The organism is Marinilabilia salmonicolor JCM 21150 (genome assembly GCF_000259075.1).
Taxonomy (GTDB): domain Bacteria; phylum Bacteroidota; class Bacteroidia; order Bacteroidales; family Marinilabiliaceae; genus Marinilabilia; species Marinilabilia salmonicolor.
This window is the reverse complement of the sequence record NZ_AJKI01000002.1, coordinates 115,344-346,029: the sequence shown is the minus strand read 5'-3', so window position 1 is coordinate 346,029 and position 230,686 is coordinate 115,344. Positions and strand designations below refer to the sequence as shown.

The 230,686-nt window shown below is 42.3% G+C and carries 186 protein-coding genes and 2 tRNA genes (2 of these 188 only partly in view); 132 read left to right on the top strand and 56 right to left on the bottom strand.

The annotated features are described in order from the left end of the window. The 5 genes from W7W_RS0102155 to W7W_RS0102135 all read right to left on the bottom strand — a co-directional run. On the bottom strand, positions 1-813 hold the beginning of the coding sequence (locus W7W_RS0102155) for a Na/Pi cotransporter family protein (RefSeq protein WP_010662218.1). The gene continues 882 nt to the left of window position 1, outside the view; 813 of the gene's 1,695 nt are visible here — the first part of the coding sequence; it begins with the start codon at positions 811-813; its stop codon lies off the left edge, out of view. 95 nt (positions 814-908) lie between these two features. Continuing rightward, entirely contained in the window at positions 909-3,647 is a 2,739-nt protein-coding gene (locus W7W_RS0102150) for a DUF3352 domain-containing protein (RefSeq protein ID WP_025006678.1), read from the bottom strand. A 24-nt stretch (positions 3,648-3,671) separates the two neighbouring features. Further along, positions 3,672-6,074 carry a type IX secretion system anionic LPS delivery protein PorZ gene (gene porZ, locus W7W_RS0102145; protein ID WP_010662216.1) on the bottom strand — a complete coding sequence of 801 codons (2,403 nt, stop codon included), beginning with the start codon at positions 6,072-6,074 and terminating at the stop codon, positions 3,672-3,674. Between the two features lie 10 nt (positions 6,075-6,084). Next, positions 6,085-6,672 carry a non-canonical purine NTP diphosphatase gene (locus W7W_RS0102140; protein WP_010662215.1) on the bottom strand — a complete coding sequence of 196 codons (588 nt, stop codon included), beginning with the start codon at positions 6,670-6,672 and terminating at the stop codon, positions 6,085-6,087. Between the two features lie 379 nt (positions 6,673-7,051). Next, positions 7,052-7,885, bottom strand: coding sequence for a universal stress protein (locus W7W_RS0102135; RefSeq protein ID WP_036162644.1), 834 nt, complete (start codon positions 7,883-7,885; stop codon positions 7,052-7,054). 433 nt (positions 7,886-8,318) lie between these two features. On the opposite strand from W7W_RS0102135, the gene W7W_RS0102125 reads away from it, so the two are divergent. From W7W_RS0102125 to atpG, 9 genes are all read left to right on the top strand, one after another. Beyond that, positions 8,319-9,755 carry an adenylate/guanylate cyclase domain-containing protein gene (locus W7W_RS0102125; protein ID WP_010662213.1) on the top strand — a complete coding sequence of 479 codons (1,437 nt, stop codon included), beginning with the start codon at positions 8,319-8,321 and terminating at the stop codon, positions 9,753-9,755. Positions 9,756-10,082: 327 nt separating this feature from the next. Beyond that, on the top strand, positions 10,083-10,475 hold the full coding sequence (locus W7W_RS0102120; RefSeq protein ID WP_010662212.1) for a bactofilin family protein: 393 nt from the start codon (positions 10,083-10,085) through the stop codon (positions 10,473-10,475). A 5-nt stretch (positions 10,476-10,480) separates the two neighbouring features. Further along, entirely contained in the window at positions 10,481-10,867 is a 387-nt protein-coding gene (locus W7W_RS0102115) for a hypothetical protein (RefSeq protein ID WP_010662211.1), read from the top strand. A 238-nt stretch (positions 10,868-11,105) separates the two neighbouring features. Next, positions 11,106-12,176, top strand: coding sequence for a F0F1 ATP synthase subunit A (gene atpB / locus W7W_RS0102105; RefSeq protein ID WP_010662210.1), 1,071 nt, complete (start codon positions 11,106-11,108; stop codon positions 12,174-12,176). 18 nt (positions 12,177-12,194) lie between these two features. After that, positions 12,195-12,404, top strand: a complete 210-nt coding sequence (gene atpE / locus W7W_RS0102100) for an ATP synthase F0 subunit C (protein ID WP_010662209.1) — start codon at positions 12,195-12,197, stop codon at positions 12,402-12,404. Positions 12,405-12,443: 39 nt separating this feature from the next. Then, positions 12,444-12,938, top strand: a complete 495-nt coding sequence (gene atpF / locus W7W_RS0102095; protein WP_010662208.1) for a F0F1 ATP synthase subunit B — start codon at positions 12,444-12,446, stop codon at positions 12,936-12,938. Between the two features lie 6 nt (positions 12,939-12,944). Then, positions 12,945-13,481: an ATP synthase F1 subunit delta gene (atpH, locus tag W7W_RS0102090; protein WP_010662207.1), complete on the top strand. Its 537-nt coding sequence runs from the start codon at positions 12,945-12,947 to the stop codon at positions 13,479-13,481. A 12-nt stretch (positions 13,482-13,493) separates the two neighbouring features. Then, positions 13,494-15,083 (top strand): F0F1 ATP synthase subunit alpha, encoded by a 1,590-nt coding sequence (gene atpA, locus W7W_RS0102085; RefSeq protein WP_010662206.1) that lies wholly within the window; start codon positions 13,494-13,496, stop codon positions 15,081-15,083. A gap of 7 nt (positions 15,084-15,090) precedes the next feature. Further along, the gene (atpG, locus tag W7W_RS0102080) at positions 15,091-15,966 is read left to right on the top strand and encodes an ATP synthase F1 subunit gamma (protein ID WP_010662205.1); all 876 of its coding nucleotides are present in this window, start codon (positions 15,091-15,093) and stop codon (positions 15,964-15,966) included. A 214-nt stretch (positions 15,967-16,180) separates the two neighbouring features. Here atpG and W7W_RS0102070 read toward each other — a convergent pair whose 3' ends face one another. Continuing rightward, the gene (locus W7W_RS0102070) at positions 16,181-16,870 is read right to left on the bottom strand and encodes a Sir2 family NAD-dependent protein deacetylase (RefSeq protein WP_010662203.1); all 690 of its coding nucleotides are present in this window, start codon (positions 16,868-16,870) and stop codon (positions 16,181-16,183) included. A gap of 86 nt (positions 16,871-16,956) precedes the next feature. Here W7W_RS0102070 and dnaG point away from each other — a divergent pair, with 86 nt between their 5' ends. From dnaG to W7W_RS0102045, 4 genes are all read left to right on the top strand, one after another. Next, on the top strand, positions 16,957-18,933 hold the full coding sequence (gene dnaG, locus W7W_RS0102065) for a DNA primase (protein WP_010662202.1): 1,977 nt from the start codon (positions 16,957-16,959) through the stop codon (positions 18,931-18,933). Positions 18,934-18,973: 40 nt separating this feature from the next. Then, entirely contained in the window at positions 18,974-19,456 is a 483-nt protein-coding gene (locus W7W_RS0102060) for a pyridoxamine 5'-phosphate oxidase family protein (protein WP_025006679.1), read from the top strand. A 70-nt stretch (positions 19,457-19,526) separates the two neighbouring features. Continuing rightward, a complete protein-coding gene (locus tag W7W_RS0102055) occupies positions 19,527-20,759 on the top strand; it encodes a nucleoside recognition domain-containing protein (protein ID WP_010662200.1) in 1,233 nt (410 codons plus the stop codon). 314 nt (positions 20,760-21,073) lie between these two features. Next, the gene (locus W7W_RS0102045) at positions 21,074-22,186 is read left to right on the top strand and encodes a Fic family protein (protein WP_010662199.1); all 1,113 of its coding nucleotides are present in this window, start codon (positions 21,074-21,076) and stop codon (positions 22,184-22,186) included. An 85-nt stretch (positions 22,187-22,271) separates the two neighbouring features. Here the strand turns inward: W7W_RS0102045 and W7W_RS0102040 are convergent, their stop codons facing one another. Continuing rightward, positions 22,272-22,847, bottom strand: a complete 576-nt coding sequence (locus W7W_RS0102040; RefSeq protein WP_010662198.1) for a class I SAM-dependent methyltransferase — start codon at positions 22,845-22,847, stop codon at positions 22,272-22,274. Between the two features lie 137 nt (positions 22,848-22,984). On the opposite strand from W7W_RS0102040, the gene W7W_RS0102035 reads away from it, so the two are divergent. The 3 genes from W7W_RS0102035 to W7W_RS0102025 all read left to right on the top strand — a co-directional run bounded on the left by W7W_RS0102035 (position 22,985) and on the right by W7W_RS0102025 (position 27,659). Continuing rightward, the gene (locus tag W7W_RS0102035) at positions 22,985-23,227 is read left to right on the top strand and encodes an SHOCT domain-containing protein (RefSeq protein WP_010662197.1); all 243 of its coding nucleotides are present in this window, start codon (positions 22,985-22,987) and stop codon (positions 23,225-23,227) included. A 196-nt stretch (positions 23,228-23,423) separates the two neighbouring features. After that, positions 23,424-24,641 (top strand): hypothetical protein, encoded by a 1,218-nt coding sequence (locus W7W_RS0102030; protein WP_010662196.1) that lies wholly within the window; start codon positions 23,424-23,426, stop codon positions 24,639-24,641. Between the two features lie 123 nt (positions 24,642-24,764). Beyond that, positions 24,765-27,659: a TonB-dependent receptor gene (locus W7W_RS0102025; protein ID WP_157202425.1), complete on the top strand. Its 2,895-nt coding sequence runs from the start codon at positions 24,765-24,767 to the stop codon at positions 27,657-27,659. 285 nt (positions 27,660-27,944) lie between these two features. Here the strand turns inward: W7W_RS0102025 and tnpA are convergent, their stop codons facing one another. From tnpA to W7W_RS0102005, 3 genes are all read right to left on the bottom strand, one after another. Continuing rightward, positions 27,945-28,397 (bottom strand): IS200/IS605 family transposase, encoded by a 453-nt coding sequence (tnpA, locus tag W7W_RS0102020; protein WP_010662194.1) that lies wholly within the window; start codon positions 28,395-28,397, stop codon positions 27,945-27,947. A gap of 142 nt (positions 28,398-28,539) precedes the next feature. After that, positions 28,540-29,394 (bottom strand): endonuclease/exonuclease/phosphatase family protein, encoded by an 855-nt coding sequence (locus tag W7W_RS0102015; protein WP_025006681.1) that lies wholly within the window; start codon positions 29,392-29,394, stop codon positions 28,540-28,542. Positions 29,395-29,569: 175 nt separating this feature from the next. Beyond that, positions 29,570-30,556 (bottom strand): Gfo/Idh/MocA family protein, encoded by a 987-nt coding sequence (locus tag W7W_RS0102005; RefSeq protein WP_010662192.1) that lies wholly within the window; start codon positions 30,554-30,556, stop codon positions 29,570-29,572. Between the two features lie 735 nt (positions 30,557-31,291). Between W7W_RS0102005 and W7W_RS0101995 the strand changes: the two genes are divergently transcribed. Both W7W_RS0101995 and W7W_RS0101990 read left to right on the top strand, forming a co-directional pair. Beyond that, positions 31,292-32,596, top strand: coding sequence for a hypothetical protein (locus W7W_RS0101995; protein WP_010662191.1), 1,305 nt, complete (start codon positions 31,292-31,294; stop codon positions 32,594-32,596). Further along, complete coding sequence (locus W7W_RS0101990) at positions 32,596-33,321, top strand: DUF6320 domain-containing protein (RefSeq protein ID WP_010662190.1); 726 nt, start codon at positions 32,596-32,598, stop codon at positions 33,319-33,321. The genes W7W_RS0101995 and W7W_RS0101990 overlap by 1 nt, the downstream gene beginning before the upstream one ends. On the opposite strand, the gene W7W_RS0101985 is transcribed toward W7W_RS0101990, so the two are convergent. Beyond that, on the bottom strand, positions 33,318-33,989 hold the full coding sequence (locus W7W_RS0101985; protein ID WP_010662189.1) for a CPBP family glutamic-type intramembrane protease: 672 nt from the start codon (positions 33,987-33,989) through the stop codon (positions 33,318-33,320). The genes W7W_RS0101990 and W7W_RS0101985 overlap by 4 nt on opposite strands. A gap of 165 nt (positions 33,990-34,154) precedes the next feature. Continuing rightward, positions 34,155-34,228: transfer RNA gene (locus W7W_RS0101980), tRNA-Ile, on the bottom strand. Positions 34,229-34,398: 170 nt separating this feature from the next. Here W7W_RS0101980 and W7W_RS0101975 point away from each other — a divergent pair. Further along, positions 34,399-35,019, top strand: a complete 621-nt coding sequence (locus W7W_RS0101975; RefSeq protein ID WP_010662188.1) for an HAD family hydrolase — start codon at positions 34,399-34,401, stop codon at positions 35,017-35,019. 7 nt (positions 35,020-35,026) lie between these two features. Here W7W_RS0101975 and W7W_RS0101970 read toward each other — a convergent pair whose 3' ends face one another. The 3 genes from W7W_RS0101970 to W7W_RS0101960 all read right to left on the bottom strand — a co-directional run bounded on the left by W7W_RS0101970 (position 35,027) and on the right by W7W_RS0101960 (position 37,348). Then, complete coding sequence (locus tag W7W_RS0101970) at positions 35,027-35,446, bottom strand: SPOR domain-containing protein (RefSeq protein ID WP_010662187.1); 420 nt, start codon at positions 35,444-35,446, stop codon at positions 35,027-35,029. A gap of 106 nt (positions 35,447-35,552) precedes the next feature. Beyond that, positions 35,553-36,254, bottom strand: coding sequence for a response regulator transcription factor (locus W7W_RS0101965; RefSeq protein WP_010662186.1), 702 nt, complete (start codon positions 36,252-36,254; stop codon positions 35,553-35,555). Positions 36,255-36,319: 65 nt separating this feature from the next. Further along, complete coding sequence (locus W7W_RS0101960; RefSeq protein WP_010662185.1) at positions 36,320-37,348, bottom strand: sensor histidine kinase; 1,029 nt, start codon at positions 37,346-37,348, stop codon at positions 36,320-36,322. 293 nt (positions 37,349-37,641) lie between these two features. Between W7W_RS0101960 and W7W_RS0101955 the strand changes: the two genes are divergently transcribed. From W7W_RS0101955 to W7W_RS0101940, 4 genes are all read left to right on the top strand, one after another. After that, positions 37,642-39,909, top strand: coding sequence for an inorganic phosphate transporter (locus W7W_RS0101955; protein WP_010662184.1), 2,268 nt, complete (start codon positions 37,642-37,644; stop codon positions 39,907-39,909). A 328-nt stretch (positions 39,910-40,237) separates the two neighbouring features. After that, positions 40,238-40,480 (top strand): GlsB/YeaQ/YmgE family stress response membrane protein, encoded by a 243-nt coding sequence (locus W7W_RS0101950; protein WP_010662183.1) that lies wholly within the window; start codon positions 40,238-40,240, stop codon positions 40,478-40,480. Between the two features lie 558 nt (positions 40,481-41,038). After that, positions 41,039-42,367, top strand: a complete 1,329-nt coding sequence (gene rmuC / locus W7W_RS0101945; RefSeq protein ID WP_010662182.1) for a DNA recombination protein RmuC — start codon at positions 41,039-41,041, stop codon at positions 42,365-42,367. A 39-nt stretch (positions 42,368-42,406) separates the two neighbouring features. Continuing rightward, positions 42,407-43,111, top strand: a complete 705-nt coding sequence (locus W7W_RS0101940; RefSeq protein ID WP_010662181.1) for a ComF family protein — start codon at positions 42,407-42,409, stop codon at positions 43,109-43,111. A gap of 12 nt (positions 43,112-43,123) precedes the next feature. Here the strand turns inward: W7W_RS0101940 and W7W_RS0101935 are convergent, their stop codons facing one another. Then, a complete protein-coding gene (locus W7W_RS0101935; protein ID WP_010662180.1) occupies positions 43,124-44,323 on the bottom strand; it encodes a homoserine dehydrogenase in 1,200 nt (399 codons plus the stop codon). A gap of 269 nt (positions 44,324-44,592) precedes the next feature. Next, positions 44,593-45,894, bottom strand: a complete 1,302-nt coding sequence (locus W7W_RS0101920; RefSeq protein WP_010662178.1) for an O-acetylhomoserine aminocarboxypropyltransferase/cysteine synthase family protein — start codon at positions 45,892-45,894, stop codon at positions 44,593-44,595. A gap of 120 nt (positions 45,895-46,014) precedes the next feature. Between W7W_RS0101920 and W7W_RS23400 the strand changes: the two genes are divergently transcribed. The 5 genes from W7W_RS23400 to W7W_RS0101885 all read left to right on the top strand — a co-directional run bounded on the left by W7W_RS23400 (position 46,015) and on the right by W7W_RS0101885 (position 48,883). Beyond that, the gene (locus tag W7W_RS23400; RefSeq protein ID WP_157202424.1) at positions 46,015-46,152 is read left to right on the top strand and encodes a hypothetical protein; all 138 of its coding nucleotides are present in this window, start codon (positions 46,015-46,017) and stop codon (positions 46,150-46,152) included. Positions 46,153-46,852: 700 nt separating this feature from the next. Next, the gene (locus W7W_RS0101900; protein WP_010662176.1) at positions 46,853-47,239 is read left to right on the top strand and encodes a hypothetical protein; all 387 of its coding nucleotides are present in this window, start codon (positions 46,853-46,855) and stop codon (positions 47,237-47,239) included. Positions 47,240-47,346: 107 nt separating this feature from the next. Continuing rightward, the gene (locus W7W_RS0101895; RefSeq protein WP_010662175.1) at positions 47,347-47,892 is read left to right on the top strand and encodes an RNA polymerase sigma factor; all 546 of its coding nucleotides are present in this window, start codon (positions 47,347-47,349) and stop codon (positions 47,890-47,892) included. A gap of 12 nt (positions 47,893-47,904) precedes the next feature. Beyond that, the gene (locus W7W_RS0101890) at positions 47,905-48,330 is read left to right on the top strand and encodes a hypothetical protein (protein ID WP_010662174.1); all 426 of its coding nucleotides are present in this window, start codon (positions 47,905-47,907) and stop codon (positions 48,328-48,330) included. Next, positions 48,323-48,883, top strand: a complete 561-nt coding sequence (locus tag W7W_RS0101885) for a Spy/CpxP family protein refolding chaperone (RefSeq protein WP_010662173.1) — start codon at positions 48,323-48,325, stop codon at positions 48,881-48,883. Before W7W_RS0101890 ends, W7W_RS0101885 begins: the two co-directional genes overlap by 8 nt. A gap of 7 nt (positions 48,884-48,890) precedes the next feature. On the opposite strand, the gene W7W_RS0101880 is transcribed toward W7W_RS0101885, so the two are convergent. Genes W7W_RS0101880 through W7W_RS0101870 form a run of 3 tightly spaced genes read right to left on the bottom strand, consistent with a single transcriptional unit; the run spans position 48,891 to position 54,857 of the window. Further along, positions 48,891-52,298, bottom strand: a complete 3,408-nt coding sequence (locus W7W_RS0101880; protein WP_010662172.1) for an efflux RND transporter permease subunit — start codon at positions 52,296-52,298, stop codon at positions 48,891-48,893. A 16-nt stretch (positions 52,299-52,314) separates the two neighbouring features. Further along, positions 52,315-53,451 (bottom strand): efflux RND transporter periplasmic adaptor subunit, encoded by a 1,137-nt coding sequence (locus tag W7W_RS0101875; protein ID WP_010662171.1) that lies wholly within the window; start codon positions 53,449-53,451, stop codon positions 52,315-52,317. A 29-nt stretch (positions 53,452-53,480) separates the two neighbouring features. Beyond that, positions 53,481-54,857 carry a TolC family protein gene (locus tag W7W_RS0101870; RefSeq protein ID WP_010662170.1) on the bottom strand — a complete coding sequence of 459 codons (1,377 nt, stop codon included), beginning with the start codon at positions 54,855-54,857 and terminating at the stop codon, positions 53,481-53,483. Between the two features lie 543 nt (positions 54,858-55,400). On the opposite strand from W7W_RS0101870, the gene W7W_RS0101865 reads away from it, so the two are divergent. The 8 genes from W7W_RS0101865 to W7W_RS0101825 all read left to right on the top strand — a co-directional run bounded on the left by W7W_RS0101865 (position 55,401) and on the right by W7W_RS0101825 (position 64,953). Next, positions 55,401-56,372, top strand: coding sequence for a hypothetical protein (locus tag W7W_RS0101865; RefSeq protein WP_010662169.1), 972 nt, complete (start codon positions 55,401-55,403; stop codon positions 56,370-56,372). Between the two features lie 108 nt (positions 56,373-56,480). Further along, entirely contained in the window at positions 56,481-58,907 is a 2,427-nt protein-coding gene (locus W7W_RS0101860; protein ID WP_010662168.1) for an efflux RND transporter permease subunit, read from the top strand. A gap of 6 nt (positions 58,908-58,913) precedes the next feature. Beyond that, the gene (locus tag W7W_RS0101855; protein WP_010662167.1) at positions 58,914-59,885 is read left to right on the top strand and encodes a polyprenyl synthetase family protein; all 972 of its coding nucleotides are present in this window, start codon (positions 58,914-58,916) and stop codon (positions 59,883-59,885) included. Between the two features lie 48 nt (positions 59,886-59,933). After that, positions 59,934-61,451 carry a F0F1 ATP synthase subunit beta gene (gene atpD / locus W7W_RS0101850; protein ID WP_010662166.1) on the top strand — a complete coding sequence of 506 codons (1,518 nt, stop codon included), beginning with the start codon at positions 59,934-59,936 and terminating at the stop codon, positions 61,449-61,451. Further along, complete coding sequence (locus W7W_RS0101845) at positions 61,451-61,726, top strand: F0F1 ATP synthase subunit epsilon (RefSeq protein ID WP_010662165.1); 276 nt, start codon at positions 61,451-61,453, stop codon at positions 61,724-61,726. Before atpD ends, W7W_RS0101845 begins: the two co-directional genes overlap by 1 nt. Positions 61,727-62,187: 461 nt before the next feature. Beyond that, complete coding sequence (locus tag W7W_RS0101835) at positions 62,188-62,796, top strand: DUF4254 domain-containing protein (RefSeq protein WP_010662164.1); 609 nt, start codon at positions 62,188-62,190, stop codon at positions 62,794-62,796. A 3-nt stretch (positions 62,797-62,799) separates the two neighbouring features. Beyond that, positions 62,800-63,831, top strand: coding sequence for a glycosyltransferase family 9 protein (locus W7W_RS0101830; protein WP_010662163.1), 1,032 nt, complete (start codon positions 62,800-62,802; stop codon positions 63,829-63,831). 18 nt (positions 63,832-63,849) lie between these two features. Further along, positions 63,850-64,953, top strand: a complete 1,104-nt coding sequence (locus tag W7W_RS0101825) for a glycosyltransferase (RefSeq protein WP_010662162.1) — start codon at positions 63,850-63,852, stop codon at positions 64,951-64,953. Between the two features lie 14 nt (positions 64,954-64,967). On the opposite strand, the gene W7W_RS22715 is transcribed toward W7W_RS0101825, so the two are convergent. Both W7W_RS22715 and W7W_RS0101815 read right to left on the bottom strand, forming a co-directional pair. After that, the gene (locus W7W_RS22715; RefSeq protein ID WP_010662161.1) at positions 64,968-65,999 is read right to left on the bottom strand and encodes a glycosyltransferase family 10 domain-containing protein; all 1,032 of its coding nucleotides are present in this window, start codon (positions 65,997-65,999) and stop codon (positions 64,968-64,970) included. Between the two features lie 41 nt (positions 66,000-66,040). After that, the gene (locus W7W_RS0101815; RefSeq protein WP_010662160.1) at positions 66,041-66,655 is read right to left on the bottom strand and encodes a LicD family protein; all 615 of its coding nucleotides are present in this window, start codon (positions 66,653-66,655) and stop codon (positions 66,041-66,043) included. Between the two features lie 338 nt (positions 66,656-66,993). Between W7W_RS0101815 and W7W_RS0101810 the strand changes: the two genes are divergently transcribed. From W7W_RS0101810 to W7W_RS0101670, 28 genes are all read left to right on the top strand, one after another. After that, on the top strand, positions 66,994-67,677 hold the full coding sequence (locus W7W_RS0101810) for a phosphocholine cytidylyltransferase family protein (RefSeq protein ID WP_010662159.1): 684 nt from the start codon (positions 66,994-66,996) through the stop codon (positions 67,675-67,677). 11 nt (positions 67,678-67,688) lie between these two features. Beyond that, positions 67,689-68,738, top strand: coding sequence for a CDP-glycerol--poly(glycerophosphate) glycerophosphotransferase (locus W7W_RS0101805; protein ID WP_010662158.1), 1,050 nt, complete (start codon positions 67,689-67,691; stop codon positions 68,736-68,738). A 120-nt stretch (positions 68,739-68,858) separates the two neighbouring features. Further along, complete coding sequence (locus W7W_RS0101800; protein ID WP_010662157.1) at positions 68,859-70,706, top strand: LTA synthase family protein; 1,848 nt, start codon at positions 68,859-68,861, stop codon at positions 70,704-70,706. Beyond that, complete coding sequence (locus W7W_RS0101795; protein WP_234408358.1) at positions 70,678-71,955, top strand: U32 family peptidase; 1,278 nt, start codon at positions 70,678-70,680, stop codon at positions 71,953-71,955. The genes W7W_RS0101800 and W7W_RS0101795 overlap by 29 nt, the downstream gene beginning before the upstream one ends. A gap of 220 nt (positions 71,956-72,175) precedes the next feature. Then, complete coding sequence (locus W7W_RS0101790; RefSeq protein WP_010662155.1) at positions 72,176-72,982, top strand: DUF2797 domain-containing protein; 807 nt, start codon at positions 72,176-72,178, stop codon at positions 72,980-72,982. 277 nt (positions 72,983-73,259) lie between these two features. Next, positions 73,260-73,772 (top strand): YfiR family protein, encoded by a 513-nt coding sequence (locus W7W_RS0101785; protein ID WP_010662154.1) that lies wholly within the window; start codon positions 73,260-73,262, stop codon positions 73,770-73,772. Between the two features lie 114 nt (positions 73,773-73,886). Further along, complete coding sequence (locus W7W_RS0101780) at positions 73,887-75,626, top strand: methyl-accepting chemotaxis protein (protein WP_010662153.1); 1,740 nt, start codon at positions 73,887-73,889, stop codon at positions 75,624-75,626. A 94-nt stretch (positions 75,627-75,720) separates the two neighbouring features. After that, on the top strand, positions 75,721-76,050 hold the full coding sequence (locus W7W_RS0101775) for a hypothetical protein (protein ID WP_010662152.1): 330 nt from the start codon (positions 75,721-75,723) through the stop codon (positions 76,048-76,050). Between the two features lie 4 nt (positions 76,051-76,054). Further along, positions 76,055-76,420, top strand: coding sequence for a response regulator (locus W7W_RS0101770; protein ID WP_010662151.1), 366 nt, complete (start codon positions 76,055-76,057; stop codon positions 76,418-76,420). A gap of 77 nt (positions 76,421-76,497) precedes the next feature. Beyond that, positions 76,498-76,836: an Hpt domain-containing protein gene (locus W7W_RS0101765; protein ID WP_036162567.1), complete on the top strand. Its 339-nt coding sequence runs from the start codon at positions 76,498-76,500 to the stop codon at positions 76,834-76,836. A 56-nt stretch (positions 76,837-76,892) separates the two neighbouring features. After that, positions 76,893-78,983, top strand: a complete 2,091-nt coding sequence (locus tag W7W_RS0101760) for a chemotaxis protein CheA (RefSeq protein ID WP_010662149.1) — start codon at positions 76,893-76,895, stop codon at positions 78,981-78,983. Between the two features lie 12 nt (positions 78,984-78,995). Beyond that, positions 78,996-79,445: a chemotaxis protein CheW gene (locus tag W7W_RS0101755; RefSeq protein WP_010662148.1), complete on the top strand. Its 450-nt coding sequence runs from the start codon at positions 78,996-78,998 to the stop codon at positions 79,443-79,445. A 45-nt stretch (positions 79,446-79,490) separates the two neighbouring features. Further along, positions 79,491-79,964: a chemotaxis protein CheW gene (locus tag W7W_RS0101750; RefSeq protein ID WP_010662147.1), complete on the top strand. Its 474-nt coding sequence runs from the start codon at positions 79,491-79,493 to the stop codon at positions 79,962-79,964. Between the two features lie 16 nt (positions 79,965-79,980). Next, positions 79,981-80,847, top strand: a complete 867-nt coding sequence (locus W7W_RS0101745; protein ID WP_010662146.1) for a CheR family methyltransferase — start codon at positions 79,981-79,983, stop codon at positions 80,845-80,847. Between the two features lie 139 nt (positions 80,848-80,986). Further along, entirely contained in the window at positions 80,987-81,886 is a 900-nt protein-coding gene (locus W7W_RS0101735; protein WP_025006685.1) for a sensor histidine kinase, read from the top strand. 11 nt (positions 81,887-81,897) lie between these two features. Beyond that, the gene (locus W7W_RS0101730) at positions 81,898-82,368 is read left to right on the top strand and encodes a chemotaxis protein CheD (RefSeq protein ID WP_010662144.1); all 471 of its coding nucleotides are present in this window, start codon (positions 81,898-81,900) and stop codon (positions 82,366-82,368) included. A gap of 21 nt (positions 82,369-82,389) precedes the next feature. After that, positions 82,390-83,469, top strand: coding sequence for a protein-glutamate methylesterase/protein-glutamine glutaminase (locus W7W_RS0101725; protein WP_010662143.1), 1,080 nt, complete (start codon positions 82,390-82,392; stop codon positions 83,467-83,469). A 111-nt stretch (positions 83,470-83,580) separates the two neighbouring features. Continuing rightward, positions 83,581-85,461: a PAS domain S-box protein gene (locus tag W7W_RS0101720; RefSeq protein ID WP_010662142.1), complete on the top strand. Its 1,881-nt coding sequence runs from the start codon at positions 83,581-83,583 to the stop codon at positions 85,459-85,461. 29 nt (positions 85,462-85,490) lie between these two features. Beyond that, the gene (locus W7W_RS0101715; RefSeq protein ID WP_010662141.1) at positions 85,491-86,321 is read left to right on the top strand and encodes a CheR family methyltransferase; all 831 of its coding nucleotides are present in this window, start codon (positions 85,491-85,493) and stop codon (positions 86,319-86,321) included. Between the two features lie 17 nt (positions 86,322-86,338). After that, positions 86,339-87,160, top strand: a complete 822-nt coding sequence (locus W7W_RS0101710; protein ID WP_010662140.1) for a CheR family methyltransferase — start codon at positions 86,339-86,341, stop codon at positions 87,158-87,160. A 4-nt stretch (positions 87,161-87,164) separates the two neighbouring features. Continuing rightward, positions 87,165-87,743, top strand: coding sequence for a chemotaxis protein CheB (locus tag W7W_RS0101705; protein WP_010662139.1), 579 nt, complete (start codon positions 87,165-87,167; stop codon positions 87,741-87,743). An 11-nt stretch (positions 87,744-87,754) separates the two neighbouring features. Continuing rightward, positions 87,755-88,522: a GAF domain-containing protein gene (locus W7W_RS0101700; protein WP_010662138.1), complete on the top strand. Its 768-nt coding sequence runs from the start codon at positions 87,755-87,757 to the stop codon at positions 88,520-88,522. 50 nt (positions 88,523-88,572) lie between these two features. After that, positions 88,573-91,188 carry a PAS domain S-box protein gene (locus W7W_RS0101695; protein WP_010662137.1) on the top strand — a complete coding sequence of 872 codons (2,616 nt, stop codon included), beginning with the start codon at positions 88,573-88,575 and terminating at the stop codon, positions 91,186-91,188. A 32-nt stretch (positions 91,189-91,220) separates the two neighbouring features. Then, positions 91,221-91,796 carry a SiaB family protein kinase gene (locus W7W_RS0101690; RefSeq protein WP_010662136.1) on the top strand — a complete coding sequence of 192 codons (576 nt, stop codon included), beginning with the start codon at positions 91,221-91,223 and terminating at the stop codon, positions 91,794-91,796. Positions 91,797-91,807: 11 nt separating this feature from the next. Further along, positions 91,808-92,188 carry a DUF1987 domain-containing protein gene (locus W7W_RS0101685; protein ID WP_010662135.1) on the top strand — a complete coding sequence of 127 codons (381 nt, stop codon included), beginning with the start codon at positions 91,808-91,810 and terminating at the stop codon, positions 92,186-92,188. Between the two features lie 36 nt (positions 92,189-92,224). Continuing rightward, a complete protein-coding gene (locus W7W_RS0101680; protein ID WP_010662134.1) occupies positions 92,225-95,296 on the top strand; it encodes an ATP-binding cassette domain-containing protein in 3,072 nt (1,023 codons plus the stop codon). A 69-nt stretch (positions 95,297-95,365) separates the two neighbouring features. After that, a complete protein-coding gene (locus W7W_RS0101675) occupies positions 95,366-96,286 on the top strand; it encodes a hypothetical protein (RefSeq protein WP_010662133.1) in 921 nt (306 codons plus the stop codon). A gap of 60 nt (positions 96,287-96,346) precedes the next feature. After that, complete coding sequence (locus tag W7W_RS0101670; RefSeq protein WP_010662132.1) at positions 96,347-96,802, top strand: hypothetical protein; 456 nt, start codon at positions 96,347-96,349, stop codon at positions 96,800-96,802. A 290-nt stretch (positions 96,803-97,092) separates the two neighbouring features. Here the strand turns inward: W7W_RS0101670 and W7W_RS0101660 are convergent, their stop codons facing one another. Beyond that, entirely contained in the window at positions 97,093-97,971 is an 879-nt protein-coding gene (locus W7W_RS0101660; RefSeq protein WP_010662131.1) for a helix-turn-helix domain-containing protein, read from the bottom strand. A 532-nt stretch (positions 97,972-98,503) separates the two neighbouring features. Here W7W_RS0101660 and W7W_RS0101655 point away from each other — a divergent pair. The 19 genes from W7W_RS0101655 (at position 98,504) to W7W_RS0101555 (ending at position 133,894) form a co-directional block, all read left to right on the top strand. Next, positions 98,504-101,638 (top strand): SusC/RagA family TonB-linked outer membrane protein, encoded by a 3,135-nt coding sequence (locus tag W7W_RS0101655; protein WP_010662130.1) that lies wholly within the window; start codon positions 98,504-98,506, stop codon positions 101,636-101,638. 21 nt (positions 101,639-101,659) lie between these two features. Then, positions 101,660-103,462 (top strand): RagB/SusD family nutrient uptake outer membrane protein, encoded by a 1,803-nt coding sequence (locus tag W7W_RS0101650; RefSeq protein WP_010662129.1) that lies wholly within the window; start codon positions 101,660-101,662, stop codon positions 103,460-103,462. A gap of 400 nt (positions 103,463-103,862) precedes the next feature. Next, complete coding sequence (locus tag W7W_RS0101645; protein ID WP_010662128.1) at positions 103,863-107,024, top strand: SusC/RagA family TonB-linked outer membrane protein; 3,162 nt, start codon at positions 103,863-103,865, stop codon at positions 107,022-107,024. A 13-nt stretch (positions 107,025-107,037) separates the two neighbouring features. Further along, on the top strand, positions 107,038-108,756 hold the full coding sequence (locus W7W_RS0101640; protein ID WP_010662127.1) for a RagB/SusD family nutrient uptake outer membrane protein: 1,719 nt from the start codon (positions 107,038-107,040) through the stop codon (positions 108,754-108,756). A 20-nt stretch (positions 108,757-108,776) separates the two neighbouring features. After that, positions 108,777-109,961: a hypothetical protein gene (locus W7W_RS0101635; protein WP_010662126.1), complete on the top strand. Its 1,185-nt coding sequence runs from the start codon at positions 108,777-108,779 to the stop codon at positions 109,959-109,961. A gap of 135 nt (positions 109,962-110,096) precedes the next feature. Beyond that, positions 110,097-111,857, top strand: a complete 1,761-nt coding sequence (locus W7W_RS0101630) for a DUF6057 family protein (RefSeq protein WP_010662125.1) — start codon at positions 110,097-110,099, stop codon at positions 111,855-111,857. Positions 111,858-111,867: 10 nt separating this feature from the next. Further along, positions 111,868-113,343 (top strand): TolB family protein, encoded by a 1,476-nt coding sequence (locus W7W_RS0101625; protein WP_010662124.1) that lies wholly within the window; start codon positions 111,868-111,870, stop codon positions 113,341-113,343. Then, positions 113,340-114,572: a chorismate transformation enzyme, FkbO/Hyg5 family gene (locus tag W7W_RS21525; protein WP_010662123.1), complete on the top strand. Its 1,233-nt coding sequence runs from the start codon at positions 113,340-113,342 to the stop codon at positions 114,570-114,572. Before W7W_RS0101625 ends, W7W_RS21525 begins: the two co-directional genes overlap by 4 nt. 114 nt (positions 114,573-114,686) lie before the next feature. Then, the gene (locus tag W7W_RS0101615) at positions 114,687-116,681 is read left to right on the top strand and encodes a glycoside hydrolase family 97 protein (RefSeq protein ID WP_029510232.1); all 1,995 of its coding nucleotides are present in this window, start codon (positions 114,687-114,689) and stop codon (positions 116,679-116,681) included. Between the two features lie 576 nt (positions 116,682-117,257). Continuing rightward, positions 117,258-120,494: a SusC/RagA family TonB-linked outer membrane protein gene (locus W7W_RS0101605; RefSeq protein ID WP_044084329.1), complete on the top strand. Its 3,237-nt coding sequence runs from the start codon at positions 117,258-117,260 to the stop codon at positions 120,492-120,494. Between the two features lie 81 nt (positions 120,495-120,575). After that, positions 120,576-122,276, top strand: coding sequence for a RagB/SusD family nutrient uptake outer membrane protein (locus tag W7W_RS0101600; protein WP_010662119.1), 1,701 nt, complete (start codon positions 120,576-120,578; stop codon positions 122,274-122,276). Positions 122,277-122,370: 94 nt separating this feature from the next. Beyond that, positions 122,371-123,630, top strand: coding sequence for a glycan-binding surface protein (locus W7W_RS0101595; protein ID WP_234408367.1), 1,260 nt, complete (start codon positions 122,371-122,373; stop codon positions 123,628-123,630). A gap of 25 nt (positions 123,631-123,655) precedes the next feature. Beyond that, complete coding sequence (locus tag W7W_RS0101590) at positions 123,656-125,791, top strand: glycan-binding surface protein (protein ID WP_010662117.1); 2,136 nt, start codon at positions 123,656-123,658, stop codon at positions 125,789-125,791. Between the two features lie 73 nt (positions 125,792-125,864). Continuing rightward, positions 125,865-127,250: a glycosyl hydrolase gene (locus W7W_RS0101585; RefSeq protein WP_010662116.1), complete on the top strand. Its 1,386-nt coding sequence runs from the start codon at positions 125,865-125,867 to the stop codon at positions 127,248-127,250. Positions 127,251-127,597: 347 nt separating this feature from the next. Then, positions 127,598-128,812 carry a glycoside hydrolase family 27 protein gene (locus W7W_RS0101580; RefSeq protein WP_010662115.1) on the top strand — a complete coding sequence of 405 codons (1,215 nt, stop codon included), beginning with the start codon at positions 127,598-127,600 and terminating at the stop codon, positions 128,810-128,812. Between the two features lie 34 nt (positions 128,813-128,846). Next, positions 128,847-129,953 (top strand): glycoside hydrolase family 26 protein, encoded by a 1,107-nt coding sequence (locus W7W_RS0101575; RefSeq protein WP_234408369.1) that lies wholly within the window; start codon positions 128,847-128,849, stop codon positions 129,951-129,953. Positions 129,954-129,986: 33 nt separating this feature from the next. Then, on the top strand, positions 129,987-131,165 hold the full coding sequence (locus W7W_RS0101570; RefSeq protein ID WP_010662113.1) for a glycoside hydrolase family 130 protein: 1,179 nt from the start codon (positions 129,987-129,989) through the stop codon (positions 131,163-131,165). A 13-nt stretch (positions 131,166-131,178) separates the two neighbouring features. After that, positions 131,179-132,387 carry an AGE family epimerase/isomerase gene (locus tag W7W_RS0101565; protein WP_010662112.1) on the top strand — a complete coding sequence of 403 codons (1,209 nt, stop codon included), beginning with the start codon at positions 131,179-131,181 and terminating at the stop codon, positions 132,385-132,387. A 118-nt stretch (positions 132,388-132,505) separates the two neighbouring features. Further along, the gene (locus tag W7W_RS0101555; protein ID WP_010662111.1) at positions 132,506-133,894 is read left to right on the top strand and encodes an MFS transporter; all 1,389 of its coding nucleotides are present in this window, start codon (positions 132,506-132,508) and stop codon (positions 133,892-133,894) included. Between the two features lie 457 nt (positions 133,895-134,351). On the opposite strand, the gene obgE is transcribed toward W7W_RS0101555, so the two are convergent. The 3 genes from obgE to hpt all read right to left on the bottom strand — a co-directional run bounded on the left by obgE (position 134,352) and on the right by hpt (position 136,612). Continuing rightward, the gene (gene obgE, locus W7W_RS0101545; protein ID WP_010662110.1) at positions 134,352-135,353 is read right to left on the bottom strand and encodes a GTPase ObgE; all 1,002 of its coding nucleotides are present in this window, start codon (positions 135,351-135,353) and stop codon (positions 134,352-134,354) included. Between the two features lie 138 nt (positions 135,354-135,491). Continuing rightward, positions 135,492-136,064 carry an adenylate kinase gene (locus tag W7W_RS0101540; RefSeq protein WP_010662109.1) on the bottom strand — a complete coding sequence of 191 codons (573 nt, stop codon included), beginning with the start codon at positions 136,062-136,064 and terminating at the stop codon, positions 135,492-135,494. A gap of 11 nt (positions 136,065-136,075) precedes the next feature. Continuing rightward, positions 136,076-136,612 (bottom strand): hypoxanthine phosphoribosyltransferase, encoded by a 537-nt coding sequence (gene hpt / locus W7W_RS0101535; RefSeq protein ID WP_010662108.1) that lies wholly within the window; start codon positions 136,610-136,612, stop codon positions 136,076-136,078. A 152-nt stretch (positions 136,613-136,764) separates the two neighbouring features. On the opposite strand from hpt, the gene purE reads away from it, so the two are divergent. Both purE and pdxH read left to right on the top strand, forming a co-directional pair. Further along, complete coding sequence (gene purE / locus W7W_RS0101530) at positions 136,765-137,277, top strand: 5-(carboxyamino)imidazole ribonucleotide mutase (protein ID WP_010662107.1); 513 nt, start codon at positions 136,765-136,767, stop codon at positions 137,275-137,277. Positions 137,278-137,758: 481 nt separating this feature from the next. Next, on the top strand, positions 137,759-138,403 hold the full coding sequence (gene pdxH, locus W7W_RS0101525) for a pyridoxamine 5'-phosphate oxidase (RefSeq protein ID WP_025006688.1): 645 nt from the start codon (positions 137,759-137,761) through the stop codon (positions 138,401-138,403). A gap of 9 nt (positions 138,404-138,412) precedes the next feature. Here pdxH and gldA read toward each other — a convergent pair whose 3' ends face one another. Then, on the bottom strand, positions 138,413-139,318 hold the full coding sequence (gene gldA, locus W7W_RS0101520) for a gliding motility-associated ABC transporter ATP-binding subunit GldA (RefSeq protein WP_010662105.1): 906 nt from the start codon (positions 139,316-139,318) through the stop codon (positions 138,413-138,415). A gap of 55 nt (positions 139,319-139,373) precedes the next feature. On the opposite strand from gldA, the gene ispG reads away from it, so the two are divergent. The 8 genes from ispG to scpA all read left to right on the top strand — a co-directional run bounded on the left by ispG (position 139,374) and on the right by scpA (position 150,739). Further along, positions 139,374-141,245 carry a (E)-4-hydroxy-3-methylbut-2-enyl-diphosphate synthase gene (ispG, locus tag W7W_RS0101515; RefSeq protein ID WP_010662104.1) on the top strand — a complete coding sequence of 624 codons (1,872 nt, stop codon included), beginning with the start codon at positions 139,374-139,376 and terminating at the stop codon, positions 141,243-141,245. Positions 141,246-141,419: 174 nt separating this feature from the next. Next, positions 141,420-142,199 carry a hypothetical protein gene (locus W7W_RS0101510; RefSeq protein ID WP_010662103.1) on the top strand — a complete coding sequence of 260 codons (780 nt, stop codon included), beginning with the start codon at positions 141,420-141,422 and terminating at the stop codon, positions 142,197-142,199. Between the two features lie 51 nt (positions 142,200-142,250). Continuing rightward, complete coding sequence (locus W7W_RS0101505) at positions 142,251-142,694, top strand: DMT family transporter (RefSeq protein WP_010662102.1); 444 nt, start codon at positions 142,251-142,253, stop codon at positions 142,692-142,694. Positions 142,695-143,300: 606 nt separating this feature from the next. Continuing rightward, on the top strand, positions 143,301-144,380 hold the full coding sequence (locus tag W7W_RS0101500; protein ID WP_010662101.1) for an endonuclease/exonuclease/phosphatase family protein: 1,080 nt from the start codon (positions 143,301-143,303) through the stop codon (positions 144,378-144,380). A gap of 579 nt (positions 144,381-144,959) precedes the next feature. Continuing rightward, complete coding sequence (locus W7W_RS0101495; RefSeq protein ID WP_010662100.1) at positions 144,960-145,718, top strand: helix-turn-helix transcriptional regulator; 759 nt, start codon at positions 144,960-144,962, stop codon at positions 145,716-145,718. Between the two features lie 525 nt (positions 145,719-146,243). Then, entirely contained in the window at positions 146,244-148,106 is a 1,863-nt protein-coding gene (gene mutA, locus W7W_RS0101490; protein ID WP_010662099.1) for a methylmalonyl-CoA mutase small subunit, read from the top strand. Positions 148,107-148,152: 46 nt separating this feature from the next. Further along, on the top strand, positions 148,153-148,539 hold the full coding sequence (locus W7W_RS0101485) for a GxxExxY protein (protein ID WP_010662098.1): 387 nt from the start codon (positions 148,153-148,155) through the stop codon (positions 148,537-148,539). A gap of 46 nt (positions 148,540-148,585) precedes the next feature. After that, positions 148,586-150,739, top strand: coding sequence for a methylmalonyl-CoA mutase (gene scpA, locus W7W_RS0101480; protein ID WP_010662097.1), 2,154 nt, complete (start codon positions 148,586-148,588; stop codon positions 150,737-150,739). Between the two features lie 140 nt (positions 150,740-150,879). On the opposite strand, the gene W7W_RS0101475 is transcribed toward scpA, so the two are convergent. After that, positions 150,880-152,811, bottom strand: a complete 1,932-nt coding sequence (locus W7W_RS0101475; protein ID WP_010662096.1) for a TlpA family protein disulfide reductase — start codon at positions 152,809-152,811, stop codon at positions 150,880-150,882. Between the two features lie 514 nt (positions 152,812-153,325). On the opposite strand from W7W_RS0101475, the gene W7W_RS23395 reads away from it, so the two are divergent. The 3 genes from W7W_RS23395 to W7W_RS0101455 all read left to right on the top strand — a co-directional run bounded on the left by W7W_RS23395 (position 153,326) and on the right by W7W_RS0101455 (position 155,173). Continuing rightward, complete coding sequence (locus W7W_RS23395) at positions 153,326-153,529, top strand: hypothetical protein (protein WP_148660795.1); 204 nt, start codon at positions 153,326-153,328, stop codon at positions 153,527-153,529. 229 nt (positions 153,530-153,758) lie between these two features. Further along, on the top strand, positions 153,759-154,172 hold the full coding sequence (locus W7W_RS0101460) for a hypothetical protein (protein WP_010662095.1): 414 nt from the start codon (positions 153,759-153,761) through the stop codon (positions 154,170-154,172). Positions 154,173-154,282: 110 nt separating this feature from the next. Then, complete coding sequence (locus tag W7W_RS0101455; RefSeq protein WP_010662094.1) at positions 154,283-155,173, top strand: DMT family transporter; 891 nt, start codon at positions 154,283-154,285, stop codon at positions 155,171-155,173. Between the two features lie 82 nt (positions 155,174-155,255). Here W7W_RS0101455 and W7W_RS0101450 read toward each other — a convergent pair whose 3' ends face one another. The 4 genes from W7W_RS0101450 to asnS all read right to left on the bottom strand — a co-directional run bounded on the left by W7W_RS0101450 (position 155,256) and on the right by asnS (position 160,189). Further along, positions 155,256-155,639 carry a hypothetical protein gene (locus W7W_RS0101450; protein ID WP_010662093.1) on the bottom strand — a complete coding sequence of 128 codons (384 nt, stop codon included), beginning with the start codon at positions 155,637-155,639 and terminating at the stop codon, positions 155,256-155,258. A gap of 216 nt (positions 155,640-155,855) precedes the next feature. Continuing rightward, positions 155,856-157,946, bottom strand: a complete 2,091-nt coding sequence (locus W7W_RS0101445) for a prolyl oligopeptidase family serine peptidase (RefSeq protein ID WP_010662092.1) — start codon at positions 157,944-157,946, stop codon at positions 155,856-155,858. Positions 157,947-158,047: 101 nt separating this feature from the next. Continuing rightward, positions 158,048-158,428 (bottom strand): PH domain-containing protein, encoded by a 381-nt coding sequence (locus tag W7W_RS0101440; protein WP_010662091.1) that lies wholly within the window; start codon positions 158,426-158,428, stop codon positions 158,048-158,050. A gap of 321 nt (positions 158,429-158,749) precedes the next feature. Continuing rightward, positions 158,750-160,189 carry an asparagine--tRNA ligase gene (gene asnS / locus W7W_RS0101430; RefSeq protein ID WP_010662090.1) on the bottom strand — a complete coding sequence of 480 codons (1,440 nt, stop codon included), beginning with the start codon at positions 160,187-160,189 and terminating at the stop codon, positions 158,750-158,752. Positions 160,190-160,454: 265 nt separating this feature from the next. Between asnS and rplU the strand changes: the two genes are divergently transcribed. The 5 genes from rplU to ruvC all read left to right on the top strand — a co-directional run bounded on the left by rplU (position 160,455) and on the right by ruvC (position 163,639). Next, positions 160,455-160,766 carry a 50S ribosomal protein L21 gene (gene rplU, locus W7W_RS0101425; RefSeq protein ID WP_010662089.1) on the top strand — a complete coding sequence of 104 codons (312 nt, stop codon included), beginning with the start codon at positions 160,455-160,457 and terminating at the stop codon, positions 160,764-160,766. Between the two features lie 23 nt (positions 160,767-160,789). Continuing rightward, positions 160,790-161,053, top strand: a complete 264-nt coding sequence (gene rpmA, locus W7W_RS0101420; protein WP_010662088.1) for a 50S ribosomal protein L27 — start codon at positions 160,790-160,792, stop codon at positions 161,051-161,053. A 105-nt stretch (positions 161,054-161,158) separates the two neighbouring features. Further along, positions 161,159-162,430, top strand: coding sequence for a serine--tRNA ligase (gene serS / locus W7W_RS0101415; protein ID WP_010662087.1), 1,272 nt, complete (start codon positions 161,159-161,161; stop codon positions 162,428-162,430). 324 nt (positions 162,431-162,754) lie between these two features. Further along, positions 162,755-163,069 carry a DUF4286 family protein gene (locus W7W_RS0101410; RefSeq protein ID WP_010662086.1) on the top strand — a complete coding sequence of 105 codons (315 nt, stop codon included), beginning with the start codon at positions 162,755-162,757 and terminating at the stop codon, positions 163,067-163,069. Between the two features lie 9 nt (positions 163,070-163,078). Further along, entirely contained in the window at positions 163,079-163,639 is a 561-nt protein-coding gene (gene ruvC / locus W7W_RS0101405) for a crossover junction endodeoxyribonuclease RuvC (protein WP_010662085.1), read from the top strand. A 192-nt stretch (positions 163,640-163,831) separates the two neighbouring features. Here ruvC and W7W_RS0101400 read toward each other — a convergent pair whose 3' ends face one another. From W7W_RS0101400 to W7W_RS0101390, 3 genes are all read right to left on the bottom strand, one after another. Continuing rightward, positions 163,832-164,224: an HIT family protein gene (locus W7W_RS0101400; RefSeq protein WP_010662084.1), complete on the bottom strand. Its 393-nt coding sequence runs from the start codon at positions 164,222-164,224 to the stop codon at positions 163,832-163,834. A 45-nt stretch (positions 164,225-164,269) separates the two neighbouring features. Beyond that, positions 164,270-164,743: a transcription elongation factor GreA gene (greA, locus tag W7W_RS0101395; RefSeq protein WP_010662083.1), complete on the bottom strand. Its 474-nt coding sequence runs from the start codon at positions 164,741-164,743 to the stop codon at positions 164,270-164,272. Between the two features lie 237 nt (positions 164,744-164,980). Further along, positions 164,981-165,463: a hypothetical protein gene (locus tag W7W_RS0101390; protein WP_010662082.1), complete on the bottom strand. Its 483-nt coding sequence runs from the start codon at positions 165,461-165,463 to the stop codon at positions 164,981-164,983. Positions 165,464-165,567: 104 nt separating this feature from the next. On the opposite strand from W7W_RS0101390, the gene W7W_RS0101385 reads away from it, so the two are divergent. After that, entirely contained in the window at positions 165,568-166,038 is a 471-nt protein-coding gene (locus tag W7W_RS0101385) for a Rieske (2Fe-2S) protein (RefSeq protein WP_010662081.1), read from the top strand. An 80-nt stretch (positions 166,039-166,118) separates the two neighbouring features. Here W7W_RS0101385 and ahcY read toward each other — a convergent pair whose 3' ends face one another. Beyond that, entirely contained in the window at positions 166,119-167,519 is a 1,401-nt protein-coding gene (gene ahcY, locus W7W_RS0101380; protein WP_010662080.1) for an adenosylhomocysteinase, read from the bottom strand. Positions 167,520-167,727: 208 nt separating this feature from the next. Next, complete coding sequence (locus W7W_RS0101375) at positions 167,728-168,681, bottom strand: bifunctional riboflavin kinase/FAD synthetase (protein WP_010662079.1); 954 nt, start codon at positions 168,679-168,681, stop codon at positions 167,728-167,730. Between the two features lie 419 nt (positions 168,682-169,100). On the opposite strand from W7W_RS0101375, the gene W7W_RS0101370 reads away from it, so the two are divergent. Then, positions 169,101-170,204, top strand: a complete 1,104-nt coding sequence (locus W7W_RS0101370) for an SPOR domain-containing protein (protein WP_010662078.1) — start codon at positions 169,101-169,103, stop codon at positions 170,202-170,204. A 57-nt stretch (positions 170,205-170,261) separates the two neighbouring features. Further along, positions 170,262-171,428, top strand: a complete 1,167-nt coding sequence (locus W7W_RS0101365) for a glycosyltransferase (RefSeq protein ID WP_010662077.1) — start codon at positions 170,262-170,264, stop codon at positions 171,426-171,428. A gap of 11 nt (positions 171,429-171,439) precedes the next feature. Here W7W_RS0101365 and W7W_RS0101360 read toward each other — a convergent pair whose 3' ends face one another. From W7W_RS0101360 to W7W_RS0101345, 4 genes are read right to left on the bottom strand one after another with little or no spacing between them, the layout of a single operon-like run. After that, positions 171,440-172,270: a metal ABC transporter permease gene (locus W7W_RS0101360; RefSeq protein ID WP_025006691.1), complete on the bottom strand. Its 831-nt coding sequence runs from the start codon at positions 172,268-172,270 to the stop codon at positions 171,440-171,442. A gap of 46 nt (positions 172,271-172,316) precedes the next feature. Further along, the gene (locus W7W_RS0101355; RefSeq protein ID WP_238532123.1) at positions 172,317-173,114 is read right to left on the bottom strand and encodes a metal ABC transporter ATP-binding protein; all 798 of its coding nucleotides are present in this window, start codon (positions 173,112-173,114) and stop codon (positions 172,317-172,319) included. Between the two features lie 36 nt (positions 173,115-173,150). Continuing rightward, positions 173,151-174,029, bottom strand: a complete 879-nt coding sequence (locus W7W_RS0101350) for a metal ABC transporter solute-binding protein, Zn/Mn family (RefSeq protein WP_010662074.1) — start codon at positions 174,027-174,029, stop codon at positions 173,151-173,153. A 47-nt stretch (positions 174,030-174,076) separates the two neighbouring features. Next, positions 174,077-174,511 carry a Fur family transcriptional regulator gene (locus W7W_RS0101345; protein ID WP_010662073.1) on the bottom strand — a complete coding sequence of 145 codons (435 nt, stop codon included), beginning with the start codon at positions 174,509-174,511 and terminating at the stop codon, positions 174,077-174,079. Between the two features lie 299 nt (positions 174,512-174,810). Between W7W_RS0101345 and trhA the strand changes: the two genes are divergently transcribed. Both trhA and W7W_RS0101335 read left to right on the top strand, forming a co-directional pair. Beyond that, the gene (gene trhA / locus W7W_RS0101340) at positions 174,811-175,461 is read left to right on the top strand and encodes a PAQR family membrane homeostasis protein TrhA (protein WP_010662072.1); all 651 of its coding nucleotides are present in this window, start codon (positions 174,811-174,813) and stop codon (positions 175,459-175,461) included. 183 nt (positions 175,462-175,644) lie between these two features. Continuing rightward, complete coding sequence (locus W7W_RS0101335; protein WP_010662071.1) at positions 175,645-176,049, top strand: response regulator; 405 nt, start codon at positions 175,645-175,647, stop codon at positions 176,047-176,049. A 187-nt stretch (positions 176,050-176,236) separates the two neighbouring features. Here the strand turns inward: W7W_RS0101335 and W7W_RS0101330 are convergent, their stop codons facing one another. Continuing rightward, positions 176,237-177,820 carry an amidase gene (locus tag W7W_RS0101330; protein WP_010662070.1) on the bottom strand — a complete coding sequence of 528 codons (1,584 nt, stop codon included), beginning with the start codon at positions 177,818-177,820 and terminating at the stop codon, positions 176,237-176,239. A gap of 245 nt (positions 177,821-178,065) precedes the next feature. Here W7W_RS0101330 and W7W_RS0101325 point away from each other — a divergent pair, with 245 nt between their 5' ends. Both W7W_RS0101325 and W7W_RS21520 read left to right on the top strand, forming a co-directional pair. Beyond that, complete coding sequence (locus W7W_RS0101325; protein ID WP_010662069.1) at positions 178,066-178,887, top strand: alpha/beta hydrolase; 822 nt, start codon at positions 178,066-178,068, stop codon at positions 178,885-178,887. Between the two features lie 36 nt (positions 178,888-178,923). Further along, complete coding sequence (locus W7W_RS21520; RefSeq protein ID WP_010662068.1) at positions 178,924-179,544, top strand: class I SAM-dependent methyltransferase; 621 nt, start codon at positions 178,924-178,926, stop codon at positions 179,542-179,544. Between the two features lie 72 nt (positions 179,545-179,616). On the opposite strand, the gene W7W_RS0101315 is transcribed toward W7W_RS21520, so the two are convergent. The 4 genes from W7W_RS0101315 to W7W_RS0101300 form a co-directional block, all read right to left on the bottom strand. Continuing rightward, positions 179,617-180,123 carry a MarR family winged helix-turn-helix transcriptional regulator gene (locus tag W7W_RS0101315; RefSeq protein WP_010662067.1) on the bottom strand — a complete coding sequence of 169 codons (507 nt, stop codon included), beginning with the start codon at positions 180,121-180,123 and terminating at the stop codon, positions 179,617-179,619. A gap of 7 nt (positions 180,124-180,130) precedes the next feature. Further along, complete coding sequence (locus tag W7W_RS0101310) at positions 180,131-180,613, bottom strand: glutathione peroxidase (protein WP_010662066.1); 483 nt, start codon at positions 180,611-180,613, stop codon at positions 180,131-180,133. Positions 180,614-180,806: 193 nt separating this feature from the next. Continuing rightward, a complete protein-coding gene (locus tag W7W_RS21515; protein WP_010662065.1) occupies positions 180,807-181,211 on the bottom strand; it encodes a LytR/AlgR family response regulator transcription factor in 405 nt (134 codons plus the stop codon). Between the two features lie 40 nt (positions 181,212-181,251). Further along, complete coding sequence (locus W7W_RS0101300) at positions 181,252-181,965, bottom strand: hypothetical protein (protein ID WP_148660797.1); 714 nt, start codon at positions 181,963-181,965, stop codon at positions 181,252-181,254. Between the two features lie 328 nt (positions 181,966-182,293). Between W7W_RS0101300 and W7W_RS0101295 the strand changes: the two genes are divergently transcribed. From W7W_RS0101295 to W7W_RS0101275, 5 genes are all read left to right on the top strand, one after another. Beyond that, on the top strand, positions 182,294-182,896 hold the full coding sequence (locus W7W_RS0101295; protein WP_010662063.1) for a 5-bromo-4-chloroindolyl phosphate hydrolysis family protein: 603 nt from the start codon (positions 182,294-182,296) through the stop codon (positions 182,894-182,896). 67 nt (positions 182,897-182,963) lie between these two features. Beyond that, positions 182,964-184,058: a toxic anion resistance protein gene (locus W7W_RS0101290; protein ID WP_010662062.1), complete on the top strand. Its 1,095-nt coding sequence runs from the start codon at positions 182,964-182,966 to the stop codon at positions 184,056-184,058. Positions 184,059-184,068: 10 nt separating this feature from the next. Beyond that, positions 184,069-184,677 carry an NfeD family protein gene (locus W7W_RS0101285; RefSeq protein WP_010662061.1) on the top strand — a complete coding sequence of 203 codons (609 nt, stop codon included), beginning with the start codon at positions 184,069-184,071 and terminating at the stop codon, positions 184,675-184,677. Positions 184,678-184,708: 31 nt separating this feature from the next. Continuing rightward, positions 184,709-186,037 carry an SPFH domain-containing protein gene (locus tag W7W_RS0101280; protein ID WP_010662060.1) on the top strand — a complete coding sequence of 443 codons (1,329 nt, stop codon included), beginning with the start codon at positions 184,709-184,711 and terminating at the stop codon, positions 186,035-186,037. Beyond that, the gene (locus tag W7W_RS0101275; RefSeq protein ID WP_010662059.1) at positions 186,034-187,302 is read left to right on the top strand and encodes an SPFH domain-containing protein; all 1,269 of its coding nucleotides are present in this window, start codon (positions 186,034-186,036) and stop codon (positions 187,300-187,302) included. Before W7W_RS0101280 ends, W7W_RS0101275 begins: the two co-directional genes overlap by 4 nt. Before the next feature lie 211 nt (positions 187,303-187,513). On the opposite strand, the gene W7W_RS0101270 is transcribed toward W7W_RS0101275, so the two are convergent. After that, complete coding sequence (locus tag W7W_RS0101270) at positions 187,514-191,515, bottom strand: hybrid sensor histidine kinase/response regulator transcription factor (protein WP_010662058.1); 4,002 nt, start codon at positions 191,513-191,515, stop codon at positions 187,514-187,516. Positions 191,516-191,797: 282 nt separating this feature from the next. Here W7W_RS0101270 and W7W_RS0101265 point away from each other — a divergent pair, with 282 nt between their 5' ends. From W7W_RS0101265 to W7W_RS0101165, 15 genes are all read left to right on the top strand, one after another. Then, on the top strand, positions 191,798-193,015 hold the full coding sequence (locus tag W7W_RS0101265; RefSeq protein ID WP_010662057.1) for a glycoside hydrolase family 53 protein: 1,218 nt from the start codon (positions 191,798-191,800) through the stop codon (positions 193,013-193,015). Between the two features lie 14 nt (positions 193,016-193,029). Beyond that, the gene (locus W7W_RS0101260) at positions 193,030-195,411 is read left to right on the top strand and encodes a glycoside hydrolase family 2 protein (RefSeq protein WP_010662056.1); all 2,382 of its coding nucleotides are present in this window, start codon (positions 193,030-193,032) and stop codon (positions 195,409-195,411) included. A 68-nt stretch (positions 195,412-195,479) separates the two neighbouring features. Beyond that, positions 195,480-198,437, top strand: a complete 2,958-nt coding sequence (locus tag W7W_RS0101255) for a SusC/RagA family TonB-linked outer membrane protein (protein ID WP_010662055.1) — start codon at positions 195,480-195,482, stop codon at positions 198,435-198,437. Positions 198,438-198,456: 19 nt separating this feature from the next. Next, entirely contained in the window at positions 198,457-200,046 is a 1,590-nt protein-coding gene (locus tag W7W_RS0101250) for a RagB/SusD family nutrient uptake outer membrane protein (protein WP_010662054.1), read from the top strand. Positions 200,047-200,065: 19 nt separating this feature from the next. Continuing rightward, a complete protein-coding gene (locus tag W7W_RS0101245; RefSeq protein WP_025006695.1) occupies positions 200,066-201,754 on the top strand; it encodes a DUF5114 domain-containing protein in 1,689 nt (562 codons plus the stop codon). Positions 201,755-202,380: 626 nt separating this feature from the next. Continuing rightward, entirely contained in the window at positions 202,381-204,918 is a 2,538-nt protein-coding gene (locus tag W7W_RS0101230; RefSeq protein WP_044084383.1) for a glycoside hydrolase 5 family protein, read from the top strand. 417 nt (positions 204,919-205,335) lie between these two features. Continuing rightward, positions 205,336-205,737 carry a DoxX family protein gene (locus W7W_RS0101220; RefSeq protein ID WP_010662051.1) on the top strand — a complete coding sequence of 134 codons (402 nt, stop codon included), beginning with the start codon at positions 205,336-205,338 and terminating at the stop codon, positions 205,735-205,737. Between the two features lie 304 nt (positions 205,738-206,041). Beyond that, positions 206,042-206,116: transfer RNA gene (locus W7W_RS0101210), tRNA-Val, on the top strand. Positions 206,117-206,266: 150 nt separating this feature from the next. Then, positions 206,267-206,605, top strand: a complete 339-nt coding sequence (locus tag W7W_RS0101205; RefSeq protein WP_010662049.1) for a hypothetical protein — start codon at positions 206,267-206,269, stop codon at positions 206,603-206,605. A gap of 17 nt (positions 206,606-206,622) precedes the next feature. Next, on the top strand, positions 206,623-207,456 hold the full coding sequence (locus tag W7W_RS0101200; RefSeq protein ID WP_010662048.1) for a peptidylprolyl isomerase: 834 nt from the start codon (positions 206,623-206,625) through the stop codon (positions 207,454-207,456). Positions 207,457-207,525: 69 nt separating this feature from the next. Further along, positions 207,526-208,341, top strand: coding sequence for a peptidylprolyl isomerase (locus W7W_RS0101195; protein ID WP_010662047.1), 816 nt, complete (start codon positions 207,526-207,528; stop codon positions 208,339-208,341). Positions 208,342-208,353: 12 nt separating this feature from the next. Then, entirely contained in the window at positions 208,354-209,664 is a 1,311-nt protein-coding gene (locus W7W_RS22710; RefSeq protein ID WP_010662046.1) for a peptidylprolyl isomerase, read from the top strand. A gap of 71 nt (positions 209,665-209,735) precedes the next feature. Continuing rightward, positions 209,736-210,512 carry a hypothetical protein gene (locus W7W_RS22705; protein ID WP_010662045.1) on the top strand — a complete coding sequence of 259 codons (777 nt, stop codon included), beginning with the start codon at positions 209,736-209,738 and terminating at the stop codon, positions 210,510-210,512. Positions 210,513-210,665: 153 nt separating this feature from the next. Beyond that, positions 210,666-211,685 carry a phenylalanine--tRNA ligase subunit alpha gene (gene pheS / locus W7W_RS0101180; protein WP_010662044.1) on the top strand — a complete coding sequence of 340 codons (1,020 nt, stop codon included), beginning with the start codon at positions 210,666-210,668 and terminating at the stop codon, positions 211,683-211,685. A gap of 1,062 nt (positions 211,686-212,747) precedes the next feature. Then, positions 212,748-214,259 carry a BCCT family transporter gene (locus W7W_RS0101165; protein ID WP_010662043.1) on the top strand — a complete coding sequence of 504 codons (1,512 nt, stop codon included), beginning with the start codon at positions 212,748-212,750 and terminating at the stop codon, positions 214,257-214,259. Positions 214,260-214,463: 204 nt separating this feature from the next. Here W7W_RS0101165 and W7W_RS0101160 read toward each other — a convergent pair whose 3' ends face one another. Continuing rightward, on the bottom strand, positions 214,464-214,976 hold the full coding sequence (locus W7W_RS0101160; RefSeq protein ID WP_010662042.1) for a GNAT family N-acetyltransferase: 513 nt from the start codon (positions 214,974-214,976) through the stop codon (positions 214,464-214,466). A 105-nt stretch (positions 214,977-215,081) separates the two neighbouring features. Here W7W_RS0101160 and W7W_RS0101155 point away from each other — a divergent pair, with 105 nt between their 5' ends. The 3 genes from W7W_RS0101155 (at position 215,082) to W7W_RS0101140 (ending at position 221,838) form a co-directional block, all read left to right on the top strand. Further along, positions 215,082-218,066: a basic secretory protein-like protein gene (locus tag W7W_RS0101155; RefSeq protein ID WP_010662041.1), complete on the top strand. Its 2,985-nt coding sequence runs from the start codon at positions 215,082-215,084 to the stop codon at positions 218,064-218,066. A gap of 457 nt (positions 218,067-218,523) precedes the next feature. After that, positions 218,524-220,818 carry a sodium-translocating pyrophosphatase gene (locus tag W7W_RS0101145; protein WP_010662040.1) on the top strand — a complete coding sequence of 765 codons (2,295 nt, stop codon included), beginning with the start codon at positions 218,524-218,526 and terminating at the stop codon, positions 220,816-220,818. A 66-nt stretch (positions 220,819-220,884) separates the two neighbouring features. Next, a complete protein-coding gene (locus tag W7W_RS0101140; protein ID WP_036162681.1) occupies positions 220,885-221,838 on the top strand; it encodes a pyridoxal-phosphate dependent enzyme in 954 nt (317 codons plus the stop codon). Positions 221,839-222,012: 174 nt separating this feature from the next. Here the strand turns inward: W7W_RS0101140 and cls are convergent, their stop codons facing one another. Then, complete coding sequence (cls, locus tag W7W_RS0101135) at positions 222,013-223,485, bottom strand: cardiolipin synthase (RefSeq protein WP_010662038.1); 1,473 nt, start codon at positions 223,483-223,485, stop codon at positions 222,013-222,015. Positions 223,486-223,542: 57 nt separating this feature from the next. Further along, the gene (ribD, locus tag W7W_RS0101130) at positions 223,543-224,604 is read right to left on the bottom strand and encodes a bifunctional diaminohydroxyphosphoribosylaminopyrimidine deaminase/5-amino-6-(5-phosphoribosylamino)uracil reductase RibD (protein ID WP_010662037.1); all 1,062 of its coding nucleotides are present in this window, start codon (positions 224,602-224,604) and stop codon (positions 223,543-223,545) included. Between the two features lie 32 nt (positions 224,605-224,636). Between ribD and prmC the strand changes: the two genes are divergently transcribed. Continuing rightward, a complete protein-coding gene (gene prmC, locus W7W_RS0101125) occupies positions 224,637-225,506 on the top strand; it encodes a peptide chain release factor N(5)-glutamine methyltransferase (RefSeq protein ID WP_010662036.1) in 870 nt (289 codons plus the stop codon). On the opposite strand, the gene W7W_RS0101120 is transcribed toward prmC, so the two are convergent. From W7W_RS0101120 to W7W_RS0101095, 6 genes are all read right to left on the bottom strand, one after another. Next, positions 225,456-226,076, bottom strand: a complete 621-nt coding sequence (locus W7W_RS0101120; protein ID WP_010662035.1) for an acyl carrier protein phosphodiesterase — start codon at positions 226,074-226,076, stop codon at positions 225,456-225,458. The genes prmC and W7W_RS0101120 overlap by 51 nt on opposite strands. A 93-nt stretch (positions 226,077-226,169) precedes the next feature. Further along, on the bottom strand, positions 226,170-227,150 hold the full coding sequence (gene pfkA, locus W7W_RS0101115) for a 6-phosphofructokinase (protein WP_010662034.1): 981 nt from the start codon (positions 227,148-227,150) through the stop codon (positions 226,170-226,172). A gap of 170 nt (positions 227,151-227,320) precedes the next feature. Continuing rightward, on the bottom strand, positions 227,321-228,211 hold the full coding sequence (locus W7W_RS0101110; RefSeq protein WP_010662033.1) for a 4-hydroxy-3-methylbut-2-enyl diphosphate reductase: 891 nt from the start codon (positions 228,209-228,211) through the stop codon (positions 227,321-227,323). 34 nt (positions 228,212-228,245) lie between these two features. Further along, positions 228,246-228,959 carry a (d)CMP kinase gene (gene cmk, locus W7W_RS0101105; protein WP_010662032.1) on the bottom strand — a complete coding sequence of 238 codons (714 nt, stop codon included), beginning with the start codon at positions 228,957-228,959 and terminating at the stop codon, positions 228,246-228,248. 111 nt (positions 228,960-229,070) lie between these two features. Beyond that, positions 229,071-230,099 (bottom strand): type IX secretion system protein PorQ, encoded by a 1,029-nt coding sequence (gene porQ, locus W7W_RS0101100; protein ID WP_010662031.1) that lies wholly within the window; start codon positions 230,097-230,099, stop codon positions 229,071-229,073. Between the two features lie 312 nt (positions 230,100-230,411). Beyond that, a protein-coding gene (locus W7W_RS0101095) for a YkgJ family cysteine cluster protein (protein WP_010662030.1) crosses the window boundary here: on the bottom strand, positions 230,412-230,686 show its 3' portion. Its footprint extends 208 nt past the window's final position; 275 of the gene's 483 nt are visible here — the last part of the coding sequence; the start codon falls outside the window, past its right edge; its stop codon occupies positions 230,412-230,414.

The following is a 230,686-nucleotide window of genomic DNA, read 5'->3' as shown; positions in this document are numbered from 1 at the left end:
GTTGTTGAATAGTGCAAGCATCCATGCTACACCGAGCATATTAAATATCAAATGCACACGGGCAGCTCGCTTGGCACTTATGTTACCTACCGAAGATGCAATATTGGCCGTTATGGTTGTCCCTATATTTTCTCCCAGCACCATCGCCGCGGCCTGGCTGAATTCTATCCATCCTTCGTTGCACATGACGAAGGTCAGAGCCATGGTGGCCGACGATGACTGGACAATGACGGTTAATAAGGTTCCGATACCGAGGAATAAGAGTGTGGTGAAGAAGCCACTGTCAGTATATTTATGAAGGAAACTTAGAATTTCCGGGTTTTCCTGTATGTTGGGTACAGATTCCTTTAAGTACTCCAACCCCATGAAGATGAGGGCGAATCCGATTAATAGTTCGCCATAGGAGCGACGAGTTCCTGATTTTGAAAATATAAAAGGCAAACCTAACCCGATGAGGGGAAGGGAATAGGCACTGATTTTCACTTTGAATCCAAACAATGTAATAATCCAGCCTGTTACAGTGGTTCCGATGTTGGCTCCCATTATCACTCCAATGGATTCTTTCAGAGTTATCAGGCCGGCGTTTACAAAGCTTACAATCATTACTGTTGTAGCCGAAGAAGACTGTACCATGGCAGTAACCAGAAATCCGGTAAGAATACCAAGTACCCGGTTGGACGTCATAGCCGACAAAATAGCCCTCATTTTGTTTCCGGCAACTTTTTGAAGGGCTTCGCTCATCATTTTCATTCCATAGAGGAACAATCCGAGAGAGCCTACCAACGAGAGAAAATCAAAAAAAGAATACTGCATTATCTTTGTTTGTAATAGATTTTGTTTTTTGGGTTTTGTACTCATTTACGGGTACATGGGCAGGGCAAAAATATATAAAAATCTGAAGGATACGATTATTCCACTCTGTAATTGTAGATGTAATTGTTTTCTCCTCCTGTAATCAAATTAAATCTGTATGCTGATGATTTAAGAAATCCGATGGAAAATCTGGATGTTCCTTTTAACGGAAAACCTTTGTACAGGGTTCCGTCACTATTGAATAAATAGATACGGGAAGCATCTTTGCTTATCAGTCCTATTTTATGGTCGGAAGCCGAAAATTTGTAAACATCCCCGATGGTTTGAATTTCTTTGTCCAATTCTGTTACCTCCGTTTTTTTCATTCCGGAGTTGTAAATCGTTAATTGATGAGGTGTGATGAACACATATTTGGGATTGTTTTGATGCAACAGAACCATTGAATGGCTTTGGTTTTCTGTTTTTGTGGCGTTATTAACCACTGTTTTTCCCGAGGGCAGGAATATTTTAGCCAGGCTGCCATCCGTTGTAGTGGTTACAAGAGCTGTTTTTTCGGAATCGGGATATTCCAGAAAAAATGGACTTTGTTCATTACGGACAAAACTCTTTTGAGGGGTTACCCGGTGATTTCCCCTCCGATCCATGATGTAATTGCGGTATTTATCGCTAAAAATGATGTAGTCTTTTCCGCTGCTACGATAAAACTGAACCGGCTGACGAACAATTCCCTCTGTTTGAGGAATGTTCCATCCTGAAACCCGGTCTCCGGTTTTGTCAAAAAGATAGACCTTTCGGTCGTTTAAGGGTAAAAACACCCGGTAATCGCGGTTGTTATCGTAATCAAAAACCGATAAACCGCAGGAAGCTTTAGCCGGAAGTGTAAAGGGGTATTTGGCCACGTGATTTCCATTCCGATCCAGCAAATAGAGCTTGTCCGGCGTATTAAACAGGTATTGAAGTTTGTTGTTTCGATAATAATCTATTTGATATATTTCGCTCAATACAGGCCCGTCCAGTGGTTTTTTCCAAAGTATTCGCCCCATATTATTTATCAGGTACAGATTGTTGGAGGCATCCTGAACCATAATTTCTTTTTCCTGAGTGTAATGGTTGTCAACAAGTGCAGGTTTTATGGAAACCATTGAGTCGATGCGGCTTTGCCAAATGGTTCTGGGCTCTTTGTCCCGATGGGGAGCATGTTTGGCGTACATAGTGGTATAACTCAGACCTGAATTGTTGGATAGTTGAAGGCCTGCTGCGTAAAAATTGAAAAGAATTTTTTGTTGTTCATTGGTGGGGTGAAATCTGGAAGCATTCAGATTTTTGCCTATAAAAGAGAAAATATGCGGAATTTCTGCAAAAAGCAGAAAATTTTCTTCATAAGAAAAGTTCTCGGTGAAGGAGGAATAGTATGGATGACTTTCAAGGGTTCGGTGGAGTACATTATTATATAGGAACGACTCCAGTGTTTTTTCACTTTCTGCAAATACCAGATAATTCCGGTAAAAGGAAAAATACTTCATGGGTAAATCCGGAAACAATTCAGACCAGATCATGCTGTTGAGTTCTCCTTCAAACCCACTGTATATGGGAAACCATGTGGACTCATCCACATGGTACTTCTTTACTGGTTGTGAGGAAACATTATGGTAATTCTGGAATTTTGTAAGAACCGGAAGGGTGGCTGATTGTCCCTTGGTGCGGAAAACGATAAAACGTCCCTCTTTCGGATTGCTTGCATTGTAATTGGAACAGGCAAAAGCCATTTCACCATCCAGAACTTCAAAAAAGGATTCCACATATGATTTGCCGGTTTTATTTTCAAAAGCTTTATCCAGGGTTTGAATTTTTCCCGCTTTATCAGTGGTTGACAGATGCTTTTTAAAGTTTCGAATGAATTGTTGTTTGTCTGAAAAATTGTATCCGGTAAAAATTTTGGTGTCTGACGGGAGGATCTGATCCAGAGTTGAGCGCCGGGGTTCTACCCCTGAAAACAGGGAGATAAAGTCCCTGTCCCGACGAGGACTCAGAAAGCCATTGATCATTAAGCCATCTTTTTTGAAATGGAAGTCAAGAGCACTCCATCTTGCGGCTTTTGCAATAAATGCAGCAATATCTTTATTTCCCGGAGACAGGAACGGCTCAGCAAAATCAGCAAGGTTGTCAAAATTGATAAAAACAGACCCGTCGGCATTATTGCTGATGGTTTTTTGAAGGGAAGTAAACGATTTATCTTCAGCAAGTGAGATGCCTGATTGTTGTTGTCGGATGGAGGCTTCAATCAGTAACGAAGAAGGGCTGACAGAAAGGATTCCATTTTGGAAAGTGGCAAAAAGATTGCGTTCAGAATCATTGCTGGGTTTAACTTCATAGATGGTAAAACCGGTATAATTTCTTTTTCCTGCCAGGCGTTGGTCGATCCAGCCTTTTAACTGACTTTGATGACTTTTGTGAACCACAGAAAAGTGAAAAACCGGAGCAATGGTCTCTTTTCCGATTTTGCTATACGACAAATATACCGGAGAATTCAATAATTCTTTTCCTGATTTTTCAGAAAAAAATGCTGCCGAATCGGTGTAGTTAAGAATCTTATATAATTCCGTAAGACTTTCAAAAGCAAGGAGTTCTTCCTTATAATCGATTTTGTTGATTAGATAACCGGCAAAGGATTCTGTATCGTTAATTTTTATCAGAATGGCAGCGTCGGCGGGTACAGCGTCAATAGTGTTGCCCTCATTGTAAGACTGATGTCTGTATAAATTCCAAAATACCGCAACAATGATTGCTGCAAAAACTAAAATTCCACTAAAAATACCCAGTTTTTGTTTCGACATCATTCAGTTTTTTGTGTTTTACAATTATCTGACAAAAGCAATTTTAGTGAATTCACTCATGGAACCATTCCCTGTACTTAGAAAAACGACATAAATTCCGGGTTTAACTTTTTCACCTCTCAGGTTTCTTCCATTCCAAAGGGCTTGGCCGCCAAGAGAGATGGTTTCATAAACCAGGTTTCCGGCAGTATCTGTGATTTTAACGGTGGTTCTGTTCATCAATCCGGTAATTGTGATATTGCCTTCATGCTGGGGGCGCACCGGATTGGGATAAACATATACTTCACTGAAATTATTTTCGCCCTGTGTGGCCTCACCCAATAAACTGATAAGTCCTTCGTTGGTCGCGATAAAAACCTCACCACTTTCCTCGTCAATAAAAATGTTGGAGATATTGTCAGAAGGTAAAGGGCTGTTGGTGGTGGTGTGGTGTTCAACGGTTTTCAAACCATCTTCAGAAATAATGTAAAGACCTGTACCTTCGGTGCCGATGTATTTTCGGTTAGCTCCGTCATCAGCAATGGCAGTGATCCTTTGTCCTTCAAGCAAATAATCGGCCAATCCTGTACCATCATTGCGGGGCACTTTTATTCTCGAAAAGACCGGTTTCTCTTTGTTAAAGATATTTCCGGGATCATATTGCACCAGCACACCAAGATCGGTTCCAATCCATATGTAGCCGTTTTTATCTTTGGCAAAACAGTAAACATAGTTGGTAAGTGATTCGCCGTTTTCGTCCCACAACTCCATGAGCCCTGCATTTCTCGGATCCGGATCGGTTGAGGGGTCAATGACGCCCCGGTATCGGTCATCCGATTCATTCATGGGCGTTTTGTTATCGTCAAAGACAAACAGTCCTCTTGCAGGACCGTGCACAATGTAAACCCATTTCTGATGGTATTCGTCAATGAGAATATCTGCAGTTTTGTTCCAGTCTGTTGCGAGGGTGCCATAGTTGTAATAGGTCCATTCACTGTCCTCAGGGTTGTAAACAACTATTTGTTCATCCACTTCTGAGTTGGTAATAAACATATATCCGTTCTGATCAAATTCCATTGCCCATACGCGGGTATATCTGTCCATCGGAGTGGTTGGGAAATTGTGCAGCTCACTGTTGTTTTCCACAAAATGATTTTTCAGATAATAGGTGCCATTTTCGTTTTTGTCAAACTCATAAAAGCCGTTTCCCCATGAAGCGATAAAAACATTATTGTGATTCTGCGGGTTTACAGATATGTTGATAAGATCTCTGGAATTTGAGGATTCAAATTCCTTCGTGTTGCTTCGGTTAAATATGGTCCACTGGCCGTTGTTCAGGATGGAAACTTCAGGGGCACGCCATATATTTTCGAACAATGCACCAAAACCTCCCGGTATGGTCCAAAGGGCATCTTTTGTTTTGACAACATCATAAATGTTATTGCTTGCAGGCCCGTCGGGCAATAATTGTTCGTATAGGTTTTCACTTTTTTGGAAGTACAGGCCTCCTTCCCAGTCAGCAAGCCAGAGTTGATTATTGCTTCCTTTCAATGCTTTTCGAAATGAAGGATGATGATATTCTCCCGGGGTAATCCGGATTGAGTCAATATGAGTGGTGATTTGGAGTGATTCATCCAGGATGGTTATTCTGTCGCGTGAGGCGAGGAAGATCTCTTCGGCGGTGGAGAATAAGTTGTAGAATCTTCCAAAACTTCCTATCGTTGTTTGTCCGGCTGAAGAGAATGATATAAGGTTGCAGGTAGCTCCTTTTTCACCGCGAACTCCCAAAATTACATTTTTAGTGGATGTTACGTCACAAAAAGAGTTATCAGATTGAGAGATTCTTTTCCAGTTCCTGTAAAAGGCCAATTCACCGGAGTTGATGTTTGCTGCGAGCATCCCTTTTTCTGTGGCCGCATAGATGGAATCTTCCTTTATGGTCGTTTTGGATACCTTAAGAAAAGAGGCATCGTCCCCGATTATCAGCGTCGTGGCAATTTCTCTCTTTTCCAGGTCGAGTTCCAGAATTCCAAAGTCAGTGCTTACAAACACGCGGTTGTTAAAGGAGAGAAAATGATTTATTTGTTTGCTGGTTGAAAGATTTTCAATTTTCAGGTCAGGAATATTGAAGACTTTTCCGTCCGATATAATATCTATGTTTCCGTTTTCATAACCCAGCAAAACTGTATTATTATGAGGACTTGCCATAATGGCGGATATGCCTGAGTCGGACAGTCCCTTGTTTTTGTTTTTTATGCTTATCGAAGAGGTTTCCTTGTGGAAATAAATAAGCCCCAGCCGTGTTGCCCCAATGAAAAAATCAGCGGACTCAACCACATCAAAGCAGTTCTTGTAGGAGTAGTAGGTTTTCCATTGTTCAGCGCTCCTGGCATTGGTTGAAAACACCAACAATAAACTCACCAACAAAAAATATATAGCTCGTATCATCTTTTTCCTATTAAAGGTCTTCGGCGTAATTGTTAAGAAAATCAGTTAGTTTTTTCATGGCTCTTGCCCGATGGCTGATGAGGTTTTTTTCAGCCAGGGGCATTTGAGCGAAAGAAAGATCCGCTTCGTTGGGTTTAAATACAGGGTCGTAACCAAATCCGTCTTTTCCTTTCGGGTTTTCAAGAATCCTACCTTCCACTACCCCTTCGAAAAGCATCTCCTTTTCATCAATGATGAGGGCAATTACGGTTCTGAATCTTGCTTTCCGGTTGTTTTGTCCTTCTAGTTTTTTTAGCAATTTCCGAATGTTTGCCGCACTGTTTTTTTCTTCTCCGGCATATCGTGCTGAAAGAACACCGGGAGCGCCGTTCAATGTATCAACCTCGAGTCCGGTGTCATCAGCAAAGCAGTTTTTGCCCCATCGTTGATGAACAAACCGGGCTTTTTGCAGAGCATTTTCCTCGAGTGTTTTCCCGGTTTCAGGAATTTCGTCCGTAAAATTCAGATCAGACAGAGATTTAATGTTCATGCTTTTGCCCAAAAGGCTCTTTATTTCTAGTGCTTTATGTTGATTGTTTGTGGCAAAAATAAGTTCCATGATCCGGTTTTATAGATGTATTGTTACTTAACCTGTTTTATTCATAAATTATTTACTCTGGTGATCAACGACCTTCGAAAAGTGAACGTCCTTGATAAAATTGATTTGGGAATAGTTCACTCTTCCACTCATCAGTTTTGTTTGCGGTTGCCTAAATTTCTTGATATTTGATCATCTCATCACAATGATTCCTGAAGATATCAGGTTAATACTCTCTTGTGCGAAAATACAAAAAAATAGAGAGGTTCGGGGCTTCTTTAAAATCTGTTCATTGAATTGTATATAGAGTCTGTAAAACAGGGGCGTTGAGCCTATATAGAAAAAGGCTGCCCCATAAATTGAGAGACAGCCTTTATTGAAGTATCATAACCTTAAAATTTTAAAATCCTCCTCCATATCCGTATTTCATAAGGTCGGTTCGAGGGTTAATAACCATCACAGGAACTTTAGCACTATTGGCAATGATGTATTGTTCTTGTGCTCCGAGAACGTAGTCATGGAATGCAATATCGCGGGTAGTCATAATGATGATGAGATCGGCCTGATTGTTTTTTGCAAAATCCACAGTTTCCTGAGAAAAGGATGCTTTGTGTTTTGACAAAATCAGCTCATAGTCAATGCTTTTTTCTTCAAGAAAATTCTTGCAAAATACCACATTGGCTTTGGTTCGTCCATCTACCGCACCATCTTTGGAGGTAGAGGAGAACAGAAATACTTTGGTTTTAAAAAACCGCGACATGTACTCTGCCCAACGGAGTTTTTCTTTATTTTCAGATTTGAAATCAACCGGAAAGACAATTTTTGTATAATCGTTCTTCTGAGGGGGTTCCTGAACAACCAAAAAAGGAACTCTGGAACCGACAATCACTTTGAGGGCCCAACTGCCGGTCAATTTCTGCATTCCTTTCATCCCATGGGTTCCCATGACCACAAGAGCACTCTCCAGCTCTTCGGAGACTTCGTTGATGGTTTTGAAGATTGTTCCTTCTTTTACAAGAATCTCAGGTTTTACTCCCAACTTTTTTTCGACTTTGGAAGCATCTTCCTTTAACTTTTTTTCAGCTTCCTGTATCTCAGAGTCCTTTTTTACAATATGCAATAATGTGATATTGGTATTCAGGACTTTTGAAAGATTTACAGCATGAGCCGCAGCATTAAAGGTAACTTCGGTGAAGTCGTAAGGGACCAGAATACTGTGCATTAAACTTTCCATGTGTCGGTTTGATTCAAATTCAACGGTTAAAGATACTATTTTTGTCTTTGGAAACATTAAAGATTTTCAAGCTTTTTTTTGAATAGCATGAAAGTGTGGATTAATGGTCCTATTTGGAGGACTTTTTTTATATTGCAATCGGCTTGCGTGTTTTATTATTCCTTGTTTCCGGAAAAACTTATAGAAACCCGCGCCTTTTGACGGCCGAATATTGCCTGTTTGAATTTTACGATGAGAATCAGGAAGATAAAAAAATATGGAAGGTGTATTTCTGTTTATTGAAATGATATTTCAGTTTATGTAAATTGTTAAAGTATATTTGTTCCGAAGCCGTGTTTGAAATTGTTGCAGATACGGTTTTTAATTTTTGATTGAAGCAGGATAAATAGAAACCGGTTTCTTTTTCATGCGTAATTACCTGAAAATATATTGAATGATAATCTTTCTGATGACATATATGTGGTTTGTGGTGGCCCTTGGGGCTTTGATGATTATTTTATTGGTTTTCTGGATTCGTCGATATATTCAGACCAGAGTTGAGATTCTGACCGCCGAACGAGTTGCACTGGCAATGAAAGTAAAGGAGAAAGCGCATCGCATCCAGGGACAATATGATTCCGATTCTATCGTTTATACTCATCAGGGACCTAAAAAGAAATCTAGAAAGTATCAGAAAGTAACGGTTTTGTTTGCCGATATTCAAGGGTTTACAAGAATAGTGGAACAATTGAATCCGGAGATGCTGATTGATGAACTTGATCAGTTTTTCCTCCATTTTGATGCAATAGTGGAGAAATATGGCATTGAAAAAATTAAAACCATCGGTGATGCTTATATGTGTGCAGGGGGGTTGCCTGTAAAGAACAGCACCAACCCCATTGAAGTTGTTCTGGCAGCCATTGAAATGCAAAATTATATGAATCAACTGCGCGAAGTAAAAATGCTGGAGCATAAGGAGTATTGGGAGCTTCGTATTGGCATACATACCGGACCGGTCATCTCCGGCATGGTAGGGCGGAAGAAAATTTCATTTGATATATGGGGTGATACTGTAAATATTGCCAGCCGGATGGAGTCGTCAGGAATTGCCGGAGAAATCAATATTTCCGGGACAACATGGCAATTGGTTAATGAATTTTTTGTGGGAGAGTACAGGGGGAAAATGCCTGTGAAGTATAAAGGGGAGACAGATATGTATTTTGTGAGAGGAATACTTCCGGAGTTGTCGCTTGATGGTGAAGGAAAGCAACCCAATGAATTGTTCAGGATTCGATTACAGCACATCCGGTTTACCGATATGGAAGAAGCGGTCTTGAATCGACTGGAGAATGAATTACCTGAAGAACTAACCTATCACAATATGAAGCATACTGTGGATGTAGTGACTCAAGTGGAAATTATCGGACGGGGAGAGGGAATCGGAGAAGAGGAGATGTTGTTGCTTAAAACTGCTGCCCTCTTCCACGACACAGGATTTCTGGTAGAGAAAGATCATCATGAAGATTACAGTATAGATCTGGCCCGGGAAGTTATGCAGTTGTATGGGTTTCTCGACGAGCAAATAGAAGAAGTTTGTCAGCTAATAAATGTTACCAGGCCGGAAGCTGAACCGCGAAACCATCTGGAAGCTATTTTGAAAGATGCTGACCTCGATTATCTGGGTAGATCCGATTTTCTGCCGGTTTCCAATAACCTTTACAATGAGGTTCAGCAGTTAAATGGAAGCCTTTCGCAGGGTGAATGGAATAAAAAGCAGATTAATTTTATTGCAGGACATAAGTATTATACCAATACTGCCAAAAAACTCAGACAGGTTAAAAAAGAAAAACAATTGAAAGGATTGAGGGATTTGAATGGTGAAAAGCCTTAATTTTCAAGAATCTTGTTAAATTTGTTGTAAATAATCAGGATTTTGTATCCAAAAGGTGATGGAAGTTAATAGCTTACAGGCAGAAGACGATTAGGCAGAAGGAGACAACAATAGTGGGCATGATTCCTCAAAATTGACAACTCCCGACAGCCAGATAAGCAAAAGTCTGATCTCTACGCTAACCTGTTGTGTATAAGGATTTTATGTCTTGTGCCAGCTAGAATGCTTTTTGGGTTGGCAGGTGCTGATCTGAAAAATTAAAGTTCCGGAATTCCGGGCATTGAGATGAACGAATAAACCAATTATTAATAATTAATATAGAAGATCATGGCAAAGAGTTTTGAGCCCGAAAATAAATTACCAAACATCATTGGTCAGGGAACGAAGATAACCGGAGACATTGAAACCAATGGTGATATCCGCATTGATGGAAACATTGAGGGCAATATTAATTCCAAAGGCAAGGTTGTAATTGGATCCAACGGCTTGATTAAAGGTGAGGTTTTTTGTAGCAATGCTGAAGTGGCAGGTTCACTAAATGGTAAAATAACTGTTAGTGAATTACTTTCACTTAAAGCCAGTTCCAAGGTTAATGGAGATATAAAAACCGGGAAACTGAATATTGAGCCGGGTGCTATTTTCTCCGGAACTTGTAATATGGGTAACCAGGCAACTTCAGGTGGGGCTGTTCAGGGGCCTCCCAAAGAGGTTAAAAAATAAATTCTATGGGAGCCATTCTCTATAAAGCAATAATTTTTAAAGAGATTTTTTATGGCCTGCTGATAAAAGGAGCAGCAGGCCTTATTGTTTTTATTGAGGCCGATCATGTGCCAAGAACATGGGTTTACCTGGCTTTGGCTATTGTGGCCTCATTCCCGGTGGGGACTTATATCCTGAATGAGGTTCGTAAACACTGGTTTAATTCAACCGGTTTTTTCTATGTGGGCATTTCCTTTCTGAAAATGCTCGCCATTCCCTTACTGATTATTCTATTCTTTGATAAAGATCACCAGCACATCGAAGCATTTGTAATTCCTTTAATTGTTGCCTATTTAATACTTCTGGCAATGGATACAAAATGGAAGATTAAATGGCTTTTTTGGCGAAAATGAAAAGAACTTTCTGATTTTTCGTTCAGCATTCATCACCTTACTTAATAAGAATTTCTTAAATTTGGTATAACCATCTGAAGGTGAACGAATATTTTTTGTTTGAAACTTCCGGCCGGTTCGCTTCGTATATTGATAGGAAAATTTTCCGGTTGGCCGGAATAACTTTGAGAATGCTGTTTGTCATACTCGTTGTATGTGAAACTTCATTATATCTTTTTTTCTCAAAATGTATTAAGTCTTGAAGAAAATTGTACTGATATTTTTTCTTTTGTTGAGCAGTTTTATGGCTCAGGCCTCAGAAGAGACTAAGTCACCGGAAGAACCGGTGGATGCTTTTGGTCTGATCATGGACCACATCAGCGATGCTCATCAGTGGCATGTGGTGGATTATACCAACAGTCGTGGTCACGAGGTTCATATCAATGTCCCTCTTCCTGTTATTTTGTGGCACAACAACTCCTTATGGTTTTTTTCTTCAGGACATTTCTATCATGAGCAGGAAGCACAACAGATGGGAAATGATTATGTGGTTTTGCATGATGAAAAATTTTACATTACCGGACATGACGGAGTTTTGGAAACGGATACAGAGGGTAACATCCAGAATGCTTCACCCCTTGATTTTTCTATCACTAAAAATGTTGCAAGTATGATATTATCAATGGCGCTTTTGCTGTTGATGTTTCTTTCAGCCGGGAAGGCTTATGCCCGACACGGAATTGCCCCGGCGCGTGGATTCAGGGCGGTTTTAGAACCACTAATTCTGTTTGTCCGGGATGACATTGCCCGTAGTCAGATTGCAAAGGATAAAGCAGATAAGTTTGTTCCGTTTTTACTCACAATGTTCTTTTTCATCTGGATTAACAATATGATTGGTATTGTCCCCTTTTTCCCGGGAGGCAGTAACTTGTCAGGCAACATCAGCTTCACCGCAACACTGGCCGTTTTTTCTTTTCTGGCGATTAATGTTTTTGCTGTTAAGGATTACTGGAAGCATATCTTTCTGGCTCCGGGAATGCCCATTCCCATTAAATTATTGCTGGTGCCGCTCGAATTTATCGGTATTTTCACCAAACCCTTTGCCTTGATGATTCGTCTGTTTGCCAACATTACTGCCGGACACATTATTATATTGAGTCTGATATCTATTATATTTATTATCAAATCCATTTATATTGCACCGGTATCCATTTTGTTATCTTTAGTGATGTTTATGCTTGAATTACTGGTGGCAGTGCTTCAGGCCTATATTTTCACTTTGCTTACTGCTTTGTTTATCGGATTGAGTACGACTAAATCAGAACATTAACATATAAAAATTAAGAATATGGAAGCTATTTCTTTTACCGCATTAGGATTGGGAGTCATCGTTTTAGGAGCTGCCCTTGGAATCGGGAAAATCGGTCAGTCGGCCATTGAGTCAATGAGTCGTCAGCCTGAAATGAGTTCTAAGATTCAGACCGCAATGATTGTTGCAGCCGCACTTATTGAAGGTGTATCTCTTTTCGCTATTGTAGTAGCCTGGCTGGTTGACTAAATGTTTTTTTTAATCAGGGTTTAATCCAAAGATCTATTTATGGAACTATTGACCCCCAGTCCCGGATTGATATTCTGGACATCTCTGACATTTATAATTCTTCTGGTCATTTTGCGCAAATATGCATGGCCCTCTATTTTGCGTGCACTAAAGGTTCGTGAGGAGACCATCTATTTTGCTCTTGAAGATGCCAAAAAGGCAAAGGAAGAGGCAGAACAGATGGAGCATCAACGAAAAAAGGTTATTGATGAAGCTCGAAAAGAGAGGGATATGATTTTGAAGGAAGCTCGTCAGATGAAGAATGAAATAATGGAGGAGGCCCGGAATGAAGCCAGGGAAGAGGTTCGCCGGATGCTTGAAAAAGCACGCCGTGATATTGAGATGCAACGAAAAGATGCAATGCTTGAAATCAGGGAAACCATCGGCAATCTCTCTGTGGAGATCGCAGAGAAAATATTGAAGGAAGAGCTATCAGGAGAGGAAAAGCATAAGAAGGTTATTAATGCTTATCTCAACGAGATGAATTTTAATTAAGAAAAAATGAACAGAGGCCCCATAACAGTAAGATATGCAACGGCACTTTTTGAACTTGGAAAAGAGAATGATGATCTTGACCGGTTTAATGAGGATGTTGCGATATTGCAGGAGCAGTGTCTTAATGTTAGGGATTTTTGCGCGTTTTTGAACAATCCTGTCATTAAGGCATCCCGAAAAAAGGAAACCCTGAGAAATGTGTTGTCAAAGGAACTGCATCCTTTGGTTATGCGTTTTGTGGAGATGGTTGTGGATAAAAACAGGGAGTCTTTACTGCCTGATATGCTTAGGTTTTTCAGAGAACTTTATAAGAAGCACAAAGGCATTCGTAGTGTTAAAATTATTACCGCTGTTGCTTTTGAAAAAGATTATTTGAAAGAACTGCAAAGTTTTCTTGAGAGGGAGTTCAATGGCCCGATAGAAATGGTGGTTAAGGTCAAACCTGAAATTATCGGAGGAATGATCATGCTGGTTGATGATAAGATTGTTGACAATAGCATTGCTCATCAGATAAAAATGTTGAAAAAGAAAATAGTGAGTTAAAAAATATCCGGTATGGAACAGATTCGCCCTTCGGAAGTATCCGAACTATTAAAAAAAGAAATTGAAGGATTTCAATCTGCCAAAGAACTTGAGGAAGTAGGCACGGTGTTGCAGGTGGGTGACGGGATTGCCCGGGTATATGGTTTATCCAATGCCCAGTCGAATGAATTGGTAGAGTTCGATAATTGCATGGGGGTTGTGTTGAATCTTGAAGCCGACAGTGTGGGGGTCGTTCTTTTTGGGGATTCACATCTTGTAAGTGAAGGGGATGTGGTGCGGCGTACCGGGCGTATTGCTTCCATAAAAGTTGGTGATAGTATGGTGGGGAGGGTGCTAAACACTCTTGGTGAGCCCATTGACGGGAAAGGATCTCTGGGAGGCGACTTGTTTGAAATGCCCATTGAACGAAAGGCCCCTCAGGTAATTTACCGTCAACCGGTGAAAGAACCATTGCAAACAGGACTGAAAGCCATCGATGCCATGACTCCTATTGGGCGTGGACAGCGGGAATTGATTATTGGCGACCGCCAAACCGGGAAAACAGCGATTGCTATTGATACAATCATTAATCAGAAACCATTTTTTGAAGCCGGCAATCCGGTTTATTGTATTTATGTGGCCATTGGACAAAAGGGTTCTACAGTCGCTCAGATAGTGAATACTCTGCAGAAACACGGAGCCATGGATTATACCATTGTGGTTTCTGCTTCTGCCTCTGATCCTGCAGCTATGCAGTTTTACGCACCTTTTGCAGGAACTGCCATCGGTGAATTTTTCCGTGATACCGGACGGCATTCCTTAATTATTTTCGATGATTTGTCGAAGCAGTCTGTGTCGTATCGGGAAGTTTCGCTATTGCTGCGTCGTCCACCCGGACGTGAAGCCTTTCCCGGAGATATTTTCTATTTGCATTCAAGGTTGCTGGAGCGTGCTGCCAAAATTATCGAGTCGGATAAAGTTGCAGCCCGGATGAATGACATCCCCGAGTCAATAAAGCACCTGGTAAAAGGAGGCGGAACTCTTACTGCTTTGCCAATTATTGAAACCCAGGCAGGAGATGTGTCTGCTTATATACCGACAAACGTAATTTCTATTACAGATGGGCAGATATTCCTGGAAAACAATCTGTTTAATGCCGGAGTACGTCCGGCAATTAATGTGGGAATTTCTGTCTCCAGAGTTGGAGGAAATGCTCAGATTAAACCAATGAAAAAAGTAGCAGGTACGTTGAAACTCGATCAGGCCCAGTATCGGGAACTGGAAGCTTTTTCAAAATTTGGTTCCGATTTGGATCCTGCTACCATGGCTGTTTTGGACAAAGGGCGAAAAAACGTGGAGTTACTCAAGCAAGCTCAGTACAAACCGGTTAAAGTGGAGCAGCAGGTAGCCGTTATCTACTGCGGGACCAAAGGGTTGTTGAAAGATGTGCCCATGAATAAGGTAAAAGAATTTGAGCGTGAGTTTATTGAAACTCTGGAAGTGAGGCACAATGAGGTTTTGAAGGGGATTCTCAAAGGAAATCTGGATGAAGAGATTACTCAGAAACTTGAGAAAGTAGCTCTTGATGTGGCAGCTCATTTTAGTGAAGATAAGGAAGAATAATTTATAAATGGCAAATTTAAAAGACATACGCACGCGTATCGGGGCCATTAAAACTACCCGGCAGGTTACCAGCGCCATGAAAATGGTTTCTGCCGCACGTCTCAAGAAGGCACAGGATGATGTGGATCACATCAGACCATACACCTCGCATCTTCTGGGGATTATTAATGACATGGTTTCGGCCCATGAGGATGTGAAAATAAACTATACCATGCCCGGCAAAGGAGATAAAGTGGTGTTGTGGGTGATTGCATCCAACAGGGGATTGTGCGGTGCTTTTAACAGCAATGTGGTAAAAGCGGTGCAGCAGCTGTTAAAATCAGATCTTCGTGAAGATTATCAGAACGGAAATGTGGAAATAAGGGTGCTGGGAAAACAGGCCTGGAAAATGTTGCGCTCCAGGAATATTATTCCGCACATCAGGGAGGAAGGTCAATTGGTTGATCCTTCATTCAAAAAGATTTCAATGTTGGCCGAAGAGTTGCTGGATGAATATGATTTAGGAATTCTGAAGAAGTCCATTGTTGTGTATAATGAGTTTATCAATGCTGCAGTGCAGCAGGTTCAGATTCAGCAGTTTCTGCCTATTGCCATTCCTGAGGTGAACCGCGACAAACCCATTTCCAAATACATTCTGGAGCCCGACCGGCAGACGATCGTCAATGACTTAATGCCTAAAACCCTGCGTTCCTTGTTTTATCAGGTTGTTCTGGACTCTATTGCTTCGGAGCACGGTGCTCGCATGACATCCATGCACAAGGCGACCGACAATGCTACCGATTTAATAAAAGAGTTGCAATTATCTTATAACAAGGCCCGTCAGACGGCTATTACCAACGAACTTATCGAGATTACTTCCGGGGCCGAAGCTTTGAAGAAATAATGGTTGTTTTTTTGCAGGCCGTTAAAAAAACTGTCGCCCGGCTTTCTTTGCAGGGTAAAGCGGCAGAGTCGATCGGCCGATTGCTTGCAGGAATTCGTGGACAAATAAGAATTGGAGCAGCCATTTCATCACAGCTCCTGGAAAAAATTTTGCCAAAAAACAAAGAGCTGATGACGATCCCTCCCTCCGGAGCGAACTCAGATCTGAAAATTTCTTAGGCCAGAGATATTAACTGTTCTTTCAGAATTTCCATTCCTTTGGTGGCTTTCTCTTTTATTACTTTGATCTTTGATGATGAATTATAGGCCGGAGAACCCGGATCAATGATGAAAATCGGCGTCTTTTCTGGAACAAAATCCACAAGCCCTGCAGCGGGATAGACCGATAGCGAGGTGCCAATTACCAGAAATATATCTGCCGTGGCAGCAATCTCAGAAGCCTTGGTGATGGCCTCCACGGGCTCCCCGAACCAGACAATGTGGGGTCTTAGTTGGGATCCTTTTTCACAAACATCTCCTTCTTTCAATTCCCAGTGATCCATTTCATAAATAAGGTTCGGATCGAGGGTGCTGCGAACCTTTTTTAGCTCACCGTGCAGGTGTAAAACATGTTTGCTGCCCGCTCTTTCATGAAGATCATCCACATTTTGGGTAATAATGCTGACATCAAAGTTTTTTTCAAGTTCCGCAAGAGTAAGATGACCTGAATTTGGTATGCATTCGAAAAGCTGTTTTCTGCGTTGATTGTAGAAATCAAGAACCAACTTTCTGTTGTTTTCCCAGGCCTGTGGAGAAGCGACTTCGGTAATGTTGTATTGCTCCCACAAACCGCCCATGTCAAGGAATGTTTGTATGGCACTTTCGGCACTGATGCCCGATCCTGAAAGAACCACCAGTTTCTTCATTACTCTTTTTGATGATAAAGATAAGGCACAACCAGAATGGATAAAAATTTTTTATCTTTGAAAGTCGATAATGAACCAGGCGAAGTATGATTGATAAGGGTACTATAGATAAGGTAATGGAAACGGCTCAGGGCCAGATTACGGAGGTGGTCTCTGAGTTTGTCAACCTCAAAAGACGCGGAATAAATTACATTGGACTGTGCCCTTTTCATAATGAGAAAACACCTTCATTTATCGTTTCTCCACACAAAGGAATATATAAGTGCTTCGGATGTGGAAAGGGAGGAAATGCCGTGAACTTTCTGATGGATCATGAGCAGATTTCCTTTATCGAAGCCATCAAAATTCTCGGAAAGAAGTTTCACATTCACATTGAGGAAAAGGAGCTTACTCCTGAAGAGATGGCACATCAGAATGACCGAGAGAGTATGCTGGTGGTTACCGGTTTTGCATCCGGTTATTTTATGGACAGGCTCCATAAATCAGACGAAGGGAAATCTGTGGGGCTTGGGTATTTTAGAGAACGAAATTTCCGCGACGATATTATTCAGAAGTTTCAATTGGGCTATTCGCCTGAATCAAAGGATGCCTTTACGAAAGAAGCGTTAAGACAGGGTTACAAACTCGATTTTCTGGAAAAAACAGGACTTACGATTGTTCGTGATGATTACAAGGCTGACCGGTTTCGGGGCAGGGTGATTTTTCCGATTCACAGTCTGGCCGGTAAAGTAATTGGTTTTGGAGGCCGCGTACTGCGTACAGATGCTAAAACAGCCAAGTATTTGAATTCTCCTGAATCAGAAATCTATCACAAAAGTAAGGTGCTCTACGGGATGTATCAGGCCCGTCAGGAGATCGCCCGACAGGACCGCTGTATTTTGGTGGAGGGCTATACCGATGTATTGTCGTTTCATCAGGCAGGGATCAGTAATGTCGTGGCAAGTTCGGGAACAGCTCTTACTATCGACCAGATTCGGCTGATTGCCCGGTTTTCAAAAAATCTTACCATTATTTTTGATGGGGATGCCGCCGGAATTAAGGCCTCCCTCAGAGGAATAGATCTGGTTTTGGAGGAGGGGTTGAATGTGAAGGTTTTGTTGTTACCCGATGGTGAAGATCCTGATTCATATGCAAAAAAACTTGGAGGAGAAGCCCTCCGTGAATATATTCACAAGCACGAAACTGATTTTATCCGGTTTAAGACAGGTCTGTTGCTCGAAGAGGCCAAAGATGATCCAATTGCCCGAGCGCGACTGGTGCAGGACATTGTACGCACCATTTCAGTGATTCCTGATTCCATCACCCGAACCGAGTATGTGAAAGATTGTAGCAGCCTCATGAAAGTGGAGGAACAAGTGCTCTACATGGAGATTGGTAAACTCCGCAAAAAACGTCAGGAGGATGCTTCCAGGCGTACGCATTATAATGAGAACAGGCCTTCCGGAAATGAAGGAATAAATGTATCGCCGCCGGTTGCTGATCAAATGGTGAAGCAGGCAGCCGCATCATCCAATCCTTTTGAAACAGAGGAACGCGAAGTTTTAAGGGTTTTGCTGAAATACGGGGAGGCCATCCTGGGAGAGTTTGAGTTTGAAGATGGTAAGAGGGTCGTTTCCGTTGGTGAGTATATTGTTACAGAGTTGCGTCAGGATGAGCTGGAAAGTGTGAATCCGCTTTACAATAAGATGATGGAGTTGTATGAAGAGAACTATAAAAAGGAGAACTTCTCTTCGTCCCGGTTTTTTGTTTCCAGTTCCGACAGTCGTATCAGTGGTCTTGCCACGGATCTGATAGCCAGGGAGTATTCCTTAAGTCGCATCCACAATAAACTGGGAGTGGTTTCTACAGAAGAAGACCTGTTAGATGAGCTTGTTCCCAAAGTGGTGACGGAGTTGAAGTGGAAAAAAGTGAAAGTTCTGTTGGATGAGAAGCGACATCTGCTGAAAAAAGCGGAAGAAGAAAAAGATGAGACGAAATTTATGGAGTTGCTTCAGGAGCTGAATAATCTGCAACAGGCTTTTGTTTATATTTCTAAAGCACTGGGGGGCAGAACTGTTGTTTGATTTCAGAACAATATCAATTGACAAAATAAAGAATTATTTCATGAAAACATTTACCCACAACGATTCAGCATTTATTGAAGAAGTAATTTCGCAGTGCGATATTTGTTTTGCCGCCGTGGTTGATGAAAATGGAAGGCCTTACAGTGTGCCTATGAATTTTGGGTATCATGAGGGGATCTTTTATTTACACAGTGCTCCGGAAGGGCGTATTGTCCGTGCCCTTGAGGAAAATAATCACATTTGTCTGACGTTCAATGTGGGACAGGATTTGGCTTTTCAACATCCCAAAGTGGCCTGTAGCTATAGAATGAAAGCCAAAAGTGTGGTGGCCGAGGGTAAGGTGACATTTGTGGAGGAGATGGGTGCTAAGCGCCTGGCACTGGATTATATTATGAAACAATACAGCGATAAGCATTTCGAATACAGTGATCCTGCTGTTAAGAATGTAAAAATATGGCAGATTGATGTGGACAATATTGCCTGTAAGGAATTTGGCGCTCCTCATGATGCCTATAAAAAATAATTTCTGATACCGGTCAACGGGAGAATTGTTGCAGTAGCTTAGGTCTCTCCGGCATTAAATAGTTTGTTTTATGGTCTTGAACTATATCTGGATTGCTTTTTTTCTGATTGCATTTGTAGTTGCATTGATAAAGTTGATTTTCTTTCAGGATCTGGAAGTGTTTTCAAATCTGATGAATGCAACTTTTGATTATGCCAAAACAGGGTTTGAGATTTCTTTGGGACTCACCGGAGTGTTGACATTGTGGTTGGGATTGATGCGTATTGGAGAGAAGGGAGGCATGGTGCAGGCTATGTCCAGAGTTATCGGACCGTTCTTTCGGCGAATTTTTCCTACCCTTCCTCCTGATCATCCTGCTTATGGCTCAATGATGATGAATATTGCAGCCAATATGCTGGGACTCGATAATGCTGCAACTCCCATGGGTCTCAAAGCTATGAAAGAGCTTCAGACCGCCAATGATAAGAAGGATACTGCATCCAATGCTCAAATAATGTTTCTGGTGCTTAATACCTCCGGGCTTACCATTATTCCTGTTTCTATAATGGTTTACCGGGCAGAAATGGGAGCTGCCAATCCGGCCGATATTTTTCTGCCCATTTTGCTGGCTACCTTTTTCAGCACTATTGTCGGGCTTATAGCAGTGGCAGTAGCGCAAAAAATTAACCTTTTCAACCGGGTGGTGTTAGGATATCTTGGCGGACTGAGCCTGTTTATCGGAGCCGTTATTTACGGATTATCGTTGCTGGATCGTGAACAAATCAGGATCGTTTCTCTTCTGACCGCCAATATTATCCTGTTTTCTATCATTGTTACCTTCATTGTCATGGCAGTCATCAGGAAGGTGAATGTTTATGAATCGTTTATCGAAGGGGCTAAGGACGGCTTTTTTATTGCCGTGAAAATTATCCCTTACCTTATTGCTATTTTAGTGGGAATTGGTGTTTTCAGAGCAGCAGGAGCCATGGAAGTATTGATTGACGGGATTGCCTGGGCCATAAATGCAGTTGGTCTGAACACCGATTTTGTTGGTGCTTTGCCTACGGCATTGATGAAGCCTTTAAGCGGCAGTGGAGCCCGTGGCATGATGGTGGATGCCATGAATCTTCACGGGGCAGATTCCTTCGTAGGCCGTATCGCAAGCACCGTCCAGGGTGCCACAGATACCACGTTTTATGTGATTGCCGTATATTTTGGATCAGTAGGCATCCGAAAAACCCGGCATGCAGTGGCCTGTGGTCTTATAGCTGATTTTGCAGGAATTATTGCTGCTATCTTTCTGGGTTATCTTTTCTTTGGGTAAAATGGTCTGTTAAACAGGTTTTAAAGGCAAAGAAGGATACTTTTTTAATGAGGAGTTGTAATTAGTGTTTGTCCATAAAGTCCAACTTCTGCGTTGTTGCTCAAAATCTAAATCCTCAAATTCATTAGTATTCTGCGGTTTAGATTTTTCACACGCCCTGAATTTGAACTTTATAGTTCAAACACGTGAAAAACGCTTATTTTATGGCAGGCACTAATTAATGCCTGGAAAGAGCTGTGCGGAAAAAAAAGGGAGTATTCTCATTATTTTTGCGGAGAATAATTCCTATATTTACCGCAAAAATATAAAGGTTGATGGCAAAATACATCTATGAATATGATAATTGGCCTGCATTCACATGGAATGACAAGAAAATTGTTGGGACTTTAGGAAAAGTTCGTCATTTGCAGGGAAAGATTTTCGGACAAATGAGTGCCCTCGGATTTTCATTAAAGGAGGAAACAATTTTATCAACATTGACACTTGATGTTTTGAAGTCTTCAGAGATAGAAGGTGAGTTTTTAAACAAGGAACAGGTGCGCTCTTCAATAGCCAAAAAACTCGGATTTGACAATGCGGGTATTGTTCATGTGGATAAACATGTTGAGGGTGTTGTTGAAATGATGCTTGATGCAACTCAAAGATACGATAAGACTCTTGACCATAAGCGGGTTTTTGGATGGCATGCATCCCTTTTTCCTACGGGGTGGAGTGGAATTCATAGAATTGATACCGGCTCTTATCGAGATGGAGAGATGCAAGTCGGGTCAGGGCCAATGGGAAAAGAAAAGATTCATTTTCAAGCTCCTCCTGCAAATGTTGTTGAAAAGGAAATGAATGCGTTTTTAAATTGGTTTAATACAGAATCAGACATTGATGGAGTTTTGAAAGCGGCAATTGCGCATTTTTGGTTTATTATTATACATCCTTTTGATGATGGTAATGGACGAATTGCCAGAGCCATTTCTGATATGTTGCTTGCTCGTTCGGAGGAAAGTTCACAAAGATTCTATAGTTTGTCAAATCAAATCCTAACAGAGAAAAATAATTACTATGAGATATTGCAAAAAGTTCAGCATAGCACTGGCGATATTACAGATTGGATAGAATGGTTTTTAAATTGTTTGTATAGGGCATTAGAAAATACTGAAGGAACATTGAAACGTGTCCTGAAAAAATCAGACTTTTGGGATAGACACAAAGCAACAAATTTAAATAGCAGGCAAAGGCTGATGCTAAATAAACTTTTTGATGGCTTTGATGGCAAATTGAAATCTTCTAAATGGGCCAAAATTGCTAAATGTTCAGCAGATACAGCTCTGCGAGATATAAAAGACTTGATTGAAAAGGGCATCCTAAAACAAGAAAAATCAGGAGGACGTAGTACAAATTACGAATTGACAGAGGAGTGGAATATATATTCATAGCGTGTTTGCAAAGCAATTATTTATGAGGTTTTTGTGGAGTTTCCCCCTTGTCCTCTGTCTCAACCTCAGATTGATGCTTTCTTTCCTACAATTTAGTTCCCAGCACTCCCAGATGATCCGTAAACTCCTCGGTTGCTTTAATATTTGAAAAGTCGGCATCTACCATTAAAGAGGTGATGGTAGCTTCATCCACCCTGTGCTCCAGCGGAGGTCCCGATTCACATGCGTCTTCTCTTTTTGCCCAGTCAATAATTAAAAGTTTCCCGTTTGGTTTGAGCACCCGTTTGATCTCTTTCAGTAAGAGGTGTGGTTTTCTCAGTTCATGAAAGAGGTTGATCATCCACACCACATCAGCGTACTCATTTGCCACAGGGAGTTCATTGTCTGCCATCAGGTGGGGGGTGATGCGACTGTACTCAGGGAGGTTGCTTCTCATCTCCTCTACCATTACCGGTTCTATATCAAAAGCATCGATAAGTGCTTTGGGCATAAGGTCTGCAAGAGCAGCAGTTATAAATGCCGTGCCTGCTCCGATATCAAGGATTCTTTCCGGTTTTTTATAATCAATGAATGTCCAGATTTTTCCGGGCTCCAGTTTTTCCAGTCTTTCCGGATCATTAAGTTTTTTCCGGTGCTCAGGATTAAATTTTTTGTCTTCCATAGGGGGTCTTTTTTATTCTGTCAAAAGTAAACAATCAGAAGAGTATCATGTTTGGAAACTCACGAAATTAAATTCTTTACCTTCTCCTTTAAAATCCTTATATTTATTGTATTGTCACATTTTCAAAATGATAAGTTATGGAAGAAGTAAAAAAAGATAAAACCAAAAAAACAAAAAGAGGTGTCTGGACCATTGGTTGGGGTTGGATGTTAGTAGTACCCGCCATGGCTTTTTTGTCATGGGCCACAAAAAAAGGAATTAAAGATGCGTTGGAAGAAGAACATCCGGCACCACTAACCATTCTTAAAGAACGATATGCCAAAGGGGAAATAGACCGAAATGAGTATGAAGAAAAGCTTCGGGATCTTTTGGCATCCTGAGAATAAGTTTTTAGAAATTGTCTTATACCGGCTCTTGTTGATGAGGGCCGGTTTTTTTGTGTTCTATGTTAATCTACTATTAAGTCCGTCTGTGTTTTATTAATGGTTACTTAAACACGGCTTAAAATACACGAAACGATAACCATGTTCTTTTGTAGTGTCAAAAATAAACGACAAACAAAAAAACATGATGACAATGAAAAATCGTTTTATGCTTTTAAGCCTTCTCCTCGGATTTGGAATGGCTGTTTCTTTCACTTCGTGTGATGATGATGACAACAATGACAACAACAACAATACAATTGATACAGGAAATGTTGTTGTGACTGAAAACATTACCGAAAACACTATCTGGACCAGTGATAAAGTTTATCAGTTGGGTGGACGGATTTCAGTTGAAGCCGGTGCAACCTTGACCATCGAACCCGGTACTATTATTAAAGGAGAAGCCGGGACAGGTGCTAATGCAACTGCCTTGTTGATAGCCCGTGACGCAACCTTGATGGCTGAAGGAGCTGCTGATGCTCCCATTATTTTTACTTCTGTAGCTGATGAAATTTCTCCTGCTGATGTTGCAGCCGGTGATTTTGCCAGTCCTAACCTGGATCCTGATATCAATGGGTTATGGGGTGGAGTGCTTGTGTTGGGGAATGCCCGGATTTCTGCTTCCAATGATGCCGGAGACCTTACAGAGGTGCAGATAGAAGGTATTCCTACTTCTGACCCAAATGGCCTTTATGGTGGAAACGATGATGAGGATAACTCAGGAGTGCTGAAGTACATCTCTATTCGCCATGGAGGAAGTAATATTGGGCAGGGTAACGAGATCAACGGCCTTACATTAGGTGGTATAGGATCAGGGACTGTCATCGAAAATATTGAAGTAGTTGCCAACCAGGATGATGGAATTGAATGGTTTGGCGGTACTGTAAATGTAAAAAATGCGGTTGTATGGAATTGTAATGACGATGGCATGGATGCCGATCAATCATGGACCGGAACACTCGATAACTTTATGGTGATTACTGTGGCTGGTCACAGCTTCGAGTTGGACGGACCTGAAGGGTCTTCAGACTTTGGACCGTATAACATGAAGAACGGTATTGTGATTGCGAATGGCGAGGATCGTTCTTCTGAGGACCTTATCAATACTGACGATAACACAAGTGTTCGTTTTGATAATATTTTTATCACTGCTATTGCCGAAGGACAACAGATCAATCGTGTAAGTCATGATGTGGGGGTTGTTTCTTTTGAAAATATTGTACTGGATGTGGATCAGGCGGAACTTGCGTTTCATGTAAATGGTGATGTTCCTGCAGGTATAACAGCAGGTTCGGCCCCTGCAACAGCTATCAACACTTCTGTTTTCGAATGGACCTGGGCTGCCAAGGCTGGTGCTACTTCTTTTTAACCTTGCTGCAAGAAATAAATAAAAGAAAATTGAAAATGAATTACCGAACGGGCTTGCATGGCTATCGCAAGCCTGTTCTTCTGCATTAAGCAAAACAAACGGACGAACAAACGGATGAATAAAATGAAAAATTTAGTAATTGTTATCCTATCCCTGATATCAACGATTGCTTTTTCACAAAAAGGAACCATAAGAGGTACGGTTTACGATGGATCCACCAGGGAAACACTGGTGGGAGTGAGTGTTGTAATTGAAGGTACATACACCGGAACCGCCACCGATCTGGATGGAAAATTTGCACTGCAGACAGAGCCCGGCGTTTACGATCTTCGGCTGTCGTTTATCTCTTTTCAGCCACTGACGGTGGAAGGGGTTGAAGTTAAAGCGAATAATGTCACCGTGTTGAATGATCTTGAACTGGGAGAAAGTACTGTAGAGCTTGAAGATGTAGTGGTAACGGCAAGGGCTATAAGAAATACTGAGGCTGCCCTTCAAACCATGAAAGCCAAATCCTCGGTCATGCTGGATGGAATATCGGCTGCTAAAATGGAGTTGATTGGTGACGGAACTGCTGTGGAAGCTGCCAGGCGGGTTACCGGGGTGACCATTGAGGACGGCAAATATGTATATGTGCGGGGTCTGGGTGACCGCTATAGCAAAACGATTCTGAATGGGGTTGATATCCCTGGATTGGATCCGGACAGAAATAGTCTTCAGATGGATATTTTTCCTTCCAATCTGATTGATAATATGATGGTGAGTAAAAATTTCACTGCCGATATGCCCGCCGATTTTACAGGAGGACTCCTTAATGTTACAACCAAAGATTTTCCCGATAGGAAAGTATTTAGTGTGTCTGCAGGTACTGCTTTTAATCCCGATGTGCATCTCAAAGATAATTTTCTTTCCTATGATGGAGGTGATACAGACTTTTTGGGGTTTGATGACGGGTCCCGCGCTCTTCCCAACCGCGCGCGTCAATCCAATATTCCCACTCCGATAAGCGGAGCGTCACAGGATGAGGTGGTAGATTTTATTAAGAGTTTTAATCCTCAGCTGGGTGTGAAAGAACAAACCAGCCTGATGGATTACAGTTTGGGATTCTCTTATGGGAATCAAATAGATTTGAATTCCGATTCTCCGAAAGCTCCAAAGTTGGGATATATCTTCTCTCTTTCGTATAAATCGGAATACGACTTTGATGACGATGTAAAATATGGTGAATATCAGAAATATATTGATCCTGGCACTTATGAAATGCGTTATGCCACCCGTCAGAATGGCGAGTTGGGTGAACGCAGTGTTTTGGCAGGAGTATTGGGAGGTATTGCCTACAAAACCAATTTTGCAAAATATCGGTTTACTGCGATGCATCTTCAAAACGGTGTTAGCCGTGCAGGTAAATTCAGTATCGACAATGATGCATCTGCCGTTGGGCAATCCGGGTATTATGCTGAGTCGGATAACCTTGAATACAATCAGCGATCCCTGACCAATTTTCTGTTGAGTGGTACCCATGTTTTTCAGGAATCGGGCTGGGAGGTTGACTGGAGACTGTCGCCTACTTTTTCTTCTTCTCAGGATCCGGATATTCGCAAAACGGCATTTACGTTTCGTTCAGACGCCGATGTTATGTTTAATGCAGGGGCAGGAGGTAATCCCACACGTATATGGCGTGAGTTGAGTGAAGTCAATGCCACCGCTAAACTGGACCTTACGAAAGAATATCAGTTTAATGGTAAAGACGCACTATTAAAATTCGGGGCCAGTCACAATTACAAACAAAGGGAATATGAAATTCTCTTTTTTGATATTCAGTTTTTTGGAGGGCAGTCGTGGGACGAGCCTGATGCTTCGCAGGTACTGAATCCTGAAAATCTGTATCCCAACCGCCCAAATGCCATTTACTATCAGTCGGGGAACAACAATCCCAATCCCAATGCTTATGAATCTAATGTTCATAATACAGCGGCCTATATCTCAAATGAGTTTTCACTCTTTAAAGATTTCAAAACCATTCTTGGAGTGCGTATGGAAAACTTTGTCCAGCGCCATACCGGCCGGGATCAGAGTTATGCCAGCGGAGATACCCGAAACGGAAGGAATCTGGACAATGATAAAGTGCTGGAATCCCTCGACCTCTTTCCATCCGTAAACCTCATATACGCCTTGTCGGATAAGCAGAATCTGAGAGCAGCCTATTCGCGAACCATAGCACGTCCTTCGTTTAAGGAGTTGTCGTTTGCACAGATTCTTGATCCCATCAGTAACCGGATTTTTAACGGGAGTTTGTTCCCCTATTCCGATTGGGACGGGAACCTGGTGGAAACCCGTATCGACAATATGGATGTTCGTTGGGAATTGTTTGGGGACCGGGCACAAAATGTATCGGCCAGTATCTTTTATAAGCAGTTTGACAAACCCATTGAATTGGTTCGAATTCCCGAACAACAAACCAGTACCGAGTATCAGCCACGAAATGTGGGAGATGGGCAGTTGTACGGATTTGAATTTGAGTTTAGCAAAAACCTGGACTTTGTCTCTCCTTTGTTGAAGTATTTCAATATTAATAGCAATGTGACATTGGTAAAGTCAGAGATTGAAATGACCGATTCTGAGTTTAACGCCCGAAAAACGTATGAGAAGATCGGGGAGTCCATTGATGATACTCGCGAAATGGCCGGACAGTCGCCGTACGTGATTAATGCCGGATTAACCTATAATAATTATGAGTCGGGTCTGGCTGCCGGATTGTTCTATAATGTAAAAGGAGAAACTCTTTCTATCGTTGGTGCGGGGCTCTTCCCGGATATCTATGTGTCCCCTTTTCATAGCCTGAACTTTAGTGTCAATAAAAAATTCGGGAAAGATCAAAACACAAAAGTTGACTTTAAGGTTTCAAACTTTCTGAATCAGAAACAGGAAAGTTATTATCATTCTTATAAGGCTGGAAATCAGACTTACAATGTTTTTAACCCAGGTCGGACCTTTAGTGTAGGCCTGAGTTACCAGTTTTAATGGTCTGATAGCGCATTTACATCCGTTTGTTGTAGTCGGAGAGGCCTGCCGGAGATGTCCGGGGGTCTTTCCTTTTTTCAGGCTTTTTAGCCTGATCATCCCAGGCTTTCCAGCCTGATTTCCCCAGACCTTTCAGCCAGGGTTAAATATGACGCCCCTTTGGGGCTATTAGGTAAAGTCCCAAAGGGGCGTCATATTTAGCAATGGTTGTAAGCCATTGTTTTCGTGGTGCGTGAGGTGCGCGCGTGAGGTTAAGATGCATTAGATATGCATCACATCATTAAATTAATCCCAGACGTAGCGTTCGTCGTATTCCATATTATACTCTTTCATAAAGCCTCGGTATTCGTCCTTGAAAGTCCGTCTTCTATGATGTTTCTCTTGGTTTAAAATATACCTTTGAACCACTTCGATTCTTTTTGGATTTACCGAAAATCCGCCATAGCCGTTTTGCCAGTAAAAATTTCGGTAATTTAATCCCTTGGTTTTTATCCAACCCGAGGAATGAGACTTTAGCTCCTCCACTAATTTCATCAGAGCAATTTTCCGGGAAAGAAGACATAAAACATGAACATGGTTGGCATGTCCTCCAATTTCAACGGGCCAAGACTCAAGGTTTCTACAGGTTCCTGCCAGATAAGCATATAGCTCTGCGGCAATGGACTTGTCGATGAGGCCGGCTCGGTTTTTAGTGCTAAAAACAATGTGCACATAGTTCTTAACTAATGATTGTGGCATGATTTTGGGGTTATTATGCCCCGCAAGGGGCAGGGTTAATACTAAAGCCCCAAAGGGGCTTAATAACTAACAAAGGTCGTAAGGCTTTTGTGTGAATGTGTGTCCGTGTCTCTGAATGTGTGTCTGTGTCTCTAATGCATATCTACCTTAAAAATAAATTTCCCCGTACCGGATAATGATCTGAGATAAACAGGCTATCCTGTCTGATCTCATCGACAGAGTGTTCCTTAACTGTGAATGCCTCATTCACAAAAATGAAGTCGATGCGGGTTCCTTCATATTCGGAGTCAAAAGCATTATAGGTGATGTTGCCATTGCTTTTTGTTTCTGCAATATCTTCAGCATTTAAAAGACGAAAATTTTCATCGGCTGAATTGATGATGGTGTTGTAAGGGCCACTTTCTGCAGGAGTGTTAAAATCGCCGGTAAGGATCACCGGTTCTACCCCGGCAATGCGTTTTATCTCTCTAAGCAGCATTTTTGCGCTCTTAGTGCGGGCTTCATCGCTGATGTGACTAAAATGGGTGTTGAAGAAAAAGAGGGTTTTACCGTTTTCTTTAATTTTCAGTTTTGTCCAGGAAACAATTCTTGGGTAATGAGTTCCCCAGCTCATGCTTCCGGGATCTTCAGGTGTCTCGGAGAGCCAGAAATGACCAGAGTCCTTGAGAGTGAGAAGTTCTTTATCGAAAAAAACGGGACATGCTTCTCCTTTGTTTATACCGTCTTCTCTGCCAGCAGCCACATAATTGTACCCTTCCATGATGTTTTTCAGATCATCCAATTGGTTGGGCAGCACCTCCTGCATCCCGATAATTGCCGGTTTCTTTTCTTCCAGGTAGCTTTGAACCAGAGGTATGCGGTGCTTCCACTGATTAATACCGTCGCCTGCATGATCGAGACGGATGTTGAAGGAGATAACCTCCATGGAGGCTTGGTGGTTAGTGCAGGATGTTAGAAGAAACAGTGCCATAACCATCGATAGGAAAAGTGTTTTCATGATTCGTTTTTTTAAAGCATTCTTTACTCAGGCCTTTTGGTCTGATTTTCCCAGCTTTCCCAGCCCTACCGGCGGGGTTTAATTATTTCGCCCCTATGGGGCTTTACGCAACAGCCCCATAGGGGCGAGATAGTAAGCAATGGTTGCAAGGCCATTGCTATTAATATTTCATTTTTTAAATTTTCACCCATTCATTCGTTTCCCCGGATTTTCGTACCGCATCAATTACCTTCATGTTGTTGATGGCATCAAGGTGTGACACCGGCAGAGGTTTTTTGTTGAGAACTGCATCTGCGAACGCATCGAACATCAGGCCATAAGGGTTGGCCGGGGCAAACTCAATGTCGCGGGTGCCCATGCCGTCGGTGACGGTCATTTTGGCCGGTACATCCACGTAAGTATTGAAGGGGATATGGAAGGTGATACTTCCCCCGCTTGTTACAATGTCAACTTTCTGAAATGCCTGGGCGGCTGTGGAAACGGAATAAGTGGCCCGGGGACCTCCAAAATCCATGATGGCAGACGAGTGCATATCGGTGCCGAAATCAGGGTGAGTGGTTTGAAGAGCCATTACCTGGGCCGGTTCGCTACCGAGAATAAATCGTGGAACGGAAATGGCATAACACCCTATATCCATAAGAGCGCCTCCACCATATTCCGGAATATTCCGAATGTTTGTTGGAGACGAATTGTTGTACGAAAAGGCTGTGTGAATGTATTGAACATTCCCTATTTGTCCGGTTCGGATAATGTCACGGGCATGCTTCCATATGGGGTGAAACATATACATAAAGCCTTCCATAAGGGGAATCCCTGCTTCCTGTGCTTTCTCAATCATCTCCTCAGCTTCAGTTGCAGTCATACCCAGTGGCTTTTCGCATAATACGGGTTTTCCGGCATCAATGCTTTTCTCTACCCACTCCTTGTGCATATGGTTAGGCAGGGGGATATAGACCATATCCACATCCGGGTCATCCAATACAGCCTGATAAGACCCGTACCACAATGGGATGTTAAATTCCTGAGCCATGGATTCTGCCTTCTTGATGTCGCGTGAACCGATGGCATATGCTTCACAAAAACGTGTGTCTTGCAAGGGCAGTACAATTCGTTTGAGAAAGTGATTAGAAGTTCCGAGAATGCCTATTTTTAGCTTTTTCATTTGTTTGAAATTTTGTGATTAACTGACAAAAAACTAATTAAAAATTTGAGAACGAATGAAATCGCTTCGTTCTCGGATAATATTTTTAATCATATTCTTTTGAGACAATTATTGCCATGCTCCTTTCATTCGTCTTTATAACAAACAAATTTTTACCAGGTTTTGTAAGGGGCAGGAAGTTTTAGTAAAACTATTAATTCTCATGATATATTCCAATTTTGCTTAATGGCGAAGGAGGAAAATCCGTGAATGATATCCGTCAATTTTACATGGTTTATTTAAAAATTCAGGAACTTCATGCATCTTATCAGAATCTGCTTCTGAACAGATTTGTTTCTTTTACAGAGTAAAGACATTTTTTTAATGAATTCTTAATGAAGCGGTCATGCAGTATGTATGAGGCTGTTATTGTCGTGACTCACTTTTTAAAAATGCCCGAAAATCAATACAATCTCAAAACTTATCGGTCAACTCCGGAGTACATCTTTTTTATTTGAAGACATGGGGTGATGAGGTCTTATGTTTAGCATAATCTGTCAGAGTAAATACTTGGTAATGATCATGTCGCAAGTTTCGTAATTGGGGAACCTTTTTTTTGAATGAACAGATTCTGTTTTATGAGAACCTATTTTTATGACCAGCCCTTTTCGAAATCATGCTGTATTTTCCCGTAATAAGTTCTAAATTTGAAAAATATGACGCTATATTTTGAAGCAATCCATAAAATCGTGATTTATGGATGATAAGAATCTTAGTGGTTTTAAGACAGGTGATCGTTTCTGGCATACGCTCGATAATGCGGCCAAAATTTTTCCTGCCATCATAACCCGGGAGGTGACTTCTGTAATTCGTGTTTCAGCAAAACTGACCGAACCGGTAAAGATTGATGCTTTCCGAAAGGCTGTGTTGAAGGCGGAAGGTAGGTTCCCTTATTATCTGATGCAGCTTCGGAAGGGTTTTTTCTGGTACTATCTGGAGCATTTACCTCATCATATCCCCATAGAATTGGATGAGGGAGAGTGTTGCAGAAAGTTCGAAAAGGGCGGATTACTACTTCGTTTTTTGGTGCGTGAAAACAGCATCAGTCTGGAAGTGTCACATATTCTTACAGATGGTGGTGGAGCCTTTGATTTTCTGCGAACGGTATTGATTGGTTATTTTGAGGAGTGTGGTGTGGCTGTTCCGGAAGGTTTTTCTTATAAGAAACCGAACGAGAAATGGTCGGAAGAGGAATTCGAAGATGCCTACAAAAGGTACTTTAGAGAGGATGTCCCTCCAATGGTGCGAAGGTCCAAAGCATTCCATCTGCCATTCTCAATAAATTCTTCTCCACGTTTTCACAGGACTATTGTTGATGTCTCCATGGAGGATATAAAGCGGGTGACCAAAGAGTATAACGTTAGCATAACTGTTTATTTGGCTTCAGTTTACCTTTACATTCTTCAGGATGTTTTTGAAAACCTGAACCCTCTTACCAAAATGAAGATGTCAAAGATTCTTCGTGTTCAGGTTCCGGTGAACCTGAGAAACATTTTTTCTTCTCAGACCATGCGAAATTTTTCATTATTTGTAATGCCTGAAATAGATTTGCGGCTTGGCCATTATTCGTTTGAGGAAATTTTGCGTTCGGTATATCATCAGATGGAGTTGGAGACAGAAGCCAAGTTGATTAATAAAAATATTGCCCGCAACGTGGGAAGTGAGAAGAAAATATATGTTCGCAGCATTCCTCTTTTCATCAAGAGTTTAATTCTTAAGGTTAAGTTTAATTCCTTGGGGACCAGTCAATACAGTGGTGTGGTGACCAATCTGGGGAAAGTGGATCTTCCCCGGAATGTTTCCGAAAAAATTAACCATTTTGTGCTAACCGCCCCGCCACCCAACAAAATGTTGAAAGTGAGTTGTGCGGTGGTCGGATTTAACAATCGTCTTACGCTTTGCTTTGGGAGTGTTGCGCGATCAAAGAAATTTGAAGAACGTTTTGTTGAATTTCTGAATGAAAACAAAATCTCTGCGAAGTCAGATTTAAAAGAATATTGATGAAGAATTGTCCAAATTGCGGGGTAACCCTTGATGAAAGTGCCAATTTCTGTTCCTTATGTGGGGAGCCGTTGTTGGAGCGTAATGAAACCAACCTGGCTTTTATAGAAACACGTCGAAAGGAACGGGAAGATAAAATTCTGACTGAGTACCGGAAACTGTCAGGCTTTCAGAAAAGGAAACTCTTTTTGAAGATATCCGGCATGGTATTAATATCCGGTATTTTTATTACGCTTGTGATTGACTTTGTGTTTAGTGGAACCCTTTCATGGTCTCGTTATCCGATGACGGTTGGTCTTGTTTTGCTGTTGAATATAACAATGGGCACTTTTTGGGTCCACAGAGAAGTGCTTTGGGGTGGGTTAAGTTTTATTTCATCATCAGTATTGCTTGTTTTGCTTGATATATATTCGGGTAACTCCGGATGGGGAATGCAGCTGGGTATTCCGTTACTGTTAGCGGCTTATGTTACCGTTCTTCTTCTTTTCAGGCTGATTAGGAGAGCCAGCCAAAAAGGACTTAATGTGGTTGCTTATTCTTTAGTTACTGCAGGAATACTCTGTATCTGTACCGAGGGAATTATCAATTTATACCGGTTCGATTCATTGGTATTCAGGTGGAGTCTCATTGTAATGGCATCATCAGTAGTCACAGCGTTGTTAATGCTTTATGTCCATTATCGGTTAAAAAAGGTAACAGACCTGAAAAGGTTTTTTCATATTTAGAACACTGACCATAGTTCATTCCACAGATTGCGTTCAAGCACGAGGTAAAGAAACAGAGCTCCCAGCCATCCGTGTAATAGCCCGAGTGCCCATAGGTTCCTCCATTTAAACCATGCCATGATGAATACAATTTCCATCACAAAAGTAAAGACCATAAGTGGCCATGATGGATAATGTGCCATTGCAAAAAGGAAAGAAACAATAATTGTAACCTGAGGTTTTTTCAGTTTCAGACTTGTAAGAGATCCTAAGTTTCCGGCGATGATTGATATCATCACAAATTGCTGAATGAGCCCCCAAAACGGATAAAGCGCCATGACGGGAATAATGTTCCAGCTCATATTTTTAGAAATATCGGTAAAAAAAAGGCCGGGAATAATCAATAATCCTACCGGTGCAGAGAAAAGCAGAGTTGTTGTGAAGCCGTCCTTTTGAAAGCCCCAGTCTGTTAGGATTTGTTTTTCTGCCTGAAACCTCCTGAGAATGTATACCATCCAAATTAGGCAGGCACTGATGATATAAAATGCACGTAATTCCAGCCAGTCCATAAAAAGGTACTTCAATGCACCGGTAATGAAAACTGCCAGTATTTCGAACCATCTTCTTTTGTCGGAATATTTTGGGGGCTTACGTGGTGCAGAAGGCCGGAAAATGGATGCAATAAACATAGGGCTTTAATTAGATGGTGTTTAACCTGCCTTATACATAAGGAGAAGGCCAAATAGCAATCCTTTTCAACAAAGATAATCAGATTTATGAACCGTAGCTTTAGTGTGTAGCAAACAAAAAAAGCCACTCACAGAAAATCCTCTGTAAGTGGCTGTTTATCAGTGTGGGCCCAGTAGGGCTTGAACCTACGACTCCCTGATTATGAGTCAGGTGCTCTAACCAGCTGAGCTATGGGCCCGGCTACAGGGCTTTTTAGCCTGAGCGGATGCAAAAATACAAAACCGGAACGAATATTCAAACATTAAAACCACAAATAAATCGTGTGAAGTTCCTTTTTGAAAATGTTTGGGACATTATAGGGTGGAGAGAGACATAAATCTTAATTTTGAGATTTCAAAATTAAGATTTATGTCAGTAAGAAACATCATATTCGATTTGGGAAATGTGCTCATTCCGCTAAAAAGGGAGGCTGCAAAGGAAGCTTTTAGTAAATTACTGGCCGAGGAGATGAAGGAAACGGATGTGTTTTCTTTCAAAACCCTGGACTCTTTTATTGAATTTGAAACCGGGGAAATTTCATCCGGGCAGTTTCTGAAGAGCATCGGTCATTTTTTCCGGCCGGATGTTACCAACGAGGATATTGTGGATGCCTGGAACAAAATACTGGGTGATTTTCCGGAAGAACATGTTGAGATGCTCAGGGATTTAGGAAAAGAATATCGTTTATTTGTGTTAAGTAACACCAACGAGATACATGTTCAGAAATATGAAAAAGAGGTTCCCGGGGTGGAACACCCCAAAGACCTCTTTGAAAAGCTTTATTATTCCCACACAATGGGACTTCGTAAACCACAACCTGAAATATATCAACAGGTTCTGAGGGAGAATGACTTAAATCCTGCAGAAACATTATTCGCCGATGATCTTGCAGAGAATCTTGAAACTGCCGGAAGGTTGGGGATTCAAACGCTTCACATCACACCAGGCTTTGATTTACCCGGATGGTTTCGAGGCTTTAGCAGAAGGTAGTTGTGTTTTATCTTTTTACAAGTACCCAAACTTCTTCTTTCCCGGGCTGAGAGCGTTCCTGCTGCATTTTGTTAATGGCTTCTTTCTTGTCAGAAAATCCCATGTATGAAACTTTGTAGAAGTCACTGTTTTCGCCCCAGTTGCGCATAATCACTTCAGACTGATATCCCTGATCGGTCAGTTCTTTTTTGAAGGACTCTGCATTGTCCTGACTTGAGAAACTGCCGGCAATAAGGAAGTACTTGTTGGGTTCTCTGGGCTCCGGTTTGGGTTCCGGTTTTGGCTCTTCCACCTTTGTTGCAAGAGTATCGGGTTTGGGAGCCGGAGCTACCTTCTTAACAGGTTCTTTTTTGGCAGGTTCTTTTTTGTCCTTACAGGCCACTCCGAGTACCAGAAGTGCTGTAGCCAATAAAAAAATCTTCTTCATAATTGTGAAATTAGTTTGCTTAAAAGGCTCAAATAAGGCTTTACTAGTGCAATTTAAAAAATAAAGTTACAAATAAAGCTATTATTTGACCAACTTTACAAAAAAATCAATTCACAAATTTGTAGCCAACCCCTTTAATGGTGCGGATATGATCCTGTCCGATCTTTTCACGTAATTTTCTTATGTGAACATCGATGGTTCTGTCGCCCACAATGATATTATCTCCCCAGACTGATGCATAAATCTCATCCCGAGTGAACACCCGGTCCGGTTTGGCAGCGAGCAGCAGTAAGAGTTCGAACTCCTTTTTGGGGAGTGACAGTTCTTTATCTCCGGATGTGACCAGGTACTTCTCACGATCAATAATCAGGTCGCCCACAATTATTTTATTGTCTTCTTTGGTTTCTTCGGATGGGGTGCCGTGTGCGTAACGTTTTAAAAGTGCTTTTACGCGTGAAATCAGTACTTTTGGCTTGATGGGTTTGGTGATGTAATCATCGGCACCTGCATCAAATCCTGCTATTTGCGAGTAATCTTCGCCACGGGCAGTGAGGAAAACCACCAGCGTATTTTGTAGAGCAGGGATTTTTCGTATCTCTTCGCAGGTTTCTATGCCATCCATTCCCGGCATCATTACATCCAGAACAATTAAATGGGGATTTTCCTCTTTGGCAATTTTTAATCCATCCTGTCCGTTGTTGGCTGTGCGTACAGCAAACCCTTCTTTTTTGAGGTTGTACCCGATGAATTCCAGGATGTCCGGTTCATCGTCCACCAGTAGTATTTTGAAATCTGATGTTTCGTTCATGGTTATTGATTTGTTATGTATGTGCTGTCTTCTATTCACTGTTTTCTAAAATCTAATTACTAATTTCATGCCTTCTCCAGCGTAAAAGTAAATGAGGTACCCTTGCCGGGTGTGCTGTTTACATTAATGGTTTGTTTATGTGCTTCAATGATGTGTTTCACAATTGCCAGTCCCAGACCTGTTCCGCCCTGCTCGCGGGAGCGACTTTTGTCGGCACGGTAAAACCGTTCAAACACCCTTGGGAGATCCCGTTCCGATATTCCGACTCCGTTGTCGCGAACTTCCACCAAAACCAGATTGTCCATATCGTAAAAACTGATGGTTGTTTGGCCCCCATCAATGCCATAATTGATAGAATTGACAATAAGGTTGCTGATTACCTGAAAAATGCGGGGCTTGTCTCCTTTAACAAATATGTTTTTATCGGCACTCTTGCCAAATTTTAGTTTTATTCTTCTTTTGTCGGCACGCACCTCCTGTAAGTCAAAAGCTTCTTCCACCATTTGGTAAATATTGAATTTGGTGATATTGAGTTCCAATTCACCCGATTCCAACTTGGAGATGGCTTCCAGATCCTCAATAATGGAGATCATCCGGTCGATGCTTCTTTCAGTCCGTTCCAGATAAAGCATATTGATTTCCGGATCATCAATGCCCCCTTCGAGCAGTGTCAGGATATAACCCTGGATGTTGAAAACCGGTGTTTTTAATTCGTGCGACACATTGCCCAGAAATTCTCTACGGTATTTTTCCAGTTGGCGCAGCTGTTGTATCTCCATGGTTTTACCTTTCATCCATTCTGCCACTTCGCGGTTAACCTGAGAAAAAATATCGTCCTGACTTTCCTGAGATTCCTTGATGCCCGGTTTAAAATTGTGAATCGATTTGTAGATTGGTTTTATCTTAGCATAGATGAACAGGCTGATGAGGTAGTTTACGGCTGAAAAGGCGATTCCGGTAAACAGCGGAATGGTAATGAGCAAAGAGATTGCCAGATTGGGGCTGAAATAATTGATTAGAAAAAAAAGCAAAGCAAGAACCAGAAATGAGATGGTTATATATCCAACAATTCTTTGTGGTGCAATAGACTTCATAAGTTTTAAGTTATTCAATGATGTGGTCTGAAGTGAGGCCCTGTTTTTATCTCATTGCAATTTTCGTTTCCTCCGTGTGCTCGACAAATTTATATGAAAAAGGCAGTCTGCCGTCAAATAAAAGAATGTCTTCGGCATGTTAAATTTTTGTAAAGTCCCTGGAAGAGGCGAAAACATTAAAAATAAACCTAAATTTGATAAAAAAAACGGCTGAAACCTAACAAAAAATTAATATTCGGGTTTGAAAAGAACCATTTTGGCCCACTATTTTTGCAGCTTAAACATACAGGAATATGACACTTGTCTGGACCATTGCCATTGTTCTCTCCCTGTTGGCCGTTATCGACCTGGTTGTGGGGGTTTCCAATGATGCTGTAAATTTTCTCAATTCCGCCATCGGAAGCAGGGTGGCTACACGTCGTACCATTTTCTGGATTGCCGGTGTTGGGGTGCTGTTGGGGACTTTCTTTTCTGCAGGGATGATGGAAGTCGCCCGCAAAGGGGTCATCTATCCGCAAAGTTTCTTTCTTACGGAATTGATGATAATTTTTCTGGCTGTGATGATTGTAGATATTTTGTTGATTGATACCTACAATACTCTTGGATTTCCCACATCTACCACTATTGCAGTTGTTTTTGAACTTACCGGAGCAGCATTAGCCATTGCCTTTATTAAGACAAGCGGTTCGCTTTCAGGAGAATCAGTGTTGTCGGATTATATCAATACCGGTCGGGTGTTTCTTTTATTCTCAGGGATCCTGGTTTCTATCTTGTTTGCTTTTTTGGCAGGTGCCCTTGTTCAGTTTATCTCGCGTATTGTTTTCTCGTTTAGATATCAGGGGCGGTTTCGACTTTTATTTGCCATGTTTGGAGCCTTATCGGTCTCCGGCATTTTATTTCTGATTTTTAAGAAGGGAATTGATGCTTCCTCGCTTTGGGATAATCCTTTAATTAATTGGTCTGGAGAGCATCCTTTCTTTTCATTTCTGATGGTTTTTGTTGGAACTTTTTTCCTGCTGTACCTGCTGGCTCTTTTGTTTCAGGTTGACATTCCTAAGATGGTTGTTTTGTTTGGCACCTTTGCGCTTGCCCTCTCCTTTGCCGCCAATGACCTGGTCAACTTTATTGGTATTCCCCTGGCAGGAATCGAAAGTTTTCGTGCGTTTCTGACTGCCGGGAACGACCTTTCACCGGATACTTTTGGTCTCACATTTTTGAGTGATGACTGGTTGAGAAATCACGGGTTTCAGGATTGGATCTATGGAACCTTCTTTTTGGGATCCGGCATTGTTATGATACTAACACTTTTTTATTCCCGTAAAGCACGTTCGGTGACAGAAACGGAAGTATATCTTGGTCGTCAGCACGCGGGACAGGAACACTTTGAACCGTCACAGTTGTCGCGAATTTTGGTTCGTCAGTTTTTGCGTTTTTACGGAAAAGCCGATGGCCTTTTACCAGGGAAAATGCGTAAGTTTATTTCAGCTAAATATAAAAAAAATGATGATGAAGCCGTGGGGAAGAAAGTGGACGGTGTCATTTATTTCGATACTTTGCGTGCATCGGTAAATCTGATTGTTGCAAGTATTCTTATTAGCCTCGGAACCTATTGGGGCTTTCCTTTGTCCACTACATTTGTGGTTTTTATGGTGGCTATGGGAACATCTCTGGCAGATCAGGCCTGGGGACGGGAGAGTGCAGTTTATCGGATTTCCGGGGTTTTATCCATTCTCGGAGGCTGGTTTATTACTGCTTGTCTTGGTTTCCTCGGTGCTTTTTTTCTTACTCTTTTATTGTGGTGGGGCACTTGGATTGCCTTGGTTGCCGCTTTGGGGTTTATGGTGTTGTACCTGATAAAAAGTACGAAGTATCACCGTAAACGGCAAATAGAAAATGAACAGTTCAAGAAGGAAATCAGCAATGAGATTGCTCAGAATATCGGCTGGATGCGAAATTCCGGAAGTGAGACCATCAGAAAAATGATGTTGGAGTCCTCAAAAATTTATCTTTTGCTGGTTCAGGGGCTTTTGGAGGAGGATTCTGCCAAGTTGTTGGAGGTTAAAGACAAAACGGAAGGTTTGAGTGGGCGGGTAAAGGGAGCAAAAACGGAGTTTTTCCGTGCCATGAGTAGTATGCCTGAAGAGTCACAGGATCCCGGTCAGTTTTTTATTCAGGCACTGGATTATCTTACCGAGCTGTCCAATACTTTGATGGCAATGGTAAATCCGGTTTGTGATCACGTAAAAAATCAACACAAAGGGTTGGTGGAATATCAGCGGGAAGATTTGACGGGCATTTTAGAAGAGACAACTTCATTCTTTAATTTTATGGTCCATCTGGAGAAGGATAAAAAGTTTGCCATGCTACCCGAGATGATTCAACGACAACAGGCACTTTTTGCATTAATTGAAGGATTCAGACTCAATCATATCAGGAAAATCAGATCGGGTCACGGAAAAACGAGAATTAATATTATTTACATGGAGTTATTGGGTGAAACCCGAAACCTGGTTACTTATTCTGTTAATCTGGTGAAATCGTTGAAGATTTTTTTTGAATGATACAGTTTTCCTGCAAACGAGGTATTTTCTTATTCAGTTGGCGTTCAATTTCAGAGTATTAAAAGTTAAATGACAATGAGCTAATTGATACCCAGAAGAGGAGTATATTTATCTGAAAATTATTGGTGTCAGGTTAAGAAATTGAGATTGCTTCACTACGTTCGAAATTACCGGACTTTGAAGGTTATTGGTGATAAACCATTAAAATTCTTTTTTTTAGAAAATAGTTGTAACTTTCTCTATTCAAACAGGAAAGTAGAGGTGCTTTTTTTCAGATAACCGCTCTCCGTTGAAACCATAATCCTATTTCTAACTAAATTTTTTTACTATGGGACTTATCTTATCTATTGTTATCGGTATTCTTGCCGGGTATCTCGGCAGTCTTATTTTCAAAGGTTCCGGTTTGGGCCTTATCTGGAACCTGATAGTCGGCCTGGTAGGAGGTGTGATAGGAGGTGCTGTTTTTGAATTTCTTGGATTCCATGGTCAGGGCATCATCTGGCAACTGATTGCTGCTACAGTAGGCGCCATTATTCTTTTATGGATTGTTTCATTGCTAAGAAAAAAGTGATTCTGAGCTTTTACGGAAAGTCAGGTTTCAACAAATTTTTTATCGCGAGGGGATAATAAACAGGGATAGAATTTTTTGCTTAAACCTATTCAATTATTGCACAACCAGAACATTAAATAATCCTTTTGGTCAAAAGATAATTATGGATTAGATAGGTGCGTTCTCCCCGCATTTGACAAAATACTTAGGGTCTGCTGAAAAAGTCAAAAGAGCAGAATTTACAAGGCGATCCGACCGAAGGAGTATTGAAATACTTCGAGATTGGAGCGGTGAATCAAATTTTGTTCTTTTGATTAGCCGTTTTCTTATATACAAGTGCAAAAGAATAGGAGTATTTTGTGAGATAACCTTGCACCTATTAACTTGTTGACATGCTTTAAGTGTTTAATAGTTAAAAAACATGCGTTTTTCAGCGCGCCCTACTTACTTTTCTGAGCAGACTTAATGTTTTGATGTCCGGATAGTTGCTGTTCCGAAGTGTTTTCTTGCTGAACTTTTGCCGAGAAACCATGGGGGCTTTAACCGGACATCATTATTTTTGTTGGAAAACTTTCTCTTATGATTTTTGATGGTATTCTTCTCGCTTTGCTTTTGTTGTGTGTGATTCTTCTATCCATTTTGCTGATTCGTTTGGGGCATAATAAAAACGGTGATTTGCAGGATGTTGTGCGTCAGGTAATGAAGGAGGAATTGCGGGACAATCGTTCCGAACTCGGAAATTCTCTGCAGCAAAACCGTCAGGAGTTGTCTCAGAACCTTGACAGACTTACCACAGTCTTGCAGGAACAGTTGTTTAAAATGCAGGAAGGAATGAACCGGAATGCACTTTCTAATCGTCAGGAACTGGCTCAATCGTTAAAGAATTTCGGAGAGTCATTTTCCAATAATGTTGCTGATTTTAAGAATCTGCAGAAGCAGCGCTTTGACGATATGGCCCGAAAGCAGGATGAATTGGTGAAATCGACTGAAGAACGGCTGGAAAAGATGCGTCAAACAGTGGACGAAAAATTACACAAAACGTTAGAGGAAAGACTGGGGAATTCATTCAAACTGGTTACCGAACGGTTGGAAGCCGTGCGTGAAGGACTGGGGGAGATGAAAAGTATGGCAGGGGAAGTCGGAGATCTCAAGAGAGTGCTCAGCAATGTTAAAACGCGCGGAGTGCTTGGGGAAATTCAGCTGGGCAATATTCTTGAGCAAATAATGGCCCCTGAACAATATGAAAAAAACGTCAAAACCAGACGCGATTCAGCCGGGCATGTGGAGTATGCCATTAAATTGCCTGGGAGTTCCGAAAATGGTGAAGCTGTGTATATGCCTGTTGATGCCAAGTTTCCGCAGGAGGATTATGCGAGGTTGCAGTTGGCTTTTGATAAAGGTGATGCAGAAGGAATGGCATTGGCCACTAAACAATTGGTGACGGCCGTTAAAAAATCAGCCGCCGAAATTCGGGATAAATATCTGGATCCCCCGCATACGACTGACTTTGGAGTTTTGTTTTTACCTGTGGAAGGGCTCTATGCAGAGGTGGTTCGACAGCCCGACCTGGTTGCTGTTTTACAAAGAGAGTATAAAGTAATTGTGACCGGCCCAACCACTCTTGCCGCTATGCTGAACAGTCTGCAAATGGGCTTTCGTACACTGGCTATTCAAAAACGAAGCAGTGAAGTATGGGAGATTCTGGGCGCTGTAAAAACCCAGTTTGGAGAGTTTGGTAAAGTCCTTCGTAAAGCCCAGGAGCGTCTCAACCAGGCCAATAATGAAATTGAAACGCTCGTCACAACCCGCACCAATGTGATGATGCGAAAACTCAGAAAAGTGCAGGAGTTACCAGCCGAAAAAAGTAAGGAGTTGATGGAAACTCTGGAAGAAAATGAAGGGGAATAAAAAATGAACCCCAAAACCTAATCCCAAAACCCAAACCTGATGCCTGATCTTTTTCGAAAATATCTTTTTGGTATAGCCGCCCTGGTTTTTCCTGAAATATGCCGTGGGTGTGGTGAATGGCCCGGAGCAGGCCGCACGGGTTTATGTCGTAGATGCGAGTCGGAAATGCCCCGTACCTGGTTTGAGAAAGTGCCCGGAAATCCGGTGGAACAGATGTTTTGGGGAAGAGCAAAAATTGAGTTTGCCACGTCCCTGTTTTTTTACCGCAAAGGTGAAATGCTTCAGCAAATTATCCATCAGCTTAAATACAAAAGAGACAAAAATGCCGGTGTTTATCTGGGACGACTGGCTGGTCGCGTTCTGCTGAAGGAGGCATTGGCCGAAAAAATTGACTGCATTGTGCCGGTGCCCTTACACCCGAAAAAACAAAGAATCCGGGGATACAATCAGAGCCAGATTATTGCCCGGGGGATAGGTGAAATCACCAAACACCCGGTCAATTCCGAATCTGTCATCCGCACTGTGCATTCGGCGAGTCAGACCCGAAGAGGACGCTACGAAAGGTGGCAAAATGTGGAAGGAATATTTAAGGTTCTTCATCCTCATCTTTTCCAAAATAAACATGTGCTGATTCTGGATGATGTGATAACCACAGGTGCCACCATCGAAGCTCTTTGCGCTGCTTTTTCTCATGTGAGCGGTGTTCGGATTTCGGTGCTCACCATTGGTATTGCGGCCGGGTGATTCAACACCGGCTTAATAATTCAGGGCTTTGCCCGTTGCAGCCAGGAAGATATCCAGCGACCGCAATTTGTCTTTGATGGCTATGAGTTTGTCCAGCCTCATAAATCCAATCTTGTAATGATATTTGGGGCCATGATACTCTTCGGAAACCGATTTGAATTCAAAGTTTTTCAAAACATCAGGATTGCTGTATCTTAGATATACTTCAATGGTCCCCTCTTTAAAATATTTGAAGCCCCCGAAATAATTGGCCTTTTTGTACTCGTACCTGTAATGATGCCCGAGTGCTGTAATGTCTGAAAGTACAGCGGCTCCGGTAGGATGACCACCGGCTCCTTTGCCAAACATAAACTGTTTGTCGTAAGCTACCCCTTTTATTACCACCCCGTTGAATTCATCTTCCACGCTGTAAATATATTTGTCGCGGGTTACAAAGCGTGGCAGCACAAAGAGGGCGATTTTTTTATCGCGCAGACGCTCTACCTGGCCTACCAGTTTTATTTTGTACCCTTTTTCGCGTGCATAGTTGATGTCAAATTCGGAAATATTGGAAATGCCATAGTTGAGGACTTCATCGGGTGATACGACTACCCCAAAGCTGTGCATGGTAAGAATGATCAATTTGAACAGAGAATCGAAACCATCCACATCAAAAGAGGGGTTGGACTCTGCAAAGCCCAGTTCCTGTGCCTTTTTCAGAGCATCGGCATAGCTTTCGTTATTGTCGAAAACCTTGGAAAGAATGTAGTTGGATGAACCGTTGAGAATTCCTGTTACCGAAAGCAAAAGATCGTTGTCGTAGTATTCCTCCAGGTTTCGGATTACCGGAATACTGCCACATGCGGAGGCTTCATAAAGCAAAGAGACATTGTTTTCTTTGGCAAGTGTCATCATTTCTGTGAGGTTTTCGGCCAGCATCTTTTTGTTGGCTGAAACCACATTTTTCCCTTTTTGTAGGGCTTTTTTTACAATAAAATAGGCATCATCCGCATTGTCGATTAGTTCCACAATGGTATTGATGCCCGCATCTTCGAGAATTTCATCAGGTTCGTAACAAAACATTTCGTCGGGGAGCGATCGCTTAATTTGCCGCTTAACACAGATTTTCCTTACCCTGGCATCCAGTGCCGGACTTTTTTCCAGAACATCGTATAGTCCTTTACCAACAACGCCGAATCCGAAAAGACCGATATTTAATTTTTGCCGTGACATTTTTTTTAGTTTTTGCGGAAGTGAATGTTTTATGTATAAGCCAGGTTAGAGAAAAAGGTTCTGATATTCAGAATTTTATATTTCCGAATATCAGAACCAAAATAGTTATGACCAAAGGTACGAACATTTTTGTCTTTGCAGCAAAGCGTTCAAAACCGGTTTTCCTGTTTTTATAGAAACAGTTAACCCGAAGATTGGTTTTTACTGGTTTCAATTCCTCCGGGATAAAAGTATCGCACTTTTTTCAAAGACATTTTTTCAAACATATTTTACTTGCCAACTTTCTCAAAAGCAGCAGAAAGATCCGCTTTGATATCGTCAATATGCTCGATACCCGTGGAGAGCCTCAGAAGTCCGGGCTCTATTCCGGCAGCTTTTTGTTCTTCGGACGAAAGCTGCTCATGCGTGGTTGAACTTGGGTGGATGATTAGGGTCTTTGCATCGCCCACGTTGGCCAAATGACTGACCAATGATAAGTTGTTGATGAACTGGTCAGCCGTTTCGGGGCCTCCCTTAATTTTGAAACTCAGCACTCCTCCGAATCCGCGTTTCAGGTACTTTTGAGCCAGTTCATGATAAGGGCTTGATTTAAGTCCGGGATAGTTGACATGTTCAACCTGAGGATGTTTTTCCAACCACTGTGCCAGTTCCTGGGCATTTTCTACTGTGCGCTCAACTCTGAGAGAGAGTGTTTCCAAGCCTTGCAGTAACAGAAAGGCATTAAAAGGACTCAAAGCGGGTCCAAAATCGCGTAAACCTTCCACCCGGGCGCGGATGGCGAAAGCAATATTGCCAAACGGGCCGTCAGCTCCGAAGACTTCCCAGAATTTAAGGCCGTGATAGCCTTCCGATGGTTCGGTGAATGCCGGGAATTTACCGTTGCCCCAGTTGAAGTTTCCACCGTCTACGATAACACCTCCGATAGAGGTTCCGTGTCCTCCAATCCACTTGGTGGCTGATTCCACCACCACGTTGGCTCCATGCTCCAGCGGTCGGAAAAGATAACCGCCGGCTCCGAAAGTATTGTCCACTACAAGTGGGATGCCGTGTTTGGCAGCAATTTCGCCGAGCTTTTCAAAATCCGGAATATTAAATCTTGGATTCCCGATTGTTTCCACATAAAGTGCTTTAGTATTCTCATCTATTTTGGATTCAAACTCAGCCGGATCATCGCTTTCCACAAATTTTACCTGAATTCCCAGCCGCTTAAACTGCACCTTGAACTGATTGTAGGTTCCCCCGTAAAGATTTGGTGTTGCTACGAAGTTATCGCCTGCTTCCAGAAAATTGGTGATTGCAATGAATTGTGCTGCCTGTCCGGAGCCTACAGCTACTGCTGCCACACCACCTTCGAGAGCGGCAATTCGTTTCTCAAAAACATCGGTGGTGGGATTCATTATGCGGGTGTAGATGTTGCCGAATTCCTTCAGGCCGAATAAATTGGCCGCATGTTCCGAATCGTTAAATACGTACGAGGTGGTTTGGTAAATGGGTACTGCCCGTGAGTTAGTGGTTGGATCCACTTCCTGTCCTGCATGTAATTGCAGCGTTTCAAATTTAAAATCAGACATAGTTTTAAGAATTTATAGGTTAATTAAAATAAAAAAACTCGTGACCGGTTGCTGTGACGCACCGGTATCTGATTTAATTTGAACTCAAATTTTGTCGGAAAATTTTGGAAAGATACAGATATGATGCGTCACAAGACTTATGCCATGAACATAGACATTCGTCCCATCATCATACCTGTTGTGGTAGTGAAGGAAATTCCGCAGTTAATTGTTGCGGCAACCGAAATAATATTTTCGATGTTGTGTTTCATTCAATAAATTATCTCTGTGCAAATATGGACAACTTTATCCAGAATACAAATAATTGCAATAATATTTTTGAAAAAAGTTGCAGATTGATGCAGTAAATCCTTCCTGACTTCGATTGTGCAATCCACTCCAATCTCCTAAAAGAATGTAAAAGGCGTTTATTGCAAGTGCTTTTCCCAAAAAAAATGGTGGAGAATAGTGGGTAAATGACAGAATTGGTCCGTCCCCGTATGGAGCAGGTTTGAATAACCCCGGATCAATAACCCGGGGTAGGGCTGAACGAATGGGACGAGGTCCCTGAATGGGGGTCAATAATTATAACATTGGGTTTATGTTTTTTACAAAAGCTTGTCATTGCAAACGTAGTGGAGCAATCTTAAATTAGTGCCTGTCCATAAACTAAGTAGTGTTTGTCTATAAAGTCCAACTTCTGCGTTGTTGCTCAAAATCTAAATCCTCAAATACATTAGTATTCTGCGGTTTAGATTTTTCACACGCCTTGAATTTGAACTTTCTATTTCAAACACGTGAAAAACTCTTAGTTTATGGACAGAGACTTGGGTAAATGAGTATTTTGGCGGCAAGCATAACGAAGCAAATGGTACTTTATGGACAGGCACTAATGATTTTTTTTAATATTAATGAAAAAAACGAATGATTTCTTTTTCACTGGTGTCAAAAGGATGAAAACAATTAAAAAGATAGTATTATGAAAAAGGTAATTTTAACTTTAGCTTTGGTTGCAGGTTTCGCATTTGCCGCAAATAACGTAAACGCACAAACCAACTCTGAAAATGATCAGAAGAAAGAAAACCCCGAAAATGTTCGTTCCGGATTTGTAGATAACAATGCAGACGGTGTTTGTGACAATTTTGATGGTAAACGACCCGGAAAAGGGTTAGGCCCCGGAAATGGAAACGGACAGGGTCGCGGACAGGGAAAAGGTCTTGGACGAAGTGGAAACGGACAGGGACGTGGAGGTAACGGAAATTTCACCGACTCCAACAAAAACGGTACTTGTGATAACCTGGAGAACGGAACCGGACGTTTGCGTGACGGAAGTGGAAATGGTCGCGGAAATGCACCCGCAAAGTAATGGGTCTTCATTAAATTTTTTATTTTCTTTGAGATACCGAAGAGAGATGCAATGTTTTTGCATCTCTCCTTTGCCAATGAGGAATAAGTAATTTTCGAAAAAATTAGATGCACACAACCCCGACAGACAGTGATTTGGTACAACAGGCACAGGACGGCCGAACTGAGGCCTTTTCCGTACTTGTGGACAGATACCGTCAGAAAGTTTTTCAAACATGTATGGGGTTTTTGCATAACGGAGATGATGCCGAAGATTTGACTCAGGAAGTTTTTGTGAAAGCCTGGAATGCCTTGAGTTCTTTTGACGGACGTGCTGCATTTTCCACCTGGTTATACAGAATTGCCGTGAATAAAGCCATCAACAAGACTCGAAAGAATAAACTCAGGTCTTTTACAGGTATTATTGATGAGGTAACAGAATCGGGGTATGCAGATGAGGATGCAGAGATCAATCTTATGCGCAGGGAACAGCGTGAGCAGATAAAAAGTGCTGTCAACAGATTGAAGTCGAGACAGAAAAAGGCGTTTGTATTGTTTTACTATCAGGAATTGAGTTTAGCCGAAGTTGCAGATGTATTGGAAATGTCACCCAAGGCCACCGAAAGCTTAATATTCAGGGCGAGAAAAAGATTACAGGGATGGTTGTCCCGTTAAAATTTTGAAGAAATGACATGTAATGAATTCAACAAACAATTGGCCATGCTCCAACGGTCCGGTGAAATGACACAGGAAATGCAGGAGCATATGGATGAGTGTGCCTCATGTAAGGAGACGTATGAAAAAGAGCAATTGCTTTTTGATTTTGTGGAGGAAGAGAAGGCGCTAAAAATTTCTCCTTTTGTGACCACAAGAATAATGGCCCAAATTGAGCGAGTTGAGAAACCATCCCGGATGGTCGCCCGTCCTGCTTTTGTATCTCTTCTTTCGGTGGTTGTTTTGATTTTGGGATTTTTTTCTGCCAGTCTTTTCTCCGGTTCTGAAGCGTCATCCCTGGCCGACTCCACCGAAATAATTGCCACAGACTATTTTTTCTCTGCCAACCCGGGTTCTCAAATAGAGGACATCTGGCTTAATTCTTATTCTTATGAGTAAAAAACAAATCATATTTTCCATTTTTATTCTGGTTGCTGCCTTCCTTGTTGGCTGGGGCCTTTTCCAGTGGTGGAATTCTGCTTCTGTTTCTTCCGCAGAACAGGGGGATACAGAAACTGTGTACCGGAACATTCCCGGATCGACCAATACGGGAGTCGGGGCCGGATTTAATCGTATGGTTAGCGTACTGGAGTTTTCGGAGGAACAGATTGCCGCATTCACAGAAATCGAGCAACAGTATCGTCAGCAGGCGGCTTTGTTTATGGGACAGCTCGACAGCATTGACCTGAATATTCTGGAAGAGATAAAGAAAGCGAATCCCGATCCCGGGCGATTGGATTCGCTAGCTCAAAGGGCAGGGGAAATTCAATTTGCTCTGAAAAAGGCCACTTCTGATCATTTCCTTCAAGTAAGGGACCTTTGTAACCCCAATCAAAAGGAACTGTTTAACGAGGTCATTTCCGACATTTACCAATACCGGCGTGGCCGCGGCCCCGGTAGGGGACCGGGTAACCGGCAAAATGGGCAGCGAAGGGGATGGAGAAACAGGTAGTTAATAATTATTTTTGTACTCTGTTTCGAATCCTTATGGCCAGATTGTACATTACAGGAACCATTACCAGCGTTAGAAATGTAGCAGTGGTAAGGCCAAATATGACAGTCCAGGCCATGGGGCCCCAGAAATCTGCATTGTCTCCGCCAAAATATATGTTGGGATCCAGGTTGTTTAAAAGACCCGTAAAATCAAAGTTCATCCCGGTGGCCAGAGGCAACAGTCCCAAAACCGTTGTAATTGCCGTCAGTAAAACCGGACGTAATCTGGTTTTTCCGGCCTTTATCACAGTTCTTATTTCATCATCTCTGGACAATTTCTCTTTTTGGGAAAGGTTTAATTCCAGCTTTTTTTCCTTTCGCACTATGTCGATGTAATCGATTAACACAATTCCATTGTTCACAACAACTCCGGCAAGCGATACAATTCCGACACCTGTCATCAGGATAACAAAATCCATCTGAAAGGTTCCCAGTCCCATGAAAACACCAATGGTACTCAGAAATACGGTGGCCAGAATAATCACCGGTTTTGCTACTGAGTTAAACTGGGTAACCAGAATCATTGCAATCAGGGCAACTGCAATCAGCAAAGCCTTAAAAAGAAAGTCCGATGTTTCTTTCTGGTCTTCCTGTTCTCCGGTCATCTTCCACCTATAGCCGGCCGGTATTTCTTCATTGTTCAGAATTTTTTTGATGTCTGTATTAATCTGATTGGCATTATAACCTTCTATAACGTTGGAGGAAAGAGTTACCACCCGTGTGTTATCTTTCCTTTTGATATCTTCATAAGTTGATCCATAGGTGTAATCAGCCACAGCTGAGATCGGAATGTGATAGCTCACTCCGTCTTTTTCAATTTTTATTTTAAAGTTCATCAATGACGTCACATCATGGCGGAAGCGATCATCCAGACGTATCATAATATCGTATTCATCTTCACCATCTTTGTAGGTGTCGGCTTTAACTCCGTAAAGTGCTGTTCGCAAGGCGCCGGCAACCATTTGGGTAGAAAGGCCCATACGTCTAACTTTATCCCTGTCTATATGAATTTCCATTTGGGGTTTATTCATATTGATGTCCATTTCCAGGTTCTCAATTCCTTCTATATGACTGTTGTCAATGGTGTTTTTGATTCTGGTGGCCAGATTGACCAAAGGTTCAAAATCATTTCCTGAGATTTCTATGTTTACCGGCTTGCCAACGGGAGGGCCGTTTTCCTCTTTTTCTACAAAAAATTTGGCGCCGGTATATGTGCGAAGGGTGTCTGATAACTCTTTCATAACCTGGGAGGTGCTGATGCCATCTCTGTATTGATAATCCAGGAATGTGATGGTTGTAAGTGCTTTGTTGGGACTTCGGCTTGCCTCAAAAAAGTCCCCTTTTCCGTTGCCTACGTTCACTCCTACTGATTGAACGATATGGTTGTAGGGCTGCAGTGTTGCATCAATGATTGCTTCAGCTTCGTAAGAGATTTCGTTGCTTTTTTCAATGTCTGTTCCCAACGGTAATTCCATGGTGATGAACACGGTTTTTGGTTCATTGTCAGGAAAGAAAATGACAAAGGGATTTGTCAATCCATAAAACACAATAGAAAAGAAAAGCAACAGAATCATCCCAAAAAACAGCCATTTGGAGGTGTTGCGGCCCATTGCTTTTATGAGCGTTGCTTCATACATCTGTTCCAAACGGGGAAGTACCTTATGTTGAAACTGATAAGCTCCGGGCTTCAGAATATAAATATTAAGCAGGGATATAAGCAGTGGTAATACCATCAGGTTACCCCAAAGAATGCTTCCGGCAAAGTAGCTAATAATGCCAATGAATGCCAGACTTCCGGTAATAATAAACAGTTTTCGGTAATTTTTTTTCTCTTTTCCGGCTTTTTCGTGAATCATGAATTGCAAAGCAAAAACAGGATTTAAAACCAGTGCCACAAACAATGAAGAAGCCAAAACAATGATCAGGGTTATGGGCAGATATTTCATGAACTCCCCCATAATTCCGGGCCAGAAAAGTAACGGAAAAAATGCCGCCAGAGTTGTTGCAGTTGAACTGATGATGGGCATGGCAATTTCGCTCACTCCTTTCTGAACGGCTTTAAATCTTGGATAGCCTTCCTCAAAATGGCGGTAGGTATTTTCCACGGCAACAATGGCGTTGTCCACCAGCATTCCCAATGCCATTAGCAGGGCAAACAGAATCATGGTGTTTATGGTATATCCGGTCTCACCCAATATCAGAAAGGATATAAACATCGACATGGGGATGGCAAGTCCTGTAAAAATCGCATTTCGTAAACCCATAAACAGGTAAAGCACTACCATCACAAACAGCATCCCCATGATGATGGAGTTTTCCAAATTGCTTATCTGGTCACGGATATATACCGATTGGTCGTCGGTGATGGTAATGTTCAAATCCTGAGGCAGTGTGTTGTCGGTTTGCTTTTTGTTGATAATGGAGAAGATTTTGTCTGTGGCATCCAATAGATTTTCTCCGCCTTTTTTTACAATCGACAGCGTAACAACCGGTTGTTTGTTTAGTCTTGAAATAGAGGAGCGTTCTTCGAAACCGTCGATGATACGTGCAATATCTCTGAGATACACTACTTTTCCTGCCTCACTTTTTACGATGGTGTTGCGGATATCATCCATGTTCTTATAGTCCGCTTCTGTTCTCACCGCCCGGCGTGTACCATCAACAATGATTTCGCCTGCACCAATGGTCACATTTTCAGACATTAGCGCAAATTCAATATCGCTGAATTGAAGGTTGGTATTCTCGAGCTTACGAGGATCCACGTGAACTTTAATTTCCCGCTCATCTACACCCTTTATGTCAGCTTCACGTACTTCACGAAGTGATTCAAACTCTTCCTGAAGATCTTCGGCAAATTTTTTCAATTCATAAATGCTGTAATCTCCCGAAAGGTTGATGTTAAGGACAGGAAACTCTGAAAAATCCAGATCTTCCGTGATGGGGTCGGTCTCCAAATCATCCGGCAATTCACTTTTTGCTTTGTCAACCTGGTCCTTAGTGTCCTGAAGTGCTTTTTGAACCTCAACATCCGTTTCGAATTCCAATAGAATAAGACTCATATCCTGATAAGATGCGGAGGACATCTCTTTGACTCCGGTGAGATTTTTGAGTTCTTTTTCGATGGGCCTTGTTACAAGATTTTCAATATCCAGAGGACTGTTTCCCGGATAAGGAGTGGAGATCATAATGTAGGGAACAACGATTTCAGGAAACAGTTCCCGCTGCATACTGTTGTACGACATCAATCCGGCGATGAATAGAAAAGCCGTTAGTATGAATATGGTGTTTTTGTTTTTCAGAGCGGCAACAGTAGGAGCAAATTTTCTTTCAACCTTTTTTTCGTTGTCGTTTTCGTTGTCGGGATATTGATTCATCGGATATGTGTTTGTGTTATTTAACATTCAGGACAGAACCATCGGCAACCTGAGCAAATCCTTTGGTGATAATTTCCGTGCCTTCTTTCAGTCCTTCTGTAACCACGGTGTTATTGTTGTCTTTAATGCCTGAGATAATGTATCTTTTTCCGGCTCTTAGAATCCCGTTTTTACCTTCGGAAACAACAAATATAAACTCTCCGTTAAAATCCTTTTTAACCAGAATAGACGGTACCACCAGGGCATTCGGAATACGTGAGATTCGCATTCTCATTTCACCCATCAGGTTTGGTTGCAGACTCAGGTCATTGTTGTCCAGATTGGCCCTGATAGAAAAGGTTCTGCTGTCCGGGTCAATCACCGCCGAAGTCCTGAAAACAGTTGCCTTTTTGAGAATTCCCAGAACCGGGAAAAACACATCCACTGAGTCGCCCTGATTTATTTTGTTCAGATACTCCTCAGAAACATCAGCAGTAATATAGATATCCTCCAGGTTCACAATTCGGGCAAAGGGGATTGATGGTCCGGCCATTTCTCCCTGTTTCTGGAGTAAATTATCCACAACTCCGGGGATCGGGGCTTTTACAACTGCCATATCCATCTGAGCTTCCAGACCCTGAAGTTTTTTTTGTAGAGCCATCATATTAGATTCAGCCTGGAGTAGTTCCACTTCACTTCCAATGTTTTGCTCCCAAAGGTTTTTTCTGCGTTCAAAAAGGGTTGTGGCCAACCGCAGGTTTACCTTTATTTCTTCAATTGACTGCTGAATGGATTCGGTGTTCAGTTTAGCGAGTATCTGCCCTTTTTTGACTTCATCGCCTTCCGTAACCAGAATGGATTGAATGATGCCGGGCGTCTCCGGGCTTACAACAATATTCCGGTCTGTAGATACGATTCCTGATGCCTCAATAAATTGTTCAAAATCTATGGGCTTTAGTATTGAAGTCTCCACATTTACGGCATTTACCGGTGTATCTGTATTCAGTTCGGCTTCCAGGTCAGCAATCTTTTCCTTAAGCTCGTTTAATTCTTTTCTGTAATTTTCGAGTTGCTCCTTTTTTATTTCCTGTTGATCAGCCGGAGCATTTGCGCTACATCCTCCTGTCAGAAAAATTAAAACCGGAAGAGTTAAAAGAAGGAATAATCGTATCATGGTTCATTTTTTTTGGTTGTGTTTAAATTTTATAGTTTTCCGGTTGCTTTCAGGTAGGCATTCCTGGAGTTTAGTACCGCCAGTGCAGCCCTGACATGATTTATTTGTGCCTGGATGTATTGACCTTGTTGTTGAGTTAGTTCAAAACTGCCGGTCATGCCGTTGGAAAACCTGGTTTTTGTTTTTTCATATATATCGAGTGCGAGCATCCTGCTTTCCGAAGCAATTTCGTACTGGTCTATTGCACTGTTGTAATCGGTCAAAGCAGTTAAGCCCTGAGTTTTTATTTGCTGCATGGTTTGGGTTCTGATGTTTTTACTTTTTTTCCATGCCAGTTTTTGCTGAAGTGCCTGTGCATTTCGCATTCCTGAGGAGAAAACCGGGACTGAAACGGATAATCCTACAAACTGAGACTTGTACCATTCGTCTCCAAAGATGTTCCAATCATCTCCGTAACCTGTTTTTTGATAGGTGTAAAAGGCGTTAATCTTCGGCAAATACTGAACTCTGATATTATTGAGTTGCAGTTTTTCACTTTCTACGTTGGTTGAGGCCAACTTATAATCAATATGCTCTTCGGGTGACCATCCTGATTTTTTTACCTCGCCATTGGTAGCTTTTCGGGAAAGGGATGTAAAATCTTCGGTGAGTTTAACCGGTTGTTCTTCATCAAGTCCCATGGAAAAGCGCAATACTGCCAGGGCCACGTCTTTATTTCGTTTGATTTCTAAAATCTGTTTCTCCGATTCCCGAACCATCAGTTTAAGTTGTGATACATCCATGGATTTCCGAAAACCGTTTTCATAAAGGGCTTGGGTTTCCCTGAGCAATGTTTTGTTCACGTTCAGGTTTTCTTCAAATGCTTTCAGATTTTCATCTGCCGACAGGACAAGAAAACAGGCTTTGGCCACCGCATCACGAATTTCAATTTCTGTTTTGGCTGCCTGATGCCTGGTTAAATCCAGGAATACCTGAGTGGCCTGAAGTCCCACGAAATAGGATCCGTTAAAAATCATCTGGGATACGGAGAGTGAATAACTCCCGTCGTAAGCTGTCCCAAAGGAAACAGGTATTTTATCTCCGGCGCCAATACCCGGCGGACGCATATCTTCGGGGACAATTTCAGCCGGGAGCAAACTTACCGGGACATCAATGGAATGATTGTATTGTGCCGAGAAATCGACCTGTGGTAAGCCCGAAGCAATCGTTTCCCATATCTTTTTCTTTGCTGATGCGACATCATATTCTGAACTTATTTTCTGATATGCATGAACAGAGGCATATTCTATTGCCTGTTCTATCGTAAATGACAGGGTGTCTTCGGGTTGAGCCAAAAGGATCGTTGTTCCCCACAAAAGGCATATGGCACACAGAAGTCCTCGTAATTTCAGGTGTCCGAATTTCATTCGTTTAAAATTTTGTAATTATCTGATAAAAAACTAATTGAAAATTTAAGAACGAATGGAACCGCTTCGCTCTCGTATAATATTTTTTAAACATATTCTTTTGTGGTATTAAGCTTAAAAAATATCACGTTCGTTTCATTAGTTTAAGCTTTTATTTTTAAGGTCTAATGGAACTCGAAATCCTTTTAAATATGCACTTTTGTGACAATTTCAAGAAGTTTAAGTTCCTTGCCCGTTTCATGTGTTGTATGTTTTTTAGTGTTCTTTTTGGTTTTCACGGATTGGGCAAAATTCCCCAAAGAAAAGTTGCCCGGATTCAAAATGATTATCAAAGGTAATTATGCACTACTCTGGTAAACGCAGAAAACGAAGGAAGTCCTCTGAGTTTCCGGTGAAGACACGAAAATCATCGGTAAACGGAGGCTGTCAGTCACAAGTATGCGTCCATTCATAAAGAAGTTTTGTTAATTCATTGAATTTGGGGCACTTTAACGATTTGTTTTCCGTTTAAAGAATACTGTGAAAACTCTTTGCTGCCGGGTTATGATAAAAAAACTTCTTTTTCTCTTGTTTTTTGGACTGTTTCTGTTTGCCGGAGACAGTCAGGCACAAATATGGCCTTTCAAAAAACGCAGTCAGGCAGAGAAAGTCACTGAAGATTACCAAAAACGAAAAAGAAACGCCGGCGAGGGAAATTTTTTCAATCAACTACAAACCACTGATCCTAATCGAACCGATCTCAGAGATGATCAGATCTGGAGTGCAGGAACGGCAGCCACCTCTTATTCTAAGGCCGGAAATGTGAGTCTGGCTTCAGCTTCCCGTTACGGAATCAGCCAGGGGGTTGAGTTGCAAACATGGCTGGGCCTCGATTACTGGATTCCCAATGTTTTTGTGAAACGGGAAATTTCGAGAGGCGACCTTTGGGTTTCTTCTCTTCATGGAGCTTATTCTTCCTGGCCCGGCTTGAAACAGGTTTATGACAAAGGTGGACCTTTTCCGGCAGATTCGCTCACCGGTGTACCCTTAACCATTTCCGTCAAAAACCAATTGATGATAAGTAAGCCCTTCTACGATGTGATGGACTGTAATCCTCATCAGCCTTTTTTGGTTCTTACCGCCTTTCTTGCTCTTGATTATGGTTTTGCTTTTACCGACGAAGAGATATATATTGAGGAACGGCATCTGGTTACTCCAAGAAGCAGAGCTTATGCCGGAAAAGGACTGTACGGAACCCTTGGTTTCAGAGGAGATTGGAGAATCAATCCGGTGTTGTATGCACGAGGTGAATTAAGAGGTCTGGTGGGGAAATTCCCTTCAGGGCTGGCTGTTGAGCAACAATCTTCTGTAGAGTATTTCCCTTTCAGGAATTTGTCGCTATCCGGCGGGTATATTGTTGGTATGGGACGTTTTGGAAAAAGATTCTTTTCTTTGTGGCCATTTATCGATTTTTCCTTTTACTTTGGAAGAAAACAGGGACGGAAAAGAGGATTGTTTGAGCAAACCATGTTTTAGCAGAATGTATTAACAAAGCTTAAAGCGGCTTTTAACAAAGCAAAAATCCCTGTTTTTTCCTAAATTCGCATCATTTTTGGGTGTAAACCTCAGGTAATTTTTTGTTGTATGTGGATTCGTATTGCCAGTTTTATTCTTCGAAACCGGCTCCCTATTCTGATTGTTTTGGGCCTTATAACTGTTTTTATGGGGTTTCAGTCACGCAAGATAGAGATGTCTTATCAGTATGCCCCGTTGTTGCCGGAGGATGATCCTGTTTATGAGGAATATGAGGCGTTTGCAGAGCAGTTTGGGAATGAGGGAAACCTTATTGTACTTGGGGTTCAGGATTCTTCTTTTTTCGAGGCAGGTCATTTTCAGAATTGGCAGCAGTTGTCTCAAAATATTGAAGACATCAACGGGGTTACTTCGGTGCTTTCAGCTTCCGACTCTTACCAGTTGATTCGTGATCAGAAAAACAGGAAATTTGCTGTACAATCTGTTTTTAACGATTCCCCGGAGCAGGGAACGCTGGATTCATTAAAAAATATTTTTAACCGGTTGCCTTTTTATGAAGGGTTGCTGTATAATCCTGAAACAGATGCTTATCTGTTGGGTATTACTCTTGACAAGGAAGTACTGGAGAGTCCTGCCCGGGTTGGATTGATTGAATCCATCAAGGAGCAGGGGCGTACTTATGAGCAGGCTACCGATAACGAATTACATTATTCCGGGCTACCCTTCATCCGTGTTGAAACGGCCGAGATGATAAAGAAAGAGCTGAATATGTTCATTTGGCTGGCTCTTGGAATTACCGCAATCATTATTTTCCTGTTTTTCCGATCTTTTAAGGTTACCATTTTTTCTATGCTGGTGGTTGGTGTAGCAGTTATCTGGGCTCTTGGCTGGCAGGGAATTATGGGCTTCAAAGTCACCATTCTCACGGGGATGATTCCGCCTTTGATTATTGTGATAGGCATACCAAACTCAGTATTTCTTCTCAATAAGTTTCATCATGAGTTTAGGAATCACGGGAATAAAATAAAATCGCTGCAGCGGGTTATTCGTAAGATAGGTAACGCTACTTTTCTGACAAATCTGACTACAGCCAGTGGCTTTGCTACCTTTATATTTACAAGTAGTGATCTGCTCATTGAGTTCGGAATCATGGCCGCTATCAATATTATGATGGTTTTTGTGCTCTCCTTATTGATGATTCCGATTATCTTTAGTTTTCTGGATGATCCCAAAGAACGTCATGTTCAGCATCTTGAGCGACCATTCTTTGAAAAAATCATCAACAAGCTGGTGCATATTTCATTGAGGCATAAGAAAATTGTTTTTCTGGGAACGATCGTTCTGTTGGTATTTGGAGGGTATGGGATTTCAAATATGAAAACCACCGGGTTTATGCTCGATGACGTGCCCCATGATCACTATTTGTACAAGGATTTAAAATTCTTCGAAAAACATTTTAGCGGATTGATGCCTCTGGAGATAATGATAGACACAAAGAAGCCCAAGTCAGTTATTGCGCAGAGTACACTTCAGAAAATGGATGGGTTGCAGAAAGAATTGCAAAAATTTCCCGAGCTTTCTCAAGGGTTGTCTTTGTTGAATGTGGTTAAATTTTCCCGTCAGGCTTATTACAATGGAAATCCGGCTTATTACAGTATTCCCGGAGCCATGGACCGTAATTTTATTCTTTCTTATTTGCCACAGGGGGGCAGTACTGGAGCCGGAATTGTCCGTTCTTTTGTTGACTCAACACAGCAAAAAGCCAGAATTAGCTTTAGGATGGCAGATGTGGGAACCACCAGGATGATAGAGCTGGACAAAGAAATAAGGGCTGTTGTTGATTCTGTTTTCCCTTCTTCCGAGTATGATACATCGGTAACCGGTTCCAGCGTGGTGTTTTTTAAAGGGACCGATTATCTGATCCGAAATCTTTTCATCAGCCTTGGTCTGGCCGTTTTGTTGATTGCTACCTTTATGGCCTGGATGTTCAGATCCAAAAGAATGGTTGTGGTTTCGTTATTCCCTAACCTTGTCCCACTAATTACCACTGCTGCTTTAATGGGCTTTTTTGAAATTCCCATCAAACCTTCCACTATTCTGGTATTCAGCATTGCGTTTGGTATTTCCGTGGATGATACCATCCATTTTCTGGCCAAATACAGGCAGGAGCTGGGACAAACCAACTGGAGCATACGGGCCGCTACAGTGCTGGCTTTGAAGGAGACCGGTCGAAGTATGATTTATACTTCTATTATACTTTTCTTCGGATTTGGTATATTTACGGTGTCGGGGTTTGGAGGAACTGTTGCTTTGGGAGCATTGGTGGCGTTTACCCTTTTGGTTGCTTTGTTCTCCAATCTGATATTGCTTCCTTCATTATTACTGGGACTGGAGCGATTGATCACCAACGAATCGTTTAAGGAACCAATGTTGACCATTTACAACGAGGAAGAAGATATTGATTATGATGAACTGAAAATAGATCAGAATTCCGGCAAATCCAATATGTCAGAGGATCCGGAGCCTACTCAAAAATAGGATACTATGTCCAAAATTGAAGATTTCCGCCAGATTATTGATGATCAAATCAGGATGCTGGAACGTCCGCTCAGACCTGAGGGTCTTTACGATCCCGTTAAGTACATTCTTTCTCTGGGAGGGAAAAGATTAAGGCCTGCTTTATGCCTTACTTCTGCTGCACTTTTTGGTGACTATTCAGCAGCTGTTCTTCCGGCTATCGGGCTTGAGGTTTTTCATAATTTCACCCTTCTGCACGATGATATTATGGATCAGTCTTCGGTTCGTCGGAACCAACCGACGGTACATGAAAAATGGGATAACAATACCGCCATTCTTTCAGGAGATGTAATGCTGATTAAAGCCTATGAATTGATGGCAAAGAGTCCGGTCGGGGTGCTTCCGCAGGTACTTGAGGTGTTTAACAAAACAGCAACGGAAGTGTGTGAAGGGCAGCAATTCGATATGGATTTTGAAAAAACTACCGACGTTACAGAAGACGGATACCTGGATATGATTCGTTTGAAAACGGCCGTGCTTATTGGTGCCAGCCTGAAAATCGGGGGGATTCTGGGAGGAGGAAGCTTGCGCGATTGCAGCCTGCTCTACAAATTCGGACAGGATATCGGCATGGCTTTTCAACTTCAGGACGACTGGCTGGATGTATATGGAGACCAGGAGGCCTTCGGGAAAAGAATTGGAAATGATATTCTTACCAACAAAAAAACTTTTCTTCTGATTACCGCTCTGAACCGTTTAGAAAATGAATCAAAAAAGGAACTTTTGGATTGGTTGGAACGTAAGGAGTATTTAGCGGAAGATAAAATTGCCGCTGTGACTCATCTTTTTGATGAAGCCGGAGTTTCTGAATTAACCCGAAAAAAACGTGATGATTTCTTCTCCAGGGCTATTGAAAACCTTGAAAAAATGGGAGGAAATAAGGATATTAAAAACGAACTTCAGACTTTTGCTCATGATTTGATGGCCAGAGCACGCTAATATCTCCGTTTTTTTGATTAAATTCGGTTGAAAATAAATGTGTTTACCATGTCGCATATCAAAGGTAAAATAGCACAGGTTATCGGACCTGTGGTGGATGTGAATTTTGAACAACAAACAGAGCATCTTCCAAAAATTAACGAAGCACTTGAAATTGAACGAGACAAGGGTGATGTGTTGATTCTTGAATGCCAACAGCACATCGGAGAACATGCGGTGCGATGTATTGCAATGGATTCAACTGATGGACTGAAGCGTGGAATGGATGTGATATCCAGAGGAGAGGCTATCTCTATGCCTTCCGGGGACAATGTGAAAGGTCGCCTGATGAATGTGGTTGGAAACGCCATTGATGGGCTACCCGATATAAAAACTGCCGACAGGAGTCCGATTCACAAGCCGGCGCCCGACTACGATACACTTTCTACCGAAACAGAAATTCTTTTTACGGGAATCAAAGTAATTGACCTGATTGAACCTTATGCCAAAGGAGGTAAAATTGGCCTTTTTGGTGGTGCCGGTGTGGGAAAAACTGTTTTGATACAGGAACTTATTAATAATATTGCCAAAGGTTACAGTGGCTACTCCGTTTTTGGTGGTGTTGGTGAACGTACCCGTGAGGGAAACGACCTGCTTCGGGAAATGGTGGAAGCGGGCATTGTGGATTATGGTGAGGAATTTAAAAAGAGTCTGCAGAAAGGCGATTGGGACATCGAAAAGGTGGACCAGGAAGCGCTAAAAAATTCGCAGGTTTCTATGGTTTTCGGACAAATGAATGAACCGCCCGGAGCGAGAGCCCGGGTTGCTTTGTCTGCACTCACTGTGGCAGAAACCTTCAGAGACCGTGGAAGCAATGATGGGGGTGGAAGTGATGTATTGCTTTTTATCGATAATATTTTCAGATTTACCCAGGCGGGGTCAGAGGTGTCAGCTCTTTTGGGACGAATGCCCTCAGCAGTGGGCTATCAGCCTACCCTTTCTTCCGAGATGGGCGCCCTTCAGGAACGGATTACCTCTACCAATACCGGTTCAATTACGTCTGTTCAGGCTGTTTATGTACCTGCAGACGACCTAACCGACCCGGCTCCTGCAACGACTTTTACGCATCTGGATGCAACCACTGTATTGAGTCGTAAAATTGCCGAGTTGGGAATCTATCCTGCTGTGGATCCGCTCGATTCCACCTCCCGAATCTTATCTCCTGAAATTGTTGGTGAAAAGCATTATCAAACAGCCCAGAAGGTTAAGGAAATCCTTCAACGATATAAAGAGCTACAGGACATTATTGCTATTTTGGGGATGGAAGAGCTTTCGGAGGAGGACAAACTGGTAGTGGCAAGGGCACGTAGAGTGCAGAGATTCCTGTCGCAGCCGTTCCATGTTGCGGAGCAATTTACCGGGATCAAAGGACAGCTGGTCTCTATCGAAGATACCATCAAAGGTTTTAATATGATTTTGGACGGAGAAACCGATAAGTATCCCGAAGCTGCATTTAATTTGGTGGGAACCATTGAGCAAGCCATCGAAAAAGGGGAAAAACTGCTTAAGGAAGCTAAACAGAAGTGATGGAAGATCTTTATCTGGAGATAATTACGCCTGAGAAAATTCTTTACGACGGACACGTAGGAATGGTTGAAGTTCCCGGAGCCGCAGGACGTTTTGTGCTGTTGCGCGATCATGCTCCCATAATCTCCACTCTGATTCGGGGGACTGTCCGGGTCATCGGAAAAGACGGATATGACCATTCCTTTAAATGCAAACAAGGGGTGGTGGAATGTCATGACAATCATACCATTGTTCTTATGGATGAGATCCCTGATGAGAATAAGGCTGATCTTTAACTAAACTTTGTTTTTGGTTTCCGACCAAATAGTTTTTTTACATATAAAATCACTGGTGTCCGGTTAAATATTTTAGATTGCTTCACTACGTTCGTAATGACAGGCACTTAGGGAGATTTGGCCGATAACCAACCCCATCCTCCCTAAATTAATCCAGTAAAAACAAGTCATTGCGGGGAAACCGGAGCAATCTAAACAGGTAAAACCATATTTCTCCGGACAATAGTGATATAAAATCCCCAACAGTATAATTTTTATGTCCCTCCCTGGGAGGGACAAAGGGAGGCCATTTTCCTTCTTAGGAGGGACATGGGAGGCCTTTTTTATATTTTCATGACTGATTTCCTGTTTTTTGTCGGTGGTTTCCCTATTTTTGTCAAATATTATTCAGAAAGTATTAACGGAAAGTATTTTCCTGAGCTTGTTGTTCCGGGGAAATGGTTTTCAAAAACGAAGCAAAGATGACTTTTAGCGAAACCTGTAACAAGATTTTTATTCAGACCACAGAGCACTATCACAAGTTTGACAATGTGGATGCTACCCCTGAAAATCCTTATGAAGAGGGAACTATTGAGGATTTGCTTTTTAGAAAGAACTGGATTGATGCTGTTCAGTGGCACCTGGAAGATATTATTCGGGATCCGGAAATTCAACCCGATGAAGCCCTGAAAATTAAGCGTCGCATCGATAGTTCTAATCAGGACAGAACTGATTTGGTTGAGTCTATCGATGATTTCTTCATGGAGAAATATAAAGATGTAAAGATTGCATCTGATGCAACGATCAATACAGAAAGTCCTGCCTGGGCCATCGATCGTCTATCTATCCTTGCACTCAAGATTTATCATATGGAGCAGGAAGTTAAGCGTACCGATGCTTCTGCTGAACATCTGGAAAAGTGTAATCTGAAGCTTTCTGTATTGCTTCAGCAGCGCGAAGACCTGAGTACCGCAATCGATCAATTGATTGCCGATATAGAAGCAGGGAATAAGTACATGAAAACCTATAAACAAATGAAGATGTACAACGATCCTGCATTGAATCCCATTTTGTATAAAAACAAGAAATAGGTTTTGAAAAAAAGAATTCTTGTTTTTCGGTTCAGCGCACTGGGCGATGTAGCTATGACCGTCCCTGTTTTGTGGTCATTTCTGGACAAATACCCCGACCATGAGATTTGGTTTGTGTCAAGACCTTTTGCAAAAGATTTGGTAGCGCCGTTGCCCCGCGTTCACTTTTTTCCTGTTGATTTAAAGCAGAACCATAAAGGTTTGCCAGGACTTTATGGTCTGTTCAGGGAGTTAAAAAAGATGGGCCCCTGGGAAGCAGTGGTTGATTTGCATAGCGTATTGCGCACACATGTGCTGACATCTTTGTTTGCAATCACAGGAACGAAAGTTGCCAAAATCGATAAAGGTCGTTCAGAAAAAAAGAAGCTGACTCGTAAAGACAACAAGGTTTTTAAGGCTCTGCCGACAACCGCCGACCGTTACAGACAAACCTTTGGCAAAGCAGGATTACCGTTTGAATTGCAAAACTTTCCCGGAAAAACATTATACGGAAAAGACTCGCTTGATTCAAAATGTCCCCCTTGGGGGAATTTAGGGGGCTCCCCTCTTCTTGTCGGAATCGCTCCTTTTGCCAAACATCAATGGAAGATGTGGCCCGAAGAGAAGATGCTGGAACTACTGAAGCTTCTTGACGAGAGAGGAGTTTCCGTCATTCTTTTTGGCGGTCCCGGGGAGGAACAGAAAAAACTGGAAGGATGGGTCGCTAACCTGGGAATGGCTCAAACCTTTGCAGGTAAGTTAACAATGTCAGAAGAGCTGGAGTTGATGTCTCAACTTAACATTATGGTATCTATGGATTCCGCCAATATGCATTTGGCAAGCCTGTCAGGAATCAGGGTGGTAAGCATCTGGGGGGCAACACACCCCTATGCCGGATTTATGGGATACGGGCAGTCACAGGCGGATGCAGTACAAGTAAATTTGGATTGTCGTCCTTGTTCCGTTTTTGGTAACATACCCTGTCACAGAGGCGATTTCGCCTGCATGGAACGCATTACAGCTGATATGGTTTTGGAACGAATTTTAGAAATATAAACGACTGTTGGCCGGGAAATGAAGATTGTATTAATAAACTCAATAGGAAAAAATAAGTGGGGCGGCGGAGAAAAATGGATGGTTATGGCTGCTACCGGACTTATGTCAATGGGGCATAATGTTGTGGTAGTTTGTCGAAAAAATTCTGTTCTTAGCAAAAGAGCAAATGCAGAAAATCTTACTGTTGAGGAAATTGCCGCCAATTCCGACTTTGATTTGATTGCCTGTTGGCAATTTTGCAGGTTTTTCAAGGAATTTCAACCTGAAGCAGTTATAGGTTGCCAAAACAAAGACTGGCGGGTAGCCTCTGTTGCGTTGAAAACGATTGGTTCCGCTGCAAAGGTTTATAGTCGGCAGGGCTTACAGTTACTTAAAAATCACTGGTGGTACAAGTGGACGGTAAGACTTTTTTGCGATGGTATCATCACCAATACGCATACCATTAAAAAAGAATATGAATCTTTTCTGCCCGTCGAAAAAGATTTTATTAAAGTGGTTTTTAATGGTGTGGAGAAGGTTCCGCAAAATGTTTCAACCTTCGATTATCGGGAATATATCCCTTCTGAAGAAAATGATCCTATAATTGTCTTGTCAACAGGTCGTTTGGCAAAACAAAAAGGATTTAAGTATCTTATTTCCGTAGCGGCTGATATTATTCAACAGCATCCTAATGTTTATTTCTTTTTGGCGGGTCGTGGAAAACTTGAAGATAAGCTAAAAACCCAGGTTGAAAAACTTGGGATAGAGAAAAATTTTATCTTTTTAGGTTTTGTAGAAGATATTCACCCATTACTAAAGGCTGCTGATGTTTTTGTATTTCCATCTCTCTATGAGGGTATGCCTAATTCATTATTGGAAGCCATGGCACATGGGTTATTGGTGATATCCAGCAATGTAAATGGAGTGCAGGAACTTATAGAGGATGGTGTAAACGGATATACGGTAGAACCTGGGAATGTTGATTCTTTGTATAATGTGTTGAATCATGTTGTCTCTAATCGAAGTGATATAAGTATTCTTGGAGAGAAAGCCCGGCATTTTATTTTTGATAATTTTGCTGTAGAGAAGATGGTTAAAAATTTAAATGGTGTTTTATGTGTAAATAAAACAGTTGACAGCTAATTTCGGAATGAGCTTTATTTCTGAGATTTAATAATCGTAAGTTTGTTGAAAAAAGATTTTAGCTTGTAATAATTTCGTTCAAAAAAATACAAATAAAAATTGTGCCAGTCTAATACTGTAAGAGCTGGTTTTAATGTAAAATTCGTTTTGGTTTTACTTGAGTCCATCTTGTCGCAGAGCCCCGCGATAATATTGAAAATATTGTAATCTTCGAGCACAAGATCTTTGCTTGTTTTTAATGCATCAATGTTTTTTTCATAGATGTCATTTTCTATAATTTCATCAATAGTCTTTATTGCTTCATCCCAGTTGTGGATATCAATTGCCCTGTGGGATCCCTCTGGAAAATAATCTGAAATATTTGGACATCCGTAATATATTGGAAAGGTACCGGAAAGAAAGCAGTCTGAAATTTTTTCTGTCCAATATAGTCTGGTAGATGAATTTTCAATAGCGATGTGATACTTATATGGAGCTAAAACGTCCCATTTGTCTTTAAAATCATTAATACCTCTTCCAAAAACATCTATTTTATCCCCATAATGTTCTTTCAGTTTTTTAACAAACTTTATTCTATCCTGGTGCCCTTTGGTAAATGCTTTATTGCTGGTAATTACTGAAATCAATTTTTTCTTTTCCGGGAAGTCAGAATTCTTGAGGTCATCATATGTTTTAGTAACATTGACGACGTCTCTTTCTTTTTTATACCCGACATACCATGGCAGAACCGGTTGGATATAGTGCGCATTTTTGTCTTTTATGTTTTGTTGACAAGTAGCATGTACTCCAAACTGATTTCTGTATTTTCTCGGAAAATTAACAATTGATCGTGGTTCCGAGGTTAATAGGATTGTATTCTCTGGAGATACAAAATAAGTTTTCTTAGTTTTTAGATGTTTATTACGAACGACCCAGAAATCAGGGTCTTCAATTTCCTGATCTATAAAAAAAATATATTTTCCGCATTTTGATACTCCAGCACTTTGGGGAGTTTGTCTTAATTGATAATTGTTATTTTTGAAGGTTGTTATTTTAACTTTATACATAAAGCTATGTTATTAATCCAATATTGCTGGAGTTGTTAAACTTACTCTATAATAGTTTTTTCGTTAACCCCACAATCCCACTCCTTGACCGGGACGCTCCAGTCACCGTATTTTTCAGTTAAATAGTCCTTGTAATGGGCAGGAACCCTTAAATCGCGTCCTAAGAACTTAATTTTGTCATAGGTCTCATAGTATTTAGCATCAACCTTCATAACCCTGTCCTTTGCCTGCCAATAATAAAAATCACCATCAGTCTTTTTTATGAAGAGATCACAAACCAAGATTTCACTATTAATAAAGGGACTGAATTCCTTAAAAAGAAATTTAAAGAGCGGTTTTATTTTGATTAAAAATATATCTCCTTTTTTAAATGGGCCAACATCCTTTTTGCTTTTTCGGACAGAAAATTTATATCCTCTTCGTAAAAAATACCAACGAAGATTCAAAATCTTTTGCAAGTCTGAAGGGTTAATGGAAAAATCGATGTCATGATCCCATGGCAATAGGTTTTGATCTCTTACAATTCCCAGTAGCGTTCCTCCTTCAAGAAAATAATTGATATTAAAATGTTCAAAAGTATCAATCATCTTCAAAAAAGACAGAAAAGCATATCGGTGGGTCTGTTTGTTTTCAAAATCAAGTGCATTTCTTCCCATAAAGCATTTTTCAAAAAATTTGTGCAAAGGTATATTAATTGTCTGTTCATCAACAGATATTTATCATTATTTTGTATGTTTGCAATTGGAGTTATGATGTTTACTGAATAATTACCTTTGAAGTTTTGTTTCGGTTGAAATTTTTGGGAATAATAATATGAATGAATAGCTTCGCAAATCCTTATCTTAGCCTCAATAACATTATATTCTTAATTCTTGTTTCTTTTTTAGCCTAAAGCAAATATTTTTAATAAGTGGAAATTTTTTGGCAAAGCTTCCGTTTAAATGAATTGATTTTCAAGATATAAGGAATTTAAAAACACAGTAACTAACAACGCATGAAAGTCGTAATTTTAGCAGCAGGAATTGGTTCCAGGTTAGGAAATCCTTTGCCTAAGCCCTTAACAACGTTAAAAAACGGGAAATCAATAATGCAATTGCAAACGGAAAATATTTCTTCTTATTTTGATGCAAAAGATATTTTGACTGTTGTTGGGTTTAAAAAAGAGGTTGTCATGGAAGCATTTCCATCTTCATTATATGTATATAACCCTCAATATGATCAGACAAATACATCTAAAAGTTTACTTCGTGCACTCAAAAAAGCTGAAAATGAGGCTGTTTTGTGGATGAACGGTGATGTTGTTTTTGAAGGGAGATTGTTTGAAGTTATAATGCCGTATATAAAAAGCGATGACTCTTTTATTTGCGTAAACAATGAAGAGTGTGGAGAAGAAGAAGTTAAATACAAAACAGATGGTAAAGGTTCTGTAACTGAACTATCTAAAAAAGTTAAAGATGCTGAAGGAGAGGCAGTTGGTATTAATTTCATTTCCTCAGCAGATATTCAGGCATTTATCAAACGCCTAGAAGAAGTGGATGACAATGACTACTTTGAAGCAGGAATAGAGCTCATGATAAAAAAGGATGGCGTAAAGATATTGCCTATTGATATATCGGCATATAATTGTATGGAAGTGGATTTTCAAGAAGACCTCGACAACGCCAATAAAATGCTTTAAAATTCTGCTTGATGAAGGTTGTATTATTTTGTTATCATCCTTATGCTTTTGGGATTCTTATGCCCCTGAATGATGCTCTTGTTGAGCAACAGCACTCAATAGTATGGTATGTAAGAGAGGTAATTGCTGAACATTTTAAACTGAAGGATGAAGTTGAATGGACATCTTCCATTGCAGAGATAAACAGGTTTTCACCTGATGTTATTTATGTGCCCGGGAATGAGGTCCCCCATTACCTTCGCGGGGTAAAGGTTCAAATTTTTCATGGATTAGCCGGAGAAAAAAAGGGTCATTTTAGAATTCGTGATTACTTCGATCTCTATCTTACTCAAGGACCATATTTTACAAGACGTTTTAAAGAACTTGCCCTAAAACACGGAGATTTTGATGTGGAAGAAACCGGGTGGTGCAAACTCGACTCCCTTTTCAATAAGAAAGATGTTTATACCGACTATAAAGAAAATTTAATTAAAACATACGAGGTTAAGAATATATTGCTCTATGCACCAACTTTCTCACCATCTCTAACGTCTGTTCCATCCCTGTTAAAACAATGGGAAAAATTTCTTGATAAAAATACAAACTGCCTCCTCTTTATTAAATTCCATGACTTGATGGATCCACGTTGGAAGCAGAAATATAAAAGTGTGTTGGAACCATATCCAAATGTTGTATTTGTTGATGAACCTGATATCATCAAATACCTGGTTGTTTCTGACCTTATGATTAGTGATACATCCTCTGTTGTGTATGAATTTTTGCTTCTTAATAAACCGGTTATTACCTTTAAGTCAACATCCGAAAATATTTGCTGGGATAATTTTGAAGAAACTGAAAAACTTTCAGAAAAAATTACAGAATCATTAACAGAAGACCCTTTTGGTAGCCAAAGAAAAAGAGTTATTGAAGAATATCATCCATATAATGATGGAAAATCTTCTTTTAGAATGATTGATGCTGTGAAAACATACATTAGCATGAACGGAGTCCCTGAAAGGAGAAAGCTAAACCTATACAGACGATTTAAAATACGAAAGCTCTTTGGCCCTAAGCCTGAATAATCTGGGGTGGTTCATTATTCCTGTTGATATATGTAACAGTTTGGTAACTCTTGAAATCTGCTTTGTCTTTCTTTTCGCATTTTCACTATTTTTGTCAGTTCATATTTAAACTTGCTGTTAATGATGAAGCAGTATCTTCTTACTTTCGTTCGGGTGTTTCTGTTCTGGTTGTTATTTTTCGCTTTTTTCAGGGCTGTATTTATAGCGGCCAATTATGGTTATGCTGACAATACTCCTATATTAACCACCTTGGCTTCTTTTGGCCCCGGACTTCGGATGGATCTCTCTTTTTCGGGATACCTGATGGTGCTTTCTGCTTTTGCGCAGGTGGTTTCGTTGCTTATTCAAAGGAAATTTTGCAGACAGTGTCTTCTGTGGATGCATTACTTTCTGATTCCTGTTTTCGCAGGCCTGTTGCTCGGGGATATAAATCTCTTCAGGTATTGGGGAGGGCATCTCAACAGCGAAGCTGTTGCATTTCTGGGAACTCCCGGAATTATTCTGAATTCAATTCACTGGAGTGAAGTTTTGATCTTTTTTGTTGTTTTAGCGGGGTTTTCATGGGGTACGATTGTACTGTTTAAAAGATATGTGGTTAGAAACATGTTGACTGAAGGTTTTACCTGGCCCAGGGCAGCTATTAATGCAGGTATTACATTGTTTTTGGCCGCTTTGATGATTGTTCCAATACGCGGAAGTTTCGGGGTTGCTCCTATTAATACCGGAGCTGCTTATTTCTCCAACTATTTGTTTGCCAACAATGCAGCAGTCAATCCCCTTTGGAATCTGGCTTATTCGATGAAACGAAGTGGAATAAAAGATGGGCAGTACCGGTTTGTTGAAAATGAGGTTGCAGAAAGTCAGTTTGCTGATTTGATGCGGCAATCCGGCGAGTTCACACCTCTACTCAATACCCGACAGCCCGATATTGTGGTTGTTTTATTGGAGGGGTTTTCTGCGCAGGCGATAGAGACATTGGGAGGAGCACCCATTACCAAAAATTTAGAAAGACTTAAAAAGGAAGGTGTTTTCTTCAACAATATTTTTTCCACCAGCTTCAGATCCGATTATGGCATGGTTGGAGTATTGGCCGGATATCCCGGAATTCCGGGTTATTCTATTATGCAATACCCTGATAAATCCCGGAAGCTGAATTTTATCCCTCAAAAGCTAAAAAGCGAAGGCTATAACGACCTGAACTTTATTTACGGAGGAGACATGGCTTTTAAAAACCTTAAATCATTGATTACGCTTTCCGGTTTTGGTGACGTGGTGGACATTGGGGATTTCCCATTGGAGAACAGAGGACAAAAGTGGGGTGTGCATGATGAATTCACTTTCAGAAAGTTTGCATCCATGATAGAAGAATCTGAATCACCCTCTTTCAATTTCATGTTTACATTGAGTAGCCATGAGCCGTTCGATGTTCCTATGGAGCGCGTTTACCAGGATGATTACTTTAATTCGGTTCATTATACCGACAGTTGCCTGGGTGAATTTGTTGATGAATTGAAAGAAAGTGCGCTGTGGGACAATTCTCTGGTAGTGCTGATTGCCGATCACGGAGTTTCAGGCCCCGAAAAACTGGGTTATACGGATGCGCGCCGATACCGGATTCCTATGTTGTGGACCGGAGGTGCATTGGAAGTACAGGATACAGTTATCGATACTTACGGATCGCAAGCCGATCTGGCAGCGACATTGCTTGCCCAACTGGGGATTGAAACCAATGAGTTTAAGTTCAGTAAAAACATCTTAGATAGGGATACCTCCGGATTTGCTTTTTTGCAATATCCTGATGGCTTCGGATATGTGGATCGAAATCAGTTCCAGATGTTTGATAAAAGTAACTACACCCCCTTGGTACTTGATGGTGCAAAAAATCAGGCGGATAGTTTGAAGGCCAAAGTTTTTATGCAGATGGTGGCAACCGATTTTAATGAAAGAATTAATAATGGTAAAAAATAATCTGAAAAGAAGTGATTTTGAGGTAATGGCGCCTGTGGGTTCGTATGAATCGCTGATGGCTGCCATTCAGGGTGGAGCAGATTCTGTTTATTTTGGCGCGGAGCAATTGAATATGCGTTCCCGGTCGTCGAGCAATTTTACTACTGAAGATTTGCGTGAGATTGTTCATATAGCTTCTGGGCATAAGGTAAAAACCTACCTTACGGTTAACACTGTTCTTTACGACAAGGATATTCCAGTGATGCATAAGCTGATTGAGGCGGCTAAAGAGAGTGGGATTTCGGCAGTTATTGCTTCTGATCAGGCGGCAATCAATTATGCCAACAGTATCGGAGTGGAAGTGCATATTTCCACCCAGGTGAATATCTCCAATGTGGAAGCCCTGAAGTTTTACAGTCACTTTGCCGATGTGGTGGTGTTGGCACGTGAGTTGAATATGGACCAGGTCAGAGCCATTTATGAAGCTATAGAAAAAGAGCAGATTAAAGGACCTTCCGGTGAGTTGATTCGTATCGAGATGTTCTCGCATGGAGCCCTGTGTATGGCAGTATCGGGGAAGTGTTACCTGAGTCTTCATCAACTCAATTCATCAGCCAATCGTGGAAGTTGCCTTCAACCATGTCGGCGCAGCTATATTGTGACCGAAAAGGACACCGGTCAGGAGTTGGAGGTTGATAACGAGTATATTATGTCGCCCAAGGACTTGAAAACCATTCATTTCATCAATAAGATGATGGATGCAGGTGTACGGGTATTTAAAATTGAAGGAAGGGCCCGGGGACCGGAATATGTGAAGACCGTTGTTGCAAGTTATAGCGAAGCCATCAATTCTGTATTGGATGGCAGCTATTCGCAGGATAAAATTGCTCAATGGGATCAACGTCTTACATCTGTCTTTAATCGTGGTTTCTGGGATGGTTATTATCTTGGACAGAAACTGGGAGAATGGAGCGCTAACTATGGTTCTCTTGCAACCCGGAAAAAGGTGTATCTCGGAAAAGGAACCAACTATTTTCCTAAAATAGGGGTTGCCGAATTTGTGCTGGAAACCAAGAGTCTAAAAGTAGGGGATGAAATTCTGATCACAGGGCCCACCACGGGTGTGGTTGAAATGAAAGTTCCTGAAATCAGGGTCGATTTACAACCTGTGGAGGAAGCCATGAAAGGCGATCGGTTATCAATTCCTGTAAAAGAGAAAATTCGACGATCTGATAAATTGTATAAGTGGGTAAGTCCCGATCATAAATAGTGCTTGCAAGGAAACGACAATTGCTGCGTTATGCTCGGCTTCAAAACAGTCATTTACGAAAAGTAAACTCTTGTTTTTCAGTCATCGCAAGCCTTGCACTTGCCGTCTTCTTGTCAAGCACTGGTGAAAAACATGTTTTTTTTGCCGGTACTAAATAGGCTGTGCAGAAAAAAAGCTCAACTCTCAACCCTCAACCTTCTAACGCTCTAAAAACTGTCTCATGCAATACCAGGGTAACCTTGTAAAGATGTCCAGCAAGCTTGATGGAAATAATGTTTCTTATACGCTCATACTGGAAGAGAATGAAATTGATATGACCCAAATGCTGGGAAAATCTTTGACTTTGACTTATCAGAAAAAGATAAATTGTATTAAGTGTGGGAAGGAGACTAAAAAGTCTTTTGGACAAGGATTCTGTTATCCTTGTTTTACTTCTGCTCCAGAAGCAAGTGATTGTGTGCTTCGTCCCGATCGTTGTAAGGCACATCTGGGAATTTCGCGCGATATGGTCTGGTCGGAAGATCATTGCCTGAAACCTCATATTGTTTATCTGGCAGTGAGTGGAGGATTGAAAGTAGGGGTAACCAGACTTTCCCAGGTACCAACAAGGTGGATTGACCAGGGAGCAGATCGGGCTGTGCGGCTTTGTCAGGTGCCAAACAGACATATTGCCGGGGTTATGGAGAAATTTCTAATGACTCAGTTTGGCGACAAAACCAACTGGAAGAAAATGGTCACCAATGAGGAATTTTCAGGAATTGACCTTCTTGCAGAGAAGCAAAAAGCTATAGATTCCTTGCCTTCGGAACTTCAGAAGTATGCCCTTAAGGAAGATGATAAGGTTTATGATTTTTCATATCCGGTGGATCAATGGCCCGTGAATCCTACACAGCATAACCTTGATAAGGATGCTGTTATTCAAGGTAAGCTGCAGGGTATTCGTGGACAATATCTCTTTTTTGAGGGAGAAAAGGTTTTGAATGTCCGGAGGTTTTCCGGGTACAAAATTCAGTTGGCTGTGGATTAAACAAAATAAAGATTCTTTCTATAAAGAGCCCGAATTCAGGCCGTTTCGTTGATGTGCCTTTGTGTTTTTTAATGTTCATTGTAAAAAATTGAGTTTTAAAAAGAAACCAAACTCAAGCAATTACGTAGCAATGTGATATATAATCAGAAAACGATTGTATTGAAACACAGCTCTTCTGTATTTCAGGTTATCACCCTGTAAAACAGAAGTGAAGAATAATATTTGCCGGAAATTCCGGTGAAGGGGTTACTTAGAAATAAAAATTTATTTAAGCAAAATGAAAAAGTTTTACTTGATGTTGGCATTATTGATGATAATGCCGGTTTTGATGCAGGGCCAGGTGGCGAAGTATAAGGCAGTTTTTACTCTTAATTTTATTCGCTATATTGGTTGGCCTGAAGCTGCACGTCAGGGAGATTTTGTAATCGGAGTGTTGCAGGACTCTGATATTGCAAGACGAATTGATCAGCAGACCGGTGGAAAGAAATTTGGGTTTCAAACCGTAGTGGTTAAAGAGTTTAAATCTCTGGATGATGTTACCGATTGTCAGGTTTTGTTTGTTTCCGACAGATCCGGATTTTCACGCAATGCCGCGCAGATAAAGCAAAAATTGGGCAATAACTCTCTTATTGTTACTGAAAGCGAAGGTGCAACCGACCACGGATCTATGATTAATTTTGTGGTGCGGAATGAAGTTCTTAAGTTTGAGATTCATAAAGGGAATGCTTCAAGCAATGGGCTTCAGATTAGTTCCAGGTTGGAAAATATGTCTTCGGCCATTGTGTTGTGATCATTATAATATTGTAATTTTACTATAAGCCCCGGGCTGCTTTATCCATATCAGTCCAGGGATTTTTGTTGATTCAGTCACCAATAATCCCGGGTATATGAAAAAGTCTTGTTCATGAAACTAAAATACAATTTAAACATAGCCCAAAAACTGATTTTTGGTTTCGGGCTTATACTTGTGGTTATTCTGATAAACTCAGTTCTTACACTAGGAACACTCACCAAAAGTAAAAATCTTACCAACGGGGTTACCAGTGTTTACTCCCCCACCACTGAAATGCTGGGCGACTTGGAGATGATGGTTACTCAGACCAAGATGCTGATTAAAAACTGGGTTTATATCGACCGTCAGGCAGATACTCCGGATAAAGTTCGTCTGGAAACCATCCATAATCAGGATTTTCCTCAATTAAAGGAGGAGTTGCTTTCTCTTTCAAAAGAGTGGGAAAGTGAACAGGATCAGGAAGTTCTGAATAATGCACTGCATGAAATTGATTCTCTTTTTACAATGCATCAATCCATTATGGGCTTATTGAGCTCTTTTGAATCTTATGATGACCCGATGGTTATGTTTGAGGTGGAGCCTATGGTTGTTGAAGGTGGCGATGTCATTACACTTAGTGATCAGATAATTGAGAAAGTTTCCGGACTTGGAACAACTTATCTTGCCAAGTATGAAGCCTCTTTACAGGACATGAACGATAACTTCACCTGGTTCACCTGGTTTACCGCGCTGATGAGTGTCATCCTCATTGCTGCTTCTCTGATTATTGGTTTTGTACTTTATACCACCATTGTAAAACCTCTTTTGAAGGGGGTTTCTTTTGCGCAGGCATTTGGGAAGGGTGACCTTACTGCCAGAGTGGATGTGAACCAAAATGATGAAATCGGAATCCTGGCCCGGGAGCTTGGTTCTATGGCCCTGAGTCTTAAAAATACTGTAGTTACCATTAAGCAAAATGCGTTGGATCTTGTTCATTCCAGTAAGAACCTTCGCGATAGTTCACAGCAATTATCCCGTGGTTCTGCCGATCAGGCTGCCTCGGCAGAAGAAGTTTCAACTTCTATCGAAGAGATGGTTGCGAATATCGATCAGAACACCGATAATGCAATTCAGACTGAAAAGATTACTGTGGAAACTGCCAAAGAGGTTAATGTGGCTAATGAATTGTCTGCTGAAGCGGTCAAAGCCATGCAGGATATCTCAGAACGAATTTCAGTAATTAGTGATATTGCCTTCCAAACAAATATTCTTGCGTTGAATGCTGCAGTGGAAGCTGCCCGTGCAGGAGAACATGGTCGTGGATTTTCGGTGGTTGCTGCTGAAGTGCGTAAGCTTGCAGAAAAGAGTAAGGTTGCCGCTGATGATATCGTAACCCTTGTTTCCAAAGGTCTTAAGGTTTCTAAGGAGGCGGGTGAGAAATCCAAGATGCTGGTTCCTGATATTGAGAAGACAACGCAACTGATTAAGGAGATTGCTGCTGCCAGTATGGAGCAAAAGACCGGGGCCGATCAGATTAATCAGGCTATGCAGCAGCTTAATATGATTACCCAGGAGAACGCGTCCTCATCTGACATGCTGACCACCAGCTCCGAGCAGTTGTCTGATCTTGCAGCCAACCTTCAGAAGGCCGTCGAGATTTTCAAAATCGGGGAAGAAGTGAATATAAAAACTGCAGAGGTGGATGTTCCCAAAGAGTCATCTAAACAAAAAGAGACGAAAAAGAAGACTTCATCAGCTGCAAAAGAAGAGTCTGCTTCAAAGAAGAGTGATAACAAGACAAACAATCCCCAAAAACCAAATCTTGGTAATCTTGGACGTGAGTTTGATCTGGATAATTATGAGAAGTTTTAAAAGGATGATCGGAACATGGCTAAGATTTGCAGGATAAGAACATCTGTGAGTTCTGATTGCAATTTTACTCATGCCCGGGATAAATAATATACAAATGAAGGACGATAATTTCCAAGTTCAGGTGAAAGCCGGTGACGATTCCATCGAAGTTATATTCAATGGTCAGCTAACCATAAATTATATTCAGAAAATTAAAGATTCAGTTGGTCAGCAAATTGATTTCTCCAAAGATATGGTCGTTGTTGTGGACAACCCGGACAATCTGGATATTACTTTCTTACAGCTTTTGCAATCATTGAAGAAAACAGCCGGGTTAAACAAACGGCAGTTTTCAGTGAAAAGCAAATTGCCCAGCGAATTGGAAAGTCTTGTTTCCAATTCCGGATTTTCCGATTTGTTAAATAGTAACCCTGTAAATAATTAATAAAATGGCAAAAACAGTTCTTATCGTTGATGACTCCGAAAGTATCCGCGAAGTGGTGAATTTTACACTTCAGAATGAAGGATATGACGTTTTGGTGGGTGTTGATGGCGAAGATGCACTGCAGTATCTGGATGGCCGTACCATCGATATTATTATTACCGACTTGCATATGCCTAACCTTGATGGTCTGGGGCTCATTCGTAAGGTCAGAGAAATGGATGATTATAAACATATCCCTATCTTATTTCTCACCACAGAGTCGCAGGCAGCCAAAAAGATGGAAGCCAAGCAGGCAGGGGCTACCGGATGGATTATTAAGCCATTTGTGCCGGCTAAGTTGTTGAGTGCTATTTCCCGGGTTTTAAGATAATTTGTGGGTTCTGCAGATATTTTTGTTTGGAGAATGCATGTATTGCGCCATACTTTTCTTAACTAAATCCAACCCTTATGACAAATCAACTTGAAGAAATCAGGAGGACGTTTATTCAAAACTGCATGGACGATCTTGAAGAATTGAAAGCTATGTTTGTCAATGCTGATTTTACCAACTCAAACCCAAATGCCGAAGATCTGGCCAATAATGTTTTTATGGTCATGCACGGTATTGCTGGCACAGCCCCAATGGTTGGACTGGATAGTCTTGGCCCTGTCTCCAGAAAGCTGGAGCTTGTTTTCGATAAAATCAGAAAGGGTGATAAAGAACTTTCTGAACAGATTAAGATCCAGACAATCAGGGGAATCGATGCCATTGTTGATGAATTAAAATCTGAAAAAATCGCTCTTTGAGATGTTTCATCATTGTTGATGTAATGTAGTTAAGTGCGAAATGGCAATAGGAAATTATGATAGATAAATTTAAAGCCAAGTTTGTTGAAGAGTCTCTGGATAATGTAAATGATCTGGAAGAAGCGCTCTTTGCCCTCGAAAATGATATGCAGAGTAAAGATCTGATCGAGCGCATATTTAGAGCGATGCACTCTCTTAAAGGTGGAGGCGCCATGTTTGGCTTCAATCATCTGAGTGATTTTACTCATCATCTGGAGAATATTTTTGATAAAGTCAGAAATAACAAACTTGATGTAACTCCTGATTTGATTTCTTTGACTTTCTCGGCTGTTGATGAGATTAAATCTCTTCTGGACAAAGGCGATCTTACCGAAAAGGAGGATTTGGATTCCTATCATGCTTTTATGGGGCGCATTCAATCTTTCTCCGAAACCGGAGCCGCAGCCTCTGTTGCTGAGTCTCCTGCAACAACTGCCCCTGTTGCGGACGATGGAGAGAAGACCTACCTGATATCTTTCGTTCCTAAAGAAGAACTTTTACAGAATGGTACCAACCCGCTCTTCCTGCTTGATGATCTTCATGCTTTGGGTGAGGGGTTCAGCATTGTTTATACCCATAAAGTTCCCTCTTTTGAACCTCTGGAACCGGAGAATAACTATTGTCTCTGGCAAATTCTGCTTACTACCACTGAATCTTTGAACGAAATTAAAGATGTTTTTATTTTCGTGGAAGATGAGTGTGATCTTACAGTGGAAGAAGTTTGTTCGGGGGGATTTGAGGTAAATCAGGGAATTAAAAAATTAATCAGCAATGCCAGAAGTGCCAATTCTTTGATAAAGGTAAGTGATCTTAAGATTTTGCTTAAGAAAGATGAGCCCGCAGCCAAAGAAACAGAAATAAAAGATACTGAAGATAAAGAACAGAAGAAAAAGAAGGCATTTAAAGAACACAAAATCTCAAGTATCAGGGTTTCTTCAATGAAGATTGATGAATTGGTCAACCTTGTGAGTGAACTGGTTACCGTGCAGGCACAGTTGAGTGTATATGCAGATAAAAAAGGGGAGAACGATATTCTGGGACTTGCTGAAAACGTTCAGAAGTTGTCACGTCAGTTGCGTGATAATGCCTTTGAAATCAGCCTTATACCCATGCAAAGTGAGTTGATGCGCTTTCAACGGCTTGTCCGCGATTTATCCAAAGAGTTGGGAAAAGAGATTGATTTTGTTATTGAGGGTGGCGACATTGAACTGGATAAAAATATAATAGAGCACCTTACAGATCCGTTGCTTCATATTCTTCGAAACTCTGTTGATCATGGTATTGAGATGCCTGATGAGAGAGTTGCAGCAGGAAAATCGCCTAAGGGAAATATCTATTTTAAAGCCTATCATGCCGGAGCCAATGTGCTGATCGAAGTCACCGATGATGGTAAAGGTATCAACGTTGAGGATATAAGGAAAAAAGCCATTGCCAAGGGAATTATTGATGATACTGCCGACTTGTCGGACAAGGAGATTCTCAACCTTATTTTTACCAGTGGTTTCTCAACAAGGGAAACAGTTTCTGATGTCTCAGGACGCGGTGTTGGAATGGATGTGGTTCGCAAAAAGATCTCGGAAATACGTGGCGAAGTTTCAATTGACTCTGAAGCCGGACAGGGTACTACCATTACCTTACGGTTGCCGTTAACTTTGTCAATTATTGACGGACTTCTCGTGAAAGTGGTTGACAATCAGTATGTGATTCCCATTTCATCCATTGAGAAAATTTTTGCGCTCAATCAAGGCCAGTTGAAAAACTCTTTCAACAAAGTTGTGGTCATTGATAATGAGCAAATCCCTTATGTGGATATGCGTGACGTTTTTAAGGAGGAAAAGGCTGAGATGGAAGTTCCACAGATGATTTTGGTTAAACATGATGATAAAAGACTAGGCCTCCTGGTTGATGAGGTTCTGGGAGAGTATCAGACTGTTGTAAAGCCATTGGGACGCTACCTGAAAACCCATGAGGTGGTTTCAGGAGCCTCAATACTCGGAGACGGTACCATTTCGCTTGTAATAGATACCAATCGTGTATTGCAAATGAATTCTTCCGGAAAATTTAAGGGGAAGAAAAAGGAAGAGGGAACGAAAAGGGAAGAATTTTAATTTTTGGTAATTATGTCGGAAAATAGCTATAGTACACTTTTATCTTTTAAACTTCAGGATGAGTTTTTTGCCATTGATGCAATGAGAGTCAATCATATCCTTGAAGTCCCTGAGATTACCAAAGTCCCCAATACTCCTGCTTTTATGGTTGGAGTACTCAACCTTCACGGAAATATTATTCCGGTAGTTGATCTGAGGCTTATGATGGGCTTTGAAAATACGGCCCTGACCAATGATTCTGCGGTGGTGGTTATTAATCCGGAAGACCAGCATGACAGTAGTCTTGGTGTAATTGTGGATATGGTTAAAGAAGTTGTTGAGACAGAAGGACTGGAAATAAAACCCACTGTGGCAGATAAGGAAGAGAGCATGCTCCGGAATTTTCACGGAACATTTTCCATTGAAGATCAGTTTGTTCATATCATTGATATTGAAGAGTTGGTAGTGGCTGCTGAGGTGTAATAGAGGAAAACGGATACCGGTATTGTAAAAAATAAAAAGATATAAATGAACTCATATCTGACATTTAAAGTAGTTGATGAAGTTTTTGCTGTTCATGTTTCTCATGTGATGGAAATCCGGGAATATGAAAAGCCAAAGCCTGTACCCCAGAAGATGGAATTTATTGCCGGACTCATTGAATTCCGGGATGAAGTGATTCCTTTAATTAACACCGGGTTGAAATTTAATCTTGGGGCAGTGGAAGCATCACAAAATTCAGTAATTGTGATATTGAATCTGCATAAAGAAGAGGAAGAAGATGATTATCGGGTGGCTGTCATGGCCGATGCAGTATCTGATGTGCTTGAAATGGAAGAAGGGGAATTAAAATCCATTCATCAGGAGTACAAGCCCGGGTATGTGGCCGGAACGTACAGTAAAGATGATGCCTTTGTCTTTGTGTTGGATCCTGACAAAGTCTTTACCCGCAATGAGGTCATTGAAATGGATAAAATATTAACAGCAGCTAAGGAGCAGTAGTTATTCAATTTAGGGCGTGGAGAGTAATTCGGAAAATAAGGGGTTTGATTGCTTTAAGGCAGAACTGTCGGAAAAGGACTTTCAGGCTTTTAGCAAATATATATTTACCGAATATGGCATAAAAATGCCTCCTGTAAAACGAATTATGCTTCAGGGGCGTTTGCTAAAGAGAATCCGTGAACTCAGGATGAACTCCTATACTGAATACAAGGAATATTTTTTTAGTAAGGAAGGTCAGGAACGGGAGCTGTTGAACTTTCTGAACGTGGTTACTACCAATAAAACTGATTTTTACAGGGAGCCGGTACATTTCGCTTTCCTTAAAGATCATGTGCTTCCGGATTTTGCCGAATCAACCGGTTTCAGCCGGCCTTTTAAGGTATGGAGTGCAGGTTCATCCAGCGGGGAAGAAGGCTATACCATAGCCATTGCACTGAACGAATTTAAACTGGCGAATCCGCGCTTCAGATATGAGATTCTGGGTACCGATATCTCCAGCCAGATGCTTCAGACAGCCGCCCGGGGCGTTTACAAGGAGTCTAAAATAGACATGGTACCCATTGATCTGAAACGCAGGTATTTTTTAAAGAGTAAAGACAGGGTGAATCCGACTGTCAGAGTGGTTCCGGAATTGCAGGCCAATCTGAAGTTGAGATATCTCAACCTGATAGACTCTGTTTATGATATTAGTGAAACTTTTGATGTGATTTTCTGTAGAAATGTTCTGATTTATTTCGACAGGGTAACACAGGAAAAAGTTATCAACCGTTTGTGCAGGCATCTGAGTTCAGACGGATATTTTTTTATTGGTCATTCAGAGTCGTTATCTGGTATGGATGTGCCGCTAGAACATGTTAAACCAACAATATTTAAGCGGTTATAACGCAGACCTGAATGGTGGGAATTATGGAATTTGATGATTTTCAATATATTTGTGCCCGATTTTCAATCTTTTTAACACTTTGGATTGAATCTCAATCAGAATAGAAAATAAAATACGATGACGCTATAATTAATGCATTATGACAAACATTACTGACAGACAATTATTAAAGGAAATCCGGGAGAAAATGAACGAGCGGAAAAAGTTCGAACAGGAGGTTCAACTGCTGACTCGTGAATTACAGGAGGTTACCAATAAGTTACGGGAATCGGAGGCCCTTAAAAGCCACTTTATATCAAATATTTCTAATGAGATAGTGAACCCGTTTACATCCATCCTGGGGTTGTCAAAATCCATTCTTTCGGTGGAGAAGAACGATTGGAAAAAGGTTGTTTCCATGGTTGCACTTATTCATAGTGAGGCTTTTAACCTTGACTTTCAGTTGAGAAATATTTTTGTTGCTGCAAAAATTGAAGCCGGAGAAGTGGTTCCGAATATTTCGAAAGTGAATGTGCGCGGAATTATTCAGAGCATCATCGAAGCTTTTAATCTGGTGGCCCGGAAAATGGGTATCCAGATTGAATTTGAATGGAACATTGAATATGGTTTTGGAAAGAATTTTTACTTCAAAACCGACAGTGAAAAAATTAAGCTTATACTCAGCAACTTGTTAAACAACGCGCTTAAGTATAGTTTTAAGGATAGCAAAGTAATTATTAAGGTTTGGGCGGACGAAGAAAAATTAAGCTTCTCTGTTCAGGATTTTGGAACAGGAATTTCTGATAAAAACCAAAAAATCATTTTCGAGCGTTTCAAGCGACTCGATACCGGAATCAACTCTATCAACCGGGGCCATGGACTGGGATTGTCCATAACTAAAGCCTTACTTGATGTGTTGGGAGGAGAGATTGATATCAAGAGCCAAAAAGGTGAAGGTTCCACTTTCATCATTCATGTGCCTGAAGCAAAGAATGTTGTTGACGGTTTTAGTGGCGAAGGTAATGACATCTTTTTTGATGATGGTGATGAGATTTTTTAAGGTTTTTATTAATGGAGCAATATTCACAACATTTTTTATATCCATCCACCTTATTTGCCAGTAAAGAGCCGTATGTGGTAAAGACCATTCTTGGCTCCTGCGTGGCGATATGTTTGTGGGATCCGGTTACCCGGATAGGGGGCATTAACCATTATATGCTGCCTAACTGGAACGGTAACGACCTGGCATCTCCCAAATACGGAAATATCGCCATCGATAAATTATTGGAGAAGATGAGCCAGTTGGGTGCCCGTAGAGAAAACCTTAAAGCCAAGATTTTTGGCGGAGGAGAGTTGATCGAAAGCGGGGCCAACGGAACCCTTATCGGTGAAAGGAATATCAGGGTGGCCAGATTGATTTTAGAAGCGAAAAAGATTCCCGTTGTGGCATCCAGTACCGGAGGCCGGAAAGGACGGAAAATACTCTTCTTCACAGACAGCGGTGAGGTACGACATAAGTTTTTGGATAAAAAGGCACAGTAATATTTTCTTTGATTTAGTTCTATGAGTAAGAATATCAGGGTACTTATTGTGGATGACTCGGCGGTAGTCCGTCAGAGTCTTTCTGCCATTCTGGAGTCTGATCCGCATATAGAGGTTATGGGCACTGCAGCCGACCCTCTTATTGCGGTAAAGAAGATTATGAAGGAAGTTCCGGATGTAATCACCCTGGATATTGAAATGCCACGGATGGACGGACTTACGTTCCTGCGCAAAATTATGTCGCAGCATCCTATTCCTGTAGTGGTTATTTCATCTCTTACCACCGAGGGAACTGAAACAGCAATGAAAGCTCTGGAGTACGGAGCTTCCGAAATCATTGGAAAGCCGGCCATGAATGCGGCTCAGTTTATCAATGAGTCCAAAATATTATTGTGTGATGCAGTTAAAGCAGCATCACAGGCCAAACTTACCCGGCTTAAGATAAGCCATACGCCTCAGGTTGACTGGGTAGCACCAAAGTTCTCTGCTGATGTCATTTTGCAAAAAAGCACATCGTATAAAAAAATTATCAGCACTGAGAAAATTATAGCGTTGGGTGCTTCTACCGGTGGAACAGAGGCGATACGTGCTTTTCTGAAAAACTTACCGGCCAAGATGCCGGGGATTGTTATTGTGCAGCATATGCCCGAAGGTTTTACCCGTTCTTTTGCAAACAGTCTTAACAACCTTTGCGAGCTGGAGGTGAAGGAGGCAGAGAATGGGGATCGCTTATACCAGGGAAGGGTTCTGGTTGCACCGGGAAATAAGCACATGTTGCTGAAACGAACGGGGAAGGAATATTCTGTAGAGGTTCGTGAAGGACCTTTAGTAAACAGACACAGGCCTTCGGTTGATGTTTTGTTCCGCTCTGCAGCCCGCTATGCCGGGCAAAATGCCATGGGAATTCTGCTTACCGGTATGGGGAACGACGGAGCCAAAGGTCTTTTTGAGATGAAGGAGGCCGGAGCCTCTACTATAGCGCAGGACGAAGCCTCTTCGGTGGTTTTTGGAATGCCGCGCGAAGCAATTAAGCTGGGGGCAGCAAAAGAGGTATTGCCAATCGATAAAATGGCGCCCTATCTTTTAAAGAATTTTATTTGACCTTCCTTAACCGCTTTAGAATAGAGAATCATTGGTTGTACTATAACCTTTTTGCTTATGGTTCGTTAATATCTCTATTAATTGAGGTTGCCTGAAAATAATATTTATCAGATGAAGAAGACCGACTACAAACGTATATTATCAAATTATTCGCTTCGGGGCTTTGCGCTGGGGCTTATTTTGGCTGCTATTGTTATTTTGTTAAGCTTTGATGCTGAAGTTGTGCGGCAATACGGTGGAGGATTACATACTCTTCTGGCACTCATGCCCGGTCTTTGGGTGGTGTTGTTGTTTCCCTTCATTTTTGCCATTATTGGTTATCAGGTAGCCAATGTTTTTGTTCGTTCCATTCGTAAACAAAATAAGCGTATTAAGCGGGAAGCCGGAAAAACCAAAATGGTTTTGGGCTTTATAGACAATTTGAGGCAGGGAAACCTGGAAGAATCCTTACCCGATAATCAGAAAAGAGATGCGCTGACCAAAGCTCTCATTAAATTGAGGGAGTTTATGGTTCAGAATAAGCGTGATCAGGAACAACGTCGTCTCGAAGAGGAGCAGCGAACCTGGGTTACTCAGGGTTTGGCCCAGTTTGCCGAGTTGCTGCGCAAGAATAATGACAACCTGGAGGAGCTTTCTTACAATATTATCCACTACCTGGTCAATTATATGAAAATTAATCAGGGTGGTGTGTTTTTGCTGAATCACCCCTCCAATGGCGATGAGAAATACTTCGAAATGACCGCTTGTGTTGCCTATGAACGAAAAAAATTCGCCGATAAGATCATTGGTTGGGGAGAAGGTCTTGTGGGACGTTGCGCATTGGAGAAGAGCACCATTTACATGACGGATGTTCCTGAAGATTATGTAAATATAACTTCCGGGCTCGGTGAGGCCACACCTAAAGCTGTTATGCTTGTGCCCTTAAAAGCCAACGAAGAGATTTATGGTGTCATAGAACTTGCGTCCTTCCATCCTTTTGAGCAGTTCGAAATCGAGTTTGTTGAAAAACTCGGAGAGAGTATTGCGCTGACCATTTCTACGGTTAAGACCAATATGAAGACGTCCAAACTGCTGAAAGAGACTCAGATTCAGGCCGAAAAGATGGCTCAGCAGGAGGAGGAGCTCCGTCAGAACCTGGAAGAGATGAAGGCTACTCAGGAGGAGAGCGAACGTCAGGCCCTGGAAATGCAGGGTATTCTGGATGCTATCGATCATGCTGCCATCAGCTGTGAATTTGAAACCGATGGGACATTAATTTCTGTAAATCATAATTTTCTGAGCACTTTTAAATATCGTCCCGAGGAAATTGAAGATCAAAACCTGAGAATCTTCTTCTTTAAGGAGGATGTGGGCGAACTGGACAAAATTCTGGCTCAGCTTCAGGAGGGGCAAAACTTCCGAGGGCGGGTGCGTCGTCGTACCAAGCTGGGTGAAGAAATTTATTTGCTAACCACATACTCACCCGTGGTGGATAATGACGGCGAGATAATGAAAATTCTCAGTCTCGAGAATGATGTTACCGAGCAGGTGCAAATGGAGGAAGCTCTTAAACGGTCGAAAGACGAACTGGGCGTCATGCTTGAAGAGGCTCGGAATGAGGTTAAAGGACACTTCAAAGAGATTGAGGCCGTGAAAATCCGAAATGAAAAGACCCTGGAGGGAGCTCTTGATGCCATTATTACCACCAATAAGGAGGGAATGCTGGAATTTTTCAATGCTGCAGCCGAGAAGCTTTGGGGATACAACCGGGAGGAAGTTCTGGGAGAGCATGTTTCCAAACTGTTTTCCAAAGACGCCACCAAAAATGATCCATTTGTATCGGCCTTTGTTAATTCCAATGGAAGTAAGGTAATTGGTGAGCGGAAGGAGGTTCCGATTTTAAACAAATACGGGGAAGAAGTGCCTGTATTATTCCTTCTGTCGGACGCAGAGGTGGGTGACGACCATTCTTACACTGCGTTTATTCAAAATGTGGAGGTAGAACTCTTTTAAATATTGTAGGGTTGAACAGTTGTGGCGTAATGACATATAAAGAATATCTCCGGGTGCTTAAGCAGCACTCTCCTTACGACTTTTCGGATTACTCAGATAACTCCATTTACAGAAGAATTGATAAAGTGATGAGGGATCAGGAGGTGACACTTGAGCAACTTTGTGAAAGGACCCGCCATGATAAGGACTTTGTGGAGCAGGTAGTGGAAGCCATCACAGTAAATACAACTGAGTTATTCAGAGATCCTGCAGTCTGGAAATATCTCTTCGAAAAACATTTGCCCTCGTTGTCGGGAAATAATTTTATTAATGTCTGGCATGCAGGATGCTCAACAGGTCAGGAAGTTTATTCTCTTCTTATTTTGTTTAATGAGTTGGGGCTGCTCGATAAGGTGCGTGTTTTTGCCACGGATATAAGCCGGAATGCACTGGATGTCGCGAGAAAAGGGGTTTATCAAAATCAGATTGACCGGGGTTGCATTGAGAATTTCAACACCGTATTTGATATTACATCCGGAGATAAAACAACTTTTTTGAATTATTTCGATGTGGATGAGAAACACGACCGGATAAGTGTAAAACCTTTTTTGAAGGAAAAGATAAAATTTATAAGGCATGATTTGGTTAAAAATGACGTGCCTTTTTACAATAAAGTAGATGTGGTGTTTTGCCGCAATGTATTGATTTATTTTAATGTAAATCTTCAGAATCGCATTGTTCAGCGGTTCCACGAGGGATTATACAATAACGGAACACTTGTACTCGGAGCCCACGAGGGATTAAGTGGTTTTTTTAAAACCAAGTTCGATCGCCAGGGACCTGTTTACAGAAAAAGCAATGTGTTTCATTTGCGATATTGAACAAAACATGTTTTTACATGGGGGTTACGTTAGGGATTAATGATTTAAAAATGGTCACCGCAGAGATGGCAGAATATCCGGATATGGATTATACCGGATTGTCATTTTCTTTCCTGAAAAGGAGGCTTGCCTATGTTTTTGAAAAACTGAAGGTAAGAAAGCTTGTCGCTTTTTCGGAGCGTTTGAGTGATGAAGATTTTCGTGAAGAAGTAAAGTATCACATGGCAGTGAAGGTTACGGAGATGTTTCGCGATCCAGGATTCTGGAGGTCAGTTCGTCAGAATGTCTTTCCTGTCCTGGGAGACCATTTCACTGTGTGGTTTCCGGATACCCCGTCGGGAGAGGAATTGTTTTCTTTTTTGGTTTTGCTGAAAGAAAGCAATCTTCTTGAGTCGGTAGATGTTGTTTGTCAACATCCGTCTGAGCAGCTTTGTAATGAAATTTCCATGGGTGTGTTTGATACCAGGAACAGCGAGCTGAATCACAGTAATTACAAAAGATTGGAAGAGAGTGACCGTTTTGAAGAGTATTTTACCGAAGAAAGCGGAGATACCATCTTTAATAAGGCCTTGCTGAAGCATTGCCGGTTTCGGACCAAGGCTGCCGGAGTGGCTGAAGAGGGTGAGATGTTTGATTTTATTGTTTTCCGGAATTCGGGGATCAATTATTCCTACAGCAGGCATGAAGAATTGTTTAAAGAAATTGTAGATCATATTCGTCCCGGTGGATTTTTGGCCATTGGCGTAAAAGAGACCATTCCCGGCAATCTTAAAGATTATTTGACGGTGGTGGATGACAAAGAGAGTATTTTCAGGAAACCGGGAGTCAAAAATGAGTAACAGCATGAAGAAATCCGATCGGAAATTTAAAGTTGTGGTCATTGGAGGATCGGCCGGAAGTTTTTCTGTTGTATCGAAAATCCTTTCGCAGTTGGACCCGGAGTTTCCAGTGCCATTGGTTTTATGTCTGCATCGGTTGAAACATGTGCGATCCGGATTGGTGGAGGGATTAAATCTCAAATCCAGAATTCCGGTGGTTGAGCCATTTGATAAGGAAAAACTTAAACCCGGTGTGGCCATGCTGGCACCCTCGAACTATCATCTTTTTGTGGAATTCGACAGTACTATTTCGTTGTCCACCGAAGAAGTGTATAATCACAGCCGGCCGGCAATTGACTTTGCATACTCCTCTGCAGCCTATGCGTTCAGGGAGAAAACACTGGGCATTATTCTTACCGGTGCAAATAAAGATGGCGCCAGAGGATTAAAAGGCATTAAGGATAAAAAAGGTTATACCATTGTGCAGGATCCTTCAACTTGCGATGTGGAAACTATGCCGCAGTCAGCCCTGAAGTTGTTCGAACCCGACCAGATATTAACGCCCGATGAAATTGTGAAAGTTTTAAACAGTCTTGTTGGTTAAAAAATTTGTTTATGAGCAGAATTAAATTTAGTCATCATGCTTTTCAAAAGTATCTCTTTTTTTTGGGGGGAATTGCTTTTGGGTTGTCACTGCTCAAAAATATTTTTTTGGAACAGAATCCGGGAACCATCTTTTACCTGGTTGAGTTTTTGTCGTTTATATTCTTTCTGGCAGCGTTTTATGTGAGTGATAAAAACAATCAACAGTTGAGGGCTCTCAATGAGCGTCAAAAAGATGAATTTGAGGAAGACAGGAAACGGATGAGCCGGAAGATTGATAACCTTGAGGAGATTGTATCTGCTTTTGAAGAGAAGGAAAACGAGGCTGCACGCTTTGCCACCTATCAGGAAAAGATATTGCAACAGCTTTCCCGGGTTGGAGGTGACGACAAGCACCAATTGTTATATACGCTTGGGGAGTTATTTCACGGAATGGCTGCAGTTCTCTATAAAAAAGGGGAACCGAAGGGGATATTTAACGTAGAAGCAACTTACGGACTTACTGAAGATGCTTTGGTTGCAGGATTTGCTGCCGGAGACGGCCTGCATGGCCAGACGGTAACCGACGGAAAGGCCACCCTGGTGGAGGAAATTCCGGAAAACTATTTCGAAGTGGAAACAGGACTTGGAAAAAGTGAAAACTACTTTCTGTATCTGTTGCCTGTGATGCAGGAAGGTGACTGTATAGGTCTTGTTGAATTACTGACCTTCAGAAAGAGTGAGATTAAGGAACTGTGGCCAAAGGTCATGAAGAAGCTTGTGGAGCAGGAAATTCTATAATATTTAGGAATAACCGGTTTTATTAATCGTGTTAAGCAGAAACAAAAAGAATGGGAGTTTACAAAAAATTACAAAAAACAATCAGAAAGTGGTTTTTTACGGGGGTATTGTCCGTTAAAGATCAGTTGTATCTGCTTGTTTTTATTTTTCTGTTTTTGCTTCTGGCGTGGGGCGGGTTTTTGTCAATTCAGGACCGGCCTTTCAGCTTTAGCAATATACTGTATCTGCATACGTGGTGGCTTGTTTGGGTTGTGGATCTGCTGATTGTTTCGGTTCCTCTGGCAGTGATTTTTGTTCGAAATTACATCAATATACATACTTCAGACTACAGGAATGAAATTCATCATCTGAAAAGACAGATTGATCATAACATAGAACTTGCCGGAAAACTCAGAGACAGCGGAGATGTATCTGAAGAGGATAACCGGGAAGATCAGCTCTCTTCTGTGCTTCTTGACCTGGGGAAGAATCTTCGTACTGCCCGCTTGCGTGAGGATGAAGAGAATTATATCTCCAAGGGGAAAGAGCAAATGTCGGACCTTTTGCGTACTCATCATGTACTGACTGAACTTACTCCCGACGTGTTAAGAGCACTAATAGATTATATGGGTGGGATTCAGGGAGCATTCTACCTCAAAGAGGGTGATTTGTTGAAGAGAAGTGCCATGCATGCTTACAATCGTCGTCGCTACGAATACGATGAGTTTAAGATAGGGAAAGGTCTTGTAGGTGCTGCTGCTTATGAAAAGCAGATTATTTATCGTACAGAGATTCCAGCTGATTTTTGGTCCGTCACTTCGGGTATCATCGGAGAACAAAAACCCAGGACACTGCTGATCCTACCACTTCTGCAGGAGAAAGAGTTGCAGGGTGTGGTGGAAATTGCTTTCATGAAAGATCATTTGGAGAAGAAGCATCTTTCTTTTGCCGAAGAGGTGGCCGCCACCATTGGTCAAACCATCTATAACCTTAAGATAACTTCCCGCACAGAAAAATTGCTGGAGGAGTCACAAAGCCTCACTAAAACACTTCAGGAAAATGAAGAGCAGTTGAGGGAAAATGCACGTGAAATGCTCGAGACCCAGGAGGAACTGGAGAAATCGAATCAGATGCTGGAAACTCAGGTGCAGGAGGTGGCACACGCTCAGAAACGATTGGAGGCTTTGCTTACCAATGCTTCTGAGTTTATTTCTATTTACAACGAAAATCAGGAACTTGTTTTTGAAAGTCCTTCTGTGAAACGCATCCTTGGATACGACGACGATGATGAGGTAAACGGTATGGATCCTGATCTGTTGACACCACGTGGTTATCGTACCATCAACAACTTGTTCCAGTATCTGCTTGAAACTCCGGGCGGAGAGCAAACGGCTCAATATACCTATTTGAGGAAGAACGGTGAAAAACTCTTCCTCGAAACCAAAGGAAAAAACCTGTTGCATGATCCTGCGATTAAAGGGATTATTTTTAATACACAGGATATTACCGAGAGAAAACGAGCCGAGAAGGAAGAACAGATGAAATCACGGATGCAAAGTCTGTCGGAAAACAGTCCCGATATGATTATGCGCGTGAATATAATGGGCAAATTGGTTTATGTGAATCCGGCAGTTGCTGAGTTTGTGCAAATTCCCGCCATCGATATTGTGAAGAAAAGGGTTAGCGAACTGGACATTGACATCCGGTTTGTGGAATATGTGGAGGAAACGCTGGAAGCTATTAAAACGGAGCAGGATACTATTATTTCCGAGGTTAAGATTGAAGTTGGAGGGGATGAGCGCATCATGGAAATTAAAGGTATCCCGGAGTTGAATGATGAAGGGGAATTGGAATCTGTCTTGTTTGTGTCGCACGATATGACAGAGTTTAAGAAAATTGAGGCCGACATTAAAGACAAGAATAAAAAGATTTCGGACAGTATCAATTACGCTCAACGAATTCAAAGTTCATTGCTTCCGGATACCAATTATTTACAGAATTATTTTCCCAGATCCTTTATTTTTTACCGACCCAAAGATGTGGTTAGTGGTGACTTTCCATGGTTCCTGGAAAAAGACGGTATTCTTTATGTGGCCGCAGTGGACTGTACCGGACACGGAGTGCCGGGAGCCTTGCTCTCATTTATCGGTTATTTCCTTTTAAACAACATTGTAAGTGCCGATCCGCATTTGTCCTCCGCCGAAATAATGGAACAACTTCATCAGGAAGTACGTAAAGCATTGAAACAGGACCAGGAAGGGTCTAACGGTCGTGACGGAATGGACATTGCATTCTGTAAGGTTGAAAAGGATAAGAAAATCCTGGATTATTGCGGAGCGCACCGACCTCTCTTCTTAGTTAGAGAAGGCGAATTGCTCGAGTACCAGGGAACACGCAAGGGTATTGGCGGAGCACCGTTACCCCGTAAGAAAGAAAAAGAATTTGAGAATCATGTGATAGATTATCAGGAAGGAGACAAAATATTTATCTTTTCTGATGGTTTACCTGATCAGCTTGGAGGGCCGGACAGGAAGAAATTCCAGCCACGCCGGATGCGCGAGGCCCTCACCATGGATGCCAGTTATACAATGGCGCACTATGGACGCTACTTTCCAAAAGTGTTTTATGAATGGATGGGCGAGGAAAAACAAGTTGACGATGTTTTATTGATAGGAATTGAATTGTAATTATCTTTACACTTTTAAAGACTTCATACGCTATGAGCAGAGAAATTGAAAGCCATCGTTTTCTGGATTTTGCATACCAGTTGTACAAAACGATGAAAACAAATGAGATTAACCTGGTTTATGAAGGAGAAGTAACACAGGACATTACCAAAACCTTTACTTCTCTTACCGAAAGGAATATGGCCAAATCGGAGGAATCGAACCAGGTTCAGAGAAAGGTGTTTAATGTAATGGTGGAATGCTTACAAAACATCAGCAAACATGCCGACACTCTTTCTGACGACGATGAAGATGAGCGCCGGGGCATAGTGATGGTCAGCAGGGGAGAAGAAAGCTATAAAATAATCACAGGTAATGTGATTAGAAATGCTAAAATCCCCGGGCTTAAAGAGAGTCTTGAGCATATCAACAGCCTGGACAAAGCAGGTTTATCTTCTCTTTACAAACAACAGATTGTGGAAAGTAAAATTTCCGAAAAAGGAGGTGCCGGACTCGGACTGATTGATATTGCCAAGAAAACAGGCAGTAAATTATCTTATCAGTTTAAGGAACTTAACGAAGAGGTTTCTTTCTTTATCCTTACTTCTACCATTAACAGAAACAGATAAAAAGATATAATATGGACGTGATAAACATTCAGGGAACCGACGATACCCCTAACGTTATTTTGGACAAAGCAAGTGGTCAATTTGAAATTTCAGGCCGATCATTGCCCGAGGACGTAAACATGTTTTACGAGCCTATCCTTGACTGGATTGATCAATACTCTGAAGATCCCAATGATCATACTGAGTTTAATTTTAAACTGGAATATTTTAATACCGCTTCTTCAAAAGTAATTCTGGATATTCTTCTGAAATTCGAAGAGATCGTGGAAAACGGGAAAGAAGTTGTTATTAAATGGCACTACCACGAAGATGAAGAAGATATGCTTGAGGCAGGAGAAGAGTATTCAGACATCGTGGAAATTCCATTCGATTACGTACTTTACACCGATTAATTGTCAGATTACCAACCCACCTTTTAAAACCGATCGATGAGTGAAGAAATTCTAAAAGCATTAATGCAACTGTTTGGATTGATTGCCAAACAGGACGGAGGTGCTGAATCTAATGAAACAGAGTATGTAAGGGTGTTTCTGGAGCAACAGCTGAATGCTGAAGCCGTGGAAGAGTATTATGCGCTTTTTCTGAAACATTCAACCGATCGAAAAGGGGGTAAAGACGAAGAAGAGGGGAAGGTTCGCCTTACCTCAATGAAAGACTCGGTCAGAATTCTGGGGATCTGTAAAAAAATTAACAAGCAGCTCAACAGGGAGCAAAAAGTGGTGGTGCTGGTTCGTTTGTACGAACTGGTTAATGCCGACCATAAGTTTACCGAGCAACGCATGGCTATCATCAATACGGTGGCCGATGTGTTTAAGTTGCCACGAAACGAAATCTCTCACATCGAAAATTTTGTTATCAAAAACGAGGCTGACAGCCTTGATTTTGAGGAGTTGATGATGGTGAGGGATGAAGATCCGGGGCTCGGGAAAGGTGCATTTATTCATGCCCCGGGGCTTGATGGTTCCATTTTTATTCTTCGGGTTAAAAGTGCTGATCTTTATTTTATGCGATACACAGGCGATCAGGAAATTTTCCTGAATGGTCTGGTAATCAATACCCGTCGTATTTATCTTTTCCCTAATGGTAGTTTTATTCGCGTCCCCAAGGGCAAACCCATCTATTTTACCGATGTTGTTGGACATTTTCTCACCGATGCTGATTCTCCGCGTATTACGTATGAAGTCAAAGACGTTGAGTTTCAGTTTAAAACGGGAGATATAGGTCTTCGTAACATCCAGATTGCCGAAGAACAGGGGAAATTGATTGGTGTTATGGGTGCCAGCGGTGCAGGTAAAACTACGCTGCTGAATGTGCTCTCAGGCATTGAAACGCCGACCAAAGGTCAGGTGCTGATTAATGGTCACGACCTGCATCATGACAAGGAGGCTCTGGAAGGAGTCATCGGGGTTATCCCACAGGATGACCTTCTGATTGAAGAGCTTACCGTTTTTGAGAATCTATATTACAACGCCAAGCTCTGTTTCAAGGATAAGAATGAGGAGGAAATCAATCAGCTTGTTAATGATACGCTCAAAAGTCTCGGGCTTTATGAGCGTCGCTTGCTGAAAGTGGGCTCTCCGCTTAATAAAATGATTAGCGGCGGTCAGCGAAAACGTCTGAATATTGCACTTGAGCTTATCCGGGAACCGGGTGTGCTCTTTGTGGATGAACCTACGTCCGGTTTGTCTTCCCGCGATTCAGAAAATGTGATGAACCTTCTGAGGGAGTTGTCGCTCAAGGGGAAATTAATTTTTGTGGTGATTCACCAGCCTTCCTCCGACATCTACAAGATGTTCGACAAGATGTATATTCTTGATACAGGCGGATATCCTGTTTATTACGGAAACCCGAGTGAATCTCTGATATACTTCAAAAGGCTTGATGCACAGATCAACAGTGATGTGGGTGAGTGTCCTACCTGTGGTAACCTGAATCCGGAGCTTATATTTAACATCATCGATTCTAATGTGATCGATGAGTATGGTAATTATACCGATAAGCGGAAAGTCGCTCCCGAAGAATGGCACGGTCATTTTCAGGAAAAAATACCTATTCCGTCTGTTAGTCAGGTGAATGACACCCCGCCTAAGAGTCTTAATATCCCGTCGTGGTTCAATCAGTTTAAGATTTATACCCGTCGTGATTTTTTCTCAAAAATCAGTAATACCCAATACATTTCGTTAAACCTTCTGGAGGCACCACTGCTTGGTTTTATTCTTGCCTATCTGGTGAGATACATTGCCGATCCCCCCTCCAGCCTGTATATCTTCAGGGAAAATGAGAACATCCCTCCTTATATTTTTATGGGGATTGTAGTTGCTCTGTTTTTTGGGTTGATTATCAGTGCGGAAGAAATTTTTAAAGATGCAAAGATATTAAAACGGGAAGCCTTTCTCAATTTGAGCCGGTCCAGTTATCTTGTTTCCAAAATTCTTATACTTTTTACCATTTCCGCTATTCAAATGGTCTTATTTGTTGGTGTTGCCAATACCGTACTTGGCATAAAGGATATGTATTTTGAGTTTTGGCTGGCGTTATTTTCTGTTTCTGCTTTTGCCAATATTTTGGGCCTGATTATTTCAGCATCGTTCAACTCCATCATTACCATTTATATTCTTATTCCGTTGTTGATGATTCCTCAAATGGTGCTGGGAGGAGCAATGTTTACTTTTGACAAGCTGAATAAAGATTTTACCAGTCCTGATGTGGTTCCCGCTATTGCCGAGTTTATGCCCTCCCGCTGGGTTTATGAAGGACTGATGGTTCATCAGTATAAGCACAACAACTTTAAGAAAAACATCTTTGAGGTTGAGCGGAAAGAGAGTGCTGCCGATTTTAAGCAGGTTTATTACATTCCCGAATTGCGGGATATCATTTCTGAATCGGTTAGATATGCTGAGGGAGATTCAAATATTACTCAAAAAGAGTATGTCAGCAATGTAGAGCTGATAGCAAATGAGATTTCTCTTGAGGTGGAGCGCGTTGCCGGTGTCTCTTTTGATGAGTTTGAACCCATAACGCCGAAGAACTTTTCGGCAGAAATGGCCGCTGACATCAATAAATTTCTGGATCAGTTGCTGGCCTATTATCAGAATGAGTTTTACAAAGCCAACACCATTAAAGAAGAGTTTCTGACGGCCAATATTTCAGCCAATCGTGAAAAGTTCGAACGCATTAAGAACGATTACTTTAACGAAAGCATCAATGACATCGTAAGAAAGGTGTTTGATAAGAATAAGATTCTGAGAGAAGACAATCATCTGATTCAGATGGTAGATCCCATTTATCAGAAGCCGGAACCCAGTGGAGCTCTTGATTTCAGAACTCATTTCTTTGCGCCATCCAAACATTTTATGGGACATTTTTACGAGACCTTGTGGTTCAATATTGCTGTTGTGTGGATCATCACTGCATTTTTATATGTGGTGCTTTATTTTGATTTGTTAAAAAAAGGACTGAATTTTGCAGGTAATATAAAATGGAAAAGAAAGAAATCTTAGTAACTTTTTTATTATCATTGCAGTATAAGAACCATAATTAAGAAATTAGGAAAAATAAATCTATAAGTTATGATTAAGAATCTGATTTTTGCTCTGTTAATATTGACCGGTGGCAGTTTTTTGTTCTCATGTGCCGGAAATTCAGAAAAGAAAAATGCTCAGCAGGATGATGAGCTTGCATTGCCCGATTCAATTACCGGGGAGGCACCATTAAAGCTTTCTGAGGAAATTATTGGAGATGTAATTCAGAACATTTCTTCACCTGTTGAGATGGCCAATCTTATTAAGTCCACCGGTGTTGATTTCTCGCAACAAATTCTTAACAATCCGGAGAACATATCTGACTATAGCACCAGTTTTAAAAGAGCACTTAACCTCGGTGTTTTTAGTGCTGATCTGGGGTATATTAACTCATACGACAAAAGTAATATTGTTGTTTCCTACCTTCTGGCGGTGAAGAATCTGGCCGATGGGATCAGGGTTGGACAGTTTTTTGATTTTGAATCCCTGAAGAGAATGGCTACCAATTCCAGCAATCTGGATTCACTTATGCAGATGTCTGTTTCCAGTTTTAATCAGATGGATTCTTATCTGCGCCAGCAAAACAGGAGCAACGTCAGTGCACTTGTGATAGCAGGTGCCTGGGTTGAAGGTTTGTATATTGCGGCCAATGTAATAGAGAATACCAACGATGAGGAGCTTATCAACCGCTTGGGGGAACAAAAGGAGATTGTGGACATTCTTTACATCATTCTTCAGAACTATGAGCAAAACAGCAGCTTCAAGATGCTGATTGATCATTTGTCTGAACTGAAGACACTGTATAAGCAGGTAAAAATAACCAAAGAAGTTGGCGAACCCAAAACCATTGAACAGGACGGAATGCTTATTATTGTTCAGGATGAGGTAAGTCATGTGGAAATTTCACCTGAAACGCTTGGCACAATAATTGATAAAATTAAGGAAATTCGTACTGACATTGTTAAATAGGAGTCTGATTACCAGTAGTTTTTAACTTCTTTTTTTACAGTACGATTAAAATTTTGAACGATGAGAAAATTAATATTTACACTTCTTCTTTTGGTGGGCGTTGGGTTTTCCGGTGCAAATGCTCAGTGCAATCACGAAGCTCTTTTGAAAGATGCCCTCGCTCAGATGGGAGACGGACAATATATCAAAGACTTTATTGTTGACTTGAAAAATGACAAAGCAGGGGAAAGCGGAACCGTTAAGTATTCTGTGATCCTGAACAGTCGGAGTCAGTATAAATTTAATGTTGTGAATGGAGGAGGCAATTCAGAAAAGGTCCATATGCAGCTTTACGATGGAGATAAATTGCTTGTAAGTAATAAAGCCCAGGGTAAAATGTACAGTGCATTTGGATTCGTTTGTCGATCCACAAAGGTTTACAGTCTTGTTTTCTCCTTTCCCGAAGGTAATGAAGGATGTGCCAGGGCAGTTCTCTCTCTGCAGAAACAGTTTGCTGCCGGCGAGGGTGGATTCTGATGAATTGAGTAAAACATTTTCATATAAAAAACACCATCAAAATTGTGATGGTGTTTTTTTTATACAAGAACGCAACCTTTTTGTTTTTTTTTCGTCTTGTGAATAGTGTTATGGTAACCCTATGTTATTAAACCCATTAAAAAACCATTCATTATGTCTTCAAAAAAAAGTTATTCATTTGATTTGCCCCAGCGTATTCTGCTTGCTCAGGCTATCATTGTTTTTGGCCTTCTTTTTCTGATTGTATTCTGATTTGAAAATGAGAGATTAAGATAACCTGAACAATCGGGTTAAAAAACATTCTTCACCCCGTTGAAATTGGTTCTGAATTCTGATGGGGTGCAATTTTGTTTTTTCTTAAAGGTTCGGTTGAAATTTGAAATGTTGTTGAATCCACATTCGTAGCAAATCTCAGATACGCTTTTATTGGTTTCAATGAGCATTCTTGTGGCGTAACCGAGCCTAATCTCATTTACAAAATCTACAAAAGACTTTCCCGTACGCTGTTTTATCAGGCGACTGAAGGAAACAATTGACATGTTCAGAAGATTGGCTGCATCCTCCAGCATGATCCTTTTGTTGTAATTCTCACGTACAAAATTGTATATCTTTTCAATTCGGTCACTGTTGAAGAAGTCACTGGTTTTCTGAAATGAGATATTTGTGAGCAACCGCTGATCTCTGGAGATTGCCAGATCGTACAACAGCGACTGAAACTCCATGTAAGAATCGAAACCTCTTTTTTTGCTAATTTCCATCAGTCTTTCTGCAGCCATCTCTGTGGTTTGCTCTGAGAAGAGGATGCCCCGGTTGGCATTGTGCATCATCTCTCTTATTGGTTTAAGAATGTTTTTCTGCAACAGATGTTCCTGAAATAAGTCTCTCGGGAATTGAATGGTAATTTCATGATGCATATGATCACTGGTGTTTTTATAATTCTCCCAACCATGATAGAGGTTTGGTCCGACCATTACAAGTTCCATGTCAGTGATTTCCCCTATGTGATCGCCTACAACCCTTCTGGCTCCTTTTGCTTTGGCGATGAAGTTAATCTCATATTCCGGGTGGAAGTGGATAGGGAAGGTAAAAAGGTCACGTTCCCTGTCGAAAACCAGAAAACAATCATCTTCCTGTAAAGGGGTAATTTCTCTGTGTATCTGATTTCTCATAGTATTTAATTGGAGGTTTATTGTGCAAAAATAGCGAAAGAGACAAAATAGTACAATAGTGTTGTGTGGATTTATTCAAAATAGGATTTTTCTATTTGTTGAAAGTAAGGGGAGTCTGTTTGTCTGTTTTTTTCTCAGGTCTGTGAAGTGCGCTATTTCGCTTTATTTTTTCTTAAAATAGTATAATAAAATGAAGAAATTGTATGAGCAAGGGTGGGTTTAATAGCCGAATCGAAAGTTGTCTTGAGGCCTGAGTGTCTTGATGGTCAGTTGGTTGGTTGGAAAAGCATGATCAAGAATTAAAAAAACTTAAAAAAGGTTTCATTATTTCGCGGCGATACCTTATATTTGTCAAGCCACATAGAACAGAACAGTTGAGGGCATTTTATTAGAGGTTTTACTTATTAAGGCCTAACAATCAAAGAAAACTAGACTATGTGAAAGAGTTTTTTACAGGTATTTAATTGATAATAAGTAGTATTAATAATGTGAAAAAAAGTAAATTGTAATTTTTAATTTTAACTCTATGGCTATGAAAAAAAGAGTTTTGTTTTTAATCTTTGGCTTATGTCTTAGCATTGCCTCCTTTGCACAGGTGCAGGTGAGTGGTAGTGTTAGCGACTCGCAGGGCGAACCTATTCCGGGCGTGACAGTGCTGGAAAAAGGTACGCAAAATGGTGTGATTACCGATATTGATGGTAATTACAATTTAAGTGTTGCCGGACAGGAGTCTGTTCTGGTATTTTCGTTTGTGGGTATGCAAACCCAGGAGGTAACGGTAGGTGGTCAGACAACCATTGATGTTGTTTTGTCTGAGACTTTTACCGATCTCGATGAAGTAGTGGTTGTTGGTTACGGTGTTCAGAAGAAAAAACTGACTACCGGTGCTAACCTGAATGTTGGGGGTGATGATTTGCAAAAGCAGAGCACTGGTTCTGCACTTGAAGCAATGCAAAGTCAGGCACCGGGTATGAATATAACCCAAAGCTCCGGACAACCCGGTGAAGGGTTTAAGGTAAATATTCGTGGTTTGGGTACTATTGGTAATCCCGATCCTCTTTACGTTATTGATGGTGTTGCTGGTGGAAATATCAACAACTTAAATCCCAGCGATATCGAATCTATTGATGTGCTGAAGGATGCTGCATCTGCAGCTATTTACGGTTCACGCGCTGCCAACGGTGTAATTTTGGTTACCACCAAGCAGGGAAGAGCCGGGAAAATTGAAGTTACCTATGACGGGTATTATGGCGTTCAGGATATTGAAAATATTGCTACGCCTCTCAACGCTTCTCAATTTATGGAAATTTTGAATGAAGAGAGAGTTACTTCTGAAAAATCCCCTGAAGACTTTGCCGGTAAAATTCCTGAGTTATATCAAAAAGTTCAGAGTGGTGAGTGGAACGGAACAAACTGGATGGACGAAGCTTATAATGAAAATGCACCAACTCAGAACCATGCTATTAATATCAGCGGTGGATCAGAGCAATCTGTTTTCTCGATGGGTTTTTCTTATTATTCACAGGAAGGTGTCTTCGGTAAGCCTGTTGAACCCAATTTTGAAAGAATTACCGCCAGACTTAATAGTGATCATGTTGTGTATGAAAATAATGGACGTGATGTTATAAAGGTTGGGCAAACTTTTAATTATAGTTATAGCAAAAAAGCGGGTATCGCCATTGGTGGAATGTATTGGAATGATGTTCGTAATATGTTGGTGGGTAATCCCCTGGTTCCTTTGTATAATGACGAAGGAGAATATTTTAATTATGATAATATAAAAGAAAGTGGTTTGGATGATGTGTCCTCACGGATTTACAATCCAATTGCACAAATGCATTTAGAGAGGGGAATGAACGAATCTCATAACTACAATGTCAATGGTGATGTTCATGTTGAGATTCAACCCATAGAGGATTTGATTTTTAGAAGCAGCTTTGGTTACCGATCCAATTCCAACAGATATCGGTCTTATCAGCCAGAGTTTTCTCTTGCTGGTGATGTGACCCATACTCCTGGTAATATCATTCAAAGTGCCGGAAGTGGGCATGACTGGACTTTAGAAAATACGCTGAATTATTCTTTCAATGTAAATCTAAACTCCTTTGATGTTCTTGTAGGACAATCTGTTGAGAAAACAGGAATTGGGTATAGCATGGAAGCAAACAATGGTTATCCTAATTTTATAGGTTACAAGTACGCTTACCTTGATAATACCCAGGGAATAACTCCTGGAGTCACAACGGTTGCAGGTACCCCATATGATCAAGGACGATTATCTTCTTTCTTTGGAAGGGTTAATTTTGACCATGATGAAACTTACCTGTTAACAATGGTTATGAGAGCAGATGCTTCCTCTAATTTTGCAGAAGGTAACCGTTGGGGGTATTTCCCATCTGTTTCTGCCGGTTGGGTAATGACAGAAGAGGACTTTTTGGGGAACAATGATGTTGTGGAATTCTTGAAACTGAGAGCCAGTTGGGGACAAAATGGAAACCAAGCCATTACTCCTTTTCAGTATCTTGCTTTGATTGGAAGTGATAAGGATAATAATTATCGTTTTGGTGATAATAGAGGAGAAATGCAGCAGGGAGCTTTCCCTTCAATTCTGCCTAATGAGGATGTTTCATGGGAAACTTCTGAGCAATTGGATCTTGGTTTTGATGCTCATTTCCTTAGAGGACGTCTTCGTACAGCATTTGATTACTATGTGAAAACCACTAAGGACTGGTTGGTTCGTGAACCTCTGCCTGATATCTTTGGTGCCCCTGCAGGATACTATAACGGTGGGGAAATCGAGAATAGCGGTATTGAATTAGCTTTAAACTGGAATGATAATTTGGGGGATTTCAGCTATGGTGCACAGTTTAATATTTCCACTAATAAAAATGAAGTTACCTATTTAGGAAATGCCTCAGGTTTTATTCAAAGTAATTCTAATGTAATATCTCAACAAACTGAGCCAGTTTGGCGTGTTGAGACTGGAATGCCGGTAGGGTATTTTTATGGATATAAGACCGACGGAATTTTCCAGGATCAGCAGGATATTGATAGCTATGCTGATAATGGCTACTTGCAGGGAGATCCTCAGCCAGGTGATGTTAAATTTGTTGATGTCACAGGAGATGGCGTTGTAAATGACGAGGATAGAACAATGATTGGTAATCCTCACCCTGATGTCAGAATTGGTTTTGGTCTTAATTTTGCCTATAAAGGATTTGATTTTTCAGTTACCGGAAAAGGTGCCTTTGGACATGAGATTCTTCAGTCATATCGTTCGTTTGCCGATAACGAATTTCATAATTACACCACAGAAATTCTTGAGAAGCGTTGGACACCGGAAAATCCATCCAATTCATTTCCGCGCTTAACTGCCGGTAATAGTGTCAACAGAATGACAGTTTCGGATATATACATACATGATGGTGATTTCATAAAAATTCAGAACCTTACTATTGGGTATGATTTTAAGAAATTACTCCCGGATATGCCTTTAGGACAGGCTCGTTTGTATGTGGCAGGTCGTAATTTGGTTACATTTACGGACTATTCAGGAATGGATCCTGAAGTTGGCTATGGTGATGAACAGCCATTCGTTTCTGGTATTGATTTAGGTTTTTATCCTTCACCACGCACCTATCTGGTAGGACTTAATCTGAAATTTTAAAACCTTAAATTTTAAAGCATTATGAAAAAAATATTATATATATTAATTGGAGCTGTACTGCTGATGGGATGTGAGGATTTCCTTGAAACAGAAACTCTTACTGATAAGACATCAGCAAACTTCCCTCAAACAGCAGATGATGCTGAGCAAATGATGGCAGGTATTTATACCACCATGAATAATGCTCAACATCTGGGAGATGTAAGCTATGAAATGATTATGGAAGTTGCCAGTGATGATAAGCTCGGTGGTGGTGGGAATAATGATGTTTCTGCACAATCTTATGAGACTTTTCAGTATGCGAATAATAGTATGTTAGAGAATTTGTGGAAAGTTACCTATCAGGGCATTCACAGAGCTAACTTTGCTATTGAGAATATGGGACTTCTCGGAGATGACGTTGTCAGTCCTGAATTGAAGAACCAATATCTGGGAGAAGCCAAATTTTTAAGAGCCTACTTTTATTCTCGCTTAAACACCGTGTTTAATGAGGTTCCCTTAAAACTTACCACTGAGAATATTAATATGGGAGCGGCCTCAGCTGATGAGATCAACGGACAAATTGCCGCTGACTTAAAAGATGCAATAGAGTTGTTGCCTAATAAAACTTATGACCAGACTCAACAAGGTCGTGTTACAAAGTGGGCTGCAGAAGCATTGATGGGAAGAGTCTTTCTTTGGTACACAGGTTTCTATGGGAAAGATGCCATCGCTTTGCCCGATGGTGGTAGCGTTACAAAGAATGATGTAATTGGTTGGCTGGAAGATGCTGAAGCCAATAGCGGACATAGGATGGTTGATCATTTTCATCAGTTATGGGCCTATACAAATTCTTTGACAATAGGCGAATATGATTACATTCAGGAGTATATTAGCGAAAATAATATAGATCAGGAGGAAATTATTTATGCCAGCGACCGCGGGGCAAGAAATCCTGAAACTATTTTTGCGCTGCAGTTTTCAAACTATGCCGGCTGGGATATTGACAGAGGCTATTCCAATACTCTGACATTGTTCTGGGGACTCCGGGGAATGCAGGATATAAATAAAACCGTTCCTTTTGCCGGTGGATGGGGACAGGGAAATTCTGTTCCTGGATCCATGGTTAACCAGTGGTTGGAAGATGAACCAAATGACCCGAGACTTTGGGCTTCCGTAATTGATCTTAATAAGGAATTGATGGACTCGGTACCTAATCTGGATTATCCAGAAGACAGCGATGATCCATATACTCAGATTGGATATAATAGGGGTGTCTGGGATTTCGTGCTGGAAAGTAATTACTGGGGTAAAAAGTACAATGGAGTTACTGCAGTAGATGGTGACGGTGTCCGCAGACATAGTTATGGTGTGATAATGTATGGTACTCCTGAAAATAACCAGCTTAACCATACAGATGATTTGGTATATATTCGTTATGCTGATGTCCTGTTAATGTTGGCAGAGTTAAAAGAAGATGAATCATACATTAACAGAGTAAGGAATCGCGCAGGGTTGCCAGATATTGGTGGATACTCACTTGATGCTCTCCAAAAAGAGCGCCGTCATGAATTTGCCTTCGAAATGTTGAGGTGGAACGATATGCGTCGCTGGGGAGATGCATATACTACCGAGCATCTTGAAATGCAGGAAGGTGTGTCTGTATATAATTTTGGACAACCTGCTACTCATACAGCTTTGCATCCTGATGGCTATACATCCCGTTATCAGGCCACTAAAGGATTTTTCCCAATACCTCAACCTCAGATTGATATGTCAGAAGGCCTACTCGAGCAGGTTGAAGGTTATAAAAATGGTGAAGGACGATATACTCCTAGTTGGTAATTGATGTTGAGTATATTTTAAGAGAACATTCTTTTTTCCAGGCCACCTCATTTCGGGGTGGCCTTTTTTTGTTATAAGACGACTTTCTGACTACAATTTCAGAAACATAAATGATGATCGGGTAAAGTTGAAACTAAAAAGCAAAACGCAAAAAAATGTAAAAAAACAGCAAAAAAGTGAGTGAATTGTATTAGGAGAGGATTGTCAGTAGATATAACTTTGTGGCCATAATGTTTTACATACACATCCTTTGAAGTGCTAAAAACAAGGCGATGTGCGTGTTTTTTGTGCTATAAAGTGTATGATATACAATTAAATATGCTGTATTGTTTTAGTTTAAACGACTGTTAAAAAAGTAAAACACACGCGTTTTTTTAGTTTTAATTTTAACTCTATTGTTATGGAAAAAAGAGTGTTATTTTTTTTGATCGGCTTGTGTTTCAGCATTGCCACATTTGCCCAGACGCAGGTGAGTGGCAATGTTACCGATGCACAAGGTGAGCCTGTTCCCGGCGTTACTGTTTTGGAACAGGGGACTCAAAATGGAGTGATTACCGATGTGGAGGGTAATTACAATTTGAATGTGGCCGGAGCGGAATCTGTTCTGGTTTTTTCTTTTGTGGGAATGGAAACTCAGCAGGTTTCTGTGGGTAACCAGACTCAGATTAATGTGGTAATGCGTGATGTCTATACCGATCTGGACGAAGTAGTCGTAGTCGGTTATGGTGTTCAAAAGAAGGCGCTTACTACGGGTGCCAATTTGAATGTTTCCGGAGAGGATATTCAAAAAATGAATACAGTGAGTCCTTTGCAAGCCATGCAGAGCCAGAGTCCCGGTGTGAACATTACCCAATCTTCAGGGATGCCTGGTGAAGGATATAAAGTAAACGTCCGGGGACTTGGAACCGTGGGTAATTCCAATCCGCTTTATGTTATTGATGGTGTCACAGGTGGGGATATCAATGCGCTTAACCCTGCAGATATTGAATCAATTGATGTTCTTAAGGATGCTGCATCAGCAGCTATTTATGGGTCTCGTGCTGCAAACGGAGTGATTTTGGTAACCACCAAAAAAGGAAAAGCCGGGAAAGTTCAGGTAAGTTATGATGGTTATTATGGCGTTCAAAATGTTTATAAAATGCCCGCACTTCTGGATGCCAGGCAGTATATGACCATGATGGACGAAACCCGTTTTAACGACGGAAAAGATGGCTATGACTGGGCTGGTTTTGTCCCCGATTATGAGGCTATTATGGCTGGCGAATCTGATGGAACCAATTGGCTCGAGGAGATTCGGGAGAAGAATGCTCCCACCCAGAATCATGCACTTAACATTGCAGGTGGTAACGATAAATCTACGTATTCATTTGGGTTCTCTCATACTTCCCAGGATGGTATTTTAGGTAAACCGGTAAATCCCAGTTATGAAAGGACTACGGCACGGGTTAATTCCGATCATGTTCTTTATCGTGTAAATGATTTGGATGTTGTTCGTTTTGGAGAAAACCTGAACTACAGTTACAGTACACGCAATGGTATTCAGATTGGAAACATCTATGCCAACGATATTCACTCAATGTTGGTTGCTTCTCCTCTGATGCCCGTTTACAATGAGGAAGGAGAATATTTCGATGCTGATGATAAGAGTTCTACCGGTCTGGTCAACTACGATTCACAAACCAGTAACCCTATTGCTTTGATGGAGTATCGAAGCGGGCGCAATTTATCTAAGAATCATAATCTGCAGGGAAACGTATTTTTCGAATTACAGCCTCTGGCCGATCTGAAATTTAAAACCAGTTTCGGATATAAACTTTCAGCTAGTAGCTACAGACGCTATGTCCCAACTTATGAGTTGAGTACCGCAGGAGACGGATATAATCCGGAGAACGATCAGACACAGCAATCCATGAATCTTGGATTTCAGTGGCAATGGGAAAATACTTTGAATTATTCTTTCCGCACCAACGGACACTTTATTGATGCCCTTGTTGGCCAGTCGGTGGAGAAGTTTGGTCTTGGTGAGAATGTAGATGTTACCAATAGCCGTTCTATTTTTTCTGACTTTGACCATGCATGGCTGAGCAATACCAAAGGATATACCGCAGGTGTGACCAGCATTAAAGGAGAGCCCTGGGGAGAGGGGGGTATTGCCTCTTTCTTCGGGCGTGTCAATTATAACTTTAATGAAACCTATATGGCCTCCGTGGTCATGCGTGCTGATGGATCTTCCAATTTTGCACAAGGCAATCGTTGGGGGTATTTCCCTTCGGTTTCTGCCGGATGGGTAATGTCCAACGAAACTTTTATGGACGGAGTCAGTGGTATCTTAAATTTCTTTAAGCTGCGGGGTAGCTGGGGACAAAACGGAAACTGTAACATCGATAACTTCCAGTATATTGCCACAGTAGGATTCCCTGAAACAGCAAAATACTCCTTTGGTAATACCAAAACCGAACAAAGTCAGGGAGGATATCAAAATATTTTGCCCAATGAGGATATTACCTGGGAAACATCAGAACAGATTGACCTGGGATTTGATGCCAGATTGTTGAATTCTAAACTTGGAGTAGCTTTTGACTGGTATGTAAAAACCACAAAGGACTGGTTGGTTGTTGCTCCCGCATTGGCTTCTTTTGGTACAGAACCACCATTCATTAATGGAGGTGACGTGGAGAATAGTGGTATTGAATTGGCTTTGAACTGGAATGATCGTGTAGGAGATTTGTCTTACAGCGTTGCACTTAACGGCGCATATAACAAAAACGAAGTGACCCGGATTGCCAATAGTGAAGGAATTATTCATGGTGAGCCGCACGTGCTAAGTCAGGGAACGACAGAGATGTATCGTGCAGAAGAGGGTAAGCCAATTGGGTATTTCTGGGGTTACAAAACCGAAGGAATTTACCAAAACCAGTCGCAGATCGAAGCAAGACGTACTGAAGGTCTGGGCGTGATGGAAGGTGCACAGCCAGGAGATGTTATCTTCGCTGATATAGATAAGAACGGAGTCATTGATGAAAATGATAAAACCGAAATTGGTAATCCTCATCCCGATTTCACTGCAGGTCTGAACCTTAGCTTGTCGTACAAAGGTCTTGACTTTGGTCTGACAGCCAATGGGGCTTTTGGACAGCAAATTGCGAAATCTTACCGGTCATTTGCTGATAGCGAGCGTCAAAATTATACTACCGAAATTTTTGGCCGTTGGTACGGTGAAGGAACTTCCAATAAATTGCCGCGCCTTACCCCCGGTACAAATACCAACTGGCAGAATATTTCTGATATCTATATTGAAGATGGGGATTACGTAAAGATCAGCAATGTCACTCTTGGGTATGACTTCAAAAAACTCTTTACCAATTTGCCCTTACAGCAAGTGAGATTTTATGTTTCTGCTCAAAACCTTTACACTTTTACCAATTATTCGGGGATGGATCCGGAGGTAGGATATGGATATGACGGTGGATCCGGTAATCAGGGAAACTGGTCTTCCGGCATTGATCTTGGGTTCTATCCTGCCCCAAGAACTTATTTGGTTGGATTAAATCTCAAATTTTAATTAGGAGAAGAATATGAAAAGATTAATATATTTCGCAATAGCCATTCTGGTATTTACCAGTTGTGAAGATTTCCTTGACACAGAAAATCTCACCGAGAAAAATACCACTAATTTTCCCGCCAATGTGGAAGATGTGGAACAGGCAGTAATTGGAATTTACAATACCCTCAATACTGCTGTGGCCGATCCTCAGTGTACCTATTTTTATGCTGCCGAACTTGCCTCTGATGACCGCTTTGGCGGTGGAGGAGATAACGATAAGTTGATGCAGGCCTGGGATAAAATTATGAATCATGGAACTGATGCTTCCCGCCCTTTTTGGAAGGCGCGTTATCAGGGGATTTTCAGAGCCAATAGTGTTATTCTCTCTATTGAAAAGATGGGATTAGAGGGAGAAGAGGTTAACCAATTGAAAGGCGAAGCACATTTTCTGCGTGGTTTCTTTTATCATGAGCTCGCCGAAATGTATGGAGAGGTTCCCATGCCTTTAAATTCGGATGAGGCCGAAAACCTGCCTAATGCATCTGCTGATTCTCTTTATGCACAGATAGGGTATGATCTGGTATCAGCCATCTCTTTGATGAAGGATGTGCCATACAATGAGACTGTTGCGGGACATGCTAGCAAATGGGCTGCAGAAGCTTTGCTGGCCCGTGTTTATCTCTTCTATACCGGATATTACAATAAAGATGCAATGCCTTTGGCTGATGGAAGTTCTCTGAGCAAAACGGATGTTGTAAGCTATCTGGAAGACTGTATTGCCAATAGTGGACATGACCTGGTTGGAGATTTCAGAAATCTGTGGGCTTATACCAATGAATACACGCTGTCCGATTTTGAAAAAATGTCTGGCGAAACAGGTGTCGATGGAAGTGATCTGAATTGGGCTGGTGATGGAAATCAGGAGTCCGTTTTTGCCATTAAATTTTCCAACTTTGCCGATTGGAGTACTACTATTGGATACTCAAATCAATATTTACTCCATTTTGGAATCCGTGGCGGTCAGCCTTACGGCAATACCTTCCCTCTTGGGCAGGGATGGGGTGCAGGACCTGTCAATCCAACTCTTTGGGAGACCTGGGAAGATGCAGAACCCAGTGACTTAAGGAGAGAAGCATCGATAATGCCTGTTGCCGATCTGCCGGATTACTCATTTGGCGGTTGGACTATGATGGAAGAAACCGATTACTGGCAAATGAAAAGTGTTCACATTAGTGCAAAAACAGGGAAAGTGGATGGAGAAGGTAATCCAACCTATTATTCTTCTTTCTCTGTCCCAATGTTTGATGCAACCGATAACTTTCAGTTGGATGGTGTTAATGACCTGATGTTGATTCGATTTGCGGATGTATTGTTAATGCACTCAGAATTGACAGAAACAGCTGACAAAATGAATGAGGTTCGTGTCCGGGCCGGTCTGGATCCTGTGAGTTATTCATTAGAGGCCTTGAAGCGTGAACGCCGATTCGAGCTTGCATTTGAAGGAAGACGTTATGCCGACATCCGGCGTTGGGGAGATGCTCCTGAGTTGCTTGAAGAACAGCTGGGTGTGAAGGTTTATGAAAGTGGAACCCCAACGGTTATGAAATCTTTTGGTGGGGGATATAGAGCTCGATATGAAGCTACAGGCGGATTTTTCCCTATTCCTGAGTCTGAAATTGCCTTGTCGGAAGGCGTATTGACGCAAACTCCGGGTTATGGAACTGCTTCGAGTAACTATACGGGTTGGTAAAACTTTAAAAACAGAATCTCATGAAACGAATAATATTATATGTTACCCTTATTGCTGCTGTTTTTGCAGCTTGCGATCCTATTGAAGATCGTGATTCATTATCGGGTGTTGTCAGCAAGGAGAGCCTTCAGCTGTCAGCCAAACCGATAATGGTAGATGGCAGGAACTCGAATGAAGTTATTGTAGAAAATAATTCTCCTCTTCTTTCGAGGTGGATCTCTGATCGTTCTCAGATTGAGTCCTCCTATGCAACTGTTGTATTCGATAATGTCGGGACAAAGGAAGTTCAATTTGTTGGATTGAATGGAAACGGGTCAAAAGTGGAAGATAACCTTTCCGTACAGATTGATACGATGACCAATCTGCCGGCAGATGTCAAGGCCCGTTTAGGTATAAAGTACAATGCAGATGGTTCAGTGGATAAAACTTCCAAACCCTATTTCTGGGGAAATGCCAATTATGTTGATTACAATATAAATGTGGTTCAGGAAGTTGCCGAAGACGGAACACCCGGAAATAAACTGACGTTGAGTTGTGATGCACCTTATCTTTGTGATTGGACTTTTGGTGATGCTAAAGGAAATAAAAACCGGCTGGAGCTCTTTGTTACATCTCTTGGTACTTTTACTCTCTCTCTGGATTTGGCTAAAGCTGACGGATCAGTTATAGAGGATGCTTATACCCAGGAAGTCACTGTGGAAGAACTGACCACCGTTCCGGCTGAGTACAAAAACCTTTTTGGGGATTTCCTTGCCGATCCGAATGTGTCTAAAAGCTGGAGATGGTCACGTAGTGGTGTGGTATGGGCCAATGGTCCCTATCATGGATTTACTGATCCGGGTGCCGGCTGGTGGCAGAACAGCTATGAGAATATGATTGAAAGACAGGATGGGATCATGACTTTCAAATATTCAGATTTGAGTTTGACCAAAGAGGTTTACGAGGGAGGTGATACCAGTATTGATCCCGTTGGTGTTCATACCGGATCTGTAGAATTGGATCTGGGGTCGAAGGTTGATGGTTACTCCGTGGGAACCATCAAGTTGGATGGAATCAGTATCATCTATGGAGTGAATGTTAATGGTGGAAATGCGGTGTTTACAGAATTAGCACTTGTCTCAGTAACAGAGAATACACTTATTCTCGGTGGTGACAATGGAACAGGTGAGACCTGGCTTTATAAATTTGAGGCTGTAAATGATTAGCACTTATCTATAAAAAAGGCTTAAGGGCGGGCGATTTCTGCTCGCCCTTATGTATTTAATAGAATACAATTGGTTTCGGGTGGGGCGGAATCTGAAATTGTTACTGGTGAATATATTATTGACTGATTAGTTTTTATGTTGAAAAATATATCTGTTTCCGGCTTAAGTTCCCTTTTTTTGGGGTTACTCATCTTTTTGTTTTTTGGATTGTTTTATTCTTTCCATCTGCACTATCAGGAACAGTACCAGTTATTTCTTTTTACTGCGGACTATTTTCTTGAAAGAGTAATGCAGCCGGGCGGTTTGAGTAATTACCTGGGTTCGTTTTTTACGCAGTTTTATTTTTATCCCTGGGTCGGGAGCCTGATTATAGCCACCTTGCTAATTCTTTTCCAGAGAAGCTTGCTTGGAACGATCCGAAATCTAGGAGCAGCCAAAGATTTTTTTGTGCTTTCCTTTTTCCCGGTTTTGATGTATTGGGGACTTTTATGTGATGAGAATTACCTGACAGGCGGATTGGTTGCCATTCTTTTCATTAGCTTGTCCAATTACCTATATACTTTCAGCAGATCGGGTCTGGTGAAAATACTGTTTATTCTTTTAGGAATCCCGCTACTTTATTTGATTGCCGGAGGAAGTGTCCTCTTCTTCTTTTTGTTCCTCTTAATTTATGAATTGAATGAAAAAACCCGTTCGTGGAAATTCCTTCTTTTGTTTAATTCATTGGGTGTTTTACTTGTTTTGGCAATTCCTTTCTTTCTAAAAAACAGGTTGGGAATGTTTCCCCTGGTTCCCTTTATTGTGGGTGTTAATTACTTCCGGTTTCCCATAAATTTTCCGGTGATCGTGGGGATTATCGGACTTCTGCTTGTATTATTGCCATTTCTTTCCAAATTTCTTTCCAAAGGAAATTTTCGTTTAAAGAAGAATATCCTTTTAGTTGAGGTGCTGATTTTCTTTCTTTTTGGAAGCTGGTTTATCTATCGGTCGGTTGATTTTGAACGGGAGGGAATAATGGAATATGATTTTTATGTAAGAATGCGAAAATGGGAAGAGATTATCCATAAGGCTGAAGAAAAGGCACCTCAAAGTCCGCTTTCTGTTACTTGTTTGAATCTGGCTTTGGGGAAAAAAGGACAACTGGGAGACAGGATGTTCGAATTTATCCAAAAGGGGGATGAAGGATTGATTCCGGACTTTACTAAAGATTTTACGATTCCGATGGTGGCCGGAGAGGTCTATTACCATTTGGGGTTTATTAATACAGCACAGCGATTTTCTTTTGAAGCGATGGAGGCTTTGCCTGATTATCAGAAAAGTGTAAGGACGATGAAACGGCTTGCCGAGACAAGCTTGATTAACGGAAACTATGTGCTTTCAAAGAAGTATCTGAAAATTCTTCAAAACACATTTTATTACCGTAAGTGGGCTACTTATCTTGAAAGAGCCATGCAAAAAGAGGATCTTATCAATCAACACCCTGAATACGGGCTCTTAAGGAGTATGAAGCTGGACAGAGATTTCTTCTTTAGTGATCAGGAAAAGGATATGATGCTTGGAATTATGCTTTCCGAAAAGAAAAATAAACTGGCTTTTGAGTATCTGATGGCTTATTGTTTATTGAATAAAGATATTCAACATTTTGTGCAGTATTTTCCACTAGGTGAGTCTTTGTCTTATTTCAGAATTCCACGGCATTTTCAGGAGGCTTTGGTTTATGCATGGGATGTTTCAAAAAGTGAGGTTATTAAAGAAATACCGTATCCAATAAGAGATGAGATCAAATCTTCTTTGAATAGATACAGGAAAATTTATACATCTCAGCCCGATCCGCAACCGCTGTTGCACAAAAAATTCGGCGAAACTTATTGGTATTATTTTCATTTTAGGAATTAAAAGGTTTGTCATGAAGGGTTTGCTTTTTTCAATGGTCAGTTTTCTTTTGCTGGCAACTAGTTCCTGCGTTGGGGGAAAATCAGAAGTTCAGAAAAAGGAGGGATATCCGGAAATTTTCCCCGATTATATTGGGGTGACCATCCCATCGGGAATTGCACCTCTCAACTTTCGAATTGAATGGGACTCTGTTCGTTATTCGGAATTATATATTGAGAACAGTGATGGCAAGATCCTAAGGGTGAAAGCAGAACAAACACTGAAGATGCCTTTGGATGAATGGAAGCATCTTCTTGAGACGTCGAAAGGGGATAGTCTTATGTTTCATCTTGATGTAAATCGCAATGGAGAATGGTATCGTTTTTCGCCTTTTCCTGTTTATGTCAGCGGCGACCCCATTGACTATGGCCTTTCCTATCGGTTAATTGCCCCGGGTTATGAGATTTACAGTAAAATGGGGATTTATCAAAGGTCTCTGGATAATTTCAATCAAAATGCGATTGTAGAAAATACGCTTTTCCAGGGGAGCTGTATGAATTGTCATTCTTACAGACAAACGAATGCTGCTAATATGAGTTTGCATATTCGCGGACCGCAGGGAGGCACTGTTTTGCTGGAAGACGGAAACTTAAAAGTGCTGGATACAAAAACAAAAGAAACACTTTCAAAATGTGTGTATCCTTATTGGCATCCCACTGGCAATTATATCGCCTATTCGGTGAATAAAACACAACAAACATTTCATGCTGCCAATGAGAAAAGAGTTGAAGTTTTTGATCATGCCTCAGATATTGTAATCTTCGATGTTAACAAGAACACACTTTTTTCGTGTGATCATTTGCAAAGCAAGAATCACATGGAAACATTTCCTGCTTTCTCTCCGGATGGGAAGTCTTTATTCTTTTGTTCAGCCCGGGTTGACACGCTTCCGCTTCAAATAAAAAATATTAAATATAATTTGATGAGGATTGACTTTGATCCGGAAACCGGAATGTTTGGATCTGCAATAGACACACTGTTCAATGCTGCCGAATTGGACCAGAGCGTCTCATTTCCCCGTCCTTCTTATGATGGCAGGTTCATTGTTTATACAAAGTTTAACTATGGGAATTTTTCAATCTGGCACCCGGAGGCGGATTTGTGGTTGTATGACACGGAAACAGGAATTAATAAACCGCTTGAAACACTTAACAGCGATCAGACAGAGAGTTACCATTCATGGTCGTCCAATTCACGATGGATGGTGTTTAGCAGTCGTAGGGTTAACGGACTTTATACCATGCCATTTATTGCCCATATTGACGAGCAGGGAAATGCAGGCAAACCTTTTTTATTGCCTCAGGAAGACCCTGATTTTTATGATATGACTTTCTACTCATTTAATGTGCCCGAGTTTATTAATCAACCTGTTAATATGAACCTGGGTCAACTTGAGGAGGCGGTTAAAAATGAACATGTTCAGTTGTCGTTCGAGAAAAGAAATGATTGATAGACTCATTAGAGGTGTATTTTTCGGAAAATGATTTTATGGGGATTGAAAAAACATACCAGTTTTTGGAGCTTGACAAGTATAGTAATTCTATAGAAGGAATAAAGAAATTGCTGCTCGAAGTTAAAACTCATGCGGGAGAAATAAATGGACAGGTTTTTAAGCTAACTGTCTTTGTGAGTTGCGAAAATGAAGATGAGTATAGAGGCAAAGCAGCTGATTTTTCCAAGGCAGTTTTTGATTGTTTTTATGATGAGGTTCCTGCTTTCAATATCGTTTCTCAAAAGCCTTTTTCTGATTCTTCGTTTGCTGTGGAGGCGGGTTTTGTTACCGGACAGGAGTTGCAGATTCATTACAAAATGCATTGTGATACTCCCTATGTCTTGATTGAAGATGCTATGGTTAAAGAGTTGTGGATGAGTGGAGCCGGAGGAGTTGAGCTTGTTGGAGACATTGAGCAGGATGCCATCCGTGCCTTCGGACAGATGTTGGAAATCCTGCACACAGAAGGCATGACCATGGATCATGTCATCAGGCAATGGAACTATGTGGGAGGGATTCTAAAGATTAATGCTGCCGATGGCCGGGATTTGCAAAATTATCAGGTTTTTAATGAGGTGCGTGGCCGTTTTTACAAGCATTACCGTACCCGGAAGGATTTTCCTGCTGCTACCGGAATTGGTGTTAAAATACCCGGGGTAACCATTGATTTTTTTGCCGTGAAGCCATTTGTTGGTAGTGTTACCACAGCTCCTGTAAATAACCGGAAACAACAGAATGCTTATGTGTATGGTCAGGAGGTGCTGGTTGGCTCAGCGCCGATGAAGACGGCTGCAAAGCAACCCCCTCAGTTCGAAAGAGCCAGATTATTGGAAATGCCCGGGAATTCTACGTTATTTTTATCCGGAACTGCCTCCATTATTGGTCAGGAGACGGTGGGAATTGGGGATGTGGAGGAGCAAACACGCGTCACCATTGGCAATCTTGAAGAAATAACCAGATCAGCAGAAGGGACCCTCAATATGGATGCCTTGAGATATACTTTGCTGCGGGTGTATGTGAAAAAAGAGGAGGATTTTCCGGTTGTACAACAAATTTGTAAGGAATATTTCCCGGATGTTTCTATTGCTTTTGTGCAGGCTGATGTTTGCAGAGACAACCTGCTCGTTGAGATTGAAGGAGAAATGGTTGCGAATAATTGTTTTCGTGAGTGTATAGAATGTAATTAAGATTGCAGTTTTTTGTCTTTTAAGACATTTCAACCCTGTTTGAAAAACATTTTCATCCCCTGGAATTTCCTTGTTTTTGTTTTCTTGCAACAGCAAACAATTAATAAAATCAATATGATAAGAAATTTGTTTTTAGTGCTGATGTCGGTGGTTGTACTGGCATCATGTTCTCAGGGAAAAGTGACTGTTCAGTCACCCGATGGGAATATTAATGTTTCTTTTGGGCTGCATGAAACCAAGCCTCAATACAGTGTGTCCTACAAGGGGCAGGAGGTTGTGCTGAACTCTGCAATGGGGTTTATATTAAAGGATCAGGCGCCTCTGACCGAAGGCTTTGAAATTACCGGGAGTGAAGTTACTTCTTATGATAACACATGGGAACAGGTATGGGGCGAAAAACAGTTTATCCGTAATCATTACAATCAACTGAGGGTTGATCTTCAGGAAACGGCAGAAGCTGGTCGCCAAATGTCTGTTTTCTTTAGAGTGTTTGACAATGGCGTCGGCTTCCGTTATGAAATACCTGAACAGGAGGGTATGGAAGATTTTGTCATTATGGATGAGGTGACGGAATTTGCTATGACTGATGATCATACTGCATGGTGGATCAAAGCTTATCAGCCCGATCGTTATGAATATTTGTTTACCAGGTCGGGCATCAGTAAGATGGATACGGTGCATACGCCCTTGACCATGCAAACGGCGGATGGATTATATCTTTCTTTGCATGAAGCAGCACTGGTTGACTATGCCAGTTATACCGTTGTTTCAATGCCCGGGAACAAACTGGTTACCGGATTGGTGCCCTGGGCTGATGGAACCAAAGTGAAGACCAGTGCTCCCATGAAAACACCATGGCGAACGATTCAGATTGGTGAAGAACCAGGTGACCTGATAACCAATTATATAGTATTAAATCTTAATGAGCCAAATAAACTGGAGGATCATTCCTATATAAAACCTTCGAAATATATGGGAATCTGGTGGGGCATGCATATTGGGAAATATACGTTTTGGGAAAGTGAAGATCTTGGTGCTACCACCGAAAATGCGAAAAGATATATCAACTTCGCCTCGGAGCATGATGTACCTCTTTTGCTGATTGAGGGATGGAATAATGGGTGGACACCTGCCTGGTACGAAAATCGCATGCATCAGTTTAGCTTTACAGAAAGTGTGGATGATTTTGATTTGAAAGAAGTGGTGGAGTATGGCAACAAACGAGGCGTTAAGTTGATCGGGTATCATGAAACAGGATCTAATCTTATTAGTTACCTTGATCAGGTGGATGATGGGTTTGCACTTTATCGGGAGATCGGAATCCATGACATTAAAATTGGTCAGGTAGGCTCTAAACTCAACATGAAAGAGTGGCACCATGGTCAGTTTGGGGTCAATTATTACCGGAGAATTCTTAAAAAGGCCGCTGAAAATAAACTGGCTGTTAATTTCCATGAACCGATTAAGGATACCGGAGAGCGTCGGACCTACCCCAATATGATGACCCGTGAAGGAGGTCGTGGAATGGAATATGATGCGTGGAGTGATGGAAATCCTCCTTCTCATCTTGCGACTTTGCCTTTTACCCGCTTGTTGGCAGGGCCAATGGATTTCACGCCCGGGACTTTTGACATAATGATAAAGTATCGTGAGGGGCGCAGGGTTCATACCACTATTGCGAAGCAGTTGGCGGCTTATGTCGTTGTTTTGTCACCTACTCAGATGATGTCTGATTTACCGGAAAATTATGAAGGACATCCGGCTCTGAAGTTTCTCCTTGATGTCCCGGTTGACTGGTACGACACCAAGGTGCTGAATGCAGAGATTGGAGAGTACATCACTATGGTGCGCAAGGACAAGAATTCAGAAGATTGGTACCTGGGGAGTCTGACCAATGAAAAAGCACGCGACTTTAAAATCAAACTGTCCTTTCTGGATCCGGACAAAAAATACTTAGCCGAAATCTATGCAGATGGGGCTGATGCCCACTGGGAATCTAATCCTACCGCTATTAAAATTACTAAGAAAATAGTGGAGGCTGATACTGAAATGAGTCTCAATCTCGCTGCAGGAGGTGGACAATCCATTCGATTTTCCCCGGTTGAATAGTAGAGATTTTTTTGATAATGGATGAAGCCGTCTGTTTTTCAGGCGGCTTTTCTTTTTATAATACAATTACACCCTTTATTGGATACATTTCACCCCTCTTATTAATTGCAGAATTGTTTTTATTTGTTAAAAAATACTCTTAGAGAGAATAGATTGGGTTTGTTTTTGAATCAAACTATCTGTAATAATTCAATAGTCTTTTGAAATGATGAACGTTTTGGATAAAAAATGATCAGTTTTTTGTGATACATTTTTAATAAAAATGAAGTATTGTGATTTTATATTCTTTCTTGGTTTAGAATCTGAGATAAAAGATAGAAGTGTGTCAAAGTCCTGTAAGTTAAAGACACGGGCTTTATTTTTTCGCGTTGAATAACTTGAGCTATAAGATGGATTACCGGAATTATTCTGTTTTATAATGCTAAAAAGGTTTGTGATATGTAAAAAAACTAACGGTAAATGATAAAAAAGTATTAGAAAAGCATTTTGGCAAGCAATACATTTGTGATGTGAAAAAATGTAAAAAACCCTTTCTGACATAAATTGGTTTTACAGTGTAATTTTAATTTGTTTCTTATGAGAAAAAATCTGCGGTTTTTTTTAGCAATGTTTTTTCTTGCCTTTCAGGTAATGGCCTTTGGGCAGGGGAAAACAGTAACCGGAAACGTTACCGATGAAACGGGTGCACCTTTACCGGGGGTGTCCGTTGTTATCCAGGGTACCACACAGGGTACCATAACTGACATGGATGGTAACTACAGCGTAATTTTAGAGGAAGGACAAAACGTTCTTCAGTTTTCTTTTATTGGATTTGAAAACCAGATCATTGATGTGAGCGATCGCTCGGAGGTGGATATTCAAATGGTTCCTGAAACCCGTTCGATTGATGAGGTTGTGGTAGTGGGTTATGGTAGTATGAAGAAAAGCGATGTTTCTACCGCGAGTGTCTCGGTAAAAGGTGAAGATTTGCAACAAAGTGTTTCTGCCAACCTTGACCAGGCTTTACAGGGGCGTGCAGCGGGGGTCACCGCTATTTCCACCTCCGGTCAACCGGGTGCATCAGTTTCTATTCGTATCCGGGGTCAGAGTACTTTGAGTGCCGGATCGGCTGAGCCGCTTTATGTGGTTGATGGGGTACCCATTCAGAATGTAAGCCAGGGTGGACATGGTGTTGGTCTTGGTGATAAATTGGGAAATGCCCCTGTAAGTACTTTTGGTGGTGGTTTGTCAAATATCAACCCCGCCGATATTGAATCGATGGAGATTCTGAAGGATGCTTCTGCAACTGCCATTTATGGTTCGCGCGGAGCTAACGGTGTTGTGCTTATTACCACAAAAAGAGGAAAGAGTGGTGAAGCAAAATTCAACTATAACTTCCAGTATGGTATTCAGGAGCAGGCTAAAAGAATTGACGTGATGGACTTGCGTCAATATGCCTCATACAGCAACAATATTGCTGCGGAAACAGAGGGCCGTGAATCACGTGAAGAGCTTCTGGATCCTTCTCTGCTTGGTACCGGGACTGACTGGCAGGATGCTGTGTTTCAAACAGCTCCCATGCAAAACCATCAGATTAGTGCTTCGGGAGGAACTGAAAAGAGCAAGTATTTCATCTCCGGTAGTTATTTCGATCAGGAAGGTACCGTTGTTGGTAGCGGCTATGAGCGTTTTACCGGTCGTGTGAATCTTGATTCTGAGTTGAAGGACTGGTGGACCATTGGTACCAACATTACGTTTGCTCAAAGTGAAGATCAACTGGGATTGAACAACAGTGAAGATGGTATTATCAATGTTGCAATGAAGACTTCGCCGGATGTGCCTGTTTACAATGTGGATGGCAGCTGGTCCGGGGATGAGCGTGAAGGTTCACCCGGTAAAATCAACCCTATTGCAAAAGCGTTGGATGAAGAAATCCGACTTGAACGAACAAATTTTACAGCCAATGTTTACAGTGATATTACCTTTATTGAGGGGTTGACATTAAGGACAGAGGCTTCTATGGATGTTGGTAATACCAATGCCTATACTTTTACTCCTACTTATCAGTATGGGAATGTAGCCAATACGCAAAATAGCTCTCGTTGGCAGTACAATAAGAACCGTTTTTGGGAGTTGAAGAACTACCTGACTTATTCCAGAAATTTTGGAAACCATAGTGCAAGTCTTATGGCTGGTCAGGAGGTTTCCGAATCTACCTGGGAATATCTGAACGGTTCCAGTAGTGCTTTACCCAGTAATCTGATTCATTCTCCAAGTCTGGGGGATAATAATACCATGATTGTTGGCTCGGGGTTTGGTAGTGGCTCAATGGCCTCTTTCTTTTCAAGAGCCAACTATAATTACAGTAGTAAATACTACCTGACTTATACTTTCCGTTATGACGGATCTTCAAATTTTGGTCCTGAAAACCGCTGGGCTCCCTTCCATGCATTCTCCGGAATGTGGCGAGTGTCTGATGAGCCTTTCTGGGATGGTTTGAGCGGAATTGTGAATAGTTTAAAAATCCGTGCAGGATGGGGACAAACCGGTAATGCCAGCATTGGGGGTTATCAATGGGGTGCCTCTATTACCAAAATGCCTACAGGACTGGGTGATGGTTATCGTCAGACCAATATTGCGAACCCATATATTCAGTGGGAGAAGCAGGAGCAATACAACTTAGGTATTGATCTGGGTTTATTCGATAATCGAATTGATGTGATTGTGGATCTGTATCAAAAGAAATCTTCCGATATGTTGATGGCCATGCAGTTACCTTCCTATATGGGAACTCGCGGAAACGAATCTTCAAGACTCAATCCTCCTTCAGGAAATTTTGGAGAAATAGAGAACAAAGGAGTGGAGATAACTTTGAATGCCAGACCTGTTGTAACTCCCATGTTCCGCTGGGATAGCGGAATTACCTTCACAATGAATGACAATACCTTACTCGGTCTTACCGGAACTCCTTCTGCACACATTGAAGGGTATGGACAATGGAGCGATGTAGTAACTATGACAGAATTAGGTCAATCGCTTTATGGCTTTTACGGCTATGAAGTTGACAGAGTATTTACCAGTAAAAATGACATTATTAACAGTCCCCGTCAGGAGGCATTTCCCAATGCTGATCCCGAAACAGGTGATTTGAACTGGGACCGGGCTACCACCACCTGGGTGGGTGACCTGAAATTTAAAGATCTTTCAGGCCCCAATGGTAAACCGGATGGAGTAATTGATGAGCATGATAAGACATTTCTGGGATCTCCATGGCCTACTTTTTCATTTGGATGGAACAATACATTCAGATTTAAGAATGTGGAATTAACAGTTTTTATGAACGGTAATTATGGCAATAAAGTCCTGAATTATATCGGACGCAGTCTTTCCGGCATGGATAATATGTGGGACAATCAGTTGGCGGAGGTAACAGACCGTACGATTTTAGGACCGATTAATGATGTTGATGGTTGGTACAATGATATCGATAACGTACAAATTGTTCAGATGGGGAAAGACAACATGCCAAGAACAATTGCCGGTGACCCCAATGATAACATGCGCATATCAGATCGTTATGTCGAGGATGGATCTTACCTGAGGTTTAAGAACATCTCTCTGGCTTATTATGTCCCTAACCGGTTGACTTCACGCTGGGGTATTGATAACCTGAAACTTTCTGCCGGAGTGCAGAACCTTTACACGATTACCAAATACTCGGGTTTCGACCCTGAGATTGGTGCCAGTCAGACCAGCCAGAATGTTTACGGACTTGACAACGGGCGCTATCCTGCTCCTCGTATTTACACCGTTGGTCTGAATGTTTCATTTTAATAAATGATGAACTTGATTATGAAGCAAAGTCTTTGGTATAAAGGGTATTGCATGTTGCATAATTTAGAAAATTGGTATCACATGAAAAGAATAATGAAATATAAAGTGTTATGGATCCTGGCAGTATTATTGATTACTGCTACCTCCTGTGAAGATTTTCTTGACAGGCCAACGGAGGATTCATTTACCATTGATAATTTTTATCAGACAGATGATCAATGCTTTCAGGCAGCGAACATCTTGTACAACTCCCCGTGGTATGACTTTCAGCGTGGATTCCTGTGGATTGGTGATCAGCTTGCAGGAAATGTTTACACAGGAACTGAAACGGTTTACCAGAATTTCAACCTGAATTCAACTAATGAGGATCTTGTGAATGCATCCAACTCGCTTTGGCTGGTAAATGGTCATTGTAATGCTGTGATAGAAAATGTTAGAAGTAAAGCAGGGTCGGATGTGAGTAAGGATGTGAAAAATACGGTTATCGGTGAAGCCATGACCATGAAAGCTCTTGCTTATTTTTATCTTGCCCGCATCTGGGGTGCTGTTCCGATTATTCACAGCAACACTGAGATTATTGGTGCAGGAACTGCCAATCAGCTTAGAAAAAACAGGCTGGAAGATGTTTATGAATATATTCAGCGAACCCTCCTGAGAGCCATTGAGTTACTTCCTGAGGAGAATAAAGCCGGGCGTATTCACAAATATTCTGCTATGGGATTGTTGTCAAAGGTTTACCTTACTCGTTCAGGACTTGGACAGTCCGGGACTCGCGATCAGCAATATCTTGATCTTGCCAAACAATACGCAAAGCAGGTGATTGATAACTATCCGGGGCAATTGGAACCCGTTTACAGCAACCTTTTTCGCATTAGTACAGGAAATTATAACCCTGAAAATCTGATTTCATGGAGATGGACTATTTCCAACACCTGGACTTCACAAAATTCTATCCAGTCGGATGTGGCCCTGAATAACTTTACAGGAATAGCCGGTGACACGTGGGGATCCTGGAGAGGTGTTACGATTGATCTTCAGAACCTTTTTGGAGAGAATGCGCTTAGCGCCACCCGTCAGAATGACGATACCCGCCGGAAGGCTACCATGATGATGTGGGGCGATCATTACGAGTATTTCTGGCGCCACGAGGGTGGTTTTACCGTTACCATGGACAATGACAATAATGTTGCAGGTTCCACATTTGGAGTTCCCACTGGTGCCAATATTGTGAAACATATTGTAGGTCATTATGAGGGCGATCATGCTGCTGAGAATGGTAACCTTGGTCAGCGTATGGCGACTGATCTTGCTACTCATATTCTGAGATTGGCTGATGTTTACCTGATCTATGCTGAAGCAATTCTGGGGAATAGCGAAAAGACTACTGATGCCGAAGCGTTGAAATATTTCAATGCTGTGCGTCAGCGCGCAATCCCCGGGGCTGCTGCTGTTGAGGAACTCGATTTTGAGATGATCTTTAACGAGCGCAGAAAGGAACTGGCCCTGGAAGGCGATAACTGGTACGATTATGTCAGACTTTCTTACTACGATCCCGACAAAGCAATATCTATGATTAATGCTCAGGAGCGTGGAAGTTATGAGGGCGACTTGTATGGGTATTACAAAGGAGAAGTGGATGAATCAGACATGTCTGTTAATTCTTTCAAGGTGAGTATCTTTAAAATGGACTTTACTCTTCCGTTCCCTGAAATTGATATGTCAATGAATCCATGGTTGAGTGAAGGTGCGGTGCCATTTGACTTCGAGACCATAGAGTATTAACACGTAGTGTAATTTTTAAGAATGAAGAAACGAGTCCCGATTGGTCGGGACGAGTTCCATTAGATCTTAATAATTAAATTTTATACTAATGAATATGAAAAAATATATAAAAAGAAGCAGATCCTTCTCTTTGATGCTGCTTTTGTTAATCGGATTTCTTGCAGGATCCGTGATGAGTTCCTGCGAAGATGACTCGGATTCTTCGGGCGATTCTCCGAAAATTGAGTACGTCAGGGTCACAGATCCTCAGGCCTCTGATTCCCTGGTAGTACGTGCTTTTTTGGGGAATACCATAGCTATGGTAGGAGAAGGACTGGGTGATGTGGTGGAAGTATGGTTCAATGACCAGTCTGCCAAACTGAATAAAAATTACATTACCGACGAGACCATTATTGTAACGATTCCCAATGTTATTCCTGAAGAGGTTACCAATCAAATAAAGTTGGTGACTGCCGGAGGAACTGAATATACTTATGGATTTGAGGTGCAGGTGCCGCAGCCCCTGCTGAGATCAATGAAGTGCGAATATGTTCCAGCCGGAGGGGTAGCCATTATAGAGGGAAACTACTTTTTGGGTGATGAAAACAAACCGTTGGAAGTTATTTTTCCGGGTAATGTTGCTGCAGAGGTGGAAAGCTATGATGTGGATGAGATTAGAGTGATTGTTCCCGAAGGTGTGGGTGTTGGCCCCATCACTGTAAAATCAATGTACGGATCTACAAGGTCATCTTTTTATTTCCGTGATGATAGAAATGTTTTTCTCGATTTCGATCAGACAACCGGTGCAGGATGGAGAGCCGGAAATACTCAGGGAACAAGCCCTGATGGTGTTTCAGGAGATTACCTTGCCCTTACAGGAACTCTTGGCGACTGGGGCTGGGTCGAAGACAATCTTGCAATGAACCTTTGGGGGTCCCAAATCACAAATCCTTTACAAAAAGATCCACTCTTTGAGTTGGGCGAAAACAATCTTGAGGATATGACTCTTAAATTCGAGGTTAATGTGGTAAACCCATGGGCTGTTGGATACCTGCAGTGCATTTTCACTCCAAAAGATATTCCGGATCCGACAGATTTAAACAATGGGTATTATAATGATATGGAGTTGGGCCGGGCCTTGTGGCGTCCCTGGCATGAATCCGGAGAAGAATTCCAGACGGATGGTTGGATTACGGTGAGCATTCCGATGAAAGAATTCCGGTTCTCGCACGATGCCTCTATAAACAGTCTTTCCCTGGAATATCCGGGAGACTTTGGTGGCTTTACCTTTTTTGTTTTTGGGCCTGCTATGGATCCCGATCTTGAGCAGGATCTTTTTATCGCCATAGACAATGTGCGTGTAGTTCCCAGATAGTTGATCAAACGTAAACTTTACAATTATGCAAAAAAAATATAAGCAATATATCCGGTACTCATTCAGTATGTTGATGCTGCTTGTGCTTGGTGCCGGGATGCTTTTCACATCGTGTGAAGATGACGATGATGAAAATGGAAGCAAAGTGGAACTTCTGAGTTATGGGCCCATGCCGGTAGCCAGAGGGGCAGAACTGAGATTTATTGGTAATAATCTGGACAAAGTTTCCTCAGTCGTTATTCCCGACGGTATTGAAATCGCTGCGGCCGACTTCACAAGCAGATCTACTGATTTAATTACCCTGACTGTACCTCAGACTGCTGTGGAGGGGTTAGTGGTGCTTAAAACCTCTGAAGGAGATATTACAACTAAAACTCCTATCGGATTTTCTGAACCCATCTCTATTGATGAATTCGCTCCGGCATCTATTAAGCCGGGTGATATTCTTACCATCAAGGGAGATTATCTGAACCTGGTGAAAGAGGTGATTTTTACAGACAGAGTCGTTGCTGTTGATTCCGTTAGTTTTGAGTCTCAAAGCCGGAAAGAGCTGCAGGTGGTTGTTCCCGATGGAGCACAAACCGGTATTATCGGCGTTTCTGATGGGGCTGAAGATCCAATTATTATTTATACGGAAGAAACCCTGGATGTTGTATTGCCTTCTTTTGCTGAAGAGAATGCATTTACCACCGATCCTGTTAAAGCAGGTGAAGAGCTGACGATCTCCGGTTCAAACCTTGATGTTGTGCGAAAAGTTGAGTTTGCCGGAGAGCAGGTAGTGGAAAGTGATGATTTCGTTAGTCAGACTGAAGGCGAAATTGTTGTGATTATTCCCGCAGCAGTACACGATGGTACTATAACCATCATACCGGGTTCGGGGCTTGAGGTTGTTTCTGTTGAGGAAATAGAACTGATGGTTCCAACAATAACCGGCTTTAATGTGAATCCGGTAAAACCGGGAACTCTGTTAAGAGCCACCGGTGAGAACATGGATCTTGTTTCGGAAGTGTTGTTTGGAGCGGTTTCTCAAACAGAGATTGTGGTAATTTCCGATTCTGAAATAGAGTTTACTGTGCCTGTTGACGCTCCCGGTGGAGTTGTAGCTTTTGCAACAGAAGCCGAAAAGGAAGTGACTTCTTCTGAGGAGCTTCAGATGATTATGCCTTCAATTAGCGAACTTGCACCTGATGCAGCTCCTGCTGGCGACACCATTCGTCTTGGAGGAGAGAACCTTGATTTGGTTGCCAGTGTTACTTTCTCCGGAGGGGTGAATGTGGAGGCTGAGTATGATGAAAGTAAAGATTCGGTATATGTGGCTGTTCGCAATGGGGCAGAAAGTGGTCCTTTGACTGTTGTTGCAAAGAATAGTGAGGAAGTCGTCACTACGCAAGGCTTCACTTTTATATCAATCAATGTGCCTGTGATTACCAGCGTTCCTTCAGCTGTCATGCCTGGCAGCTTGTTGGTAATTGAAGGGGAAAAACTTGATCTTTTGACTGATGTTATTTTCCCTGGTGGTGTAACAGCCACTATGTTTGGAACAAAAACAGCCTCTTTATTGGAAGTGTACGTTCCGGAAAATGTTACAATGGGTCCTGGTCAACTGACTTTTGTTACAGTTGATGGAGAAACCACTCTCTCACCTGAGATTGCCTTTGGTAGAGATCCTATTACCGAATTTACGGAAATGATCATGGACTTCAATGTCAGAGAATCGTCTGACTGGCACGGGCTGGACTGGGATAACTGGGGCGGCTCTTATGACGCAGCCATTTGTAAGCCTCTGGGATATGTAATTCTGTTGTCAAATCCGGGGTGGTGGGTTGTTGGTTGTAACCATCCTGATCCTGATGGTGGATGGCCTGCAGTAAATCCATCCGAGTATGTTTTGAAAATTGATATAAAAACTGAAACTCCGGTTGCAGTGAATGATGGATATGAAATGGCGGCTTACATAGGTGGTAATGCAGTCGTAATCCCATTGCCTGAAAAAGATGGATATATTGATACGAATGGTGCATGGATGACAGTGACAATGGATGCATCCAGCTTACCGAGCCCCACTCCTACAAGTGGCGATTTTGGAATTATTTGTAATAATCCGGCAGGAATGGATTGGGCAGGCCTTAGTTTCGATAATCTGAGGTTTGATCCTAAATAAAAAAATGATTTGATGGTTAAGAAGCGGCCCTGCTTCCTGCGGTGGCCGCTTCTTTTATAAAATATATTAGGGTATGCTGAGAAGTTTATTTTTGATTTTAGCAATTCTTATTTCTTTTTCCGGTTGTTCCAGTGATTCAGAAACCCCAAAAGTTCCACCTTTGTTTGTGTCCTCTACCCCTGCTGATGGTTCAGAAGAGGTGACGGTATCCTCTGAGGTATCATTGACCTATGATGAGGTGATTACGCTTATTGAAAATCACGGTATTACCATTAACGGTGAGTCGGCAGATGCTTCATCCCATCTGACCAAAGTAATGATTGAAGAGATACTTGAAAAAGGGAAGGAATATACGATAAATGTCCCTGCCAGAGCAGTAAAAAATACCTCCGGAGTACCTTCTGAAAGCGCGGTGGAATTTAGCTTTACAACTGAGGCAGCGTCCCAGCCGGTGGAGATTAGTGCGGATCTGGTGGTAGCCAATCCATCGCAGGAGGCTCAAAATGTTTATAATTTCCTGAAAGAGAATTATGGCATGAAGATTATTTCCGGGGCTGTGGCCAATGTGAGCTGGAATACCAACGAAGCCGACTGGGTCTATAAGCACACAGGGAAATATCCTGCCATGAATACTTTCGATTATATTCATTTGAACTGGTCGCCTGCCAACTGGATTGATTACAATGATACGCAGGTGGTAGAAGATTGGTGGGCCAATAACGGTATTGTAAGTGCCTGCTGGCATTGGAATGTTCCCCCATCAGAGGGGGTGACGGATAACAATCAATTTTCGACTTATTCGGAGGATACAGAGTTTAGTGCGGCCAATGCTTTGGTTGAGGGGACCTGGGAGAATGAGATTGTGAAAGCCGATTTGGAAGAAATGGCAGGATATCTGAAATTACTTAGAGACAAGAATATACCTGTTGTTTGGCGCCCACTGCATGAAGCTGCCGGTAACATTTACGAGTATGACAATGGCACTGCCTGGTTCTGGTGGGGGTATGACGGTGCCGAAGCTTATCGGAATCTATGGATTTATATGTTTGAGTATTTCGAACAGCAGGGGGTGAATAACTTGATCTGGGTGTGGACCACTCAGACCAAAGATGATGCTTTTTACCCCGGAGATGAGTATGTGGACATTGTTGGTCGTGATATTTATAATAATGGATCTGGCGAAAATATTGCGGCTCAGTTTGAAGAAATTCAGACGACCTATCCCACCAAAATGATCGCGCTGAGTGAGAACGGGAGTGTGGCTGAAATTTCCGAACAATGGAATAGTGGTGCCTTTTGGTCTTACTTCATGCCATGGTACGATTATGATAGAACCGTGGATACTGAATCTGTGGCTTTTGATGATCCCACACATGGACATGCCAATGTTGAGTGGTGGGAGGATGCTTTTTCACACGATGCTGTAATTACGCGTGATGAAATGCCCGATCTAAAATAATACAGGCATAACCCACCACATTGAGACTGTCGAAATGTAGTCTTATGAATAGACACTAAATAATGAATCTGTTTTAAAATAGTATTGGTTGTTTTAATAAGCCCTGGATCAGATATGTTATAGCTGGTTCAGGGTTTTTGGGTTTTGATAGTTTTGAAAAACAAAGGATTAAAATGTATTGGTGAAATGAGGGGTTTATGTGTTTGATTTATATCTCTTACTCAGTTGGCGATTAAAAAGCCTGTATTGTATAAGTAACTGAAATAATTGTACTTGTCCCTGAGTGTTTAAATCTGCTATTTTGTTGAAAATTTATCAGTAGTAATTGTCTTTATTTTATTTGCGACATGAAAATCAAAAACTCCTGGCTTTTGGCCGTCGTTTTATTTATTGGAATGGGTGTACAGGCCCAAAAATTTGAAGGATTGGCAGACACTCCTCCCATGGGCTGGAACAGCTGGAATAAGTTCGCCTGTGATGTAAATGAAGAGATGATTCGTGGCATTGCTGATGCTATGGTGGAAAGCGGAATGAAAGATGCCGGATACGAATATGTGGTGATTGATGACTGTTGGCATGGAGGCCGCGACAGCCTTGGATTTATTTATGCCGATTCTGCCAAATTTCCAAATGGAATGAAGGCTTTGGCCGACTATGTACATTCCAAAGGTCTGAAGTTGGGAATTTACTCCGACGCCGGAACCAAAACTTGCGCCGGATACCCGGGCAGTCGCGGTTATGAGTATCAGGATGCACTTCAATATGCAGAATGGGGCATTGATTATCTGAAATACGACTGGTGTAACACCGAGAATGTGAATCCGATTGGTGCATATTCTACCATGCGCGATGCTCTTTACAAGGCCGGACGCCCCATTTTTTTTAGTATGTGCGAATGGGGTGACAATCAACCCTGGGAGTGGGCCGGGGATGTCGGCCATATGTGGCGGACTACCGGTGACATTTACCTTTGCTGGGATTGCAAACATGATCATGGTGGTTATTATTCATGGGGCGTAACCCGTATCCTGGATATGCAGGATGGTTTGAGAAAATATGCAGGTCCGGGTCACTGGAATGATCCTGATATGCTTGAAGTAGGCAACGGTATGCCGGTAAATGAGGATCGCGCTCACTTTTCTATGTGGGCAATGCTTGCCGCCCCTCTGATTTCCGGAAATGACCTGCGCGATATGACTCCTGAAACAATAGAGATTCTGACCAACGATGAGGTCATTGCCGTTGATCAGGATTCACTCGGTGTACAGGGCTTTAAGTATGGTAGTGAGGACAGTCTGGAAACCTGGTTCAAACCACTGGATAATGGTGAATGGGCTGTTTGTTTTTTCAATCGTGGTCAGGAGGATGTCAGATTGAGGTTTGACTGGAAAAAGGAGAATGTGGTGGATGAGATTTTTGGTTATGAAGCCAGATTTGAGGAGATTACTTATGCCATGCGCAATCTTTGGACGAAGAAAAGTGAGGGTAAAACTGAAAAGGCATTTAAAGGAACAGTACCTTCTCACGACGTGATTATGTTGCGTCTTATCCCGGTAGAGTAGTCTGATATTTTGTTGATAATGTTATTGTTAAAAAATGATGAAGAAATTTCTCACACTAATTCTTACAGGGGCATTATTTGCATCCTGCGTCTCAAGACCATTGATAGAGGATCAGGAGTCTCCGGTAAATATGCTCTTTGAACAGTTGAAATCTTTAGGTGACAATGGTGTTCTATTTGGGCATCAGGATGATCTCGCGTATGGCGTGAACTGGGCTTATGAAGAAGGCCGGTCAGATACCAAAGAAGCAGCAGGTGATTATCCGGCCTTATTTGGTTGGGAACTCGGGGGCATAGAACTTGGACATTCGGTAAATCTGGACAGCGTACCTTTTGACAAAATGCGACAGTTTGTACTCAGAGGTCATGAAAAAGGAGCTGTTATCACTTTCAGCTGGCATCCATACAGTGCAGTGGATACAACCAAAAGTGCCTGGGATACAGATCAGAGAGTAGTGGAACATATTATACCGGGTGGTAGTCACCATGAGGCATTCAAAAAACAGCTGGATGCTGTGGCTGCGTTTTTCACATCATTGAAAACAAAAGACGGGCAACAAGTTCCTTTTATTTTCCGTCCCTGGCACGAAATGGATGGGGGCTGGTTCTGGTGGGGAAGCACTTTGTGCTCTTCTGAAGAGTTTAAAGTGCTGTTTCGTTTTACCGTGGAGTATCTGAAGAATGAAAAAGGACTGGATTTCCTGACTGCTTATTCCCCGGATAATCGGTTTAATACTGAGGAGGAATACCTGACATGGTATCCGGGTGACGATATTGTGGATGTCATCGGAATGGATAATTATGGGGATTTCAGAGAAGGATCTGTGAATGTGAATGCAGCTACTAAAAAGCTGGAAATTGTTGTAAGCTATGCAAACAAAGTCGGTAAAGTTGCCGCTTTTACGGAATCAGGGCTGAATAAAGTAATCGATGATAAATGGTTTACCCAAAAACTGGGACCTTCGTTTTTGCAAAGTGAGGTGGCCTCTCAGATTGCCTATGTGATGCTGTGGCGCAATGCAGATACCACTCATTTTTTCAGCAGCTATGCGGGGCATCCTTCGGAAGCTGATTTTAAAGCGTTTGTTTCGAATGAGCAGATTTGGCTCCTTGAGGATTGGAATGAGTTCAAAAAGAAATAATTGACCACTTAACGATATTTACCAGGAAGAAGTATGAGTTTGTTTGAAGAAAGATTTGAGCGCATAAGTAAAGAGCATGAGGCATTGCTTTCGCGTTCCAATGAGGAGGTGTTTAGCACCAACGGGATTTTTAACAGGTACAAGCACCCAATCCTTACCCGTGATCACGTGCCATTGCATTGGCGCTTTGATTTGAATCCGGAAACCAATCCCCGCTTTATGGAGCGTATCGGGTTCAATGCTGCCTTTAATGCGGGAGCTATTAAGTGGCAGGGCAAGTATGTTTTGGCGGTTCGAACCGAAGGGAATGATCGTAAATCTTTCTTTGCCGTTGCCGAGAGTCCTAATGGGGTGGATAACTTTCGTTTCTGGGATCGCCCCATTACACTTCCGCAAAATGATGTGCCGGATACCAACGTCTATGATATGCGTCTGACAAAGCACGACGATGGTTATGTATATGGTGTTTTTTGTACCGAGCGTAAAGATCCCAATGCACCTGATGGAGATACCAGTAGTGCTGTGGCCGCAGCTGGCATTGCCCGTACTAAAGACCTGATGAACTGGGAGCGTTTGCCGGACCTTAAATCTACCAGCGGGCAACAACGTAATGTGGTTTTGTTTCCTCACTTTATTGATGGTAAGTATGCGTTTTATACACGTCCTCAGGATGGATTCATCGATACGGGAAAAGGTGGTGGTATTGGCTTCGGCTTAGCTGATGATATTGAGCATCCGGAGGTGAAAGAAGAGATTATTGTTGATGGAAAGCGGTATCATACCATATATGAAGTAAAAAATGGTTTGGGACCTGCTCCCATTCGTACAGATAAGGGATGGCTGCAACTGGCACATGGGGTGCGAAATACTGCTGCAGGTCTGCGTTACACGCTTTATATGTTTATGACCGACCTGGAGAAGCCATGGGTTGTGACCTATAAACCTGTCGGACACTTCATGGGGCCGATTAAAAAGGAGCGTGTGGGTGATGTTTCTAATGTGCTGTTTGCCAATGGTTGGATTGCCGATGATGACGGAAAAGTTTTCCTCTATTATGCTTCGTCGGATACTCGTATGCATGTAGCGACTTCTACCATTGATCAACTGGTGGATTATTGTGTGAATTCACCGCAGGATAAATTTCACAGTGCGGGCTCGGTAGAGAATATTAATGAGCTGATAGATAGGAATAAGGCCTTTATGAAAGGTTAAATATTAGATTATAATGGGAAATAATCAACAGTTAATAACCGAACTGCATCAGGAGCTTACCAGTATTCTTGACTTTTGGTCTTCGCATGCTGTGGATGACGAGTTTGGAGGTTTTGCCGGGGAAGTAGATACCCGGGGAAAAAAAGTGCCCGGAGCCGATAAAGGATTGGTTTTAAATGCCCGTATTCTTTGGTCTTTTTCTTTGGCGTATAATTTTTTGAAGAAGGAGGAGTATTTGCAGTTGGCCCATCGCGCCTACAATTATCTGACATCTCACTTTTGGGATAAGGAGAACGGGGGTCTGGTGTGGGCTGTTGATTATAAGGGTTCCGTTTCCAATTCCCGCAAGCAGATTTATGGTCAGGGCTTTGGTATTTATGGTCTCGCAGAGTATTTCAAAGCCACCGGTAAACAGGAGAGTCTGGATTTCGCGATAAAACTGTTTGATCTTATTGAGCAGCACAGTCATGATTCTGTTCATGGAGGTTACCTGGAGGCTTTATCTGCCGACTGGCAATCTTTGGACGACATGCGACTGAGTGCCAAGGATGCCAACAGTCCTAAAAGCATGAATACGCATCTCCACATTCTGGAGCCCTACTCCAATCTTTTCAGAGTTTGGAAGAATGATAAATTAAAAGACCGGATGAAGTCTCTGATTCGCGTTTTTCTGGATAAAATCCTGAACAACCAAACCGGTCATTTGCATCTCTTTTTCGATATCGACTGGATGGTGCAGAGTAATATGATCTCCTACGGACACGACATAGAAGGAGCCTGGTTGATCAATGAGGCGGCCGAACTTGTTGGTGATTCTGATTTGTTGAGAGAATCGCAACAGAAAACCCTGAAGATGGTGGAAGCGGTCATGAACGAAGGGATGGCTGATGACAACTCGTTGCTTTACGAATACGATTTTGACGAGGGGAAAATGCACACCGATCGTCACTGGTGGGTGCAGGGAGAAGCCATGGTTGGATTACTCGACGCTTACGGACACTCAGGAAATGAGCACTTTTACAAGATGTTTCTGAAAATCTGGCAATACATCAAAGAGCATGTGATTGATCATGAAAACGGGGGTTGGTTTGGACTAATCGGTGAAGATGGTAAGCCATTACCAAATGAGGTAAAAGTCGGTTTCTGGAAATGTCCTTATCACAATACCAGGGCACTCATTGAAAGTATTGAACGAATCAAAAGGCTCCCTGAAGCCAATTAGCAGGAATTAGTTATCAGCTAATTATGCCTGAAATAATTATTTTCAAAGTGCTGGTTGAAGCCGACCTTGGCAGGTTAAACGAAAAACAACATGATTTTAATCTAAAGCAAATAGACAGATGAGTTCTACTGTAATAAAACTCAGAGAAAAAATTGGTTACGGATTTGGTGATGCCGCATCCTCCATGTACTGGAAGATTTTTACTTTTTATCTGGCAATTTTTTATACTGATGTGTTTGGTATTCCGGCTGCTGCTGCCGGAACAATGTTTTTAGTGACACGTATCTGGGACACGGCCAACGATCCCATTATGGGGATTATTGGTGACCGCACCAACACCCGTTGGGGGAAATTCCGTCCCTATCTTTTATGGATTGCAGCCCCATTTGCCATTATTGGAGTGTTGCTTTTTACTACTCCTGATTTGAGTATGAATGGCAAAATTGTATATGCTTACATTACTTACACCCTGATGATGATGGCTTATACGGCCATTAATGTGCCTTACGCGAGCCTTCTGGGGGTGATGACCGCAAAATCTGACGAACGAACCAGCTTTGCTTCCTACAGGATGGTTTTTGCCTTTGGGGGTAGTCTGCTTGTGGTGGCTGTTTTTCAGCCCACCGTGGACTTTTTCAACAATATTGTGAATGTGGGCGTGGAGGTTTCTTATCAGCTAACCATGGTAGTTATTGGGATTATTGCTGTTGGCTTTTTCCTGTTGACTTTTTCATGGACGCGCGAGCGGATCAAGCCACCCAAAAATCAGGAAAGCAGTTTAAAAGAAGATTTCAAAAACCTTTTGGGCAACATCCCCTGGTTCGTAATTCTGGGGGCCGGAGTGATGACCTTGATCTTTAATTCAGTGCGGGACGGCGTGGCCATGTATTACTTTAAGTATTATGTGGTGGACGAAACGGCGGTTTCTATTTTCTCAGCTTCCTTTGCTTATAGTACGCTTTATCTTTTTCTTGGTCAGGCAACCAATATGCTGGGGGTTATTATGGCCAAGCCAGTCTCTGCACGCATCGGGAAGAGAAAAACTTTTATGTACGCCATGTTTATGGCTGCAGCGCTGAGTGTTGTTTTCTATTTCTGCAATCGCGAAAATTATTTCTTTATCTATTTTTTGCAGGCACTTATTAGTTTTTGCGCAGGAATTATTTTCCCGTTAATGTGGTCGATGTATGCTGATGCTGCTGATTATTCACAGTACAAAACAGGTCGTCGCGCCACCGGGTTGGTGTTTTCTGCCTCAAGTATGTCCCAAAAGCTTGGATGGACTCTTGGAGGCTCCATTACTTTATGGCTACTGGCGTTTTTTGGTTTTGAAGCAAATGTTGCTCAAACTCCCGAAACTATTGAAGGTATCAAATATATGATGAGTTTTGTCCCTGGAATTGCAGCGCTTATTTCGGGTGCAATTATGATTTTCTATAAGCTGAGCGATAGTAAAATGGATGAAATTATAGCGGAACTTGAGCGGAGAAGGGAAGCAGAGAAGTAGTTTTACCCTGCCTTATAAATAAGACAGGAAAGGTGTAAACAGGCTAGCCCAGGGCAACGCCCTGGGTTTTGAGGTATCCTCCACGCCCCCTCACATTATTGGTCGCGTCGCGACCAATAATGTGAGGGGGCGTAGTTGTTACAATTTTCCTGGGGCGTTGCCTCAGGCTATTGATTAAAGACCTTCGGTCTTTTAAAAACACAACAACATTATGTATTCATTTAAAAGGATAAAGCCTCGCTTTTTGGAGGACTGTTTCATTCACAAATAATGTATTCCGACAAACAACTATCTGCGACAAACAATCATCCTCAACAAAATGGATTTGAAAAAAATGTATTATTTTCTGGACCGTTTATTTTTGCGGTTGATTGTATTTCTTGATTTGGAACATCTCATTGCGATAATTCATGAATCGAAGATTGATGAAGTTAATAAAGCAGGCTGAGATTACTCTCTATTCTTTATTTGAAGTTTCCAGCTCTTTCCAAATCATGTCTTTCAGTTCCGTAATCCCTTTTTGGGCAACGGAAGAAATGAACACACAAGGGACATCAGGCAAATCTGCTTCAATCTCTGCCTGTAATTCATCGTCAATCATGTCTGCCTTGGTGATGGCCAGTAACCGCTGTTTGTCCAACAATTCGGGATTGTATTGTTTGAGTTCGTTGAACAACACCTTGTACTCCTGATGTATGTTGTCACTGTCGGCCGGCACCATAAAAAGCAGGATGGAGTTCCGTTCGATGTGTCTCAGGAATCTCAGCCCAAGACCTTTCCCCTCATGGGCACCTTCGATGATCCCGGGAATATCGGCCATTACAAATGAGCGGTGATTGCGGTATTCCACAATTCCCAAATTGGGTACCAGTGTTGTAAACGGGTAGTTTGCAATTTCCGGTTTGGCGGCACTTACCACAGAAAGAAGTGTGGATTTACCGGCATTTGGAAAGCCCACCAGTCCAACATCTGCGAGCACTTTTAATTCCAGGATGGCCGACATTTCTGTTTCGGGTTCTCCGGGCTGGGCGTATCGGGGAGTCTGGTTGGTTGCCGACTTGAAGTGATTGTTTCCCTGGCCTCCACGACCCCCTTTTACCAGGATGCGTTCTTCGTTGTGCTCAGTGATTTCAAAAAGGGTTTCTCCGGTTTCTCCGTCTTTTACAACGGTGCCCAGTGGAACCTCTATGTATTTGTCCTCACCGTTGGCTCCTGTCGAAGTTTGCCTGCCCCCGGACTCCCCGTGGCCAGCAAAAATGTGACGTTGAAATTTTAGGTGCAGTAATGTCCAGGTATTGCGATTCCCGCGGATAATGATGTGTCCGCCCCGGCCACCGTCACCTCCGTCAGGTCCACCTTTGGCGATGAATTTTTCGCGACGGAGATGTCTGGATCCGGGACCACCTTTTCCTGAGCGACAAAAAATCTTTACATAATCAACGAAGTTGGTACCCGACATGGTGTGGTATATTAAAAGTGTTTTTGCAAAAGTTATCAACAAGCATTAACTTGTTCCCGACTCCTCTCCTACTGGAAGTGGTATTGCTGAATTCTTTGATTTTCCGTGATTGAAAACGATCAGTGCCCCAGAGGTTTTTCAGCTGATCTTATTCAGCGCCACAGCAATACGGTTAAAAATCTCGTCAATTTTCCCCGAGCCTTTGATGGGTTGATAGCTACCCTCGGCTTTGTAAAAATCAATAACCGGAGCGGTTCGTTCTTCGTACACCAGAATTCGTTTTTCAATGGTTGCCAGGTTGTCATCAGATCTTCCTGATATGCGCCCCCTTTCCAGCAGGCGTTCAATCAACTCCTCTTTTTCGACCTCCAGATTAAGCATGATGTTGACATCCTGACCTTTATCGTTTAGGATTTTTTTCAACGTCACTGCCTGATCCACAGTACGTGGATAACCATCAAAAATGACTCCTTTTGTGTTTGTGAGAGAATCCAGTTTCTTGTTCAGGATTTCTGTAATGGTTTCGTCCGGGATTAGTTGCCCGTTGTCAATTAATGACTTGGCACGTATCCCAAGTTCGGTGCCTTCATTGATTTCTTTGCGGAGAATCTCGCCTGTGGAAATGTGGGTAAGTCCGTATTTTTCAATGATTTTTTCACTTTGGGTGCCCTTACCCGAACCCGGGGGGCCAAAAATAACAACATTTAGCATAAGGGCTCTGTTTATTCAATTACGGTATAAATATCCGGAAGATTTCTGCCATATCCATCATAATCAAGGCCATACCCCACAATAAATTCATTGGGAATCTCCAGTCCTACATAATCAAGTTTAACATCTTTTTTGCACGCTTCAGGTTTGAATAGCAATGTGGCTACTTTTACATCCCTGGGGTTTTGAGTGTCCAATTGTTTCATCAGATTCTCAATGGTAACCCCGGTATCCACTATGTCTTCAAGCAGCACAATTGTTCTGCCTTCAATTTCTTCATTCAGTCCGATGAGATGTTTCACCTTTCCGGTACTTCCCATTCCTTCATAGGAGGCAAGTTTTACAAAACTGATTTCACATGGAAAATCAATCAGTTTCATAAGATCTGCAGAAAACATAAAAGATCCGTTTAATATACAAATCATAAGGGGATTCTGGTCCTTTAGTTCCCTGTTCATTTTTTCGGCCATTTCCCAAAGGGCCTTTTTAATGTCACTGGCAGGTATCGAAAGGGCAAATTGCTTGTCTAAAAGTTGAATGCGCTTCATCGGAGGATATATCTTTATCGGTTTTTAAAGTGCAAAAGTATAAAAAAATGAACAGACTGAGGGGATTTCTGTTATCTCTTTACGGATTAAAACTGGTTAAAGTTTGTAGTTTTATGATATTCAAATTCAGGAATGTTTAATTCTTTTGTGATATGAAGCCAACGGTTAGCATTATCATGGGCAGTACTTCCGATCTGGGTGTGATGGAAAAAGCGGCCAAAATTCTCAACGATTTTAAGATTCCTTTCGAGATCAATGCACTGTCGGCGCATCGCACGCCGGATCAGGTGATGACTTTTGCCCGGGAAGCATATGATCGTGGAATTCGGGTCATTATTGCCGGAGCAGGCGGAGCCGCTCACCTGCCGGGAGTTATTGCGGCCCTTACTCCCGTTCCGGTTATTGGTGTTCCCATCAAAGCTTCCATCTCTATTGATGGCTGGGACTCCATTCTTTCCATTTTGCAGATGCCTCCGGGAATACCCGTGGCCACAGTGGGGCTGGATGGTGCTCATAATGCCGGAATTCTGGCCGCACAAATCATTGGAACTGGCGATCAAGAGGTTTATAAAACTGTAAGTAAATATAAAGAGAGTCTGTCGCAGAAGATTGCAAAGGCCAATGAAGATCTAGCATCAGTAAAGTTTGATTTTAAAACCAATTAGTTAGTGTTTGTTTATAAAATCCAACTTATGCGTTGTTGCTCAAAATCTAAATCCTCAAATACATAAGTATTCTGCGGTTTAGATTTTTCACACGCCTTGAATTTGAACTTTCTATCTCAAACACGTGAAAAACACTTTATTTATGGACAGGTGTTAGATAGATCCTGTCTATAAAGTCGGGATGGTTTGTGAAAAGTCATGTGTCGGTTCAGAAAGTTGCGTTTGTAAGGCTTGGTATTCCCGAAAATGCGGAGTTTACTTGAGTAAATGAGTACTTTTCGGGAATGGCGTAACGAAGCAAATGGTACTTTATGGACAGACCAGATAGAGGCCTCCTTAAGAAAATTGACTTGAAAATAATTGATTATTCCCGTCATCAATTTCCTTTGTGGTTGCCTTAATTTATTGGCATTTGAACATCTCATGACGAAAAATTATGAATAAACCAGATTAGAGACAATGAATCACAAAATTTTTTATTTTGCATAGTAAATATTCCGATATCCGTAGAAATTATGAACGACAGGAGATGAAGGGCGAAGACCTGGAACTGTCTCCGATATTGCAGTTCCAGAACTGGCTGGAAGATGCCATCGCCGCTGAGGATACGGAGCCTACTGCCATGTCGCTGGCTACCGTTGACACCACAGGGCAGCCTACGCAACGGGTAGTTTTGCTGAAGAATGTATCTGAGGCAGGCATTTCTTTTTTTACCAATTATCATAGTTCCAAGGGAGTCCAACTGGACCATAATCCCAAAGTATCGGCAAATTTTTTCTGGCCTTTATTGGAACGACAGGTGCGCTGGGAAGGGCGGGTAACAAAATTATCCCAGGAGGCTTCAGACAATTATTTTGCTTCACGTCCAAGGGAGAGTCGCATTGGAGCCTGGGCTTCGCCGCAAAGCACGACCATCAGCGGAGACAATTTTTTATCGGAACGCTTTCGAGAATTTGAATTGCAATTTAAGGATAAGGAAGTACCCCGTCCTTCACATTGGGGCGGCTATCTGATTGTTCCGCACAAGGTGGAATTTTGGCAGGGGCGACCCAACAGGATGCACCAACGGTTTGTTTACACTCTTCAGCCTGATGGTGAGTGGGCCCTTTCGCAGTTGGCACCTTGACCGTTGAAGTCAGGCTGTCAACGAATGAAACAAATCTTCCAGCGACTCTTTTTCTACTGATAATGCCATGATCACCAGATTGTTATCCACTGCCAGCTTAAATAATGACGGGCGCACGTCGAAACCCGATTTGACATTGACCAGGTAGCCATTGTTTTTTCGGGAAACGGACTCTACTCCTTCAATGGCATTTATTAATTCGGGAGCTGTTTGGCCATCGTATTCCACATAGACCCGGGATAATTTATTTTCAAAGCTTTTCTCCATGTCCGTGGCTGCTTCATCGGCCACGATGACTCCATTGTTAATGATGATTACCCGTTCGCAAATTGCCTGAACTTCCTGCATAATATGCGTGGAAAGAAGAATTGTTTTTGCTTCGCCAAGTTTAGTGATCAGGTTTCTGACTTCCACTATTTGATTGGGGTCCAGTCCTGTGGTGGGTTCATCCAAAATCAGTACCTCGGGGTCAGGGAGCAATGCCTGCGCCAGTCCAACTCTTTGCCGGAAACCTTTTGACAAGGCGCCAATTTTTTTATGCCTTTCAGTAGTCAGTCCTGTGGTTTCTATGATTTCAGCAATACGATTTTTACTGTCCGGAAGTTTGTAAATGTCAGCAACGAATTTCAGATATTCTTCAATATACATATCCTGATACAGAGGATTGTGCTCAGGGAGATAGCCGACTTTTTTTCTAAGTTCCAGATTGTTGCCGTCAATAAGTGTACCTGAAATATCCACGCTTCCTGATGACGCCGGCAGATATCCGGTTAGAATTTTCATCATGGTGGATTTGCCTGCACCGTTTGGACCAAGAAAACCTACAACTTCTCCTGTGGGAATGATGAAGGAGACATTGTTGAGCGCCTTCTGTTTGCCAAAAAATTTCGAAACTTCTGATACCGTTATAGACATTTCTCTCTTTGTTTGCTTCAAAGTTATTAATTTTGGTTCCACCAAAAAAGATATTATGAAAGACCAGCTGAATTTTTGTGATTCCTATTTTCAGTACAACCGACTGAAAACAGATCCTGTTAACGTGGGTAATGTAATCATTGGAGGAGACAATCCGGTGATAATTCAGTCGATGACCACCACAAATACGCTGGATACCCTGGCGACAGTGGAACAAGGCATTAAGATTTCTGAAGCCGGAGGAGAACTGGTCAGAATTACAACTCAGGGACGGCGGGAAGCGACGAATCTGGAGTTTATTAAAAAAGGACTGATGGAAAGAAATTGTACTGTACCACTGGTGGCCGATGTACATTTCAATCCCGCTGCTGCAGAAATTGCAGCCACTCTTATCGAAAAGGTACGCATCAATCCGGGAAACTTTACCGGAGGGGCGAAAAAGTTTAAGGAGGTTGTGGCAGGCAGTGAGAAGGATCAGGAGGGGCTTCGGCAAATCAGGGAAAAGCTTGTTCCATTTCTCCGATTGTGCCAAAAACATGGGACTGCTATTCGTATAGGGACCAACCATGGGAGTTTGTCAGACCGCATGATGTCGAAATTCGGGGACACACCCGAAGGAATGGTTGAGTCCTGTATGGAATACCTGAGAATCTGTAAGGAGGAAGATTTTAAGAACATTGTACTTAGCATAAAATCCAGTAATACCAGAGTGATGGTGCATACGGTGCGGTTGCTGGTGGCTGCCATGAAACGCGAAGATATGCGATACCCCCTGCACCTGGGCGTTACAGAAGCCGGCAGCGGTGAAGATGGTCGCCTGAAATCGGCTGTGGGAATTGGAGCGCTGCTGTCCGATGGTATTGGAGATACTATCCGGGTTTCACTTACCGAGCCTCCTGAAAATGAAATCCCTGTGGCTGCTATGTTGGTGGAGCATTATGGGAAAAGGGCGGGGCATGTTCCGGTTCCTCCGGTAGAAACAGATTTTTACAGTCCGTTTAAATATCAAAAAAGATCAACGCATCAGGTGGTGAATGTAGGAGGAGAAATGCCTGCGGCTGTTGTGGTGGATGTCAGGGGGAAGCCCATAATTTCTGAAGGAATGGAAACACCTGAAATTGTGATTTGTGACCATGATCAATTATCCGGACTCCCTGAATCCTGGGCCGATGTCATAAAAGTGGTTCCTGCTGAAAGTTATGAGGATTCATCCTCCGTTGTCTATCCTCTTTTTGAGGTAGATGAAAACTGGATCAGTCAAGAGGGGGCTTTGTTTTTAGAGTGCAGAAACAGCGATTTGACTGCCGGGATGAAGGAATTGTTGAAAGAGAAAAAGAATGTAGTCATCTTACTTGAATCAGACCATCCAAATAACACTGCTGATAGGCGTGCCTTTTTTCTGACGATGCAAAATGAAGGCCTTACACATCCTGTCATTGTATCACAGACCTATGATGAATGTACAGACGAGGATTTTCAATTGAAATCAGCAGCTGATAGCGGTCTTTTGTTTCTGGATGGATATGGTGACGGAATAGCTCTTACAGGTTTTTTGCAATCGGTTCCCATCATGGTGTCAACGGGATTCGGCATTCTCCAGGCGTCAAGAGTTCGGTTTTCAAAAACAGAATATATTTCCTGTCCCGGTTGCGGACGTACTTTGTTTGATTTGCAGAGTACAACGGCCAAAGTAAGGCTACAAACAGGACATCTTAAAGGATTGAAAATAGCAGTTATGGGATGCATCGTTAATGGTATCGGGGAGATGGCTGATGCCGATTACGGATATGTAGGTGCCGGTCCGGGCCATATTTCTCTGTTTAGAAACAGGGAGCTGGTAAGGAAGAATATTCCCGAATCAGCTGCAGTGGAAGAATTAGTGCAGCTCATTAAAAATAATGGGGATTGGCATGATCCGGTTGATTAAAATGTGCTGTTGGTCAAAAAAATGCGTACAAAGGCGTAAAAGTTGCTTTCAGGGAGTTGGCATTTTTTGCACTTCGGGGGTTTAATTTTTAAATTGCACTACTGATTTTGTAAACAGGTGTTAATCTGCCTTATTCATGAATAAGGCAGGTTGAAAACCACATCCCCGAATCCTATGAGGTTTCTTTGGATTTTTATGTTTAGCATGTTTGCTGCTTCCCTTTTTGCCGGGGAGATAGAAATTAATGGCTCTTACCAGGGAGATAATCTCTATGTGCAAAATCCTTATGCCGAATCAGGTGTAGGTTTTTGTGTCTTTGAGGTAATGGTAAACGGACAAACTACCACCGATGAAATCAATTCCAGTTCGTTTGAGGTTGACCTTTCTGTTTTTCGTTTTGCTATCGGGGAACCGGTTCAAGTTGTTATAAAATATAAAGAGGGCTGCGAGCCTGCTGTAATAAATCCGGAAGTGCTGGCTCCCCGCGCATCTTTTAAAACCATTGATATTGCTATTCATCAGGACAATCTCATCTGGAAAACCAATCATGAATCAGGGACTCTTCCGTTTATTGTGGAACAATATCGCTGGAATAAGTGGGTTCAGGTAGGTTCAGTTAACGGGAAAGGTGTTCCGGGAACCCATGAATACAGTATCTCTGTCAGGATGCATTCCGGAGAGAACCGATTCCGTGTTCGGCAAACCGATCATAATAAGAAACGCCAACTATCGCCTGAAGTGGTTCTGGAAAAAGATAAACCCGCCGTATCCTTAGCTTCTATGAAGGTTGAAGACAGTCTGGTTTTTTCAGAACCAACATTGTACGAAATTTACGATATTCAGGGGCGCATAGTTTTTAAAGGCTATGATGACTCCGTAAGTGTTCAGGGACTTGATCGTGGGGAATATTACCTTAATTTCGACAATCAAATGTCGGTATTTACCAAACAATAGCATTTGTTCGAATGCCCGAACCTCCGTAACTTGCGCGGAAAATGATTGCGCATGACTAAATATATTCTCATTATTGCAGCATTGCTGATTGGTGGTTTTTTGTCGATTCAGGGCAGCATTAATGCCCAGCTTTCTTCCTTTCTGAAGCACCCATTGCAGGCATCTTTAACCAATTTTCTGGTTGGTACAATTATTTTGATTCTGCTGAATCTTATTTTGCGTACTTCCGTTCCTTCCTTTTCCGATTTAAAATCAATTCCCTGGTATTTGTTTCTGGGCGGCGTCATAGGTGCAATGTTTGTCACATCAGTGGTGTTGCTGATTCCGCAGATTGGGGTGACCACCATGTTGGCGGCCTCAATAGCAGGTCAGTTAATCATTGCTGCCGTTATTGATCATTTTGGTTTTTTTGGCGTTAGCGTGCATGCCATCTCTTTGAGCCGGGTGGCCGGTATCGTATTGCTTATTCTGGGAATTCTTTTGATTCAGCGATGAAATAGGGTGTTCCAAAAGTTACGATTTTAGAGTAACGTGGTGAAGAATCTATTTATTGCTGATCTTTAGAGGCTAAGAGATCTACCAATGACAGATTTATGTAAAAACCAAAATATCAGCATGTTGATAATTGGCCCCCATTCGGGGACCCGGTCTCATTTGGTCAGCTTCTCCCCGGGTTTTCGACCCGGGGTTATTCAAGTTTGCCCCCTGCGGGGACGAGCCACATCTGTCATATTCCCATTATTCCCCAAAATTTGTTTGGGGTAGGCACTCAGAATAACAAATGCGGTGAATTTTGGACTACCTTTTTCTTAAATGGCTATGGTTTAAAATAACGTTCTTGCAATTAGAGATTGCTTCGGGCAAGGCCCTCGCAAGGACAAAGTCCCCGGTCGATGGAGAATAAGTTGGCAGTAAAAAAATGTCATTGTGAGGGCTCAGCCCGAAGCAATCTTTAAACATCCACATGCAACTATAAACTTAAGCCAATTTTAAACGGATGAAACGAGCATGGAGCTTTGATTTCTCAAAACTGCACAAAAGAGTATGTGTAAAAGAATATCGGGTTTCATCAGACCAATAACTTACGTTAATTTTATAAGAATGAAAAAATTATTTCTTCTGGCTTTCTACGCCGTTTTTCTTTTGGGGTGCGACCCGTTCGGAACGAGTCTGGATGCTGATGATATTGCTTATTATGCTTCTCACGCGAAAAAAGAACATCAGGACATTTCAGATACCCTTTCCGTAATGACGTGGAATATAAAATTTGGAGGAGGGAGAATTAATTTTTTCTTTGATTGCCATGGCAACAGGGTGATTATGGATTCGTCTGAGGTGTTCAATCATCTTGAGGGAATTGCCGCTTTTATTAATCACCACAAGCCTGATTTTCTCTTTGTTCAGGAAGCCGATGTGGACAGCAGAAGAAGTGCCTTTTCTGATCAGATCCAGTGGATTCTGGAACACACCGGATTCAATTATGCAGTCTATACTCCCCAGTGGAAAGCTGATTATATCCCTTCCAAGGGGCTTGGAAAGATGAACTCGGGAAATGCCATATTTTCCAGGACGCCGCTTTGGGGAGCCAAACGCATTTCGCTTTCGCTGATAGAGGAACAAAATTGCCTGGTTCGCTATTTTTATTTAAAACGATGCCTCATGGATGTTTCTACGGTGGTGAATGGTGACACCCTTCATCTTTTGAATACACATCTGGCGGCTTATTCCAGTGATGGAACCAAAAAGAAGCAAATAGACCAGGTTTTTGAATATGCAGACTCGCTCAGATGCAATAGCCAGAAATTCCTGCTTGCCGGAGACTTCAATGCGTTGCCTCCCGGTACCCGAAAGCTTAAGGGGTTTCCCGATTCGGCCTGTACGAATGGGGACTTTGAAGCCGATGACTACTCGGGTGAAGAACAATGGATGATGCCATTCTATGAGGTGTTTAATGCTGCTGTACCGTTGGAGAGATATCAGGACAACAATCTGCCCTTTTTTACCCATACCACCGATAAAAATGGCTTCTGGAACCGCAAACTGGATTACATTTTTTCTAATCTATCTTTTGTTCCCGGGAGTATGAATGTTATTCAGCGTTCTGATGAGGTTGAACTCCGCCCAATGTCATTGTCTGATCATTGTGCTGTTAAAGCCAGCTTAGTCCTGATAGAAGATTAAAAGACAGGTCTCTGTGGATGATTGGTTTGTTAGACGAGAACTCATTACAACAACCGGAATTCATGCGTCTTGTTGATTGGATAAAACAAAGACACCCGAGTATTTCACGAATTATGAAATGGTCTCAGGTGTCCTTTTAAACCAAAGCCTGTTTGGGTATTTGGGTTGGGTGTTGTTAAGTATTAAGGCGGGCAGGGCCCCTTTAATCAGGGCAATTTTATCCTGTCCCGGAACATTGTGTTTTAATACAATTTAAACTTAAAATGAGCTCAATTTTGAGATTACAATGTTACTCAAGAAAAAAGGCTCATCAATAGTACTTTAGTATAGTTTTTTATTATTGTAAAGTAGGATTTTTTGGAAAACAATAAGAAATAATTGGTTTAGGGTTTATTTCATTTCTTGATGTTTATAATGGTTTGGACTCATACCTGTATCATTGAAATTTTGTTGTAAAATTACTGGATTACTCTGTTTTTTTGTAGATTATTATATTTTGTTCTTTTCTGGAGACCGTGAAATATTTAATATTTTTGCTTACTTATTCTTTGAAAACGTTTAATCTTTTGCCAAAAAGTTATGTCTTTCGTAAAACATCTTATCGATTCTGTGGGCAGTGCTTCCTCCGCCGGGAAAGAACCACTGGAAAAACCTGATGTCTGGAAGATTCTGGATATCTTTTCCAGATTGTTGAATCAAAGCATTTATGTAGCGGATTTCAGTAGAGGAGAATTTCTTTATGTGTCTGAGCATCCTTTGTTTTTATGTGGACATAGTGCACAGGAGGTAAAAGAAATGGGATTTTCTTTTTATGAAAAGATTATTGCTCCTGAAGATATGCCGGTGGTAATGGATGTTAATGAAAACGGATTCAGGTTTTTTAACACCAAGCATCCCGAAGATTACCGTGAGCACTGTTATTTGTCTGTTGATTTTCATATCCGTCAGGAAGATGGAAGTCTGATATTGATTTCTCAGCGACTGGTACCTTTACAGCTGTCCCATGACAATCGTCTCATCTCCACCCTTTGTTTTGTTACCCCATCTCATGCTTCAGGTCCGGGCAATGCGGTTATCCAGAATTTGCTGGAACCTTTCCAATATCAGTTCAATGCACTTACACGTCGATTTGACCTTCGTGATCAGAACCAGCTTTCCGGTCGTGAAAAAGAGGTGCTTTCATTGTGTGTAAAAGGCGATGGAAATCAAACCATCAGTAAAAGCCTCAATATCTCAGAGTCAACAGTCAAGCAGCATAAGCGGAATATTTTCCGGAAACTTGGTGTTAGTAATACTTCCGAAGCGGTCTTTTTTGCCATTTCGAATCGGATGGTCTGAGTTGTTATTGATAAGTGGTGTTCGATACCTTCATGAGGTTTTTATTCATATAAAGAAACCGGGACTGAAGGGCTCTTAATATTTACAGGTGTTTGTAAGCTATAGTATATCGAAACTAAAGGGGGCGCATATATCAGTAATTGTTTGACCCTGTCCAAAATCATTATTTTAAGAGAACTGTCGCACTACTAGGCAGGTATGCCTAAAAACAACGCTTGTGTTATCAGGGCTTGAAAGTAATAATCTCGAAATATTACTTTTATGACAGTCCTTTATGTTTTTTCGAAATTTCGTGATAGGCTCTTAAGTTATGCATCATTGTTAGGAACCAATAAAGTAATTACTACCCAAGTAACCTATGAGCTAAAAGCAAATACTTTAGAGCTAACCTTTGGCAGCTTTCTTTCCTGACTTTGAGCTTTATATGTTCAACAACATGCCATAAACAAACTGGTTTTGTTCCCATTCCAGAATAATTTCGTTAATTTTGCGCCCTGTTAATTCGCACAAATAAACAGTTACATTATGGCAGATAAATCAAATCAACCGTTGTTTAGCGAATTCGCTCCAGTGTCGACACAGGAGTGGATGGACAAAATAACAGCGGATCTCAAAGGAGCTGATTTTGACAAAAAGCTCGTTTGGAGAACCAATGAAGGTTTTAATGTTCGTCCCTTTTACAGGGAGGAAGACCTTAAAAACCTTGAGTATCTTGACACGCTTCCGGGCGAATATCCTTTCGTTCGCGGGACAAAAGCCCACAATAAGTGGATGGTTCGTCAGGATATTGTGGTGAAAGATGTGAAGGAAGCCAACGAAAAAGCGTTGGATATCCTTAACAAAGGGATCGATTCTCTGGGATTCTTCATCGAGAAAGAAGAACTCATCACCAAAGAGAACATCTCTGCTCTTCTGAAAAATATTGTTCCCGAAGCAGTGGAACTGAACTTTTCTACACTGCATGGCAACAAGAAGCTCTACCAGCTGGTGGTGGAAGAGTTTGCTGCACGTAATTGTAAGCTTGAGGAGATCAAAGGTTCTTTGAACTTTGATCCGCTGGGAAGTCTTACTGTAAGCGGGAAATCGTGTGTACCAGTGGAAGAACTCCTTGATGATGCCGCTGAACTGGCAGGCGAAGGAAAAGCTTTGCCTCTGTTTCAGACCATCAGTGTAAACGCCAAGCATTTCAACAATGCCGGAGCGACTATCGTTCAGGAACTGGCTTTCGGACTGGCTATGGGTAATGAGTACCTGGCTCAGATTACCGAACGCAATCAGGCCGTCAACACAGCAGCTAATAACATTCGTTTCAACTTTGGAATTGGTGGTAATTACTTTATGGAAATTGCCAAGTTGCGTGCCGGACGTATGTTGTGGGCTAAAATTGTGGATGCTTACAAACCTACCGGTCTTGAAGTGAAGAAAATGCACACGCATTGCGAAACTTCGGAGTGGAACAAGACCATTTATGATCCATATGTAAATATGCTGCGTACGCAGACTGAGGCGATGAGTGCCACTATTGGCGGAACCGACTCACTGACTGTGGCTCCTTTCGATCAGGTGTTCCGTCAGCCTAATGTTTTCAGTGAGCGTGTTGCCCGTAACCAGCAATTGTTGCTGAAAGAAGAATCATACTTCAGCATGATTGTGGATCCTTCGGCCGGAAGTTACTACATAGAAAATCTGACGGACAGCATTGCCAACGAGGCATGGAAGCTGTTTGTGGAAGTGGAAGAAAAAGGTGGTTACACTGCCGCTCTGAAAGCCGGGTTTATTCAGGCTCAGGTAAAAGAGGCTTCTGAAACACGTAAGAAAGATCTTGCCCGTAGAAAAGACACCTTGCTGGGGACCAACCAATATCCAAACAATCTGGAAGCAGTTGCCAAAGAAATCAGTGAAGACAAAGCCTTTACTGACTCTGAAGAAGGTAATACCGTTGAGCCTATTCAACTTTACCGTGGTGCTGAAGAATTTGAAGCGTTGCGACTGGCTACAGAAAAAGCTGCCAAGCGTCCTAAAGTCTTCATGTTGACCTACGGAAACCTGGCCATGCGTCTGGCGCGTTCGCAGTTCTCCGGAAATTTCTTCGGATGTGCCGGATATGAAATCATTGATAACCTTGGATTTGATACTGTGGAAGCTGGCGTTGAAGCTGCTAAGAAAGCCGGAGCCGATGTGGTGGTGCTTTGTTCTTCTGATGAAGAATATGCTGAAGCTGCACCCGCTGCCTTTAAAGCACTCAATGGCGATGCCATCTTTGTGGTAGCCGGAGCTCCTGCTTGTTCGGACGACCTGAAAGCTCAGGGCATTGAATATTTTATCAATGTGCGTACCAACTTGCTGGAAACGTTGCAAGGGTTTAACCAAATGTTGAATATTCAGTAAATTTTAAACGCAAAGACGCGGTGACGCAAAGTTTTTATTAAGAGAGATGACAAAAGAGGTACTAAATAATATTTCCTCACAGATAATAGGAGGAGCAATTGAGGTTCATAAGGAGCTTGGCCCCGGACTGCTTGAATCTGTGTATGGTGCCTGCCTTGCTCATGAGTTGAGAAACAAAGGATTGCTTGTAGAGGAGCAGGTACGTTTGCCATTGATCTATAAAAACGAGTCTTTACAGAAGGATTTTATTCTGGATTTATTAATTGAAAAAGAGGTGATTGTTGAGTTGAAAGCTGTTGAAGAAGTACATCCGGTTCATGAGGTGCAGTTGGTAACCTACCTTAAACTGGCCAATAAAAAGCTTGGATTACTGATCAACTTTAATGTTCCTGTCTTGCACAAGGGTATTTACCGAAAAGTCAATAACCTCTAATAATAATCTCAGCGCCTTAGCGCCTCTGCGTTAAAATAAAATAATCATGAGACCAGATTTTTCAAAAATAGAATTTAAAGGAGATAAATGCCCGATTGATCCCAAAACCTGGGAGAAAAAGAACGGCATTAAAAAAGACTGGGTGACACCTGAGCAGATTCCGGTAAAACCCGTTTACAATAAAGAAGACCTGGAGGGCATGGAGCACCTGAACTATGCTGCAGGATTGGTGCCTTACCTTCGCGGACCTTACTCGGCAATGTATGCCATGCGTCCCTGGACCATCCGTCAGTATGCAGGTTTCTCAACGGCCGAAGAGTCCAACGCATTTTACCGTCGCAACCTGGCGGCCGGTCAGAAGGGTCTTTCTGTAGCGTTTGACCTTGCGACCCACCGCGGATATGACTCTGACCACGAGCGTGTGGTTGGTGATGTCGGTAAAGCTGGTGTGGCCATCGACTCTATCCTTGATATGAAGGTGCTTTTCGACGGTATTCCGTTGGACAAAATGTCGGTTTCCATGACTATGAACGGTGCAGTTTTGCCGGTAATGGCTTTCTACATTGTAGCAGGTCTGGAGCAGGGTGCCAAACTTGAGGAGTTGAGCGGTACCATTCAGAACGATATTTTGAAAGAGTTCATGGTGCGTAACACTTACATTTACCCGCCTGAATTTTCTATGCGTATCATTGCAGACATCTTTGAGTACACATCTCAGAAGATGCCTAAATTTAACAGTATCTCCATTTCGGGATATCACATGCAGGAAGCCGGTGCCACTGCCGACCTGGAGCTGGGTTATACCCTTGCCGACGGTTTGGAGTATCTGAAAACCGGTGTGGATGCAGGACTGGACATCGATGCTTTTGCACCTCGTTTGTCGTTTTTCTGGGCTATTGGGATGAACCACTTCATGGAGATTGCCAAAATGCGTGCTGCACGTATGCTTTGGGCAAAAATTGTGAAGCGCTTCAATCCTAAGAATCCTAAGTCTTTGGCGTTGCGTACGCACTCACAGACTTCCGGTTGGTCACTGCAGGAGCAGGATCCTTTCAATAACGTAGGTCGTACCTGCGTGGAAGCGATGGCTGCTGCGTTGGGACATACCCAGTCTTTGCACACCAATGCTTTGGATGAGGCCATCGCACTGCCTACCGATTTCTCAGCTCGGATTGCCCGTAATACTCAGATCTACATTCAGGAAGAGACAAAAATTACCAAAGCCGTTGATCCCTGGGCCGGGTCTTACTATGTGGAAGCTCTGACGAAGGAGTTGGCTGAAAAAGCCTGGGCACACATTGAAGAGATCGAAGAGATGGGTGGTATGACAAAAGCCATCGAAACCGGATTGCCCAAAATGCGTATCGAAGAGGCTGCTGCTCGTACACAGGCCAAGATCGATAGTGCCAAACAGGTAATTGTCGGGAACAATCGTTACCGTCTGGAGAAAGAAGACCCAATCGACATTTTAGAAATTGACAACACCGCTGTTCGGAAGTCTCAACTTGAGCGTTTAGCGAAGTTGCGTGCCGACCGGAATGAAGAAGAGGTAAAAGCTTCACTGACTGCTCTGACTAAAGCTGTTGAAACCGGTGAGGGGAACCTTCTTGCTCTGGCAGTTGATGCTGCCCAGAAGCGTGCTTCTTTGGGAGAGATTTCTTATGCATGTGAAAAAGTTGTTGGAAGATTTAAAGCTGTGATTAGATCAATTAACGGAGTGTACTCTGCAGAGGCCGGAAATGACAGTGAGTTTGAAAAGGCTCGTGCCCTGGCTGGTGAGTTTGCAGAAAAAGAAGGTCGTCAGCCCCGTATCATGATTGCCAAAATGGGTCAGGATGGTCACGACCGTGGTGCTAAAGTAGTGGCTACCGGGTATGCCGATATCGGTTTCGACGTGGATATGGGACCATTGTTCCAGACTCCTGCTGAAGCTGCCCGTCAGGCTGTTGAGAACGACGTTCACGTGTTGGGTGTCTCTTCTCTGGCTGCTGGTCATAAAACTTTGGTTCCTCAGGTGATTGATGAACTGAAGAAGCTGGGCCGTGAAGACATCATGGTGATTGCCGGTGGTGTAATTCCTCACCAGGACTACCAGTACCTCTACGATTGTGGCGTAGTGGGTATCTTTGGCCCCGGATCATCGGTGTCGCGTGCTGCTATTGATATTATGAATCTTTTGCTGCAAAGTAGCGCAGAGTAAAGGATTTCATTTGTGATATTTTATGCCCCTGCCGGTTTCCGGTGGGGGCTTTGCTTTTTAAATGCGGAGATGCAAAGTGAGCAAACAATTGAGGGCTTCACTTTAAGTGAAACCCTCAATTAATCATCTTAATATATATTTTATCCCTTTGTGATTGCTTCCCGCATGGCATCAACCCCCGGGAATCCCGTATGGCGTGCAATCTGCTTCCCTTCTTTATCAAAAATCATAAAGGTGGGAACGCCTTCAATCTTCAGGTTTTCGTACCAATATTGCCATTGGACATTATTTACCCTGTAATGATGACCGTGAATATCCGGCACCATTTTATTCCATGTACCGGTGGGAGATGTTTCTCCTGTAAGGTAAACAAACACGACATCCTCCTCTTTCATCTCTTCTTTGAGCGGTTTTATTTGCTCCATGGCACCCAGGCATGGGCCACACCAGGTAGCCCAGAAGTCCACAACGATAGTTTTTCCTTTGTGTTCAGCAAGTATGGCCTCAAACACCTTATCTTCGGAAGTTGCCGGAATTTCGTGAATGACAAATCCATCTCCTGATGCAGCTTTGTTGGTTTCCACTAATTTTTTAAGATCGTCGCTTTCTGTTATCAGGTAGTTGGCGATAAATTCGTCAGAGAAGAGTGTTTTAAGCTGCTTTTTGTCCTCTTCAGAAAAGTAATGAAGTTCTTGTATCTCTTCAAACAGAACCTGTGATTTAACGGCCTCTGTAATCAGGTTGTTGTTTTTATTCAGGTTTTGCTTCATAATGCTTGCAATGGCTGAGGCTTTTTCTATTCTGTTAAGATTCCCGGTAGTGCCAAATAGAGGAAGATTCAGGATACTTTTTAATGATCCTGAAAAGTTCATATCATAGGTTAGATTGTCTTCAAAGATTTCCGGAACAAAAGAATAATAATTATTTCCCGGTTTTTCTACTTTAAAATCTACCTCTCTCCATTGGTCAAAAGAAATATTGTTGGCCTTAAAATGGGCTTGTTTTAAAAACGACTCATAATTCATCAGGTACATCAGAATTTGGTTTTGAATTATGCTGGAGAGTACTTTGTGTTGGGCCTCGGTTAGGTTTTTATCTTTTATTTTTTCTTCTGTAGAATGCCACTTATTAACCATGTAATTTTTGAATTCATCAGGAGTCATTCCTGCGACTTCTTGTGTGGTAGATTCTTGTTGAATAATACTATTGACCGCATTGTTTACTTCTTTCAGTTCCAAAATTGTCAACGGACTACCGCTGGTGGTCATGAAAAGAGAATCTCCGGGTTGCTTGTCTTTTCTGTAACGCGACTCATAGCGTGCCTTTTTCTTTAGGTCAACTGAGAGATTTAGGTCCTTTCCGGGAATTAAAAATAAGGCGCCAAATTTATCTGTATAAACAACTGAGGGATGATAAAGTGGCACCTCACCACTAAATGAGCCATCTTCTTCAGCAGTCAGCTTTGTCCCCTGGTGAGCACCAGTAAGCAAATTAGAAGAATAGAAAGTAATTTCATAAGGCATCATGGACTTATTGAACCCAAATAATTGTCCTGAAACTTTTGCCGGTTGGTTGTAGAATCCGGGTTTGGGTAACGAATTTTTTTTGTTTTTCGAGTCGGACTGGATCGCTGATGCCATTTTTATATTTGTCTCCGGCATCAGGGATATTCCACGGATTTTCCAGCAATCAGGGTGGTCACATTCGATGAAATCGATTTTGGTTACCTCTGGTGCCAATGGTGGAAAATATAGTTGATAGGCTGTTCTTCCTGAATCAGGCATCGTAAATTGTTCTCCCGGAGTAATACCCACGGCTTTTGTAAGCTTCAGAATATTGTCGGTTTCGTGCTCTTTGATGTGTGATTCCGGAGGGACGCGAATCCAGCTGCCAGGCTGAAAAACTACATCAAAGGATAAAATGGTCGCACTGTCGGTGAGTTCAATTTTAGTGATTTCAGCAACATCGGCGCTCCAGGTTTCAAAAACAGGGTTTTCGATGACGGACGGTCTTTTCTGGCCGCAACTGAAGAGAATGGTTGCCAGTAGAATACTTAAAAATAAATTTTTCATGATAAAAGAATTAGAGTGATTAGTTTATTGGAAAAGCAGTGCTTTTATTTATTGCGCTATTTGATACCTGTAAAAAATAATGGTTGTGGTTTACTGCTTTGAATAATTGTCCGGAGATAGTCAATGAAAAAATTCATTACAAAAAGTGATTTTAGGTTGAGCAGTTGAGAAATATTTCGAATGATAATTACTGGTTAATTGAAGGGAGCTACCGCGAGGGGGTGTTGAATAATTATGTTTCATTGCCTGGGTTTCGGGTTGGTTAACAAGTAATTGTTTGCAGAAACTAAGTTAGTATTTAGCAGGGAAATAACAAATTGTGTTTTGAATTTTTATAAGTTTTCGTATTTTTGTTTATGATACATAACCTTAAAACCCAGCGATATGATGAAAATTTGCTTCTTTGTTGTCTGCTTTTTACTTCCCAGACGGACAGTCTGTTTTAAAACATACCTTTCCATATACAATTAATCAGATAGATAAACCTTGTATTTACCCTAAATGCCGATCAACTATGAAAAAATCACATGTATTATCAGTCGTTGGACTGTTGCTAACAACGCTCGGGGTGCTAAGTCAACTCTGGTTTGAGGAGCTATATCTTACTTATTCTTTCTTGGGAGTCGGATTACTTTTGTGCCTGGTCGCCATATTTCTGGAGGTGAAAAGACGAATCAATCAAACGCAAAAAGAAACATTTCGGAAATCCTGGGACTAATACCGGCTTAATTGCAGGTTTTATAATAATCGCTTTATTTTCTTGAATTATTCTGGGGAAGGAACAATCGAGACAATAAAAAAGCTTCTGATTTAACGTAAGAAAATTTAAGAAATAGGATGATGAAAACCCAGCCTGTTTAATTGAACTTTCAGATCATTTTTTCAGAAAATAATCCTTCCAACATAGCCCATAAAACCCTGTTAACCATTAAAAACCGTCACCCGGAATGAAAAGCTTAAAATCCTTTTTTCATGTATTCCTCTTCTTTGTTTTAGGTTCTTGTAATTATATGCAAGAAGCCGAGAGTCCATTAGTTGGAATGTGGTCGTTTATTGAAGGCTCCTCCAATGGCAAGCCAAATTTTAATTATGAAGAAGATAGAACTAAAGTTTTTAATTCAGATGGAACCTTTTATATCTCTCATCATGAACAGGGCAATGAGAATATAGAATTTAAGGGAAAGTTTGAAACTGTTGATGACAATCATTTTAAAGAAATCCTGAATCGCTCAACATCCGTTATTTATGCGTATGAGATTAAAAATGACACCTTAACTTTTGAAGGAGAATTAAAGATCCCTATGGAAAATGGGAATCATAGATCTGTGTTAGTCAAAGAAAAGTGGGCGAGAAAAAATTAATTTAACTTCCTCCTTCTGCCTCACTACTTCACAACTTTTCTAATATTTATCATATCCCCATTTCATGCGGAAGTGTATTTTTGTGGCATAGAAACCACTCACAGCGTTCCATGAGCCACCGCATAAAAGTCTTTGCTGCCCTCACTGCCACCATGCTCTTTTGGGCCTTTTCGTTTGTATGGACCAAGGTAGCCTTTACTGTTTGGACACCTATCTCTACAATCTGGATGCGGTTAGTACTCAGCTCTCTTTTCATTTTTGGATATCTGGCATTGACCAAGCGATTGGAGCCTTTGCGAAAGAAAGATCTTAAGTGGTTGATGGCGCTCTCATTCTTTCAGCCTTTTCTGTATTTTATGGGAGAGAGTAATGGACTGAATTATCTCAGCTCCACTATGGGATCTGTCATTGTAAGTACCATTCCTCTATTGGCCCCTATTCCCGGAGTGTTGTTTATGAATGAGCGTTTTTCGTGGCTCAACCTGCTGGGGATTGTGATATCCTTTACCGGGGTGGGACTGATTCTATTTGAAAATGGTTTTGAGTTGAAAGCGCCCATCGAAGGGTTGTTGTTTATGGCTCTTGCCGTTTTTGCTGCTCTTGCCTATTCTGTTGTAATTAAGCGGATGGGGAACCGCTATTCGCCGGTGAATCTTACTGCCTGGCAAAATCTGTTTGGCATCGGGTTTTTCTTTCCCTTTTTCTACCTCAATGATTGGGAGCATTTTGTTGCTACTCCCCCTACTGTTGACGCACTTGTTGCCCTGCTTTTACTGGCAGTCTTTGCTTCCTCTTTTGCCTTTATCTTTTTTGCCTATGGCATTGCCCGAATCGGAGTCACCCGTGCCAATGTGTTTGCCAATATGATCCCGGTTTTTACTGCCATCTTTGCCTGGATGGTGCTGGATGAGGCGCTTACACTTAAGAAGTTTGCCGGAATTGCCATTGTAATCGGTGGTTTGTTTATTTCACAGTTACGCAAGCAGAGAGATAAAGTCTAACCTGATTAATTCATGAATTGTCGTAATAGATGATTTGTGAATTATTCAGGCAAAACACTCGGATTAAGAAATTCCCTCATTTTTAGAATTTATATTTGAGTGAAATTTTTAGATTTGTATAAATTCTTTCGTTCGCGAGGTTAAACAATATTCCGGGTTCAAGTTGCAGCTGGTTAGCAATTGAAATCGGGTATCCTAAAGAACCCGTTAAGTACCATTTGCTTTTTTCTCCGGGAGAAGCGGTGGTTTCAATATATGGATTATCCGACAGATCTTTTGAATTCAGGAACTCTTCATAGTAAGTTCCCAATCCAATGTTGACAAAATTACTGTTGTACATAAGCATTAACGGAATGCTTATGTAGTTAAGCCTCAATTCTGCATCATACGTAAAGGAATCATTTACGCCCGTTATGTTGACTTCAACCTGATCTTTATTGTATTTATAGATTAGTCCTGATTGCAACCACAAATTGCCTTTTAAATGTCGTGATAATAATGCACCAAACCCCTTTGGGTTTTCCGAAGTATTGATTCTGTAGGAGGTTGCTGCTTCAACGGTCCATTTTGTGGGACTTTGTGCAAATGTTATTGTTTGAGATAATAATGTACATTAGAGAACAATGATGAATCTGGGCATAAACTGAGACTTGGCAATGGTTAAATCAAAGGATTTTTTCTGTTACTCCATGCCTAATTCGTGCATGATAAAAGAATAAACATCTGCTCCGTTTTGTGTCCTGGAAGAATACGTGAGTCCTCCATAGTGACCGGCATCTTCCTGCACTTTTAAAAGGATTGGGTTGGTTTGTTCTTTCCGGTTCTGAAGTTTGGCAACAAACTTGTAACTATGGAATGGAGGCACCCGGTCATCGTTTTCGGAAGTGACCACAAGCATTGAAGGATAGTTGACCTCATCTGTAATGTTATGGTAGGGAGAATAATTCTTCAGTCTGCAGAAACTGGTACTGTCAGCAACGGTCCCATACTCATCGATATGCCAGTGGCCAACAGTGAATTTTTCAAATCGGATCATATCGGTGGGTGCAACCACCGGTACTACAGCTTTGAACAGATCCGGACGTTGTGTCGCTGCAGCGGCAACTACTAAGCCTCCATTGGAGCCTCCGGTAATTGCCAACTTTTTGGGATTGGTATATTTCTGATCAACCAGATATTCGGCAGCAGCGATGAAGTCGTCAAATGAATTTTGTTTGAATTTGCCTTTTCCTGCTTTTGCCCATTTGGCACCTTTGTCGCCTCCTCCGCGAATGTTGGCAAAAGCAAAAATTCCCCCGTGTTCCACGAAATGAATTATTTCTGATCGATAGGAAGGCGTTGAAACTGAGCCAAATCCTCCATATGCTGTTAAAAGAAGAGGGTTATCTCCATTTTTCTCAACCCCCTTTTTGTGCACAAGTACCAATGGCACTTTGACTCCCTGCTCTGATTTGTATTCTAATTCGGTGTATTCAAATTGTTCAAAATCAAAGGGAACCTCAGTGCGTTCTATTACTTCTTTCTCAAAGCTTTGAATGTTGAACTCATATACCACCGGGGGAACAGTCCAGGAGGTAAGTATGAAGCGAACCATGTCTTCCTCGGGTTCGCCCTCCAGACCATGGATGGCAGAAATGAATGGAAACCTCGCTTTGTGTAAGACTTTCCCATCGTACCCCATTACCAGTAGTACCGGATGGTTATTCGATTGTAAGGTAAGTACCAACCGATCCTCATAGGGCATCACATCCAGCAGCACTCCATCCGAAAAAGGTGGAACGATTTCTTTCCATTGCAAAGAGTTTTCGGGGTCGATTTGTACTACTCGGCTGCTTCCTGCATTATCTGCGGTGAGGCCTATTAGTTTTCCCCCACGATTGTCAATAACCTTCAATCCTCTGTCGAAATTGGTGATCAGAGGTCGTAGGAAGGGCTGATGTGAATAGTAGTCTTTATAGAAAACGCTTAACTTGCCGTTCCTTTCATCCTTTTCGGTTAATATAAAGAAGCGTTCATCCGAGGTGGTCATAAATTCCAATTGAACCCAGGGCCTTTCGGGTCGTTCAAAGACCAATTCATCCATTTCCTGGGTGTTGCCTATTTTATGATAATAGACTTTTTGGCCTGATGTCTGGCCAAACTTGCCTTCCTGATCAATGATTGAATAGAAAAATCCATCATCCAACCATGCCGGGTTTGAGAATTTTATCCCTTTAAGGTGATCTTTCAGTTGCTTGCCGGAAGGCAGTTGTACCACACCAATCTCCTGCCAGTCACTTCCGTTTCGGATGTATTGGTAGACGAGCAATTCAGCGTTTTTGGAGACCTGATAATCAGAAATATTGATCTTATCTTTTCGGGAAATGTCGTTGTAGGGATCAATGAGGATTTCTCTTGTCTTTTTGTTACGACTCGTGTTAATCAGGAGGGATGATCCTACACGTGTGTCGGTATAGGCAAATGAAAAAAAGTATTTGCCTTCCTTTTTGGGGAAATTATACCGAATATGCTTGTTTTTATCTATTTCATTGAAAGAATTGGATCTTCTTTCCGCTTTCCTGAGCCAATCCTGGGAGAGGTCATTTTGTTTAGAAATCCATTCTGACGTTTCGGAACTTTCTGTCTTTTCAAGCCAGCGATAGTTATCTTCAATGATATGTACATTGTAAAATGTATCAACCACCTGAACCTGTCTGGCAGGGATGGGGGTATATTCCTGGGCAAAGGTTGGTAAGGAAAAGGTCAGGATAAGGAAAAGGAATGAAATGCGCATGACATCGGGTTTGTTGGGTAAATTTGGTTTTAATTAATCTTTTGATCTAGCTATCTTTTACATGTTGGGAGGCATCTTTTCAGGTAAGGCTAAGAAGAAGGCTACTTCAACACATGCGTAGCCAACAATTTCTGAACCTCATAGACATCCACAGATTTATTGAATTTCTTCTGAACACTCGGATTGCTTTCACCCGATATCCAGATTTTTAACTCTGCATCCAGGTCAAATGTTCCGGCTGTTTCGATACTGAAACGGGAGATGCTGCCATAAACAACGGAGAAATACTCTGTTTTTCGTCCCGAGAGTCCTTGTTTGTCAATTAAAAGAAGGCGCTTGCTGGTAAAAATGAACGTGTCACGAAAAAGTTTGAAGCCGATTTCAATTTCTTCGTTGTCGGTTAGTAGTTTGCTGTACTCGGCTCTGAGTTTTTCCGGCTCTACCATGCCGGCATTGCCCATCAGGGAAGAAAAGATGCCCATGATTTTTTGTTTTTAGGGGTTGAGGCCTAAAGGTAATAAAAAGATTTTAAAGGCTGATTCAGTCATAAAATCCTATTGTCCGGATAAGCGATGCCCGGCTTTGGCAGGTCGCCGGTCATAATTTAAATAGGGAAGAAAGTCAAAATGGGCATATCGTCATTCAGGAATCGTCAGGATGGATGGAATGCAATCTTGTTTATTGGACTCTTTCTGTCGAAGATGCTAAACAAAAAACCCCTCGATCGGAATCGAGGGGTTGATAATGGAATGGATATAGATCGCCCGGCTAATGCCGGGTACTATACCTAAATTCTGTATGCTTTAAAACTCGGCACTTTTAGGTGCTCTGGGGAACGGAATTACGTCGCGGATGTTGGTCATACCTGTGACGAACAGCATCAGGCGCTCAAAGCCAAGGCCAAATCCACTGTGAGGTACAGACCCGAAGCGACGGGTATCTAAAAACCACCACATCTCCTCTTCGGGGATGTTCATTTCGGCCATGCGGGCAGTGAGTTTTTCGTAACTCTCTTCGCGTTGTGACCCTCCGATGATTTCTCCAATTTGGGGGAAAAGCACGTCCATGGCACGAACGGTTTTGTTATCATCGTTCAGCTTCATGTAGAATGCCTTAATCTCCTTTGGGTAATCGGTAAGGATTACCGGTTTTTTGAAGTGTTTCTCTACCAGATAACGCTCGTGCTCCGATTGCAGATCTGTGCCAAAACCCTTTACCGGATACTGGAATTTTCCTTTTTTGTTGGGTTTGGAGTTTTCCAATACGTTAATGGCTTCCTCATAAGTCAACCTGATAAAATCATTCTCCAGAACAAATTTCAGCTTTTCAATCAGCTCCATTGACTTTTCGGTATCCTTCTTCCCTTTTTCTTCCTGTTGCAGTCTCTGACTCAGGAATTGAAGATCATCCATGCAATTATCAAGTGCATATTGAATGAGATACTTCAAAAACTCTTCAGCCAGATCCATGTTGTCACTCAGTTCATAGAAAGCCATTTCGGGTTCAATCATCCAAAATTCTGACAGGTGACGTGTTGTGTTGGAGTTTTCTGCACGAAAAGTAGGGCCGAAAGTATATATCTCAGACATGGCCAAAGCTGCCAGTTCTCCTTCCAGCTGTCCGGAGACCGTCAGGTTGGTTGGTTTTCCGAAGAAATCTTTGGAGTAATCAATCTCCCCCTCTTCTGTGCGCGGTAGGTTGTCCACGTCCAGGGTGGTTACCTGAAACATCTCACCGGCTCCTTCAGCATCCGAAGCAGTAATGATGGGGGTATGAATATTGTAAAAACCTTTCTTGTTGAAGAATTCATGCACCGCAAAAATCATGGCATGGCGCACACGAGTAATTGCTCCGAATGTATTGGTTCGGAAACGCAGGTGGGCAATTTCTCGTAAAAATTCCAGCGAGTGCTTTTTGGGCTGAAGTGGATATTTGTCAGGATCACTGTCTCCCAGAATCTCGATGGTTTTGGCAAGCAATTCCACATTTTGACCGGCACCCTGTGACTCCTGCAACTCTCCGTCCACCGAAATGGCAGCTCCGGTGGTGATGCGACGTACCAGTGCCTCATCAAATTTCTCCATATCCACAACTACCTGGAGATTATTGATGCCAGACCCGTCGTTCAGGGCCACAAAATTCACATGTTTGTTTCCTCTGCGGGTACGTACCCAGCCTTTTACGGTAAATGGTTTACCAATATCGTTCGACCTCAACAGGTCGGCTACCTTTGTTCTCTGCATCAGCTTAGTGTTTTTAGTCCTGAAGACCACAAAATTAATGATTTGTTTTAAGGCAGCAGCATTTTTTTGCGATTAATAAGATGCTTGTTTCGAAGAGAATCAGTTTCTCCGGACCATAGTTATCCTTTTTAAAAGAAATACTTAAGGTGTTTTTGATAAAAAGAAAAAGTTACTACCTTTGCAGACCGAAATAATCCGTACGGGTAGAAAAGAGATTTCCAGGAAGGAAACCACCTGTCGGAGAGAATCTTAAAATTGTATTTCAATGTACGCAATTGTATCCATTGGAGGCCAGCAATTCAAAGTTGAGAAAGACAGAAAGGTCTATGTGAACCGCCTCAATGCAGAAGAAGGAGCCTCAGTAGAGTTTGACCAGGTTTTGATGGTTGACAACGATGGTGATGTGAAGATTGGTGCTCCCGTTTTGGAAGGTGCCAAAGTTACTGCCAAAGTATTGGCCCATCTGAAAGGTGAAAAAGTAATCGTTTTCAAAAAGAAACGCCGCAAGGGGTATCGTAAGAAAAACGGACACCGTCAGTATCTGAGCCAGATTCAGATCGAAAACATTGAAGGTTAATCACGAAAAAAAATTAATGCGATATGGCACATAAGAAAGGTGTAGGTAGCTCCAGAAACGGACGCGAATCAGAAAGTAAACGTTTGGGCGTTAAGATTTTTGGCGGCCAGGGCGTTAAAGCCGGTAACATTATTGTACGTCAGCGTGGTACTCAGCATCACCCGGGCGATAATGTCGGCATGGGAAAAGACCACACGCTTTTTGCACTGACCGACGGAACAGTTGTGTTCCGTAAAAGACAGGGAGACAAGTCTTTTGTTTCTGTTGATCCGGCAGCTGCAGAATAAGTTTATTCATAAAAAAATTCTTTGAATCTCCTGTTTTTGTTACTTTCGTAACAAATTCAGGAGATTTTTTGTGTTTCCAAAACAAAACAAACATATACCGAAAATATGCTCACACTCAAGTACATTCAGGAAAACCGCGAGGATGTTGTGACCCGGTTGAAAACCAAGAGGTTTGATGCCGATGAAATTGTGGATAAAATTATAATTGCCGATAATGATCGTAAAACCACACAGGCGGAGGCGGACAAGAAACAGAACGAACTGAATACCCTGTCTAAATCCATTGGTCAGCTCTTCAAATCGGGAAAAACCGATGAAGCCAATGAGGCTCGCGAGAAAACGGGTGCTTTGAAGGAGGAGATTCGTGTTCTGAATGGACAACTTGGGGAGACAGAATCTGATATTCAGAAATTTTTGGTGCAGGTCCCTAACCTTCCGCACTCTTCGGTTCCTGAAGGGAAAGGAGAGGATGATAACCTGGTGGAACGTGAGGGGGGTGAAATTCCAAAGCTTGAAGATGCCCTTCCACATTGGGAACTGGCTTCCAAATACGATTTGATTGATTTTGAATTGGGAACCAAGTTGACCGGTGCCGGATTTCCGGTGTATAAAGGATGGGGTGCCCGTTTGCAACGTGCGCTTATAAATTTCTTTTTGGATGAAGCTACCAAAGCAGGATACAATGAGGTGCTTCCACCACTGTTGGTTAACGAAGATTCAGGTTTTGGCACCGGACAGCTTCCCGATAAGGAAGGTCAGATGTATCATGTGACTGAGGATAACCTTTACCTGATTCCTACCGCCGAGGTGCCCGTGACCAATATCTTCCGGGATGTGGTGCTGGATGAGAAAGATCTACCGGTAAAACAATGTGCTTATTCTGCCTGTTTCCGGCGTGAAGCTGGTTCCTGGGGAGCACACGTACGGGGACTGAACCGCCTTCATCAGTTTGATAAGGTGGAAATTGTTCAGGTGGCTCACCCTGATAACTCATATGAGATTCTTGAGCAAATGGTTGCTCATGTTCAGTCGGTGGTGGAAAAGCTGGAATTGCCATGGCGTATTCTTCGCCTTTGTGGAGGAGACCTTAGCTTTACTTCTGCGTTGACTTTCGATTTTGAAGTTTACTCAGCAGCACAAAAGCGTTGGCTGGAAGTGAGTTCGGTTTCAAATTTTGAGACTTATCAGGCCAACCGCCTGAAATTGCGCTTTCGAAAAGCAGGGGAGAAGAAACCACAGTTGGCACATACGCTGAATGGTAGTGCATTGGCACTTCCCCGGATCGTTGCGGCTATTCTGGAAAATAATCAGACACCGGAGGGAATCAGAGTTCCGAAAGTGTTGGTTCCGTTTATGGGAACTGAACTGATTAAATAGAAGTGTCTATCCATAAAGTACCATTTACTGCGTTACGCTTGTCCGAAAATTACTCATTTACGAAAAGTAAACTCCGTATTTTCGGACTTCGCAAGCCTTGTAACTGGCACTTTCTGAACAAACACACTTCTAAAAACAGAATTTGCTTAGTTTATAGACAAGGTAAATAGAAGAGTCTGTCCATTAAGTACCATTTGCGTCCCCGAAGGATCAGGGCAGGCTTAGCAACTGGCACTTTTTGACCAGACTCATGACTTTTACATCGTTAGACCGGTATCAAATAAGAACTACCTAAATTCCCCGGAGGGGCTTTATAAACTATATATGACAAACAAACGACATATATTCAACGCATCTTTTTATACTACCGAAGAGTATCGTTCCGATTGGGAAAGCTGGCTTCAGGAAACATTCTTCCCCTTTGTTTCGGAACTGGTGCCGGGGAGTAGTAAAGAGATTTTTGAAGTGGAGTCGGATGTAAATCAGGAGATGTTGGTTTTTTCTGTTCAGATACGTTGCTCCACGCCTGGGGAACTGAAAATTTTACAACAGGAATCTGCTCCTGTGTTCAGCAAATTCAGGGCCCGGTTTGGGGAAAGTATAACCAATTTTAACTCGGTATTAATTAAGATAGACTAGGAGCCCTTTATGGCCAAAATACCTGCTGAGAAAATCATCCTCGGAATCGATCCCGGGACGACCGTTATGGGGTATGGGATTATTGAGGTAACAGGAAAAACCCCAAAACTGGTTGCTATGGGTGCTGTGGAACTGGCCAAGTACAAGGATCATTATTTGAAACTTCAAAAAATATTTGAGCGGGTGGTAAGTTTGATTGATTCGTACCATCCCGATGAGCTTGCCATTGAAGCTCCTTTTTACGGCAAAAATGTGCAGTCGATGCTCAAACTGGGGCGTGCCCAGGGAGTGGCTATGGCCGCTGCACTTTCCCGCTCAATGCCCATCTTTGAATATGCTCCCCTTCGGATCAAACAGGCCATTACCGGCCGTGGTAATGCTTCTAAAGAGCAGGTAGCCATGTTTTTGCAGCAGTACCTGAAGCTGGAAGAGATGCCCAAATATCTGGATGCTACCGATGGACTGGCGGCTGCTGTTTGTCACTTTTTTCAGAAGCAAAATCTGGTCAGCAGTGGCGGAGCCAAAAGCTGGAAAGAATTTATCCGGCAAAACCCGGGAAGAGTGAAATAAAAAGAAGGTGACCCCCAACGAAAAAACCTTAAATTATCAAGGTTATTTAAACCCCCTCCTTCGGAGGGGTTAGGGGAGGCTTTATCCCCCTCCCTGGGATGGGTTGGGGGAGGGCGGAGGCCCAATAAAAAAAGCCGTCCCCGAAGTTTTGAGGCTTCGGGGACGGCTTTTTAGAAGTATGTTGGTTACTTCCTAAAAACCTGATTTGATTTTTTCAGCAATTGCTTCCATCTCTTCTTTTGGCAGCTGCAGTTTTGGTTTTGAAAAACTAATGTCTGATTCTGCATTTAGTGGCACCAGATGTATGTGTGCGTGCGGAACTTCAAGTCCCAATACTGCTACCCCGATGCGTTTGCAGGGGATCCCTTTTTCTATAGCCAGGGCCACTTTCTTTGAAAAAACCATCATTTCTGCCAGGAGTTGGTCGTCCAGATCAAACAGATAATCTGTTTCCTGTTTGGGGATGACCAGCGTATGTCCTTTGGCCAGAGGGTTGATATCCAGAAAAGCATAGAAACGGTCGTCTTCTGCAATTTTATAGCTGGGAATTTCTCCTGCTGCAATTTTGGAAAAAATGGTTGCCATAGCTCAATGAAATTTATGAAAAATGATTTCTTTGTTTTTGTGAAATTACAAAGAAATATCAATGATTTCAAAAGGCATTACACCTGATGGTACTTTGATTTCTACTTTATCTCCTACTTTTTTGCCCATCAATCCCTGTGCAATAGGTGTGGAAACAGAAATTTTACCGGCTTTCAGATCGGCTTCCGATTCTGAAACCAGCGTGTAGGTCATTACTGCATTGTTTTTGAGGTTCTTAATTTTAACCTTGTTCAACATCTGAACCTTTGAGGTGTCAATTTTCGACTCATCAATGATGCGACTACTGGCTATGGTTTCTTTCAGTTTGGCAATGCGCATTTCCAAAAGGCCTTGAGCCTCTTTGGCTGCATCATATTCTGCATTCTCTGAAAGATCGCCCTTATCGCGGGCTTCGGCTATTTGTTTCGAGATGTTTGGGCGTTCAACCGATTCCAGCTGAACCAACTCTTCACGAAGCTTTTTTAACCCTGCCTGGGTTATGTAACTTACATTAGACATTGTTTAATCCTCCTATTTATTTGAAATTGTTTATTATTTGTGTTTTGGTTTCAGATAATCAATTTTGTCAGATTATCTAATTACTATCATCTAAAATCTATTCACTAATTTATCGTGGGTATATAAAAAGAAAAGAATCCCTGAGACTATATTATAGTCCGGGACTCTTTGCTACAAATTTAGCAAATGTTGTTGGTATAAAAAAATTAAGTCCGGACAATGATGAGGTGGAAGTTCCTAATAATCGGGTCTTTTGAGAATTTCAGAGTAGATGACCGCTTCTCTTAAGTTAAACCAGTCGTTTAAGTTGTTGTAACTTTCTTTTTTTTCCCTTAATGACCCTGATTCTTCTGATTTTAGGTTTTCCTGTCTTCCCGGTGCCTGGTTTTTTCGTTGTCGGCGGGCGTCTGTGGGGGATGCATTTGCCGTAAATACGTAGTCTTCTTTGACAAATGGTGCACCTTTCAGATTTTTTATCCCCTTATCCATGGCAGCCGGTTCTTCTTCCGATTGTTGCTCTTGAGGACTCATCTGAGGTGTTGGCTCTTCGTCTTCAAAAATTTCTTTGAAAGGACTGAATACTTCATCGAATGGACTTCTGGACTCCTGATTCTCTGGTGCAGGCATATCATTCCTTTTCGGCTTTTTTCTCTTTAAAGCCGAAAAGATGAATATCACCACCATGATGATGATGTATATTATTTCGCCGATGCCATCCATTCAATGAAAGCTTATTGTTTGAAATTAAAGTCCTAAATTAGCCCCAACTTTTGACTTAACCAAAGAAAGTCCTCAAATTTTATATTGCTGATGTTCTTTTTTGTATGAGTGTATTTTTTTTTCAATTTAAGGATCGGTTTATTAAAGTGACAACTGTTCTTGCCTTTTTTCTTGCCTTTTTTTCATGCAGTGATGCTGTGCGTGATGATTTTCCGCGGCGCAGCTTCGTCGGATATTTTGATCTGAGTTATGCTGAATATTCCCAAAGTGTATTCACTGCCCGACGCGATATGATGAATGATCTTGTCGGTGTTAATGGGATTGTGGTTTACAATTCAGGTGGAACTTATTATGCTTTTGATTTGATGTGTCCTCATGAAAAAAGTACGGGTTGCAGTTTGACGGTTGATTTGGAAGAGGATCCTTCCATTGCTGTTTGTCCATGTTGCGGGTCTCAATATTTATTGGCATCACCTTACGGTGAGGTTATTGAAGGCCCCTCCACCAGGAATCTCCATGTTTATGAAACAGGGGTCAGTGCCAACAACATGCTTGTGGTATCGTCCGGGTACTAATATTTTATTATTGGTGGCAGAGTAATAAAAAACGGGCGATATTACTACCGCCCGTTTATACTTAATGATAGAATTTGGTTTTAGTACCTGTAATGCTCCGGCTTGTATGGGCCTTCCGGGGTCACCCCGATGTAATCTGCCTGCTCCGGAGTCAGTTCGGTGAGTTTTACACCCAGTTTGCCCAGATGCAAACGGGCCACTTCCTCGTCCAGTTTTTTGGAGAGAGTGTAAACACCAATTTCATAACCTTTTTGCCACAGGTCCAACTGAGCCAGTGTCTGATTGGTAAATGAGTTACTCATTACAAAGCTGGGATGCCCGGTGGCATTTCCCAGATTAACCAGACGACCACGGGAAAGAAGCACAATGCTGTGTCCGTCGCTGAAAGTGAACTTATCTACCTGTGGTTTAATATTAGTCTCTTCGATCCCTGGCAGATTTTCCAGTTTTTCCACCTGAATTTCATTGTCGAAATGACCAATGTTACAGACAATCGCCATATCTTTCATTTGCCCCATGTGCTCCACGGTGATAATGTCGCGGTTTCCTGTGGAAGTAATGAAAATGTCAGACTCTTTAACTGCATCTTCCACGGTGGTAACTTCATATCCTTCCATTGCTGCCTGAAGTGCACAAATGGGATCGATTTCGGTTACCAGTACACGAGCACCAAAGCCACGCATACTCTGAGCACATCCTTTACCAACATCACCGAATCCACATACAAGGACTGTTTTTCCGGCTACCATTACATCGGTGGCACGCTTGATTCCATCGGCCAGACTTTCGCGACAACCGTAAAGGTTGTCAAATTTTGATTTGGTAACGGAGTCATTTACGTTGATGGCCGGGAATAGCAACTCTTTGCGCTCCATCATCTGATACAATCTGTGCACTCCGGTGGTGGTCTCTTCACTTACCCCTTTCAGGCCTTTGGCTACCTTATGCCAGCGATCGCTGTTGTTGGTGTGCAGGCGCTTGAGAAGTGCCATTAACTCGCGGAAATCTTCGCCCTCGCCACTGTAATCTTTTTCCAGGATGGCAGGGTTTTTCTCCGCTTCCACCCCTTTGTGTATCATCATAGTGGCATCCCCGCCATCGTCCACAATCAAATCGGGACCTTGTCCATCGCCAAAGTTCAACGCCTGCTCGGTGCACCACCAGTACTCTTCGAGGGTTTCGCCTTTCCATGCAAAAACAGGAACTCCTGACTTAGCTATTGCAGCCGCTGCATGATCCTGAGTGGAATAGATGTTGCAACTGGCCCAGCGAACATCAGCACCGAGTGCAGTCAATGTTTCAATCAGTACCGCAGTTTGCACGGTCATGTGCAGAGAACCCATGATTTTGGCTCCACGCAGAGGTGCTTCCTCAGCAAATTTTTCACGCAATGCCATCAAACCCGGCATCTCCTTTTCTGCGATTTCAATTTCTTTCCGGCCATATTCAGCCAGAGATATGTCTTTAATTTTGTAATCCATATGTTTTAAGTATCTGTTGTTGCGATATGACGTCTGTATTTCCGGGTTATACGCTGGTGTGGCGTGAGGGCAAAACAGGTTTTTCAAAAAAATCTGAGTGCAAAGTTACAAAATAGATATGACATCTAATAAAGTCTTGATTGTGAAAGTATTTGAATTGAATAAAGTGTCCTGCTGTTAAAAACAACAAGCAACCATTAAAAATGTATTACAAACTCCGGATGATTCCTTTTTCCCGGAGTATTGCATTTACTTCTTCTTCATCCTTTCTTAATCGCTCTTTCAGGGCATCTATATTCGAGAACTTGATTTCCGGGCGGGTGCGCATTATAAATTCTACCCGAATTTCTTCTGCATACACTTCTCTATGAAAATTAAAGATGTGCACTTCCATGGATTTTTCACTGTTATCCCCGTCTATGGTCGGTCTTCCACCCACATTGAGCATTCCCCCGTAGTTTTTTCCCAGCAGATGCACTTTGCAGGCATAAACCCCATCGTGGGGGATTAGTTTAATGGATTCGTCCATCCGGATGTTTGCAGTGGGGTATCCAAGCTTTCTGCCCAGTCGTTTACCTCCCACAATTCGTCCTTTTATTGAATAGAATCTTCCCAGAAAACCAGATGCTTCCCAAACGTCTCCATCGCTGATGTAGCGTCGAATAGTTGTGGAGCTGGGTTTGACACCGCCGATGGTTACCGGACCGTAAAAATCCAATCCAAAATGATGTTGTTCTGCCAGTTTTTCCAATTCGGGGCGTGAAATTCCGCCGTGTCCAAACCGATGATTGTAACCGGCAATTAAGTGACTGATGCCTATCTTGCCTGCCAGGTATTTTTGAATGAACTCTTGTGCCGAGAGTGCAGAAAATTCTTTGGTAAATGGTAATATAATGATGTGGTCAATACCGGCCTCACTCAATAAGCGGGTTTTTTCTTCCAATGTTGTCAGCAGTCGAAGTTTTTCAGGCTCCTGACTTAATACAATTCGGGGATGTGGCCAAAATGTAAGGACCACGGATTCGCCGTTGATTTGTTTGGCTTTTTGAATCAATGATGTTAATAGAGCCAGGTGTCCTTTGTGAACGCCATCAAACATTCCCATTGTCAGCACAGGCCGTGTTGCCTGAAAACCTTCTATATCTGATTTTATTTTAACCATTGGACAAGTTACAGTTTCTGCTTTTCCGTGAAATAATACTCCGGAATTGCCCCAAAGTTACAAATGTTTATCGGGTCGGACCAAAAGAACCTGTTATTCTCGGTTCTTCGGATTTAGCCGATTTTTAAGCAAAATGATAATGTGTCAAAGTAAAGAGAAATAGTGCCTGTCCATAAACTAAGCGTTTTTCACATGTTTTAGATAGAAAGTTCAAATTCAAGGCGTGTGAAAAATCTAAACCGCCGAATACTAATGTATTTGAGGATTTAGATTTTGAGCAACAACGCAGAAGTTGGACTTTATAGACAAACACCAAATAGTATTTGTTCGGGTGATAAAATATAAAGAATTTTATTTTTGTGTAAAACTCGCTATATTTATTTTCTGAAAATGATTGTATTTAAAACCATTAGTGGGGTATGGAACAATATTTACTTGAATTAATAAAAAGTAATAATCGGGTTATTGTGCCTAATTTCGGGGCTTTTATTGTCTCCAGGGATAGTGGCACCACCGTGTTATTCAACAACTTCCTGAGTTTTAATGACGGGTTGCTCATAAATCATGTCAGTACTCAAAAAGGTATTCAAACTACAGAAGCTACCGATATGGTCTCTGAGTTTGTGGATAAGATTAAGAAAGAATTGGATGAGCAGGGAGAATATACCATCGAAAAGCTTGGTACATTCACCAAAGATCAGAATGGTATTCTCCGCTTCACACAGGATCCGCATCTGGCAGATCTTTTGCCCGATGACAAGGCCGAAAAAGAATCAAAGAGCGCAACCGGTGATGCACAATTACTTGATATTGATAACAATGCCCCTGAAGATCCGGCTGCTGAAGAAAAGGAAAAAGCTGAAGAGAAGCAAAAGGGTAAAAAGGCTTCAGAAGTTAAAAGTGACGGTAAGCTTCTGAATCTGGATGAAAAGAAAGAGGAATCGGATAAAAAACAGCCCCCGAAGGGAGACAAAACAACTGCCCGGAATAAAAAACCAGAGGCCTCTGCATCAGGCGGAAAGACCACGGTGGTTCAAAAGGAAAAACGAAACGGGCTGCCGCCCTGGCTGATAGCTTTGCTTATTCTTATCCCCATCGTACTGATTGTGTTGTATTTTCTTTTTTGGACAGGTGAGGATAAAAAGAAGGAACCTGAAGTTGTGAAAAAAGAGGTGGTGGATACATTGGCTGCTAAACGAAAAGCAGATAGTATTGCTATGGTTAAAGCCCGGGAAGAAGAACACCTGCGTAAAGAAGAGGAAGCTCGTAAGAAAGCTGAAGCAGAGAAAGCCAAAGGGCCAAGACATCATATTATTGTTGGTAGTTTCAAAGAGAAAGCCAATGCAGAGAAGCTGGTGAAAAAGCTTAAAGCAAATGGCTTTGTGGACGCTTCTGTTTTGCCTTACAACAATATGGTGCTGGTGAGTGCTGTTTCTTATGAGTCGGTGCTTAAAGCACGAGAAGCTCAGGAACGAGTCTTGCAGGAGCAAAAAATGGAAAACTGGATTCTTACAAAAAAATGATCTGCTGAACCGGTTTTATTCTATGGTAGTTTAGGATTTTTAATAACATTATAAAAAATGCGGGTGGTCATTGTTCTGTGCAAAGCCACCCGCTTCTTTTTCAAAATGATCTGGATTTCTGCATCAACGTTTATTATCATTGCCGGTTATATATTATTGATTCTCTACTTTTTGAAAGGATGGAATCGTCTTCCTGAAATTAATACGAAACATCGTTCCCGACGAAGCGTTTTTATTTCGGTGGTGATTCCATTTCGAAATGAAGAGAGTAATTTGATGAAACTTGTGGAAGATATTGGCAGGCAGCGATTTTCCTTTCATCACCTGGAGGTGGTGATGGTGGATGATCATTCTGCAGACAATGGAGTTGAGTTGTTGCATGAATTGCAAATAAAATGCAACTGGCTGCGGGTGGAATCTTCACCTGCGCATGGGAAAAAGGCTGCCCTCCGGCATGGAGTTTCTGCTGCAACCGGGGAGTTGATTGTGGCAACGGACGCTGATTGCCACTTTGGACGAGACTGGCTTCAGACCATTTCTGAAACCTATATCAATCAGAATCCGGATATGATTATTATGCCTGTCGGGATGGAGCAGGGGACTGGTTTGCTGGGAGCATTTCAGCAAAATGATTATCTGGCATTGCAGATGGTTACAGCAGGGGCTGCAGGTTGTCGTGTCCCGGTGATTGGGAGTGGAGCTAATCTTGCCTTTAAGAAGAAATCCTATCTGGAAACAGCCAGGAAAATCCCGGGAGCAAAATATTTGTCCGGTGATGATGTGTTCCTTCTTCATGCTTTTAAGGCCGAAGGATTTAAGATTACCTACCTTAAGTCGGCACAGGCAATGGTAAAAACTCATCCCGCTTCAGGATGGAAGCACTTTTTGTTACAGCGTATGAGGTGGGGAGGAAAAAGTAAAGGATATACTGATATTCGGGCGAAATTGGTGGCATTGATGATTTTGGTAACGAACAGCTGGTTGACGGTACTTCCTTTTTTTGCTGTTAGTGACTTCAGAGTTCTGTTTTTGTGGTTGGGAGCTATGGCAATGAAAATAATTGTTGACCGGATGCTTATAAATCAGGGAAAGGACTTTTTTGCTGTCTCTTCCGGGACATTTCGATTCCTTGCTTTTTCGTTTTTGTATCCTCCTTATATTTTTGTTGCCGGAATTGGCAGCCTTTTTATCCGGGAACGATGGAAAGACAGAACCGGAAAATGAGTGTTAGCGGTTTACATTCGTGATTGGTTTCTTTTTTTTATCAGAACAATTGTTTTTGAAATAAGAAACTGCAAGGTGAGCATAAAAATAATTGCTGCGCTTCCCGGAATGTCAAAGGCCGATGCTGCTATTAGTCCCAGAATGGAGCCACTGATGCCGAAAAGTACTGATCCTTTGATGATACCGGAAAATTTCCCGTAAAAAAGAAGGGCGGTATTTTGTGGAATGGTGAAAATACTTAGCACCAGGATAATGCCCATTACACGAATGGATAATACAATGGCGACCGCCACCAGAATGGCCATGCTGTTTCGGATGAATGTAACAGGAACACCCCTGGTACGGGCAAATTCAGGGTCGAAAGCGGTGTCCACAACAGGCCGGTATAATATTATGAAGAAGAGTGAGGTGACTACCAAAACTACTGCAAGGACAAGGATGTCTGCCATCCCCACGGACAAAATGCTCCCAAATAAAAAACTCATCAAATTTGGAGTATAGCCCGGGGTGAGGAAAACAAAAATGATTCCCAGTGCCATTCCCAGTGACCACAGAATGGCGATGGCACTGTCTTCTCTCATTTTCCCTCTGGTTGAAATCCATTCAATTCCCAGAGATGCGCCTATGGCAAACACAACTGCCCCCAGAAACGGGTTTAGTCCAAAAAAATAGGCCATCCCAATCCCTCCGAAAGAAGCGTGCGTAATGCCTCCGCTGATAAAAACAACCTTGCGACTTACGATATAAGTACCTATCAGTGCTGCCAGCGCGCTGGTGAGAATGGCAGCCATCAGTGCATTTTGGAAGAACTGATATTCGAAAAGTGAGATTATATTTTGCATGGTCATTTCTTTATGTGATTGAATGTTGGATTTCAGGAGGTGTTTGTTATTCGTGATCTTTCAGCACTCTGTGTGGCACCGGACCATGTGCTATCAGATCAATAGGGCAGTTGTAAACTTTTAGTACATCTGCAGTCAGTACATTCGATGGATGATAATGCAGCGTTCCATTTACGCAGGCAATGGTTTTTACCATGGAAGAGATGGTTCCTATGTCGTGGGATATCAGGAATATCGCCATTGTTTGGTTCAGGTCTTCGAGGAGAGCGTATAGTTCTTTTTCGAAACTTCTGTCCACAAAAGTATCGGGTTCGTCCAATACCAGCAGTTGAGGATCGTTTATGATAGCTCTGGCCAGCAATGCCCTTTGAAACTGGCCACCGGATAATTGGCCCACGGGACGGTTGCCCAGGCCTGAGAGTCCTGTTTTGTATATTAGATAATCGGCCTTTGCCTTATTTTCCTTCGACAGGGACTTCCACCAGGTTTTTGGACGGGCCATTCCTGAGAGAATCACATCTTTTACGGATACAGGAAATGAATGATCTATTTGTGAAACCTGTGGAAGGTAGCCGATATTGGGACGACCGGCCGGAAAAGATACTTTGCCGGAGAGCGGGTTGAGAATCCCCAGCAATACCTTGGAGAGTGTTGTTTTTCCGCCTCCGTTTGGACCAATTACGCCTAAAAAATCATTTGGGTGTATATCAAGGTTTACATTCTTTAAAACGGGAGTTCCGTTGTATCCTGCAGATAAGTTTTGTATGGAAACCAGCGGTTTGGACATCTCTTTTGGTCTATTTAGTGCCCGTCTATAATGTCGGGAAAGTTTGTAAAAAGTCATGTGTTTGGTCAGTACATGGTACTTTATGGACAGACTCTATTTAAGATGATTACTCAGAAGTTCACGAATATTCTTCATGGTGGCAGGCCAGTTGTATCCCAGAGGATTGATGACGACGAGCTGAGCCCCGGTTGCCTCACGGACCATCTCTGCGTTTCGCTGGTCAAACTCTGCCTGTATGAATATGATTTTTATCTTCTCTTCTAAGGCTTTGTCTATTAGCTCTTTGAGTTTTGCAGGCGAGGGCTCTTTACCTTCATACTCAATGGATATTTGTTCCAGGCCATAATCTCGTGCAAGGTAGGTTAGAGCCGGGTGGAAAATCATAAACTTATTGGACTTTTCCTGATCTGAGAGGGTGGAGAAATTATTGTGAATGGTTTCCACTTCCGTGAGTAATCTCAAAAAATTGGCATCGATAATTTTCTTATCCTGAGGGAAATTTTTAATCAGTACGTTTTTCAGATCAGGCAGTAATTCCATAACTATCTTAGGTGACATCCAGATATGGGGATCAATTCCCCCCTCATGCATGTGGTCACCATGTTGGTGATCTTCACCTTTGATGAGTTGAATATTTTTGCTCAGATTTAAAACGTCCATGTCCGGATTGAGTTCTTTTAATCTGTGCATCCATGCATCTTCGAATCCCAGATGGCCTGCCTGAACATAAACGCTGGCTGATGACAGAGCCATAAGTTGACTGGTTGTTGGAGCGTAGGTGGCAGGACTGGATCCCATGGGGACCATTACACTCACGGGCACCCTTTCTGACATTAACTGGTCCACAAAGTACCGGAATGGTTCAATGGTCACGGCAACTCCTTTTTCTTCTGTTTTGCTTGAAGAACAAGAGCCCAAAGTAAAAAGTGTAAGCATAATGGCCCCTGTTATGTAAATGAATCTATTAATCATGGCTAACTATTGATTTTTAGTGATTCTCTGGTGATAGTTGAATTATGTCATTGTGTTTGAGTCTGATTCTTTTGGCTACATGTGTCGCAGATTCCTTCAACAACCAAACGCGCTGATGAAAATTGAAATCCCTCCGGCAGATCTGATAAGTCCACGTCCAGTTGTGGCATGCACAGTAGTTTGTGGCATTTTGTGCAATAAAAATGTGCATGATCGCTTTTCCGAAACCGGCCGGCTATTTTGAACTTCTGTGTTTCCCCGTTGAGCACAATTTTATGAACAATCCCTTTTTCTGTAAAAAGTCTTAGTGTGCGGTAAAGGGTTACCCTGTCAGTTTCTGGAGGCAGTTTTTCTTCAATTTCTTTTTGGGTAAGGGCCACGCCGTCTCCCCACAGGTGGCTAAGAACCTGTTTCCGTATGATTGTCCCTGCAAGTCCATGGGTTTTAAGAAACGATGAAATGTCTTTATTGTTTGCAACCATGTTGCAATATTAAGCAATTCTAAATTAAAATGCAACCGTGTTGCAAGTGCTTTCATTTTGTTAATCGGTGTATTGGTCTCAGGTAAAACAAGTGATCCCATATTGCCCCATTTCTTTTTACTGCAATGCTGGAGCCATTGATCTATCATCCGATGATTGTGTGGTAGGGAATACGAGGCAATATTGAATATGTTAGGGGCAATACAAATTGCGGTACACAAGCGCGGAAAGAGTTTACACCGAAGAAAAAATAATGGTTTGGCACCTGATATAACCTGTAATGTCGTACTTTTGCATTCATGCCAAAATCAGCGTTAACACTAAATACCTACTCCCCTCAGGAAGAGAAACTCAATGTTGCCAGCCATGGTGTTGGGTTTGTCCTGAGTTTAGTAGCTTTGTTTTTTCTTGTCAAACAATCTGTTGAACTACAGTCGATCTGGCATTGGTTGGGATATTTGATATATGGTTTTAGCCAGATTGTTGTCTTTGGCGCCTCTACTTTGTATCATTCAGCCCAAAATCCCCGAAATAGATATCGGTTAAAAGTTTTTGATCATGCTGCCATTTATATTTCAATTGCAGGAACTTATACTCCTTTCACATTGATTGTTATTCGCGAAGAGTGGGGGTGGCCATTGTTTATTGCTGTCTGGACGATGGCTCTTGCGGGAGTGATTCTGAAAATATTTTATGCAGGTAGATATAAAGTTCTCTCAACCATTGGCTATGTAGTGATGGGGTGGGTAATGGTTGTTGCTATTAAGCCTTTGTTGGAGCATCTGGCACTTGCCGGACTCCTCTGGATTGCTGCCGGAGGACTGCTTTATACTGTTGGGGCTGTTTTGTATCAGATAGGAAAGATTCCTTACAATCATGCCATCTTTCATTTTTTTGTACTTGCCGCCGCTGTTTGCCATTTTATAGCAGTATTTTTTTATGCAGTGTGAGAGGTCTTATTACGCGTTGATCCGGTTAGGTGGTTGGCAGATATTGGGTGTTCATCTCTTTGTAGGGAGATAATTTTTTATTTGGTTTTTGCTTTGGCTGGAAATTTTGACGAAACGCTACCTTTTATTGATTAAGAAACTTTTTATAGAGACTTAGCGTACAAAAAAGAAAATAAGGAATGGATGACTGAGAAGAGAACTGCCATATTGATTTGTGAGGACGACAGGCTGATGGCTGAAATTGCAGAGCAGGTGCTTTCGGATGATACATGTGAGCTTAAAATTGTGGAAAATGGTGCCAGAGCCATCGATGAATTGAAGAAGAAAGCTTACGATCTGGTAATTACGGATGCAATAATGCCCGAGCGCAACGGATTGGAAGTCACCAGTTTTATTCGGAGGCACCAACGATTGGATACCCCTGTTTTAATGCTTTCAGGCATTTCAGATCTTAGATATGTGAGAGAAGCCAAAGAGAAGGGGGTTAATGATTTTCTCTCTAAGCCTTTTTCAGCTGAAAGACTTCGTAGAAAGGTCAGTCAGCTTCTTAAAAAGAATCTTTTTGTCTCCTCTGGATTGGTGGTCTAGTTTGTCTTTTGTTTGGTGCAAAAATCCTTCATTCGTTAAATATTTTGTAATTGCCAGATAAAAAACAATTAAAAAATTGAGAATTCCTCGGAAGAACCCCTTGGCTCTTACATAATATGTTATAAACTTATTTACTTGTGATATTTATGATTTAAAGATATCATGTTCGTTTTATTGGTAATTATTATTAAAAATCTTCTATAAACCGGGGTGCTTTCCGGTGCTTCGTAGCCTGCTCATAAGCGTAAGTCACTTCCAGCAATGCTGGTTCACTCCAGGCAAGGCCAAAAAAGGAGATTCCCACAGGCAATTCTTCAACAAAGCCCATTGGAACCGTTATGATCGGATAACCTGCCATTGCCGCAGGGCCTGAACTTCCCAGTTGAAAGCTGTCTCCGTTTATGTGATCGGTTTTCCACGCCGGACTGCCGGTTGGGGCAATGATGGCATCAAGGTTCAATTCGGCCATTACTTTATCGATTCCATTGGTTTGTGCGCCTTCTTGCATGCTTTTAAGGGCTTTCTGATAAGATTCTGAGGGCAAATTCTCCTTTTCATTGGCCATTTCAAGATATGCCTGGTTGAAAAACTGAAGTTCTACAGAGTCCTGATGGTTAAAGTCGATTAACTCATTCAGATTTTTAATTCGGGCTTTCGGACCAAGCGATTGGAGGTATTGGTTTAGTCCGTTTTTGTATTCAAAAAGCATGACCTCAAATGAATGATTTCCGGTTCCTGATTCCACTAACTGTTCAATTTTTATAAGTTCAGCTCCGGCAGCCACTAAATCTTTTTTGGCTAAACTAAACAGGGAATCAACTTTGAAATTGGCACCCAGAGGGTCCTGATAAATGCCAATTCGTTTTCCTTTGAGTCCGTCTTTGTTCAGGAATTTTGTGTAGTCCGGTTGAATATGCCCCGCGCTTTGAAGGGTTTTTACATCAGTGGAATCGGTTCCTGTAAGGGCAGAAAGACAGATGGCTACGTCGGTCACGGTTCGTCCCATAGGGCCGGGGGAGTCCTGAGTGAATGAGATGGGAATGACTCCTGTACGACTGACAAGGCCTACCGTTGGTTTTAGCCCTACAATTCCATTAGCGTGAGAAGGACAAACAATCGAACCGTTGGTTTCGGTGCCTATGGCAAGCATGGTTAAATTTGCCGATACTGCTACACCGGAACCTGAACTGGATCCACATGGATTGCGACTCAGGATATATGGGTTTTTGGTTTGTCCTCCAACCCCACTCCAACCGCTTGGCGAAAGCTCTCCCCGAAAGTTGGCCCACTCGCTCAAATTGGCTTTGCCCAGAATAACGGCCCCAGCCTCCCGGAGTTTTCGGGCCACAAAACTGTCCTGTAACGGGAAGGAGTTTTTTAAGGCTCTGGATCCTGCCGTGGTTGGCATTTTGTCGTGCGTGTCAATGTTGTCTTTTAGCACCACGGGAATGCCATGCAGTGGTCCTCTAACCTTTCCGGAAGCACGCTCTTCATCTAGCCTTGCTGCAATTGCTATCGCATCAGGATTTACTACAATCATTGAATTGATTGCCGGACCGGAGGCATCAATGGACTGAATCCTTGAAATATAGGCCTTTACCACTTCTTCAGCTGTGAATTCTCCTTTTTCATAACCCGCTTGCATTTGAGGTATATCGAATTCCAGAAATCTGAAATCGTTGTAATTGCTTTCCTGAGGGTAGGGAATGCAGGACGAGATGATGGGTGAGAGAAGAATCACCATCAATGTGAGTTTAGAAATTTTGTTCATAAGATATGGATTTATGCAAATGGCGCCTGAGGGTACAAGGTAAGAATTTGGATTCAATATTAGGAAATAATGGAATTTTGGTTTGTGGAGGAAGGGCCCCTATATTTATAGCAATGTGCAATATAATTGCTTTCGACGCTAAAGGTGTTTTATATTCGTTGTTTTTTGAAACGCGTTGCAAAATAAGTATGCATCTTTGTGAGGAATAGTTTTTTTAATATTCAAAACCTTTTAATTTTTCAAAAATGAAAAATATTCAACTCCTTTTAGTCCTGATGCTATTTGTTGCCTTACATAGTGCCGCTCAGGAAACTGCCTGCATAACCGAACAAAATATTCACTACTATCCGGAAGATGTGAATCAGTCTGATGCATACATTAATGAGCGTTGTGTGCTAGATATTTATTATCCAACGGATGAGGAAACTTTTGGTACCATTGTCTGGTTTCATGGGGGTGGATTAACACAGGGACAGAAAGAAATACCGGAAGCATTAAAAAATAAAGGAGTTTGTGTTGTTGGAGTAAGTTACAGATTGCATCCCAAAGTTAAGTCCCCAAAATATGTGGAGGATGCAGCTGCCGCTGTTGCCTGGACGATTAAAAATATTGAAGATTATGGCGGTGATTCTACGCTTGTTTTTGTTTCAGGGCATTCGGCTGGTGGATATCTGACTAGTATGATTGGGCTGGATAAACGCTGGCTGGCTGAATTTGGCGTGGATGCCAATCAAATTGCAGGGCTGATCCCTTTTAGCGGACATACCATTACGCATTTTACCATCAGACAAGAGCGGGGCATCCCCGGAACTCAGCCTGTTGTTGACGATATGGCTCCTTTGTTTCATGTGCGCGCTGATGCTCCTCCTTTATTGCTGATTACGGGCGACCGTGAAAAAGAGATGCTCGGGCGCTATGAAGAGAATGCTTTTTTGATGCGCATGATGAAGGTCGTTGGCCATAAAGAAACCCGTCTTTATGAGATGGACGGGTATGGTCATGGAATGACATTTCCGGCTTTCCCGCTGCTGCTGGAGGAAGTGAAGAGAATTTCAGAGGATCGTTAATTTGTATATTTGTCGGATAATAAAACGGTAGTTATCATGAAGTTTAGTAAGACCTTCGGAGCAGTTTATGATTATCTGATGTTCTTCATAGAGAAGCCATGGCTAAAAATGAGAAGGGCCAGGTTGCTGACGGGTCTTTCAGGAAAAGTGCTTGAAGTGGGGGTTGGGACAGGGACCAATCTTCGGTATTACAATCGTGAAACAGAAGTTACCGGCATTGAGCCGTCCCCGCACATGATTAAACGAGCCCTTAGGAAAAGAGATCTATTGCTTTTTCCTGAAAAAATCAATTTGCATCATACCGGATGTGGCTATGATGACATGGTTAACCTGGTAGATCCGGAGTCCCTTGATGCTGTTGTTTGTACGCTGGTGCTTTGTACAATCCCGAATCCGGAAATGGCGCTTGGGAATTTTATGAAATGGCTAAAACCAGGTGGTCGCTTTTTGGTGCTGGAGCATATCCGTTCGCACAATCATTCAGCCGGTAAAATACAGGATTTTCTTACTCCCACATGGGCTAAAATTGCAGAGGGTTGCCAACTCAACAGGCCAACAGATAAAATGATTTTGCAGGCGGGTTTTCAGTTGATCAGGGAAGATCACTTTAAAATTGGAATCCCTTTTTATGAGGCAGAGTACCGAAAGCCTGATTGACTAACAAACCGGGGACGTCTTGCTGTGCTATCGCTGCCATGAAAATACGTTGGAGCAATGTTTGTCGTCGGGTTAGAGCAAATTTTCTTTATCCGAAAGATATTTGATGATGGCATTTAATCTGTCGCGTAAGTCGATAATGTCATTTACCTCCATACCCTCTGACAGCAGGCCGGTCAATAGTTTTTCCGGAATTTCCGCTGCCTCGTGTTGCATTCTTTCACCTTTTTCGGTCAACGCTACAATGACTTTACGTTCATCATCCTCAGATCTTCGTCTGGTAAGAATCCCCTGATTCATCATTCGCTTCAGTAACGGGGTTAAAGTATTGGTGTTGAGGATTAGCTTGGAGGATATTTCTTTGACTGTTAGGGAGCTATGTTCCCACAATACCATTAACACCAGATATTGAGGATAAGTGATGCCGAGCTTGTTCAGATGAGGTTGATACTCACGGGTGATAAGGCGTGATGCGGCATATACCGGAAAGCACAGTTGGTTTTCGAGTTTTAATTGTTCGTAGGCCATTGTGAGTGGATTGGAGGGAACCGGTAAGTTCGATTCCCTGTTGTTTTGCATTGCAAAGTTAATTCAAAATCGTTTGCAAATACTTATCTATTTCCTCCGGTTTGGTAGTTGGGGCGAACCTCTTGAGGGGCTTTCCCTCTTTGTCAATCACAAACTTTGTGAAATTCCATTTGATTATGCCGCCAAATAAACCGCTTAGCGTCTTTTTCAGATAATTGAAGATGGGATGGGCTTCGTTGCCGTTGACATTGATCTTTTCGAACATGGGAAAGGTTACCCCATAGTTGGTGTAGCAGGTTTCGGAGATAGCTTTCTCATCACCGGGCTCCTGATTGGCAAACTGGTTACAGGGGAACCCAAGAATTACCAGTCCTTTGTCTTTGTATTTTTTGTACAGTGCCTCCAAACCTTCATATTGCGGTGTAAGTCCACACTTGCTTGCAGTATTAACTACAATCACCGTTTTCCCTTTGTAGGTATCCATTGTCACTTCTTTGCCGAAAAGCGTTTTCGCTGAGAATTGATAAAAATTATTTTCCATGTTCTTAAATTTTCAGTTAATCGTTGGTTGAAAAAAATCGCAGGCAACTAAATCGTGCACGATGCAAATATAAGAACATTTTTATTTTCCAACTACAGAAACAGTAAAAAAAATGGTGGATGGTGACCTTTTACAAAAGTGATGGTTTTATGCTGGCTGTTTTTTTAAAGAAGGTTACTTCCCCGGAGGAATTTTACCGATCCATCCATTCCTTAAAACCATTTACACGTTCCCGACTAACTAATAAAAGGTGGATTTCCGATAGTCCGGAAAGCTTAATTTTCAGCCGGCTTGATGAATAGGCCACCACATCCTCTATCGCCGAATAGTTTACAATGTAGTTCCGGTTTATTCTGAAGAACCGGTCAGGATCGACCAGTTCTTCAATTTTCTCCAACGAGTAATCCAATGCATAGGTTTTCCCGATTCGCGAATGAATAAATGTGCAGCGTTCTTCGATAAAGAAACAGTCAATATCTGTGACCGGTATGGACTTAAAGTGCTCCCCTACTTTTATCAGAAATCGTTCTTTACGTTTTCCCGGAAACATTTTTAATACCGTCTCCAGATTTAGCTGGCTTTCTGGCTGCAAATGCATCGACAGGTATTTATCCACAGCTTGTTTTAGCTCCTTTGGATCAATGGGTTTCAGCAAATAATATCACGTCTGTAACCACATCTTCTGTCATGGTTGCCATCTCAATTTCTTTGTCCTCAAGAGATACATAGATTTCACCCCAATAATGACTTCGTCCTGTCATTTTCATGTTTTCGAGATTTACATGTAACGGATTGTTCATTGTGGAGTATTTGATGAGGGCACAGTTCTCCTGGTTTAGCATCGTTATTCCAAGCCAGGTAACCTCTGCGTTCCTATTCTCAAAACTGCCCTGCCCCGAAAGATCCATCTCCTGATTGTTTATTTGTTTGTCGCGGTATGGTTGATTCAACTTCAGATTGTCCCAGTTTCCATAAGCAAACCAGTATATTCCTGCCACATCCCAGATGAGGTTGCGTACTCTAATGTCTGTTTGAGGAATCTCCCGGAAGAAATCGACAGACAAAATATTCTGATCCTGAATATAGGAGAAATTATCGATATATTCTTGTCTTTCTCCTTCAGAAAAGGATGCTTCTTTATCAGGAGCACTTGCAATTCGAATGTTATTCCATTTTATTGAATCTCCTGGAAGTCCTGTGGTATATACACCGGAAACACGTGTTTTAGTTCTGAAATTTCCTTTCAGGTCATAGTCCATATAATCGGTGATAATATGGAAAGTTCGTCTTTTACTATGATCAAGCTCAATATCATTCGGGAGATGATCCGGGAGTTCAACATTTGTAATCATTTGTCCTTTTATGGGGCAAATGAAAATGCCTGCAACCAAGCCGGCTAAGATAAATGATTTGCATTTCATTGTCTATTGATTTTAAGGTTAATAATAGACAAAGAACGACTTCTTCCGTTCGAAAAGAAAAAACATTGTGCAGAGTTGTAGGATTCTGGTGCCCGGCTGGAGAATTGGGATTCTAAATCGTTTATCATTTTAATTTCGGGCTTTATCACATGAAAATCAGGTTTCGGAATATTCTGAGGAGATTGTGGTGCAATAAAGCATATTGTTTTTATCTTTGGTAGATACAAATTATTAATTCTTAACCCGGCTATTGAAAACGATGAAAAAAGTTTTCACACATATATTTCACCTTCTTTTCTCCATTGGGGCATTTTCGCTGTTGTTCTTTGTTCTGGGGTTATCGGCCATTCTTTCTTTAATTATCGGGCTCTTTTTGTTTTTTATTCTTTCAGGATTTACGGGAAATAATGTTCAGGAGGAACTCCCGATGCATAAAGGAAACACTACTTCAGGTATTGATTCTTTACTGCAGGCAGGTTTTGAGAAATTAAGTTCCCTTGAACACAAATCGGTACAAATAGATAAAGAGGAGATTCGTCTTAAAATAGGGAGAATCTACAGGCTGGGACAAAAAATCCTGGATACAGTTCGTGATAATCCTTCTGATTATCGGGCTGCCCGACAGTTTTTTAATTACTATCTCGATGCAACCAATTCCATTCTGGATAAATACGTAACACTTCAAAACAACCGGGATCATCTGTCTATAGCAGAAGATTCGTTTCAAAAAACGGAGAATTTACTTGATACAATTGAAGTGGCTTATCAAAAACAACTTGAAAAGCTCTTTGAAGATGATGTGATGGATCTCGATACGGAGTTAAAAGTTTTAGCCAAAACCATAAAATCGGAGGGTTTTTAAATGAAACGAGTCCCGAAACTTCGGGACGAGTTCCATCAGACCAATAACTTAGACAAATTTTATGCTGATGAATAATGAAAGTGTATCACCCGGAAATGAACTCAAAACCATAGAGTTTGAAAATATTGAACCGGCACAACTGGAAAAAGCCAAAGAGATCGCTTCTTCAATCAATGTATCAGATTCCCAGTCTGTAATACAGTTTGGGGTTGGCTCTCAAAGCCGGATTGCGGAGTTTTCTGATAATATTTTGTCAAAAGTTAGATCGAAAGATGCCGGTTATGTAGGTGAAATATTGACCGATTTGGGAACCCAGGTAAAAAGCATGAGAATCGGGGATTTGGGAGGGGATTCATCTCTGGCAAAAATTCCGTTAATAGGAAATTTGTTCAGTTCTGTTAAACGATTCATGAGTCGTTATGAGAAAGTAAGTGTTCAGATTGAAAAAATCGTTGTTGAGCTGGAGAAAGCAAGGATGGCCTTGATTAAGGACATTACAATGCTTGATACGCTTTATGATAAAAATCTGGAGTATTTAAGAGAACTGGATCTTTACATTGCAGCCGGAAAACTCAAACTGCAGGAATTACGGGACGTTGTTTTGCCTGATATGCAAAAAAGCCTGGAGCAATCTGATGATCCCTCGGACGCTCAGAAACATCGCGATTTCTCTCAGATGGTAGATCGATTTGAAAAAAAGGTGCACGATTTATTGCTGAGTCGCACCATCTCCATACAAACGGCCCCTCAACTGAGACTTATTCAGAATAATGACCAGCTTCTGGTGGAGAAAATTCAAAGTAGCATAGTGAATACGATTCCTCTTTGGAAAAATCAGGTGGTTATAGCCTTGAGTATTTTCAGACAAAAGAGTGCTTTGGAGATGCAAAAGAGTGTGACTAAAACGACCAATGACCTTTTGTCGAAAAATTCAGAGATGTTGAAAGAGGGAACTTTGGAGACAGCGCGGGAGAGCGAAAAGGGGATTGTGGAAATTGAAACACTCAAAAAGGTCAATGATGATTTGATTTCAACCATAGAAGAGACATTGTCCATTCAGAAAGAGGGTCGGGTAAAACGTCAGCAGGCCGAGAGTGAGCTTTCCAAGATTGAAGGTGAACTGAAAAGTAAGCTGAAAGCGGTAGCACAAAATCAAATATAATTCTGTTTCAATGGAGAGATTGTACTACTTATATATTGTGGCCGGAGTTTTTGGTGCCGGTGTGATATTGATAGATTTTTTTTCGAGTGTTTTATCCTCTTTCGAAGGTGATATAGATACCGGGGCGGAGGAAGGAGATGCCTCATCCGATGACGCTGAGCACCATAGCTCTGATGGATCCAATCTGGTGGATTACAATAGGTATAAAGCGCGAGGGTTTTTACAGTTTATTTCCTTTTTGCGAGTGCTTGTTTATTTCTGTGCCGGATTTGGCATCACCGGGATATTCGCACTCCTGACAGGCGAGTCAGCTGTTTCAAGTATTATTTGGAGTGTTTTTGTCGGGTTGGGGACAGTGGGGATTTATAAGATTTTCAGGAAAATTCAAAGAAATAAGCTGGATTCAAGTTTTTCAGACAAAGAGCTTCTTAACATGAAAGGGGAAGCGTTATTGCCCATGAAAGGAGAAAGCCTGGGGAAAGTGAAGATTTTTTTTGGAACCATGACCGTCGAGCGCTACGCAAAGCCTGCCTCCGGAGAAGTATCCATAAATAAAGGAGACCCTGTAGTGATTAGCAATGTGGATAAGGATGTGGTCTATGTTCGAAGCCTTAACTGACATTTTTTTAACCCAATAATTTTTATAAAACATGGAAACATTATTTCAACAGGGTTCAGGAGGAATCTTTGAAGGTGTTCTTGCAGTGGTTGCTTTTTTTCTGCTGCTTGGCATTCTAAAAGCATTTATCAAAGTGGCCCCGCCCGACAAGTTGCTTGTCATTACCGGACGGAAACGAAAAGAGAACGGAAAAACATTTGGATTCAGTGTAGAAAGGGGGCGAAGTTCAGTAGTTCCTTATTTTCAGAGTGCTCAGTATCTCGACCTTAGGGTGTTGCCCATTAATGTGCAGGTTGATGGTGTAAATTCGGCCAACGGAATTACCGTGGGCGCTGATGCAACTGCCTGCGTTTGTATTGATGACGAAAAAGATTCAATGCTTTATTCTGCTGTAGAGCGTTTAATGGGAAAAGATGTTGAAGAACTTCAGGAGCAGGTCCGTCAAACGTTGATTGGTAACTTCAGAGGTGCCTTGAATAAGGCCACCCCGCTGGAAGCCATCGGAATGCAGGAAGGACACACCAGCAATGAAGAGGAAGAAGCAGGTGCGGATGGAGAGCGGGCCCAGTTCAGGAATGCTTTGTTGGTGGACATCAACAGTGATATTGCCAGTTTTGGAATGAAAGTAGTTTCAGTTTCCCTTCAGAAGATCTGGGACAGTTCTAATTATATTGGTAACCTGGCGCAAAAAACACTTGCTGAAAAGAGGCAGGAGGTGGAAATAGAAGAAGCACGCCTCAGAGCATTGGCCGAGCAGTCAGAATCGGATGCAAAAAGAAGAATTGAGATCGCAAAGGCCAAAGCCAATGAAAAGATTATTACTGCTAACGAGAAACTTGAAATGTATCGCCGTGAAAGTGAGGCCAGCATCAATCAGGTTCAGTTTGAGGCGGATAATAATATCGCTGCAGCCCGCAACAAGGGCCGAAAAGGAATAGAGGAGTTAAATACTGCACTTAAGAAACTCAAAAACGACACGGAGGTGCTTATTAAGGAGCAAGCTTCAAATGAGATGGCAGAGATTCTAAGTCAGGGAGAAAAAGAGGCTGTGAAAATTGTTGAAAGTGCCCGAAACCGGATTTTGCAACAGAAAGTGAAGATTATCTCAGAAGGTAAGGAGTTCGGTGCTTCTGTGTTGTTCCTCCAGCAGCAGTTGCCTACGCTCTATGAGTCGTTCAAAGAGTATAGTTCAGGCTTTTCTGTGGATTCTTACATATTGATGGATAACGAAAAAGGATTTAGCGGGGCTGTAAATCGTGGCCCAGAGTCCTTTGTGCGTTTCCTGGGTGAGTTCGAGAAAGCTACAGGTATTGCTGTAAAAGATTTTTTGTCAACTAAAAAAGTGGAGGAGGTAAAATGATAGTTTTTGTTAGTGTATTCTTTGGGTTAATAATTATTACCTTACTGATTCAGGTAATATCCAATATGAGAATTGTTGGTGGTAATGAGCTTGGTATTATTTCCGGAGTAGCCGGCAAAAAAGGCTTTCAGATGATCAGTGGTGGTCGTATGTTTACCATTCCTTTGCTGCATAAATTTGCCAAGATGGATCTGACGCCTCATACCATTGAGGTTGTTGTGGATTCTGCAATTGCCGATGGTGTTGTTCCATTGAATGTAAAGGCCACAGTAAGTTTTGCCATTGCATCCAATCAGTCAGGTCGTAGCCTGGCAGCTACCCGTATTCTTCACATGGTTGATAATCCTGAAGAATTGAAGCAGGTTGCCAGTAACATCATCGAAGGACACCTTAGGGATTCTATTGCTACAATGACGCCGGTCCAGGTGATGCAGGATAAAGATACCCTTGTGGCAAAAATGATTAATGTCTGTAAAAGCGACCTTGAAAACATTGGTCTTGAAATCACCACTATGAATATTGCCGATGTGGATGATCACCGCTTGAAGGGGGTTGAAGAACCGGACCTTTATATTGCTTTGCTTAAACGGGTGCAAACAGTCAATGCTGAAACTAAAGCCCGAAAAGCCAAGGCTGAGTCCAGAGCTGCCGCTGTGGAACAGGAAGAAGCCCGAAAGGCAGAAGTGCGGGTTCGCAATATTGAAAACCAATATGAGCAATTGGTGGCCGAAACACGCGTTAGAATAATGGAAGAGAAGCAGCGCGAGAAAGTGGGTGTGGAAAAAGTGGTACAGGATATTAAAGCCGAAAAAGCTGTGCTGGAATCGGAAATTGAAGCAGAACGCCAGAAGGTTGAGATGTTGAAACAGAAATTCCAGGCTGAAATAGTCACGCCTGCTTTTGCGGAGAAGGAAAAAATGATTCTGCAGGCCAAACAAAAGATGGCGGCTGTTATCGGTAAGGCGGAAGGAGAAATTGAAGAGCTTCAGGAGACCATTAATATCCTTCGGGAGAACCCGGAAATGGGGAACCAGATTTACCTGATTGAGAACTTCAATACATTAATCAGGCCGTTTGCTGAAACACTGAACTTCTTCCCATCAGACAAAATTTCTGTGATCACCGGTGTGGATGGTAAGCATGAACCAATTTCTGCTATACATCCCAATGCCATTGATGAAATGAAAAATAATCTGATTGGTGGGGTGATGGGAGATATTTTTAGTAAGAAAAAGGATGTGGAAAACAATCCGCCTTCAAATTAATCTTTGAAGAAATAAACAAAAAGCCATTCTGCTGAGAAAAGTAGAATGGCTTTTTTATTTTGGACTTGCTGAAAAACTCACAAAAACCATAATCGGGATTTCGTTCCGTTTTTGGGGCAGTGCCTCCGCTAAAGCTACGGTGACACGCGGAATGCCAAAAAGGACAATAAAAAATAAATTTTAAATAGGCTGCTGGCTTTTTCAGCTGCCCCTACCTCTCCATATACCTTTTTGGCGACACTCCGAATTTGGCTTTGAAGCTTTTGGAAAAACTTGACAGGCTTGAGAATCCTACTGCATACATGACTTCTGTGATATTGCCTTCCCGGTTGGATAACATCTGTTCGGCTTTTTGCATCCGGTAGTTGTTGATAATGTCTCGTGTAGAAAGACCTGTAATACTTTTTAGTCGCCTGTAGAGGTGTGTGGCACTCATGCCCACTGTACTACTCAGCATTTCTACTGAGAAATCAGGGTTGGAGAGGTTATGCCGGATGATGCTCATAACTTTTTTCAGGAAAATTTCTTCCGGCCGTTCTCCGGGCTCCTCTTTTACCGGAATCAGCAATAATTGGTTCCTGACGTAGCGGGTCATCTGCTCTTCCCGCCGGAAGAGACTATTGATGCTTGATTTCAGGAAATCAATGTCGAAGGGTTTGGTAATGTACATGTCTGCTCCCCGATTCATCCCTTCTGTTTTGTCCATGTCAAGGGTTTTGGCAGTCAGGAGTATTATGGGAATGTGAGCAGATGCCTGGTTGGTTTTCAGGGTTCCGCAGAGTTCCATGCCATCCATTACCGGCATCATCACATCCGAGATGATAAGATCAGGATGATCTGCATTTGCCATTCTTAATGCCTGGGCACCATTTTCTGCGAGTGTCAGGGAGTATTCCTCTTCAAAATTGATTTTCAGGTAATCAAGAAAATCCGTGTTGTCGTCAACAATCAATATTTTTTTTGCATCTGATGGCAGGTCGGATGTATCTGAAGACTCGTGCTGTTTTTTGGTGAGGGTGTTTTCTGTTTTGACCACATCATGCTGTTCGGTGGTTTCAATTGCAGGCAGCATCAGAATGAATTCGCTTCCTTCACCCGGATGGTTTTTTAGTTGAATGGTACCTCCGTGTAACTGGGCATATTCCATGGCAAGGGTTAGCCCTATTCCGGATCCTTCATGACTATTGATGGTTTCGTCGGTCCGGTAAAAAAGCTCAAAAATATGTTCGCGATCCTGTTCTGCAATTCCGGGCCCGTGATCGCGGATACTCACTTCCAGCGTGGGCGCGTTGTTCAAAGATGATGTAATGTTGAGGGTGACGTTAATAGTTCCTTCGTCAGAGGAATATTTAAAAGCGTTGGACAAAAGATTAAAGAGGATGGTTTCCACTTTATCTGCATCTAAAAGATATTGATGAGGTTCCGGGAGGGGTTGAAGCTGATAATCAATTTGATGCCTCTGTGCCAAATCATCAAAAGAGGCATGGACTTCTCTTACGAAAGCGTTAATCTCAACAGGTTGTTGGATAAGCTGCAATTGAGATGATTCAATTTTTCGGAAATCCAGCAGTTGATTAATAAGTTTGTAAAGTCTCCCTGCATTGCGGTGTGCCAGTTCTATCATCCTTTGAAATCCCGGCTCTTTAATATCGACTTTCGAAAGTTGTTTAAGAGGCGACATAATCAGGCCTAAAGGTGTTCTGAATTCATGGGAGATGTTGGTGAAAAAACGAATCTTTGCCTGGTAAAGCGCTTCACTGTGTTGTTTTTCAATCTTTACGATTTTCAACTCGTTGTTAAGTCTTTGACGGTAGCTGTAGATGCGGAATATAAAATAAGTGATACCGATAATCAACACAATATACAATATCAGGAACCCCTTGCTCAACCAAATGGATGGGGCAATGTGAATTTGCAGGTTTTTTGTTGCACTCCAGACACCCAGGTGGTTGGTTCCCTGAACCTCAAGAGTATAATTCCCGGGTTTGATATTGGCATATACTGCATAGTTCTTCTGTTTGGAACTCTGGAGCCATTGATCCTGCTCCGGCTTCAGACGGTAGCGAAATTGTCCGTTGTCGGGGTAGAGATAATCCAATGCGGAAAATTCAAAGGTCAGCGAATTCTGGTGATGCTTCAGGTCTATCTGGTTGGAAAATGCAATGTCATCTTTCAGGATGTCAGGTTTTTGAGAAGGGGTGACTGCTTGATTGTTGACTCGCAGTCCTGAAATGAACATTGTCGGTTTGCTTTCCGGATAACTGATGTGTGAGGGGGTAATTTCGAGGTAGGCGTTATCACCCCCAAAGAGGATATTTCCGTTCTGCTTTTGCGCACTGCAATTGGAGTCAAATCCCTTGAAGGGAGAGCCTTCTTCCACCGGAATCGTGATTACTTTCTCTCTGCTGATATCCAAACGGAAAATGGAATTCTGAGTGGTGCCCCAGAGATTTCCATCATTGTCCTCTTCCAGGTTGATTATTTTTTGCGGATGGTTGACGTTGATGTGGTATTCCCGGATTTCTTCAGAAGCTTCCTGATATTGAATCAGCCGGTTTTCTGCGCCAATCCACAGCGTATTGTTTTTTCCTGCCCGAAGGATTGTAATCACACCTTTAGCAATAATTCCGTTGACTGTGCTGACCGGCTGTTTGCCCTTCTTTGCATCCAGCGTCCAGAGTTGATTGCCAATAGCATAGTAAATACTCCGGTTTCCTCGTATTAAATGTCCGTCCCCGTTGGTGTCTATTCGGGTAAACTGATAATTTTGTGGTGATTCTCCTTTTGCTTCAGTTCGAAAAACCCCGCCTTCCCATGCACTGACCCAGAAGCTGCCATCAGGAGCCTGTACAATACTGCTGATATAGTTGGAGGTGAGGCCGTTTTCTTTGCCTGCGGTGATGGCGTACATCGTTTGGTTTTTGGGATCCAGGATGTTTATGCCGCCGGCAGTACCGATCCATATTCTTTGTTTTTCATCCTCCTCAAGTGCATAGACATTGTCCAGCAGAACTTTGTTTTCTGTTTGCGAGGTAGATGAATAGGTGGTTCTTCGCCCCGTTTCCTCATTTTTTTTCACCACCCCATGGATGGTTGCCAGCCATACATGGCCACTCCGGTCTGTCAGAATATCTCTTATCTGGTTGCCAATTCTTGGTTCTTTGTTGCTGAAAAACTCTTCATGCAGATGATAGTAGGGTTCACTTTTGTTTGCAATACTAACTCCGCCGGAGGTGATGAGCCACACTCTTTCTTTATTGTCCTCCATTATCTGCCATACCACATTGTTGGCGATGGTGTTGTTGATCAGCGGATCATGAAAATATGCAGTGGCCGATTCCTTCTGTATATCAAAAAGGTGCAATCCAAAATCTGTCCCCAGCCATAGTACTGAATCGGATGCATGGTAGATGGTTTTTATGACTTCATTACTGAAATTGGTGTTGGTAGCGTTGTAAAGCTTAAAATCTCCGGTTTTGGTATTGAAAAGAGCCAGACCGGTTTCTGTTCCTATCCACAGCAACGAGTCGCAATTACCGGAATATTCGCTGATGGAAACGATGAGGTTGTTTTCCAGAAGAGGTTTGTATGCTCCCTTAACATCGAAAGAGGTTATTTCTCCGTCACGAAAGCGGTTTAGCCCATCATAGGTGCCTATCCATAAATCTCCGTTGTCTCCTTCATGAAAGGAGCGGATGGTGTTGTGTGACAATCCCGAGTTGGAACGATCGAACCAGTTGAAAATATTATTTTCCGGATTGTGTCTTAAAAGACCGTTGGCAGTTCCGATCCAGATATTTCCCTGCTTGTCCCTAAACAGGGTGCGAATGGTCTTGTTTTTTCCTATGTTGATGGTTTCAATCTCGAATGTATGGATGTTAATGGTGCAAAGCCCGTCCCAGGTTCCTACCCAGATGCGATCGCCATCGCAAACCAGCGCTGAAATATTGTTGGAAGGGATGCTGCCGGATTCACCGGTGTGCTGGAATGTCATCATTTTAAATCCGTCGTACCTGCAAACTCCTTCCTGGGTTCCAATCCAGATAAAACCGTGTTTATCCTGAACGATAGAGTTGGTCACATTGGATGGCAGACCTTGTTCAATGGTGAGGTTTGAAAAATAGAGTGACGAAGCTGCTCCCGTTTTGGCCACAAATATTGTCAGCAGCAGAACTGTTGTCAGAAGAAAATATGTCGGTGGGCGGAATGGCATAGGACTTTTATGAGATAAAAATTGGTTGCTGGTATTATGGTAAAAATAGAAATAAATTAACAGAAATTAGCGGGTTGATGAATTTCAACAAGTTTTTGTAAGATTTCGACAATTTTTTAAAACCCTTGTTTTTCTTGTGTTTCGACTGACTTTATTCGTGGTTGTTGTACGGATGTAAGATTTTGACAACAACTTGCAAGATAAGGGCAATTACATTTTTTAGAGGTTGTTTAGCTTTGATGTGAGATTTAGAAAATAGTTACATAACTAACGACTACAGATATGAAGAAACAACAAATAGTATTTATCCTGGCACTATTTTTTGCTACCATGATGAGTTTTGCCTGTTCGGATGATGACAATGGGAAGCCGGTTGAAAATGGCACGGAGGAAGAAGAGACTGAGATCCCTGAATTGCCGGCATTTATCAAAGGCCTGGATCTTTCGTATGTCAACCAGGTGGAAGACCATGGAGGTATCTATAAGAAAGAAGGTGTTGCTTCCGATCCCTTTGAGGTATTGAGTGAAAAAGGAGGAAATCTGGTACGGGTTCGTCTCTGGCACAATCCTTCCTGGGTAAAAGATATTTATGGAGAAGCTACTCCTGTTTACAGTGGACTTGCCGATGTAGCCGCAACTATTGAGCGTGCTCACCAAAATGGCATGGCGGTTTTACTGGACTTTCATTACAGTGATACCTGGGCAGATCCCGGACATCAGGATGTTCCTGCCGCCTGGAAGGATATTACCAGTCTGGATGTTCTAACGGATTCGGTGTTCAACTATACTTATGAAACACTTTCTTATCTGAATGACAAAAACCTGTTGCCACAAATGGTGCAGATTGGGAATGAGACCAACCCCGGAATGATGACGACAAATATTCCGGAAGGCTTTCCGGATCTGAATGTTTATGATGGTAACTGGGCGGCCTTTGGGAAGGTTGTCAATGCGGGAATTGAGGCTGTTCGTGATATTGAAAGCCAGTCGGGCTCAGAAATAAAAGTGGCCCTGCACATCGCTGATCCAAAAAATCTGGAATGGTGGATGGCTGATGTCATTAACAAAGGGAATGTACAAGACTTTGAGATCATGGGATTCTCTTACTATCATATATGGCATACGACTATTGCTTTTGATCAGTTACCGGTATTAATATCCGATCTTAAATCGACCTACGGTAAAGATCTTCTTGTGATGGAGACAGCTTATCCTTTTACTACAGAATACGATGATAACTACGGCAATATTTATTCTTCAGAAACAGTGCCTCTGGAAGGCTTTCCATACACTATTGAGGGACAAAAGCAATACCTGACCACCCTTTCTCAGAATATGGCCAATGCAGGTGCCATTGGAGTTATTTACTGGGAACCGGCCTGGATCTCTTCCGGAATGAAAGATCTGTGGGGAATCGGATCCAGCTGGGAGAACTGTGCACTTTTCGATTTTGACGGCAATATCACCGAAGCCGCAGATTATCTTGATGTAAACTATTAATATCAATAAAAATTATGTTGAAACGAGCACTTTTGATGGCCATAGGAGTTCTAACGCTTGCTTCGTGCCGGAACAATTCCGACCATTCAGGTTTTGATCAACGCGCCAATTTGTTTAATGCAGACTGGCAGTTTATTCAGGATTCTGAAGTTGACGATGTAAATAAACTAAGTTCAGGTGATGCTGATATCAGGTGGGAGCAGGTTGCTCTTCCGCATACTGCAGCAGTGGAGCCTCTGGTGATAAAAGACCAGCAGTGGCAGGGAACCAGTTTCTACCGGAAGACATTCACGGCTCCTGATATCTTGAAAGACAAACATGTGGCGTTAAAGTTTGAAGGAGCCATGCAGGTCGCTGATATTTTCCTCAATGGAGAAAAGCTGATGACACATCAGGGAGGATACCTGCCTTTTTATGTTGAACTGAGTGAGCACTTGAAATACGGGAAAGAGAATGTTCTTCTGGTGCGACTCAATAATGAGGACAACGAACTGGTGCCTCCGGGCAAACCCATAGCCGATCTTGATTTCAATTGGTTTAGCGGTATTTATCGCAATGTTTGGCTGATGGTCAGGGATAAGGTGCATGTTACCGATCCTGTTGGAGCTAACCGCGTTGCGGGAGGTGGTGTTTTTGTGACTTATTCTGATGTTTCGGACGAAAAAGCTACTGTGAATGTTAAAGTGGATGTGGATAATCAGCGTCAAAATTCTGCTGATATTGGTTTGAGCGTAAAAATGAACGATGCTGACGGGAATGTGATAACAGAGCAAATCGTTGCTGCGCACAATGTGGAAGCCATGAGAAATCAGGTTTTCCAGACTTCATTTGATGTTGAGGAGCCTGCTTTATGGTCGCCCGACTATCCTAATTTGTATGATCTGACCGTAGAAGTGCTGGAAAATGAAAAAGTGGTGGATGTTGTTTCTGAAACCATCGGTATCCGGACTTTTTCCTGGACGGCCGATCAGTTTTATCTCAATGGCGAACCCTTGTTTCTGAGAGGAACCAATCGCCATCAGGAATATCCATACATTGGTTATGCCTTGTCCGACAATGCCAATTACCGCGATGCTTACAAAATAAAACAGGCCGGATTCAATTTTGTGCGCTTATCACATTACCCGCATTCCCGTTCGTTTATGAGGGCTTGTGATGAGCTCGGACTTTTGACGATGGATGCCATTCCCGGCTGGCAGTTTTTCGGCAACGAGGCGTTTCAGGACAATGCGATTCAGGATGTACGGAATATGGTTCGTCGCGATCGCAATCATCCTTCCGTGGTGATTTGGGAAGCCTCACTTAACGAATCGGGGATGACCCGGGAATTTATGCTGCGGGCACATGCTGCCGTCCATGAGGAATACCCGCATGAGGATACTTATACCTGCGGATGGATTGACGATGTCTATGACGTTTATATTCCTGCACGACAACACGGGAAATCCCCTCATTACTGGAATCGCTACGATAAGGAGAAGCCCATCTTAATTGCTGAGTACGGCGACTGGGAGTATTATGCCCAAAATGCCGGGTTTAACCAGAAAGCGTTTGAAGATCTTACATCAGAAGAGCGTAACTCACGTCAGTTGCGTGGGTTCGGTCAAAAGCGGCTGGCGCAGCAGGCTCTTAATTATCAGGAAGCCCACAACAGCAATTTGCAGGGGCCTGCCTGCGGTGATGCCAATTGGCTAATGTTCGACTATAACCGTGGCTATGCCCCTGATCTTGAGGCTTCCGGTGTTATGGATCTCTTCCGGTTGCCCAAGTTTGCTTTCTATTTCTACAAGAGCCAGGCAGATATTAAGCCTGAAGTGAGTCAGGAGTTTTACGGGCCATTCATCGAAATTGCCAATTTCTATAACGATCCTTCTTTTTCTGAAGTGAAAGTATATAGCAACTGCGAGGAGGTGGAACTTTTTGTAAACGGTAAGTCTTTCGGGCGACAAAAGCCTGATGCTGATCGCATCAGCTCCCACCTCAAACATCCCCCTTTTACCTTTCACCTCAATGGATTTGAACCGGGCGAACTGACTGCAAAAGGATATGTGGCCGGGCAGGAAATGACAGAAACCATCAGGCGCACTCCGGAACAGGCTGCACAACTAAATCTTTGGATTGACGAAAGCGGTCGTCCTTTGGAGAAAGGGCAGAATGATGTGGTTTTCCTGTATGCTTCTGTTACGGATGCGAATGGCACAATACTTCCCGAAGCTTTTAATAACGTTACTTACTCAGTAGAAGGGGACGCCGAATTGATTGGTGCGAACCCGGTGAGTGCAGAAGCGGGCATTGCTACCATACTCCTGAAAGCCGGAGATCAGGGAGGTGTCATTACCATAAAGGCATCGGCCAACGGGCTTGCTGCTGACCCGCTCACTATAGAAGTACCATAATAACGTCCTGGTAAAATGGATTCATGAATCCATTATACAAGAGCCCATATTATAAAAACCAAACAACTATGAATATGAAAAATCTGCGATTACCAAAGAAAAAACCGGTCGCATTGCTATTGTTATGGCTTTTTGCAACCCTGGCAATTGCTCAGCAAAAGACCATTACCGGTACCATCGTTGACGGGAAGATCAATGAGTCGCTTCCCGGTGTTACGATTCTTATTGATGGCACCCAAACGGGAACCATTACGGATGCCAATGGACAATTTACCATTCAGGCTTCCGACCCCGATGTGTTGCGCATATCCTATATCGGGTATGAAACCCAAATGATTGAAGTGGGGAATCAGAGCCGTTTGGATATTACTCTGATGCCCGATGTGATCAGCTTTGATGAAGTGGTGGTCATTGGCTACGGGCAGCAACGCAAGGGAGATCTTACAGGTGCTGTGTCCAATGTGAACAGTAAGGACTTCCAGAAGGGGATTATCAGTTCTCCTGAGCAATTGATCAACGGAAAAGTTTCGGGGGTACAAATTATGTCTCAGAGCGGATCGCCTTCTGCCGGTAATTCTATCCGGATTCGGGGCGGTGCTTCTCTTAATGCCAGTAACGATCCGCTGATTGTACTGGACGGTGTGCCATTGGAGTCAGGCGGAATCAGTGGAAATGACAATAACTTTCTGAGTCTGATCAATCCCAATGACATTGAGAGCATGACAGTTCTGAAGGATGCCTCCTCAACAGCGATTTATGGATCAAGAGCATCCAACGGAGTGATTTTAATAACAACTAAGAAAGGGGCTGGCGATGATTTGAAGGTTACTTTCAGTACGACCAACTCTCTGCAGGCGAAAACCAAACTTGCGGATATGCTTTCCACCGGAGAATTCAGAAATGTAGTGAATCGTGATGGTTCGCCGGCTCAGCAGGCTTTGTTGGGCGATTACAATACTGACTGGAATGATGAAATATACCAGTTGGCTTTCGGTACTGATAACAACCTTAGTTTTTCAGGGCAACTGAAGGAGGTTCCATTCCGGTTTTCTCTGGGTTACTACAACCAGGATGGTATTGTAAAAACCGATAACGCCGAGAGAATGACCGGTAACCTGACGGTTTCTCCTTCATTTCTGAATGACGATTTGAAAGTGACTTTGGGAGTAAAAGGAGCGTTGAATAAAAATACTTTTGCACAAACAGATGCAATATGGGGGGCAGCGACTTTTAATCCTACCATCCCCGTGTATTCCGGTGCTGATACTTTTGGCGGTTACAACGAAGCCATTGATGGATCAGGAATTCCGGTAACGTCGGCTGTCATTAATCCGGTTGGACTGTTAAACCAAAATACCTCTACCAGTGATGTGGGGCGGGTAATTACCAATCTGGATGCTGAGTACAGACTTCCATTTTTGCCTGAAATGAAGGTACATGCCATCCTTGGATATGATTATGCCAAAGGAGAGGGTGATATTTTTGTGCCTGCCGATGCAGTCGAATTTTACATGACCAATGGCCGGGATTACACGTATGGCCCTGAGGAAAAAGAAAATCGCTTGCTGACGACCTATCTTAACTACAATAAGAATCTGGAAAACATAAATAGTACTGTTGATTTAACAGCAGGTTATGATTATCAGTTCTGGAAGAGTACCAGACCTTTTTATGAAGAACTGAACGTGAGCGGTGAGGTGCAGAACTCCATTGCAGCATCGGATCAGCGACATGCACTGATCTCTTACTACGGACGACTGAATTATACCTTTGCATCGCGCTACATGCTAACTGCTACAATCCGCCAGGACGGGACATCCAGGTTTAGTGAAGATACCCGCTGGGGTACTTTCCCTTCCGTTGCTCTGGGATGGCGATTGTCTGAGGAATTCTTCCTGAAAGATATTGATGTGCTGAGCAATCTGAAGTTGCGTGCAAGCTATGGTATTACAGGCCAGCAGGAAGGAATCGGAAACTATAATTATCTGCCTGTTTATACTATTAGTCAGACAGGTGCCCAGTACATCTTTGGCAATAACCCTGTGAATACCTATCGTCCGGAGGCTTATGTGTCCGATTTAAAATGGGAAACCACCAGGGCTTACAACTTCGGAGTTGATTTTGGGTTCTTCAACAATCGCTTGTCGGGCTCTGCAGAATATTACACAAGGGAAACAGAAGATCTTTTGGCAACAGTGCCTTCTCCGGCGGGAACCAATTTCGACAAAAACATTCTTACCAACGTGGGGAATGTGGACAGCGAAGGTTTCGAAGTTAGCCTGAATGCAGTGCCTGTTGACAATGACCGGTGGACCTGGGATCTCACATTCAACGCTGCCTGGCAGACGCAGAACATTAAAAATCTCTCCATAATCAAAGGAACAGAGATTACCAGTACTTCCATAGGCCCAACCATCGACAGTTATTACTTTCAGGTGTTGACAGAGGGTTATGAACCGTATATGTTTCACGTTTATCATCAGCTTTACGATCAGGAATCCGGAAAACCCATTGAAGGGGCCTATGCCGATTTGAATGATGATGGTGAGATCAATTCTGAAGATTTGTATCGCTACAATTCTCCTGCCCCTGATTATATTTTGGGTTTCAGCACTTCTTTGAGGTATCGAAACTGGACTTTGAGTACCAGTCTCAGAGCCAATATAGGCAACTATGTCTATAATGGGATGGCCATGAATACCGGGGCACTGGGAACCATGTCTTACAATGCCTATCAGCTCAATAATCTGAACAAGAGTTACCTGGAGACCGGATTTCAGAGTCGTCAGTATTTGTCAGATTACTACGTTGAAAATGCCTCTTTCCTCAAAATGGATAACCTCACTTTAGGGTATAACTTTGGAAAAGTGACCAACTGGCTCAATGTGAATGCTACTGCAATGGTACAAAATGTTTTTACCATCACAGAGTATTCCGGTGTTGATCCGGAAGTGCCGCAGGGAATGGATCTTTCGTTCTATCCTCGTCCCCGCATTTTCTCTTTGAGTGTTGGCCTGGAATTTTAATAAATAAAGGAATTACGTTATGAGAAAAATAATATATACACTTTGGATACTTACAGTGGGGGCTTTCTTCGGATGTACCGATGACCTGAATCAGTATCCTGAAATAGAAGAGACTTCCGAGTCGGTTTATGCCAATCCGGACAATTACATTTCGGCTCTTGCCAAGTGCTATGCTTCTTTTGTTACCGCCGGACAGGAAAAAGGCGGAGGAGACGCAGATCTTAGCAGCAATAACGGATATGATTATATGCGTTGTTATTTTAATGTTCAGGAAGCAGGAACCGACGAACTGGGTTCCACCTGGATTGAGGGGGATAACATTGGCGACCTCACTTTTCTCACCTGGGATGCCAACGATCCCTGGGTGGCGGATATGTACTATCGTTCCTATTATTCCATCTCTTTGTGCAACGAGTTTCTTAAGAACAGCACGGATGAACGTATCGCAGGGTTTACTGATGCAGAGCAGTCGAAAATCAGGACTTACCGTGCTGAAGCCAGATTCCTGCGGGCATTGGCTTACTTTCATGCATTGGACTTGTTTCACGATATTCCTTTTGCGGATGAAGAATTGATTGGTAGTTCTTCTTTACCCGATGAGTATCAGGCTTCTGATATGTTTGAGTTTATTGAAACTGAATTGATTGAATGTAGCGAAAATATGACTGAAGCTGCCGGCTGTGAGTATGGACATGCACCACAAACAGCAGCATGGATGTTGCTTTCACGTTTGTATCTCAATGCTGAAGTATATGAGGCAGGTACCCATTACGAAGAGGTTAAGACATATACTCAAAAGGTTATTGATGCAGGCTATGAACTGGAAGATGATTATGGCAAACTCTTCAATGCAGATAATCATAAGCGTGTAGGCCCCGGCAACGAAATTATCTGGCCTCTGGTGGTGGATAGTAAGAATGTAATGTCTTGGGGTGCTACCACTTATCTGGTTTGTGGAGCCGTAGATACCGACTATGGTGCTCCTGCTGATACGATCGGTGTTGCAAGTGCCTGGAGTATGTTTCGTATTCGTGGAGAGATGCCCGCTTTGTTTGATCTGGAAAATGATTCCCGTGCCATGTTTTATGCCGATGGTCAAAGTCAGTATATGGATGGCGGCGTAGATGACCGGAGTGGAGGTTACTTTGTACTGAAATGGAGCAACAAGACCGATGCCGGAGAGGCTTCCTCAAATACTCAAAACGACGGTGTGGATACAGATTTCCCAATGTTCCGTCTGGCTGATGCTTATCTGATGTATGCCGAAGCAGCGGCACGCTCAAACAGCGATTTGGGTACTGCGCTGAATTATGTCAATGAGCTTCGTTCTATCCGCAATGTGGCAGAGGTTTCGGAAAATGATCTGACAGCAACCAATGATGGGATTCCCTATAAGTTTTTCCTGGATGAGCGGGCACGCGAACTCTATTGGGAAGCAGTGCGACGCACAGATCTTATCCGGTTTGATGCATTTACTTCCAATAAATACATCTGGCAATGGAAGGGTGGCGTTAAAGACGGGATGGCTGTGAATGAGAAGTACAATATTTATCCCATTCCGGCAACGGAGCTTTCCGCTAATCCTAACTTGTCAAATGAAAATTACTAACCTTAAATTTGGTAAGACAATGCAAAATATAAAAACATATATAGGAGTCTTTTTACTCTTTTTGCTGGTTTTGGGCTGCGAAAAGGAAGGAGACAATATTTATCTGTCAGGACTTGAGGCTGCTGATCTTTCAGTATCGGGTTCTGAGGTGGTACTGACAATTGAAAATTCTGACCTTCAGGTGCTCAGTTTCTCCTGGCAATCGGGAGAGCTTTCTGTGAGCAACGAAACAATGGATGTGGCTTCCGGTTTGCCGGGAATGACCGTTGAGGTTTCCGCATCTTCTGATTTTATTCAGTTTACTGAGTTGCAGGGCACCGGAGATCAGCTGGCACTTACAGGCGCCCGCCTCAATGCTTTGGCCAAGGATGCCGGATTGCAACCTGATGTGCCCTCACCGCTTTATTTCAGAGTGCGTTCATCGGTCGGTAACAACATGGATCCTGTTTACAGCAATGTCATTTCTGTTGAAGTCACACCTTTTGTGATTGATATGTCGAAACTTTATCTCCTTAATTCTGAGCAAAATGATACCCTGGCAACAATCTACTCTCCCGAAGAGAATGGTGAATATGCCGGCTTTGTTAAAGCGACAGGGTGGATGAATTTTTATTTTCAGGAAGGAGATGGTGCCATTTATGGGAATAATGGTGTGTCTGCAGTTCCTTTTGAACTTTCCACCGACGCAGCAACCATGTGGAATTGCTGGTTCCCGGCCAACGGAGGACAGTATTATGTGACCATGAATACCACAGATATGGAGTGGACAGCTACCTGGCTGCCCAAAATTTCGATGGGAGGAGCTGTTGAGGATTCACTGGCTTTCTTTAAATCACAGGAGTTGTGGGCCGGAGTGATTGAAACGGCGGCTGCAGGGGCACAAGTCACGCTGAGCAGTGACGCCTTGCTCTACAATACCGGCACCGGAGATGCAGATGCCGGGGCACTTACCACAACTGTTTCCTTTGCAGAAGGTGAGAGTGGTGAAATTGTGCTTGCAGATGCTCCTGGAAACTTCACAGTGCCATCAGCAGGAACCAATACTATCACACTTGATCTGACAGGTGCTTCGGGTTGGACTTATACTATTGAAGAAGGAGAAAATCTGCCACAGGAAGAAGTTGTTATTCCCTTCTTGTATCTTCCCGGGTCAAAAGACGGAGAGACCGGTGGCAGCTGGACTTTTGATAACTTTATTCCTCAGTTGAATGATACGCTTTACGGAGGTTTAGTGGACATTAATTCCCAGTGGGGATTCCAGATGTTTACAGCACCGGAATGGGGAGTCGATTATTACACCATGGGCGAGAGTGAAGGCCTGCTGGAGATGAATGTGGAAGGCCGCAATATTCCTGCTCCCGCCCCGGGGACTTATTGGGTAAAAGCGGATGTGAAAAACATGACCTATGAGCTAATTCCCTTAGGAGATGTGTTGTATTTGTCAGGTCTTAATGATGTGTGGGACTTTAATACATCTATTCCCAAAACCGGTGACGGTGTTTATTCGGGGACTATCGAGGTAACTTCGCCTTCTCCCTGGGGATTTGCGCTTTACATTGAATCAGATAACTGGGATGATAAATTCGGCGGAAGCGATGGGACCCTTAGTTATGGTGGAGCAAACATTACCGATGATACCGAGGTAGGAACATACACTTTAACAGTGGATTTGTATAATCTCACTTATGAAATGATCTTGAATCAGTAATTCAATCTTTCCCTTTTTGATCCGCCCCTGTCAGGGTTTTTAATCCTGTCAGGGGCTTTATTTTGGACAATAGAACTAAATGAATTACAACTTGTAAGGCTTTTTTAAAGTGAAGGTTCCTCATATTCAAGGGGTAATAAGGTTAAGCAGCCAAGGCTTTCTGGGGCAATGCATAGAAACTAAATCAGGGCTTGCTGAAAAATAATTAAAAGATTAATAATAAATTAATTACAGCCGATAATATCATTCAAAGTGCAAGATTTTTCAAGTAAATCTCTCAAAAAGTCTGCACCTGTGATGATTAATTGTCAAAATATCACTGTTCAAAAGAATATTTTTAGGCTTAAGGACTTTTCCTATTTAAAAGGCGCGGTGGCCTGTCCGTTTTCCGGGCCGGCGGATAGCGGGAAGCCAAAATGGGCGACTTTCAAGGCCTTGCGCAATGGCCGGAAATTTTGACTTTCGCGGGCGGATAGGTTTAAACGGACTAGACTTTTTTGGTTCTTTTTGGGGCAATGCCAAAAAGGACAATAAAATATAAATTTAAAATAGGGCTGCTGACTTATTCAGCAGCTCCAAAATTAAAAAAAGGTTGCTGGCTTTCAGAAACCCTAAAATTGAATGATATGAGAGAAACACTGTTAATCATACTGTTTTTTGTATTTGCGGCTGCATCAGGTCAGCCTTCCCGTCATGCTTATGTGGATGATGATGGTGTGTTGCGCTGGGATGATGATCAATCCGAAATAGTGGGTTTTGGAGTCAACTACTCCGTCCCGTTTGCACATGCTTTCCGGATGGCTGAAAGGATGGGCATTGATCATGAGGAGGCCATCAGGCAGGATGTATATCATTTCGCCCGGCTCGATCTGGATCTTTATCGGGTACATGTGTGGGATACGGAGATTTCCGATTCTGTGGGTAATTTGTTGGAAAATGAGCACCTGTGGTTGTTCGATTTTGCCATTCATGAGATGAAAAAGCGCGGAATGCGATTTGTAATTACTCCCATTGCGTTTTGGGGCAACGGCTGGCCCGAGCCTGACGAAGATACGCCCGGGTTTTCCAATAAATATGGTAAAGATGCCTGTCTGACAAATCCTGATGCCATAGAAGCACAGGCCAATTATCTGGAGCAATTTCTTTATCACAAGAATTCCTATACTGGGATTGCCTATAAAGACGACCCTGATGTTATTGCTTTTGAAGTTTCCAACGAACCACATCACGGTGGGAGCGTAGAAGAGGTGAAGGCCTACATTAACAGGATGGTTTCTTCGATGAAAAAAACCGGTTTGCAAAAGCCTGTTTTCTATAATATGAGTCACAGTATCCATTTGGCAGATGCCTATATGGAGGCCGATGTGGATGGGGGAACCTTTCAATGGTATCCGTCGGGACTGGTGGCCAACCATGCACTGAAAGGAAATTACCTGCCACATGTGGCGGAATACAAGATTCCTTATGAAGATCATCCGGGGTTCAAAAATAAGGCTAAAATTGTTTATGAATTTGATCCTGCAGATGTGTCCGGAAATTATATGTATCCCGTTATGGGCCGAAGCTTCAGGGAGGCCGGATTGCAGCTGGCAACACAATTTGCTTATGATGCCATGTTCCTGGCCCCGTTCAACACCAATTATGGCACGCACTTTATGAATCTGGCTTATGCCCCTCAAAAGGCCCTTAGCTTAAAGATTGCGTCAGCCGTTTTTCATGAAATTCCCCGAAATGCTGATTTTGGGGATTTTCCAGAGAATAATGTTTTTGGGGATGTCAGGGTCAGTTATGAACAGAATCTGGCCGAATACCTTTCAGAAAACCGGTTTTTTTACACAAATAATACATTTTCAATGCCTTCAGATGTTTCGAAACTGAAGGAAATAGCAGGTTTTGGTAGTAGTCCTGTGGTGAAATACAGTGGGCAGGGTGCTTATTTTCTTGATGAAATAGAGTCTGGAATCTGGCGCCTGGAGATGATGCCCGATGCCTTATGGCTTATGGATCCTTACAGTTCGGTTGATCCCAATGTGCAAAAAGCTGCTGTGCTGCATGCAGCACATTCCATAACGATTCATTTACCTCAATTGGGAGATGCTTTCTCGGCTCAGGCTATCAATGATGGGAATTCTCTGGTAGCTATTGCCGATGAAGGGGCAATTGATCTTACTCCCGGGGTTTATTTATTGAGGAAGAAGGGTGTTACCACGAAAATTGATGTTCAGAGCCCTTTTAAAAATATAGTGCTCAATGAATTTGTAGCTCCGGCATCGGATCTGGATACCCTTTTGGTACAGAACAAAACGTCCCAATCAATGAATATGAGTGATGAGGTGGAGATTTCTTTTGATGTAATCTCCGCGGAGAAGCCTGATGAGGTTGCTGTATTTGTAGGAGAGGGACATTACCACAGTCGGCGTTTTGATGCTGAAGAAATTGTTACTAATCAATACAGGGTTTTGCTACCAGAAGATTTTAACAGGAACCAAACCTTGAACTATTATATAGGAGTGAGGCAAACCGGGAGTGGCTGGAGAACTTTCCCTTCGGGTATTGCAGGAAATCCCCGTGACTGGGACTTTTCTTCCCGCCAGAGCTACCGTCTTGATATTTTACCGGATGATGCTCCTCTTTTGTTGTGGAGTGCGGATGATTATGAGTTTTCGGCATCTTCGTGGCGACAGGGAATCGGGGTGGTTCCGAATTCTAACAGACGAGTGCTCTCTTACCATTTTTCTCCTGACATAGCAAATCTTGCAAACGATGAGCCGTTTCATGCATTCAAATATTATTTTAAGGAGAAAATTGCCGGACGTCAAAAAAGCATTTTATCAAAGGAGAAGTTGGTTCTTAAGGCGAAGGTGAGGGCCGGAATGCCTCCTGTTCTTCATGTTTCTCTGATTGACAAATCCGGACTGGTTCGGAAATACCAGATGAAACTGAATGCCCATGATGAATTTTATATGGTAAGCCTGGAGGATTTTGATGCAGGACCCATTGCTATTGTTCCCCGGTCATTTCCCGATTATCTGCCATGGTTCGTCGGCCCGGGAGATGCTACAGATTTTAATATGGCTGAAATAGAAATGGTACAGATTGTATTACCTGCTCAGGAGTTTGAAGGTGTTTTTGGTTTTTATATTGATGAATTGTGGTTAGAGTAATTCATGAGGATGGTTGTATTTCGCAGGTAGTTGGACATTGTAAAATAAAGCAGTCTCTCTAAAAGCGAGGGTTTAAATACATAATGATGTTGCGTTTTCAATTGGTCCGGATTCTCCTGAGGGCAAGGTTTTTTGTTCTCAAAACTATTTTTCAACAGGCCAACGGCCTGAGAGCAATAGCCTGGGGCAGCGCCCCAGGGAAATTGTAACAAATCTCCCCCCTCTCCCCCCTCTCAATATTGGTCGCGTCGCGACCAATATTGAGAGGGGGGATGTCTTTAATGACCGGGTGTTATGCCCGGGGCAATTGCTCTCAGGCTATCAGTCTGTTATCATCTTATTTTTCTTATCAATAAGGCTGGTTAAAACCAAATTGTCATTTCGTTGTTAATTTAATTCATCAAAAACAATATCGACATGAAAACATCAAAAGATTTAGCTGCACTTATATTACGTGTGGGATTTGGCTTTTTCATAGCATTCGGACATGGGTTGGGCAAACTTCAAATGTTGCTCTCCGGAAATATTCAGTTCCCCGCTTTGTTTGGCATCAGTCCCACAATTAATCTGGTATTGGCCACTCTCGCTGAATTTGTGGCAGGAATTATGGTGCTGATAGGTCTCAGAACCCGTCTGGCATCTATTCCGCTTATGATTACCATGCTCACTGCAGCATTGGTCGTACATTCCGGGGATCCATTATTCTCTGCCGGAGGGGCTTCCAAAGAGTTTGCTTTGGTTTACTTTATTGCGTTTGCAGCAACTTTCTTCCTGGGATCCGGTAAATATTCAGTGGATGCCATCGCAGGAAAAAGATAAAAACTATTTTTTTACAGGATAAATGTTAAAATCACTTACAAAGGTTGATGTCAGGGGGTAATCAGGTGTGTGGAGGTGTGGAAATGATATTTTTATCCACTTCAAATCAAAAAATATCCACTTTTTGTTTGAGGTTGTTAAAAGATGTCTATCTTTGTCGCCAAGAAAGTTTCGCCTTTCCCTTAGATCAGAAAAAAAATCCAGAGAAAAAGGTTCGGTGGTTTGCCGAACCTTTTTTTGTTGATTTTTCTTTTGCAACATGAGGAACGAATCCTTTTTTTACTATTTTTGCAGCACAAAGCAGGGGTTGTTAGCTCAGTTGGTTTAGAGCATTACCTTGACAGGGTAGGGGTCACTGGTTCGAATCCAGTACAACCCACAAAAGGCCGGCAGGAATTTCCTGACCGGCTTTTTTATTGGCATTGATGCAATTCCTTAACTTTTATTATTTTTGACTTTTACAATCATCCCCCTGAGGTAGAGGAAATATGTAAGAAACGTCTTCAGGCGGGGAAAAGGGGATATAGTTATGACAGAATACAACGCAGAAAACTGGGACTTGATGGTTCTGGAGATCAGTAAAAAGTTTAAGGTGACAGCGGATTTTGATTTTATGTTGTTTCTTATTGGGATTCAGGAGTTGGGGAAGGGGATGAAGCCCTACGAAAGACAGGAGAAGATGGATTTGATTAATCTCGGAAAATGTACCCTGTTGAGCAGAGAAGGTTACCTGAAAGCCAACGGTCGTGATGAAGAGGGGTGGCCGCAGTTTGAAGAGGTGAAACGGTTAAAATCGCTGACTCCTTCATTTTTGAACCATGTGCTTAAAAAATCCGCATTCGAATATCTAAAAATTCAATTACAGTAATCAGAAAATTTTGAACCATGACATCATTTCTTTCTTTTAGAAAAATTACGCTGTTTTCACTTGTTGTGTCTCTGGGCGTATTGTTTACCCATTGCGATGAACCTGAGAAAAAGGTTTTGGTGAAAACCCCTTATGGCAATATGAAAATTAAACTTTACGACGATACACCTCAGCACAAGGAGAATTTCCTTAAACTGGCGGAAGAGGGTTTTTACAATGACCTCTTGTTTCATAGGGTAATTGAAGGCTTTATGATTCAGGGTGGTGACCCCGAATCCAAAGGTGCTGAAAAAGGTGCCCGGCTCGGCTCCGGAGGTCCAGGATATACTGTGCCTGCAGAAATTAATTTCCCGAAACGTTTTCATAAAAAAGGCGCTTTGGCTGCTGCCCGTCAGGGTGATCAGGCCAATCCTGAACGTAAATCTTCGGGTTCACAGTTTTACATTGTCCAGGGTGAAACGATGACCACCGAACAATTGGATAATTTTGAAGATCAAATGGGGCAGAGAGCTATTCAGGCTCGGATGTTTGATAAAATCACTCCTTACCAGGATTCTTTGATGGCGATGCGTCAGCGTGGCGATCGTGAAGGTTTTGAGGCGCTCATCTCAAAATTGGAAGAGGAAACCAAAGCTGAATTAGGTGATTCAGCCAAATTTGAATTTCCCGAGGAGGTGCGCGAGGCATACACAACTATCGGAGGAACTCCCATGTTGGATGATGCGTATACCGTGTTTGGGGAAGTGGAAGAAGGTCTTGATGTGATCGATTCTATTGCAAAAGTAACTACTGATCAGATGGATCGTCCACTCGAAGACATTGAGATGACTATGGAAGTTATTGAGGAATAATATTTGCATACTTTTTTGACCGGGTTGCATTTTGTAATCCGGTCATTTTTTTAATCATACCTGAGAGATATGCGGAGATTTTTTATTTTTCTGATGGCAGGTTGTCTCCTTGGAGCAATGAACACTGTTTACGGGCAGGAGTACACGCATTATGTACTCATCAATACCAACCTGGGTAACATGAAAGTGAAATTGTACAACGACACTCCTAATCACCGGAATGAATTTCTAAAACTGGTAAACAGTGATCACTTCGACGGAACACTTTTCTACCGGGTGATACAAAACTTTGTTATTCAGGGAGGGTCCTCTGATTCACGCAATGCTCCTGCTGGTAAACATATCGGGTATGGCAATTCTGCAGTTATCATTGATGCCGAGACCCACGAACACCATTTTCACAAAAAGGGTGCTTTATGTGCTCCCCGTCAACCCGAAGATGTCAATCATTTCAGGATGTCGGATATTTCCCAGTTTTATATTGTTAAGGGAAGGGTGTGGACAGATGAACAATTGGAAATCATTGAAAAGAACAACAATATCCCCATTAAAAACAGGCTGAAAAAAGAGTTCTATGTACCCCGAAAAGAGGAGTTGGCCCGGCTGAAGAAGGAGGATCCCCGTGCTTTCAATGAGTTACTTCGCGACATAAAGCAGAAGATCAATTTTGAATATTCATTGTCTGATTACATTGAATTTTCAGATGCTCAACGTGAGGCTTACACCAGTATTGGCGGTTTGCCTGATTTGGATGGTGACTATACCGTTTTTGGAGAAGTTGTCGAGGGGTTTGATGTTATTGATAAAATTGCTGCGCTGAAAAGAGATGAGAACGACCGCCCTTTTACTGATGTGGTTATTAAGGTGGAAGAAATAATGCAATAAAACGCTTTTAAAATGCACCGGAACTCTGGTTTACTTTCTTATTTTCTATTCAGTCTTTTGATTTTTTCCGTAGTGGGATGTAATAATTCTTCCGGGAAAAAGGAAACAATAAAAGATAAGGTTTCCTTTGGCTCTTATCAGGATAATATCAAAGGGATGGTCGAGATTCGTACTTACGATCACTACAATCGTGCATTGAACAGAGGTTTTGGCTTTTTTGTGGACGAGAATCTGGTGCTCACCAACTTCGAATGGATCAAAGGAGCTTACAAAGCAGAGATTGCTCCCGTTGGAACCCGTGATATGACGGAAGTAGAAGGATATACCGCCTACGATCACAATCTAAATCTGGTGGTGCTGAAGGTAAAACAAAATAACACGGATTACATCAAGGTTAAAGGCAGCCTTGCACAGCCCGATACGCTGTACACCCTGAAAAGACCCAAACGAAAACTCTTTGTTGTAAAGGCCCTTGCAGGTGACTATCAGGAGCTGGATTCGTTGGGCTTCTGGACTGTCCCGGATAACATAAAAGAAAGCAAACCGGCTTTCAGACTGAATCATGAATTTATGGGTATCGTTCAGGAGAGAGGCTCCAGGGACTCTTTACAAAGGGTAGTGCTTTCCAAAAAGTACATTGCCCGGCTGTTGAAAGAGCAGAACGAGCGTGCTGCTTCCATCTATGATCTCCGAACCAAAACTGACAAAGTATATATTTCTTACAAAAAAGTAGCCGGATTTCGCATAAAAACCACGATGGGAGATATTGTCATTCGTACTTACGATGAGTTGCCTGCCTATCGGGATAATTTTATAAAACTCGTCAGTGACCAGTTTTATGATAGTCTGACGGTTCACCGGGTACTGAAAAACTTTTTGATACAGATGGGAGCGGCCGACTCAAAATATGCAGGTAAAGATGATGTGGTGGGCTGGAAAGGTCCGGGCTATACTTTACCTACCAAAATAGTCCCCTCCCTTTTTCATAAGCGTGGAGCGGTTGCAGCCTCCAAACTTCCGGCCGCCCGTAATCCGCGAAACCGCTCAGACGGTTCTCAGTTTTTCATTATTGCAGGCCGTATTTTTACCGATGAGGAACTCAATGATATAGAACAGGAAAAGGGGTTCCGCTTTACCCCCACGCAGCGGGAAGTCTATACTACCGTTGGCGGAGCTCCCTATCTTGACGGAGATTACTCTGTTTTTGCAGAAGTGGTAAGTGGCATGGATGTTGTTGACAAAATTGCATCCGTCGAAACCTATGGTGAAGATCGCCCAGTGCAGGATATCCGGATTAAAACCATTGAAATTATTGAGAAATAGGATAATAATACTTGATGATGGTATTTCGCTATTCAGGTTTCATCAGGCCTTCTAACTAAAATTTGAAACACATGAAAACTGTAACTCTAATCCTCAGTTTACTGGTTACTTTGTTGTTTTCCAGTTGTAGCACTTATCAGTATGTAGGGCTTACCCCTTTGAAGACAGATGCTTCGGACGATGTCGGGGTTTCTCTGACAGATTCGCTCGAAATCAGCTATTCGTTTGATGGAGATGGAGGAGAAATTCAGGTGGAGATTTTTAACCGCTCCTTGCGCCCTGTTTTGGTTGATAAGTCAAAATCTTCGCTAATCAGAGCAGGTGAGACGATTCCCTTTTTCGATAATACTTCACAGATTTCGTCTGTATCGCACAGTCGGCAATCCTATGTTTATGATCGGGACTATTATACTACTACTCAAGGTGAAATTCAAACAAATCCCTCAATTTTGTTTATTCCACCTGATAGTAAAGTGCGTGTGAAAGGGCCCGTTCTTGAGCGGTCTTTCTTTGATTTTCCGGATACGAAACCTGTTGAGAAAGTGAACCTCAGAACAGACAATGGGTATTATAAAACCAGAACAGTGTCTTTCTCCGGGGAGGAGTCTCCCGCTACTTATCGTTTATTTCTGACAATTATCCCTTATGGGAAGGAGCAGGAACCGGTATTTGTTAGTCAACAGTTCAGTGTGAAAAAGCTGACCAATACTTCTCTTACTCCCGGATACTTTACAAATGAGGGAGAGAACAACTTCTATATTAAAGAGCCCAACGGTTTCGGGGCTTTTATGGGAGGAATTGCGGCAATGGCTCTGGTGGTTGTGCTTGTTGTCGCAGGTGGGGCTTAGTTGTGCCGCAAACATTACAATTTAAACATTTTTGCCGCATGAATATCTCTATCCACTTCCATTCCCCAAAAAATATAATACCCCGGCGAGATTTAAGCAGGTGGAAAAAATTATTACTTTTGTGGTTCAAATTGTTCCAAAAAATCAGAAACAATGCTTGATAAGATTAAAGATTTACTGGAAGAAGTAAAGAACCTGAAGGCAGAAACTGCTGAAGAGGCAGAACAACTGCGGATTAAATATATCAGTAAAAAGGGAATTATTCCCCAGCTTTTCAATGATTTTAAGAATGTCCCCAATGATCAGAAGAAGGCTGTTGGACAGGCTATTAATGAATTGAAGAATGCCGCCCAGGAATCTATCACTCAACTGAAGGAGCAATTTGAACAATCAGGGCTGACTTCAGGAGCAACAGATCTTACACTTCCCGGAAGTGCGATGCCCCTGGGTAGTCGTCATCCGCTCTCTATTGTACGCAATCAGATTGTAGAAATTTTCGATCGTATTGGTTTTTCGGTCGCTGAAGGGCCCGAAATTGAGGACGACTGGCACGTTTTTGAAGCTTTGAATTTCCCGCCGGAACATCCGGCCCGGGATATGCAGGATACCTTTTTTATCAATCAGGATCCTGATATTTTATTGCGTACACACACCTCTTCGGTTCAGATTCGTACCATGGAGCATCAGAAGCCGCCTATTCGTGCCATCTTCCCCGGCCGTGTTTTCCGTAATGAAGCTATTTCTGCCCGAGCCCACTGTATCTTTCATCAGGTGGAAGGGCTTTACATCGATAAAGACGTATCGTTTGCCGACCTGCGTCAGACATTGCTCTATTTTGCGAAAGAGATGTTTGGTCAGGATACCGAGATTCGTCTGCGCCCTTCGTACTTCCCGTTTACTGAGCCATCTGCTGAAATGGATATTTCTTGTACCCTTTGCGGAGGAGAAGGCTGTAATATTTGTAAGCACACAGGTTGGGTGGAGATTCTCGGATGCGGAATGGTTGATCCCGCTGTATTGACCAATTGTGATATTGATCCGGATGAGTACACCGGTTTTGCTTTCGGGATGGGAATTGAGCGCATCGCGATGTTAAAATATCAGATCAACGATATCCGTCTGTTCTTTGAGAATGATGTGAGATTTTTGGAACAGTTCAGGGCAGAATCGTAAAAGACTTTGTATCCGCTGAGATGCGATGATGCAGAGTTTTTATTATAATCTACAAACCGTGGGTCTTTAGGTTCACGGTTTTTTTGTGTGGAGCCCCGTCCGTTTCCCGAGCCGGCGGTTGGTGAGAAGGCTTAATGGGCGACTTCAAGGCCTTTCGGGTCAGCCGGAAATTAAGCTTGATGCGGGCGGATAGGTTTAGGCTTTGCCGCTTTCAGAGGAAGGAATCCGCCGCAGCTGCTCAAAGAAAAACTTTCCCTAAAGTTTTAACCTTGAGCATTCCTCAATATCCTGCAAACGCACTACTAGTGAAGCAATCTCATTTTTTTACCGGACACCTATGAAACGAGCATGGCAACGATTGCCACACGAGAATATGTATAAGTTTTTACATGCGAGTTCCATCAGACCAATAACTTAGTTTAATTATATACTGATGAAATCCAATAATAACCATACGGAGGAATACTGATAAGCCTGACTGCAGAATTTTCGGAATGTTAAAAAGTTTAAATGCACATTTACGGCATGGGTCCTCTTTATATCAGTGAATTAATCTTTATTCTTGCTAAAATCTTAATGATTGTCAATCACCTGTTTTCAGAAATTTAACAAAAAATTGCTGCAAAAATCTTAATGTATTTTGTTATTTCGCACCCTTAAAATTTTAAACCATTAGTTTTTACAGCAGATTTATGAATCAAACTGCCACATGGGCCGATATTCAAGCCGGCCTGGTAAATGATATTGCCGGAAAGGGCACAGAAAGTAGTGAGTTGGAAGTCCCGCCTTAGCGCCTCCCCTCCGATGTAAAGCCCATATGCTCTTATTTCAAGAGTCAACTAAGGAAAAAACTTACCAGACTCCTGCTTACATGCTGGAGCATACCACCCGAAGAAGCATTCAGACACAGTAAAGATTCTCACAATCATACGTGGTAGCACTCAATTTCCTAAGCGATATAAATGAATGTTCATGATTTTTTAATCCTAAAAACCGCAGAAGGAAAGGATTCAAAAGCATGACAAGTTGCATCCGGCCACATAATTACAAATTTTTAAACGAATGAAGAATTTCAAAAATAAGTATTTTGATATTTCAAAACCGGTGTTTATACCGGCAGCCATAATTACCTTTTTATTTGTCAGTTTAACCATTCTTTTCAGCAAAGATGCCGAAGCCGGGTTTTCCGGTTTTCAGTATTATATGTCGAGTAATTTTGGTTGGTTTATCACCCTGTGCATTAATTACTTTTTGATATTTGTGTTATATCTGGCATTCAGCAAATTTGGAAATATTCGAATAGGCGGGAAAGACGCCAAACCCAGCTTTAGCAAGTTTTCCTGGGTAGCAATGCTGTTTTCAGCCGGAATGGGTATTGGCCTGGTCTATTTTAGTGTTGCAGAGCCTATGCTGCATTTTAACAATCCCATTATTGAAGGAGCCTCAGATGTTGAAAAAGCCCGCCTGGCCATTCGCAATACCTATTTTCATTATGGGTTCCATGTTTGGGGAATTTACATGTTGCTCGGCATCGCACTGGCTTATTTTACCTTTAACAAAAACGCAGCATTATCCCTGAAATCTACCCTGGTTCCGTTGTTTGGTAACCGCCTGAATGGATGGCCCGGCCATATCATTGATATTGTGGCAGTTCTGGCAACGTTGTTTGGACTGGCCACTTCACTCGGCTTTGGGGCATTGCAGTTCAGTACCGGCTTATCGGAGTATTTTGGCTTGGAAAACTCCACCAGTTTGCAAGTCACTTCCATCATAGGAATAACATTAATTGCTACCATCTCGGTGGTAACAGGACTAAACAAAGGACTCAAATATTTAAGCAATGCCAATATCATCATAGCACTGGTTGTTTTTGCATTTGTGCTGATCCTGGGAAGTTCTCTGCGCCTGATCGATGGTTTTGTGGAAAGCTTAGGGACTTACCTCTCAGGCCTGGTTGAATTGAGCTTATTCCGAAATCAATATGGTACTCCCGGCGACTGGTTTAAAGGCTGGTCTATGTTCTACTGGGTATGGTGGATTTCGTGGTCGCCATTTGTGGGAACTTTTGTTGCCAGAATATCCAAAGGCAGAACCATCCGGGAAATTGGGGTTTTTGGACTGGTCATTCCCTCTGTTTTTTCCTTTTTATGGATGTCGGTATTGGGAGGAACCGCTCTGAATCTGCAATTAGATGGCAGCCTGGATATTGCCTCCATCGTGGCACAGGACAGCTCCGTCGGGCTCTTCAAAATGCTTGAGACCCTGCCTTTTTATGAAATCACCGCATTTATTTGCATTGTTTTGGTAGGTACTTTTTTCATTACTTCATCCGACAGTGGTTCTTTGGTGGTAGATATGATGACTGCAGGCGGAAAGTTGAATGCCCCGAAAGGACAAAAAGTATTTTGGGCTTTCATGGAAGGAGCTATTGCCATCGCATTATTAGTAGGGGGCGGTTTAACAGCGCTTCAATCTGCCTCTATTTCGACAGGCTTTCCTTTTGCTATTATTTTGGTGCTGGTGAGTTTGTCGTTGATCAAAAGTTTAAAGCAGGATGAGCAGTTAAAGAGCTGAGCATTTAAATTATATCAACAATATTAATACATTACAAGGCCGGTTGGAATGAATCTCCAGGCGGCCTTTTTTTGGCAGATTTCCGGGAAGGAAAAACGGTGTAGATTGTCGATTTGGTTGCAAAGAAATCCAAGCCGAAGAAGGGAACCCACAGATCATCAATGGATTTGTGGGTTGTTCATTGTCAGAATTATGAAATTAGAATTAAAGAGTTTTGATCATTGTTGCGGACTCTTTGTCTGAATTTACTATCTCAAACCCCATTTTCCGGTACATTCTGAAGGCATAATTTTTCTTATCAACACTTAATGATACTTGATGGTAATTGATTTTTTTTAGGTGGAGAAGGAGGGTTTTTAGCAATCGTGTCCCAATTCCTTTTTTTCTGAATTGTTGATTTACAGACATACATAATTCGGGGATTCCTGAACTTACAAAACCGAATCCTTTCTCATTTTCCTGGAATATTCTTGACCATGCTGCCCCAACAGGAATTCCCTTTTTTGTTGCCACCAGGCAGTAGTCGGTGCTTTTCCCAAAATCTTTAATATAGACAGCCAATTCAGGTTTTCGGGTAATTGACCTTGCAGGCTTAGCCATCCCTTCAGAAATAAAAATGGCATCGTATAGAAATTTTTCCAAAAGGATAATTTCGGATGACTCAATCTCACGAATGTTGATGCTTCCATGCATATGAGACAAGTTAGGAGCTTCCATTTTTTCGGATTCTTTTTAAACCCTAAAGGTAGTTTATTCGTAACTTAATGAGCAGATTAATTTAATGGATGCATGGCCCGTACTTTCCAAATATTGATTTTTTGTATGATGTTTCTGTATTTTTCTGCGGAATATGGGAAAGCACAATATTTTGGCAAAAACAAACCTTCGTACCGCTCGTTTGATTTTCATCTGTCGCAGACCGATCATTTTGATATTTATCATTACCTCTCCGACTCTTCGCGCATTGCTTTCATCGGAGGTCTTGCAGAGCAATGGTATCATTATCATCATCAAATTCTGGCAGATACGTTTGACAATAGGAGTCCTGTTCTGATGTATCGCAATCATGCCGATTTTCAGCAGACCAATGCCATTATGGGGGATATTGGTGTTGGAACAGGGGGTGTAACGGAAGGGTTGAAACGTCGGGTGGTAATGCCGTTCTCTTTTTCTGATTATCAGACCTCGCATGTACTGGGACATGAGATGGTTCATGCTTTTCAGTATCATATTATTGAGGAGAGCAGTAACCTGAATCTCGGAGCTATTTCGAGAGTGCCGCTTTGGATGATTGAGGGGATGGCAGAATATCTTTCGGTTGGCAACAGCGATGCATACACTGCTGTGTGGATGCGAGATGCTCTGCTGAGCAATGATTTCCCCTCTCTTAATGAGTTGGGTAATTATTCCCGTTATTCTCCTTACCGTTTTGGGCAGGCCTTCTGGTCATATATTGCATCCCGCTATGGGGAACAGTATCTTCGAAGGTTGTTCGTAGCCTCGGCAATAAACGGTTATCATAGTGCTATTGAGAATCAATTGGGATTAACGGTCGATTCCCTTTCGTCTGCCTGGCGAAGTACTTTAACCTCTAAGTTGATTACGGCTGAGGACAGCACTTATACAATGATTGGAAAACGATTATTTTCATCTCAAAATTCAGGAAAGTATAATCTGTCCCCTTCCGTTAGTCCGGATGGGAAGTACATAGTTTTTCTTTCAGAGCGGGATATTTATTCGCTGGATTTATTCCTGGCAGATGCAGCTTCGGGGGAAATAATTTCCAAAATATATACCAGTTCACATAATGCAGATATTGACGCCCTTGAATATACAGAGACCGCCGGTTCATGGTCGCCCGATAACCGGTATTATGCATTTGTTGCCTACCGGAAAGGGAAATCTGTAATTATTTTTTATGATGTGGAAAATGGGCAGACAGATCGCATCATTTTTCACCCGGATGTGGATGCTGTCTCTGCTCCAGCCTGGTCGCCCAACGGAAACGGCATTGCCTTTAGTGCCATGCGTATGGGCATTAGTAATCTATGCTTTTTTAGTTTTGCCGACAACTCCTTTGAGTTTCTGACTCAATCTTCTTATGCGGCTATGCAGCCTGCCTGGTCGCCTGATGGTCGATGGCTCTGGTTTATTACTGATGAACCCGCCCACGAACAATCTTTTTTCTTTCCCGGAAATTTTAATCTGGCCAAACTAAGTATTAAAACGGGTCAAGTCGAAGTGGTGTCCACTTTTCCCGGGGCAAAAAATCTGAATCCTTTACCCATTAATGACAGGGAGGTGTTGTTTTTGTCGAATGTAAACGGAAGGCGCGATTTGTATGTTCTGGATGGTCCAACAGGGGCCCTTAAACGCGCTACGGACTATGCCACAGGCATTATGGGGATTACAGAAATGTCACCGGCATTGAATATGGCGCAGGATACGCTCTACTATTCCATGCTGAAATCCGGAGTGTTTCAAATTATTAAAGCTCCCTTGGAGGGCTTATTGCATCAGGCCAAAAGGGTAGATCCACAACCTTTCGATTACAGAGCTGCTCGCTTGGCTCCCTATTCTGAACGCTTTTCAAGGGTTGATCAGAACCTGATTTACCGTGGGGTTCTTTCTGCTGAAACAGTAGATATGCAAGCCGCAGATCCTGAAAACCAATGGCAACTTGATTATGTGGGAAATATGGCTGCCGGGGTGATGACCGGGCGGTTTGGCACAGGAGTGGCCGGTAGTGTTGAGGCCCTGTTTAGTGATGTTCTGGGAAACAATCTTCTCTATGGAGGGGTCAGCATCAACGGGGAAATTTATGACTTTGGAGGGCAGATAGCACTACTTCATCAGAGACACCGCATAAAAACAGGAGTGAGCTTTTCTCACATACCATATCGGATGGGCTATTATTCATACGAGGGGGAGGACGATCAGGAGGAGTTGGTTTATTTCAGCCGCAGGATTTTCGAGGACAAAGGGGCCGTGTTTTCCTTTTTGCCACTTAGCCGCAGTGCAAGGGTTGAAGCGGGGATGTCGATGGCCCATTACAGTTATCGATATGAGAAAATCGAAAACATCCGCTCCTATTATCCCACATACAATGAAACCGGGCGAAAGATTGATGCTCCCGATGGCTACTGGGTCGGAAATTTGGATGTAGCCTATGTTTTTGATAATTCACGGTCAGGAATAGCATCTCCGGTGGATGGCACAAGGACCCGTATCCAGGCAGAGAAATATTTGAACGGGGTGAATGCTCATGCTTTTCTGGTGGATTTTCGAAGGTATAAATTTGTGCGTCCTTTCAGTTTTGCTTATAGGTTTTATTATTACGGACGTCATGGAGCGGATCGGAATACCAATCGGATGACCCGTCTTTTTGTCGGATATCCCTGGCTGGTCAGAGGTTATGATACCGGGGAGTTTTATATGGATAGTACTCAGAGTACCCGGGGTATCGGTATTAAACAGTTGATTGGCAATAACCTGTTCATTACAAACCTGGAATGGCGAATGCCTTTTTCCGGGCCCTTTGATTTTGCATGGTTTCGTTCGTCCACCTTTTTTTCTGAAATGGCCCTGTTTGTTGATGCCGGTATTGCCTGGGATGCAGATAGCAGGCCTGTCGCTGCCCTGACCACATCCTCAGACAGTCGAAGAATTCCCGTATTTAGTACCGGGATGTCATTGAGACTCAACTTTTTCGGTTTTATTGTGGTGGAGCCTTATCTTGCATTTCCATTTCACCAGAATCGCTTCTATAATGGGCAGTTTGGGTTCAATGTATTCCCGGGGTGGTGAAAAATACCCCCAAAAATTAACACCTTCTCATAAATAATTCGTCAATAAAATTTTTATCTTGTGACTGTTTTGGCTCAAAAAGAAAATCCTGATTTTTTTCTTTTATGCCAAATTCAGGACTGGTCATCAGTACCGGATTCCGGACATTGAGGGTAGTGGTTGATACAAAGCAGGTTGGAGGAGCAGGAGCTTAATGTGAAGCAATATGGCCTGGATATTTTGAATAATGAACATTCAGGTTAGAATCTTAATAGTGCCAGCAAGAAAACTAAGTTTTTTCTGAGTGCTTGATTCGAAAAGTTCAAGTTCAAGGCTTGTCCTTTTTGACAATCAAGGCGTTTACTTTCGTAAATAACTTTTGTCAGAAATGGCGTAAGGCAGAAATTGGACTTTTCAGGCAAGCACTAAATATAAACCATCAGAATCAGTTTTAATAATAACCATAAATCTTTGAACTATGTTGAATCCAGTATTTTGGCTTGTTCCTGTCGCTTCTTTGATAGCGCTGTTCTTTGCCTGGTTTTTCTTCAAACAGATGATGAAAAACTCTGAAGGTAACGATACCATGAAAGAGATTGCCCGTCACGTGCGTGATGGGGCCAATGCTTATCTCCGGAGTCAGTACCGCGTGGTTGCCCTTGTTTTTCTTGTATTGGTAATTTTATTGGGTGTGCTGGCTTTTATGAAAGTACAGAATCCCTTTGTTCCTATTGCTTTTCTTACGGGTGGTTTCTTCTCCGGGTTGTGTGGCTACCTGGGAATGAAAACTGCCACTTTTGCTTCCGGCCGGACTGCCGAAGGGGCTTCCAAATCGTTGAATCAGGGGCTTAAAATTGCTTTCCGAAGCGGTGCTGTAATGGGACTGGTGGTTGTAGGCTTTGGTTTGCTTGACATTGCATTGTGGTTCTGGTTCCTTAATGAGGTGGTTTTTACGCCTGAAAATATGGTCAATGGTCTTGAATGGGCCGGTCTGACATTTGTGCATGAAGGCCTTTCCGAGAAAGAGAAGATGGTTGAGATTACCGTAACCATGCTGACTTTTGGTATGGGTGCTTCAACGCAGGCTCTTTTTGCACGTGTAGGTGGTGGTATTTTTACCAAAGCTGCCGATGTGGGTGCCGACCTGGTAGGTAAAGTAGAAGCTGGTATTCCTGAGGATGACCCGCGTAACCCTGCAACCATTGCCGATAACGTTGGTGACAATGTCGGCGATGTGGCTGGTATGGGTGCCGATCTTTATGAATCTTATTGTGGATCTATTCTTGCTACAGCTGCATTGGGGGCTGCCCTTCCTGCCCTTACCGGTACGGAACAAATGCAGGTGGTGATGGCTCCAATGGTGGTGGCTGCCGTGGGGATTCTTCTCTCCATTGCCGGAATTTTTCTGGTGCGTACCAAAGAGTCGGCTACCCAGAAAAATCTGCTTACCTCATTGCTGCTGGGAACCGGAGGTAGTTCTTTCATGATTCTGGTCGCTCTTGCAGTGTTGGTTTATCTTGACTGGATTACCTGGGGAATCTTTGGTTCTGTGGTGGTTGGTTTGCTTGCCGGTGTGATTATCGGACAGGGTACGGAATATTTCACTTCTGATGAATATGCTCCCACGAAGGGAATAGCCCGCCAGGGACTACAGGGACCCGCTACGACCATTATCGAAGGTATTGCCGTGGGAATGTTTTCTACCTGGATTCCGGTGGTGACTATTGTATTGGGAATCGTTGGCTCGTTTGCCTTTGCCGGCGGATTTGAAAACTTTGCTATGGGGGTTTACGGGATTGGTTTTGCTGCTGTAGGAATGCTTTCCACATTGGGGATTACGCTTGCTACTGATGCTTTTGGTCCTATTGCTGATAATGCCGGAGGAAATGCCGAAATGTCGGAACTTCCTCCTGAAGTACGCGAGCGCACCGATGCACTTGATATGCTTGGGAATACCACCGCTGCTACCGGAAAAGGTTTTGCTATTGGCTCTGCAGCTTTGACAGCAATGGCCTTGCTGGCAGCTTATATCGAAGAAGTTCGTCTGTGGCTCGGGAAACTGGCCAAAGCTTCTGCCGATGGTATTCAACAGGTGGGCGATTATATTTTCTATTTGAAAGATAATCCGGAGCCATTGGTAGAGAAGGGTCAGAAAGCTGTTGAGATATCAGAAGCAAGTATTCGTGATTTTTCTTCGGCATACGATTTGTCTCTTTTTAACCCAATGGTGCTGGCCGGTCTTTTTATCGGGGCAATGATGGCTTTTGTGTTTAGCTCAATGACCATGAAAGCTGTAGGACGTGCCGCAGGTAAAATGGTGGATGAGGTTCGTCGCCAGTTCAAAGAAATTCCCGGTATCATGGAGCGTAAGAGTAAACCTGATTATGCCCGTTGTGTGGAGATTTCCACAAAAGGAGCTCAGCGTGAGATGATTCTGCCTTCATTGTTGGCAATTGCTGTGCCGGTAGTTGTTGGTATTATTTTTGGCGTCCCCGGAGTGGTAGGTTTGCTGGCAGGTGGTCTTACTGCCGGTTTTACGCTTGCTGTGATGCTCAATAACGCGGGTGGTGCCTGGGATAATGCTAAAAAATATATTGAGAAAGGTAATTTTGGTGGTAAAAACAGTGAAGCACACCACGCCGGTGTGGTTGGTGATACTGTGGGTGATCCCTTTAAGGATACATCCGGACCATCGCTGAATATCCTTATCAAACTGATGACTATGGTGTCAGTGGTAATGGCCGGACTTACGGTGGCTTTCTCTATTTTCTAATAGTTATTTCTTCTAATTATCAATAAAAAGGTACATCTTTGGGTGTACCTTTTTTACTTGTTGCAGATGAACTATTTCCAGGATATTCTCAAAGCGCGGGAACGAATTGCTCCATACGTTGAGCGTACACCGGTAATTTCCAGTCAGTCGTTAAATCGGATGTTGGATGCAGAAATCTGGTTTAAGCTTGAAAATCAGCAGAAGGCCGGAGCTTTTAAGTTCAGGGGAGCTACCAATGCGGTACAGAATCTCAGGGAAGAGGATGCCAAAAGAGGGGTGGCGACCCATTCTTCCGGGAACCATGCCGCGGCACTTGCCCTGGCTGCAAAAAACAGGGGAATTCCGGCTTATATTGTAATGCCGGAAAATGCTCCTGAGATTAAAGTGGAGAATGTTCGCAAATTCGGAGGTCAGATCACTTTTTGTAAACCGACTCTGCAGGCCAGAGAGGATACTTTACTGGAGGTGACCGCAAAAACAGGAGCACTTTTTATACCTCCTTATGATTGCTACGATGTTATTTGCGGTCAGGGAACAGCGGCTATTGAGCTTATAGAAGAAGCAGGACCCTTTGATATTCTGATGACTCCCGTCGGAGGAGGGGGGCTGCTTAGTGGAAGTGCTGTTGCTGCCAAAAATCTGAATCCAAGGACTCTCGTAGTTGCAGGCGAACCTCTGGAGGCGGATGATGCCTGCCGGTCGCTGAAGGCCGGTAAAATTATCCCTTCTGATAATCCTAAGACCATTGCCGACGGATTAAAAACCTCTTTGGGAACACTGAATTTTGAAATTATTTCAGAATATGTGGATGAGATTCTTACCGCGAGGGAGCATTCTATCAGGGCTGCTATGGTGTTGCTGCGCAAACAGGCGGGAATAATGGCAGAACCTTCTTCTGCTGTGCCGTTGGCTGCGATTACCGAAAACCGGGACTTTTTCAGAGGCAAAAAGATTGGAATTATTATCAGTGGAGGGAATATTTCTGAAACACTGTTTTATAAGCTTACGAAAGGGGTGTAATGGGGCATGGTATGCGCTCTGAAGGGGCACAAGTACCAGCATGGGGCAACGCCCTTTGGATTTAGTAGTGGTGTGGGATAGAGCCCCGAAGGGGCGAAAGCACCTGAAGATAATTTATGAAATGAAGCTCAACGAAGTCAATAATCCAGGTTAGGATTGCATTGGTGCGGTAAACTATAGAAGCGGACTGAACAGTCGGGCAAAGGATTCTTTGACTTTTTCCAGGAAAGGTCTGTCAATCCATTCAGGAAGCAGAATGATTTCACTGTCTGCCTGATCCTGAAGAAATGTTTCTTTCATCTGCCTGCCGGTTTCTTTGTCATAGATGAAAGCGGTTGCTTCAAAATTCTGTTCAAAACTTCGGAAATCCATGTTTGCCGAACCCACGATGCAGATTCGGTCGTCGGCCACCAACGTTTTGGAGTGCAAAAAGCCTTTTTGATAAAAATAGACCTGAACCCCTGCTTCCAGGATCTCCCGGATATAAGAGCGGGAGCAAAGCAGCGTAATGAAGGCATCACTTTTCTCCGGGATGATGATACGCACATCCACACCACTGAGAGCTGCCGTTTTCAGGGCAAGCAATACACTTTCGCTGGGCATAAAATAGGGGGTGGCGATATAGACGTAATCCCGGGCAGTCACAATCGCCTGGAAGATACCCATCATAATGGCCGGCCAGTCGGAGTCGGGCCCGCTGGCAACAATCTGCATTGTTTTATCACCCACCGCTTCACTCTGTGGGAAATATTTTAGATCTGACAATTCGGTCTGGCTCACAAAATACCAGTCAATAAGAAAAATGCTCTGCAGCGAATTTACCGCATCGCCTTTGATCATGATGTGTGTGTCGCGCCAGATTCCATAAGAATTTACATCTCCATCTTTGTAACGGTCGGCTATGTTGTAACCTCCAATGAACCCAATATGTCCATCAATGACAACTATCTTTCGGTGATTCCGGTAATTGACTTTGCTGGTAAGTAACGGGAAGTGTACCTGCAAAAAGCTGTAAACTTCAATTCCGGCATCACGCATTTCTTCGAAAAAGGAGCTTTTTAACTCCCAACTGCCCACATCATCTACAATAAGTCTGACCTCTATGCCCCTGCGGGCTTTGTCTTTGAGGATTTCCCTGACTTGATTTCCAATGTTATCTTCGGCAAAAATATAATATTGAAGATGAATGAATTGCTCGGCTTTTTTCAGCTCCCTGATGAGAGCCTCAAACTTGTCCGTGCCATTATTCAGGAATGTAACATCATTTCCGGTGGTGACCACCGAGCTGCTGTTATTGAGCAACAAACGGACAATTCCCGTGGGTTCACGGGCAATATCATTTTTGCTTAGAATTCCGTCTGCAAGCTGTGTGATTTGTGAGTGAGCAAGGTAATTGATGCGGTGGTGATTTCGCAACCCTTTGCGGGCGATGATTTTTTCTTTCCTGAAATTCTGTCCGAAAAAAATATAGAAAATAAATCCAAGTCCGGGCAATAGCAGAAGCACCAGCACCCATGAGATGGTTTTTAACGGGCTCCGGTTTTCAAGTACAATCATAATAACCACTACCAGGATACTAATCGCATATCCTGCGAGAATAAATGGCAAAATGTTGTTGGTAAAAACAGGATTCAACAGATTTATCATTTTCTTTTAAAAACAGAACCGGATGTATGAATCAATCAGGCTAAAACGAAACTGTTTCTAATATAACGATTTGTTTCGATAAATGAACAAGCGGCTGTTGCCAAATTTCTCCCAGGCTTCGGGTTTTTGTCTGATTTTGGGTGCCTCAACCCCCGAAACAAACCATTTTTCTCCGATAAAGACTCGTGCTTCATCCCATAATCCTGCATCTGTAAAAGCATTGAGCAGTATGCCTCCGCCTTCGACCATCACAGACTGAATGTCTCTTCGGTAAAGTTCCTCCAGAACTGCAAGAAGCGGATTTTCTGTGTTTGTCAGATAAACGGTCTCCACATTTTCCGAAATCGGTGTGCCCTCTTCAGAGAATACGAGTGTTGGGGTTTTCCCGTTAAATAAGGTGAGTGTATGTGGTAATTTACCAAATCGATCAAGCACCAGGCGCAGAGGATTGGGCCCTGACCAGTCACGAACGGTCAGTGAGGGGTTATCTTTCAGTGCGGTAACTGTTCCAACCAGAATAGATGGTTCCGTTCGCCTCCATTTATGTACCATCCGCCGGGCCCAATCGTCAGTAATCCAGGTGGGGCGTGCTTCATCCAGCAAGGTTCGGTCAATGTCCAGATAGCCGTCTCTTGTTTGTGCCCATTTTAGCAGGATATAGGGCCGCTTTTGTTCGTGAAATGTGAAGAAACGTCGGTTGAGTTCTCTACTCTCCTTCTCTAAAATACCTACAGTGACAACCACGCCTGCTGAACGCAACATCTCAATGCCGCGACCGGCTACCTTTGAGAAGGTATCAGTACAGCCAACCACCACGCGGGGAATTTTTTTCTGGCGGATAAGCAGGGAGCAAGGTGGGGTTTTCCCATAGTGGGCGCATGGCTCAAGGTTGACATACAATGTGGCCTCACGAAGCCTGGACTCATCTTTAACCGAGTTGATTGCATTTACTTCGGCATGGGGTTCTCCTGCTTTTCGGTGATATCCTTCCCCTATGATTTTTCCGTTGTGCACAATGACACTCCCAACCATGGGGTTGGGATAAGTGTTGCCTTCAGCTTTTTTAGCCAGGTCAATGCATCGTTGCATGTATAATTTGTCTTGGCGTTGTGCTTCCATGTTTCTATTTTTACATTTTCAAACCAGCCATCATGCAATTAACAGTAAAAGAGATTATCCGTCAATTCAGAGAAGAACTTTCGCAATTTTACAATGTGCATGAAGCCTTTCAGTTTGTCTGGCTCATTTTTGACCACCTTCACGGCTGGACAAAAACCGATATGTTGCTTCGTGAGGATACAAAATTAACCGATTCCGACCATTTATTTGTTCAAAATGTACTGGAAAGATTAAAAAACCATGAACCTATCCAATATATTATTGGCGAAACCGAGTTTTTTGGACTTTCCTTTGACGTGAATCCGTCAGTTCTGATACCCCGCCCCGAAACGGAGGAACTGGTGGAGTGGATTCTGGAAAGTGTAACGGCGGACAAGTCATTACGAATTCTGGATATTGGCACAGGCAGCGGGTGCATAGCTGTATCTTTGGCCAGGCATTTGCCCGGTGCCACTGTCACGGCCTGGGATGTTTCATCCGATGCTTTGATGGTTGCGGAAAATAATGCCCGAAAAAACAAGGCTGTTGTTTCTTTTGTGCAGAAAGATGTATTAAAGATTACTCCTGATGAAATGGAGCAATATGATATTATTGTTAGCAATCCCCCTTATGTTCGGGAATTGGAAAAGGACATGATGAAGGAAAACGTGCTGAACCATGAGCCTCAGCTGGCTCTTTTTGTGGAAGATCATGATCCGCTGGTCTTTTACAGACACATTACCCGGTTGGCTACCGAAAGTTTGCTTCCTGATGGTCTTTTATTCTTTGAAATCAATCGTGACATGGGCCGGGAAACAATGGAGTTGCTGGCTGATAACGGATTTCGTGAAACCGAACTGCGAAAAGATTTGTCAGGAAACTTCCGTATGCTCAAAGCTTTGGGGCCTCTCAGTATTTTCTAAAAATACTTTGGATGAGGCAATTATATCTGTCATAAACCGGTTGAATTGCCCGGTTAGAGTTATATAATGTTTTTCCAGCTGCTCTAAAGCAAAGTCGGTATGGTCGGGAAGTGATGAGTTGGCAGACATAATGCGGAGGGTTCGCTCCACCCCTTCAAATGTCTGATAGTTTTCCAAACGACGACTTTTTATCAGAAATGGTAAGAACTGCTTGACTCTTGGGGGTAAGGTGAAATAGTGCCGCATCAGAATTCTGTGGGATTTGTTGACAAAGCTTTTCAGAGATTCATCGGAATAATTGTTCCATTTAGCTGCCAGCAGATGATCATAAATAATATCTCCTACCACCCCGGCATAACGGCGATATCCATCTCTGAAATATCCGGAACTTTCCCTAAACACAGGATGTGCATCGGTGAAAGTATCAATATGTCTGTGCAAAAGAATACCTGTTTGTACGCTGTCGGGGTAACGCAAAAATCTTCTCCCTTTGACGTGGTCACCGATAAAATTGCCAACCATTACCAAAGGATCATTATTCGACAAGTATAAATGTGCAAGATAGTTCATACATCATCAACAGTATCTGGCTCTGTTTTGTTTTTACAGAATTCAGGGAAATACAATATTTTACGAACGCACTAAGAGTGACCTTTGTTCTGACTATATGGATAGAATTTTTGTAATTTCCAGCAGTTGGGGGTTTAATGGTTTTTTGTTTTTCAGAGCTTCTGAAAAGGGAGTAAATACAATCTGGTTGTTGGTCATTCCCACCATTACATCTTTATGATTGTTACGTATAGCTTCCACCGCAGAAATACCCATTCGGCTCGCAATAACCCTGTCGAAGGCCGATGGGGAACCGCCCCGCTGAATATGGCCCAGAATTGTTACCCGCACATCGTATTCGGGATGATCCTTTCCTACCTGTTCGGCAATTTTCAGAGCACCACCTATTTCGTCACCTTCAGATACCAGCACAATGCTGCTTGTTTTCTTTTTGCTAAATCCCGTTTGCAGAAAATGTTCCAGTTGATCAAAATCTGTTTTTACTTCAGGAACCAATATGGCTTCAGCACCCGAGGCAATTCCGCTGCGAAGTGCCAGAAACCCTGCGTCGCGCCCCATAACTTCGATGAAAAATAAACGGCTGTGGGCCGTGGCTGTATCTCTGATTTTGTCAACTGCCTCGACTACGGTGTTCAGAGCAGTATCGTATCCAATGGTATAATCGGTTCCGTACAAGTCGTTGTCAATGGTTCCGGGAATTCCCACTATCGGAAAATCGTATTCCTCACCAAAAATCCGGGCCCCGTTAAAGGTGCCATCTCCACCTATCACTACAAGGGCATCGATTCCTCGTTTTTTCAGGTTTGTAATGGCTTTTTTTCTTCCCTCCTCTGTTCTGAAATCCATGCTACGGGCCGATTTTAGGAAAGTCCCCCCCGATTGTATGATGTTGCTGACTGAGTTGGATTGTAACTCTTCCATATCATCATCAATCATGCCCTGATAGCCACGTTTGATTCCGTAAATTTTTAAATTGTTATAGATACTGGCACGCACTACAGCCCGAATGGCTGCATTCATTCCGGGAGCATCTCCACCCGATGTCAGTACAGCAATGCTTTTTATGGAGGTCATAAACTCTCTGTTTTCAATGTTTGATTCTCTCAAATATAACAAAAAGGTTTTGTTTTATCAGAGAACCAGTCATTGATGTTTGGAGGGAGGTAGAATAAACGGGCTTTTGATATTTTACTGATACAGGTCTTAAAAGAACAGTCGCTCTTGAAGAAGCTCTAAATTGCCGGTTAAAATGTCCTGATCTTTTCTGCGACAATTTTCATCAACCAGGCGGGAGTGGAGGTTGCACCGCAAACACCTGTGCTTTGGGGTCTGGAGGCAAACCAAAGGGACTGAAGATCCTCAGGGCTGCTGATAAAGTGGGTCTGCGGGTTGACATCCAGACAGGACTTGTAGAGGGACTGTGCATTGCTGCTTTTGGCACCTCCCACAAAGATGACCACGTCATGTTTCCGGGCAAACCTTTGAAGATGAGGTGCCCGGTTGGATACCTGACGGCAAATGGTGTCATTTATTTGGACTTCAACATTGTTGATGGCTCTTCTGCGAAGAGCTGCGGCAATATTTTTAAAAACTTCCGGACTTTTAGTGGTTTGTGAAAATAGAACAACCGGCCTGCCCGGATCAATCAGTCTGACATCTTCTTCCTTCTCAAGTATTATAGCTTCATGGTTGGTTTGACCGGACAAGCCTTTTACTTCTGCGTGACCAATCTTTCCGTATATGGCAATTTGCCCTTTTTTATCTTTCATTTCTTCATAGGCGACTCGCACCCTTTGTTGCAGCTTTAGGACTACAGGGCATGTGGCATCTATAAGCTTCAATCCTTTTTCTTTGATTTTCTGATATGATTCGGGCGGTTCGCCGTGTGCCCTGAAAAAGACAGTTCCTTCTTTCATGTTCTCCAGGTCACGGTGGTCGATGGTTTGCATTCCTTTGTTGTTGAGCCGTTCCACCTCCAGATCGTTGTGAACGATGTCGCCCAGGGAGTAAATGGTTCCGTTGTTGCCAATTTCTTCTTCTGCTTTACTTATGGCACGTACTACGCCAAAGCAAAACCCCGACTTATCGTCTATCTCCACATATAGGGACTGTTTGTTGTTTACAGAAGAATCCATTGTTATACTTTATTGGTCTGATAGAGTTTTGAAACTACTCGTTAGAAATACTTACTCCCATTTCGGTCAACTTGTCAAGAATCCAATCCAGCTGTTCCTTAGGGGACAGGTGGCTGTTGTCCAGTACCACCGCATCTTCGGCCTGCTTTAGTGGACTTTCCTTTCGGGTGCTGTCCATTAAGTCCCGGTCTTTAACGTTTTTGAGAACCTCTTCGAATGCAGGATTTTGTCCTTTGGCTTTCATTTCATCGAAACGCCGTCGAGCTCTTATTTCAGGTGCTGCGGTCATGAATATTTTAAGGTCTGCTTTGGGGAAAACCACCGTACCGATGTCTCTGCCGTCCAGGACCACTCCCCCTTTTTTGCCCATCAGTTGCTGAAGTTCCACCAGTCTTTTTCTGACAAAACCAAGGGCACTTATCGGGCTTACATTGTTGCTTACTTTCAGGTCTCTGATTTCTTCTTCCACATTTTCACCGTTTAGCCAGGTGTCATTGGTCCCTTTGCTAAGATTGGTGCGAAACCGGATGTCAATGTCCTCCAGAGATGATCTGAGCCCTTCCTCTTCGATTTTCCCGTTTGCAATTAGATGGTTGCGAAGTGCGTATAGTGTAACAGCCCTGTACATTGCTCCTGTGTCGATGTAAGCAATCTTTAGAAGCTGCGCCAGGTCTTTGGCTACTGTGCTTTTACCACACGATGAGTGCCCGTCAATCGCAATAATCAGGGAGTGAATATTTTTTGTCATAATCTTTTTTTAGGAATGCCTTACAAAGATAGTGATAATGAGAAGAAATTTAGATTCTGCCTCAAAATCTCCAAACCCGGAACGCCAAACTCAGAACCCCAACCCCAGAACTCAAAACTCCGAAATATTGGTGGTTATCGAGAAATGATTAGAGGACGAAGCTAAATGGTAGCGGGCCGAGCTGTAGGCGAAATGAAATTTGTAAACCCGGAATCCAAAGCCCCATGAATACCCCACTGTCGATACTTTAGAATCGACTCTGAGTTCCTGACGTCGACGGGGATTCAGGCCGGCGGCCACATAAAAATTCTTTGAGGGGAGAAACTCTACGCCAAAAATAAGATGTCGCAACAATTGATCTCCAAAACCTGCATTGGCACTCTCGGGTTGGGGAACACTTATTCCGTAATCATTTTCGGGAATTTCATAATCCAGTGATCCGGAAAGTAAGTCACGTGCTGTAACCGAAAATCGGAACGGGGCGTGTGCCAACTGAGTGGAAAATCCTATTTGCAGGTCGGGTGGCAGCGAAGCGGCTGATGTTTCTCCGTAGCGGCTGATTTGGCGACCTCCGTTTCTTAGCAGGGCTCCGGCATGAAACCGGCCATTGGCATGGTGGTAAGTAACGCCTGCATCGAAAGCAATCCCCCATGAATTATAGGTCTCAATGGTGCTGAAAACAGGCTTGAAAGTCAGACCTCCAGTAAACCGGGGGGATAATTTTTTGGAATAGCCCAGGAAAACAACGGTCTCTGAAGCACTGAAATTTCCCTGTATCTCACCATTCTCGTCGGCCATAATCATATCACCATAGCCCAGGTGGTTTATACCGGCAAAGAAAGTTCCTGTGCCCGGCAGATTGTAGGCAAAACTACCGTAGCCGTAGTTGATGTCGGCAATATAGGGGGAGTAACCGAGTGAAACATTTTTGTGGAGAGAGGAATCGGCAAGAGCAGGATTGAATAAAGCCAGAGAAGGGTCATTGTCCGTGAGTGCTACCTGATGTCCACCCAGAGCAGTCATTCGTGCCGAGGGGGTCAGATGTAAAATACCGAATGTTGATTCCCCTCCTTGCTGGGCTGCTGTGGAGAACGATAACAGTAAAAGTGTTACTACAAAGGAAATTATTTTTTGTCCCATTGGCTGACCTGTATGGTATGATCTAAAAAACAAACGGCATTAACAATTGGTTTATTGTCAGCAAAATTAGTATAAAACCATGAAAAGGAGCAAAGAAAGAGCTCGGTTTGAAAATTTTCTGTTAATGCAATTTTCCAGAATGGAATAATCTTTATTTCTTATCACTTTTGTCTTCGAAAACGGCCAGATTTCGTTATTGTGGCCGATTCGGAGCAATCTGTATCTTTTTGCCGGCCATCAATGGGTTCCTGATTCTCGGGGCTTGTTGGCCTGAGAGTATCATTCGGGTTCAATTATTGCATTACAAAGTTGTTAATAATCTTTCTTAAGTTCTTCCACAATCTCCAGAACTGCGGGGCATACCAGCGTATTTCGCCAGGTTAGTTTCAATATTTGATGGAAACGTGCCCGGTCGGTGTGCGGGTATTCACGACAGGCACGTGGCCTCACCTCATAAATCATGCAGTAATTATCAGGCATCAGAAAAGGGCAGGGCGTTTCGCGAAAGACATAATCTCCCTCTTCATCCAGTTGCAGGTATTGCTCTATCATCCGGGAAGGTTTCATCTTCAGATGCTTTGCGATGC

What these genes read in the sequence shown, in the direction of transcription:
- W7W_RS0101570 (WP_010662113.1), top strand. Translation starts at nt 129,987, where the DNA reads ATGAGTTTGTTTGAAGAAAGATTTGAGCGCATAAGTAAAGAGCATGAG.
- W7W_RS0101790 (WP_010662155.1), top strand. Translation starts at nt 72,176, where the DNA reads ATGCAATACCAGGGTAACCTTGTAAAGATGTCCAGCAAGCTTGATGGA.
- W7W_RS0101410 (WP_010662086.1), top strand. Translation starts at nt 162,755, where the DNA reads ATGACAAACAAACGACATATATTCAACGCATCTTTTTATACTACCGAA.
- W7W_RS0101630 (WP_010662125.1), top strand. Translation starts at nt 110,097, where the DNA reads ATGTTGAAAAATATATCTGTTTCCGGCTTAAGTTCCCTTTTTTTGGGG.
- W7W_RS0102015 (WP_025006681.1), bottom strand. Translation starts at nt 29,394, where the DNA reads ATGAAAACACTTTTCCTATCGATGGTTATGGCACTGTTTCTTCTAACA.
- W7W_RS23395 (WP_148660795.1), top strand. Translation starts at nt 153,326, where the DNA reads ATGAAAAAATCACATGTATTATCAGTCGTTGGACTGTTGCTAACAACG.
- W7W_RS0101555 (WP_010662111.1), top strand. Translation starts at nt 132,506, where the DNA reads ATGAGTTCTACTGTAATAAAACTCAGAGAAAAAATTGGTTACGGATTT.
- gldA (WP_010662105.1), bottom strand. Translation starts at nt 139,318, where the DNA reads ATGTCTATAACGGTATCAGAAGTTTCGAAATTTTTTGGCAAACAGAAG.
- cls (WP_010662038.1), bottom strand. Translation starts at nt 223,485, where the DNA reads ATGATAAATCTGTTGAATCCTGTTTTTACCAACAACATTTTGCCATTT.
- W7W_RS0101920 (WP_010662178.1), bottom strand. Translation starts at nt 45,894, where the DNA reads ATGTCTGATTTTAAATTTGAAACGCTGCAATTACATGCAGGACAGGAA.
- W7W_RS0101940 (WP_010662181.1), top strand. Translation starts at nt 42,407, where the DNA reads ATGCCTGATCTTTTTCGAAAATATCTTTTTGGTATAGCCGCCCTGGTT.
- tnpA (WP_010662194.1), bottom strand. Translation starts at nt 28,397, where the DNA reads ATGCCACAATCATTAGTTAAGAACTATGTGCACATTGTTTTTAGCACT.
- W7W_RS0101325 (WP_010662069.1), top strand. Translation starts at nt 178,066, where the DNA reads ATGAAAAATATTCAACTCCTTTTAGTCCTGATGCTATTTGTTGCCTTA.
- asnS (WP_010662090.1), bottom strand. Translation starts at nt 160,189, where the DNA reads ATGCAGAGAACAAAGGTAGCCGACCTGTTGAGGTCGAACGATATTGGT.
- atpH (WP_010662207.1), top strand. Translation starts at nt 12,945, where the DNA reads ATGAACAGAGGCCCCATAACAGTAAGATATGCAACGGCACTTTTTGAA.
- W7W_RS0102055 (WP_010662200.1), top strand. Translation starts at nt 19,527, where the DNA reads ATGGTCTTGAACTATATCTGGATTGCTTTTTTTCTGATTGCATTTGTA.
- W7W_RS0101195 (WP_010662047.1), top strand. Translation starts at nt 207,526, where the DNA reads ATGCGGAGATTTTTTATTTTTCTGATGGCAGGTTGTCTCCTTGGAGCA.
- W7W_RS0101965 (WP_010662186.1), bottom strand. Translation starts at nt 36,254, where the DNA reads ATGAACGAAACATCAGATTTCAAAATACTACTGGTGGACGATGAACCG.
- W7W_RS0101120 (WP_010662035.1), bottom strand. Translation starts at nt 226,076, where the DNA reads ATGAACTATCTTGCACATTTATACTTGTCGAATAATGATCCTTTGGTA.
- W7W_RS0101955 (WP_010662184.1), top strand. Translation starts at nt 37,642, where the DNA reads ATGACACTTGTCTGGACCATTGCCATTGTTCTCTCCCTGTTGGCCGTT.
- W7W_RS0101795 (WP_234408358.1), top strand. Translation starts at nt 70,678, where the DNA reads ATGAAAGAATTAATAATGGTAAAAAATAATCTGAAAAGAAGTGATTTT.
- W7W_RS0101715 (WP_010662141.1), top strand. Translation starts at nt 85,491, where the DNA reads ATGACATATAAAGAATATCTCCGGGTGCTTAAGCAGCACTCTCCTTAC.
- W7W_RS0102035 (WP_010662197.1), top strand. Translation starts at nt 22,985, where the DNA reads ATGGAAGAAGTAAAAAAAGATAAAACCAAAAAAACAAAAAGAGGTGTC.
- W7W_RS0101270 (WP_010662058.1), bottom strand. Translation starts at nt 191,515, where the DNA reads ATGCCATTCCGCCCACCGACATATTTTCTTCTGACAACAGTTCTGCTG.
- W7W_RS0101165 (WP_010662043.1), top strand. Translation starts at nt 212,748, where the DNA reads ATGAAGAATTTCAAAAATAAGTATTTTGATATTTCAAAACCGGTGTTT.
- W7W_RS0101770 (WP_010662151.1), top strand. Translation starts at nt 76,055, where the DNA reads ATGGCAAAAACAGTTCTTATCGTTGATGACTCCGAAAGTATCCGCGAA.
- W7W_RS0101285 (WP_010662061.1), top strand. Translation starts at nt 184,069, where the DNA reads ATGGAGAGATTGTACTACTTATATATTGTGGCCGGAGTTTTTGGTGCC.
- atpG (WP_010662205.1), top strand. Translation starts at nt 15,091, where the DNA reads ATGGCAAATTTAAAAGACATACGCACGCGTATCGGGGCCATTAAAACT.
- W7W_RS0101265 (WP_010662057.1), top strand. Translation starts at nt 191,798, where the DNA reads ATGAAGAAACAACAAATAGTATTTATCCTGGCACTATTTTTTGCTACC.
- W7W_RS0101775 (WP_010662152.1), top strand. Translation starts at nt 75,721, where the DNA reads ATGAAGGACGATAATTTCCAAGTTCAGGTGAAAGCCGGTGACGATTCC.
- W7W_RS0101355 (WP_238532123.1), bottom strand. Translation starts at nt 173,114, where the DNA reads ATGACTTTTTACAAACTTTCCCGACATTATAGACGGGCACTAAATAGA.
- W7W_RS0102045 (WP_010662199.1), top strand. Translation starts at nt 21,074, where the DNA reads ATGGCAAAATACATCTATGAATATGATAATTGGCCTGCATTCACATGG.
- W7W_RS0101565 (WP_010662112.1), top strand. Translation starts at nt 131,179, where the DNA reads ATGGGAAATAATCAACAGTTAATAACCGAACTGCATCAGGAGCTTACC.
- W7W_RS0101505 (WP_010662102.1), top strand. Translation starts at nt 142,251, where the DNA reads ATGACTAAATATATTCTCATTATTGCAGCATTGCTGATTGGTGGTTTT.
- W7W_RS0102135 (WP_036162644.1), bottom strand. Translation starts at nt 7,885, where the DNA reads ATGGAAAGTTTAATGCACAGTATTCTGGTCCCTTACGACTTCACCGAA.
- W7W_RS0101445 (WP_010662092.1), bottom strand. Translation starts at nt 157,946, where the DNA reads ATGCGCATTTCATTCCTTTTCCTTATCCTGACCTTTTCCTTACCAACC.
- W7W_RS0101330 (WP_010662070.1), bottom strand. Translation starts at nt 177,820, where the DNA reads ATGAACAAAATTTCTAAACTCACATTGATGGTGATTCTTCTCTCACCC.
- W7W_RS22705 (WP_010662045.1), top strand. Translation starts at nt 209,736, where the DNA reads ATGAAAACTGTAACTCTAATCCTCAGTTTACTGGTTACTTTGTTGTTT.
- W7W_RS0101960 (WP_010662185.1), bottom strand. Translation starts at nt 37,348, where the DNA reads ATGAAGTCTATTGCACCACAAAGAATTGTTGGATATATAACCATCTCA.
- W7W_RS0101655 (WP_010662130.1), top strand. Translation starts at nt 98,504, where the DNA reads ATGAAAAAAAGAGTTTTGTTTTTAATCTTTGGCTTATGTCTTAGCATT.
- W7W_RS0101995 (WP_010662191.1), top strand. Translation starts at nt 31,292, where the DNA reads ATGGATGATAAGAATCTTAGTGGTTTTAAGACAGGTGATCGTTTCTGG.
- W7W_RS0101295 (WP_010662063.1), top strand. Translation starts at nt 182,294, where the DNA reads ATGAAAAAAGTTTTCACACATATATTTCACCTTCTTTTCTCCATTGGG.
- W7W_RS0101890 (WP_010662174.1), top strand. Translation starts at nt 47,905, where the DNA reads ATGACATGTAATGAATTCAACAAACAATTGGCCATGCTCCAACGGTCC.
- W7W_RS0101970 (WP_010662187.1), bottom strand. Translation starts at nt 35,446, where the DNA reads ATGAAGAAGATTTTTTTATTGGCTACAGCACTTCTGGTACTCGGAGTG.
- W7W_RS0101245 (WP_025006695.1), top strand. Translation starts at nt 200,066, where the DNA reads ATGCAAAATATAAAAACATATATAGGAGTCTTTTTACTCTTTTTGCTG.
- W7W_RS0101390 (WP_010662082.1), bottom strand. Translation starts at nt 165,463, where the DNA reads ATGGATGGCATCGGCGAAATAATATACATCATCATCATGGTGGTGATA.
- W7W_RS0101345 (WP_010662073.1), bottom strand. Translation starts at nt 174,511, where the DNA reads ATGGTTGCAAACAATAAAGACATTTCATCGTTTCTTAAAACCCATGGA.
- W7W_RS0101760 (WP_010662149.1), top strand. Translation starts at nt 76,893, where the DNA reads ATGATAGATAAATTTAAAGCCAAGTTTGTTGAAGAGTCTCTGGATAAT.
- W7W_RS0101705 (WP_010662139.1), top strand. Translation starts at nt 87,165, where the DNA reads ATGAAGAAATCCGATCGGAAATTTAAAGTTGTGGTCATTGGAGGATCG.
- W7W_RS0101720 (WP_010662142.1), top strand. Translation starts at nt 83,581, where the DNA reads ATGAAGAAGACCGACTACAAACGTATATTATCAAATTATTCGCTTCGG.
- W7W_RS0102040 (WP_010662198.1), bottom strand. Translation starts at nt 22,847, where the DNA reads ATGGAAGACAAAAAATTTAATCCTGAGCACCGGAAAAAACTTAATGAT.
- pfkA (WP_010662034.1), bottom strand. Translation starts at nt 227,150, where the DNA reads ATGACCTCCATAAAAAGCATTGCTGTACTGACATCGGGTGGAGATGCT.
- W7W_RS0101880 (WP_010662172.1), bottom strand. Translation starts at nt 52,298, where the DNA reads ATGAATCAATATCCCGACAACGAAAACGACAACGAAAAAAAGGTTGAA.
- W7W_RS0101680 (WP_010662134.1), top strand. Translation starts at nt 92,225, where the DNA reads ATGAGTGAAGAAATTCTAAAAGCATTAATGCAACTGTTTGGATTGATT.
- W7W_RS0101650 (WP_010662129.1), top strand. Translation starts at nt 101,660, where the DNA reads ATGAAAAAAATATTATATATATTAATTGGAGCTGTACTGCTGATGGGA.
- W7W_RS0101335 (WP_010662071.1), top strand. Translation starts at nt 175,645, where the DNA reads ATGACTGAGAAGAGAACTGCCATATTGATTTGTGAGGACGACAGGCTG.
- W7W_RS0101730 (WP_010662144.1), top strand. Translation starts at nt 81,898, where the DNA reads ATGGAGCAATATTCACAACATTTTTTATATCCATCCACCTTATTTGCC.
- rplU (WP_010662089.1), top strand. Translation starts at nt 160,455, where the DNA reads ATGTACGCAATTGTATCCATTGGAGGCCAGCAATTCAAAGTTGAGAAA.
- W7W_RS0101855 (WP_010662167.1), top strand. Translation starts at nt 58,914, where the DNA reads ATGTCCAAAATTGAAGATTTCCGCCAGATTATTGATGATCAAATCAGG.
- W7W_RS0101670 (WP_010662132.1), top strand. Translation starts at nt 96,347, where the DNA reads ATGAGAAAATTAATATTTACACTTCTTCTTTTGGTGGGCGTTGGGTTT.
- atpA (WP_010662206.1), top strand. Translation starts at nt 13,494, where the DNA reads ATGGAACAGATTCGCCCTTCGGAAGTATCCGAACTATTAAAAAAAGAA.
- W7W_RS0101370 (WP_010662078.1), top strand. Translation starts at nt 169,101, where the DNA reads ATGGAACAATATTTACTTGAATTAATAAAAAGTAATAATCGGGTTATT.
- W7W_RS22710 (WP_010662046.1), top strand. Translation starts at nt 208,354, where the DNA reads ATGCACCGGAACTCTGGTTTACTTTCTTATTTTCTATTCAGTCTTTTG.
- W7W_RS0101835 (WP_010662164.1), top strand. Translation starts at nt 62,188, where the DNA reads ATGACTTTTAGCGAAACCTGTAACAAGATTTTTATTCAGACCACAGAG.
- W7W_RS0101870 (WP_010662170.1), bottom strand. Translation starts at nt 54,857, where the DNA reads ATGAAATTCGGACACCTGAAATTACGAGGACTTCTGTGTGCCATATGC.
- W7W_RS0101885 (WP_010662173.1), top strand. Translation starts at nt 48,323, where the DNA reads ATGAGTAAAAAACAAATCATATTTTCCATTTTTATTCTGGTTGCTGCC.
- obgE (WP_010662110.1), bottom strand. Translation starts at nt 135,353, where the DNA reads ATGTCGGGTACCAACTTCGTTGATTATGTAAAGATTTTTTGTCGCTCA.
- W7W_RS0101895 (WP_010662175.1), top strand. Translation starts at nt 47,347, where the DNA reads ATGCACACAACCCCGACAGACAGTGATTTGGTACAACAGGCACAGGAC.
- W7W_RS0101900 (WP_010662176.1), top strand. Translation starts at nt 46,853, where the DNA reads ATGAAAAAGGTAATTTTAACTTTAGCTTTGGTTGCAGGTTTCGCATTT.
- W7W_RS0101510 (WP_010662103.1), top strand. Translation starts at nt 141,420, where the DNA reads ATGAGGTTTCTTTGGATTTTTATGTTTAGCATGTTTGCTGCTTCCCTT.
- W7W_RS0102060 (WP_025006679.1), top strand. Translation starts at nt 18,974, where the DNA reads ATGAAAACATTTACCCACAACGATTCAGCATTTATTGAAGAAGTAATT.
- ruvC (WP_010662085.1), top strand. Translation starts at nt 163,079, where the DNA reads ATGGCCAAAATACCTGCTGAGAAAATCATCCTCGGAATCGATCCCGGG.
- W7W_RS0101865 (WP_010662169.1), top strand. Translation starts at nt 55,401, where the DNA reads ATGATAAAAAAACTTCTTTTTCTCTTGTTTTTTGGACTGTTTCTGTTT.
- W7W_RS0101615 (WP_029510232.1), top strand. Translation starts at nt 114,687, where the DNA reads ATGATAAGAAATTTGTTTTTAGTGCTGATGTCGGTGGTTGTACTGGCA.
- W7W_RS0101205 (WP_010662049.1), top strand. Translation starts at nt 206,267, where the DNA reads ATGACAGAATACAACGCAGAAAACTGGGACTTGATGGTTCTGGAGATC.
- W7W_RS0101275 (WP_010662059.1), top strand. Translation starts at nt 186,034, where the DNA reads ATGATAGTTTTTGTTAGTGTATTCTTTGGGTTAATAATTATTACCTTA.
- W7W_RS0102025 (WP_157202425.1), top strand. Translation starts at nt 24,765, where the DNA reads ATGAAAAATTTAGTAATTGTTATCCTATCCCTGATATCAACGATTGCT.
- W7W_RS0101935 (WP_010662180.1), bottom strand. Translation starts at nt 44,323, where the DNA reads ATGTCACGGCAAAAATTAAATATCGGTCTTTTCGGATTCGGCGTTGTT.
- W7W_RS0101315 (WP_010662067.1), bottom strand. Translation starts at nt 180,123, where the DNA reads ATGCAAAACAACAGGGAATCGAACTTACCGGTTCCCTCCAATCCACTC.
- rmuC (WP_010662182.1), top strand. Translation starts at nt 41,039, where the DNA reads ATGATTTTTGATGGTATTCTTCTCGCTTTGCTTTTGTTGTGTGTGATT.
- atpD (WP_010662166.1), top strand. Translation starts at nt 59,934, where the DNA reads ATGTCGCATATCAAAGGTAAAATAGCACAGGTTATCGGACCTGTGGTG.
- W7W_RS0101365 (WP_010662077.1), top strand. Translation starts at nt 170,262, where the DNA reads ATGCGGGTGGTCATTGTTCTGTGCAAAGCCACCCGCTTCTTTTTCAAA.
- porQ (WP_010662031.1), bottom strand. Translation starts at nt 230,099, where the DNA reads ATGGGACAAAAAATAATTTCCTTTGTAGTAACACTTTTACTGTTATCG.
- prmC (WP_010662036.1), top strand. Translation starts at nt 224,637, where the DNA reads ATGCAATTAACAGTAAAAGAGATTATCCGTCAATTCAGAGAAGAACTT.
- W7W_RS0101635 (WP_010662126.1), top strand. Translation starts at nt 108,777, where the DNA reads ATGAAACGAATAATATTATATGTTACCCTTATTGCTGCTGTTTTTGCA.
- atpF (WP_010662208.1), top strand. Translation starts at nt 12,444, where the DNA reads ATGGAACTATTGACCCCCAGTCCCGGATTGATATTCTGGACATCTCTG.
- W7W_RS0101700 (WP_010662138.1), top strand. Translation starts at nt 87,755, where the DNA reads ATGAGCAGAATTAAATTTAGTCATCATGCTTTTCAAAAGTATCTCTTT.
- W7W_RS0101475 (WP_010662096.1), bottom strand. Translation starts at nt 152,811, where the DNA reads ATGAAAAATTTATTTTTAAGTATTCTACTGGCAACCATTCTCTTCAGT.
- cmk (WP_010662032.1), bottom strand. Translation starts at nt 228,959, where the DNA reads ATGACAAAAAATATTCACTCCCTGATTATTGCGATTGACGGGCACTCA.
- W7W_RS0101825 (WP_010662162.1), top strand. Translation starts at nt 63,850, where the DNA reads ATGAAGATTGTATTAATAAACTCAATAGGAAAAAATAAGTGGGGCGGC.
- W7W_RS0101440 (WP_010662091.1), bottom strand. Translation starts at nt 158,428, where the DNA reads ATGGGCATCTTTTCTTCCCTGATGGGCAATGCCGGCATGGTAGAGCCG.
- W7W_RS0101455 (WP_010662094.1), top strand. Translation starts at nt 154,283, where the DNA reads ATGAGCCACCGCATAAAAGTCTTTGCTGCCCTCACTGCCACCATGCTC.
- W7W_RS22715 (WP_010662161.1), bottom strand. Translation starts at nt 65,999, where the DNA reads ATGTATAAAGTTAAAATAACAACCTTCAAAAATAACAATTATCAATTA.
- W7W_RS0101845 (WP_010662165.1), top strand. Translation starts at nt 61,451, where the DNA reads ATGGAAGATCTTTATCTGGAGATAATTACGCCTGAGAAAATTCTTTAC.
- W7W_RS0101360 (WP_025006691.1), bottom strand. Translation starts at nt 172,270, where the DNA reads ATGCAAAATATAATCTCACTTTTCGAATATCAGTTCTTCCAAAATGCA.
- W7W_RS0101155 (WP_010662041.1), top strand. Translation starts at nt 215,082, where the DNA reads ATGATGTTTCTGTATTTTTCTGCGGAATATGGGAAAGCACAATATTTT.
- W7W_RS0102120 (WP_010662212.1), top strand. Translation starts at nt 10,083, where the DNA reads ATGGCAAAGAGTTTTGAGCCCGAAAATAAATTACCAAACATCATTGGT.
- pheS (WP_010662044.1), top strand. Translation starts at nt 210,666, where the DNA reads ATGCTTGATAAGATTAAAGATTTACTGGAAGAAGTAAAGAACCTGAAG.
- W7W_RS0101110 (WP_010662033.1), bottom strand. Translation starts at nt 228,211, where the DNA reads ATGGATTCTTCTGTAAACAACAAACAGTCCCTATATGTGGAGATAGAC.
- W7W_RS0101625 (WP_010662124.1), top strand. Translation starts at nt 111,868, where the DNA reads ATGAAGGGTTTGCTTTTTTCAATGGTCAGTTTTCTTTTGCTGGCAACT.
- W7W_RS0101690 (WP_010662136.1), top strand. Translation starts at nt 91,221, where the DNA reads ATGAGCAGAGAAATTGAAAGCCATCGTTTTCTGGATTTTGCATACCAG.
- W7W_RS0101310 (WP_010662066.1), bottom strand. Translation starts at nt 180,613, where the DNA reads ATGGAAAATAATTTTTATCAATTCTCAGCGAAAACGCTTTTCGGCAAA.
- W7W_RS0101805 (WP_010662158.1), top strand. Translation starts at nt 67,689, where the DNA reads ATGAAGGTTGTATTATTTTGTTATCATCCTTATGCTTTTGGGATTCTT.
- W7W_RS0101540 (WP_010662109.1), bottom strand. Translation starts at nt 136,064, where the DNA reads ATGCTAAATGTTGTTATTTTTGGCCCCCCGGGTTCGGGTAAGGGCACC.
- W7W_RS0101780 (WP_010662153.1), top strand. Translation starts at nt 73,887, where the DNA reads ATGAAACTAAAATACAATTTAAACATAGCCCAAAAACTGATTTTTGGT.
- W7W_RS0101640 (WP_010662127.1), top strand. Translation starts at nt 107,038, where the DNA reads ATGAAAAGATTAATATATTTCGCAATAGCCATTCTGGTATTTACCAGT.
- W7W_RS0101810 (WP_010662159.1), top strand. Translation starts at nt 66,994, where the DNA reads ATGAAAGTCGTAATTTTAGCAGCAGGAATTGGTTCCAGGTTAGGAAAT.
- W7W_RS0101260 (WP_010662056.1), top strand. Translation starts at nt 193,030, where the DNA reads ATGTTGAAACGAGCACTTTTGATGGCCATAGGAGTTCTAACGCTTGCT.
- W7W_RS0101230 (WP_044084383.1), top strand. Translation starts at nt 202,381, where the DNA reads ATGAGAGAAACACTGTTAATCATACTGTTTTTTGTATTTGCGGCTGCA.
- dnaG (WP_010662202.1), top strand. Translation starts at nt 16,957, where the DNA reads ATGATTGATAAGGGTACTATAGATAAGGTAATGGAAACGGCTCAGGGC.
- scpA (WP_010662097.1), top strand. Translation starts at nt 148,586, where the DNA reads ATGAGACCAGATTTTTCAAAAATAGAATTTAAAGGAGATAAATGCCCG.
- purE (WP_010662107.1), top strand. Translation starts at nt 136,765, where the DNA reads ATGAAGCCAACGGTTAGCATTATCATGGGCAGTACTTCCGATCTGGGT.
- W7W_RS0101600 (WP_010662119.1), top strand. Translation starts at nt 120,576, where the DNA reads ATGAAAAGAATAATGAAATATAAAGTGTTATGGATCCTGGCAGTATTA.
- W7W_RS0101985 (WP_010662189.1), bottom strand. Translation starts at nt 33,989, where the DNA reads ATGTTTATTGCATCCATTTTCCGGCCTTCTGCACCACGTAAGCCCCCA.
- W7W_RS0101750 (WP_010662147.1), top strand. Translation starts at nt 79,491, where the DNA reads ATGAACTCATATCTGACATTTAAAGTAGTTGATGAAGTTTTTGCTGTT.
- mutA (WP_010662099.1), top strand. Translation starts at nt 146,244, where the DNA reads ATGGCAGATAAATCAAATCAACCGTTGTTTAGCGAATTCGCTCCAGTG.
- porZ (WP_010662216.1), bottom strand. Translation starts at nt 6,074, where the DNA reads ATGATACGAGCTATATATTTTTTGTTGGTGAGTTTATTGTTGGTGTTT.
- W7W_RS0101735 (WP_025006685.1), top strand. Translation starts at nt 80,987, where the DNA reads ATGACAAACATTACTGACAGACAATTATTAAAGGAAATCCGGGAGAAA.
- W7W_RS0101255 (WP_010662055.1), top strand. Translation starts at nt 195,480, where the DNA reads ATGAATATGAAAAATCTGCGATTACCAAAGAAAAAACCGGTCGCATTG.
- W7W_RS0101860 (WP_010662168.1), top strand. Translation starts at nt 56,481, where the DNA reads ATGTGGATTCGTATTGCCAGTTTTATTCTTCGAAACCGGCTCCCTATT.
- trhA (WP_010662072.1), top strand. Translation starts at nt 174,811, where the DNA reads ATGCCAAAATCAGCGTTAACACTAAATACCTACTCCCCTCAGGAAGAG.
- W7W_RS0101990 (WP_010662190.1), top strand. Translation starts at nt 32,596, where the DNA reads ATGAAGAATTGTCCAAATTGCGGGGTAACCCTTGATGAAAGTGCCAAT.
- W7W_RS0101200 (WP_010662048.1), top strand. Translation starts at nt 206,623, where the DNA reads ATGACATCATTTCTTTCTTTTAGAAAAATTACGCTGTTTTCACTTGTT.
- W7W_RS0101400 (WP_010662084.1), bottom strand. Translation starts at nt 164,224, where the DNA reads ATGGCAACCATTTTTTCCAAAATTGCAGCAGGAGAAATTCCCAGCTAT.
- W7W_RS0101585 (WP_010662116.1), top strand. Translation starts at nt 125,865, where the DNA reads ATGCTGAGAAGTTTATTTTTGATTTTAGCAATTCTTATTTCTTTTTCC.
- W7W_RS0101660 (WP_010662131.1), bottom strand. Translation starts at nt 97,971, where the DNA reads ATGAGAAATCAGATACACAGAGAAATTACCCCTTTACAGGAAGATGAT.
- W7W_RS0101765 (WP_036162567.1), top strand. Translation starts at nt 76,498, where the DNA reads ATGACAAATCAACTTGAAGAAATCAGGAGGACGTTTATTCAAAACTGC.
- W7W_RS0101350 (WP_010662074.1), bottom strand. Translation starts at nt 174,029, where the DNA reads ATGATTAATAGATTCATTTACATAACAGGGGCCATTATGCTTACACTT.
- W7W_RS21520 (WP_010662068.1), top strand. Translation starts at nt 178,924, where the DNA reads ATGAAGTTTAGTAAGACCTTCGGAGCAGTTTATGATTATCTGATGTTC.
- ispG (WP_010662104.1), top strand. Translation starts at nt 139,374, where the DNA reads ATGAAAGACCAGCTGAATTTTTGTGATTCCTATTTTCAGTACAACCGA.
- W7W_RS0101590 (WP_010662117.1), top strand. Translation starts at nt 123,656, where the DNA reads ATGCAAAAAAAATATAAGCAATATATCCGGTACTCATTCAGTATGTTG.
- ahcY (WP_010662080.1), bottom strand. Translation starts at nt 167,519, where the DNA reads ATGGATTACAAAATTAAAGACATATCTCTGGCTGAATATGGCCGGAAA.
- W7W_RS0101250 (WP_010662054.1), top strand. Translation starts at nt 198,457, where the DNA reads ATGAGAAAAATAATATATACACTTTGGATACTTACAGTGGGGGCTTTC.
- W7W_RS0101755 (WP_010662148.1), top strand. Translation starts at nt 78,996, where the DNA reads ATGTCGGAAAATAGCTATAGTACACTTTTATCTTTTAAACTTCAGGAT.
- W7W_RS0101300 (WP_148660797.1), bottom strand. Translation starts at nt 181,965, where the DNA reads ATGATTACAAATGTTGAACTCCCGGATCATCTCCCGAATGATATTGAG.
- W7W_RS0101375 (WP_010662079.1), bottom strand. Translation starts at nt 168,681, where the DNA reads ATGGTTAAAATAAAATCAGATATAGAAGGTTTTCAGGCAACACGGCCT.
- W7W_RS0101575 (WP_234408369.1), top strand. Translation starts at nt 128,847, where the DNA reads ATGATGAAGAAATTTCTCACACTAATTCTTACAGGGGCATTATTTGCA.
- ribD (WP_010662037.1), bottom strand. Translation starts at nt 224,604, where the DNA reads ATGGAAGCACAACGCCAAGACAAATTATACATGCAACGATGCATTGAC.
- W7W_RS0101605 (WP_044084329.1), top strand. Translation starts at nt 117,258, where the DNA reads ATGAGAAAAAATCTGCGGTTTTTTTTAGCAATGTTTTTTCTTGCCTTT.
- W7W_RS0101145 (WP_010662040.1), top strand. Translation starts at nt 218,524, where the DNA reads ATGTTGAATCCAGTATTTTGGCTTGTTCCTGTCGCTTCTTTGATAGCG.
- W7W_RS0101685 (WP_010662135.1), top strand. Translation starts at nt 91,808, where the DNA reads ATGGACGTGATAAACATTCAGGGAACCGACGATACCCCTAACGTTATT.
- W7W_RS0101975 (WP_010662188.1), top strand. Translation starts at nt 34,399, where the DNA reads ATGTCAGTAAGAAACATCATATTCGATTTGGGAAATGTGCTCATTCCG.
- W7W_RS0101140 (WP_036162681.1), top strand. Translation starts at nt 220,885, where the DNA reads ATGAACTATTTCCAGGATATTCTCAAAGCGCGGGAACGAATTGCTCCA.
- W7W_RS0101580 (WP_010662115.1), top strand. Translation starts at nt 127,598, where the DNA reads ATGAAAATCAAAAACTCCTGGCTTTTGGCCGTCGTTTTATTTATTGGA.
- W7W_RS0101725 (WP_010662143.1), top strand. Translation starts at nt 82,390, where the DNA reads ATGAGTAAGAATATCAGGGTACTTATTGTGGATGACTCGGCGGTAGTC.
- W7W_RS0101160 (WP_010662042.1), bottom strand. Translation starts at nt 214,976, where the DNA reads ATGGAAGCTCCTAACTTGTCTCATATGCATGGAAGCATCAACATTCGT.
- W7W_RS0101220 (WP_010662051.1), top strand. Translation starts at nt 205,336, where the DNA reads ATGAAAACATCAAAAGATTTAGCTGCACTTATATTACGTGTGGGATTT.
- W7W_RS0101495 (WP_010662100.1), top strand. Translation starts at nt 144,960, where the DNA reads ATGTCTTTCGTAAAACATCTTATCGATTCTGTGGGCAGTGCTTCCTCC.
- greA (WP_010662083.1), bottom strand. Translation starts at nt 164,743, where the DNA reads ATGTCTAATGTAAGTTACATAACCCAGGCAGGGTTAAAAAAGCTTCGT.
- rpmA (WP_010662088.1), top strand. Translation starts at nt 160,790, where the DNA reads ATGGCACATAAGAAAGGTGTAGGTAGCTCCAGAAACGGACGCGAATCA.
- W7W_RS0101875 (WP_010662171.1), bottom strand. Translation starts at nt 53,451, where the DNA reads ATGATACGATTATTCCTTCTTTTAACTCTTCCGGTTTTAATTTTTCTG.
- W7W_RS0101595 (WP_234408367.1), top strand. Translation starts at nt 122,371, where the DNA reads ATGAAAAAATATATAAAAAGAAGCAGATCCTTCTCTTTGATGCTGCTT.
- W7W_RS0102005 (WP_010662192.1), bottom strand. Translation starts at nt 30,556, where the DNA reads ATGAAAAAGCTAAAAATAGGCATTCTCGGAACTTCTAATCACTTTCTC.
- W7W_RS0101500 (WP_010662101.1), top strand. Translation starts at nt 143,301, where the DNA reads ATGAAAAAATTATTTCTTCTGGCTTTCTACGCCGTTTTTCTTTTGGGG.
- W7W_RS0102030 (WP_010662196.1), top strand. Translation starts at nt 23,424, where the DNA reads ATGAAAAATCGTTTTATGCTTTTAAGCCTTCTCCTCGGATTTGGAATG.
- W7W_RS0102140 (WP_010662215.1), bottom strand. Translation starts at nt 6,672, where the DNA reads ATGGAACTTATTTTTGCCACAAACAATCAACATAAAGCACTAGAAATA.
- W7W_RS0102115 (WP_010662211.1), top strand. Translation starts at nt 10,481, where the DNA reads ATGGGAGCCATTCTCTATAAAGCAATAATTTTTAAAGAGATTTTTTAT.
- W7W_RS0101645 (WP_010662128.1), top strand. Translation starts at nt 103,863, where the DNA reads ATGGAAAAAAGAGTGTTATTTTTTTTGATCGGCTTGTGTTTCAGCATT.
- W7W_RS0101950 (WP_010662183.1), top strand. Translation starts at nt 40,238, where the DNA reads ATGGGACTTATCTTATCTATTGTTATCGGTATTCTTGCCGGGTATCTC.
- W7W_RS0101280 (WP_010662060.1), top strand. Translation starts at nt 184,709, where the DNA reads ATGGAAACATTATTTCAACAGGGTTCAGGAGGAATCTTTGAAGGTGTT.
- W7W_RS21515 (WP_010662065.1), bottom strand. Translation starts at nt 181,211, where the DNA reads ATGCATTTGCAGCCAGAAAGCCAGCTAAATCTGGAGACGGTATTAAAA.
- W7W_RS0101785 (WP_010662154.1), top strand. Translation starts at nt 73,260, where the DNA reads ATGAAAAAGTTTTACTTGATGTTGGCATTATTGATGATAATGCCGGTT.
- W7W_RS0101815 (WP_010662160.1), bottom strand. Translation starts at nt 66,655, where the DNA reads ATGGGAAGAAATGCACTTGATTTTGAAAACAAACAGACCCACCGATAT.
- W7W_RS0101695 (WP_010662137.1), top strand. Translation starts at nt 88,573, where the DNA reads ATGGGAGTTTACAAAAAATTACAAAAAACAATCAGAAAGTGGTTTTTT.
- W7W_RS0101460 (WP_010662095.1), top strand. Translation starts at nt 153,759, where the DNA reads ATGAAAAGCTTAAAATCCTTTTTTCATGTATTCCTCTTCTTTGTTTTA.
- serS (WP_010662087.1), top strand. Translation starts at nt 161,159, where the DNA reads ATGCTCACACTCAAGTACATTCAGGAAAACCGCGAGGATGTTGTGACC.
- W7W_RS0101710 (WP_010662140.1), top strand. Translation starts at nt 86,339, where the DNA reads ATGGGGGTTACGTTAGGGATTAATGATTTAAAAATGGTCACCGCAGAG.
- W7W_RS0102125 (WP_010662213.1), top strand. Translation starts at nt 8,319, where the DNA reads ATGATAATCTTTCTGATGACATATATGTGGTTTGTGGTGGCCCTTGGG.
- W7W_RS0102150 (WP_025006678.1), bottom strand. Translation starts at nt 3,647, where the DNA reads ATGTCGAAACAAAAACTGGGTATTTTTAGTGGAATTTTAGTTTTTGCA.
- W7W_RS0101800 (WP_010662157.1), top strand. Translation starts at nt 68,859, where the DNA reads ATGATGAAGCAGTATCTTCTTACTTTCGTTCGGGTGTTTCTGTTCTGG.
- W7W_RS0101385 (WP_010662081.1), top strand. Translation starts at nt 165,568, where the DNA reads ATGAGTGTATTTTTTTTTCAATTTAAGGATCGGTTTATTAAAGTGACA.
- hpt (WP_010662108.1), bottom strand. Translation starts at nt 136,612, where the DNA reads ATGAAGCGCATTCAACTTTTAGACAAGCAATTTGCCCTTTCGATACCT.
- W7W_RS0101485 (WP_010662098.1), top strand. Translation starts at nt 148,153, where the DNA reads ATGACAAAAGAGGTACTAAATAATATTTCCTCACAGATAATAGGAGGA.
- W7W_RS0102070 (WP_010662203.1), bottom strand. Translation starts at nt 16,870, where the DNA reads ATGAAGAAACTGGTGGTTCTTTCAGGATCGGGCATCAGTGCCGAAAGT.
- W7W_RS23400 (WP_157202424.1), top strand. Translation starts at nt 46,015, where the DNA reads ATGATGCGTCACAAGACTTATGCCATGAACATAGACATTCGTCCCATC.
- W7W_RS0101675 (WP_010662133.1), top strand. Translation starts at nt 95,366, where the DNA reads ATGATTAAGAATCTGATTTTTGCTCTGTTAATATTGACCGGTGGCAGT.
- W7W_RS0101290 (WP_010662062.1), top strand. Translation starts at nt 182,964, where the DNA reads ATGAATAATGAAAGTGTATCACCCGGAAATGAACTCAAAACCATAGAG.
- atpE (WP_010662209.1), top strand. Translation starts at nt 12,195, where the DNA reads ATGGAAGCTATTTCTTTTACCGCATTAGGATTGGGAGTCATCGTTTTA.